Source organism: Bacillus pacificus (genome assembly GCF_020861345.1).
GTDB lineage: Bacteria > Bacillota > Bacilli > Bacillales > Bacillaceae_G > Bacillus_A > Bacillus_A pacificus.
The window spans coordinates 3453830-3684515 of record NZ_CP086328.1; the positions used below are offsets into that span (position 1 = coordinate 3453830).

Annotated in this window: 235 protein-coding genes, 3 other RNA genes, 4 pseudogenes and 4 riboswitches (1 of these 246 only partly in view); of the genes and pseudogenes, 50 read left to right on the top strand and 192 right to left on the bottom strand. The window is 35.4% G+C overall.

Going from position 1 to position 230686, the window contains the following annotated elements; genetic code table 11:
- Positions 1-198: 198 nt before the first annotated feature.
- Positions 199-360: a hypothetical protein gene (locus LMD38_RS17890; RefSeq protein ID WP_000109006.1), complete on the bottom strand. Its 162-nt coding sequence runs from the start codon at positions 358-360 to the stop codon at positions 199-201.
- A 211-nt stretch (positions 361-571) separates the two neighbouring features.
- Positions 572-1366, bottom strand: a complete 795-nt coding sequence (ucpA, locus tag LMD38_RS17895) for an SDR family oxidoreductase UcpA (RefSeq protein ID WP_000517016.1) — start codon at positions 1364-1366, stop codon at positions 572-574.
- Positions 1367-1565: 199 nt separating this feature from the next.
- Between ucpA and LMD38_RS17900 the strand changes: the two genes are divergently transcribed.
- Positions 1566-1988: a YfmQ family protein gene (locus LMD38_RS17900; protein ID WP_073529983.1), complete on the top strand. Its 423-nt coding sequence runs from the start codon at positions 1566-1568 to the stop codon at positions 1986-1988.
- 49 nt (positions 1989-2037) lie between these two features.
- On the opposite strand, the gene LMD38_RS17905 is transcribed toward LMD38_RS17900, so the two are convergent.
- From LMD38_RS17905 to LMD38_RS17925, 5 genes are read right to left on the bottom strand one after another with little or no spacing between them, the layout of a single operon-like run.
- Positions 2038-2871: a hypothetical protein gene (locus LMD38_RS17905; RefSeq protein ID WP_228919832.1), complete on the bottom strand. Its 834-nt coding sequence runs from the start codon at positions 2869-2871 to the stop codon at positions 2038-2040.
- Between the two features lie 20 nt (positions 2872-2891).
- The gene (locus LMD38_RS17910) at positions 2892-4154 is read right to left on the bottom strand and encodes an MBL fold metallo-hydrolase (protein WP_153044380.1); all 1263 of its coding nucleotides are present in this window, start codon (positions 4152-4154) and stop codon (positions 2892-2894) included.
- The gene (locus tag LMD38_RS17915; protein ID WP_228919833.1) at positions 4151-5821 is read right to left on the bottom strand and encodes an ABC transporter permease; all 1671 of its coding nucleotides are present in this window, start codon (positions 5819-5821) and stop codon (positions 4151-4153) included. The genes LMD38_RS17910 and LMD38_RS17915 overlap by 4 nt, the downstream gene beginning before the upstream one ends.
- 12 nt (positions 5822-5833) lie before the next feature.
- Positions 5834-6859 (bottom strand): ABC transporter substrate-binding protein, encoded by a 1026-nt coding sequence (locus LMD38_RS17920; RefSeq protein WP_073529980.1) that lies wholly within the window; start codon positions 6857-6859, stop codon positions 5834-5836.
- The gene (locus LMD38_RS17925) at positions 6837-7829 is read right to left on the bottom strand and encodes an ABC transporter ATP-binding protein (RefSeq protein WP_228919838.1); all 993 of its coding nucleotides are present in this window, start codon (positions 7827-7829) and stop codon (positions 6837-6839) included. The genes LMD38_RS17920 and LMD38_RS17925 overlap by 23 nt, the downstream gene beginning before the upstream one ends.
- 160 nt (positions 7830-7989) lie before the next feature.
- Between LMD38_RS17925 and LMD38_RS17930 the strand changes: the two genes are divergently transcribed.
- On the top strand, positions 7990-8883 hold the full coding sequence (locus LMD38_RS17930) for a LysR family transcriptional regulator (RefSeq protein ID WP_001050630.1): 894 nt from the start codon (positions 7990-7992) through the stop codon (positions 8881-8883).
- Between the two features lie 40 nt (positions 8884-8923).
- Here LMD38_RS17930 and LMD38_RS17935 read toward each other — a convergent pair whose 3' ends face one another.
- Together LMD38_RS17935 and LMD38_RS17940 are read right to left on the bottom strand one after the other, a co-directional pair.
- Entirely contained in the window at positions 8924-9448 is a 525-nt protein-coding gene (locus LMD38_RS17935) for a COG3014 family protein (protein ID WP_228919844.1), read from the bottom strand.
- Positions 9449-9574: 126 nt separating this feature from the next.
- Positions 9575-10843, bottom strand: coding sequence for an MFS transporter (locus LMD38_RS17940; protein WP_000390441.1), 1269 nt, complete (start codon positions 10841-10843; stop codon positions 9575-9577).
- A 118-nt stretch (positions 10844-10961) separates the two neighbouring features.
- Here LMD38_RS17940 and LMD38_RS17945 point away from each other — a divergent pair, with 118 nt between their 5' ends.
- On the top strand, positions 10962-12173 hold the full coding sequence (locus tag LMD38_RS17945; RefSeq protein WP_062822481.1) for a helix-turn-helix domain-containing protein: 1212 nt from the start codon (positions 10962-10964) through the stop codon (positions 12171-12173).
- Positions 12174-12239: 66 nt separating this feature from the next.
- Complete coding sequence (locus LMD38_RS17950; RefSeq protein WP_001025740.1) at positions 12240-12419, top strand: H-type small acid-soluble spore protein; 180 nt, start codon at positions 12240-12242, stop codon at positions 12417-12419.
- A 61-nt stretch (positions 12420-12480) separates the two neighbouring features.
- Here LMD38_RS17950 and LMD38_RS17955 read toward each other — a convergent pair whose 3' ends face one another.
- The 4 genes from LMD38_RS17955 to LMD38_RS17970 all read right to left on the bottom strand — a co-directional run bounded on the left by LMD38_RS17955 (position 12481) and on the right by LMD38_RS17970 (position 19216).
- On the bottom strand, positions 12481-13305 hold the full coding sequence (locus tag LMD38_RS17955; protein WP_033677747.1) for a class C sortase: 825 nt from the start codon (positions 13303-13305) through the stop codon (positions 12481-12483).
- Positions 13306-13331: 26 nt separating this feature from the next.
- The gene (locus LMD38_RS17960; protein WP_000827797.1) at positions 13332-14132 is read right to left on the bottom strand and encodes a class C sortase; all 801 of its coding nucleotides are present in this window, start codon (positions 14130-14132) and stop codon (positions 13332-13334) included.
- 90 nt (positions 14133-14222) lie between these two features.
- The gene (locus LMD38_RS17965; RefSeq protein ID WP_228919846.1) at positions 14223-15872 is read right to left on the bottom strand and encodes a SpaH/EbpB family LPXTG-anchored major pilin; all 1650 of its coding nucleotides are present in this window, start codon (positions 15870-15872) and stop codon (positions 14223-14225) included.
- Between the two features lie 47 nt (positions 15873-15919).
- Positions 15920-19216: an isopeptide-forming domain-containing fimbrial protein gene (locus LMD38_RS17970; protein WP_228920372.1), complete on the bottom strand. Its 3297-nt coding sequence runs from the start codon at positions 19214-19216 to the stop codon at positions 15920-15922.
- 482 nt (positions 19217-19698) lie between these two features.
- Here LMD38_RS17970 and LMD38_RS17975 point away from each other — a divergent pair, with 482 nt between their 5' ends.
- From LMD38_RS17975 to LMD38_RS17985, 3 genes are read left to right on the top strand one after another with little or no spacing between them, the layout of a single operon-like run.
- Positions 19699-20034 carry an antibiotic biosynthesis monooxygenase family protein gene (locus LMD38_RS17975; RefSeq protein WP_061183340.1) on the top strand — a complete coding sequence of 112 codons (336 nt, stop codon included), beginning with the start codon at positions 19699-19701 and terminating at the stop codon, positions 20032-20034.
- A gap of 2 nt (positions 20035-20036) precedes the next feature.
- The gene (locus LMD38_RS17980) at positions 20037-20642 is read left to right on the top strand and encodes a dienelactone hydrolase family protein (RefSeq protein ID WP_228919848.1); all 606 of its coding nucleotides are present in this window, start codon (positions 20037-20039) and stop codon (positions 20640-20642) included.
- Complete coding sequence (locus LMD38_RS17985; RefSeq protein ID WP_228919850.1) at positions 20643-21002, top strand: hypothetical protein; 360 nt, start codon at positions 20643-20645, stop codon at positions 21000-21002.
- 27 nt (positions 21003-21029) lie between these two features.
- Here the strand turns inward: LMD38_RS17985 and LMD38_RS17990 are convergent, their stop codons facing one another.
- The 19 genes from LMD38_RS17990 to LMD38_RS18080 form a co-directional block, all read right to left on the bottom strand.
- Complete coding sequence (locus LMD38_RS17990; RefSeq protein ID WP_061183343.1) at positions 21030-21428, bottom strand: DUF5367 family protein; 399 nt, start codon at positions 21426-21428, stop codon at positions 21030-21032.
- A complete protein-coding gene (locus LMD38_RS17995) occupies positions 21421-22005 on the bottom strand; it encodes a TetR/AcrR family transcriptional regulator (RefSeq protein WP_001118328.1) in 585 nt (194 codons plus the stop codon). Before LMD38_RS17995 ends, LMD38_RS17990 begins: the two co-directional genes overlap by 8 nt.
- Positions 22006-22092: 87 nt before the next feature.
- Positions 22093-22263, bottom strand: coding sequence for a DUF3951 domain-containing protein (locus LMD38_RS18000; RefSeq protein ID WP_016717085.1), 171 nt, complete (start codon positions 22261-22263; stop codon positions 22093-22095).
- Between the two features lie 62 nt (positions 22264-22325).
- The gene (locus tag LMD38_RS18005) at positions 22326-22637 is read right to left on the bottom strand and encodes an AzlD domain-containing protein (protein ID WP_228919852.1); all 312 of its coding nucleotides are present in this window, start codon (positions 22635-22637) and stop codon (positions 22326-22328) included.
- Complete coding sequence (locus tag LMD38_RS18010) at positions 22628-23353, bottom strand: AzlC family ABC transporter permease (RefSeq protein ID WP_016717083.1); 726 nt, start codon at positions 23351-23353, stop codon at positions 22628-22630. The genes LMD38_RS18005 and LMD38_RS18010 overlap by 10 nt, the downstream gene beginning before the upstream one ends.
- Positions 23346-24182 (bottom strand): TrmB family transcriptional regulator, encoded by an 837-nt coding sequence (locus LMD38_RS18015; RefSeq protein ID WP_049112006.1) that lies wholly within the window; start codon positions 24180-24182, stop codon positions 23346-23348. Before LMD38_RS18015 ends, LMD38_RS18010 begins: the two co-directional genes overlap by 8 nt.
- 16 nt (positions 24183-24198) lie before the next feature.
- Positions 24199-24909 carry an alanyl-tRNA editing protein gene (locus tag LMD38_RS18020; RefSeq protein WP_016717081.1) on the bottom strand — a complete coding sequence of 237 codons (711 nt, stop codon included), beginning with the start codon at positions 24907-24909 and terminating at the stop codon, positions 24199-24201.
- Between the two features lie 122 nt (positions 24910-25031).
- Positions 25032-25835: a flagellar basal-body rod protein FlgG gene (locus tag LMD38_RS18025; protein ID WP_074614853.1), complete on the bottom strand. Its 804-nt coding sequence runs from the start codon at positions 25833-25835 to the stop codon at positions 25032-25034.
- A gap of 42 nt (positions 25836-25877) precedes the next feature.
- Positions 25878-27188, bottom strand: coding sequence for a flagellar biosynthesis GTPase FlhF (flhF, locus tag LMD38_RS18030; RefSeq protein WP_062822489.1), 1311 nt, complete (start codon positions 27186-27188; stop codon positions 25878-25880).
- A 14-nt stretch (positions 27189-27202) separates the two neighbouring features.
- Entirely contained in the window at positions 27203-29269 is a 2067-nt protein-coding gene (gene flhA / locus LMD38_RS18035) for a flagellar biosynthesis protein FlhA (RefSeq protein WP_000472544.1), read from the bottom strand.
- A 23-nt stretch (positions 29270-29292) separates the two neighbouring features.
- Complete coding sequence (flhB, locus tag LMD38_RS18040) at positions 29293-30339, bottom strand: flagellar type III secretion system protein FlhB (protein WP_228919854.1); 1047 nt, start codon at positions 30337-30339, stop codon at positions 29293-29295.
- A 10-nt stretch (positions 30340-30349) separates the two neighbouring features.
- On the bottom strand, positions 30350-31111 hold the full coding sequence (locus LMD38_RS18045) for a flagellar biosynthetic protein FliR (RefSeq protein WP_228919856.1): 762 nt from the start codon (positions 31109-31111) through the stop codon (positions 30350-30352).
- Positions 31112-31126: 15 nt separating this feature from the next.
- Complete coding sequence (locus LMD38_RS18050; RefSeq protein WP_001098085.1) at positions 31127-31402, bottom strand: flagellar biosynthetic protein FliQ; 276 nt, start codon at positions 31400-31402, stop codon at positions 31127-31129.
- A 33-nt stretch (positions 31403-31435) separates the two neighbouring features.
- Positions 31436-32194: a flagellar type III secretion system pore protein FliP gene (locus LMD38_RS18055; RefSeq protein WP_001220586.1), complete on the bottom strand. Its 759-nt coding sequence runs from the start codon at positions 32192-32194 to the stop codon at positions 31436-31438.
- Positions 32191-32511, bottom strand: a complete 321-nt coding sequence (locus LMD38_RS18060; protein ID WP_000121175.1) for a hypothetical protein — start codon at positions 32509-32511, stop codon at positions 32191-32193. The genes LMD38_RS18055 and LMD38_RS18060 overlap by 4 nt, the downstream gene beginning before the upstream one ends.
- A gap of 12 nt (positions 32512-32523) precedes the next feature.
- Positions 32524-32883 (bottom strand): flagellar motor switch protein FliN, encoded by a 360-nt coding sequence (gene fliN, locus LMD38_RS18065; protein ID WP_000680025.1) that lies wholly within the window; start codon positions 32881-32883, stop codon positions 32524-32526.
- Positions 32884-32893: 10 nt separating this feature from the next.
- A complete protein-coding gene (gene fliM / locus LMD38_RS18070) occupies positions 32894-33880 on the bottom strand; it encodes a flagellar motor switch protein FliM (RefSeq protein WP_044790339.1) in 987 nt (328 codons plus the stop codon).
- Positions 33881-33894: 14 nt separating this feature from the next.
- Positions 33895-34119 carry a flagellar motor switch protein FliN gene (locus tag LMD38_RS18075; RefSeq protein WP_000775712.1) on the bottom strand — a complete coding sequence of 75 codons (225 nt, stop codon included), beginning with the start codon at positions 34117-34119 and terminating at the stop codon, positions 33895-33897.
- A gap of 61 nt (positions 34120-34180) precedes the next feature.
- Positions 34181-34966: a lytic transglycosylase domain-containing protein gene (locus LMD38_RS18080; protein WP_228919858.1), complete on the bottom strand. Its 786-nt coding sequence runs from the start codon at positions 34964-34966 to the stop codon at positions 34181-34183.
- Between the two features lie 256 nt (positions 34967-35222).
- On the opposite strand from LMD38_RS18080, the gene LMD38_RS18085 reads away from it, so the two are divergent.
- Positions 35223-36374 carry a flagellin N-terminal helical domain-containing protein gene (locus LMD38_RS18085; RefSeq protein WP_228919859.1) on the top strand — a complete coding sequence of 384 codons (1152 nt, stop codon included), beginning with the start codon at positions 35223-35225 and terminating at the stop codon, positions 36372-36374.
- A gap of 234 nt (positions 36375-36608) precedes the next feature.
- A pseudogene (locus LMD38_RS18090) lies at positions 36609-37410 on the top strand (flagellin N-terminal helical domain-containing protein).
- 92 nt (positions 37411-37502) lie between these two features.
- Here the strand turns inward: LMD38_RS18090 and LMD38_RS18095 are convergent.
- The 22 genes from LMD38_RS18095 to LMD38_RS18200 all read right to left on the bottom strand — a co-directional run bounded on the left by LMD38_RS18095 (position 37503) and on the right by LMD38_RS18200 (position 56409).
- Positions 37503-38450, bottom strand: coding sequence for a DNA-binding domain-containing protein (locus LMD38_RS18095; RefSeq protein ID WP_228920375.1), 948 nt, complete (start codon positions 38448-38450; stop codon positions 37503-37505).
- A 737-nt stretch (positions 38451-39187) separates the two neighbouring features.
- Positions 39188-40096 (bottom strand): chemotaxis protein, encoded by a 909-nt coding sequence (locus LMD38_RS18100; protein WP_000075952.1) that lies wholly within the window; start codon positions 40094-40096, stop codon positions 39188-39190.
- 128 nt (positions 40097-40224) lie between these two features.
- The gene (locus LMD38_RS18105; RefSeq protein ID WP_228919861.1) at positions 40225-40710 is read right to left on the bottom strand and encodes a LysR family transcriptional regulator; all 486 of its coding nucleotides are present in this window, start codon (positions 40708-40710) and stop codon (positions 40225-40227) included.
- Between the two features lie 250 nt (positions 40711-40960).
- A complete protein-coding gene (locus LMD38_RS18110) occupies positions 40961-41296 on the bottom strand; it encodes a DUF3964 family protein (RefSeq protein ID WP_016717073.1) in 336 nt (111 codons plus the stop codon).
- A 49-nt stretch (positions 41297-41345) separates the two neighbouring features.
- Positions 41346-42566, bottom strand: coding sequence for a flagellar hook protein FlgE (locus tag LMD38_RS18115; protein WP_073529953.1), 1221 nt, complete (start codon positions 42564-42566; stop codon positions 41346-41348).
- 16 nt (positions 42567-42582) lie between these two features.
- Positions 42583-43173 (bottom strand): flagellar hook assembly protein FlgD, encoded by a 591-nt coding sequence (locus tag LMD38_RS18120; RefSeq protein ID WP_228919863.1) that lies wholly within the window; start codon positions 43171-43173, stop codon positions 42583-42585.
- A gap of 3 nt (positions 43174-43176) precedes the next feature.
- Positions 43177-44289 (bottom strand): flagellar hook-length control protein FliK, encoded by a 1113-nt coding sequence (locus LMD38_RS18125; RefSeq protein WP_228919865.1) that lies wholly within the window; start codon positions 44287-44289, stop codon positions 43177-43179.
- Between the two features lie 10 nt (positions 44290-44299).
- Positions 44300-44710: a hypothetical protein gene (locus tag LMD38_RS18130; RefSeq protein WP_000360871.1), complete on the bottom strand. Its 411-nt coding sequence runs from the start codon at positions 44708-44710 to the stop codon at positions 44300-44302.
- Positions 44711-44827: 117 nt separating this feature from the next.
- Positions 44828-46132: a flagellar protein export ATPase FliI gene (locus tag LMD38_RS18135; protein WP_208754946.1), complete on the bottom strand. Its 1305-nt coding sequence runs from the start codon at positions 46130-46132 to the stop codon at positions 44828-44830.
- Complete coding sequence (locus LMD38_RS18140) at positions 46129-46812, bottom strand: FliH/SctL family protein (RefSeq protein WP_000051719.1); 684 nt, start codon at positions 46810-46812, stop codon at positions 46129-46131. Before LMD38_RS18140 ends, LMD38_RS18135 begins: the two co-directional genes overlap by 4 nt.
- On the bottom strand, positions 46799-47803 hold the full coding sequence (fliG, locus tag LMD38_RS18145) for a flagellar motor switch protein FliG (RefSeq protein ID WP_000883350.1): 1005 nt from the start codon (positions 47801-47803) through the stop codon (positions 46799-46801). Before fliG ends, LMD38_RS18140 begins: the two co-directional genes overlap by 14 nt.
- A gap of 13 nt (positions 47804-47816) precedes the next feature.
- Positions 47817-49391: a flagellar basal-body MS-ring/collar protein FliF gene (gene fliF, locus LMD38_RS18150; RefSeq protein WP_208754948.1), complete on the bottom strand. Its 1575-nt coding sequence runs from the start codon at positions 49389-49391 to the stop codon at positions 47817-47819.
- A gap of 22 nt (positions 49392-49413) precedes the next feature.
- Positions 49414-49713, bottom strand: a complete 300-nt coding sequence (gene fliE / locus LMD38_RS18155; protein ID WP_000701665.1) for a flagellar hook-basal body complex protein FliE — start codon at positions 49711-49713, stop codon at positions 49414-49416.
- A gap of 17 nt (positions 49714-49730) precedes the next feature.
- Complete coding sequence (flgC, locus tag LMD38_RS18160; RefSeq protein ID WP_000484677.1) at positions 49731-50144, bottom strand: flagellar basal body rod protein FlgC; 414 nt, start codon at positions 50142-50144, stop codon at positions 49731-49733.
- A gap of 20 nt (positions 50145-50164) precedes the next feature.
- Positions 50165-50572: a flagellar basal body rod protein FlgB gene (gene flgB, locus LMD38_RS18165; protein ID WP_016717066.1), complete on the bottom strand. Its 408-nt coding sequence runs from the start codon at positions 50570-50572 to the stop codon at positions 50165-50167.
- 378 nt (positions 50573-50950) lie between these two features.
- Complete coding sequence (locus LMD38_RS18170; RefSeq protein ID WP_001058066.1) at positions 50951-51223, bottom strand: hypothetical protein; 273 nt, start codon at positions 51221-51223, stop codon at positions 50951-50953.
- Complete coding sequence (locus LMD38_RS18175; RefSeq protein WP_001149522.1) at positions 51213-51581, bottom strand: flagellar export chaperone FliS; 369 nt, start codon at positions 51579-51581, stop codon at positions 51213-51215. Before LMD38_RS18175 ends, LMD38_RS18170 begins: the two co-directional genes overlap by 11 nt.
- A gap of 22 nt (positions 51582-51603) precedes the next feature.
- Complete coding sequence (locus tag LMD38_RS18180; RefSeq protein ID WP_228919867.1) at positions 51604-52974, bottom strand: flagellar hook-associated protein 2; 1371 nt, start codon at positions 52972-52974, stop codon at positions 51604-51606.
- Between the two features lie 16 nt (positions 52975-52990).
- Complete coding sequence (locus tag LMD38_RS18185; protein ID WP_228919869.1) at positions 52991-53854, bottom strand: flagellar hook-associated protein 3; 864 nt, start codon at positions 53852-53854, stop codon at positions 52991-52993.
- 305 nt (positions 53855-54159) lie between these two features.
- Complete coding sequence (gene flgK / locus LMD38_RS18190; RefSeq protein ID WP_001239726.1) at positions 54160-55458, bottom strand: flagellar hook-associated protein FlgK; 1299 nt, start codon at positions 55456-55458, stop codon at positions 54160-54162.
- 17 nt (positions 55459-55475) lie between these two features.
- Complete coding sequence (locus tag LMD38_RS18195) at positions 55476-55928, bottom strand: hypothetical protein (protein ID WP_000275906.1); 453 nt, start codon at positions 55926-55928, stop codon at positions 55476-55478.
- A gap of 16 nt (positions 55929-55944) precedes the next feature.
- A complete protein-coding gene (locus LMD38_RS18200; RefSeq protein ID WP_000946323.1) occupies positions 55945-56409 on the bottom strand; it encodes a YaaR family protein in 465 nt (154 codons plus the stop codon).
- A 143-nt stretch (positions 56410-56552) separates the two neighbouring features.
- On the opposite strand from LMD38_RS18200, the gene LMD38_RS18205 reads away from it, so the two are divergent.
- The gene (locus tag LMD38_RS18205) at positions 56553-57050 is read left to right on the top strand and encodes a flagellar motor switch protein FliG (RefSeq protein WP_001020115.1); all 498 of its coding nucleotides are present in this window, start codon (positions 56553-56555) and stop codon (positions 57048-57050) included.
- A gap of 39 nt (positions 57051-57089) precedes the next feature.
- On the top strand, positions 57090-57872 hold the full coding sequence (locus LMD38_RS18210; RefSeq protein WP_000582896.1) for a CheR family methyltransferase: 783 nt from the start codon (positions 57090-57092) through the stop codon (positions 57870-57872).
- Between the two features lie 84 nt (positions 57873-57956).
- Here the strand turns inward: LMD38_RS18210 and LMD38_RS18215 are convergent, their stop codons facing one another.
- The 7 genes from LMD38_RS18215 to LMD38_RS18245 all read right to left on the bottom strand — a co-directional run bounded on the left by LMD38_RS18215 (position 57957) and on the right by LMD38_RS18245 (position 66076).
- Entirely contained in the window at positions 57957-58673 is a 717-nt protein-coding gene (locus LMD38_RS18215) for a hypothetical protein (protein WP_000403991.1), read from the bottom strand.
- A gap of 27 nt (positions 58674-58700) precedes the next feature.
- Positions 58701-60053, bottom strand: a complete 1353-nt coding sequence (locus LMD38_RS18220) for an Ig-like domain-containing protein (RefSeq protein WP_073529942.1) — start codon at positions 60051-60053, stop codon at positions 58701-58703.
- Positions 60054-60069: 16 nt separating this feature from the next.
- Positions 60070-61710: a flagellar motor switch protein gene (locus tag LMD38_RS18225; RefSeq protein ID WP_073529941.1), complete on the bottom strand. Its 1641-nt coding sequence runs from the start codon at positions 61708-61710 to the stop codon at positions 60070-60072.
- A gap of 173 nt (positions 61711-61883) precedes the next feature.
- A complete protein-coding gene (locus LMD38_RS18230; RefSeq protein WP_227585560.1) occupies positions 61884-63896 on the bottom strand; it encodes a chemotaxis protein CheA in 2013 nt (670 codons plus the stop codon).
- Positions 63897-64024: 128 nt separating this feature from the next.
- Positions 64025-64393: a response regulator gene (locus LMD38_RS18235; protein WP_000940577.1), complete on the bottom strand. Its 369-nt coding sequence runs from the start codon at positions 64391-64393 to the stop codon at positions 64025-64027.
- Positions 64394-64542: 149 nt separating this feature from the next.
- Positions 64543-65220: an OmpA family protein gene (locus LMD38_RS18240; RefSeq protein WP_000596046.1), complete on the bottom strand. Its 678-nt coding sequence runs from the start codon at positions 65218-65220 to the stop codon at positions 64543-64545.
- A 22-nt stretch (positions 65221-65242) separates the two neighbouring features.
- Entirely contained in the window at positions 65243-66076 is an 834-nt protein-coding gene (locus tag LMD38_RS18245) for a flagellar motor protein MotP (RefSeq protein ID WP_000502571.1), read from the bottom strand.
- Positions 66077-66248: 172 nt separating this feature from the next.
- Between LMD38_RS18245 and LMD38_RS18250 the strand changes: the two genes are divergently transcribed.
- The gene (locus LMD38_RS18250; RefSeq protein WP_016717057.1) at positions 66249-66851 is read left to right on the top strand and encodes an HD domain-containing protein; all 603 of its coding nucleotides are present in this window, start codon (positions 66249-66251) and stop codon (positions 66849-66851) included.
- A 27-nt stretch (positions 66852-66878) separates the two neighbouring features.
- Here LMD38_RS18250 and hfq read toward each other — a convergent pair whose 3' ends face one another.
- On the bottom strand, positions 66879-67067 hold the full coding sequence (gene hfq / locus LMD38_RS18255) for an RNA chaperone Hfq (RefSeq protein WP_000400661.1): 189 nt from the start codon (positions 67065-67067) through the stop codon (positions 66879-66881).
- 49 nt (positions 67068-67116) lie between these two features.
- A complete protein-coding gene (locus LMD38_RS18260; RefSeq protein WP_002091864.1) occupies positions 67117-67335 on the bottom strand; it encodes an aspartyl-phosphate phosphatase Spo0E family protein in 219 nt (72 codons plus the stop codon).
- Positions 67336-67573: 238 nt separating this feature from the next.
- Between LMD38_RS18260 and LMD38_RS18265 the strand changes: the two genes are divergently transcribed.
- The 6 genes from LMD38_RS18265 (at position 67574) to LMD38_RS18290 (ending at position 72197) form a co-directional block, all read left to right on the top strand.
- Positions 67574-67693, top strand: coding sequence for a YjcZ family sporulation protein (locus LMD38_RS18265; RefSeq protein WP_000120179.1), 120 nt, complete (start codon positions 67574-67576; stop codon positions 67691-67693).
- A 166-nt stretch (positions 67694-67859) separates the two neighbouring features.
- Complete coding sequence (locus tag LMD38_RS18270; protein WP_208754954.1) at positions 67860-68327, top strand: VOC family protein; 468 nt, start codon at positions 67860-67862, stop codon at positions 68325-68327.
- Between the two features lie 6 nt (positions 68328-68333).
- Entirely contained in the window at positions 68334-69548 is a 1215-nt protein-coding gene (locus tag LMD38_RS18275) for an MFS transporter (RefSeq protein WP_228919876.1), read from the top strand.
- A 128-nt stretch (positions 69549-69676) separates the two neighbouring features.
- Positions 69677-70126 carry an ArsR/SmtB family transcription factor gene (locus LMD38_RS18280; RefSeq protein WP_228919877.1) on the top strand — a complete coding sequence of 150 codons (450 nt, stop codon included), beginning with the start codon at positions 69677-69679 and terminating at the stop codon, positions 70124-70126.
- Positions 70127-70145: 19 nt separating this feature from the next.
- Entirely contained in the window at positions 70146-71366 is a 1221-nt protein-coding gene (locus tag LMD38_RS18285) for an MFS transporter (RefSeq protein WP_228919879.1), read from the top strand.
- A 105-nt stretch (positions 71367-71471) separates the two neighbouring features.
- Positions 71472-72197, top strand: coding sequence for a sulfite exporter TauE/SafE family protein (locus tag LMD38_RS18290; RefSeq protein ID WP_228919881.1), 726 nt, complete (start codon positions 71472-71474; stop codon positions 72195-72197).
- Positions 72198-72288: 91 nt separating this feature from the next.
- Here LMD38_RS18290 and LMD38_RS18295 read toward each other — a convergent pair whose 3' ends face one another.
- From LMD38_RS18295 to LMD38_RS18315, 5 genes are all read right to left on the bottom strand, one after another.
- Positions 72289-72900, bottom strand: coding sequence for a flagellar motor switch protein FliG (locus tag LMD38_RS18295; protein ID WP_228919883.1), 612 nt, complete (start codon positions 72898-72900; stop codon positions 72289-72291).
- 1 nt (position 72901) lies between these two features.
- The gene (locus LMD38_RS18300; protein ID WP_142238272.1) at positions 72902-73447 is read right to left on the bottom strand and encodes a sigma-70 family RNA polymerase sigma factor; all 546 of its coding nucleotides are present in this window, start codon (positions 73445-73447) and stop codon (positions 72902-72904) included.
- 262 nt (positions 73448-73709) lie between these two features.
- Positions 73710-74444, bottom strand: coding sequence for an oxygen-insensitive NADPH nitroreductase (gene nfsA / locus LMD38_RS18305; RefSeq protein ID WP_228919885.1), 735 nt, complete (start codon positions 74442-74444; stop codon positions 73710-73712).
- Between the two features lie 273 nt (positions 74445-74717).
- Positions 74718-75035: a magnetosome magnetite crystal formation protein family gene (locus LMD38_RS18310; RefSeq protein WP_228919888.1), complete on the bottom strand. Its 318-nt coding sequence runs from the start codon at positions 75033-75035 to the stop codon at positions 74718-74720.
- 146 nt (positions 75036-75181) lie between these two features.
- Positions 75182-75760, bottom strand: coding sequence for a YdcF family protein (locus tag LMD38_RS18315; protein WP_001227683.1), 579 nt, complete (start codon positions 75758-75760; stop codon positions 75182-75184).
- Between the two features lie 160 nt (positions 75761-75920).
- Between LMD38_RS18315 and LMD38_RS18320 the strand changes: the two genes are divergently transcribed.
- Complete coding sequence (locus LMD38_RS18320; RefSeq protein ID WP_100633641.1) at positions 75921-76586, top strand: DUF421 domain-containing protein; 666 nt, start codon at positions 75921-75923, stop codon at positions 76584-76586.
- A gap of 35 nt (positions 76587-76621) precedes the next feature.
- Here LMD38_RS18320 and LMD38_RS18325 read toward each other — a convergent pair whose 3' ends face one another.
- From LMD38_RS18325 to LMD38_RS18335, 3 genes are all read right to left on the bottom strand, one after another.
- On the bottom strand, positions 76622-77977 hold the full coding sequence (locus LMD38_RS18325; protein WP_100633639.1) for an MATE family efflux transporter: 1356 nt from the start codon (positions 77975-77977) through the stop codon (positions 76622-76624).
- A gap of 145 nt (positions 77978-78122) precedes the next feature.
- Complete coding sequence (locus LMD38_RS18330) at positions 78123-78953, bottom strand: MerR family transcriptional regulator (RefSeq protein ID WP_000925926.1); 831 nt, start codon at positions 78951-78953, stop codon at positions 78123-78125.
- A gap of 96 nt (positions 78954-79049) precedes the next feature.
- Positions 79050-80723 (bottom strand): ribonuclease J, encoded by a 1674-nt coding sequence (locus LMD38_RS18335; RefSeq protein ID WP_208754957.1) that lies wholly within the window; start codon positions 80721-80723, stop codon positions 79050-79052.
- 330 nt (positions 80724-81053) lie between these two features.
- On the opposite strand from LMD38_RS18335, the gene LMD38_RS18340 reads away from it, so the two are divergent.
- Positions 81054-82217 carry a cation:proton antiporter gene (locus LMD38_RS18340; protein ID WP_000393887.1) on the top strand — a complete coding sequence of 388 codons (1164 nt, stop codon included), beginning with the start codon at positions 81054-81056 and terminating at the stop codon, positions 82215-82217.
- A gap of 59 nt (positions 82218-82276) precedes the next feature.
- Here LMD38_RS18340 and LMD38_RS18345 read toward each other — a convergent pair whose 3' ends face one another.
- The 8 genes from LMD38_RS18345 to LMD38_RS18380 form a co-directional block, all read right to left on the bottom strand.
- Positions 82277-82555, bottom strand: coding sequence for a DUF3986 family protein (locus LMD38_RS18345; protein ID WP_227585691.1), 279 nt, complete (start codon positions 82553-82555; stop codon positions 82277-82279).
- A gap of 200 nt (positions 82556-82755) precedes the next feature.
- Positions 82756-84105: an aspartate aminotransferase family protein gene (locus LMD38_RS18350; protein WP_071757467.1), complete on the bottom strand. Its 1350-nt coding sequence runs from the start codon at positions 84103-84105 to the stop codon at positions 82756-82758.
- Between the two features lie 190 nt (positions 84106-84295).
- Positions 84296-85846: a solute symporter family protein gene (locus LMD38_RS18355; protein ID WP_001098251.1), complete on the bottom strand. Its 1551-nt coding sequence runs from the start codon at positions 85844-85846 to the stop codon at positions 84296-84298.
- Positions 85847-85848: 2 nt separating this feature from the next.
- A complete protein-coding gene (locus tag LMD38_RS18360; RefSeq protein WP_000817374.1) occupies positions 85849-86190 on the bottom strand; it encodes a DUF485 domain-containing protein in 342 nt (113 codons plus the stop codon).
- Between the two features lie 233 nt (positions 86191-86423).
- The gene (locus tag LMD38_RS18365) at positions 86424-87053 is read right to left on the bottom strand and encodes a sterol desaturase family protein (RefSeq protein ID WP_228919890.1); all 630 of its coding nucleotides are present in this window, start codon (positions 87051-87053) and stop codon (positions 86424-86426) included.
- A gap of 79 nt (positions 87054-87132) precedes the next feature.
- On the bottom strand, positions 87133-87426 hold the full coding sequence (locus LMD38_RS18370) for a hypothetical protein (RefSeq protein WP_000286361.1): 294 nt from the start codon (positions 87424-87426) through the stop codon (positions 87133-87135).
- A 19-nt stretch (positions 87427-87445) separates the two neighbouring features.
- Entirely contained in the window at positions 87446-88078 is a 633-nt protein-coding gene (locus LMD38_RS18375; protein WP_000466557.1) for a LysE family transporter, read from the bottom strand.
- 138 nt (positions 88079-88216) lie between these two features.
- A complete protein-coding gene (locus LMD38_RS18380) occupies positions 88217-88945 on the bottom strand; it encodes a YqcI/YcgG family protein (RefSeq protein ID WP_016717045.1) in 729 nt (242 codons plus the stop codon).
- Between the two features lie 265 nt (positions 88946-89210).
- Here LMD38_RS18380 and cspB point away from each other — a divergent pair, with 265 nt between their 5' ends.
- Both cspB and LMD38_RS18390 read left to right on the top strand, forming a co-directional pair.
- Positions 89211-89408, top strand: coding sequence for a cold shock-like protein CspB (cspB, locus tag LMD38_RS18385; protein WP_001161727.1), 198 nt, complete (start codon positions 89211-89213; stop codon positions 89406-89408).
- Positions 89409-89527: 119 nt separating this feature from the next.
- On the top strand, positions 89528-89776 hold the full coding sequence (locus LMD38_RS18390; RefSeq protein WP_000534391.1) for a DUF2564 family protein: 249 nt from the start codon (positions 89528-89530) through the stop codon (positions 89774-89776).
- A gap of 33 nt (positions 89777-89809) precedes the next feature.
- On the opposite strand, the gene LMD38_RS18395 is transcribed toward LMD38_RS18390, so the two are convergent.
- The 3 genes from LMD38_RS18395 to LMD38_RS18405 form a co-directional block, all read right to left on the bottom strand.
- The gene (locus LMD38_RS18395; RefSeq protein WP_000358801.1) at positions 89810-89986 is read right to left on the bottom strand and encodes a zinc-finger domain-containing protein; all 177 of its coding nucleotides are present in this window, start codon (positions 89984-89986) and stop codon (positions 89810-89812) included.
- Positions 89987-89998: 12 nt separating this feature from the next.
- Positions 89999-90658 (bottom strand): ribonuclease H family protein, encoded by a 660-nt coding sequence (locus LMD38_RS18400; protein WP_074615161.1) that lies wholly within the window; start codon positions 90656-90658, stop codon positions 89999-90001.
- A 151-nt stretch (positions 90659-90809) separates the two neighbouring features.
- Positions 90810-91295, bottom strand: coding sequence for a QueT transporter family protein (locus LMD38_RS18405; protein ID WP_001026467.1), 486 nt, complete (start codon positions 91293-91295; stop codon positions 90810-90812).
- A gap of 6 nt (positions 91296-91301) precedes the next feature.
- Positions 91302-91346, bottom strand: a riboswitch (PreQ1 riboswitch).
- 132 nt (positions 91347-91478) lie between these two features.
- Here LMD38_RS18405 and LMD38_RS18410 point away from each other — a divergent pair.
- The 3 genes from LMD38_RS18410 (at position 91479) to LMD38_RS18420 (ending at position 93727) form a co-directional block, all read left to right on the top strand.
- Positions 91479-92351, top strand: a complete 873-nt coding sequence (locus LMD38_RS18410; RefSeq protein WP_227585692.1) for an aldose 1-epimerase family protein — start codon at positions 91479-91481, stop codon at positions 92349-92351.
- A gap of 70 nt (positions 92352-92421) precedes the next feature.
- On the top strand, positions 92422-92808 hold the full coding sequence (locus LMD38_RS18415) for a reverse transcriptase-like protein (RefSeq protein ID WP_000573869.1): 387 nt from the start codon (positions 92422-92424) through the stop codon (positions 92806-92808).
- Between the two features lie 13 nt (positions 92809-92821).
- Positions 92822-93727, top strand: coding sequence for a DMT family transporter (locus LMD38_RS18420; RefSeq protein ID WP_000711157.1), 906 nt, complete (start codon positions 92822-92824; stop codon positions 93725-93727).
- A 2-nt stretch (positions 93728-93729) separates the two neighbouring features.
- Here LMD38_RS18420 and LMD38_RS18425 read toward each other — a convergent pair whose 3' ends face one another.
- Positions 93730-93990, bottom strand: a complete 261-nt coding sequence (locus tag LMD38_RS18425) for a DUF6123 family protein (RefSeq protein ID WP_098667215.1) — start codon at positions 93988-93990, stop codon at positions 93730-93732.
- Positions 93991-94173: 183 nt separating this feature from the next.
- On the opposite strand from LMD38_RS18425, the gene LMD38_RS18430 reads away from it, so the two are divergent.
- A complete protein-coding gene (locus tag LMD38_RS18430) occupies positions 94174-94734 on the top strand; it encodes a cysteine hydrolase family protein (RefSeq protein ID WP_228919892.1) in 561 nt (186 codons plus the stop codon).
- A gap of 40 nt (positions 94735-94774) precedes the next feature.
- On the opposite strand, the gene LMD38_RS18435 is transcribed toward LMD38_RS18430, so the two are convergent.
- Positions 94775-95635: a GNAT family N-acetyltransferase gene (locus LMD38_RS18435; RefSeq protein ID WP_228919894.1), complete on the bottom strand. Its 861-nt coding sequence runs from the start codon at positions 95633-95635 to the stop codon at positions 94775-94777.
- 122 nt (positions 95636-95757) lie between these two features.
- Here LMD38_RS18435 and LMD38_RS18440 point away from each other — a divergent pair.
- Positions 95758-110786: pseudogene (locus tag LMD38_RS18440) on the top strand (DUF7507 domain-containing protein).
- Between the two features lie 72 nt (positions 110787-110858).
- Here the strand turns inward: LMD38_RS18440 and LMD38_RS18445 are convergent.
- The 5 genes and pseudogenes from LMD38_RS18445 to LMD38_RS28735 all read right to left on the bottom strand — a co-directional run.
- Complete coding sequence (locus LMD38_RS18445) at positions 110859-110999, bottom strand: FbpB family small basic protein (protein ID WP_001228043.1); 141 nt, start codon at positions 110997-110999, stop codon at positions 110859-110861.
- 510 nt (positions 111000-111509) lie between these two features.
- Positions 111510-112376 (bottom strand): 5'-3' exonuclease, encoded by an 867-nt coding sequence (locus LMD38_RS18450; RefSeq protein WP_000757048.1) that lies wholly within the window; start codon positions 112374-112376, stop codon positions 111510-111512.
- 129 nt (positions 112377-112505) lie between these two features.
- Positions 112506-113231, bottom strand: a complete 726-nt coding sequence (locus tag LMD38_RS18455) for a P-type ATPase actuator domain-containing protein (protein WP_228919896.1) — start codon at positions 113229-113231, stop codon at positions 112506-112508.
- 343 nt (positions 113232-113574) lie between these two features.
- Positions 113575-113740, bottom strand: a riboswitch (M-box (ykoK) riboswitch).
- Between the two features lie 183 nt (positions 113741-113923).
- Positions 113924-114310: a DUF350 domain-containing protein gene (locus LMD38_RS18460; RefSeq protein ID WP_000606860.1), complete on the bottom strand. Its 387-nt coding sequence runs from the start codon at positions 114308-114310 to the stop codon at positions 113924-113926.
- A pseudogene (locus tag LMD38_RS28735) lies at positions 114303-114423 on the bottom strand (glutathionylspermidine synthase family protein); the annotation flags it as partial. The pseudogene LMD38_RS28735 and the gene LMD38_RS18460, both read right to left, overlap by 8 nt.
- Between LMD38_RS28735 and LMD38_RS18465 the strand changes: the two are divergent.
- A pseudogene (locus LMD38_RS18465) lies at positions 114380-114739 on the top strand (hypothetical protein); the annotation flags it as partial. The pseudogenes LMD38_RS28735 and LMD38_RS18465 overlap by 44 nt on opposite strands.
- 54 nt (positions 114740-114793) lie before the next feature.
- Here LMD38_RS18465 and ssrS (LMD38_RS18470) read toward each other — a convergent pair.
- The 5 genes from ssrS (LMD38_RS18470) to LMD38_RS18490 all read right to left on the bottom strand — a co-directional run bounded on the left by ssrS (LMD38_RS18470) (position 114794) and on the right by LMD38_RS18490 (position 116895).
- A non-coding RNA gene (ssrS, locus tag LMD38_RS18470) (6S RNA) lies at positions 114794-114977 on the bottom strand.
- A 21-nt stretch (positions 114978-114998) separates the two neighbouring features.
- Positions 114999-115181, bottom strand: a non-coding RNA gene (ssrS, locus tag LMD38_RS18475) — 6S RNA.
- A 116-nt stretch (positions 115182-115297) separates the two neighbouring features.
- Entirely contained in the window at positions 115298-116131 is an 834-nt protein-coding gene (locus LMD38_RS18480; RefSeq protein WP_073529925.1) for a sulfurtransferase, read from the bottom strand.
- Between the two features lie 2 nt (positions 116132-116133).
- Positions 116134-116406 (bottom strand): YpbS family protein, encoded by a 273-nt coding sequence (locus tag LMD38_RS18485; RefSeq protein WP_000451811.1) that lies wholly within the window; start codon positions 116404-116406, stop codon positions 116134-116136.
- 21 nt (positions 116407-116427) lie between these two features.
- Complete coding sequence (locus LMD38_RS18490) at positions 116428-116895, bottom strand: GNAT family N-acetyltransferase (RefSeq protein ID WP_049112587.1); 468 nt, start codon at positions 116893-116895, stop codon at positions 116428-116430.
- A 72-nt stretch (positions 116896-116967) separates the two neighbouring features.
- On the opposite strand from LMD38_RS18490, the gene LMD38_RS18495 reads away from it, so the two are divergent.
- Positions 116968-117222, top strand: coding sequence for a DUF3931 domain-containing protein (locus tag LMD38_RS18495; RefSeq protein WP_000369740.1), 255 nt, complete (start codon positions 116968-116970; stop codon positions 117220-117222).
- 3 nt (positions 117223-117225) lie between these two features.
- Here LMD38_RS18495 and LMD38_RS18500 read toward each other — a convergent pair whose 3' ends face one another.
- Complete coding sequence (locus LMD38_RS18500; RefSeq protein WP_228919899.1) at positions 117226-120885, bottom strand: dynamin family protein; 3660 nt, start codon at positions 120883-120885, stop codon at positions 117226-117228.
- A 540-nt stretch (positions 120886-121425) separates the two neighbouring features.
- On the opposite strand from LMD38_RS18500, the gene LMD38_RS18505 reads away from it, so the two are divergent.
- Positions 121426-122589, top strand: a complete 1164-nt coding sequence (locus tag LMD38_RS18505; protein WP_073529922.1) for a DUF418 domain-containing protein — start codon at positions 121426-121428, stop codon at positions 122587-122589.
- Positions 122590-122643: 54 nt separating this feature from the next.
- Here the strand turns inward: LMD38_RS18505 and pbuX are convergent, their stop codons facing one another.
- From pbuX to LMD38_RS18570, 13 genes are all read right to left on the bottom strand, one after another.
- On the bottom strand, positions 122644-123966 hold the full coding sequence (gene pbuX / locus LMD38_RS18510; RefSeq protein ID WP_000809226.1) for a xanthine permease PbuX: 1323 nt from the start codon (positions 123964-123966) through the stop codon (positions 122644-122646).
- 3 nt (positions 123967-123969) lie between these two features.
- The gene (locus LMD38_RS18515) at positions 123970-124563 is read right to left on the bottom strand and encodes a xanthine phosphoribosyltransferase (RefSeq protein WP_000866487.1); all 594 of its coding nucleotides are present in this window, start codon (positions 124561-124563) and stop codon (positions 123970-123972) included.
- Between the two features lie 108 nt (positions 124564-124671).
- Positions 124672-124773: riboswitch (purine riboswitch) on the bottom strand.
- Positions 124774-124889: 116 nt separating this feature from the next.
- Complete coding sequence (locus LMD38_RS18520; protein WP_000256355.1) at positions 124890-125636, bottom strand: type I methionyl aminopeptidase; 747 nt, start codon at positions 125634-125636, stop codon at positions 124890-124892.
- 140 nt (positions 125637-125776) lie between these two features.
- On the bottom strand, positions 125777-126250 hold the full coding sequence (locus LMD38_RS18525) for a GNAT family N-acetyltransferase (RefSeq protein WP_228919905.1): 474 nt from the start codon (positions 126248-126250) through the stop codon (positions 125777-125779).
- 45 nt (positions 126251-126295) lie between these two features.
- Positions 126296-127813 (bottom strand): carboxypeptidase M32, encoded by a 1518-nt coding sequence (gene ypwA / locus LMD38_RS18530; RefSeq protein WP_228919907.1) that lies wholly within the window; start codon positions 127811-127813, stop codon positions 126296-126298.
- Positions 127814-127914: 101 nt separating this feature from the next.
- A complete protein-coding gene (locus LMD38_RS18535) occupies positions 127915-129852 on the bottom strand; it encodes an ATP-dependent DNA helicase (protein WP_228919908.1) in 1938 nt (645 codons plus the stop codon).
- A gap of 137 nt (positions 129853-129989) precedes the next feature.
- Complete coding sequence (locus tag LMD38_RS18540) at positions 129990-130172, bottom strand: DUF3921 family protein (RefSeq protein ID WP_016717030.1); 183 nt, start codon at positions 130170-130172, stop codon at positions 129990-129992.
- Between the two features lie 61 nt (positions 130173-130233).
- A complete protein-coding gene (locus LMD38_RS18545) occupies positions 130234-131373 on the bottom strand; it encodes a THUMP domain-containing class I SAM-dependent RNA methyltransferase (RefSeq protein WP_000521235.1) in 1140 nt (379 codons plus the stop codon).
- 180 nt (positions 131374-131553) lie between these two features.
- Positions 131554-131944, bottom strand: an RNA gene (gene rnpB / locus LMD38_RS18550) — RNase P RNA component class B.
- Between the two features lie 87 nt (positions 131945-132031).
- Positions 132032-132367: a cell division regulator GpsB gene (gpsB, locus tag LMD38_RS18555; protein ID WP_061184018.1), complete on the bottom strand. Its 336-nt coding sequence runs from the start codon at positions 132365-132367 to the stop codon at positions 132032-132034.
- Between the two features lie 97 nt (positions 132368-132464).
- Positions 132465-133019, bottom strand: coding sequence for an SLOG family protein (locus LMD38_RS18560; protein WP_000862921.1), 555 nt, complete (start codon positions 133017-133019; stop codon positions 132465-132467).
- Between the two features lie 56 nt (positions 133020-133075).
- Positions 133076-133495 carry a CotD family spore coat protein gene (locus tag LMD38_RS18565; protein ID WP_000546263.1) on the bottom strand — a complete coding sequence of 140 codons (420 nt, stop codon included), beginning with the start codon at positions 133493-133495 and terminating at the stop codon, positions 133076-133078.
- A gap of 155 nt (positions 133496-133650) precedes the next feature.
- Positions 133651-134118 carry a YppG family protein gene (locus LMD38_RS18570; protein WP_014893168.1) on the bottom strand — a complete coding sequence of 156 codons (468 nt, stop codon included), beginning with the start codon at positions 134116-134118 and terminating at the stop codon, positions 133651-133653.
- 177 nt (positions 134119-134295) lie between these two features.
- Between LMD38_RS18570 and LMD38_RS18575 the strand changes: the two genes are divergently transcribed.
- Positions 134296-134487 carry a YppF family protein gene (locus LMD38_RS18575; RefSeq protein ID WP_000242661.1) on the top strand — a complete coding sequence of 64 codons (192 nt, stop codon included), beginning with the start codon at positions 134296-134298 and terminating at the stop codon, positions 134485-134487.
- A 24-nt stretch (positions 134488-134511) separates the two neighbouring features.
- Here LMD38_RS18575 and LMD38_RS18580 read toward each other — a convergent pair whose 3' ends face one another.
- Together LMD38_RS18580 and LMD38_RS18585 are read right to left on the bottom strand one after the other, a co-directional pair.
- Positions 134512-134856 carry a YppE family protein gene (locus LMD38_RS18580; RefSeq protein ID WP_000872959.1) on the bottom strand — a complete coding sequence of 115 codons (345 nt, stop codon included), beginning with the start codon at positions 134854-134856 and terminating at the stop codon, positions 134512-134514.
- 15 nt (positions 134857-134871) lie between these two features.
- On the bottom strand, positions 134872-135114 hold the full coding sequence (locus LMD38_RS18585) for a hypothetical protein (RefSeq protein WP_001252039.1): 243 nt from the start codon (positions 135112-135114) through the stop codon (positions 134872-134874).
- 85 nt (positions 135115-135199) lie between these two features.
- Here LMD38_RS18585 and LMD38_RS18590 point away from each other — a divergent pair, with 85 nt between their 5' ends.
- On the top strand, positions 135200-135376 hold the full coding sequence (locus LMD38_RS18590; protein ID WP_001982922.1) for a hypothetical protein: 177 nt from the start codon (positions 135200-135202) through the stop codon (positions 135374-135376).
- Positions 135377-135499: 123 nt separating this feature from the next.
- On the opposite strand, the gene LMD38_RS18595 is transcribed toward LMD38_RS18590, so the two are convergent.
- The gene (locus LMD38_RS18595) at positions 135500-136525 is read right to left on the bottom strand and encodes a DUF2515 domain-containing protein (protein WP_029141089.1); all 1026 of its coding nucleotides are present in this window, start codon (positions 136523-136525) and stop codon (positions 135500-135502) included.
- A 103-nt stretch (positions 136526-136628) separates the two neighbouring features.
- On the opposite strand from LMD38_RS18595, the gene recU reads away from it, so the two are divergent.
- Positions 136629-137231 carry a Holliday junction resolvase RecU gene (recU, locus tag LMD38_RS18600; protein ID WP_000155593.1) on the top strand — a complete coding sequence of 201 codons (603 nt, stop codon included), beginning with the start codon at positions 136629-136631 and terminating at the stop codon, positions 137229-137231.
- Between the two features lie 65 nt (positions 137232-137296).
- Positions 137297-139990 (top strand): PBP1A family penicillin-binding protein, encoded by a 2694-nt coding sequence (locus LMD38_RS18605; RefSeq protein ID WP_227585639.1) that lies wholly within the window; start codon positions 137297-137299, stop codon positions 139988-139990.
- A gap of 48 nt (positions 139991-140038) precedes the next feature.
- Here LMD38_RS18605 and LMD38_RS18610 read toward each other — a convergent pair whose 3' ends face one another.
- From LMD38_RS18610 to panB, 10 genes are all read right to left on the bottom strand, one after another.
- Positions 140039-140557 carry a YpoC family protein gene (locus tag LMD38_RS18610; protein ID WP_208754970.1) on the bottom strand — a complete coding sequence of 173 codons (519 nt, stop codon included), beginning with the start codon at positions 140555-140557 and terminating at the stop codon, positions 140039-140041.
- Between the two features lie 3 nt (positions 140558-140560).
- Entirely contained in the window at positions 140561-141208 is a 648-nt protein-coding gene (gene nth / locus LMD38_RS18615) for an endonuclease III (RefSeq protein ID WP_000933028.1), read from the bottom strand.
- 15 nt (positions 141209-141223) lie between these two features.
- Positions 141224-141931 carry a DNA replication protein DnaD gene (gene dnaD, locus LMD38_RS18620; protein WP_000728540.1) on the bottom strand — a complete coding sequence of 236 codons (708 nt, stop codon included), beginning with the start codon at positions 141929-141931 and terminating at the stop codon, positions 141224-141226.
- A 122-nt stretch (positions 141932-142053) separates the two neighbouring features.
- Positions 142054-143241, bottom strand: a complete 1188-nt coding sequence (aspB, locus tag LMD38_RS18625; RefSeq protein WP_228919911.1) for an aspartate transaminase AspB — start codon at positions 143239-143241, stop codon at positions 142054-142056.
- A gap of 18 nt (positions 143242-143259) precedes the next feature.
- Positions 143260-143763, bottom strand: a complete 504-nt coding sequence (locus LMD38_RS18630; protein WP_000758750.1) for a cell wall elongation regulator TseB-like domain-containing protein — start codon at positions 143761-143763, stop codon at positions 143260-143262.
- 7 nt (positions 143764-143770) lie between these two features.
- Positions 143771-143941 carry a YpmA family protein gene (locus LMD38_RS18635; protein ID WP_000358352.1) on the bottom strand — a complete coding sequence of 57 codons (171 nt, stop codon included), beginning with the start codon at positions 143939-143941 and terminating at the stop codon, positions 143771-143773.
- Between the two features lie 251 nt (positions 143942-144192).
- On the bottom strand, positions 144193-146997 hold the full coding sequence (gene dinG, locus LMD38_RS18640) for an ATP-dependent DNA helicase DinG (RefSeq protein WP_061184014.1): 2805 nt from the start codon (positions 146995-146997) through the stop codon (positions 144193-144195).
- Positions 146998-147125: 128 nt separating this feature from the next.
- Positions 147126-147509 carry an aspartate 1-decarboxylase gene (panD, locus tag LMD38_RS18645; protein ID WP_000490177.1) on the bottom strand — a complete coding sequence of 128 codons (384 nt, stop codon included), beginning with the start codon at positions 147507-147509 and terminating at the stop codon, positions 147126-147128.
- Positions 147510-147521: 12 nt separating this feature from the next.
- Positions 147522-148370, bottom strand: a complete 849-nt coding sequence (panC, locus tag LMD38_RS18650) for a pantoate--beta-alanine ligase (RefSeq protein ID WP_016717025.1) — start codon at positions 148368-148370, stop codon at positions 147522-147524.
- Entirely contained in the window at positions 148370-149206 is an 837-nt protein-coding gene (gene panB / locus LMD38_RS18655; RefSeq protein ID WP_016717024.1) for a 3-methyl-2-oxobutanoate hydroxymethyltransferase, read from the bottom strand. The genes panC and panB overlap by 1 nt, the downstream gene beginning before the upstream one ends.
- Positions 149207-149613: 407 nt before the next feature.
- Here panB and LMD38_RS18660 point away from each other — a divergent pair, with 407 nt between their 5' ends.
- Positions 149614-150003 carry a cupredoxin domain-containing protein gene (locus LMD38_RS18660; RefSeq protein ID WP_000028419.1) on the top strand — a complete coding sequence of 130 codons (390 nt, stop codon included), beginning with the start codon at positions 149614-149616 and terminating at the stop codon, positions 150001-150003.
- 89 nt (positions 150004-150092) lie between these two features.
- On the opposite strand, the gene LMD38_RS18665 is transcribed toward LMD38_RS18660, so the two are convergent.
- From LMD38_RS18665 to LMD38_RS18695, 7 genes are read right to left on the bottom strand one after another with little or no spacing between them, the layout of a single operon-like run.
- A complete protein-coding gene (locus tag LMD38_RS18665; RefSeq protein WP_016717023.1) occupies positions 150093-151073 on the bottom strand; it encodes a biotin--[acetyl-CoA-carboxylase] ligase in 981 nt (326 codons plus the stop codon).
- Positions 151058-152251, bottom strand: coding sequence for a CCA tRNA nucleotidyltransferase (locus LMD38_RS18670; RefSeq protein WP_228919914.1), 1194 nt, complete (start codon positions 152249-152251; stop codon positions 151058-151060). The genes LMD38_RS18665 and LMD38_RS18670 overlap by 16 nt, the downstream gene beginning before the upstream one ends.
- A complete protein-coding gene (gene bshA / locus LMD38_RS18675; protein ID WP_000768299.1) occupies positions 152238-153383 on the bottom strand; it encodes an N-acetyl-alpha-D-glucosaminyl L-malate synthase BshA in 1146 nt (381 codons plus the stop codon). The genes LMD38_RS18670 and bshA overlap by 14 nt, the downstream gene beginning before the upstream one ends.
- Positions 153380-154084 (bottom strand): bacillithiol biosynthesis deacetylase BshB1, encoded by a 705-nt coding sequence (gene bshB1 / locus LMD38_RS18680; protein WP_000015666.1) that lies wholly within the window; start codon positions 154082-154084, stop codon positions 153380-153382. The genes bshA and bshB1 overlap by 4 nt, the downstream gene beginning before the upstream one ends.
- Positions 154085-154095: 11 nt before the next feature.
- Positions 154096-154491, bottom strand: coding sequence for a methylglyoxal synthase (gene mgsA / locus LMD38_RS18685; RefSeq protein ID WP_000684765.1), 396 nt, complete (start codon positions 154489-154491; stop codon positions 154096-154098).
- Positions 154492-154505: 14 nt separating this feature from the next.
- Positions 154506-155306 carry a dihydrodipicolinate reductase gene (dapB, locus tag LMD38_RS18690; RefSeq protein WP_061184010.1) on the bottom strand — a complete coding sequence of 267 codons (801 nt, stop codon included), beginning with the start codon at positions 155304-155306 and terminating at the stop codon, positions 154506-154508.
- Positions 155306-155647 carry a nucleotide pyrophosphohydrolase gene (locus tag LMD38_RS18695; RefSeq protein WP_001992677.1) on the bottom strand — a complete coding sequence of 114 codons (342 nt, stop codon included), beginning with the start codon at positions 155645-155647 and terminating at the stop codon, positions 155306-155308. The genes dapB and LMD38_RS18695 overlap by 1 nt, the downstream gene beginning before the upstream one ends.
- A 466-nt stretch (positions 155648-156113) precedes the next feature.
- Between LMD38_RS18695 and LMD38_RS18700 the strand changes: the two genes are divergently transcribed.
- Positions 156114-156995: a YitT family protein gene (locus tag LMD38_RS18700; RefSeq protein ID WP_049113568.1), complete on the top strand. Its 882-nt coding sequence runs from the start codon at positions 156114-156116 to the stop codon at positions 156993-156995.
- A 19-nt stretch (positions 156996-157014) separates the two neighbouring features.
- On the opposite strand, the gene LMD38_RS18705 is transcribed toward LMD38_RS18700, so the two are convergent.
- The 29 genes from LMD38_RS18705 to LMD38_RS18845 all read right to left on the bottom strand — a co-directional run bounded on the left by LMD38_RS18705 (position 157015) and on the right by LMD38_RS18845 (position 181789).
- Entirely contained in the window at positions 157015-157665 is a 651-nt protein-coding gene (locus LMD38_RS18705) for a uracil-DNA glycosylase (protein ID WP_228919916.1), read from the bottom strand.
- A gap of 100 nt (positions 157666-157765) precedes the next feature.
- Positions 157766-158446 carry a zinc metallopeptidase gene (locus tag LMD38_RS18710; protein ID WP_000499537.1) on the bottom strand — a complete coding sequence of 227 codons (681 nt, stop codon included), beginning with the start codon at positions 158444-158446 and terminating at the stop codon, positions 157766-157768.
- Between the two features lie 104 nt (positions 158447-158550).
- Entirely contained in the window at positions 158551-159339 is a 789-nt protein-coding gene (gene ypjB / locus LMD38_RS18715) for a sporulation protein YpjB (protein ID WP_000831687.1), read from the bottom strand.
- A gap of 107 nt (positions 159340-159446) precedes the next feature.
- Positions 159447-160133, bottom strand: a complete 687-nt coding sequence (lit, locus tag LMD38_RS18720; RefSeq protein ID WP_000742535.1) for a lipoprotein intramolecular transacylase Lit — start codon at positions 160131-160133, stop codon at positions 159447-159449.
- A gap of 24 nt (positions 160134-160157) precedes the next feature.
- Positions 160158-160748 carry a lipoprotein heptaprenylglyceryl N-acetyltransferase LhaT gene (gene lhaT, locus LMD38_RS18725; protein WP_000262825.1) on the bottom strand — a complete coding sequence of 197 codons (591 nt, stop codon included), beginning with the start codon at positions 160746-160748 and terminating at the stop codon, positions 160158-160160.
- A gap of 110 nt (positions 160749-160858) precedes the next feature.
- Positions 160859-161626, bottom strand: a complete 768-nt coding sequence (gene qcrC, locus LMD38_RS18730; RefSeq protein WP_000554603.1) for a menaquinol-cytochrome c reductase cytochrome b/c subunit — start codon at positions 161624-161626, stop codon at positions 160859-160861.
- A 43-nt stretch (positions 161627-161669) separates the two neighbouring features.
- The gene (gene qcrB / locus LMD38_RS18735; protein ID WP_000932700.1) at positions 161670-162344 is read right to left on the bottom strand and encodes a menaquinol-cytochrome c reductase cytochrome b subunit; all 675 of its coding nucleotides are present in this window, start codon (positions 162342-162344) and stop codon (positions 161670-161672) included.
- A complete protein-coding gene (gene qcrA / locus LMD38_RS18740) occupies positions 162345-162857 on the bottom strand; it encodes a menaquinol-cytochrome c reductase iron-sulfur subunit (protein ID WP_001290418.1) in 513 nt (170 codons plus the stop codon).
- Positions 162858-162997: 140 nt separating this feature from the next.
- Entirely contained in the window at positions 162998-163474 is a 477-nt protein-coding gene (locus LMD38_RS18745) for a YpiF family protein (protein ID WP_116733345.1), read from the bottom strand.
- A 135-nt stretch (positions 163475-163609) separates the two neighbouring features.
- Positions 163610-164146, bottom strand: a complete 537-nt coding sequence (locus tag LMD38_RS18750) for a ReoY family proteolytic degradation factor (RefSeq protein ID WP_001095923.1) — start codon at positions 164144-164146, stop codon at positions 163610-163612.
- Between the two features lie 73 nt (positions 164147-164219).
- The gene (locus LMD38_RS18755) at positions 164220-165482 is read right to left on the bottom strand and encodes a tetratricopeptide repeat protein (RefSeq protein WP_016717018.1); all 1263 of its coding nucleotides are present in this window, start codon (positions 165480-165482) and stop codon (positions 164220-164222) included.
- Between the two features lie 432 nt (positions 165483-165914).
- Positions 165915-167027: a histidinol-phosphate transaminase gene (hisC, locus tag LMD38_RS18760; protein WP_049113555.1), complete on the bottom strand. Its 1113-nt coding sequence runs from the start codon at positions 167025-167027 to the stop codon at positions 165915-165917.
- A gap of 120 nt (positions 167028-167147) precedes the next feature.
- On the bottom strand, positions 167148-168233 hold the full coding sequence (gene aroB, locus LMD38_RS18765; RefSeq protein ID WP_016717016.1) for a 3-dehydroquinate synthase: 1086 nt from the start codon (positions 168231-168233) through the stop codon (positions 167148-167150).
- Positions 168233-169405 (bottom strand): chorismate synthase, encoded by a 1173-nt coding sequence (aroC, locus tag LMD38_RS18770; RefSeq protein WP_016717015.1) that lies wholly within the window; start codon positions 169403-169405, stop codon positions 168233-168235. Before aroC ends, aroB begins: the two co-directional genes overlap by 1 nt.
- Before the next feature lie 270 nt (positions 169406-169675).
- The gene (gene ndk, locus LMD38_RS18775) at positions 169676-170122 is read right to left on the bottom strand and encodes a nucleoside-diphosphate kinase (RefSeq protein ID WP_000415885.1); all 447 of its coding nucleotides are present in this window, start codon (positions 170120-170122) and stop codon (positions 169676-169678) included.
- A gap of 124 nt (positions 170123-170246) precedes the next feature.
- The gene (hepT, locus tag LMD38_RS18780; protein ID WP_000776070.1) at positions 170247-171209 is read right to left on the bottom strand and encodes a heptaprenyl diphosphate synthase component II; all 963 of its coding nucleotides are present in this window, start codon (positions 171207-171209) and stop codon (positions 170247-170249) included.
- A 31-nt stretch (positions 171210-171240) separates the two neighbouring features.
- Positions 171241-171954, bottom strand: coding sequence for a 2-heptaprenyl-1,4-naphthoquinone methyltransferase (gene menG, locus LMD38_RS18785; RefSeq protein WP_001187662.1), 714 nt, complete (start codon positions 171952-171954; stop codon positions 171241-171243).
- A 29-nt stretch (positions 171955-171983) separates the two neighbouring features.
- On the bottom strand, positions 171984-172733 hold the full coding sequence (locus LMD38_RS18790) for a heptaprenyl diphosphate synthase component 1 (RefSeq protein ID WP_016717014.1): 750 nt from the start codon (positions 172731-172733) through the stop codon (positions 171984-171986).
- 214 nt (positions 172734-172947) lie between these two features.
- Positions 172948-173517 carry a GTP cyclohydrolase I FolE gene (folE, locus tag LMD38_RS18795; protein ID WP_001151482.1) on the bottom strand — a complete coding sequence of 190 codons (570 nt, stop codon included), beginning with the start codon at positions 173515-173517 and terminating at the stop codon, positions 172948-172950.
- A gap of 120 nt (positions 173518-173637) precedes the next feature.
- Entirely contained in the window at positions 173638-173910 is a 273-nt protein-coding gene (locus LMD38_RS18800; protein ID WP_001043860.1) for an HU family DNA-binding protein, read from the bottom strand.
- A 298-nt stretch (positions 173911-174208) separates the two neighbouring features.
- Complete coding sequence (spoIVA, locus tag LMD38_RS18805; RefSeq protein ID WP_000416519.1) at positions 174209-175687, bottom strand: stage IV sporulation protein A; 1479 nt, start codon at positions 175685-175687, stop codon at positions 174209-174211.
- 243 nt (positions 175688-175930) lie between these two features.
- Positions 175931-176644 (bottom strand): hypothetical protein, encoded by a 714-nt coding sequence (locus LMD38_RS18810; protein WP_228919919.1) that lies wholly within the window; start codon positions 176642-176644, stop codon positions 175931-175933.
- 48 nt (positions 176645-176692) lie between these two features.
- Positions 176693-176896 carry a DUF2768 domain-containing protein gene (locus LMD38_RS18815; protein ID WP_001288995.1) on the bottom strand — a complete coding sequence of 68 codons (204 nt, stop codon included), beginning with the start codon at positions 176894-176896 and terminating at the stop codon, positions 176693-176695.
- A 370-nt stretch (positions 176897-177266) separates the two neighbouring features.
- Positions 177267-177518, bottom strand: coding sequence for a stage VI sporulation protein F (locus tag LMD38_RS18820; RefSeq protein ID WP_000369754.1), 252 nt, complete (start codon positions 177516-177518; stop codon positions 177267-177269).
- A gap of 115 nt (positions 177519-177633) precedes the next feature.
- Positions 177634-178656: an NAD(P)H-dependent glycerol-3-phosphate dehydrogenase gene (locus LMD38_RS18825; RefSeq protein WP_000161775.1), complete on the bottom strand. Its 1023-nt coding sequence runs from the start codon at positions 178654-178656 to the stop codon at positions 177634-177636.
- Positions 178657-178674: 18 nt separating this feature from the next.
- Positions 178675-179985 carry a ribosome biogenesis GTPase Der gene (gene der, locus LMD38_RS18830; protein WP_001125892.1) on the bottom strand — a complete coding sequence of 437 codons (1311 nt, stop codon included), beginning with the start codon at positions 179983-179985 and terminating at the stop codon, positions 178675-178677.
- A 124-nt stretch (positions 179986-180109) separates the two neighbouring features.
- On the bottom strand, positions 180110-180295 hold the full coding sequence (locus LMD38_RS18835) for a capping complex subunit for YIEGIA (protein WP_000979051.1): 186 nt from the start codon (positions 180293-180295) through the stop codon (positions 180110-180112).
- A complete protein-coding gene (locus LMD38_RS18840; protein ID WP_000575281.1) occupies positions 180292-181185 on the bottom strand; it encodes a YIEGIA family protein in 894 nt (297 codons plus the stop codon). Before LMD38_RS18840 ends, LMD38_RS18835 begins: the two co-directional genes overlap by 4 nt.
- Positions 181178-181789, bottom strand: coding sequence for a YphA family membrane protein (locus LMD38_RS18845; protein ID WP_228920376.1), 612 nt, complete (start codon positions 181787-181789; stop codon positions 181178-181180). The genes LMD38_RS18840 and LMD38_RS18845 overlap by 8 nt, the downstream gene beginning before the upstream one ends.
- A 116-nt stretch (positions 181790-181905) precedes the next feature.
- Between LMD38_RS18845 and LMD38_RS18850 the strand changes: the two genes are divergently transcribed.
- Positions 181906-182040 carry a YpzI family protein gene (locus LMD38_RS18850; RefSeq protein WP_000513900.1) on the top strand — a complete coding sequence of 45 codons (135 nt, stop codon included), beginning with the start codon at positions 181906-181908 and terminating at the stop codon, positions 182038-182040.
- A 315-nt stretch (positions 182041-182355) separates the two neighbouring features.
- On the opposite strand, the gene LMD38_RS18855 is transcribed toward LMD38_RS18850, so the two are convergent.
- The 4 genes from LMD38_RS18855 to LMD38_RS18870 form a co-directional block, all read right to left on the bottom strand.
- Complete coding sequence (locus LMD38_RS18855) at positions 182356-183405, bottom strand: type 2 isopentenyl-diphosphate Delta-isomerase (protein WP_000251031.1); 1050 nt, start codon at positions 183403-183405, stop codon at positions 182356-182358.
- A 12-nt stretch (positions 183406-183417) separates the two neighbouring features.
- Entirely contained in the window at positions 183418-184566 is a 1149-nt protein-coding gene (rpsA, locus tag LMD38_RS18860; RefSeq protein ID WP_000229551.1) for a 30S ribosomal protein S1, read from the bottom strand.
- Between the two features lie 331 nt (positions 184567-184897).
- The gene (cmk, locus tag LMD38_RS18865; protein WP_000361265.1) at positions 184898-185575 is read right to left on the bottom strand and encodes a (d)CMP kinase; all 678 of its coding nucleotides are present in this window, start codon (positions 185573-185575) and stop codon (positions 184898-184900) included.
- 128 nt (positions 185576-185703) lie between these two features.
- Positions 185704-185877 carry a YpfB family protein gene (locus tag LMD38_RS18870; RefSeq protein ID WP_014893178.1) on the bottom strand — a complete coding sequence of 58 codons (174 nt, stop codon included), beginning with the start codon at positions 185875-185877 and terminating at the stop codon, positions 185704-185706.
- 180 nt (positions 185878-186057) lie between these two features.
- Between LMD38_RS18870 and ansA the strand changes: the two genes are divergently transcribed.
- Positions 186058-187032 carry an asparaginase gene (ansA, locus tag LMD38_RS18875; protein ID WP_000822020.1) on the top strand — a complete coding sequence of 325 codons (975 nt, stop codon included), beginning with the start codon at positions 186058-186060 and terminating at the stop codon, positions 187030-187032.
- Between the two features lie 37 nt (positions 187033-187069).
- Here the strand turns inward: ansA and LMD38_RS18880 are convergent, their stop codons facing one another.
- The 12 genes from LMD38_RS18880 to LMD38_RS18935 all read right to left on the bottom strand — a co-directional run bounded on the left by LMD38_RS18880 (position 187070) and on the right by LMD38_RS18935 (position 196978).
- Positions 187070-188050 (bottom strand): YpdA family putative bacillithiol disulfide reductase, encoded by a 981-nt coding sequence (locus LMD38_RS18880; protein ID WP_016717012.1) that lies wholly within the window; start codon positions 188048-188050, stop codon positions 187070-187072.
- 109 nt (positions 188051-188159) lie between these two features.
- Positions 188160-188690: a peptidoglycan recognition protein family protein gene (locus tag LMD38_RS18885; protein ID WP_001240643.1), complete on the bottom strand. Its 531-nt coding sequence runs from the start codon at positions 188688-188690 to the stop codon at positions 188160-188162.
- 79 nt (positions 188691-188769) lie between these two features.
- The gene (locus tag LMD38_RS18890) at positions 188770-189006 is read right to left on the bottom strand and encodes a DUF3961 domain-containing protein (protein WP_001983018.1); all 237 of its coding nucleotides are present in this window, start codon (positions 189004-189006) and stop codon (positions 188770-188772) included.
- Between the two features lie 92 nt (positions 189007-189098).
- Positions 189099-189308, bottom strand: coding sequence for a hypothetical protein (locus LMD38_RS18895; RefSeq protein ID WP_014893180.1), 210 nt, complete (start codon positions 189306-189308; stop codon positions 189099-189101).
- A 79-nt stretch (positions 189309-189387) separates the two neighbouring features.
- Positions 189388-190674: an NAD-specific glutamate dehydrogenase gene (gene gudB, locus LMD38_RS18900; RefSeq protein ID WP_000225176.1), complete on the bottom strand. Its 1287-nt coding sequence runs from the start codon at positions 190672-190674 to the stop codon at positions 189388-189390.
- Between the two features lie 262 nt (positions 190675-190936).
- A complete protein-coding gene (locus LMD38_RS18905; RefSeq protein ID WP_001235392.1) occupies positions 190937-191545 on the bottom strand; it encodes a genetic competence negative regulator in 609 nt (202 codons plus the stop codon).
- A gap of 77 nt (positions 191546-191622) precedes the next feature.
- The gene (locus LMD38_RS18910) at positions 191623-192498 is read right to left on the bottom strand and encodes a MerR family transcriptional regulator (RefSeq protein WP_061184007.1); all 876 of its coding nucleotides are present in this window, start codon (positions 192496-192498) and stop codon (positions 191623-191625) included.
- Positions 192498-193274, bottom strand: a complete 777-nt coding sequence (locus LMD38_RS18915) for a metallophosphoesterase (protein ID WP_016717009.1) — start codon at positions 193272-193274, stop codon at positions 192498-192500. The genes LMD38_RS18910 and LMD38_RS18915 overlap by 1 nt, the downstream gene beginning before the upstream one ends.
- A gap of 58 nt (positions 193275-193332) precedes the next feature.
- Positions 193333-193812, bottom strand: a complete 480-nt coding sequence (locus LMD38_RS18920; RefSeq protein ID WP_001254344.1) for a LysM peptidoglycan-binding domain-containing protein — start codon at positions 193810-193812, stop codon at positions 193333-193335.
- Positions 193813-193834: 22 nt separating this feature from the next.
- On the bottom strand, positions 193835-194398 hold the full coding sequence (locus LMD38_RS18925; protein ID WP_001025765.1) for a CPBP family intramembrane glutamic endopeptidase: 564 nt from the start codon (positions 194396-194398) through the stop codon (positions 193835-193837).
- Complete coding sequence (locus LMD38_RS18930; protein WP_016717008.1) at positions 194398-195927, bottom strand: RecQ family ATP-dependent DNA helicase; 1530 nt, start codon at positions 195925-195927, stop codon at positions 194398-194400. Before LMD38_RS18930 ends, LMD38_RS18925 begins: the two co-directional genes overlap by 1 nt.
- Positions 195917-196978, bottom strand: a complete 1062-nt coding sequence (locus tag LMD38_RS18935; RefSeq protein WP_014893181.1) for a YpbB family protein — start codon at positions 196976-196978, stop codon at positions 195917-195919. The genes LMD38_RS18930 and LMD38_RS18935 overlap by 11 nt, the downstream gene beginning before the upstream one ends.
- Positions 196979-197275: 297 nt before the next feature.
- On the opposite strand from LMD38_RS18935, the gene LMD38_RS18940 reads away from it, so the two are divergent.
- Complete coding sequence (locus tag LMD38_RS18940) at positions 197276-197524, top strand: ferredoxin (RefSeq protein ID WP_001151996.1); 249 nt, start codon at positions 197276-197278, stop codon at positions 197522-197524.
- 122 nt (positions 197525-197646) lie between these two features.
- Here the strand turns inward: LMD38_RS18940 and LMD38_RS18945 are convergent, their stop codons facing one another.
- Positions 197647-198225, bottom strand: a complete 579-nt coding sequence (locus LMD38_RS18945; protein ID WP_000810858.1) for an ECF transporter S component — start codon at positions 198223-198225, stop codon at positions 197647-197649.
- A 162-nt stretch (positions 198226-198387) separates the two neighbouring features.
- Positions 198388-198527: riboswitch (FMN riboswitch) on the bottom strand.
- Positions 198528-198772: 245 nt separating this feature from the next.
- Between LMD38_RS18945 and LMD38_RS18950 the strand changes: the two genes are divergently transcribed.
- Complete coding sequence (locus LMD38_RS18950; protein ID WP_016717006.1) at positions 198773-199459, top strand: hypothetical protein; 687 nt, start codon at positions 198773-198775, stop codon at positions 199457-199459.
- A gap of 29 nt (positions 199460-199488) precedes the next feature.
- On the opposite strand, the gene LMD38_RS18955 is transcribed toward LMD38_RS18950, so the two are convergent.
- The 14 genes from LMD38_RS18955 to LMD38_RS19020 form a co-directional block, all read right to left on the bottom strand.
- Positions 199489-200103, bottom strand: coding sequence for a peptidoglycan DD-metalloendopeptidase family protein (locus LMD38_RS18955; protein WP_000645699.1), 615 nt, complete (start codon positions 200101-200103; stop codon positions 199489-199491).
- Positions 200104-200187: 84 nt separating this feature from the next.
- The gene (locus LMD38_RS18960; protein ID WP_228919920.1) at positions 200188-200769 is read right to left on the bottom strand and encodes a cob(I)yrinic acid a,c-diamide adenosyltransferase; all 582 of its coding nucleotides are present in this window, start codon (positions 200767-200769) and stop codon (positions 200188-200190) included.
- A 137-nt stretch (positions 200770-200906) separates the two neighbouring features.
- Entirely contained in the window at positions 200907-202682 is a 1776-nt protein-coding gene (resE, locus tag LMD38_RS18965; RefSeq protein WP_000964682.1) for a sensor histidine kinase ResE, read from the bottom strand.
- Positions 202682-203398: a DNA-binding response regulator ResD gene (gene resD / locus LMD38_RS18970; protein ID WP_000426862.1), complete on the bottom strand. Its 717-nt coding sequence runs from the start codon at positions 203396-203398 to the stop codon at positions 202682-202684. Before resD ends, resE begins: the two co-directional genes overlap by 1 nt.
- 302 nt (positions 203399-203700) lie before the next feature.
- Positions 203701-204858, bottom strand: coding sequence for a cytochrome c biogenesis protein ResC (gene resC, locus LMD38_RS18975; RefSeq protein ID WP_000250096.1), 1158 nt, complete (start codon positions 204856-204858; stop codon positions 203701-203703).
- A gap of 14 nt (positions 204859-204872) precedes the next feature.
- On the bottom strand, positions 204873-206498 hold the full coding sequence (gene resB, locus LMD38_RS18980) for a cytochrome c biogenesis protein ResB (protein WP_061184005.1): 1626 nt from the start codon (positions 206496-206498) through the stop codon (positions 204873-204875).
- 121 nt (positions 206499-206619) lie between these two features.
- A complete protein-coding gene (gene resA, locus LMD38_RS18985; protein ID WP_061184004.1) occupies positions 206620-207141 on the bottom strand; it encodes a thiol-disulfide oxidoreductase ResA in 522 nt (173 codons plus the stop codon).
- A 93-nt stretch (positions 207142-207234) separates the two neighbouring features.
- Complete coding sequence (gene rluB, locus LMD38_RS18990) at positions 207235-207963, bottom strand: 23S rRNA pseudouridine(2605) synthase RluB (RefSeq protein ID WP_000440555.1); 729 nt, start codon at positions 207961-207963, stop codon at positions 207235-207237.
- A gap of 289 nt (positions 207964-208252) precedes the next feature.
- Positions 208253-208783 carry a spore maturation protein SpmB gene (gene spmB / locus LMD38_RS18995; RefSeq protein ID WP_000029511.1) on the bottom strand — a complete coding sequence of 177 codons (531 nt, stop codon included), beginning with the start codon at positions 208781-208783 and terminating at the stop codon, positions 208253-208255.
- Positions 208780-209376 carry a spore maturation protein SpmA gene (gene spmA, locus LMD38_RS19000; protein ID WP_000247807.1) on the bottom strand — a complete coding sequence of 199 codons (597 nt, stop codon included), beginning with the start codon at positions 209374-209376 and terminating at the stop codon, positions 208780-208782. Before spmA ends, spmB begins: the two co-directional genes overlap by 4 nt.
- Entirely contained in the window at positions 209369-210493 is a 1125-nt protein-coding gene (dacB, locus tag LMD38_RS19005; protein WP_001252623.1) for a D-alanyl-D-alanine carboxypeptidase DacB, read from the bottom strand. Before dacB ends, spmA begins: the two co-directional genes overlap by 8 nt.
- A gap of 111 nt (positions 210494-210604) precedes the next feature.
- Positions 210605-211519 carry a superoxide dismutase gene (locus LMD38_RS19010; RefSeq protein WP_000082669.1) on the bottom strand — a complete coding sequence of 305 codons (915 nt, stop codon included), beginning with the start codon at positions 211517-211519 and terminating at the stop codon, positions 210605-210607.
- A 105-nt stretch (positions 211520-211624) separates the two neighbouring features.
- The gene (locus tag LMD38_RS19015) at positions 211625-212116 is read right to left on the bottom strand and encodes a YpuI family protein (RefSeq protein ID WP_000067566.1); all 492 of its coding nucleotides are present in this window, start codon (positions 212114-212116) and stop codon (positions 211625-211627) included.
- A 21-nt stretch (positions 212117-212137) separates the two neighbouring features.
- Positions 212138-212527, bottom strand: a complete 390-nt coding sequence (locus tag LMD38_RS19020; RefSeq protein ID WP_000583785.1) for a hypothetical protein — start codon at positions 212525-212527, stop codon at positions 212138-212140.
- Positions 212528-212714: 187 nt separating this feature from the next.
- Here LMD38_RS19020 and mprF point away from each other — a divergent pair, with 187 nt between their 5' ends.
- On the top strand, positions 212715-215300 hold the full coding sequence (gene mprF, locus LMD38_RS19025) for a bifunctional lysylphosphatidylglycerol flippase/synthetase MprF (protein WP_228919923.1): 2586 nt from the start codon (positions 212715-212717) through the stop codon (positions 215298-215300).
- Between the two features lie 4 nt (positions 215301-215304).
- On the opposite strand, the gene LMD38_RS19030 is transcribed toward mprF, so the two are convergent.
- Positions 215305-216093 (bottom strand): hypothetical protein, encoded by a 789-nt coding sequence (locus LMD38_RS19030; protein ID WP_074614873.1) that lies wholly within the window; start codon positions 216091-216093, stop codon positions 215305-215307.
- 377 nt (positions 216094-216470) lie between these two features.
- A complete protein-coding gene (locus LMD38_RS19035) occupies positions 216471-217826 on the bottom strand; it encodes an RNA-guided endonuclease TnpB family protein (RefSeq protein ID WP_228919925.1) in 1356 nt (451 codons plus the stop codon).
- A 360-nt stretch (positions 217827-218186) separates the two neighbouring features.
- On the opposite strand from LMD38_RS19035, the gene deoD reads away from it, so the two are divergent.
- From deoD to LMD38_RS19055, 4 genes are all read left to right on the top strand, one after another.
- Positions 218187-218894, top strand: a complete 708-nt coding sequence (gene deoD, locus LMD38_RS19040; RefSeq protein WP_000110707.1) for a purine-nucleoside phosphorylase — start codon at positions 218187-218189, stop codon at positions 218892-218894.
- Positions 218895-219050: 156 nt separating this feature from the next.
- Complete coding sequence (locus tag LMD38_RS19045) at positions 219051-220862, top strand: sensor histidine kinase (protein WP_000797531.1); 1812 nt, start codon at positions 219051-219053, stop codon at positions 220860-220862.
- Positions 220863-220969: 107 nt separating this feature from the next.
- Positions 220970-221500 (top strand): tyrosine-type recombinase/integrase, encoded by a 531-nt coding sequence (locus LMD38_RS19050; protein WP_000806236.1) that lies wholly within the window; start codon positions 220970-220972, stop codon positions 221498-221500.
- Positions 221501-221619: 119 nt separating this feature from the next.
- Positions 221620-221814: a DUF3924 family protein gene (locus tag LMD38_RS19055; RefSeq protein ID WP_001094859.1), complete on the top strand. Its 195-nt coding sequence runs from the start codon at positions 221620-221622 to the stop codon at positions 221812-221814.
- Between the two features lie 293 nt (positions 221815-222107).
- Here the strand turns inward: LMD38_RS19055 and LMD38_RS19060 are convergent, their stop codons facing one another.
- A complete protein-coding gene (locus LMD38_RS19060) occupies positions 222108-222953 on the bottom strand; it encodes a DUF72 domain-containing protein (protein WP_016717000.1) in 846 nt (281 codons plus the stop codon).
- A gap of 160 nt (positions 222954-223113) precedes the next feature.
- On the opposite strand from LMD38_RS19060, the gene LMD38_RS19065 reads away from it, so the two are divergent.
- From LMD38_RS19065 to LMD38_RS19075, 3 genes are all read left to right on the top strand, one after another.
- On the top strand, positions 223114-224385 hold the full coding sequence (locus LMD38_RS19065) for an ATP-binding protein (protein ID WP_016716999.1): 1272 nt from the start codon (positions 223114-223116) through the stop codon (positions 224383-224385).
- 243 nt (positions 224386-224628) lie between these two features.
- On the top strand, positions 224629-226542 hold the full coding sequence (locus LMD38_RS19070; protein WP_228919927.1) for a Gly-Xaa-Xaa repeat protein: 1914 nt from the start codon (positions 224629-224631) through the stop codon (positions 226540-226542).
- A 195-nt stretch (positions 226543-226737) separates the two neighbouring features.
- Positions 226738-227166, top strand: coding sequence for a hypothetical protein (locus LMD38_RS19075; RefSeq protein ID WP_061184000.1), 429 nt, complete (start codon positions 226738-226740; stop codon positions 227164-227166).
- A 124-nt stretch (positions 227167-227290) separates the two neighbouring features.
- On the opposite strand, the gene LMD38_RS19080 is transcribed toward LMD38_RS19075, so the two are convergent.
- Entirely contained in the window at positions 227291-229333 is a 2043-nt protein-coding gene (locus LMD38_RS19080; RefSeq protein WP_000769283.1) for a transglycosylase domain-containing protein, read from the bottom strand.
- Between the two features lie 312 nt (positions 229334-229645).
- Between LMD38_RS19080 and LMD38_RS19085 the strand changes: the two genes are divergently transcribed.
- Entirely contained in the window at positions 229646-230266 is a 621-nt protein-coding gene (locus LMD38_RS19085) for a DUF47 domain-containing protein (RefSeq protein ID WP_000231448.1), read from the top strand.
- Between the two features lie 11 nt (positions 230267-230277).
- On the top strand, positions 230278-230686 hold the start of the coding sequence (locus LMD38_RS19090; protein ID WP_000380271.1) for an inorganic phosphate transporter. The gene runs 590 nt beyond the window's last position; only the first 409 of its 999 coding nucleotides appear in the window; its start codon is at positions 230278-230280; the stop codon falls past the right edge of the window.

The window sequence follows — 230686 nt, forward strand, 5'->3', positions numbered from 1 at the left end:
CTCCTTTACTTACTTTTTTATATTTATATTATAAACTCCCTAATATATTATAAAAAAGGCTATTTTTGTTAAGTTTTTTCGCGAAGATTGTTGCTAATGAATGACGTAAGAGTTCTTAAGCCTATAAAAAAACATGCCTTCATAAAGAGAGCATGTTTTGTGATATCCTTCACATTGTTTAGTTAAAAAAATAAATGTTTACTTACCATGATGTAACATTAAATCACTAAGTTCTTCTTCAATGTGATTTAATTTCGCAACGCCTTCTTTCCATTTATGAATATAACGTGAAACCCCAACGAAAAATAAAACGATAATTGTGGAAAGAATAATACCATACACGATTGTTACAGTACTCATAGTTACACTTCCTTATAATTAGTAATGTGGTTATTAGTTATATTTTTATTATAAACCTTTTTCTTTTAAAATACTTCAATTTCAACTTTTTGTAACAAAATTGATTTTTCTAATAATAATATTACATAACATGATAATGCTAGAAGAAATCTCTTTCAGATTTCTTCTAGCATTATCATTCAAAGAACTAAAACTCTCATTCATAATCCTTTTACTTTACACCCACTGAAACCGTTTCTGGCAATGTACTACCACCATCAATGACAATGTGTGTACCTGTTATGTAGCTTGATTCATCGGATGCTAAAAAACCTGCTAACTGACCTACTTCTTCAATTTTCCCTAAACGTCCTAAAGGAACACCTGAAGCAATTCCATCGATTACATTACTCGGCTCATTTGGATCAGATTCATTTGCTATTTGCTCTGCCATTGGTGTCATAATGTAACCTGGACAAATTGCATTTACGGTAATATGATGTTTTGCAACTTCTCGTGCTAACGCTTTTGTAAATCCCCAAATTGCTGCTTTCGTCGTTGCATATGCAGTTTCACCTTCATCAGCAACCAATGTTCCTGTTACAGAAGACATATTCACAATCTTTCCGTAATTTTTCTCAACCATATATGGCAATACCGCTTTAGAAAAATTCCATACCCCATTAATATTTACTTGAAATTGAAAATCACGCATTTCATCTGACATATCTAAAAAATTTGCAAGTCGAATAACACCGGCGTTATTTACTAACACATCAATCTTTCCGTACTTCTCATATGCATCTTTCGCTACTTCTTTAACAGCATCCATATCAGCTACATCGACTACATAACTTGCAGCATCTAACCCTTTACTTACAATATTTTTGGCTGTCTCATGAACTGTCTCTGAAATATCAACAAGTAATACTTTCGCCCCTAGCTCTGCAAATACATGAGCAATTCCAGCTCCGTTCCCCATCGCAGCTCCTGTAACAAAAGCAACCTTACCATCTAATTTCCCCATTTCATAACCCCCTTATAATATATAGAAAGCTTCTACACTTTTTATCATACCAAATATTCCCTCTCATTCTTTACAAAGCTCCATTTGTTGAAAAACGTTCAAAACTAGGAAAATTTTTCACAAATTATACAAAAGTTCACCATATGTACTATTACCATATGAGTTATATTATTTAATAGGAAAAAGGGGATGATATACTATGACGACTTGGTTTATTGTTATGTTAGTTGTATTTGGGGCATTTAAAATTATCGTTTCGAGCCTTCCTAACACTGTTATTGAATCCATTATTAGCAAGTACGAAACACATCCGCAACTGGAAGAAGAGAATGCGACTGTTACAATCAATGGAAATAACTTAGAAGGCGAACAAAAATCCAAAATTATTCATGATTTTAACGAAGGTTTATTTTTAGATCGCTATTATGCACCGCCACATAATGAGGGTACTCCTTTAATTATTAATGCAAAACGCGGCAAAAAAGATTTTACATTTTATATTTATAGTCATGAAGAGCATGTTGATGTTGTCAAGCAACATAAAAAGAAAGTAGTTGCTTATAGTTTACGCTCTAAAAATCTTCAAAATAATGATATGTTCGTGTCAGCTGATTTAGCTTAATACTCATATAAAAAAATGAATCCATGGCATATGGATTCATTTTTACTATTTACTGAAAAATAAGCTCTGTCTTCAAACTATCTTTCGGTAACAACCAGCCTTTTTTCTCTAAATTCGCCATTAATAATTCCCTTTGCTTTGTCGCAATACTTTCTTCATTTGTTTTAAATGACATTTCTATTACGAAGTCATCTTCTAATTTTCCGGTATTACTTAATGGCCAAATTTCAATATTTGCTTTTATGTTTTCAAACTCTCCTGTATATCGTTTCATTAATACAGGACCGTAAATACGGGAATTCTTTAACATCTCTTCTCCCCAATTTGTATACAACCATTTGTTCATTTTCCCTGGTAATTTTTCTATTAACATGTTTTGAGCAGCTCGTTCGTTTGGTAAATCAAGTATTCCATATCCTTTAGCACTGTAACTTTTCTTATTTGAAATGCTTAATGTTTTCTTCTCAAATCCCCAATCTATTTCCGCCTCATAACTATCCGTATTACTATCGAATCCTTCTTTTTTAGCTACTTCTAATGCATCTTGAATTACACCATTTGGAATAGGATATCTTTTTTTATATGTTAGTTCAAAATCTTTACTAAATTCTTTCTTTCGAATTCTCGCAAACCAACCTTCACTACTTAAATTTTTATTCGCTGTATCTAAAAATTGCACTTGTATTCTTTCATAATTTGTACCAGCCTGGAAATATTCTAGTACCTCTTCGTTCATCTCTTTGCTATAACCTAATACTTGTTCTGGCTTTAATAATAATTTCACTTCAAAACTAGGTTTCATCGGACTGGCGGTAAAGCCTTCCTTAACGTTATAAAGGAAACAACAACAGAAAATGCTTGCGAATACAAATACCTTTTTCATATACCGATCCCCTTTACATTTTAAATAACTTCTATACATTCCATTGCAAGTGAATACACATTTTCATACCCTGCCGTGCTAAGCTTTTCCTGCAATCGATCCGTATCCTCTTTCAAAGCGTGTACTAACACCGTATGTTCTGGTGATAATGTATTTAACATCTCTTTCACATCTCTTATACTTTGGTGAACTTTATATGGAACTCGCTTCACCCTACATTCTTTACCTACACGTTCCTTCAAAACTTTTTCTGCAAAACTCCCTTTCGCAATATGTCCAGTAAAGATAATAGAATTTCGTTCGTCATGCCGAAGTTGTTCATAATATAACTGCGCTCGCTTCGTTTGCATATTCGCATCACTCATTACAACTATTCCATAACTATGTTGCGTACCGCTGTCATCATCCATAACTATTATGTTTCTTTTTAAACTCTCCATTAGCTCTTCAAGTTCTTCATTATTTTTGATCCAATCTTTATATGCGAACATCTGTTGAAATCCATCCAAAATTTCTTGATCTACTATAATAGGGAGTTCTTTATATTTTTTATATAAATACAATACGAGATCTTGCGCCCTACCAAGGGGTGGCAATGGTAGTAATGTTATCCCTTTATTCCCGGCGGCGCGTTCAATTTCTGTACATAGTTCGTTTATTCGTTCATGTTGCGAAACATCATCAGTATGATAAGCGGCATCTACGATTGCGACTTTTATATCGCCGTGCAACTTCTCAGGTAAATTAGCTCGTAGTATGTTAGACTCTGCTGAGTAATCGCCAGAATAGAATACATATGTATGACTCATATCCAATAAAAACCAAACAGCTCCTAATACATGCCCACTATACCCCCATTGAAAACGCAATGTAGGGGTAATCTGTACCCATTCATTCGGATTGCTAATCTCATCAATATATACATAATTTAAATCTTTCACATGTTGATCGGTATAAGGTACATGCCATCCTTGCGCCAAATTGTAGTTTCTCCATTTTTCATAGTAAGCTGGGAGTTGCTCCTTCGTATAACGAGTTGTCCATATTTTTTTCTTATATCCATACTTCGCTAATAAAGGTAAGCCCATCGTATGATCTTCATGAATATGTGACAAAAATACTGCATCTAAAAACGGTACAACTTCCCGTTCTATTTTTGGATAACTATCCTCATATGATCGATTAATACCACAATCAAATAATATTTTCGTCTCTTTATTTTTTACAAAGTAGCAGGAGCGACCGTATTCTCCCGCTCCTCCCCATACTTCTATCCTCATCATACTACCCCTTTTCGTTTTTGCTCCATATGTTGCAGAAGTAATAAACATAGTGTTGTAAGTCCAACTGAAACGACAGCCATCGCCATTCCAATAGATACTTCTCCTTGTTCAAATTGAGCAAAAATAAATGTTGCTGACGTTTCTACCGATGGGGGTAGTACGAGAAGCGATGCTACTAGCTCCCTTATTGAGATTGTAAATGTCATCGCCCATCCAGCAAGAATGCCCGGGATAATAAGAGGTAATATTATTTTTCTGAAAATATACATATAATTCCCAGAAAAAATACTTCCTGCCTGCACAAGAGAATCATCAATTTGCCCGAGCGATGCTTTTACATACTGCACGGTATAAGGTAAAAAAAGAACGACGTACGTTACGATTACCATGACTGGTGTATTGTAAATGGACAGAGGCATATAGGGTGAATTCCAAAATAAAATAAGCCCTACAACCATCACGATTCCTGGTACCATATTCGGTAACATACCGCACATATCAAGCCATTTTTCAGAGGGCTTTTTCCCCTTTCGAATCATAAGCGCCAAAAAGACGCCAATCATAACAGCAATAATCGCTGTTATAAGTGAAAAAAGAAAACTGTTCCATAAGGCCTCTAATCCCGGAGAGCCGATTGTAAATAATGCTTCATAATGGCTTGTTGTAAAGTTATTTATATGTAGGCCACCACCTCTTAGTTTTGATAATGAAGCAATCAGTATAGAAAAATACGGGATTCCAATTGACACGATTAATAAACCAATTACATAGAACCATGCTACAGCGCGCACAAATATAGACAAAGTGTACCTTTTAGATTTCACACCTTTTCCACTAACCATTGCATATGAATACTTTCGATTTAATACGTTTTGCATATACCAAATGAGCATACATGCACTAAGTAATAAAGAAGATAATGCTGTTGCACTACTAAAATCAATTGGCCAACTCGAAATGAATTTATGAATCTCTGATGTTAACACATGAAATCCGATTCTTCGTCCAAATGTAGCCGGTGTTCCAAATTCAGCAATCGTCTTTACGAAAATGAGTAAAGCACCCATTACATAACTTGATACTAATAACGGCAATATTATTTTTCTTAAACGATAGAAAAAGCTTCCACCATGAACTGCTGCCGCTTCTTCTTTACTACTCCCAATTTGAAGTAATGTATTCTTCAACATGAAGTAAAGAAATGGGAATAAATGCAGACTCATAATTAAAACCATACCTCCTAAGCTAAAGAACGAAGATGAAACCGTCTTTAGCATCGGAAAAAACTGTTCAAAATAGCCGTTCGGTTGCATGAACAAAATCCAGCCCATCGATCCAATATACGGCGGTGTCATAAATGGAATCATAAAAACAATATCTAATTTGCTATGCTTTCCAACATCTGTTTTGCTCATAATGAAAGCCAATGGAAATGCAAAGATGGTTGCCCCTATTACTACGAGTACACCTAGAAGCATCGAATTTAGAAAAATTCCAGCTAATCCACCACTCTGCATCACTTCAAACGGCTTTAAAAAATTCCAACTACTATTTTCATATACACTAGAAAGTAAAATGAGAAAAAGCGGGATGACGATTAACATCGCCACAAGTAACAACGCTACCGTCATCCCAACTTGCCTTACTGATCCAAATCGATTTACCATGTAATCACCATCTTATTGAAATACTTTCTTAAATTGTTTTCCTATTTCATCTTGTTCTTTCTCAACTGTTTTCCAATCAATATGTAATACTGGAATCTCTTCCACATTTGGTCTATTTTCAGCTTTTATATCTGTTCTACCAGGTAATAAATATGCTTTAGAAATTTGTTTTTGTACATCATCTGATAATAAATAATCAATAAACTCTTTTGCACCTTCTACATTTTTACTATCCTTCATAATACCTGCTGCACGTGGGCTAATAACTGTTCCGCTTTTTGGATAAACAATATCAACTGGTTCACCCTTTGCTTTTGCACTGTACGTCATATAGTCAACACCCGCAATGACCATATCTTTTGCTCCTGTTACAACTGGATCTAACGCTTCTTGATTTGCCCCTGCTACTGTAACTTCATTTTTCTTAAGCTGTTCAAATAAATTCCATCCATCTTTTCCATTCTTTTTCACATATCCTGTTACAAAGTCTAAAGCTGAACCTGAAAGTGCTGGATCTGGAAGATTCACTTTCCCTTTCCATTCTCCTTTTGTTATATCGTTCCAATCTTCAGGCGCTGTCTTCACATTTTTTGTGTTATACACAATTCCTAACGCTGAAGCACTATATCCAAAATAATGTCCTTTATCATCCGACCATTCAGAACGAAGCTTATCAGCTTGTTTCGCTTCTTTATAAGCTAACGTTTGTCCATCCTTTTTTAATCCTTCCATCGCTGGTAAAGATGCAAGTACGACTACGTCAACGACTGGATTTTTCTTTTCGGCTTCCATTCGCGCTAAAATCTTACCTGTTGTTCCTTGAAACATTTCCACTTTTATACCCGTTTTCTTTTCAAAGTCCTTTTGAATTTTTTCTGCTAATCCTTTTGGTCCTGCACTATATACAACAATCTTCTTTTCATTCGTAGTTTTACTTTTTGCATCTGCATTACCTGTCTTTGAACTACACCCTGTTACTACGGCAGAAAATAATAAAGTACATACAAATAAAGACTTAAGCGAACTGAATTTCTTCATGCGATTCTCCCCCTATATGATGAATACATTTTTTCGGTACATATAACGATACTGGCTTTCCGATGCTTAGCTTACTATTGTGATAAGCTGTCCATATTCCGATTGCCCCCATATTTACTTTCACTTCGTAACGTTCTCCTACATATGTAACGTGCTGAACTTCACCTGTATACATTTCACACACTTCATTTTTTGTCCAACTTATATGCTCTGGGCGAACCATTTTTTCCCCCTCTACAAGCCAATTTGCCTTACCAACAAATTTTGCAACAAATTCATGAGATGGCTTCACATAAATGTCTTCTGGTGTTCCTTTTTGTAATACTTCTCCTTGTTTCATGACAATAATTTGGTCTGACATTGACATCGCTTCTGTTTGATCGTGCGTGACATACAATGCCGTTAAACCAATAGAATGAACGATATCCATAAGCTCTAATCGCATTTCTTCTCGCAAAATTGCATCGAGTGCACTGAGCGGTTCATCAAACAAAATGAAATGTGGTTTCGTTACAATTGCTCTCGCAAATGCGACACGTTGCTGCTGTCCGCCAGAGAGTTCATGCGGATATCTTTTCTCCATTCCTTGCAAGCGAACTCGCTTTATTGCCTCTTCTACTTTTTCCCGTAATTGATTCGTTTGCTTTGTAGCTCTTAAACCAAATGCAACATTTTCAAATACAGTCATGTGTGGCCATAAAGCAAAATCTTGAAATACCATACCGATATTACGTTCATGAGGAGCTGTTTTTATTTTTTTAGAAGAAGAATACATGCACGTATCTCCAAAATATATTTCACCTTTATCTGGCTCTTCCAGTCCTGCAATCATTCTGAGTAATGTCGTTTTCCCGCATCCCGAAGGTCCTAAAAGTGTGGTGAATTCACCTTGTTTCATCTCAATTTGTAACGGCTTTAACGCTTGTACTTTTCCAAATGATTTTTCTAATCCACTAATTTTAATATCCATCGTTTCACCTCTCTCCCCTCACTCTTAACCTGCTTTCATTCTATATGGAAGATTTATACTGAATGTTAATGTACTGTAAAGATTAAATTAAAAAACTTCTAATAAACTATTTATTTCTATAGATTTTTTCTATAGTTAGAAGAAAAAGGGGCAACTTGCCATGAATCTCTTAAAATTAGAAATCGTAGTGCTTATTAAGAAATACAAAAAGCTCACGATTGTTGCAGAACAGCTTGGTGTTAAACAACCTACTATTACATTCCATATAAAAAGCTTAGAAGAGGAACTCGGTGTACCTTTATTTGAATTACGTTCTGGAAGATATTTCTTAACAGAGGCTGGCGAGGCATTGCATCATTATGCTTGTAAAATAGATGCGCTTATGAAAGAAGCTAGGCGAGTCACGCAAGAGTTTAAAGATTTTCATAAAGGAGCTATAACAATTGGCGCTAGTTATGTACCAGCGACATATCTTTTACCAGAAATTGTTCATCAATTTCAATGTGAATTTCCAAATATAAAAATAACACTCATGGTAAAAACAGCTCCTGAAATTCGAACGATGCTACAAAATCATGAAATTGATCTCGGTGTAATTTCAGCAGCACCGTTTGATGAATCATCTTTAAAACAGACGAATGTAATGCCTGATACACTTGTTCTTGCTTTCTCCAAAGAACATCATTTTTCAAAAAAAGAAAATGTATCACTACAAGATATTGAAAAAGAACGTATAATATTGCATCGTAATCCATCTACAACGAGAGATTTACTTACAAAATGGATGTTAGCTCATAACATTACATTCCAATCCGAAATTGAATTAGATTCATTAGAAACGATGAAACAAATTTTAAAATACGGTAATGGGGTTGCCTTTATTTCTAAACTTGCTATTGAACAAGAAGTACAACGAAATGAACTATGCTATATACCCATCCCTGAATTTGAATTTCAACGTAATATTTATACGATTCATCATGAGGACAGATGGAATTCTAAAATTATTTCTTTTTTACTACATAACATCACTTCTTATGCAACAAAAAATTAAAAGACTGTCGTTTTACACGACAGCCTTTTAAGCTATAACTCTATTTATTTTTCTTCGCTTCAATTTTTGCTTGCGCCTCTTCAGCCTTATCTAATGCTTCTGAAACTTTTTTCTCTTTTTCTTTCACATCATCTACACTATCTACAGCTTTAATGAGTTTATCAATTCCTTCTTCTTCTACTTTTCTCCGTTTTGCTACTCTTTCATTTACTTTCTTTTCTACATCTTTTGCTTTTTGAAGCATATTCTCCGCATTTGATGTTACAGCTGTTTCAAGTGCATCGTCTTTTTTCATTTGTAACACTTCATTTGCAATGTCTTTCGCTTCTAAATACTTACCGTCTTTTAATGCTGTCGCTCCGTGATCCATTTTCTCGGCCATTTCTTTATATGATTTCGCTTCATTTCCCGATTTCTCTTTTTCTGCTTTTTCAAACCACATTGTTGCATCACTATATTTTTCATCTTTCAATGATTGCATACCTGTTTCAATATATGTGTCATAATTACTACATCCAGCCATTACGACTAACAGAAAAAGCATAACAAAACTTAATTTTTTCATGCTGTTGTCTCCTTTTCTTTGCCTGCTCACTTTACTTTAACATACATGAAAAAGAGTTTCAAAAACTAAAATACTGATTCGGTCATTTTTATAATAATAAGTCAAATTTTTATTATTTTATTATTTTTAAGCCGACACATCCACTTGCTTTTTCGCCATATGTTGCCTTACTCCAACTAATACAACTAACAATAAACCTCCGCCTATTGTCATCATAACAATGCTAGTTGGTAACATATCTAATAATAATCCATATACAATCATACCGAGCGGTGCGATTGCAGTCGCAATTGTTTCAAGTAGGCCAAATACACGCCCTAAGTAGTTCGGATCTGTCGTTTTTTGCATATGTACTTGCATCGGAATATTGACAACCATAATTGCTATACCCGTTAACATCATAAAAGCGATATAGTAAATAAAACTCGCTACTTTTGGAATAATAACTAACAACGGAAAGACTGTACATAAACTTAAACCCGCAAATAAAAACAATCCAATATAAATAGAACGAAACGGATTATTTACTTCTTTACGCACAGATAAAGCAATCGCACCCATTAGCATCCCGACTGCTAACATTCCCTCTACAGTACCGAGTTGCTTTGAAGATAAATGCAATGTATGGACGATAATGTATGGCAGTGCAACGGTTAGCCCACACGCAAAAAAGTTTACCCACAATGCTATTTTCATTAAACCATATATTTCATGTTGTCGTTTTACATATGAAAAACCTTCTTTTATACTCGTCAAGAAATGCTCTTTACTCTCAGCCACTTCTTTTTTATATAAATCAAATACGATAAATAATTGCAAAATAACTGCTAAAAAGAACGTAATACTATTTAACAAAAAGAACGACTGAATTGAAAAGAAACCAAATACGACTCCGCCAATAATCGGCCCTAAAATATTTGATAAAGAAGCCGCCGTTTGATTTAAAGCACTCGCTTTTTGAATACGTCCTTCGTCTACTAAACTCGGAATAGACGAAGTTAATGCTACAGAATAAAAACTTGCACAAATTGATAATAATGCTGCTGAAACATAAATAAAAAGAAGTGATGGTCCAAATATAGTAGCAAGAATAAACATAATAAGCATCGTTAAGCTACTCAATAAATCAGTACCAATGACAAGCCATCTTCGATTGATGCGGTCAGCTACAGCACCTGCAATTGGGCCACAGATCATCCTTGGAAGTGATCCGCAAACGAGCGTAGTTGCAAATCCCATTCCTGAACCAGTTGTCTTTAATACGTATAATCCCATTGCAAACGTATAAATACCTGCTCCTAATAAAGACGTCATTTTTCCAATCATCATTAAAATAATATTTCTCGTTGCAATCTTCATTCTTGAATCATGTTGTCCTATACTTACATCTTCCATTATGACACTCTCCCTTTGAAAGTTAAATTGTGTTAAACTTATTATATAATCACCTTTCCCATTATTACAACAAAAAGTTTAATTGTATTTAACTTTTTAATTATAAAGGAGCTACACTATGGCAACTCTCGGCGAAAAAATTAAAGCATTACGTAAAGAAAAAAAACTTACACAAACTGAACTAGCAGGTTCAGAACTGACAAAAAGTATGCTTAGTCAAATTGAAAATGGAAAAGCTACACCTTCTATGAAAACATTACAATATATTGCAGAAAAACTTGAATGTGAACCGAGCTTTTTATTAGAAGAAGATGAAGGAGAAGTTGTAGAACTTATTCAAAAAATGGAGCCACTAATAAAGGCAAATGGCGATGAAGTATACAAAACTTTACTACCTATCGTTCAAACAGATTTACCTCCAACTTTAAATACAGCACGTTTATATAAACAGTTCATAACTGGAGCGGCTATTATGAACGATTATAATATTGAATATTACGTTGAAACAGCTGTTTCTATATTTGAAAAATATACTTTGTATCGCGAAAGTACTGAAACGAAACTACTGTTTTACTATATGCTCTTCAAACGTAAAAAATATAAAGAATGTTTACAATTGATCGCCAGAATTCGCGATGAATATAAAACGAAGAATTTAGAAATGGATCTTATTACACATATACAATTATATTTAAAAGAAGCAATTATTTTACTCGCATATGGCAATTATGAAAAATGTGAAAAAGTCATTTTAGATGCACTTGCATTTTCAAAAAAACATCAAGTGTATTATAAAACAGATGAATTTTACCGTATTTTATCTTATCAAAAAATCATTGTAGCTGATAAAGAACGATATTTATATTACATAAAAAAATCTGAGCAATTTGCCATTTTTACAGAAGATACTTTATCCGCTGCAAATATAGATATATTAAAAGCTTATTACTACAATACAATTACTAATGAATATACAATCGCATTAGAACATCTAGAACAATTTCGAGAAAAACTAAAAAATGATCCAATTTTCCAAGACGATGGACTGTATTATCTTGAAAAAGGAAAATCTTTGTATGGTTTAAAACGTTATAAGGAAGCTTTGGAAACATTAAAACACGCTACCATACCAGATTATATGACTCATCCACTTGATCAATCGTGGTTATTAACAGCTGGATCTTATCGTGCCCTTTGCTATATAGAACTTCAAGATAAAAAATCTGCCTTAAAAGAGGCAAAAGAAGCCGTTCAAACAATAGATAGCTATCCTGATTCGATCTTCTCTTCATTTATTAAAGAAACATTACAAATAATACAAAAACTTTAAGAATGTCTCGAAATGGTATATTATTCCTCCTTTTTAGCAAAGATAATAATGATGGGAGGAATATAAATGAATATTCAACGTGCAAAAGAGCTTTCTGTGTCAGCAGAGCAAGCGAATGTTAGTTTTCAAGGCATGCCTGTTATGATTCAACACGTCGACGAGAGCAATGAAACCGCCCGCATATATGAAGTAAAAAACCCAGGACGCGAATTAACAGTTCCAGTTAATAGCTTAGAGGAAATATAAGAAATGCCACTTCATTTTTTGAAGTGGCATTTTTCTTTGTTCTATTTAAGTATCATCATTCTTATTTTCTCCTTAGTAATCCATACAAACCAATACAAATTACAATGAAACCTACTATTCCACAAGCTAGTTTTACAATTATGTCTCTTGTTTCATAACTTTTAACTTCGACTACACTCTTTTTCAGACGTTCCATTTCCTTTTGCTCACTTTCTACTCGCTCCCCATATACTAACAAACGATATTTACTTGATGTATATGGTTCACATGTAAGCAGTGTAACTTTGTCTTTTCCTTTTACTACATTTAATTTATCCACTTGATTTGGATTAATGATTTCACGTCCAATTATTTTATACACGTGCTGCTTTCCAAATACCTTTACATAGAATACATCTCCATCACTTAACTGATCAAGATGACGAAACATCGTTGCCCCGTGATATCCACGATGTCCTGCCAATACAGCATGTGTATCTTTCCCACCAATAGGTAAAGAAGTCCCTTCAATTTGCCCTACTCCTTTACTTAAGTTTTCTTGACTTGCTCCTAAGTAAATTGGCAACTCCTCATTTATTTTCGGAATAGAAATTGTGCCAAATATTTCATCTTTGTTTATAAAATGTAACAGGTCCGTACTTATTTCATCATCCTGTACAAATGGGTCACTCATTTTGAAAGTAGTTTTCCCTAACGATTTATTATATGTTTCCATCTTTCGAAACTTCTCATTTACATCTTCTATTTTTAAATCATCAACCATTTTTTCATAACGTATCACTTCTGTCTTATACACATAATTGTTTATATAATTAGCGATCATTGGATATATAAATAGTGATAATCCTGTAAGAAACAATGATACGCTTATAAATCCCCTTCTCACACACTCACCACACAATACAATACATACTATTTTCGTTTTTTTAAATAGATTATTAGAAGGACGATGCAAATAATACCAATAGGAAAAACGATCATCCAATCTTCTAAAATGAAAGACTTTGTAATCTTTTCTTTTTCACCAGCATCATATGGAACACGGTGTCCTCTCACTAGTAACCTGTGCGTGTTCACTCCATACGGGGTACACGTAATTAATGTTGCGTAATCTTGTCCTTGTACAACTAATAAGTCTTCCGTTTCATTTGGTAATACAACTTTTATTTGATCTACCTTATAAGCAAGTATTTTATCTAATGAATGTATATAAAATATATCATTCTGTTCGACTTTATCTAAATGAGTAAACATTAGTGCTGAAGGCAAACCGCGATGCCCAGTTAAAACTGTATGCGTATTTTCTCCCCCTACTGGTAGTGAAGATTCATTCAGTTGTCCAACTCCACGACTTAGCACTTCTTCCGTCGTCCCTTGATAAATTGGAAGATTCACATTAATTTTAGGGATTTCTACATACCCCATAACATCCCCTATATTTAACATATCTACATATGAACTTTTTTCCTCATCACTCTTTTCATGAAACGGGTCCGAAAATGTTTGCGTCGTATTTTGGACCTTCTTATTATACTCTCGTGCTTCCGTTTCTTTACGATCAATCTCTTCTTTCTCCAACTTCTTTACTGCTTCGTCATAGGTACTTACTTCTGAATAATGTGTTCTTGTTGCAAACCAATTGCTCACAGTTGGATAGAGAAATATACTTAATCCTAGTAAAAAAATACTTCCAAAGATAATATTTCGTTTCATAACATCCTCTTTCACTTCGGATAAAATACGGAAAAGAGGAAAGCATTTTACCTTTCCTCTTTTCCAAACTCAATTATTATAAAATATGAATTAAGAATTCTTTACCGGTTTCTTTCTAAAGAAAATAAACGCTGCTGTCACCATTAATAACAGACCAACTACCGTAAAGAGAATTGTTCCCATACCACCTGTTGCTGGAATAATCCATCCACTCTTATTATTCTCAACTTGCAAATCAATTACATTTTTATCTTTATCTATTTTAATATCAATCGGATCTCTTAATTTTTGATATTGTTCTACTGCACCATCTTCATCTTTATACTTTGGTGCTACCGTTTCGACAATTTGATATTCACCGTACGGGATTTCATTCCATGTAATAATACCATTCGCATCGGTGATATCATCCATTTTCTTTTTGTTTACTGTTACAACATTTCCCTTTTTATCTCGTAATTCGAATCTTGCACCTTCTAATTTCAAATTCTTATTCTTGCCATCTACTTTTTCAATTTTAATATTTCCCATAGTTGGTGTAACCACTACTTCATTAGATGGCTTTCCATCTTTTTCTGATGAAACATCATCTTTATTTACAAAATCAAGTACTGCTTTGTTCGGAATTTTCACTCCAGATTCAACATTACTTCTAATTTTTGCAGTAATCTGTAAGTGTAATTCTTTACCTGTTACTTTCGAAAAATCTTCTATCGAAGCAATAACCTTTTGTCCAGCTACAATCACATTTACAGTACTATCAACAACCTTTTTACCATCAATCGTTACTACTGGAGTCCCAACGATTTCTAGACGATCATCTAAAACATCTGTTACGACGTAATTTTTATACGTTTGAATATCCTCAGGAAGCAATGTTTTAATATCATACGTATACTCTGTTTCACGATTTATTCCCGCATTTTTAGAATCATCATTAATCGTTTTTTCAATTGTAGGTTCTTTAAAGTTTACTACATCTTTTTCTAATTTAACTGGTATATCTTTCTCTCTAATAGAAAAAGGATACTCTTGTTTACTTGTTATATAACCTTTTGGAGCCTTCTCCTCAATAAAATAATAGTCTCCATACTCTAATGACTCCACATGAATCTTACCATCTGTTCCTGATACTAATGGATGAGGTGTTTTTACTTGTGTGTGTGTTCCATCTTCATTTTTCTTAAATAAATGGAATTCCGCACCTTCTAATACACGGCCTCCCTCACCTTTTTTTATTAACTCTACTGAACCACGTTTCGTTTCATTCTTTGGGTAAATGTGAACATCGTAATTTAAATCTTTACCATCTGCGCTCGTCATTGGAATATCAACTATAAACTTAGTCTTATCCAATTCAATACGATCTGGAGCTTTAATCGCTTTTACTTCATAACGTCCTAAAGGAAGATTTGAAAAAAACGCTTCTCCTTTATCATCTGTTACTTTTGTAATGGGACTATCTGTAAGTTCTTTCATAATTTCTTTCCCATCAGAACTTTTTTCAAATGAGGCAATACGTTTAATTTCAAATGTTACATCCTTTAAAGGTTTTGCTCCATCTGGAACACTTTGTCCTTCTTTCCCATTGCCCTCTACACCAGGCTTTGCATCTTTATCCTTCTCATACTTATGAATCGTTAAAGTACCTGTACTTCTTGATTCAGCACTAACCGTCATATTCATTAATGTTGAAAAAGCTAATACACATATTAATAATAAGCTAAAAATCCTTTTCATTATTCGTCACTCCCCTATTGTATCTATCTTTGTTGCAAACTACTAATCTATTTCATAATCTTTCTTTTTCTAAAGAAGAAGAAAGATGTAATGAACATCAATGTTCCACCAATTACATAAAAGACAATTGTTCCTATGCCACCTGTTTCAGGGATAATCCACTCATTTTTATGATTTACTATTTTTATTTTTGGGGCGGATACATCGCTAGTCACATGAATTTCAATTGGCTCTTTCAAAAGCATATATCCTACTGGTGCTTGTACTTCTTTTAACGTATATTTTCCAACTAACAATGGATTTGAAATAGCTACACCATTTTTATCCGTTGTTAATTCAGATACTATTTTTCCATCTTTATCAATTACTTGAAATACTGCGCCTTCTAATTTCAGATTTTCATTGTTCGCATCTACTTTTTCAATCTCAATCTTCCCGAAAGACGGTGGTAGAATAAAGGCTTCATTTGACACAGTTTGCTTTTGATCAAATAGTAACTCCGCAGTATTTCGTATACCACCTTTTGCAGTATATGATTCTAATACTTCCACACCTTTATCTACATTCAACTTTGATTTAATGTGCATCGTATACGCTTGATCAACTAGATACTCATAACTTCCATCTTGCTTTGGTAATTCAATTTTCACCTTTTTCGACTGCTCATCGATTTCAGGTATAACTTGTATCTCTTCATCATTTGCATTTACAAGTCTTACTTGTTCAACTTGTAAAATATCTTCTAAATCATCTTGTAATACGATTTTCTCCAAGTATGCTACATCATTTCCAAAATTATAGTTTACATGCCATGTAAACTCTTCATTCTCACTTTGTAACGTTGCCTTTTCTACTTCTTTTTCATCTGCATCAGAAACTGTTTTTATAACCTTTGGTTCCTTCGCTTCCACTTTCGTTTTTACGTTTGGTTTTTCTGGTGGCAGTTCTTTGCCATCAGGTGTTTTTCCTTCCACAATCGCTATATTTTCTATTTCTTTCGTTTTCAGCGATTCCTTTGTAACTTTCACCTTGAAAGTTACAATTCGTTCTTCTGTATCAAATACATCACCGACATTAAATTTAACTGTATGATCCTCATACGATCCCGCATCTTCATCTATCGCATCAGTTAACGAATTCCCATTCATTTTCATACTACCTGCTATATACTCCACTCCGTTAGGAAGCTTATCGACAATGCGAACATCTTTTATAAGTCCATTTTCAACTTTATTCCGAAGTTTAATTTTATACTCAAGCTCATCGCCTACATGTACTTTTCCGTCTACTCCCCCCGTTACTTCTTTCTTCGCATCTAGTTGTCCGTACAATGGGTTAACTGACGTTTCGACTTCTGGTTTCTCTTGTTCTGGTACACTAATAGATTCTACTACTGCACTATTTTTAATTTTCTTATTTGCCATTTCAGGTTTCACAACGACTTCAAATGAAATTGCTCGTTCTTCATCCCCATTAAGGTCACCAATATTTGCATATATAATTCCATCTTTTATATGTGCACGATCATCATCTTCCGCGTCTGTTTGTTTCTTTCCATCTATCTTCAATGTATCCGGAACATACTCTACCCCTTCAGGTAGTGGATCCGTTACAGTGACAGCTTTTAATATAGAATCGGTTACACTATTTTTAGCTTTTATCGTGTACTCAAGTTTATCTCCTACATTAAGAGTTTCACCATTTACATTTTTAGCTAATTTTTCAGCCTCAAGTTTACCTTGTTTCACATCAAGATTAGGCTTTACTTTTACTACTACTTTATTAGAAGCATTATCTTCAACTTTACTTCCTGTTAGCTCATCTAACCCTCGAACAATAGCAGTATTCGGAATTTCACTTTCTATTTTTCTCCCTCTTAATTTCGCCTTAAATTCAACGATTGTTTCAGGTGTTTTATCTGTATAAACTCCGCCTTTCGAAGCATTTGCTCCTTCACCAATTCTAATCGTTAACTTTCTCGTCTTCTCATCATAATCAACTTGATCATCTAGCGCCTGATCAGTTTGATCACCCGCATTCGGACCAGAAATGATTTTCACCGATCCAGGTATAAACTTTAAACGACGATCTAGAACATCTTCAATCTTTGTATCAACTGCACTTGAATTCGGCTCAATATTTTTGACTTTTAATCGATATGTAACTTCTTCACCTGATTCGTATTTTTCTTTCACATTAACGACTGATTTCTCAATATCAAGTTCTGGCGCTGTTGCATTCACCGCAAAGGCTAAAGTGTTTAATACGTAGTCATCACCAGATGTGTATGCTCTCAACTTAATTTCTTTTTGTCCTGGCTGAATATAACCTTCTGGTAGTTTAATTAAATCCGCATCAATGCCTAAGTTATTTCGATAATCTGGCGCAAAGGTCCCTGGATACTTATCACGCATATGTTGTCCATATTCAGAAATAGTTGAGTTGAATATATTATTAAGAGGATTTAATTCATCAGTGATTTCTTTAAATTTATTTTTACCGTCAATATCAATTTCAAGTTTATCATATAACCAGTACCGATCACCCTGCACAGCAAATACAGATACTTTCGGATCTAATTGGCCACTTTTAGCTGCAATAAAATCTTTTAAGGTAAACACTTTAAATCCTGAACTACCTGCTCTCTTTAACCCGCCATCATACACAGTGAATGCTTTACGTGTTTGTGACTTATCCTTCGTGATAACTAGCATATACCACCCCGCAAAAGAGTAGTATCCATAACTATAGGCAGTATTCGAATTAGGATAAGGAATATTCGCTACAGTATAGCTTCCGCCTTTTGAATTAGACATTTGCAAAAGTTGTGTCACATCTGCATAATTTGAATAATACGTACCATTTATTCCGAAGCCACTTCCTAATTTACTTCCGGAATATGTATGGTTGGGCACAACATTAAAATGCTCCCCAGTTGGAGTTGAAAACTTTATAGGTGCAGTATATTGCTGTGGTGTTAACTCATAACGTGTTGAACTCCAATATAACCCTGCCCATTCAATCTCAGCTTCACTTGGAATCAGAATATATGCCTTTGAAGAATTGGATGTTTCTGGATCATCATCAACATCGATTAATTCACGGTAATATTTTGCTGGTGCCGTGTCCCATGTCACATCATTAATATCAGAATATAAAGCTTTTTCTCTTTGTTTACCTTCAACTTTTATTCCTAAATTCACATTCCCAGTAGAATACATATCACCTTTATGAATGGATTGATAAGTCGGTTCGTTAAAACCTTCATCCTCAGTAATTTCTGCTTTTACATTCTCTGGTGGACTAAAAAAATGTAACTGAGATAGTATTAAAAATATACTCATCCATACTACAATGACTTTTATTATTTTTCTATTCTTTACCCTATTGTTACTCAACGCCTCCACCTCCTGACATTTAATTAGAAATATATTTGTTTTATAGTACTATTTTAGCATAACAGTTAGATTTTCATAGCCGTTTTACTATTTTTATTTTTCAGTTAATTTTACCATTTTTTTATTTTTACATTTTACTAGCATGTTTTTTCGAATGTATCCTCCTTGCATCTATGTACTCTTTATAATCTATCGTTTTTAGCATCATTTCATGGAAGCCGGATAAAGTGAAACTTTAATCAGCCCTCACCAATCGGACTTTAATGGGCAGCCCGCCCCCCACCTAACTTCTTTAATCTCGCTGAATTTTGAGGTGGGGGTCTTACTGCCGATTAAAGTCGGATAAACGGAAAAAAGCCCCATGCTTCTTTTCTTTTTATTTCGTGCTAAAATTCAAACTATGAAATAATTTTTAAGGGGGAATGGGAATGGAGAACACATCACAAAAAACAAGTCATTATTATGCAGTTATATTCACTTCTAATTTATCAAATGATACAACAGACTATAATGCCGCTTCTGACAAAATGGAGGAACTTGCAAAGCAGCAACCTGGATTTCTAGGTGTAGAAAGTGCACGAGATCATTCAGGGCTCGGAATCACAATTTCTTATTGGGAATCACTTGAGGCGATTGAAAATTGGAAACAGAACGCCTTACATAGAGAAGCGAAAAAAAGAGGTCGTGAGCAATGGTATGAAAACTTCCACCTTCGTATCTGCCTTGTTGAGAAAGAATTTAAATTTCATAGAGGTACTTTATAACGATGAAGAAAAAATTAGCTCTCGTTGTTGTTCATGAGATATATGGTGTGAACGACCATATGCATCACGTTACCGACCACTTCACTTCATCTCATATAGATGTATTCTGTCCTAATCTGCTACAATCGCAACCTGCATTTCATTATAGTGATGAAGAAAAAGCATATCATTTTTTTATGAATCATATTGGATTTGAAGATGGAAAAAAGCAAATTGAAACATTCATTACTCATCTTTCTAGTCGTTACACACATATTGGACTTATCGGCTTTAGTGTTGGTGCTACCATCTCATGGCTATGTAGTAACAATCCAAAAATAGATTTTATTATTGGATGTTACGGTTCCCGTATACGCGACTATGTTCACATAAAGCCTACATGCGCTACATTACTTATATTCCCTGAAAAAGAAGCTAGTTTTTCAGTATCCTCTTTCATTCAATCGTTGCAGCAACAAAAAAATCCTTTATTAGAAATCAAACAACTACATGGTAAACATGGGTTTCTAAATCCGTACACTAAAAAATATAACGAGCACTCTACAAAGCAAGCATACAATGTAATAGATGCATTTCTTGTAAAAAACACTTTTATAAAGGAGAGCTAAATGACGCTTACATTATTCTTACTTATTTTCATATTCATTGCTTTTTTCTCAGTGCTAACTATTATTCTAGTAACCGTAAAAAAAGGAGCGTTTTCCAAACGCCCCTACTTACAATCTATTATCGTTTACATTTTATTTTTTACAAATTGGATTTTATATTTAACATCTTTTTATGCGTTACTCCCTGAGAAAATTAGCGAGTTACTATTCCTGCCCATTTGGTTTTTCCTTTGCATATTAGGTTTTATCGCTTTCTGGCGCGAATGGAGAAACAACCGTGTATTCTCCATATGTATCGGTTTTCTTTCCTTTATTAGTTTTTTATTTGGGCTGTTTTTTTTACTTCTTTCAGGGATGTGACTGTTATAAGGAGGATAAAAATCCCCTTTATAACAGTCTTTTTCGTTCCATAACGAAAGGAATTATTAAATAAAGAGCGTAAGCAATCGCCATCCAAATGGTAAATGACATAATTTGCTGTGAGGAGAATTGTGAGAATAGATTAGAAGAATTATATAAAATGTAAGTATCTAAAATTAAACCGATTGCTGTACCGCATATACCTAACTTAATAACTGCATATTTCGTAGTATCTAGTTTTTTGTATAGCCACATTACAAAGTATAAAGCTATAGCCGTTCCTAATTCAAGAAACGTTAATTGTAGAAAAAATCTACTTGAAGTGTATTCCAATAAAACAGAAGAACCGAAAATAACGAAGAACGCTGAGGCAAAAAACCAAACGCCGATAGAAAATAAAATAGTGAGCCAAAGTTTATTATTCACTACCATTACCTCCCTTTTGTAGCTCTATGAACTTTTCCAATAACAGGTGCAAATCACCATATACTTTGTCGCTAGAAAAAGATGGATTGAATAAGGCTTGCAATGCCAATCCATCAATTAATGCATTACATAAAATGCTCCACGTTTCAGTTGAAATTTGAGATGTCATTGTACCTCCTATATTTTTATTTAACACTCTTGTTAATTCTTGATTTTCATAATGTAACAATCCACCAATTTTATTTTTCATCGCATCATTTTGTAATCCACTAGCTACTAATTGAAAAAACAAATGATGATACATTGAATCTTTCACACATCTACTTTCGGCAGACTGCAAAGCCTTTTCTAACTGTACATCCTTTCCTAGTTGTTCCCACGACGCTTTACAAAACGATTCAGTTACTTCCAGTAATAATTGATCTTTCGTTTTAAAATGATAATATACGGTACCTTGTGTAACTTGAGCACTCTCTGCAACTGCTTTTAATGTCAACTTTTCCATCCCATGCTCTGCAATAATTTCTTTTGCTGCTTGTAGTAAATTCTCTTTATTAACAACATTTGGTTTTGCCACTTCTATGACCACCTTTTAAGTTAGTTGGATAACTAACTTAAATTATACAGAAAAATCAGATAAAACAAAAGAAAGAAAAGTCAACTTTCAACTTTTCTTCCTTCTATTTTTACCTTTAGCTTTCACTGTCACTGATTCACAAGGTGTGTAATAAATTTGAGGTGTCGCCTTATCAACAAACATCATAAACGTAATGAAGCCGATAATAAAGAAAATAAACAACGTTAACAAAATTGCTCCTATCGTTAAAAGTATCATAACACCACCCCTATATTTTTCATGTTATTACACCTTTCGGTATTATATGAGCGTAATCCTTTTTAGAAAAAGAAACGTAACAAAATAATCACAATCACACCCGTTAATACTGCACCTAATAAACTACGAGTATATATCGCAACAAGAAATGTTGGAATTGCTGCGATCTGGTAATCCCACTGCATCGTCTCATGCATAAATAATACTTGTGCTAAAAGTGCTGCTAATATCGCGATTGGTATGTAATTTAACCATTTTAAACCCCAGTCTGGAATTTGTAGTTTACTAAATACGAGTAGAGGTAAAATACGTGGCACGAGTGTGACAGCTCCTGCTGCTAATAAAAGTAATATTATATCTAATCTCATTTCCATTTTTCAATCACCACTCCAATCGTCGCAGCTAGTAGTGTTGCGATAATAACCGCTATACTATCTGGCATAAATAAGTGTGAAACATATGCGATGATAATTGCTACAATTGCAACAGTAAGATGAATTGCTAACTTCGGTTTACTACTTATGAGCTGAAGTACAAATAACCCGATAAACATTGCTGGTAATGCATAATCCATACCGTACGTATGCGGATCTGGTATCCATTCACCAAATAGCCCGCCGATAATAGTAGCAAGGATCCAATTTAAATAAGCCGTTACATTTAGCCCAATCATCCATCTTTCGCCTAAATATCCTTTTTGCGCTGCATGCTGTACTGCAACGCCGAACGTTTCATCTGTAATTTGAGAACCAATTAGTAAGTTTTTAAATAGAGGCAGTTTCGTAAAGTACGGTGCAAGCGCAGCACTCATTAGAAGGTGGCGTAAATTAACAAAAAAGACGGTGAAAATGATCGCTGAAGCAGGTGCACCAGCTGCATACATACCAGCTAATATAAATTGGGCAGAACCTGCATAAATTAAAGTCGACATAAACGCAATTTCAATAATGGAGAAACCTGCTGTTTTTGCAATTACACCAGCTGCTATACCGATGCTTAAATAACCAAATACAGTTGGTAAACAATCTTTTACTCCTTGCTGAAATGTATCATCGCTTTGCAAAGCTACATGTGCCTGAGCTTTACTCATCCGTATCATCCTCCATTCCTTCTAAAGTTCGTTTTCCTGTTACGACATGAACTAAATCTATATTTTCACGCCATAACGTATCTAACTTATCAGCTCCAAATTCCTGCGTGATTTCTTCAACCATAATATCGTGCCGCACATACTCTGTAGCAACGAGAACTAGAGCTGGGTCATACGTTGTAACAGCCCATGAAGTGCTATCATTTGAGAAGTTCGCAATTAATACTTCTTCTCCGTCACGCGCAATTACAGTTAAATGACCACCCATTCTCTTTTCAACAACGTGAGGCGTCATATAATTATGGTGAAACGTCGCTCCTATTTTTGTTTCTGGAGCGCCAAATAAGATTGAAAATATATGTACTCCCTCTTCTTCCTTTTGATGAATGTATGGCTCAATTTCATGCACTTGATCTTCCCATACAGAAATCCATAACTCTTCCTTCGCTCTATTAATTATATTGCATATTTCCTTCAAAACACGATCATTTGAGCGAATATGCGAAATTACATCTATTTGTCGCTCTTGTTCTAAACCATTTAATTTCTCATCTAAAAATTCAAAGGATTTTTCAAAGTCTTTTCGCATTCGATTCATTAATTCCGTAGCTGGTACTGGTACATATTTAACTGGTTCAGAAGGTACAATATGTACTGCTCCTTTATCCATTAACTTACCTAGTACCTCGTAAATCATAGAACGAGGTACTCCTGTTTGTTTACTCACTTCATACCCAGTTACTGGGGAATGTTTTAGTAGTCCAATATACGCTTTACATTCGTACTGGGAAAAACCTAGCTTTTGTAATTCCTTTATAATTTCATCCATTAGTACTCCTCACAATCTAAATCGCTCTAACTTCAAAGCGACGATTTTGCTTACCTTTACTTTTTACTTTATCAATAACAAGTGTTCCTATTTCATTCGTATTTTTCACATGTGTGCCTCCACAAGCTTGTTCGTCTAAATTTTCAATTGTAACAATGCGGATTTCTTGTATAGTAGTTGGCAGGAGGTTTATGGCTGTTTTAATCATTCCTACAGCATTTTCTGCTTCTTCGCGGCTCATATAACGAGTGGAAATTTCTTTATTTTGTTTAATAAGTTTATTCACTTCCTTAACAATTTCTTCTACTTCCACGCTCGATAACTCTTGTAACTCATTAAAATCGATACGTGCTTTGTCAGGATAGATTTGATTTCCAGTGCATAGAGCTCCATACTTTTCATAAACGACAGCTCCGATAAGATGCAGTAAAGAATGATGACGCATTAAGTTATGACGTCTTTCCCAATTAATCTCTAATTTAACTGGACCTAAATTTACTTGAGCTCCATCTTTTATATAGTGAACTATTTCTCCCTGCTCCTTCTTTACTTTTTCAACTTCAAATACAGACCTATCTTGTACAATGACACCCGTATCACACTCCTGCCCTCCACCAGTTGGATAAAAAACTGTTTCTTTTACATATACTTTATTTCCTTCTACTTTTATCACTTCTGTTTCGCAACTCGTTTTGTATGCATCTTCTAAATATAATGCCGTTGTCATACTCTCACCTCTTTAGTAGTTATAGTTATACCTACTAATATAAAAAAGAAGCTCCACAAAGTCAATTGATAATTCTGAAATTTAAAACAGAAATAAAAAAGACTTCCGCTAACGGAAGTCCCCTATCTCAATATTTCATTTGCTTCTTTTTCATAAATTTTATCAAATGAAGTCATAACTCGTTGTGATGCTGAAATCATTCTTTGATCTGTCATTAGATCTGCCATCTCTTTCGTCATATCTACATTTGAATTTTCTAGCATATGGTTTTTTACTAAGCCTGTTCCGTTCGGTAAATCAGCAATATTTCCTTCTGCTAGTGTAAAGCTTTTGTTCTCTCGTTGCACAAGACGATTATTCGCTTCTGCATCTACTGTTTTTGTTTGCAACTGCGCAATTACTATTCTCTTAATATCTGGTTTTTGCAACGTTCCATCGTTAACTTCTCTATAAATTTCTCCATTATTAGATACGAAGAAATTAACGTTTTCTGGAATTTTAATACGTTCATTATTTACATCCATAACATAAGCACCAGATGATGTTTGCAAGTAACGATCACTATTGATTGTAAAACTACCATCTCTCGTTAAAAACGTTTCATCGTTTTTAGATGTAACGAAAAATGATGTTGTACCGTTTGCACCGTCATCTAAAAAGAAATCTGTAGCACTATTTGTCATTTGTATATTTCCTTGTACTAAGTTCACATGCGTTGCGGCTGGTACTACAGCGTAATCGACTGAGCCAATATTTGTTACAGCTCCGTCACCGCGGCGATATGTGTCTTGTACATCAAATACTTTAGAAGTCATATTTTCTGCTTTAAATCCTGTCGTTTGGGCATTTGCAACGTTATTCGAATGAACATTAATGCGCTGCATGTAATTCATCATACCCATTGAACCTATATAAAGACCGTTCATACTCGATTGAATAAGGCAGTTGCCTTATTCTTCACCTCTTTTCTATGATGTTTGCAACATTTGTTTCGCTAATTGTTCCGCTGTAGCGATATGTATGTTTTTCTTTACGTCTTGTCCGTCTGTCATTAATACAATGGGAGCTGATGATACTGCTGGAATTTTCAACAATTCCCCACTACTTGCTGTTTCATCAAATTTCGTAAATACGATACCATCAATATGAATATCTTTAAAGTTCGTAATGATTTCAATCATATCTTTACTTTTCATCGAAGCTGATAACGTTAAACAAATATAATCTGGCTCTACTTGTCCCATCGTTTCAATCATTTCTTCTACAGTTTCTGACGCACGATAATTTTTCCCAGCTGTATCAATTAAAATATAATCGACGCGCGCTTCTTCTTTAAAATACGTAAGCGCTCTTGTCATTGCAGCTTCATCACGCACAGCGATTACTTCAAATCCAATTGTCTTTACGTAATCTTGCAGTTGCTGAACTGTCCCAATGCGAGAATGGTCGGTCGTAATAAAACCAACCGTTTTTTTCTTACCGTGAAACTGCCACGCCATTTTCGCAAGTGTCGTCGTTTTTCCAACACCAGTTGGACCGATTAATGCAATTGTTTGTACTTCTTTTTCAAATACATTTTCCGTATTGAAATGAGAGCTCATATCTTCCAATATATATTCGATTACTTCTTCTTCTGTAATCATCGTTGCATTCTCAAACTTCACTTTTAACTTTTCAGCATATGCATGAATGAAGTATTGTTCTACATCGTTTTGTTCTAGCATGCGAATTACTTTTTGAATAATAAATGGTACAGATTCTTGCTTTTCTTTTTTTACAACCACTTCTTCTTTTTTGACGGGAACGACTTTTTTCACAGCTTTTTGCTTTTTCGTTACTTTCGTTTCTTCCGTCTGTTTCACAACGACGATACCTTTTTCAAACAGCTTTAATAGTTTCTCTTTCTTTCTTGCCCATTCTTCACTATTTCCTGTTTGCATCGCCGCGTACGACATAGGAGTCGTCACGTTTTCTAAATTGTGCAGTACCGATTGAATTCCGTTCGCCTTCACAATTTGTTCTGAAGAATCATTTACAACATCCATTAATTGTTCATGAAATTGAGCTGTGCCTTCGTTCACTTCTTCCTGTTTATCCTCTGGAAAAGCAACTAACATTTCATAATTCTTTTTCCAAAAAAACGGGATATTGCGTTTTACACTTTCATCGACAACGTAATAATAATCTGTACCATATTGGTCAAATAACTTTCGATACAATTCATTTTTCGAAGCTGCTTTTATTCGCATTAACGCTTCTTTCTTTTCTGTACTTTCCATTACTTCACCCCCTACTATTCAATATAGGCAATTTGATCTACAACAATTTCTGGTGCTAATTCGCTAATACAAAGTACTTGCGCTTCTACTTGATAACGCTCAAGAAGTCTTACAATCGCAAACCTGAAATCTTTTCTACGCGTTAATAATACTGGTTCCCTTCCCATTAACCTCGCTTGTTTCAATACGCGTTGTACTTGTTCAACGACTCGCGTTTCTAAATCTAAATCCCAGTTTAATAAATAACCTTGATAAGAATTGTTCACAACGTCTGCATCTAACTCGATTGAATCTGAGAAGAGCGCCGCATATATTTTCCCGTCAGGATTTTTCGCATTTTCACAAATCACTTTTGAAATACATTCACGGACGAATGACGTTACGCCATCAACATGGTTTTGATAAATTTCTTTTCCGTCAATAATACCTTCAATAATGGTTGGTAAATCACGAATAGAAATACCTTCTTTTAGCAATTGCTTAATAACATTTTGAACAAGTGATAAGTCGATTTCTTTCTTCTTAATCTCTTCTAATAAAACGCCGTTATCATTTTCAAGGGAGTTAATTAAATCTTTTACATGTTGACGCTGAATTAACTCATGCAGGTTACGTCTAACGACAACATCTAAATGTGTAATTAATATGCTAAGTGGCTCTAATACTTGATAGCCTTTCATTTGTGCATCTTGTACCATATGTTCTAAAATCCAATATCCATCCTCGCCAAAAATCGGATCTTTCGCTGGTTCTGCATCTAAATCGGCCATTACATTTGGTGTTTTCAGCGCTAATAAGTAACCTGATTTCAAAACACCTTCAGCTGCCTTCGCACCTTTAATGCGAATAATGTAACGTCCGCGCGGTCTAAAACTCGTATTATCTTTAAAGTTAATTCCAGGAACGTTAATACCAAGGTCGGTAATAATCGATTTCCTCATAAGAACAACTTTATCACGAGCTGTTTCCCCGTTAATTTTCTGCTTTACAAGTGCCGCTAAATCTAAACCTAGTTCTACAATAATTGGATATTTATCTGTAAATACGCCAAATGAATCTTCCACTTGTTGCAATTGCTCATCTTCGCCTTGAATCATTTCTAATTCTTTTTGAAGCTCATCTTCTTTTTCTTTCTTCATTCGATTTTTATTTCGAATTCCTAAGAAGATAATTGTTCCACCAACGAGTGCGAACGGTAGAAATGGTAGCGGAGTAAAAATACCCATTGCGATAAATAAACCACCGAGCGCATATACAACGACTTCATGTGCTAATAACTCTTTAAAGATACCTTCTGTTACTGTATCCGGTGAACCGTCAAATACACGCGTTACAATAATACCTGTTGAAATCGCAAGCATTAAAGAACCGATTTGGTTTACAATTCCATCACCGACAGTTAACTGCGTGTAATGAAGAGCCGCTTCACCAAAGCTCATGCCCTGCTGCATCATTCCGACAATTAAACCGAAAATGATGTTTACGAATAAAATGACAATCCCGAAAATAACGTCCCCTTTAATGAACTTTCCGGCACCATCCATCGCCCCGTAAAACTCTGTTTCCATATTTAATTTTTTTCGTTTCGCCTGTGCATCTTTTTCTGAAATAATACGCTGGTTTAAATCAGCATCGATTGACATTTGTTTCCCTGGTAAAGAATCAAGTGTAAAACGAGCTGCAACTTCAGCTGTACGAGATGCACCGTTTGCAACGATAAACTGGAATATGATTAATACTGTAAAAATAACGATACCAATTAATAAGTTCCCGCCAATTACGAACTGGCCGAACTCTTCAATAACATGACCGGCATTTCCGTTTGTCAAAATCGCTCGCGTCGTCGATACGTTAATCGATACGCGGAAAATCCCGATTAATAACAACATCGTCGGAAATGACTTTAATTCATCCCACTCGTTAATACTTGTCGCTCGCATATAAATAAGCACTGACATACTTAGTAGAAAAACGATAATGATATCAAGTATAAATGGTGGAAGTGGAATTAAGAGCGCCACTACGAATGACGCTGCTAAAAAGATAGAAAAATAGGTTCTTGCAGAATCTATCTTAAACAAAGAGATCTCCTCCAAACGCGCTATTACACTTCAAGTTCATTCGTTTGAATTAAATAGCGCATAACTTCAATTACAGCTACGTATAAATCTTCTGGAATCGCCATATCTTCCTCGACTTGATAATATAAAGAACGAGCAAGCGGACGGTTTTCCACCATTGGTATTTCTTGTTCACGGGCAAGCGTTCGTATATATAATGCGAGCTCATCTTCCCCTTTTGCAACGACAATTGGTGCTGCATCAACGTGTTTATTGTATCTGAGTACGACTGAAATATGAGTCGGGTTGTTTACAATAAACGTTGCGCCATCCATCTTCTTCGCAATTGTCCCTTGCAATATAGCGTGCATAAAGTTTTTTCGTTTCCCCTTTACTTGCGGGTCCCCTTCATTATCTTTATGCTCTTGTTTTATTTCTTCTTTTTTCATCTTAATATCTTGTTCGTACTCCCATTTTTGATAAATAAAATCAATGATAGAAAGAACGATTAATATAATTAAAATCGCTAAGAAGATAAATTTAATTTGCCTAATAATTTCAGTAAGTGACGCAGTCCAGTTAAATCCAATCATACTCACGATTGTCTCTAAATTCTTTTTAAAGAGCACATAAGCGACGTAACCGATTAATCCCATATAAAACAGTGATTTCAAAATATCTACTAAACTTTTACGACTAAACAATCTCGTAAAATAGTTTTTTGGGTTAATGCGTGACGCTTTCGGCTTAATAACTTTAGAAGAAAATAAGAAACCGACTTGAATCATATAATTAAATAATTGAAAAGCGTGTACAAGTATTAAAATTGGAACTGATACTTTTAATAATAAAATCCCCATTAAATAAAAATACTCGGTCGAATCTGTACTTTTCCCAATTTGATCAAACAGCACCGCTACAGAATTGGCAATCTCAAACCCGAGCCAATCTCCGAAAAAGTAAACGACAACTGCTAATACAAGAATGGAAAATAAATTATTTAAATCTTTACTCCGGGCAATATTCCCTTCTTCACGCGATTTCTTACGCTTCTGCGGGGTGGCCTTTTCTGTTTTATTATCCTTTGCCATGTGTGTCCCCCTACTTCGTTAAAAAAAAGTTAAATAGTTTTGTATATTCCTCAAGCAATACATCCGTCATATTTTTAAACACATAACCGAGCATCGGTACACTCATCGCAATAAACAAAATACCACACGTAATTTTAATCACATACGCATTCATAAAAACGTTTAATTGCGGAGCATTTTTTGCGATTAAAATTAAAACAAAGTTAATGATGAATAAACTTCCCATAAGCGGAAGAGCAATTTCAACCGCTGATGTAATCGCAAATAATAACGTTGCGAGTAGACTATCTAAAAAACTAGTCGTCAGCAATTTTGAAATCGCCTCTGTATATTGAAACGACTTTAAAATCGTGGCAACGAAATAATTAATGCCACCAAGTGAAATAAAAATAATGAGAAAAAATATATCAAAAATGGTTGATAGTAAAGTAGACTGTGAGCCTGCATTTACATCAAACAAACTTGCTTGTGATAAACCGATATCAAAGTCTAAAATATGCCCAGCCATTTTCGGAATGTTCCACAGCATTTCTACAATTTTTGAAAGTGATAATCCAATTACAATTTGCGTACCTGCATAAGCTGCAACGTCCCAAACTGTCTTTATGTGAGAGACATCCACTTGATCGGCAACTGTAATCGAAAGAGCAAGTCCAAATGTAACCTTCGCCATTGCTGGAATGGATCGACCAGAGAAAAACGGTAAAAAATATAAAAATGAAGTAATGCGGCAAAACGAAAAAAACGTCGCCGCCCATAATTCCATATTCATTTCAGTCCACCTATCTTAGTACGAACGCAATAGCGATGGAATTTTATCAAATAAATCTAAAATAAGCGTCGTTAACTCTTGAAACATCCACGGACCTAAAATGATAATAACGAGTACAATACTCGCCATCTTCGGTAAAAACGTCAGCGTTTGCTCTTGAATTTGCATCATCGCCATAATAACAGCGATGATAATAACGACAATCATACTTACACCGGCAACCGGCATTAAAATCATAACCCCTTTATAAAAAAAGGTTTGAAAAATATCTATAATTGGTGACGTATTCATTTATATGACTCCTATCACATAGCATCAAACGCTTCAGGCGACCGTTTTAAACATAATGTCGACGATTTTTGTATATCCACCTAAATATACGAAAACGAGTATTTTAAACGGTAAACTTAAAATCATCGGCGGTACCATCATCATCCCGAGGTACATTAAAAGTGTACTAATAATCAAATCTATAAATACAAACGCTAAATAAATGAACATCCCTGTTAATAATCCCTTTTGGATTTGCGTTAACGTAAAGGATGGTACGAGCGTAAATAAGGAAAGATCTTTCAAATCTTTCGGTAATTCTTCTCCGCGCACTTTCAGCATCATTTTTAAATCATGCTTATACGTATGCTTTGACATATACTCTTTCATAATCGGCGCTGTCGTTTCCGCAGCTTGGCTTACCGTTATTTTCTCTTTCGTCATCGGATCCCACACATCGCTCTTTAGCTGCCCAAGAACAGGCTGCATCGTAAAGAGTGATAAAAATAAGGCAAGTCCAACGAGCACTTGGTTCGGTGGCAAATTCATTACCCCAAGTCCTTGACGTGTAATCCCAAGAACAATCATAAAATAAGTAAAATGTGTAAATAATAGAACGATAGATGAAGATAATGATAAAAGGGTAACGAGCGCAAATAATTGTACACTTGAATTACTCGTAAACTCTTTTCCATTTTCGAAATTAATAAAACCGTTTTGGGCTGCATACGCTGGATTTACAAAAATAATTGAAAAAACGATAGAAAATACGAAAATAACGGCTAATAACGATAACTGTTTCTTTATTCTCATAATGGATCCTCTACTTTTTTCGTTTCACTCTTCACCGCGTCTTCTAGCGCTTGTTGAAACTGATTTCCTGTTCCTGTTAATTGCACAGACTGTACACCGTTATTACTAATAACAGTGAACACTTGCTTGCCATCTACTTCAAATAAAAAGGCGCTCGTTTGATGATTTAAATAAACGCCGTCTTTCACTTGAATATGGCCATTTTCACCTTGTTTAAAAAACTGCTGTTTGCGCGTCTTCTTCGTCATATAATACGCACCGTAGCCGAGCGCCCCAAACAGTAAAACGACTTGAAATAAGGTCGTCATATACGACATATGACTCCTCCTCTACTCTTTATCTTGCATTTGACTTTGCGCTTTCATAAGCGCAGCTTGCTTCTTGTCAGCTTCAATTTCAGAAATGATAATACCGAACTTCTCGTCCATTACGATCGCTTCTCCAATGCCGACTTTCATATTACTTAAATACACATCTACTTTATGTCCTAAGTTTTTCTCTACTTCCAGAACATCGCCCACTTTTAACTGTTTCACATCACCGAGCGTAATAGATGTTTTCCCAAGCTTTACACCAAGTTCAATCGAAATATCTGAAACAGTATCAATATGTGCTTTACTTGCTTCATTTCGCTTTCCTGCAAATTCTTCTAATCCCATTAATGACACAGGAGATACTTCATGCTTCATATGGATCCTCCTACTCTACAAAACTTTTAAATAAGAGCGCCTTACGCGTTCCATCTTTTCCAATAAAACAATTAAATTTATGCTTTCCATCTACAAAACCAAGCAACTCATCCGAAACTTTCGTATGAAGCGGAATAATATCGCCTTCCTCAATTTGTTCAATCTCGCCCATCGTCATCTTCTGCTCACCAATCGCAACGTGAACTGGTTTATACACTTGATTTACTTTCACTTCCACTTCAGACGTATACTTCTTACGTTTATCCGAAGAATGTTCAACAATATTTTCAGACGTTAACTTATCCATAATTTCTTCAACAGATAAGAACGGAATCCCAATACGAACTGTCGTATTCCAAAAATCCGTTTTCATATTTACGTTCAGTAATGAAATAATATCGCTCGCTGTCGTAATCTTAAGTGCATTCGGATCTGTCTCTGTCGTTACAAATGTCGGTTTAATTGCCACAACACTTTCAAACGATTGCTCTAAATTTTTGCATAAAAGCGCAAAAATATTATCAAGCGTTAAAAACTCGAATGCGGTTAACGGTCTACGCATCGTAAAGTTACGCTTACTATCACCGCCAAGCCAGCACTCATGAATGTAAATAACAAATGCTAAATCAATCTCAATAACAATTTCTCCAAGCTCTGGAAGTCCGAGATCAATGACGCAATATAAATAATAATCTTTCGGCATTTTCTCCACATACTCACTCGTAAATGGAACTTGCTCCACTGTCGAAGGCTCTAGTTCAATTGGAATACGCATACGCGCAGATAACGACTGTGACGTCTGTTTTCCAAACGTAGAAGCAATCGCTTGCAAACTACGTAAATGTTCAACACCGAACTTCTCCGGTCTATTAAAATCATACTCTTGAAATTTATCTTGCTTCCCTGCTTCTTGTGCGAAAGCTGGCATTTCCTCGCCTTCATTTACCGCCTTCAGCAGGGCATCAATTTGCTCTTGGCTTAATTTATCGCCGCTCATGAAAATCCCCTTCCCTACCTTTTCAATTCAACGATTTCAACGTACATCTTTCCATTCTTCGTCAAAATCTTTCCGGTTCCAATCTCTTCATTCTCAAGCATAAGACGCACCGTATTTTTCGTTGAATTTTCAAGACGATACAATGTACCTTTCGTAATATGAAGCAGATCTTCAATTTTCTTTTTCGTATTTCCGATTTCAAAATAAATTGTTAACGGAATATCATCTTGTAATTTCAATCTAGCCACTCCCATATCATGTTCACGAAAATTTCATGTTCTCTCTATATAATGAAATCTCTTATTTTGAAACGTCGATATTTAATATTTTTTTAATATATCCTTGCGTTTCTTTAAATGGAGGTACACCTCCGTACTTTCTCACATTACCAGGACCAGCATTATAAGAAGCAAGCGCTAAAACTAAGTCACCGTTATTTTTCTTTAAATAACCGCTTAACTCTTTCACGCCGCCTTCAATACTTTCAGCTGGTGAAAATGGATTTTTTATACCCATCTCTTTTACATTCGCTGGCATAAGCTGCATAAGTCCCATCGCCCCTGCATGCGACACCGTTTTCGGATTAAAATTAGACTCTACTTCAATCATTTTTTGAATTAACGTTTTCGGAATTCCGTATGTACGACTTACCCTATCTATAATATCCTCATACTTCCCTTCATTTGAAGAACGTATTTTTTGAATATTATACTTCTTCGTTAATTCCCACGTATCAACAGCCTCATTTTTCGTTTCCGGGAAACGTCGTTCAAACTCTTTTTGCGCAACTTGCACGTCATCGACTTTCTTCGTTTCAGGCTTTTCTTCCGGCTTACTCGCTTCCTCTACTTTATGAATAGACTCTGCTGGTTTATTCACAACCGCTTCTATTTTCGTAGATTGTACCGGCTGACTCATATCCTCTACTTTTGCCGGTTGCGTCGTAGCCTTCGTCTCCTTCATAGGCTCGCTCTGCAACTTCTCTTGAAACCTACTACTAACGAACGCCTGCGGACTACTTAACTTTTGCTGAAACTGTCCTTTTTTATATGCAAGTACTTCTTTTACTATATTTCCAATTACCATAATATCACCTTTTCGGTAAACAAAGATAATCTAATATTAGAGTTTTTTCGTAAAGTTTGCAATAATCCTTTGTAATTATATTGTAATAAAAAAACGACTAAATTGTTAAACTGTTATTTTTTTATATTTATTAATTCAAATTTTCAGTTGACACCCATTATAGCAGGGCTTACAATAAATTCGAAATTGTTTTTTTTGCATATTACCGTTTTTCAATTTGCAGAAAACTCAATATAAAAAAATGGGGGTTCTTAACATGAGAATTAATACAAACATTAATAGCATGCGTACACAAGAGTACATGCGCCAAAACCAAGAAAAAATGAACGTTTCTATGAACCGTTTATCAAGCGGTAAACGTATTAACAGTGCAGCTGACGATGCAGCTGGTCTTGCAATCGCAACTCGTATGCGTGCAAAAGAAAACGGATTAGGTGTTGCATCTCGTAACACTCAAGACGGTATTTCTATGATTCGTACAGCTGATTCAGCAATGAACTCTGTATCAAACATCTTACTTCGTATGCGTGACCTTGCAGTACAATCTGCGAATGGTACAAACACAAACGAAAACCGTGGCGCACTAGAAAAAGAATTTTCTGCATTAAGAGATCAAATTGATTATATCGCTCAAAACACTCAATTTAACGGAAAAACTCTATTAAATGGTGACAATACTTCTGTTAAAATCCATAGCTTCGATGACGGTCAAGCTACTACAACAAAAGGAACTGTTCAAAAAGCAGCTGAAGATAATACAGAAACTGAAGGTAATAAAGAAACTGAAGGCAATAAAGAAACTGAAGGCAATAAAGAAACTGAAGGCAATAAAGAAACTGAAGGCAATAAAGAAACTGAAGGCAATAAAGAAACTGAAGGCAATAAAGAAACTGAAGGCAATAAAGAAACTGAAGGCAATAAAGAAACTGAAGGCAATAAAGAAACTGAAGGCAATAAAAAAACTAATGGAACTATCGATATTACATTAGCAAATGTTTCAAGCGCTACTCTAACAGGTAATGGAAAAACTCTTGACGCACTTTCTATTTCTAATAAAACAGTCGGGGCTGCACAAGCAGCAACAAAAGGTGTTGATGGTGCAGTAGAAGATGATACACAAGCAATTCAAAATGCTAACGAAGCAATTAAAGCTATCGATGGCATGATTGCATCTATCGCAGGTAGCCGTGCTGACCTAGGTGCTACATTAAACCGTCTTGACTTCAACGTAGAAAGCTTAAATAACCAAGCTTCTAACATGGCATCTTCTGCTTCTCAAATCGAAGACGCTGACATGGCGAAAGAAATGTCTGAAATGACTAAGTTCAAAATCTTGAACGAAGCTGGTATTAGCATGCTTTCTCAAGCAAACCAAACTCCACAAATGGTTTCTAAATTATTACAATAATCCATTTGAGAAAAATAACCCTCTCCGCTTGCGGAGAGGGTTATTTTTTATAAAACCTTCTTTTTTTTGGATGGAAGAGAGCATCTGCGGTGCATAGAAGCGGTCAGTGCTTATCTCGATCCCCCCTCTTATGTTAAAACACAAATAGCAAATGAGCATAAGCCTTTTAATCTTTACATGACCTTTTATTGGCTTTGGAACACTAACTATATCAATCTATAAGGAGTGTCTATTATGCGTATTGGTACGAATGTTCTAAGTATGAATGCTAAGCAGTCGTTGTATGAGAATGAGAAGCATATGAATGTTGCGATGGAACATTTGGCGACTGGTAAGAAGTTGAATCATGCTTCTGATAATCCAGCAAATGTTGCGATTGTAACTCGTATGCATGCGAGAGCGAGTGGTATGCGCGTGGCGATTCGAAATAATGAGGATGCGATATCGATGCTACGTACAGCGGAAGCGGCACTTCAAACTGTGACGAATGTTTTACAGCGTATGCGTGATTTAGCTGTTCAATCTGCAAATGGTACAAATTTAAATAAAAACCGTGATTCACTAAATAATGAGTTTCAATCTTTAACAGAGCAAATTGGCTATATTGATGAGACGACTGAGTTTAATGATTTATCCGTTTTCGACGGTCAAAACCGGACTGTTGCGTTAGATAGTATTTGGTCATACAGTAAATGTAACGAAACATATCTCCCCTTCCCCTACACAACATGACATCAACATTTCAACAGAACAAGAAGCAAGAGTGGCGATTCGTAAAATTGAAGAAGCTTTACAAAATGTATCACTTCACCGTGCTGACCTCGGGGCTATGATCAACCGACTGCAATTTAATATCGAAAATTTAAATAGCCAAAGTACAGCGTTAACAGATGCTGCTTCTCGAATTGAAGATGCAGATATGGCGCAAGAGATGAGTAATTTTTTAAAGTTTAAATTGTTAACTGAAGTTGCACTTAGTATGGTTTCACAAGCAAATCAAATTCCGCAAATGGTTTCTAAATTACTGCAATCATAATTGTCATTCTACTCTTTGAAACGATTCCATACAAAATAAAAGGGAAATACATATACACTATGTATTTCCCTTTTATTTTGTACCCAATACTTCTATGGTGCTACCGTCATAACTTGTCCTCTACGGTCGATTCTTATTTTCATCTTTCCGTCTTGTGCGTTATATAAACCTAGCTTATTTAATTCTATTTTGCATTCTTGTACGAAGGTTGGTAATTTACGAATTTGATTGACATCCGAACTTTTAATAAAACTAATTAAATGTTGCGTCATATCTTTCACATCTTGTACAAGCTCTTCTTTTTCTCGTTTTAACCTTTCATTTTCTAATTTTAACGCTTGCAATTCACTCTCCAGACTACTTCTATTCGACTCTTCTTTGAAATGCCCTGCAGCCATGTTAGAAAGCTTATAAATCCCTTCCATAAACTGATGCAGTTCATCTTCTTTTCTTTCACTATGTTGACTAATTGTCTCAAAGTTATCAACGATACCAGATATAACTGTTACGAGGCTTTTTTCACTCTCTTTATGCTGTACTTCCTCTTTTAATACTTGGTTGTTTTCTTTTTTCGTTGCAACATTTGCTTCTTTTACAGGTATATATTTGCGCTTGCGTCCAGGTTTTTGTTTTTCAATATTTTCAAACGGTATTTCACGTTTTTTTAATTTGTAATACGTATTTTGTAATTGACTTTCTGTTTTCGGGAAAAGATTTAGTTCATTTTTACTAACATATTTTGAAATGTTAATAATGTTTAAACCGTGACGTTGGCAAAATTGATACACTTCATACAGTAACTCTAGTTCAGACTTGAGCCATGTGATCGTTGATTTTTCATATGCTCGCATCCCGCCATGTTTTTCTACATCTATTTGAAATAATACCATTCTATTATGTAAATCAACTAGTTCTTCATATTTTACTTGGAATTGTTTTTCTATTTTTTTTAATTCCGCTTCTAGTTGCATATCGTTCATTTTATTATTTGACATGTTTTGTAAGAGACTTAATACATTGATTGCTGTGTGGTGATACATAATCTGTGCCACTCCCCCTCATCCTTTCACAATTCTCATCTGACTCCCATGTCTTTTCAGAAAATAGCAATTTTTACATATCCATATTATAACATTTCGAAATTGTCTGTCAAATAATAAACATACAAAAATGTATAGAAAGTATAGAAATAGAAAAAGATTTTTTCATTTATATGCATAATTGCATATGAATCACTTTTAATTATATTATATGGTATTTAGAATGTAATTTCACCGAAAAAATTTGCGTTATCACGAAAAATTACTAAAAAAATCCAAAGATACATTTTTATATTTTTAAATCAAAAATCTTTAAATAAAGATTGTTCATACATACAACCACAAACACTCCAAAAACGCTCCATCTTTCCACCTATACAGAATATAGAACAGTAAAAAGGAACTAACCAATACTACACACGGTTAGTTCCCTTCTCTCCACTAAAAGAATAGAGTTATAAATAACATCTACAAAACTTCAATTGAAATCTCACATCGTATGGGGCCCTACTAAGCACTGACCGCTATCACACGCGGCTAGTTTCCTATTCCAGAAAAAAGTAGAAAATTGTTCACCAGTTCTTCTAAAAAGCTCTCGGCGATCCACTTCTTCCATTCCCCCTAAAGCCTGCTCGACATCTCTGTTCTGAACATGGCATGGGACTCTAATAGGCACTGACCGCCACCACGCATGGCTAGAGCTTCTATTCCAGCTAAAAAAAGCTTTTAAATCTCTTTTACAGTACTAACTTATCTACTAAGCCGATTAACTCTTGAATATCTGGCTTACTTACTTGCGCATTTGCTCCTACCGCTTCGCCTTTATGGAATAATTCATTTGTAATTAAGGAAGAGAAAATAACGACTGGTAAACGATTCATGATTTCACTATCTTTAATTACTTTCGTTAAATGGTGTCCATCCATTTTCGGCATTTCAATATCCGTAATTAACATGTGAATATGTTCAAACATTTTTTCTCCTTGCTCTTTCGCTAGCTTTTCAATTTGCGCTAACGCTTCTGCACCATTGCTGAAGAAGTTCATTTTCGTATATCCAGCTGATGATAATGTTTCTTCTAATATTTGACGAAGCATTGCTGAATCTTCCGCAATATAAATAATTTTTTCACCGCGATCTGTTTTTTGTTCTAATTTTGAAAGTGATTTATTATCATAACCAGTACCGCTAATTTCACATACGATTTTCTCGTAATCTAATAGTAAGATGATTTTTCCATCTAGTTTTACAATACCAGATGTCGTTTCTTCTAGTCCCATAGATAATGAAGCTGGTTCATCAATTTGCTCCCAAGAAATACGTTGAATACGATGCACTTCATCAACGCGGAAAATCACTTTCATTTGGTTTAATTCTGAAATGATAAATTTCGTTTGATCAAGTGGCTTTGTTGATTTTAAATTAAGAGCTGTCGCTAAGTTAATAACTGGTAAAATTTCACCGCGTACTTGAACAACACCTTCAACTGCATGATGAGATTCTGGCACAGTTGTAACAGGGAATGGATTAATGATTTCACGTACTTTCATTACGTTAATACTAAATAGGTTTTCACCAACAGTATATGTAACAATCTCTAATTCATTTGTTCCGCTTTCTAATAAAATACTTTGTGCTTGTGACATAAAGGTGTCGCTCCCCTTTCATTATTTCCGTATATCTAATTATTAAGCTTTATTAAAACGAAAAAGTCAACTACCTATATAAAAAATATAGATAGTCGAACGATTCATTTCTTTATTTGAAAAGACAATTACTCTTGTATAAACGAAGCAAGTGCTTCTAATAGCACTTCTTGCGCTCCTACAATTTCTGTCGGCATCGCTTCCCATTTTTTCGAAAGCTCTGTTTCTACTCTTATTCTTAACTCTGCATTCATTACTTCTAGCACATATTCTTTCGTTGCTATATCAACATCCAGTAGCGCAAGTGCATATAGTTCCGGATCATTTATTTTTTCAAATAATCGCTTTAATACTGCCGGTGCTATATGTTTTAATTTTTCAATATGAATCTCTTTATCTGAAAATAGCAACTCATATTGAATGAATGTAACATTTTCTTTAATCACTTTAAAATAGCAATTATTTTTTTTATCATTTACAAAATAACCGTTAGGATCTGCAATAATACTCTCTACTTTACGAATTAAATCTGGCAAACTACTCGCTGACATTACAGTCCGCTGCTCAACCTCACTCGGCGAAATGAATGTAACGCGATACTTATTCTGCGCCATCCTCCTCACCTCTCCTTTTATAGAAATCTATCGCCACAAATAAACTTATTAGTCCATCAAACACGTTAAGACCACGAGCATTATTCATACTACACTTCACTTAAATCTATTTAAACTACCCTAGTAACTCTACATATCTCTGGTCTTCAAACAACGGTCGAGCACCACATAAGCCCCAACCGCTACCACATACGGCTCGACCCTCTCTCAAAACCTAAAAAAGAGCTTTTAAGAGCTTTTAAAATCTTTTTTAAGATCTTTTCAGTAACTCGATGTTATTGAACCAGAATGCTATCTGCTGATCCGCGATATCTGGCAACGTAACAAAAAACTCACGGCACTTCATTTCATCTTTAAACAGTTGATACTTCCACTCGCCCTCACTACCAATACTTACGAAATAAAATTCGTGAATACGGCCAATGATTGCTTGTTTTTCACCAAATGAATAGGGAGGCACTTGCTTAATTTCAAATTGATCTGGTAAATATACATGCTCTTCTCGTTCCATTTTTAACACTTGCTCAGCAAGGTCACGTTTATTTTCGAAAAAAGGCAATTGTAAAATTCGTTCTTGTCTTGTCATACGAATAAAAAACCCCTTCTACTACATTACAATTTTTCTTTATTATATATTATCGAATTAAGTTTACAACTTCGTTTAATACTTCATCTGAAATTTTAATTACTTTCGCATTTCCTTGGAATCCACGTTGGTATAGCATTAAGTCAACGAATTCTACAGATAAATCTACGTTTGCACCTTCTTGTGCAGCACCACGTATTTTACCTGCACCGTTTTGACCAGATGCACCAAGTGCTAAAATACCAGTTGTATTCGTCGCTGTATAGTTACCGTTACCTGTTTTCATGAGTCCGCCTTCGTTCGGGAACATCGCAACAGCTAATTGACCAGCAGCTTTCATACTTCCATCAGAATATTTTACCATCACATATCCACCATCAGCAATGAAGCAATCTTTAACAGTCGCCGCTGCTCTACCATCTACGCCTGTTACTGATAATGTTTTATCTGTCGGATGATTCGTTAAATTACTTAAGTCTAGTTTTACATTGCCGCCATTAAATGGAATATTAGCTGCTTGCTCTTTCGGACTTGGATTTCCAACAGCATCAAATGTCACATTACCACCTGCACCTTGAACATCCTTAAACTCTTCTTTTTTCGAATCATTGCGCATCTGTACTTTATATGAATAATTATGTTCACTCGTTTGTGTAAACTCCACACGCATCGTCCAAGTGTTACCAGCATTATCATATATAGGTATCTCTTGTGATATTGCTTTTGCATCAGCTGGAATATTCCCTCCAACTACTCCTTTTGATGTTCGAATACCACCAATTGCAGTTCCCATTGGAATTTGTAACGGTCCTGGAATACCAGATAAATCAACTTCACCAGTTGCTTCATTTGCAGGGTATGCAAATACGTATTGGCCTTCTGTATTCGTAATATAGTAATCTGAAGATATCCCGAATGTACCTTTTCGAGTAAATTCCATATTCCCACCTTTTGAATCACCTACAACGAAGAAACCATTACCTTCCATTGCTGCTTGTGTTTTCCCACCAGTTAGCGTAATGGTACCATCACTATAATCTGTAACTGTACCACTCATTTTCACACCGTTACCGATACTTTTCGGATTCGTTCCTGCGTAATTACCATCACCTTTTGCACCAATTGAGTTATTATATAGTAAATCATCGAACATTGCTTTTTGTTTTTTATAACCTACTGTTTGTGCATTGGCGATATTATTTGAAGTTACACTTAATGCATTTTGTGTTGCATTCATTCCTGTAATACTTGTATATAACGCTTTAATCATAACGTATGGACACTCCTTATGAATTTATAGTTTTGACTTCTTCCGTTACTTCTTCAGTACCTTTTTGCTCGTCTTTCTTTGCATCTTCTGGATTCGTTTCTCCAATTGGTTTATCAGATACTCTCTCAACGAAACGAAGAGATACAACTTTATTATCAATAACGAGCTGTACCTCATTATTTTCTGCGAGGCGAACAGTCTCTACTTGACCAGTCACTTTTTTCCCATCACCGTCAACACCTCTTACGTATTTCCCTAAAAACTTCATTCCACCATCAAGCGCTGTTGAATACATTGTTGATTGCAGTTTATCTACCGCTTTCGTCATATTCTGTACTTGTTCCATAAGAGATAATTGTGCTGTCTGATTCATCATTTGATTCATATCCATCGCATTAAATGGATCTTGATGTTGAAAGCTCGCTAAAAACAATTTTAGAAAATCATCTTTCCCCATTACACCAGGAGTCTTTTGTTCTCCTGCTGATACTCCATTCATTTGCCCTACTGCCGGTTGTGCACCGTTAACAGATGCGTTCCTATTCTGTACTCCTGCTTGTAATGGAATATGGTTTGTACTCGTTGTATTTAATCCAACTGTTGGCACGCTTTATTCCTCCAATAATCCCGCAAATTCTTTTGATTCTTGTTTCTCACGTTTCGTACTTGCTAATTGCTGCTTTTGTCTTTGCTCTTGTTCTCGCTGCTCTTTACGATTTTCATCTTTATCTGCATAGCTAATTTGAATGTTGATTTCTTTTTCTTTTAACTTCAATCTCAATTCATCAAAAATGATTTCCACACGTTTTTTCGCATCGTGTTTTTCCATTTCTACGTGAACATCAATTTGATCTCCATGTTTTTTCATAAACACTGTTAATGTACCGAGTTTTTCTGGATTTAACTGAAATAACACACGTTCTTGTTTCACTACAAACTTTTGCAAGGCTTCTACTTGTGCTTCCATTTTCTTTCCTAAGTCAGGCAATGAAACTTTCTCAGCGCCACTATTGGATTTTCCTATTTGATCAGTACTCGTCGCTTTATTTAATAACTCCGCACCGGCAGAATTCGAATCGTTGAATACATCACCTTCTGGCAACTCTACCTTGATATCTTCACTCTCAGCTTTCGGAAGATCTCCATCTAAGTCTTTAGACTCTTCTTGTTTCTTTGCAATATTACAAGTTTCTGTTTCTACCACTTTCAATACTTGCATCATTTGCTCTGGCATCTTCACTTTGTCTAATACCATTTGCATTGTATCTTCTAAACATATAGCATTTTTGATATTCATATTGGAAAGAAGTTCTTGTAATTGTTGTAATTCACCTGCGGGTAATTCGTTAAGTTTTATATTTCCATATTCTTTATATAGCTCTTGTATTTTTTGTATGTATTGATATAACAATTCTGGCTGCACGCGTAATTGCTCAATTGCAACCATTTGCTCAGATACAGCTAACAATAACTGTTCTGTCTCTTTTTTTTCTTCTTTCTTTACACTTGGCTCTTCTTTCGTTTCCGGTTTTTTAGAAAGAATGTTTTCTTTTCTATCTTCTGGTGCATCTTCTCGCTTTGTTTTCTCCGTTTTCGGCTGCTTTTTGTTTTCCATTCTCATCGCATGATCGAATGAAGAATCTTCACTTTTAGATTGTACTTCTAGCCCTTTTTCTTTTTGCGGAGGTAAACTTTGTTGCACCGGTAATACAGACTGTATCACTACATTCACCTCATCCATTCATACACATTTTTAAATCAAGAAGCATTTTTTCTTCCTGCTTTTCTCGTATTTTCGCAAGCTTTCTACAATCTTCTTGATACATCTCATCAATGACACGTTCTTTTTCTTTTACTTGTTCTAAAAGGCTTTCATTTTTTTGAATAAAATCTTCCGTTTTTTTAATTTTCCGATTCCATTCTTCTATTCTTTCAGGTGAAAACGTATGTGACGAAAGCATGCCAGCCATAATACGCTGTCCAGTTTGTACGACTTTACTACGCGATTTTACAACATATAAATCATATTCTTTTTTTTGTTCTATTTTTCTTTTTTCAGCTGTTAATTCATACACTTCTTTCAAAATCTGTTCTTTTTCTTGATTTATTTGCAATTTTATCGTATCGTACTGCTGCTTATCCACCTGTTTTTATAGCCCCTTCCTATTATAACGCTCTCTTTTTCTATTATATAGTTTTTTTCCAAAAAAATCTGTGAAATATTAAAAAACAAAAAAATAAGACCTGCATGGCGCAAGGTCTTATACTATATGGTGCATTGCTTCAACAATATCAGCAAATTGGAAACGATCTGATCGACCTTGTTTTAAAAATGTATTTATACCTTCTACTTTATTTTTACATTCAAAAATATAAGCATTTTCTGCATTTTCCTGAATCGTTCCTAATTTAAAATACAATTCATTTTCTTTATAAATAGATAAAATTTTTCTCATTTCATTTGCAAGTTGCCAATGATTTGGTGAAACGATTTCTTCCATAATCCTACTTACTGAGTCTAGCACGGAAATAGCAGGATAATGACTGAGCGTTGCAAGTTCACGTTTTAATACAATATGTCCATCTAAAATACCACGTGCTAAATCTGGTACAGGACCATTTAAATCGTCTCCATCAACGAGTACAGTGTAAATACCTGTTATAGACCCCTTTTGTGTTTTCCCAGATCGCTCTAACAGCTTCTTCATATAACTTTCCATTAAAAGTGTTTTACCACCAATCGGTAACTCTTTAACAGCAATATCAACACTTCTACGCGCATCTGCAAAACGAGTAACAGAGTCCATCATAAGTAGTACGTTATTGCCTTCGTCTCGGAAGTATTCCGCAATAGATGTCGCAAGCTTAGCAGCGCGAAGTTGCATAAGGTGACTTTCATCTGACGTCGCTACGACAACGACGCTTTTCCTCATACCTTCCTCGCCTAATTCTTTTCGAATAAAGTCTTTTACTTCTCGGCCACGTTCTCCTACTAAACTAATAACGTTTATATCCGCTTTTGCATTTTTCGCAATCATGCCGAGTAAAGTAGATTTCCCAACACCAGATCCAGCGAAAATACCAATTTTTTGACCGATACCAATTGTTAGCATAGAATCAATGGATTTAATTCCCGTTTCAAATACGTCAGTAATCTCTTCACGTTCAAACGCATGAATAGGCGGAGCATCTAGTTTTATTTTTTGCAGCGGAATGTTTTCAGCGTTCTCATTTAACACTGCGCCATTTGCACTTAACACTTTTCCGAGTAAATGATTACCACGAGGTATAACAACATCTTCTGCAATTAATGTAACGGAATCTCCGTAACATACTTTTTCTGTCTGTTCAAACGGGAGTAACATATTGTTCTCTTTTTCAATTGCAATTACTTCACATAAGACGTTATGTTCTCCAACGAGACAAACATCACCGATTTTCGCCTTCGGTCCCTTCGCTATGAAAAACTGCTCTTGCACACTATGAACTTTACCGACTTTCGTATAAAACGGTGTTTCAATAAATGTATTCCATTTTTGGTTTTCATTCATTAATAGTCGATTCATACATTTTGCTCCTCAAATAACTTCTCTTCTTCCCATTTCTGGCGAAGTTTCGCAAATATAGGTGCAAACTTAAATTCAAAGAACTCTTTCTCCTCTTCTAGAACAAATTCACCGAACTGTAAGGAGAAATCATATTTCCATTCTACTAATTGTAGCAACCAATATTCTTTCGTATTTTCCTTCTCTTCTTGAATACGTTCAAACGTTTCTGGATGTACGGTAATAACTAGTTTTTCAAACGAAGTAGGTAACGTTTGAACGATGCCAGTTAAAATAGGTAACACATCAAGCAATCTAGTATCTACTGCTTGATTCACAATTTTTTCTGCTAGTTGGAAAGATTGATCCCATAATAATTCTGTCCATTCGTATGCAGTTTCTTGTTGCTCTTTTTGAAACTGCTGACGTGCCGATTCTATTTCTTTCATCTGCTGCTGAACGTGCATTTGAAATTGTTCTTGATCATGTAATAGCTGCTGACGCTCTCGCTCTAATATTTGCTGCTCTTGCCTTAACTGATTTAGTTCAACATGTAACGATTGTTGCTGCGCAAGAAGTTCTTCATGATCTACTTGTATTTCTTCTACGTGAACTGGTATTGGTTTTGGAAATTGTAATTCATACGTTTCTTCAGAAAAAGAAACAGAATTCTTCGGAATTCTGTTTTTAAATAAGGACATCATCTTCACCTCTTTGAACGATAATTCTTCCTTCTTTCTCTAGCTTTTTCACCGTACCTGTAATCATTTGCTGCGCTTTCTCAGCATCTGTCATCTTAAGTGGTCCTAAGCCATCTAATTCTTCCAGAATCATCTCTTTACGGTTTGAAGACATACATGTAAATAATTTCTCTTTAATTTCTTCTTTTGCAATTTTAAGCGCTTTTGCAATGACACCGTTATCTGTAATTTCCTCTAACACACGGCGAAGCGCAAGATCTTCAAGACCAAGTAAGTCTTCAAAGACAAACATATTTTCTTTAATTCTCTCAGATAACTCATAATCAACTTCATCCAGCTTTTGAAAGACTGTTTTTTCAACGCCTCGTGAAACGTTATTTAAAATGTTCACAATTGTTTTTAAGCCATCTGTTTTATTGATTGCACTAAATGCCATATTATTTAATTTTGCTTTTAATAGCTCACCAATTTGATTAATGAGTTCACCATCAACTTGTTCTAGTTTCGCAATCCCCATTACCGTTTCTACTCGCTTATGATCTGGCAATCTCTCAATTAATTGAGAAGCAAGTTGCGGTTTAATGTAAGAAGCGATAATTGCAATTGTTTGTGGTGATTCATCATTCAGCACTGTAAGAAGTGGCTCTAAATCTGTCAGTGAATTTAAAAATTCAAATGGATTATCTTTGTTATACCAAAGGTCTTCCAATAATTTTTCAAGCTCGTCTTCTGGCATATTTTTAAATATGCGACGAATGTACTCTTTATCTGGAGTGACTAAATTCAATTCTTTTACATTTAGTTCATATAAGAACTCCCCTAGTACATTTTCTAACGTTTCTGGTTTATATACACGAAACTTCGCGATTTCACGAAGCAACACTTCTTTTTCCTCAGCCGTCATATATTCAATGACTTTCGCTGCCACCTCTTCATCTAATGTACGAATGAGGATGGCAGCTTTTTCTTTGGAGGAGATTTCATCTAACATCGTTGTTCCTCCCTTACTGTCCGTTTAACCATTTTTTAATTACTTTTGCAGTACCTTCTACATGTTCTTTCGTAGCATCCTGCACTTGTTCATCTAACGTCGGTTCTTTCGGTTGTTCTGGCTCAGGTTTTGGCTCTGGTACTATTTTCTCTTCAGGAATTTCCATAATACTTTCACTACTTGCAGCAACTTCATCTTCTGCTAAGTATTCTTCATATTCCTCTTCTTCTTTCTTTCTCTTACGTCTAGCTAAGAAGAACCATATTAGACCAAAGAGCGCTAATAAGCCACCTGTAATACCACCGAATAACCACCAGTTTATACCACTTTCTTCTGGCTCTTTCTTCTTCTCTTCTTTCGGCTGATCAAACTGAACAGTTACAACGTTAACTTGACCATTTGTAAAGTTTCCATTCGGGTCAGCTTGAAGCCCAGCAGCTGTGCCGATTGCTTCTTTGAAAGTTGTCATATCAATTCTTCGTTTTACTAACGTATCATTATCTACCCATACAACAACATTTGTTTTCGTTAACTCTGGGTGTTTCTTAATCGTTTCAACTGTTTTATCTATTTCATAGTTTTCGATTTTGTTACCATTTTTATTATCGTAGACAATTTTGCCATTTTGATTATTGTTCGTACCGTAATTTGGTACTTCGCCGTTCGCTGTAATACCAGCGCCTTGCTTCGTATCTGCACCTTCTTGCGCAGTAGAGCTTTCCTCTTGCTCTTGTTTACTACGAAGTACACCTTTATCACCATATTTTTCAGACTGACGTGTAACTTCATCGTAGTTTACAGATACTTTCGTATTCACTTTATATTCATTTGGTTTAAACATCGTCATTAATGTTGCATCGATATCTTGCTTTAATTTACCTTCAATTTGGTGCTGCATCTCTACTTCTTTCTCATAAGAAGAGGAACTAGTAGCATGTGCTTCATCTGCCCCTTTTGAGATAACACCTTTTTTACTATCAATCACACTTACTTCTTCTGCTTTTACACCAGGAACTGCTGCACTGATCATTTGCTGTATACCCGCAACTTGATCAGCCGTTAATAGTTGACCACGCTTTACACCAACCGTAATTGCAGCTGTTCCTTTTGCTTTTTCTTCATCAAAAATTGTCTCTTTTTCAGGTAATGTAATTTGAACATTTGCCGTTTCAACTGTCGCAAAATTTCTTACAATGTCTTGCTCTAATTGCTTTTTCGTACCGACAATTTGCTTCATTTTTTTATCTTGCTCACTTGAACCGAGCGAGCTTTCTAATAAAATTTCCTCACCGCTTTTTGAGTTAAACGGTAATCCCATTCCATTCATTTCTTTTCGAACCCATGGAGCATCATTCTTTTGCACACGAATCGAACCATCGGCTGCTAATTGGTAATCGACACCTAGCTTCGATAATTCTGCTGTAATCTCTTGCTTGTCTGCATCATTTAAATTTTGATATACAACAACATATTTATCTGGCAAGGTGAAGTATAAAAGTGCTCCTGTTACAATTGCTAAAAGCGCAGCACCAATGACTAACTTATGCCACGTTTTTAACGATTGGAAAACATTTTTTAACTTTTCCATTTAAACACACCCGTCCATTTTCCTAAATTTGCATATTAATTAGTGACTTATAATTTTCAATAAGATTATCACGTACAAGAGCAGCCGTTTTCATTTGAGACTCAGCCTTCTTTTGCTGAATTAAAACGTCATGTGTTTCTCCTACTCCTTTTGTTAGTAAATCATATACAGCTGTTTGCGCATTGTTTTGTGTTTGATTCATATCTTCCAATAAATCGATAAACTTCTTCCCCTCGACTACAGATGCTTGCGTGTTCTTCGGTGCACCAATTGACTGAATCGCGCCAAATGGCTGTGTATGTAACATTGGTTGGATTTTCATCTTCCCATATTCCCCCTTTATCCTCGGCCGATTTCTAAATCTTTATCCAGCATTTTTTTATTCGCATTTAATACACTTGTATTTGCTTCGTACATTTTTTGAGCAACCATTACATTCGTCATTTCAGCAGTCACATCAACATTCGGATACCGTACATACCCTTCTTCATTTGCATGCGGATGCGTCGGATCATACACTAAGTTTTCAGTTTTGTCTGCCTCAATACTTTTTATTTTCACCCCGTTAGTCGGTGCACTGTCTAACATATTCGCAAAACTATTATTTGATTCAAGCACTACACTACGGCGCTCATACAAATCTGCCCCCGGAGCTGCCGTTGTATTGGCATTTACAATATTATTTGAAGTAACTTCCATCCATTTTCTCGCTGTTGTTAGCCCTGATCCACTTGCATTAATTGCCTGAAACATCGTTGTCTCTCCTTCTACTATTAACGTCCGCGAGCTGCTTGGTTAATTGCATATTGTGTATTAATTGCGTTAATTGAAATCCCATACAATTGGTTTGTTTTCATTAAATCTAGCATTTCTGTCGTTACATCCACACTATTTCCATCTTTATTCGTTTGCATTGACTTCGTTTGAATCTTCGCATATGTATTTTTCGTATTTACTGTCGGTAAGTGCATTTCATTCGTTTGATATAAATCTGCATTAGTCTTTAAATCCGCAGTATTACTCTTATATAATGCACTACTTTTATTCATTTGCTCAGCAAATGTAACGTCTTGTGCTTTATAGCCAGGTGTATTCGCATTTGCAATATTACTAGAAACAGTATTTCGTTTCGTCACTAAATAATTCATATAATGGCTTACATCAGTCACTAAATCTGGCATACTCCACACCCTTCCTTTTTAACTTATCATTTTGGCATAATAATCCACTGATGGAAGTTTCACTTCATTATTTAATTTCTTATATGTATTTATTAAAATATTAACTATTATGTACCCTTACATATTTTATTCCATTTTTACATTGTTGTCTTTAGAAAAATACAAAAATATAAAAAAGAATACAAAAAAACTGTATACGCGTAGTAATCTATATAATATTTCAACATATTTACGACTAGCTGCAGATTATTTTTACATTATTTAGATTACTTCTATTTTTTACAGTCATAAAATGAAACCTCAATCAGCGGAATTCTTCATTTACATGAAGGAATGGATCCCCTTTTAATAAGGGGGATCCGTTTCCACACTTTATAATTAATATTTACCGTAAAATGAATTTGCTTTCATTCGCCCATCATTTGTCATAATCATTTCTTCCAAAATCTTTTGCTTATCTCGAATATGCTGCGCTGCCTTAATAATAAATGGACTTACTTCTGCCGCAACTTGTGCGCGCGTTTCTTCATCCAATGTCATCATCCAGCGATTTAACATCGCGCTCTTCTCAGCAAACTCTTCATCTGACACTTGCAATTCACCGATTTCATTAAAACAACCGACAAATGCTCGATAAATATCATTGTTCATTTTCAAGCGCTCCGCGATAACCGTCTATTAAATCTTGTAACACTTTCACAATCGCATCAATATCTTTCGCTTCACGTGTTACTTTCATCGTTTGAATTTGAACACTAATCCAATCATATAAACCATAAAGACTATCATATAAATCTTTCGTAATCTCAGGGTTTAATTGAAGCTTTAATTCTTCAAAAATACGTTCTAACTTCTCAAGAAGCGCATCTCCCTCTTGTAGTTTAAAAGTATGTAAAAGCTCTTCTAAATTACGAAACTCTACAATGCATCTTTCATAAATAAAAATTGTATTTTTAATCGGATTACTCGTCATAATATCATTTTGCATATAACGTTGCCATGCTTGCATACGATCACTTCCTCAACTTTCATTAATCATCACTTTTTTGTTTTGTCATTGCTTTAATTGTTTTCAGTTGCTGATCTAGCATTGATAACTGCTGTTCTAATTTTGAATATTTATCAATAATGGTCTCTTGTTTTTGTTTATTCAGCTTATCAATAGCATCAATTTTTTTATCTAATTCTTTTATCTGCCCTTCTATACTTTTAGACCTCTGTCCAATTACACCTTCATCGCCTAAAATACCATCTAATTTCTTTTCTATCTCATGCCCCAGCCCATTAAATCCAAAGAAAAACTGTTTTGCAGTTTCTGGACTCTCCTTAAAAGCCTTAGTTAATTTCTCTTCATCAAGAACCATCTTCCCTGTCTTATCAACTTCAATTCCAAATGAAAACATAAATTTATCATCTTGTTTATATCTAAATACACTTGTCATAGTATTACTAATAGAAAATGCAACATTGTTACCTTGCATAGCTCCGTTTTCACCAGCGAACAAATCCAGCGTCGAAACAGCCTTATTGTATTCATCTCTCATTTTCTTTATCATATTAATCGATTCTTTAATGTTTGAATCTTCAATTGTAACTTTAATTGGTTCAGTCGTTTCTTTTTCTAAATTAATAGTTAGCCCTGGAATTGTATCAATTTTATTAGATGAACTACTATCCGCTATACCATTAATTGTATACTGAGCATTTTGGGCTGGTGTCACTTGATTAGCAATTATATTTTTTCCCTCTTTTACTTCTGAAGTTACCAATCCAATATCTTTTAAGAGTCCTCCTTCTCCATCAACTAATTTAATTTCTCCATTTTTACCAGCAGTTGTTGAAGTAAAGAATAATTGTCCACCTAATGAATATACAGACACTCCATAATTTCCATTATTCATTTTATTAACAAAATCCTTATACGTCATATCTTTAGTAAGCTTAACTTCTTTATCATTAATGAGAAATGTAGCATCTTTTCCAATTTTAGAATCTAAATCAATAATATTTTTGGGATTCTCAGGATCTGATTTATCAATGAGCCTAGTTGTAATCTGATGTCTTTCTGCTACTTTGTTAACATTAATTGTATATGTTCCCGCAATTGCCGTAGCATCAGCTTGAACATTAATAAATCCCTCTTTAGAGACTCCAGCTTTTTTCTCATTCCCTTTAAACGCATACATATCCTTGAATACTTGCATAAAACTACCGAATTCTTTTTTCATACTCGCATATATATTTCTTTCAGTAGCTAAAGTTTGTTTTTGATTATTATACGGTGTTTTTTTCATTTCTAAAGCTTGTAACTCTAAATTTACTAGGTTTGAAGTGTCAATTATATTATTACCAAGATTCCATATCTGTTGACGACCGCCTAAATTCGATACTGAAGTTCCCATCTGAATTCACTCCTTTTTACATATAGTCTAAAATGCTAGTTTTACTCATTGTACTAATTGCTTTTAACGTCGCTTCATATGTAGCGTTTATATATGCTAAATCCGAAATAGCTACTGCTAAATCTACATCTTCTATTTCTTTTCTGTTTTCCTGAAGAGCTACGTTTTGTTCGCTTAAGATTGTCTTAAATGTATCCATCGTATTTAATATTGATCCTACTTCAGTGGTACGATTTAAGACATTATCTATACTTTTTTTATTCTCTCCCATTACAGATCTTAAGGTATCTTGATCTCCATCTTGCATGGCATCTCTTATTTTTGTTAATGTTTTTATTGTTGGTTCTAATAAATCTTTACCATTACGAAACATCTTTACTTCATATCCATCATTTAATTTCCAATTCACATCATTTTCTCCACCTTGATATGTACCATCTTCTGCAAATGGTGGGTGAGAAGCGCTATCTCCTCCGAAAATATATCTTCCTTGTTCTTGCTTATTTGCTAAATATACTACTTGCTTTAAAAGTTGATCCACTTCTGCCGCACTTGCTTTTAATTCATTAGAACTATTGGTTCCATTTACTGCTTGTAAAGTTAATTGATCCACTCTCGTTAAAGACTTCACAATACCTTGCAATGTATTTTCCGTCTGACTTAACACATTTTTTGAATCCGCTATATCCTTTTGCATTTGTTCAATATTCGCCAACGAATGTTGAATTGCAAATGATTTACTTGCTGCAAGTGGATCTTCACTCATAAGAAGATTTTTCTTCCCTGAAGTTACTTGATTTCGATGATATTGCTGTTGGGCATTCAAATCCATTAACTGGTTCTTTGCCCAGTTTGCATTTTGAAATGTAGATACTCTCATTTATATCTCCTCCTTTATCTATTGAAAATTGATTGGAAGCTGAAACCGGAACTATACTCCGCTGGCTCTTTCTTCAAACATAAAAGAAAAAGGTTTCGCTTTCACCTCTCATTCATCGTTATACAAAAGGTGCTACAAAGCGTTCCATTCTCAAATCTAGGTCGTTTCCTCTTCTACTTTATCTGGCACCCGCTCCATATCTCTGGTCTCACACCGATAGGTCCTCTATTAGGCACTGACCGCTTCTACACTCTGCTGGCCCTCTCTTCAAACATAAAAGAAAAGGGTTTTGTTTTTACCTCTCATTATCTAATGATTGAAAACAGACTATCAAACACTTCATTCATTGTAGTAATAGCTTTAGAATTCGCAACGAAGTATTTTTGGAAGGCCATTAAATTAACCATTTCTTCTTCCATATTCACGCCTTCGATACTCATCTTTTCTTGCTGAATACCTTCTAATAAGTCTCCATGAATTTTTTGATAACCGTTCACTTCACTTTTATCAGATGCTACCTTCACTATGAATTGGTCTAATGCTTTTTTATATGAAAGACCATCTTTATAATCTTCATCTGTAATTCCTGCCAATTTATTTGCAGTTTCAGCAGATATTTTCATTTTCGAAAAATCATTCGCAAATTCTGGATTTAATTTCAACTCTTTCGCATAATCTCCAACGAAGAAGTCTTTTCCCATCACTGTATTTACTTGATTTTTCACTGAACCCATTAACTCTTCAAGATTTTTCTTATAACTAGCAATCTGCCCTTTCGTATCAATTGCAGATTTTATTGCCCCACTAGTTAAAGGAATTTCCGAACCGTAAATTTCAACAGACATAGGTTCTTTCGTTTTATTTAATTGCAATGGATATGTATCTTGTCCATTCACTGTTAAAACGCCATTCATTCTAACACTTGCGATATTAGGATTCATAGATTCATAAGATACTTCTATATTGGCATACTTAGACATTTCTGTAACGATACGGTCACGTTCGTCTAAAAGTTGATTTGGCACTTGTGTACCAGCTTGCCCAATTTTTTGATTCGCTTCTGCTAAACTGTCAGCAAGACGATTAAATTCATTGACATGCGCTTCAATATCTTCTGTCGTCTGCGCTTCTACTGAATCTAAATTTTTCGCAAGTTTATTTACCTGACTTGTAAACTTCCCAGTTTCAGAAATTAGCGTATCATAATAGTTTGATTGATCTGGATTTTTTGCAACTTCTCGAAAAGCATTAAAGAATCCATCCATTAAACTAGATAGTGAGTTTTTGCCTGTCGTTCCTACCATAGACTCTACTCGTGATAAAACCGAGTTCTTATAATTATAGTAAGAGAGCTGAGATAATTGGTCGTTAAACTGTTTCGTCTTCACTTCATCTGTAATACGATCAACACCTAACGTTTGTACACCATAACCAATTCTCTGTTCTGGCGTATGGCCATTGCTCGCTCCAACAGATCCGTAATTCACCATTTGGCGCACATAGCCAGGTGTATGAATGTTTGATAAGTTTTGTCTCGTCGTTTGTAATCCCATTTGGGCCGCTAACATACCCGATAACGGGGTATTGTAATCAGATAATCTCATAATGCTTCACTTCCCCTTTACAATAGTTCATTCATAAAGATTTGCGAATTATTGTTTCGTTCTAAGTTATATTCAGAAACTGAATCCACAATACTTTCTGTAGTTTTTAATAGTACGTTTAAGTAATATTGATTTTTCAAAAGAAGCATTTTTACATTTTCTTCTAATCCAATTAAGTTTTTTTGTATTTTTTCCATTTTCTCAATTTCTTCTTGAGAAAAATACGAAAATAACGCACTTACGCGAAATGATTCCACTCCCTGTTCTTTACAAAACTGAACAACCATTTCTTCAAATGATCTCGATAATTGTTTTAAACCTTCAATGTACTGCAATTGCTCTACTTGTAACTTTTGAACTGCATTTACATTTTTATTTTTTAAATTCTCATATATTTGTTCTCCAAGCGTTTGAATGTTTTCATATGCTTTTTGAATAATAACGAGCTTTTCATATAATTGTATATACATATAGCTTCCTTCCCTTTTACAAGACTAAATTTACAATTAAACCGTGGATTTCTCCAATTTGATTTAACATTTCTAAATGTCCTGTTTTTGTATTAATTAAGTTCATAACATCTTCTAACTCATTCAATCCCATTTCCGCCTGTTTTACAATCGTCATTTTCTGTGAATAGCCATAACGCGGATGACGAGACATGACATCTTTATATTGCAATACATTATCAACGTAAAAATTCAAAAATGATTTTACTGTATTTTTGTATTCCATTACGTTATCAAGTGTTAATTCCATTTCGATTTTTTCTTTAATTTCTCCAATATTATCAACAAACGCTTCCATTTGTTCTAACAACTTATCTTTTTTCGGATCTGCATGCAAATTATCCGAAAATGCAAGTCCAGTCCTGACATTTGCTTCTTTCGGCATTTGAGTAGCAGGCGGTATATGCGATAAGATTGGATTATGCGAGATTGAACGCAGCATATATATCACCTATTTATTTTTTTATTTCTTCCAAAAGTTAATCGTAAAATCTAGTTATTTATAATTATACTCTGAACACTAATATTTTGCAGTTATTTTTTATAGAAGATATGTTACAATTTAGCATGAGGTGGCACAATTCTATGAATATTTTTCTTTGTGGTTCAAATCAATTAACAGCATTAGATCAAGAAGAAATCAAAAAATTTTTAACTGACTATGCTCACAAACATAAAATTTACATATTATGTTATAAATCTATTGAAAATGAGGTACTTCGTTTTTTCGTTGAAAACGAAAGACTCGCTCAAAATTTATGCCTTTACACGCTCCAACCGTTACAAGCAGTAACAGATGAATTCCAAGAAATCGTAGATTATTTAAAATCACACGGAGCCGAGTATGTTGCTTTTGATCACCCTTCCGACTCTATTTATCGATCTGATTATATGTTTTTTGTGAAACAAATTATTGAAGATACCGATTTAGTTCTCTGTTTTTATAACGGAGACAAACATACATCTGTCATTCCCGTTGACATTGCAAAAGAAGCTGGGATTGATGCTGTCATTTATGATTTACCAGGTTTACATGAAAAACAAATGAAAAAAAGCTTTGAACAAAAAATTCGTATGATGTAAAGGGGGCGGCACAATATCGTTATTGTGCCCATTGTAAATATGATAATTGAACAAGATTATGATCATTTTATCGCGAGTTTTAAACAACAATTCAATATGGATATCGCTTCGTATAAACAAGATAGGATGCGCCGTAGAATCGATGCTTTTATTTCAAGAAAAGGCTTTGAAAACTACACTACGTTTTTAAGTACTTTACGTGTTGATCAAAACTTATTTTTAAGTTTTATTGACTATATTACAATTAACGTTTCAGAGTTTTTTAGAAATAAAGAACGTTGGCAAACGTTAGAATCGAAAGCACTGCCAAAATTACTCGAACAAAATAACGGAAAATTAAAAGTATGGAGTGCCGCTTGCGCTGCTGGCGAAGAACCATATACACTCTCTTTAATTTTATCGAAACATCTCTCTCCATTTCGCTATGAAATACTAGCAACGGATCTTGATTTTCATATTTTAGAAAGTGCAAAACGTGGTCAATATACGGAACGTTCTTTGAAAGAATTACCTAGCGATTTGAAAGAACGTCATTTCACAAAAGAAGATGATATATATTCATTACATCAAAATATTAAGCAACACGTCACGTTCAAACAGCATGACCTATTAATGCAATCGTTCGATACAAATTACGATTTAATTGTTTGTCGTAATGTAATGATCTATTTCACTGAAGAAGCAAGAGTCAAGCTGTATGAAAAGTTTAGCCGTTCTTTACGAAAAGGCGGTGTGCTATTTGTCGGTAGCACAGAACAAATTTTAACACCTGAACGATTCAATCTTCAGCGTTTTGATACATTCTTTTATGAAAAAATATAGAAAAAAGCAGGATTATTGCACCCTGCTTTTTTTGTATTTATTTACTAAAATCATAACGAAGAATTGCGTGATTCCGTTCGTTTCTTATATAACTCGAATTAAAATAATACAAGCAACCCATATAACGAGAAAAAGAAACGTCATTGACCATTTATGTTCTTGCACCGTTTGTTTCAACGCCTGTGATAATTGTGTCATATTCATTTCTGCAAGTGCTCTCCATACACTTGCATCCCGCTCTTTAGCTGTGCGATCCGTGACGCTAATTAAAATGGTTTCGTTAGACAATTTCGTGATATACGCAGTAATAACCGTTACCATTAAATTTATATTTCCTTCTGATGAATCACTCTCCACGCTAGAGAGGAGTGCACTTACATCTAATAACGGAATGTGTACCTTTCTACCAAATGATAGTTGTACTTCAGCGAAATCATACGTTCCATCTAACAAAGGAAGTTCTTTTATATGCGCCTGCTTAACAAGTCCTTGCAGGCTTCTCATGACTTGTTCAAATATTTTATCTGTTTGCTTTCCTTCTCCAGATAATGTATGTAACTTTTTAAAGAGTTGTAATACTGTATCCATCTCTTTAGAAAGCATTTCCTTCATAACCTTTCCATCACCTAAACTCGCAAGTAAAATCCCGATTTCATTATTTTTCGAAATAATCTTAGACTGTCCAGTAAACACTAGATTACTATACTTTCGTTCTTTCTGGATTTCATGTTCCGAAATAGCTGCAGGCTGTTTTAATGGTTGTAGCGTCTTATTTTCAATTGTCGTACGTTTAATTTCCATTTAAGCGCCTCCACTATGATGAAATAATTAGCCCCATTCTTTATTACTCTTTAACACTAAAAATAGTACGAATAAACCTGACATAATAGCAAATACATTAGAAGCTTGTATTCCATGGTCACTTTTAGTTTCTTTCTTATCTTCTGGCTCTTCTTTTTTTTCTTTCTTTTTCGAAATGACTTGATTGTTATTATCTTTATCTTTTTGAGCCTTCGTATTATTTACTTCCTTGTTGTCTGTGAGAGGCTCTTTTATAACATAAGTAATTTTTTCTTTCTCTTTCAATGGTTCTTTTATAAGGTCGTTTACTTTCGCTTCTTTTTTCGGAATTTGAACAACTGGCTGTTTTTCTTCCTGCAGCGGGATTTCTACTTTCGTGTCTTCCTGCTTCTCAGTTTCTTTCTTATCTTCTATTTTATTTTTTAATTTATCTTCTTTCTCTCGTTCTTCTGTCTTTTTATCATCTTCTGTTTTTTGTTCCAAAACAGAAACGACATACTCACTTTCTTCAACGAGTTTATTTCCAGCCGCATCTACTACCTCTACAAGTAGCTCGTATGTCCCATTTGGCAATGCATCCGTTATTTCAAATACTTTTTGCCATTCCATGTCGCGCTTATTGTAATCTAATAAAAATGTAATCTCTTTATTTTCTTTTCCTTTTAATGTAACACGAACTTCTTTCACAACCGATTCCACGTCTGCCGCCTTCACTCTTACACGTATAGAATCGCCTCGTTTTCGTTCGATTACATTCTCCGTCGCCTCGTCAATAGTGACTTTATGCAACTTCGGCATCTCTTTATCTATTGTTGGTGTTTCATTATTTATACGAATAAGAGGAACTTTCACTTCATTTTCTATAAGCTCTTCTTTCTCATTTTCTTTAAAACTTTGAATAAGCTGAAGGTTCCAATCACCTTGCAAATCAAAAATCCCGACCTTATAGTTAGCAATCCATCGCTTCGTCTCTTCTTCATAGTCAAAAGGTATCATTCTTTCTTGCTCATACAGATTACTGTTTTTTGGCAAACGCAACATACCTTTTATACTTTGAATATTTTTCTCTTTTGGCTCTACAATAATCCGTACTTCTTCGCCAATCTTTAATTCTCGCTTATTTATTGTAATAATCCCTTGATCCGTCTCTATCTTTTTTTCGGTTTCTTGCTCATTCTTCACTTCTTGTTGTTCCTCTTTATCTTGCTTCATTTCCACTTGTTCTGGCTGTTCTTGAACTTCCTTATTCTCTTCTTGTACATTCACTTCATTTATATTTTGTTCTGGCACATTTTGCTCTTCCGCCTGACTTTGCAGCGGGAAGAGCAAGCACACATGTATGCATAGCCAGCAAATTAGAAAAAACTTTACGCTTTTCATCTACTATTTCAACGCCTTATAGTGATTTCGTCACTTTTACTCCGAAAAATCCATCTACATTTACAAGTTCACCATACGCCACCAATACATCATTTACATAAATTCGAATTGGTTCATCAATATCTTCATCTAATACAACGGCTTCATTTTCTTGTAAACTTAATATATCTTGAATCGTTTTCACTGTACTTCCAAATACAAATTTCACATTCATTTCTACATTTTGTAGAATAGATGTATCCATATACACTGGCTCAATTTGTTTCACTTCTTTAAATTCAATAGGTTGTACAACAGGTTCTACAACCTCTTCTTCCATTTCTTCCTCTGCAATCTCTTCTTCTGCTTCCACCATTGGATATAGCAGTCGTCTTACCATTTCTTTCGCTTCTGAAATCGGTAAAATTTGATACATTTTCGATTGAAGCAAGTCGCCAATTTCAAGGTTGAACGTAATTTGAACGAGTTCATCCACTTCCATTGACTCTCCCAAATATTCCATTTCTTCTTTTAACGTGACAAATTTAACGTCTGGCGGCGTCATGTCCATCTTCTCTTTAAACATTTCTGACATCGCTGTTGCCGCATGCCCCATCATTTGGTTCATGATTTCTTTAATACCGCTCAGCTCTAATTCACTAAGCTCTTTCTCTGGATCAATCTCCCCTGTTCCCATCATCATTAAATCTACCATTGTCAAAGCAACATCTTTCGTAAATACGAATACGTTCTCATTCTTTAAACCTTCAACAAAATCGACATTTAAAATCACAAAGGGAACCGGTACACCGTCATAATGACGCACATTAATCGCTTCTACATTGGGTGTACTAATCGTAACCGGCTGATTTAAAAGCGTTGATAATACCGTTGAAGCTGAACCGATGGAAATGTTGGCAATTTCCCCAAGTACATCTTTCTCTTCTTGCGTTAACTGTTCTTTTTTAACATGTTCTTCTACAATTTCAGCTTCCGCTACTTCAGCTGGCTCGTCTTGCTCTTCTACGCCACCAGATAATTGTAGTAATTTATTTATCATTTGTTTCGCATGTTCAACTGAAACAATTTGTACGAGTTTAGAGTTTACAAGATTATCTATTTTAAGGTCAAACGACACTTTCACAATCGTGTTATTTCCAGTTATTCCAGAGATTTTCTCCATCTCTTCTAATAACTTTACGACTTTAATTGTCGGCGGTGACATGTCTACTGTATCTTGGAAGAATTCCGACATAGACGTCGCTGCGAATCCCATCATTTGGTTCATCGCTTCTTGTACAGCACTTAGCTCTAATTCACCAAGTTCTTTTCCCTCTTCCACTTCACCTGTTCCCATCATCATTAAATCAGCAATAGATAAAGCAACATCTTGCTGAAGGACAAGTAGATTTTCCATATCTAATCCTTTTGTAAAATGAATATTTAATACAACATGAGGAACCTCAACATCACTTGTATCGTATAAATCCACTAACTCTACATGAGGAGCAGTTATACTTACTTGCCTATTTAAAATCGTTGATAATACTGTCGAAGCAGAGCCAAATGATATATTTGCAATTTCGCCAAGAATATCACATTCTTGAGGCGTTAAAAGCTCCTTTTCTTTTTCTAGCACAATTGTGCTCGTATCCCCTTTTGTGTGTTGCTCAGGCATTTTCCCTGCCTCCTCATTTTTGTTTTTCTATTAAATGAATACACTCATTACATTTTAACAAACTTATTACGTAAATCGTGAACATGTATTTATTTCCTGTTATATATATTAGTATGTAGTTAACCAAAAAGCTCCCCAATTGTATACAAGTGGGGAGCTTTCCTTCATTCCTATTATAAACCTTCTGGGTTTAAAATGAGGACCACTCGTCCATCGCCGAGAATCGTCGCGCCAGAGAAATAGTTCGAACTCTCTGCAAAGAAATCACCTAATGACTTTAAGACTATTTCTCTTTGGCCGATAATTGTGTTTACAATAAGTCCATAGCTACGATGTGTATTACGAACAATTAACACAGGAACCATTTGACTTTCATATGATTCAAATGCCTCATCTACTGTTTTTTCACCAAATACAGTACTTAAATGCTTCACTTCAATAATTTGATCACGATAGTTTAACACATCTTTTCCTTGTATGGATTGGATGTCTTCTCTCTTAATTCGAATTGCTTCAACAATATTACCAAGAGGTAAAGCATAACGTTTATCATTCGTTTGAACAAGCATAGATTGAATAATGGACAACGTTAATGGAAGTTCAATTCTAAATGTACTTCCCTTTCCTTCTTCTGAATCAATAATTAAATGTCCACCTAAACTATGAATTGTATGTTTTACAACATCTAATCCAACCCCGCGCCCCGAAAGATCCGATACTACTTCTGCTGTACTAAATCCTGGTTGGAAAATGAGATCAAACACTTCACGATCCGTTAATTTATTTGCCTCAGATTCTGTTACAACACCATTTTTAATCGCTTTTTCTAATACTTTCCCTTTATGAATTCCATTTCCATCATCCGTAATTTGAATTACGACATGATTTCCACTATGGAACGCTTCTAATTTAATTGTACCCGTCTCATTTTTCCCTGCATCACGACGTTTTTCAACAGTCTCAATACCATGATCAATTGCATTACGAATTAAATGAACGAGTGGATCACCGATTTCATCAATAACAATTTTATCAACTTCTGTATCTTCACCCGTAATTTGTAAATCGATTTTCTTCCCTAAATCTTTCGCTAACATACGTACCATACGCGGAAAACGATTAAAGACTGTTTCAATCGGCACCATACGCATGTTTAGAAGTACATTTTGAATATCTTTTGAAATATCGCCTAATCGATTTAAATGCTCAATTAATTCTTTGTTTTGAATTGCTTGTGCCAATTCATCTATGCGACCACGCTCAATTACACTCTCTTCAAACATGTTCATTAATCGTTCAATTTTCTCTAGCTGCACACGAATGGAACGATTCTCACCTTTAGCATTTTTCGTTTTTGCAGTGCTTTTAGTTGGCGTAGTACTTGCAGGTTGCTTCGCTGTCTCAATAGGTGCTTCCACCTGCGCAACTACAGATGGCTGTATCATTTCTTCTACTCGCGTAGTTTCTTGCGTAGCAACCATCGAATCTACTTCCTGTAATGATTCTCCTTGTTTCACTACTACTTTCTCAATTTCAGAAACGTGAAGCACTACCTGTTTCAATTCTTCTTCACTACGATCCGTATTCATAAATACTGTAAACTCAAACCCGAAAGCATCCGCTTCGATTTCTTCAATACTAGGAACCGTTTTTTGTATATCGCCTATATTTTGCAGTGCTTCAATACACATAATGGCACGTACTGCTTTTAAAATAGCTTGCTGTTCAACGGTTATATGCACTTCATGCGAAACTGCATCATCATTGTTTATAGACTCTTGCTCTACATGTTCCATAGAAGTTTCTACATTTCCGTTCAATAACGCTTCTAATTTTTGCTTCGTTGCGACTACATCAATATTACCCATTCCGCCTTGCTGCACATCTGCAACCATTTTCTCTAAATTATCAATGCATTCAAAAATCACATCAATAATATCCGCATGTACTACTATATTCCCATGACGAATTTCATCTAAAACGTTTTCCATTTTATGCGTTAAATCCGCCATTTCCGTAAATTCCATACTCGCAGACATACCTTTAAATGTATGGGCTGAGCGGAATATTTCTCCCACAACATCCATATCAGTGGGATTTTGTTCTAAAGTTAGCACATTTTCATTTAGCGACTGTAAATGTTCTTCCGATTCTTCAAAAAATATATTTAATAGATCTGTTTGCATTTTCATCCCCTACCTGTCTAACAAACATTTCATTTATGTATAACAATTTAGTGTTTTAAAATGAGAAAAAAGGGGCCACACATCTATCCGTTATCACTGTTTTGATTCCTTGTGGCACCCCTTTTATATTAGCTATTTGCTACTTTTGTTAAAGCTTCGATTACGCGATCTGCTTGGAATGGCTTTACAATAAAGTCTTTTGCCCCGCCCTTAATTGCATCTAATACCATACCTTGTTGTCCCATTGCTGAACAAATAACAACCTTTGCACTTGAATCAATTTTCATAATTTCTTTTAATGCTTCAAGTCCGTCCATTTCTGGCATAGTAATATCTAATGTTACAATATCAGGTTGAAGTTCTTTATATTTTTGAATTGCCTCCACTCCATTTTCCGCTTCTCCGATTACTTCAAATTCAGAATTACTTTTTAATAAGTTTTTAATCATTGTTCGCATGAACATCGCATCATCTACAACTAAAATTTTATGTGCCATTCTTTTTGATTCTCTCCTTCTATGTATAAATATATCTTAATATTTCACCTTATCATTCTCACTCATTATACAAAATAAAACGATAAAATTTAATATTTTTTTAAAAGAATTTCTGCATTTTAGTATTTTATTACTAAAATACTAAAATACTATTCTTTAATATAAATGACAACGCGACGGTTTTTCTCCCAATTTTGCGGTGAATCATTCGGTACAACTGGCTTTGTGTCTGCATATCCTACCGCAGCTAACCTTTTATCCTCCACATTATACACTTCAATTAAATGGTGGATCATATTAGCTGCTCGTGCTGAAGATAATTCCCAATTAGAAGGGAACTTTTCATTATGGATCGGTCTACTATCTGTATGCCCCTCCACAACAATTGAGTTTGGTACGGATTGAAAAAATCCGACTAATTTGCTAATAATTTCTTTTGCTTCAGGCTTAACGTTCGCATCACCTGTATCAAATATTAAATTATCTACTATAACAACGCTTACCCCTGTATCTTCTCGATATACATTCACTTGACTAATACCGTTATTATCTACATATGCTTTTAACTTTTTGTACAAGTCGTCCATTCGCTTTTTTGAGACCATTTTTTCATCATTTTTTTCATGTGAAATATCTGGTATAGTATTTTCCATTACTTTTGCATCAACTTGCTCCGTATCACTAAACTTTTCAAGCATCTTTGACAATTTTACTGCATCCTGCTTTGAAGTAGCAACTAGTAATACAAAGAAAGTTAATAATAACATCGTTAAATCTGTAAAAGTCGTCATCCAACGAGGCGATCCCTTTTGCGGTCGTTTTATCATCACCATACCACTCCTTGCAATATTAGGCTGCTCGTTTTACTTTTTTTATCTTTGTTTCGTATACATACGTATCGAGTTTTAACTTTAATTTAGACGGAATTTGTCCACGATACAATTCTGAAATTGCTTCAATAACAAACTTCTTCTCTGTATATAAATCTTCAATACCACGATACACTTTTTCAGCAAGAGGGATTGCAATCATATTTGCAAGTACTGATCCATACAATGTCGTTAACATCGCAACTGCCATCCCTGTACCAATTTGCGATGTGTCTTGCAAGTTTTGAAGCATAATGATAAGACCAATTAAAGTCCCTATCATACCCCAAGCCGGAGCGAAATCGCCAATTTTATCTAATAATACTGCCCCTTTTCTTAATTCATACACTTCCGTTTCAACATCTTTCATTAACACTTCTTTTAATTCCTCTTCATCGTAACCACTTAACATTAATCGAATTCCTTTTTGAATAAAAGGATTGTCCACCTGCTCTCCATCAACCTCTAAAGAAAGCAAACCGTGTTTTTTAGATTTTTTTGAAAAATCAACAAACAAATCCGTTAACTGTTCTAAATCTTCTTCTTTTCTATGTAAAACAGTAAAAATACTTTTCGTATATTTTTTTATTTCTCCAAATCGATATGCCACAACAATTGTCGCAGTTGTTCCCCCTATGACAATTAAAATAGATGAAACATCTAAAAAGTTTTTAAAAGCTTTTATTCCGCCTCCACCAAGCATAATTGCCGCTATCACTATAGCAAAACCTACTAAAATGCCAAATGGGCTAGAAATGTCAAACTTCCTTTTTCTTCTTTCTGGTCTAGCAAATCCTTGATTTTTGTCTCCCATATTCCTGCCCTTTCCTTTTCATTTTTGTAAAACATTTTTTTATTTTAATAATGCGTTTTCACATATAATGCTTATTATACGCTCGTCATCTATTTATCGCAATATACTCATAAAATTGACACATTTCATTTCCATATTAGAATTATAGTATGGAAATATGAGGAGGATCACGATGGAACATAACATTTTACAAGTCATTGCACTAGCAGAAAAACTAAAATATGAAATGCGACATAGCTGGCTTTCTAACGGACGTCAAGAAAGCGTTGCTGAACATACGTGGCGCATGTCTCTAATGGCCATTTTAGTTGAACCTTATTTAGATCAGAAAGTAAATATTGAAAAATTACTTAAAATGGTTATTATTCACGATCTAGTCGAAGCAGAAGCTGGTGATATTCCTGCTTTTGATACAATGAATAGTCATGAATTACAATTACAAAAACAAATAAATGAACAAGAAGCAATTTTAAATATTAAACGAACATTAAAAGGTTCTCTCGGCGAGGAATTATATGATTTATGGATGGAGTTTGAAACGAAAGAAACATACGAAGCAAAAGTTGCTAACGCACTTGATAAGCTTGAGGTAAAAATTCAGCATAACGAAGCTGATATTGATACGTGGCTGCCAATTGAGCATAAAATGACATTCCAAGTAGCAAAGCATACAAACTTTGATTCTTTCCTATCTAAATTACAAAAAATCATTGAGCAAGATGGTGAAAAAAAATTATTAGCTGCCGGCATTGACGTTGAAGCTTGCAAACAATAATGAAATAAGACACTCAGTACGAGTGTCTTATTTCATTATTGTTGATACAGCCTGCTTGTAAATAAGTTGTTGTTTTCCATCAACTAACATTAAAACGGTAAATTTGTCTATTGCAACAACTTCTCCTACTATTCTAACGCCACTCTTTAAAAAAATTGTAACAATACCTTTTTCTTCTTTTATTTGTTTATATAGCTCTTCTTGTAAATGTTCCAAATATATCTCTCTCCTCTTCGTTGAATATCTTAATATAAAAAACTACAAATTATTTATGTACTTTATCTTTCACATTCATAAACTTATTAATAAGTATATCTAAATCTCGGCTAAATAACAAAACTTTATCATGATCCAATCCATGTCTAGCAACAAGTTGAATTAGCTCTTTCTTTTTAGTTTCTATTTTATTTTGTAGTTGTCCCATCTCCATCTCTTCACTAAAACTCCCTTTTCCCATAATATTACTTGTAAAATTATAGTACAAATCCTCTCATAAAAAAATATAAAAATGGTTTTTTTTACAATTTTTATATTTTTTATGAACAAATCGCGAAATATATAATGATTTCTTCACATACCCCTAGCTCCATATACAATCAAAATGACCATACAGGCGTTTGTCTAATTAAAAAAGAGACTGGCTCCTTTTCCATACGAAAAACATACTGTATACAGTAGTCCATGAATTATATAGATTAACTTACTCAAAAGGAGGAAAACATATGAGTTATGGTGGAAGTTGCGCTGGTTTCGGCGGTGGATTTGCTTTGCTTATCGTACTATTCATCCTTCTAATCATCATCGGCTGTAGCTGTTGGGGTGGCGGCGGATACGGATACTAATATATCCTATCCTTAACAAATGAACGAAAAACTATAAGAAAACAGCTCATATTTGAGCTGTTTTTTCATACTTTCGTATGAAGTTATGTCCCTCCTTTTTCTGATTTCAACTAATAAGAAAACGTTTACTATGAAATAAGAAATATTTTTACTTAGGAGGATTACAATGATTAAAGGTCTTTACGAAGCACATTTACCCGTCCGTAACTTAGAAGTGTCTATCCCTTTTTACGAATCACTTGGACTGAAATTATATAAAAGAGGAGACGATATTGCTTTCTTTTGGATTAAGGAAAATGAAAGTTGGCTCGGCCTTTGGGAAGGCACAGAATACAAAGTGAATTATCACCCCTCTTTACGACACATCGCCTTTCAAGTAAGTTTACATGATTTAAAAAATGCGATTCATTGGCTAAATCAAAAAGGAATTTCAGCACGAAAAGACTTTGGAATGGAACCAATTGAACCGATTGTTTTTCCAGAATTAGCGCATGCCGCCATATACTTTAACGATCCTGACGGAAATAGTTTAGAATTGATTGCACAATTACCTGTTGGACTCCCTACAGAGGAGAAAGTGTATTTAAGTGAGTGGAAAAAACAAGTTCAAGCATCATTATTACATAAGGATTAATCTTTTATGTCAGTTTCTTATTCCGCGCTTCTTAAAACAAATAATAACTTCAAAAAACTATTTTATGGGCAAACATTAAGTGTGCTTGGAGATTGGTTTCATACTGTAGCTTTATTAACGTTCGTCTATAGCATAACGGAATCTCCATTTATGATCGCACTCACCTTTATAAGTAAAGGTTTACCTCAGCTTCTGCTTAGTCCTTTCATAGGCGGAGTTGTAGATCGGTTTTCTAAAAAGAATATTATGATTTTTACCGATATTTTACGAGGCATAATCGTCCTCACTTACTTATTCGCACTATATAAAATTGAGATTATTTTCATTTCTAATATATGTTTATCCGTACTTTCTTGTTTATTTGAGCCGGCTAAACAAGCAACCTTAAAAAACATCGTACATCAAAATCATTTTGTAACTGCTAACTCTCTTTCTAGTACAATAAATGGTTTTATGTCTATTATGGGGGCCTCTCTTGGCGGGATTATTGCACAATCTTTACATATTGAATTCGCTTTTTTAGTAAATAGCCTATCATACTTTATTTCGGCCTATTTTATTTATAATATGAGTGTTCCCTCTTATGATACTTGTAAGAAGAAAAAAGCATTTTTTACTGATATAAAAGATGGTTACACATACATATTACAAACAAAAATCATTTTAATATTAATTCTTGTAGGCATTTCATGGGGGCTTATTGGAGGTGCTTATCAGCTACTTCTAACAATCTATGCCGAAAAAATTTTCCACACGAACATTGGGATTTTATATACGGTTCAAGGGGCTGGGCTTATGATAGGAAGCCTTCTCGTTAATCTTTACATATCCAGCAATAAAGAAAAAATGAAAAAAGCATTTGGTTGGGCCTACTTCCTACAAGGCGTTTTCTTTCTTGGATTCATTCTATCCGATCAACTTATTTTCGGTATCATTACATTGCTCTGTATGCGCATAGCAGGAGGAATCATCGTTCCACTTGATACGACATTACTTCAAACTTACACACACGAAAATATGATTGGTAAAGTTTTTTCCTTTCATTACTCTATTTATGGTTCACTTATACAGTTATCTATGTTCATTACAGGATGGCTATTAGAAATCCTTTCTCCTCAAATAATTGGTAGTTTTCTAGCTACATGCTGTATATTTGTAAGTTTTATATGGCTTTACCTGTTTTATCGCGGGAAACTTAATGAAGAATCTACTATTACTTAATAGCATGTTTATGTACATGCTATTTTTATTTATGTCGAAAAACAGAGGAAAAAGGCGATTTATTTTTCTTACGTTCTAATTTTTTAGAATGTACAATAAATTTAGATTATAAGAAAGGGGATATTATAATGTTTGAAGATAGGCTTACTATTTCAGCTGAGCAGCAGAAACTTATTTCCAATGCAACACGTATTCAAATTCTTCACCTTTTAAAAGACGAAGCACTCACTGCAAAGCAAGTAGCTACTAAACTAAATAAATCTGCTGGTAGCGTACATTATCACATTCAAATTTTGTACGATGGAGGGTTGCTTGAATTAGTAGAAACGAAGGAAAAACGAGGGATTATTGAAAAATATTATAAAGCAAAAGCAGCTCACTTCTATATTGAAGAAAGCGGCACAGAGGGAACGAATACAGATAGTCATATTGTATCTCATCTATTTTTAACTCCAGAGGAATTACAACAGCTTACTTGGGAGATTACACAAGTTTTATTACGATGGGAAAACAAAACCGCTCGTCACTCAAACTCTGAAGAGGAATACGCTATTTCCTGCAGGCTAAAAAAACAATGAAAGAAAGGACCAGCTGCTCATGAAAAATAAATTATTATTATTGTCTGGAACAGGAATTTCTCGTTTAGGTGATTTTATGTATCTCATCGCCCTAAACGTAATGGTGTTACATAGCACAAACTCCCCTGCTGCTGTAGCAGGATTATGGATTGTCGGTCCAATTGCGACCGTTGTTACAAAAATATGGTCTGGTAGTATAGTAGATCGATTAAACAAACGGTCTATTATGCTCATCACAGATATAATTCGGGCAGCTCTTATTGGCTGCGTTCCACTATTTGATTCTATTTGGGCCATTTATATTTTTATCTTTTTAACTCGTATCGCTACATCATTTTTCGATCCAGCTTCATTTTCTTATAAAACAATGCTTATACCTGCTGAAGAACGCGCTCAATTCAACGCTTGGAGTAGCTTTTGTACAAGCGGGGCTTTTATTATCGGTCCAGCTCTTGCTGGAATACTTCTCACCACGCACTCAGCATCCTTTGTAATTTACTGCAACTCACTTTCCTTTCTACTTTCTACTATTCTCATTTATTTCTTACCTAATATTACGTTACAAACAAAGCAAAGCGAAGAAGTTGCAAATACTTTCGTACAAACATTACGAAGTGATTGGAAACAAGTTTTTTCATTCGCTCGAACTGAAACGTACATTATTCTCATATTCGTTTTATTTCAAGCGACTATGCTTGTCGCTATGGCACTTGATTCACAAGAAGTTGTTTTTACAAGACAAGTACTGTTTTTAACCGATATAGAATACAGTATGCTTGTTAGTATAACTGGCGCTGCTTACGTTTCCGGTTCATTTCTTGTCTCTCTTTTTGCCAAACGTTTACCAATTCAATATTGTATCGGATTAGGGACAATTTTCACAGCAATAGGCTATGTAATTTTCGCCTTTTCAAATTCATTTATCGTCACGGCAGGCGGTTTCATTTTACTTGGCATTTCTTCATCATTTGCTGGTACTGGCTTTTTTACATTTTATCAAAATAACATCCCGGTTCATATGATAGGACGTATCGATAGCGTATTTGATTCCATAAAAAGTTTTATCCAAATCTTTTTCATTTTAGCAATTGGAGCATCCGCACAATTTCTTTCCGTTCAAATGACTGTAATAAGTAGCTCGTTACTCATCCTTTTCCTTTCCTGTTTATTAGCAATCCGAGTAATGACTCCTTCACGAGAAAAATATTTTAAGGCTACAGGATCATCATTGGAATATTAACCGCAACATAACAAGCGGCGATTTGCTAGGTAGTAAGCCCTCACTGATTAAAGTTTTACTTTATGTTAAAATATTAATGAAATTTGATTATGTAGGGGGGCTTTTTTGAATACTATATTCATGTTCATTTGTATTATATTAGTAGCTTCTATTTTACAAACGAGTACCGGTTTTGGCTTTTCTATTATGGCAACACCTTTCTTACTCATGTTATTTCTACCACAAGAAGCTATACAAATAAATATCATTTTATCATTCATTATTTCTATATCACTCATTTGGAAAATAAGAATGGACATTGATTGTATTCTACTGAAAAGATTAATTGTCGGCAGTATAGTTGGTGTTCCTTTTGGTATTTTCATTTTCGTTTCCATTAACATCAATACGTTTAAATTAGCAATTAGCATCTTGCTCTTACTATTAACGTTGATGCTAATCTGTAACTTTAAGATTCAATCAACAAAATCTAGAGATTTCTTAGCGGGAGGATTATCCGGTCTTTTAACGACAAGTATCGGTATGCCGGGACCACCTCTGTTACTGTACTTTACAGGAACTGATACAAAAAAAGAGAAGCTGAGAGCAACTACTTTAGCTTTTTATCTATTTATATATTTCATTAGTCTACTAACGCAAATACTCTTTACTGGCACAAACAAAACAATTTGGGAATCAAGTTTTTACGCTATTCCAATCGTATTTCTAAGTTTGTATATAGGTCAAATTATTTTCAAATGGCTTAATCAACGGATTTTTAAAATATTTACGTACATCCTTTTAAGTTGCACGGGCATGTACCTTCTTATTGAAAGTTTGCATTCGTTATAGAAGGTGCTTTAGTTTGTGTCATAACGGATAAGTTTTCAATATTTTTAAACGTGATAACAATAAAAAGCGGCTATTATGCCGCTTTTTATTTTCAAATTAAATATTTTAAAACTAGAAACCCACCTATCGCTATTACAAACACATTGAAAAAAATCAGCCAACTTTTTTCAAACTCTTTATATCTCTCTTCTTTCACCCCTCGTTGTTTTAGCTTCTCAATTACCGTTTTCAATTCTTGCTCATGCTCGGCACTTCCTAATTGTATATAGTTATTATCTATAGTAATTCCATATACATTCTTCATTTTTTTATGTCTCGAAACTGCTTGAATTGAACTAATTAGCACATTATACTCATTTATTTTTTTGAAATAACAATCTAACGATTTAATTCGTAATCTTGTATTTGTTAAAACAATGTAATAATAAAAAGTAGCCCCTGCGGTTACTATACTTGGTATAACTTTAGAATTTACAAGGCTCCCCTCTTCTACTAATATTTCACATTCAATTTCTTCTCCTTCTTGTAACTCTTTCCGAACTGATTCTTCCAACATTTGCACCGTTAATTTCTTCAATAATTCTCCGTTTTTCACATAATACTTATCTACATTTATAGTCTCATCCGCTTCTTTCTCTAAGCGTGCAATTTCTTCGTCTGAATATTGGAGCTCATTTAACATAGATAATAATCTTTTATCCATATTACACACTCCCTTTCCATAGTTTTTGAATTTTTTTCTTCCCACGAGAAATTCGATTGTATATATAATCCGCCGTTACCTTTAATTCTTTTGCAATGTCGTCAATGGAATATCCATCAATATACCTCTTTAAAAAAATATATCGATCCTTCTTGTTTAAATCTTGGACTATTTCCATAATCTCTTCTTCTTGTTCTATATCATACCTATCATGGACACCTGTATCTATCTCTACGTCTTTATCGACTTTATTCTCTTTATATACTTTCTTTTTATATTCCAATGCCTTTAATTTAGTAATACCAATCATCCAAGATTTGAAGTTTCCCTTTTCCATATCAAATTGTTCGATATGAAACCAAATAACAGTAAATACATCGTTATAACAATCATCCACATATTGTTTTTCAATAGGGCTACTTAATGATTTATGAATAATGTATAAAATTAATTTTCCATATTGATCAATCACTTCTTTCAAAGCATCTTGATCACGTTTTTTCATAGCTGTAATTAAATCCACTTCAGAATCGAAAATCATAAACATCTTCCTTCCTCAATTCCCCTTTAGCAGCTGCCTTTACTTACTATTGGCATTTCACTCTCATTTCCTATCACTTTTGTAAAAATTTTTTAATTTTTATGTATATGATAACAAATAAAATACCTAAGTTCAGAAAATGGTATCTACATTCTGAACTTAGGTATTAGCAATCAAACTATTCACTTAAACTAACATTTCATCACAAATCTCTGTTACATTTTTAAAATATTGCAAGTTCTCCTTCGCTTCAGATCTGCCTTTTTACTCATTTCTTATTAAATCCTTTTTCACTTAAAAACTCTTTCATATGCATTCTTTTTTCTTTAGACATAAATGAACTCATCGATTCCGTCCATGTTGCGTTTTTCTTATTTGATGATCTTTCTTTATAATACGCGCTCATCGTTTCATCGTATTCGTTTAGTAATTCATCATATTTCTTTTCATCATATCCATTTTCATGAAGGATTGCTGCTACTGGTAAGCGTGGTTTTACTCCATGATCTTCATCTGATACACCGACTGTCATTCCGAATACAGGATATACTTTATCTGGTAAATGAAGCAATTCGCTCACTTCTCTCGGATTATTACGAATACCACCAATATAACAAATACCGTATCCTAACGATTCTGCTGCTAACGCCAAGTTTTGCGCAAAGAGTGAAGCATCTACCGTTGCTACGATAAAGTCTTCTACTCCTTCATGCTTTATCTCTGTACCATGTTTTTCACATGCCATTTCAAGTCGTTTTAAATCTGCACAACAAACAAAGAATGCTGCGCAGTCCTTCACATGACGATTTCCGGATAACTCTGCTAGTTTCGCCTTTAAGTCTTGATCGGTTACATATATAACAGAGTAAGCTTGTACAAAATGCGAGGAAGCAGCATGCTGCGCAGCTTGCACCATTCTTTCTACTACATCTTTCGGAATGGATTCTTCTTTATATTTACGAACTGAAACGTGTTGCTCCATTTTATGTATCATCTCATTCATGAAAATCACTCCTTTTTTCTCTTCCTAATGAAAAATTAACATATCTTTTCCAATATTCACAACTTATAAGCACAAAAAGAGCAATTCTTTTTGAATTGCTCCTTTTAAAAGATCTATTAATACGGTAAATGAAATTATATCGACGATTTTTTCAATATATCAACGATTCCTTGCACTATATCGACGATTTTTCAAATATATCGTCGATTCGACAAAGGATATCGACTTACCGACAAATAACGACAAATTAACTCCAAATTATCCCTTATCTTATTACGCTGTTTTCAACACTTTAACACCTTTTACGATATTCCAAATGAAGTAATAAGTCCCTACAAGAATGAACACTGCATATGTGATCATGATCCCAATTCCAGCACCGTCAGATTGATTGAATCCTAAACCGTATATTCCTGATATCGCTACCCCTCCGAATAAAATTGCATACGGGAAAATATGTGACCAAAATGCTTTTTTCGCGTGATATTTCACTTCATCCTCTGCAACGAAGTACACGATAATTGGTAGTAAAAATGGTGCAAAAAAGATACTAAAGTAACATAGTGAAGATAATATATTATTTCCTTTCATCCGATTCACCTCTAAATAGTTTTTGTTATCTTCATTATGTCAGGAATCCATTCTAGAAACTATCGCTTTACCTTTCATTAAGATGACATATTTGTAAGATTCCCCTCAAAAAATCCCGCCTAGAATGCTAGGCGGGACCACGTCCACTATATTCGATTCATAAACCAATATTGCGTAATGGCTAAATATTCACGTATATTCGATGGAATGACAATTCGCTTTGGTGTTTCGGCCGGAAGACCTTCTAATTGTAAACCTTGCTTAGCTGCTATTTTTTTCGCTCTAAACATATGGAAGTCATTTGTTACGATCAGTCCTTTTTTCATATTGTCCGGAATTAAAGGTTTTGAGAATTTAATATTTTCATCTGTACTCGTTGACTTATCTTCCATTATAATGCGGTCTTCTGCAATTTTTAGTTTTATTAATTCATTTTTCATTGCTAATGCTTCTGAAATATCTTCCCCTTTTCCTTTTCCTCCAGACACAATAGCAATTGCTTTCTCATGTGCTTTCAAATACTCAGCTGCTTTATCAATACGATATTGCAATGAGTACGATGGTTTCGTTCCGTTTACTTTCGAGCCTAATACAATGATATAATCAGCTTCATAGGTCGCATTCATTTGCCCATGCTTATAAATGTTATATTGTAAAAATCCCACATAAACGGCGCAAACCATTATCATTCCTATCATATACTTCATTATTTTTTTCTTTCTCATATCTCTATACTCCTATGTTCTTTGCTTCTTTCATGATAATATCCATTTATTTGTTTGTATACAGACAAATTCCAATTCAACCTAATTTACCCTCTAGAAAGTAATATTTATATTTCTTTCGGGAACAGTAAGTACAACTTTGCACGAAGGAGTGTCTCTATTGCTTTTCTTTTTATGTAACGTATCGTTCTTTTTTATCTTATTTTTACTATCACTTAAGATGCTCGGTAAATCAGCTTTAGCACAACTAACGCCTCATGATTTTGGTGCTATTATCTTTTTATCTTATTTAGCTTTTCAGGCCATACCAGTCTCTGGTGCTTTGCAAGCTTTTCTCGGTATGGTCGTTATTACATGTTTGCATTTAATCCTTACAAAATTAAGCCTATTCAACAAACTAAATCGTTTCATTCTCGGGCACCCGATTATTTTAATTAAACATGGTGATATTATTTTTGAGAACTTACAAAAAAGTAGGTATCCCATTGCTGAATTACTTTCTAATCTTCGCGTCGCAGGATACCCAAGTGTTCATGAAATTGAATACGCTATTTTAGAAGCGAATGGAGCCATTAGCATTTTACCAAAGCGTGAACTTGTCCCATTAACTCCGAAAGATTTGAACATAGATGTTAAGTATGCTGGATTACCAATTGCCCTTATCGTTGATTCACAAATTCAATACGATAACTTAAAGTTAATTCATAAGGACGAAAAGTGGTTATATAAAGAATTAAAAGAAAAAGGCATCACAAATATTAAAAACGTTGCCTTTGCGTCTGTTCAAGAAACGGATGGATCTTTTGCTATTAGTTTAAAAGAATAAAAAATCCCCTTACTTGCTCAAGGGGATTTTCTTCATCATATTGCTTCTTTCTCGCCTGCCATGTTTAATGGCACAGGATGTTTCATACGATTCATCGTAAATACGATAATCGCTGTCAATACTTCCGCTACTGGCATAACGAGCCAAATTCCGTTTATCCCAAATAATTTCGGCATAATCCATAATAACGGAATAATAAATAGCAGCCCTCGGCTCATTATAATAAGTACTGATTTTGTCGTTTGTCGCACTGATTGGAAGTACTCTCCATACACAATGTTATAGCCTAAAAATACATATTGGATAAAGAACAAGCTCATACCTGTTAATGTTAACTCCAATAACTCTGGAGATTGGACATCAAATAGACCAATAATATATTTCCCGAAGAATAATCCGACAATTATTGCAACGCCTCCAAGTACAACTGCAATTTTCACTGCAAACTGCAATCCTTCACGAAGTCTCTTTGCTAAATTTGCACCATAATGGAAACTAGCAATCGGTTGTAATGCTGCACCTACACCAAAGAATAATAGTAATGTCATTGCATGAATACTATTCACCATCGCATAAGAAGCGACTCCTACTTCTCCTGCATATTGAACGAATGCAATATTAAAACCAATCGTTACAATCGCTACTGTACTTTCTGCTGTAAAGCTCGGGAAACCGATTATCATAATTTGTTTTACTGTATCCCATTCAAAATGGAATTTCGTCCATTTTAAAATACTACTTTTTCTAAAGAAATGCGTTAATAATACAAGGAAACCAATCGCTGCTGAAAGAATAGTTGCTGAAGCAGCTCCTGTCACGCCCCATTTAAAGATGAAAATAAAGATATAGTCAAACACTATATTTAATACAGCTGTTACAACTAAACCTGCCATTGCTAAATTAGGATTTCCATCATTTCGTATAAATGTACTTAAAATATTTTCTAAAACGTATATCATTCCAAATGTTAATAATACGTGTAAATAGTCTAACGCATACGGTAAAATTACTTCATTCGCACCGAATACGTATGCTAAATCTTCTATTCTCCATAAGCAAATTGCCGCTAAAACGCCTACAATAATGACTGCTACCGTCATGGATTGAGTAAAAATAGACCTTGCTCTTTCAATTTTATTTTCACCTAATGCAATGGAATATAACGTTGCCCCGCCCATTCCAATCCATAATGAAATAGAGAAGAAAATTGAAAACGCTGGAATAGCCACGTTTACTCCTGCCAATCCATTTGCTCCAACTCCCCGACTAATCATTACCGCATCAATTACAATATTAACCGACATTAATACCATTCCTAGAACAGCTGGTATTAAATAAGAAATAAATAAACTTTTTATCGGTTTTTCTCTTAATTTTTCTGTTGCTTCCATACTATTATGCTCCTTTTTTCAACTCTCTTTTCTTAGTTTAAACCTTCAAGTAACTTGAAAGTCAATAGAGAATTTAAAAAATAGGTAACTGAATTATCGTATTTAATACCCATTTGTAATGATACGAGTGCTACAGCTTATTGTTTTATTTTTTCATGATAGGAATTTGAATTTCTGTTACTTGCTCCTCTGGATTTTCTGTTACAGACCAATCGATTAATCCAATCTCAATCGCATCTCCACTTACTTCATATCCTTCTTGATCAATGTATGCAAGTAATTCCTTATACGTTGCATCTGTTTCTTCATACGGTCCATGATGATAAGAACAAGCATATAAACCTTCCTTAATCTCATCTGAATTATGCACTTCATACGGCATATAATCCAAAAGAATAAACACGCTACTATACGCTTGAAACTCATTTTGCATGAATCCTTTTTTCGCAACTGTTACACCAATATCTCCAGAAAATAAACTATCATCCATTTGCCTCATATTTTTTTGCAACGAATGAATGTAGTACTCAAACATATCATCCGTCGTATTCGGAGCAACCGCAATGGCTGTTATTTTTCGCCGCGGGATCTCTTTTATTACCATTTGTTTAGCTTTTGCTTTTGTTGCTTCCTTAATCAAATGAATTCTATGCTCCATTTTCGCCAAAGCATACTCAATTTCTCTTTGTTTTTTCAACATCATTTCTTGTTGTTTTTCCAACAAATTGAGTGCGTATGCTGGATTTCTTTCATCAATATATTTCTTAATTTCCTTTAATGGAATATTTAATTGGCGTAAAAACTTAATCGTATCTAATAGTGAAAATTGATCGATTGTGTAATAGCGATAATTTGTTTGTGGGTCCACAATGGACGGATGAAAAATTCCTTTTTCATCATAATAACGTAAAGTAGATTCCGCTATATTATGCATTTTTGCCATTTCTCCAATTGTAAAGCGCTTGTTTAATAACATCTTTTATTCCCTTCCATTTCTATTTATTTCATTATATGTTCATTCTATCTTCAAAACAAAAAAGAATTCCCTTAAGAGAATTCTTTTTATTCATTATTACACCTCTATAATTATAGGAAGAATCATCGGTTTTCTTTTCGTACTCGTATATATATACTTCCCTAAAGCTTCTCTTACTTCTCTTTTCAAAATACCCCAGCTATTCACTTTCTCTTTCTTTACATTATTAATCGTAATAACAGCTAATTTATTTAATTCCTTCAAAAATTCTTCTGAATCACGAACATAGACGAATCCACGAGAAATAATATCAGGACCTGAAATTATTTCTCCATCCACTTTATTAAAAGTAATAACTATAACGAGCATTCCATCTTCTGAAAGTTGTTTTCGATCACGTAATAATGCATTTCCAACATCACCAATTCCTAATCCATCTACATATATATTTCCTGCTTGTATTTTTCTCGATTGAATTGCCACTTGATTACTTATATCTACAACATCTCCATTACGAACGATAAAGATATTTTCTTTTTCAACACCAATTGATTCCGCTAGCAAGCTATGGTGATGTAGCATTCTAAACTCTCCATGAATGGGGATAAAATATTTTGGCTTCATTAATGTGAGCATTAACTTTAATTCTTCTTGATATGCATGGCCAGATACATGGACTCCAGTAGAACTGCCTGATCCGTAAATCACTCTTGCCCCTAATGCAAATAAGTTATCGATAATTCGCGAAACATTACGTTCATTTCCTGGAATAGGAGTCGCAGCTATAATAACTGTATCTTCTGGTAAAACATCTACTTGCCTATAGTTTCCACTAGCTAAACGCGCTAAAGCTGCCATTGGTTCTCCTTGACTTCCTGTACAAAGTATTGCGACCTGCTTTGGATCTAAATTATTTACCTCATTTGCTTCAATTAGCATACCATCTGGAATATTTAGATACCCTTTCTCTAGAGCAACTTCTACTACATTTACCATACTTCTGCCGAGCAAAGCCAGTTTTCGATTTGTTTTTATACAAGCTTCAACTATTTGCTGAACACGATTCACATTAGAAGCAAAAGTAGAAATAATCACTTTCCTATTTGCTTTCATAAATATTTCCTCTATCCGTTCCCCCACCGACCTTTCTGATGGGGTAAATCCAGGTCGTTCTGCATTTGTACTTTCAGATAGTAAAGCTAATACACCTTCACTACCTATTTTAGCCATTTTATGAATATCAGGATGTTGATTATTAACTGGTGTCAAATCAAATTTAAAATCACCTGTATGTACTATAGTACCTTCTGGTGTATGAAAAACAATACCGAGGCAATCTGGAATACTATGATTCGTTTTAAAGAAAGTTGTCTTAATAGCACCGAAATCAATTTCTGATTCTGAATGAATCACGATTAATTCTGTATCACCTTGAAGGTTATGTTCCTTTAATTTAATTTCAATTAAACCTAACGTTAACTTCGTCGCATAGATTGGTACGTTTAGTTGTTTTAAAAAATATGGTATTCCGCCAATATGGTCTTCATGTCCATGCGTCACGACTAATCCGCGAATTTTTTCTTTATTTTCTTGTAAGTAGGTGACATCTGGAATGATTAAATCAATTCCTAATAAACTTTCATCTGGAAATTTTGATCCACAGTCAATAACGACAATATCATTTTCAAATTGAATAACATACATATTTTTCCCTATTTCATTTACTCCACCTAAAGCAACGATAGACACGTTGTTTTTTAATGACTTCAAACTATAAACCCTCCCTTTCACAGTTACAACTCGTGAAATAGTATTTAAGCTTTATTATTCGTAATGAAAAAGGACTTCATACTATTTCATACATATAAAATTCACAAGCTACTCTTATACCTATATCCCCTATAACACAGGTTCTCCTTAAAAAAGCCCCATTTTTTCATTGATTTTTTGTAAAATCTATTATATATTAATTACAGGTTCAAATTACGAGTTCAAAAGAACTTGTAATCAGACCCTTTGTTTAATGGGTTTTACATATTTTCATTAGGCAAATTCCGAGAAATCGTATGATAAAAATAAAAATAATAAGGAGAGGATCCGATGGAATTCGAATTTTTCTTTCAAATTGCACTTATTTTATTAAGTACAAAGCTTGCTGGTGATCTTAGTGTTAGATTAGGTCAACCTTCTGTACTAGGTAAATTAATTGTCGGTATCGTTATCGGTCCAGCTGTATTAGGTTGGATTGAAAATTCAGAGCTTCTAACACAATTAAGTAATGTTGGTGTTATTCTTTTAATGTTTATGGCAGGACTTGAAACAGACTTAGAGGAATTAAACGCAAATCGTAATTCTTCTTTAGCTGTTGCACTTGGAGGTATCATTCTTCCATTCGTAGGTGGTTACGTTTCTGGTCTTATTATGGGAATGGAACAAGGAAATGCTGTATTTTTAGGATTACTTCTATGTGCGACAAGTGTTAGTATTTCCGTACAAACACTTCGCGATTTAGGAAAGATGAAAACACGTGAAAGTACAACTATGCTGGGCGCAGCTGTATTTGATGACATTCTTGTCGTTATTTTATTAGCATTTGCAATGAGTTTCCTAGGTACAGACGATGTTAACTTAACAATGATTATCTTGAAGAAAGTTGTATTCTTCGCTTCTATTATTTTAATCGGATGGAAAGGTGTTCCTGCGATTATGCGCTGGTTATCACCGCTACGCGTATCTGAGTCTATCGTGAGCGCGGCTCTTATCATCTGTTTCTCATTCGCATATTTCGGCGAACTATTAGGAATTGCTGGTATTATCGGTGCTTTCGCAGCTGGTATCGCAATTTCTCAAACGAACTACAAACATGAGGTAGAAAAGAAAGTAGAACCAATTGCTTACGCTATGTTCGTTCCAGTATTCTTCGTAAGTATCGGTATGAATATTACATTTGACGGTATTGGCGATCAAATTTGGTTCATCCTAGCATTAACAGTAATCGCTGTATTAACGAAACTAATCGGTTGTGGCTTAGGTGCACGAATGACTGGATTTGACGCTAAGTCTTCTGCAATTATCGGTTCTGGAATGGTTTCTCGTGGTGAAGTTGCACTTATCATCGCAGGAACAGGACTTTCTTCAGGTCTACTAGCACAAGATTACTTTACAGCTATCGTTATTGTCGTTATTTTAACTACAATGATTACACCACCAATGTTAAAATACACTTTTGGTGCAAAAGATAAAGCAATGAAAGCAAGTAAATAAGTTTAATAAAAAAAAGCTTACTATCTTATAAGATAGTAAGCTTTTTTTTCGTTTTATCTTTAAACAATCCCGTTCGTTTTTAACCATTTTTCAAAAATAATTCGCGCTTCATCATCATCAATATCATTACGAAATGAATACACCATAATGCCATAATCATCTACATATTCACCTAGCTTCATTTCCTCCACTTTCTTATAAAAATCGTCTACCTCATAGTGTGGAATATAAGCATCCCAAACTGGTTCATGTATTCTTTTGTACGCTGTCACTTCTAAATCATATCCATCTTCATAATATCCGATGTGATAATCTTGACTAGGATCATATTTCTTCATAATAATTTCCCTCCCTTTGAAAACGTATCATATTTCACCTAATAAAGTGAAACTTTAATCAGCCCTCACCAATCGGACTTTAATGGGCAGCCCGCCCCCCACCTAACTCCTTTGCTTTCGCTGCATTTTGAGGTGGGGGTCTTACTGCCCATTAAGTGGGATAAACAAAAGCGAGCTGTAATCACAGCTCGCTCGATTCATTAAATGCGTTCCATCGCTGTCTTCAACGTTCCAACAACAAAGGCAATTTCTTCACTTGAAATAACAAGTGGTGGCGCTAATGTTAAGACGTTATTATATCCTGCTGTTGTCATACCGTTTCTACCTATAATTAACCCTTTTTCTTTGCAAGCATTTACAACACTTGCAATTTTGTCGTTATCAATTGGCTCTTTCGTCTCTTTATCGTTTACTAGTTCAATTCCCACTAGTAGACCTTTTCCTCTAATATCTCCAACAAGTGGATGCTCCCCAATTTCTTCTTTTAATTGCTCTAATAAAAGAGAACCCATTTGCGCAGATCGCTCAATTAAATTTTCATTTTCCATAATTTCTAAGTTTTTAAGTGCTAGTGCACAAGCTGCAGGATTTCCACCAAATGTATTAATATGACGGAAGAATTCATATTCTCCCTTTCCTTTAAATGCTTCATATATTTCTTTTTTCACAGCTGTTGCTGATAATGGTAAATATGCACTCGTAATGCCTTTTGCCATTGTAATAATATCAGGCTTCACATCATAATTCATAAATCCAAATGCCTTTCCTGTACGTCCAAAACCGCAAATCACTTCATCGCTAATAAGCAGGGCACCGTGTTTTTGACACGTTTCATGAACAGCTTTCATATAGTCTTGTGGCGGCATTAAAATGCCTCCGCCTGTAATAATTGGTTCCATAATAAAAGCTGCAATCGTTTCACTTAGTTCCCATGTCATGACCCGATCTACTTCTTTTACACATTCTACATCATAAATGTTCTCTCTTTCTATTCCAGGCATACGATAACAATCTGGCGGCGTTACATGTAAAAATCCTGAAGCAAATGGCTCATATTGATATCTACGCTGTGCTTGTCCCGTCGCTGCCATCGTTGCCATTGTATTCCCATGATAGCCGCGGTAACGTGACATAAATTTATAACGATGTGGTTCACCTTTTTGCGCATAGTATTGTCTCGCTATTTTAAAAGCTGTTTCGTTCGCTTCCGAACCACTATTAGAGAAGAAAATAACATACTCTCCTCCAAGCCATTCATTTAATTTTTCTGCAAGCTTTATAGCCGGTTCATGTGATTGTGACATCGGAAAGTATGATAATGTTTGTAATTGCTTATAGGCCGCCTCTGCAAGCTCTTTTCTGCCATATCCACTATTCACACACCAAAGACCACTCATACCATCTAAATATCTTTTTCCTTGTATATCTTCAACCCAGCACCCTTCTGCTTTTGCCCCTACCATTGTATTATTTGGACTAAAGGGACGCATTCCGTGCCAAACATATTGCTCATCTTTTGCTAATAATTCATCAGTCTGTTTCGTTTTCATCATTTCTTCCACCTTCCATAACAACTTATTTTTCACAAAAGCTGCGCTGGTACCATGATGATTTAAATTTCTCCCTGCTTATTTTCATTCCACAAAATTAAGACAAATCCTACTTACAAAGCAGTATTATTTACAAGAAAATGACAAAAGAAAAAGGAGCTTTTCTTATCTATCGAAAAGCTCCTCTTTTTTAATGCGAAGACGCGTCACTAATACCATGCCCAGTATTAGATTTCACGAGAATTTCATCAAATTTCGCTGCATCTTCTTTCTTACTAGATAAAACAGTTCCTAAATACGCTGCAAGAAATCCGAGCGGAATCGAAATAATTCCAGGTGTCGTATATGGGAATATCGCTTCCCCAACAAATATAGCTTTTCCAGCTACAGGGTTCCATACATTTGGGCTTAACGCTACAAGAACAATAGCTGATACAAGACCAGCAATCATACCAGAGATGGCACCTGTTGTATTGAAGCGCTTCCAATATATTGTGAATAATATAACTGGCAAGTTTGCACTCGCTGCAACTGCAAATGCTAACGAAACTAAAAATGCTACGTTCAATGTTTGAGCAAATAACGCTAGTATAATAGATAATACAGCTACTCCAATAGACGCATAACGAGCCATGGATACTTGCTCTTTTTCCGTTGATTTCCCCTTACGGATAATTTCATTATAAAAATCATGTGCGAATGCGGATGCTGCTGTTAATACAAGGCCTGCCACTACAGCTAAAATCGTTGCAAAAGCAATTGCTGATACGAAAGCAAATAAGAAATCTCCGCCCAATGCTTTAGCTAATAAAGGTGCTGCCATATTACCAGCTGGATTTGCTTTAATAATTGCCTCATTTCCTACAAACGCTGCTGCCCCAAATCCTAAGAAAATCGTCATAATATAAAATGCACCAATTAACCATGTCGCATATACAACAGATTGACGTGCCGTTTTTGCATCACGTACTGTAAAAAAGCGGACAAGAATATGTGGTAACCCTGCTGTACCAAGAACTAGTCCTAAATTTAAAGATAGCGTATCAAGACCATCTTTATACTTTACACCGGGATTTAAAAACGACTCTTTTAACGGAGTAGCTGTTTTCATTTGCGCGAACATTTCCGTCACACTGAAATTAAATTTGGCGAAAACGATTACAGAAATAATAAATGTACCAGCCATAAGTAATACAGCCTTAACGATTTGCACCCAGCTCGTCGCAGTCATACCACCAAAAATAACATACACAGTCATAAGTGTACCAACGATTAATACAGATGTTGTATATTCGATTCCTAATAATAATTTAATAAGTGCACCCGCACCAACTAATTGTGCAATCATATAAAAAATGGATATCGTCATCGTATTAAGCGCTGCAACTCCGCGAACTTTTTTCGCATCAAAACGCGCCGCAATCATATCTGCTAATGTGTATTTCCCCAAGTTTCTAAGCGGCTCTGCAACTAAGTATAGTACAACTAAATAAGCAACTAAGAAACCGATACTATAGAAGAAACCATCAAACCCAGTTAACGCGATCGCTCCCGCTATACCAAGAAAAGACGCAGCAGACATATAATCTCCCGCAATGGCCAGACCATTTTGCCAACCAGTTAATCCCCCTCCAGCTGTATAAAATTCACTCGCATTTTTCGTTTTCTTCGATGCAAAATAAGTTATGACGAGTGTACCAAGTACGATGATTAAAAATAGTGCAAAAGCGGTTGTATTCAAAGTCAGCCCCTCCCTTTTTGCATCTCTTGCAGAATGTTTTGTGAGATTTTATCAAAGGATTCAGCTTTTTTGCTGTAAATCATACATAATGACCACGTCATAATAAATTGTGCAAAAGCAAATATCCACGCCCACGTAACATCACCAAATGCCGGTGTATTGAGTACCTTTGAATACGATGTTAAAATAGGTAACGCAATAAAAAAACTTAAAAAGAAAATACTCATTGGAACGATGAACTTCTTTTTCGTATTTAATAACAATTGAAATTCTTCTGACTGAACAACCTCTGTATAATTCACCTCATTTTGTAACTTACGTGCTGACGTATCATCTCGTTTCATTCTCTAATCCCCTCTCTTACTGAAAGTACAATTCCCCCTTGTATACCCAAAAACTAAATTTTATAAATATTCAGAAACTTATTTTCATTTTAGACAATCCATACATTCCTGCAAAGATTTTTCGATAGACATTTTTCGGCATTTTCCCCTAAATTTTTAATATACTTTTTCAACATAAAATTCACGTGCCAGTGCAGCTTTCATACTCATTAAAACAAAAACAGAAGTAATGCTTATCCCACCACTTCTGTTTTTTTCTCTTTTTCTAAATTACGAGCTGTTTCGCTTAATTCAACGTCTTTTCCATCTTTAAGTGTTCCAAATATGAAATCGAATACTGGATTTGAAACACCAAACCAAAATTTTTCATTTTTATAATGGTGTAATATGTGCTGTTTTTTTAGCCACCTACCAAACTTGGTGACGGGACGAATTGGCTTATGTGCAATATAATGTTTCCATTCATAAACGAGAAGCATAATAATCATTCCGATTCCGAATGAAAGTGTAATGGTAACACTTTTTGTTATCACGTATGATATAAGTAAATATATAGTAAAGCTCGGTATACTAAACCATACAGGCAAAAATAAAAGTTTTAAATCATCTGGATATACGTGATGGTCATAATGTAATCTTCTTAGCATTTTTAATAAAAATACGTTTTTAGGTGGTTTTAAGTGAAATAAAAACCGGTGTGTCATATATTCGTTTAGCGTATAAAAAATAATCCCAAACAAACATGCTAACAAACCGATCCATGTAAAAAATTGCATTTTTAAAATAATAATAAAAACAAATAAAATACTATACATAATAACGATATCATGTTGTAAAAAGAACTCTTTCCCCACCCTCTTCATCTTCCTTCCCCCTTTTCAAAAGAAATAGTCGCAACATATCGTTACGACTATTTCTTTTCTATATCTTATTCTATACGCTTTACAAATTTGCCTGTTGCTCTATTGTCGAGAAAAAATTGTTCGGTCCAAATATATTTTGCTTTGGAATAATATGTTCTACCGCAAACACTGTTACTTCTCCTCTTTGTACCTCTCCAATGATAAGTCCAAATATTTCATGATTTACAGCAAACGTTGGTTGCTTTGTTTGTAGTAATCTTGCTGCATTATGAAATACCGCTTCATATAGTGGATTTCTATCAGTAATTTCTTTTCTAATTTTTGGTGCTAACGTAATAATGATTTCTTTTCCGTCAATAGTGGTTCGATACATAAAAATCTCCCCTTCAATCTTATGTGAACAACTGTAAAGCTTTGTATGCAAAATGGATAGAATATCCTACTAAAATAATACCTGCTCCGGCTGTTATATAGCCAAGTGCTTTTTGCTTTAATAATGTTCTGCCAAAATGGACAGAAAAAGCAATATTTACATTCCATAAAATAATACCAACGATAATACAAAGACTGTACAAAAAGGCTTCTTGTTTCGTTACCTTCGTAAGCAATGAGCTAAGTGTACTTCCGTATATACCAAACCAAAAAACAAGATTTAATGGATTGGATATCGCAATTAAAAAACCTGCCATAAACGATTGTTTAAGGCCGCCTACCTCTTCTTTTTTATATTCCATATTCGATTGAGAAATTCCTTGTTTTACACTTTGAAATCCTAAATAAAATAATAAGAAAAACCCTGTGCAATACATAAAAGCTTGTACATATGTATACATAAACAGAGAAGATAAACCGAAATAGATGAGAAGCATAAACAAAATATCTGCTGTCATTCCACCAATTCCAACAACCCACGCATGCCAAAAACCTCGTTCAATTCCTCGTTTTAACATTTCAATATTAATCGGACCTACTGGCGCAGCTAATGAAATACCTAATACAATTTGTTGTATAATTGCTCCAAACATCACTCTATCCTTTCTACTTCCTTTACTATTAAGTAATGATGTAATAATTAAAAATAGACTAGCTTTCCTCAAAATATTTACTACTAAAATACCCTTTTTTATCCAAAATATGCAAAAGAGCCATCCAGATGATGACTCTTACTTTTCTATCTTATGAAGAAAAGGACATTTTCCTTTTAACGGTTCTACATCGTCTCCTATAAAGTATTGTTTCCATTCACGATGATCCGGATCACCATAATGACTAATGTTAGGATGTTTCGGCAGCTGATCCCACTTTTCAACTCGCTCACGGACCGTTTGCCTAGAATATGCTCCTTTAGGACGATCCCCTTCTAATCCATCAAATATAGTACGTGGCTGAAATCCAATAACGAGAGAATTTCCTAAATGCCTAGTTTTTCGTTGTTTATAGGCTGGTGCGTTTCCAAATGCGAATATCGGTTCCCCGCCAAATGAAAATTCCCATAAGTAATGATCTGGGTCTTCAGGAATTTGCTTTGGCCATGTTTCCTTATCGTTTTCATGTAAATATTGTAGTACTTTCCAAAAGTAATCACGGTAATATTCCAGTGATTGCTCCTCACATTCCGGTTCTACAAAAAGAAAAAAGCCTCTTCTTACAATTGGACGCTCTTTCATTAACTCTAAAAAAGATAACATTGTATGTGGCAAATGACTCCAATCATTATGAGAGAGAAATGAATAACGAAGTTCGTTCTTTTTTAAAGCTGTTAAGCCGAAATAACACGGAAAAGTTGGTTCTAGCACAACACTCGAAAAATTTTGAAATTCCTTTGCAACCCAATTCGGTATGTCGTTTCTCGTTCTCATTCCTTCATTATCTAATAAATAAGACTCATTCATTCTTTCACCTCATTATGTATAGCGTTCAATTAAGACTATTACATACTCGGCCTGTCCTATACCTATTAAAAAATTTGGCTAAAAAATTATTTAAAAATACAAAAAAATAAAATCGCTTACTTGACTAAATTCTCCCAATTCGTGTATATTTAAATTAATCATTTAGCAGAATATTCAAGATTATAGCATTTTTAGTTTATATTATCTTTTCAAATGAATTTCACTAAATGAAAAAACGTAAATGTTTTCTAGGAGGAATTGTAACATGCAAGGAAAAGTAAAATGGTTTAACAACGAAAAAGGTTTTGGATTTATCGAAATTGAAGGCGCTGACGATGTATTCGTACATTTCTCTGCTATTCAAGGCGAAGGCTACAAAGCTTTAGAAGAAGGTCAAGAAGTATCTTTCGATATCACTGAAGGAAACCGTGGACCTCAAGCTGCTAACGTAGTAAAACTTTAATCCAACATATGACAGGAGGTTACCTTACTTGGTAACCTCCTTTGTTATTCCTTTGTATATTTCCGTTTTCCAGAGCAAAAACTATGTGAAATGCGCACTATACAAAGGAGGAATTATTAATGGGATCAGAAGTAAATGATTTTGAAGAAGTGAAATTCCGTGTAGAAACAGCACAAAAAATGGTAGGATCAGCGACAATTTCAATGGATCCAGATACATTAGAGCATGCGACTACTGCTGTAGAAGCAGCTCGCTCTCAGCTTGAAATTATGAAATCTGTTGCAACAGATTTAGACGAGCCATTTTTAATAAATGAGGAAAAGAAATTAAGCGAGTGCGAGCATCAATTAAATGAAGCGAAGCACTAAAAAACATCCAGAGAGTTTTCTCTGGATGTTTTTTCATGACAACTGTTCCCCATATTTTTTCAATGTTTCTCCAACTGTACATTGTCTTATACAAAAGGAATGAGCATAATACTTACTATTTGTCTTTCGATTATGTTCTCGCAAAAAACATCCTTCACAATACGTTTCTAATAAGTCATTTACCTCTGTAATGAGTTGCTTTTTATCCACTCTTGCACCTCTCTATTCGGTTATTTCTTTATGACTATCAATCACTGTTCCTTCTAATGCTTGCGTAGCTAATTGATGTGCTTCTTTATTTTGTTTTCTTGATATAGGCTCACATACAAGTTTTAATTTCATTTGCTTCGCCTTTTGCTCAATTTGATCTAAATAATGATTTAAATGTTCATCATAACAAGGCCATTCTCCAGCCAATTGCTGCAGTACAACTTGAGAATCTCCGCGAAGCGTGACCGCTTCATACTTAATCCCTAATTCCTCGAGTATATTCATGCTATATAGTAATGATGCATATTCCGCTTCATTATTATCATATATGCCTTCTATATATGCATTACGGCGAATTCGGTAGTTTTTATTTCCTTTTTTATAGTACACACATATACCTACTCCAGCTTCTTTCGTCTGTACATCATAACCACCATCAAAATAAACGAGTATTTCTTGGGGTTCTTCCTCCACTTGTTTGCTCAGCTTCTTCATTTCCTTTAATGACCATTCTGCATCCATTTCATCATAAAATAATAATTCTTTCACTCTTCCTGTTTTCTCGAAATCCTCTGCAAATTGAAGTACTTCTTCTATGTTCATATAATCTGTCGTTAAGTCCGTCTGCAAACCGCGCTTTGTTTTATACAACCAATGAATTTTATATTTCATACTAGATTCCCCTTATATAAGACTTCTTATATGTAGCCAGCTAATGAAAGCCTCACTTTATTTTATTATATTTTATCAAGAGTCAAAGAATTATATTCAATATTATCACATGCAAAAAGAGCTATCCCTTTAGGAATAGCTCTTTCATCTATTACATAAATCTTTCAAATTGTACTCGTTTATTAATCCAGTACATTACAGGCATACCAATCGCCATAACAACAAATTCACCGATTGCACATGTTAACCAAGTCAACATAAATGGTAAATCAAATGCAAGATGAAGTTCAATTGCAATCATAAACATTGTAATTGTAAAAATAACTGTATTAAAAATCATACGAGCCCAAACACCTTTAATAAATCGCATAGAAATAATCGTTGCAACTAATGCAAGAATAGATTGCCCTACTCCAAATACTAAATCGTAAGCGATCATAGGTGAGAAAAAGAGATTCGTTAAAAATACACCTAATACAATTCCGTAAATTGCTTTCTTATTAAATACAACGAGATGATTAAACATCTCTGAAATACGAAACTGTACATTCGTAAAGCCAAATGGCTGAATAAGCATAGAAACAGCAATATATAATGCCGCTAAAATACCATTACCGACTAAAGTTCTAATATTCATGACAAAATCTCCTTAGTTTTTTTACGTGGGATGGTTTCGAACCACGTTATTCGTTTTTTTAGCAACAAGATTATATTTTACGCGGTAGCCCCCCTTTCGTCAATAGATTCCTACCATGAACTACCCTTTTTCTTTTAGACAACGTATAATGAAATATATGAAAGATTTAGGAGGTTTTACTTCATGACTGCAACAATTCAAAATGAAAAAGTGATCGTTACCATCTCTGACAAAGGTGCAGAATTACAAAGCGTTCGCTTAAAAGAAGACAATACAGAATACTTATGGCAAGGTGATGCTACTTATTGGGGACGCCGTGCACCAATTTTATTCCCAATCGTCGGCCGATTAGTAGATAATACATACTACGTAGATGGTAAACCTTATTCTTTAACACAACACGGCTTTGCTCGTGATCTTACATTCTCTGTAGAAGAACAAAGTGAAACGAAAATCACCTACATTGTAACTAGTAATGAAGAAACATTAAAAAAATACCCATACGAATTCAAATTACTCGTTTCTTATGAACTAGACGGACAAACCGTTCATGTAACATACGAAGTAAATAACCCTACTTCAAAAGAGATGTTCTTCTCAATCGGGGCGCATCCTGGTTTCAATTTCCCGTTATTAGAAGGCGAATCATTTACAGATTACCATCTATCATTTAATGGTTCTGAACGCTTAGAAACAAGTGTATTAGAAGGACCTTACCTTTCAAATAAAAAGCAATTAATCGCTGAAAGTACAAATGAATTACCACTTACTTATGATCTATTTAAAAATGATGCGCTTATTTTTGAAAATATGAATACGGATGAAATCTCTATTCGTTCTCATAAACATAATAAATTTGTAAAAGTAGAATTTGACGGATTCCCATTTGTCGGCGTATGGACACCAGGCGAGAATGCACCTTTCTTATGTATTGAACCTTGGTACGGAATTGCTGATGAAGTAAATCCAGCAAAAGATTTCAAGGAAAAAAAAGGAATTCAATCTTTACAAGCGAATGAAACATTTACATGTCGTTATAGTATTACAATCGGCTAAGTTACTCTATCCCCTACTTCAATGAAACATATAGGTAGGGGATCATCTTATCATTTGGAGGTTTCTCATTTTGATTGAAGTATATATTGATGGTGCATCAAAAGGAAATCCTGGTCCTTCTGGTGCAGGCGTATTTATTAAAGGGGTTCAACCCGCTGTACAATTATCATTCCCCCTTGGGACAATGTCCAATCATGAAGCGGAATACCACGCTTTACTTGCGGCATTAAAATATTGCACGGAGCATAATTATAACATTGTCTCTTTTCGTACAGATTCGCAACTTGTTGAGCGAGCTGTCGAAAAAGAATACGCAAAAAATAAAATGTTTGCACCACTATTAGAGGAAGCACTGCAGTACATAAAAAGTTTCGATCTCTTTTTTATTAAGTGGATTCCAAGTAGTCAAAATAAAGTTGCTGATGAATTAGCTAGAAAAGCTATCTTACAAAATTAACGGGGGTATGAGTGTGAAAAAAGATTGGATTGCTCCTCTTGCTTTATTATTTGTGTCTTTTATTTGGGGAGCTACATTTGTCGTCGTTCAAAATGCTATGTCTTTCGTTGGACCATTTACTTTTAATGGTATACGCTTTTTGTTCGCTGGAATCATTTTATTATTCGTTCAAATGATTTTCTCAAAAAAAACTTCAAAACAAGATATAAAACAGAGTAGCCTCGCTGGATTAACCGTTGGATTCTTTTTATGCGTTGGCTATGTATTACAAACATTCGGCTTACTTTATACAACTTCTTCAAAAGCTGGTTTCTTAACAGGGCTTAGTATCGTTATGGTACCAATCTTGTCTTTTATCTTTCTAAAACAAAAAGCTACTATTTTTATCGTAATTGGCATTGCTGTAGCAACAGCGGGTTTATATTTATTAACAGCAGGTGATTCTTTTCAATTAAACATTGGAGATATACTCGTTCTCGGTTGTGCAGTTGCTTTCGCTGCTCATATTCTCGTTAACGGCTTCTTCTCTAAAAAAATATCACCTTTATTGTTAAGCACATCGCAAGTATTAGCTGTCGGTATGTTTTCTTCTATTTGCGCCTTTTTGTTTGAAGATTGGGAAAAATTATTTTCAGTAGCACTATGGACGAATTCTTCCTTTTTATTTGCTCTATTTCTAACTTCCCTGTTCGCGACATCCATTGCTTTTTTCATTCAAACATCAGCACAAAAACATACGTCTCCAACGAGAGTAGCAATTATTTTCGCAATGGAGCCCGTGTTCGCTGCCTTAACAGGCGTTCTCGTTGCAAACGAACAACTTTCTATTTCCGCTATTATCGGATGCCTCTGTATTTTCCTAGGCATGGTTTTTGTTGAATTACCTTCTAAAACAAAAAAAGAAGCGCAGGCTGCGTGAAGTTACGATTGTAACTTCCGCATAAAAGCCTTAGCGCTTTTTTTATCTGTAATCTCTTCTTCTTTCAATCGTTCTAATAACGCAACAAAATAACTGCCATCAAACTGCAATTGATGTTTAATTGTCGCTTCTATTGCTGCGTTTACAATGCCATCAGATGCACCCGTATATCCTTGTCCGAACATAATAAACCCTTGCGCTTCCTCTGATAATTTAAATCCTTTCGTATGTAAGAATGAAAGATAATCTTCTACTGTTTGCATGTTATTCCCACCTACTCAAAAATTCTCCACTTCCTATCATACATGTTTTTATACGCCATGAGAATGAAATTTCTTTGACAACTTTGTAAATCAATCGTCTACTTCGCTTATAAATGGAGGATTTCTTTACAATATGAAGGAATATGTACCGTGGAACTTATTTCATATTAAAGGGGAGACACGATGAAACAAGCACTATTAATTATCGATGCACAGCAAGAATTAATGGATGGTAATGAACAAGAAAATGAAGTTTTTCGTAAAACTGAGCTATTAGCCACACTAAATACAGCCGTGCAGAAAGCAATAGATGCCAATGCCCTTATTGTTTTCGTAAGAGATATCGATGTTGCTTCTGGTAGCGGCGTAGGCTTTGAAGTACATAATAAAATCCAAGTACCTCAGTCTGCAATCCTTATTAATAAAGCAGCCACAAACGCATTCTATGGCACTTCTTTACTTGAACTTTTAAAAGAAGAAAAGATTAACCATATTGTTATCGGTGGATGTAAAACAGAGCATTGTATTGATACTGCTGTGAGGACTGCAACTGTACAAGGCTTTGATGTTACATTAATTAAAAACGGTCATTCCACAACTGATTCTGACGTATTGTCTGCAGAGCAAATTATTGGTCACCACAATAAAACTTTACATGGGCATTATAACGTTGATCATTTTTCTATGGTGAGAGATGTCGAGGAAGATCTCTTTCAGCCAACTCATGACCAATATCGTGATTAAATGAACTAAAAAAGAATCCTTACGTGAAAAGGATTCTTTTTTAGCCAAAAATTTGCGCTGCAATACTGTATAGTTCTCCATTTCTTTTCAATAATTGATCACTATTTTTCAACATAATGGGTGGTATATTCGCCCTTTTAAAACCAGCAATCTCTAACTCTTTCAGAAAATCGTCCTTTCCTTCTGTTACATCTATTCTTAATCTCCCATTATGGCCCCTTGCTAAATCATGTACAATTCTCATTGCCATCTCATCATTTTTAGCAACAACCGGTCCTATTATTTTATTTTCTGGTGTTTGTATGCTTAAACCGTAACCTAATACATTTTGTTCCTTGTCCTTTACAACGATACACTGTTCACTTTGCATAATTCTTTTCTTTAAAAACTCTTTTCTATTTGTTCCAAACGCATATTCATCTATTTTTATTATTTTTTCTAACTCACCCTCTTCATAATTCATCACATAATCTTCATTTCTTACACAATAATCATTCGCATTGTATGAGTTACATATGTATTTAGAAACATAACTTACTGCCCTAAATCCTAATTTTTCATATAAAGGTTTCCCTTCATCCGTAGCAATAAGCATAAATGGAGTTTGAGCTGATACGCTATTCATGCATGAATTTGTAATCATCTTTCCAATTCCTCTTCCCTTATAATCTGGATGTACAATTACCATTCCGATAGATGCCAACGCCTCCCCATATAATATTATTGCTGCGCTAGCAATAAGTTCCTTTCTCTCATTCCATACGCCGTATACAATACCTGAGTTAAAAATTGTTTCAACTTCTTCCCTGTTATAATCCCAACCAATATAAGATGATAATGCTACAATATCGCCTATTTGTTCTTCCCTAAGACGCTCCACGCTAAATTCCAATTCAATCATACTCCATCCCCTTATCTAGACATTTAAATCCATCTTCCCAATTCAACTTGTACATGTTACCCTTTATTTGTCACACACATATCCTATTTTGACCAAGACTATATTGTAAATGAGGTGACAACATGCCCATTACGAATCGATTTTCTACCACCACTAACGGCGCACTCGCTATTACAGGAAATACTTTAGGCTTAAGTAAAATTAGTAATCAAAACCGTGCTGGTACAATCGGGGCAATTGGTGCATTCGCAACTACGAATACTGCTTTACAAGTCCCTACTTTTCCTGCTGGTACAACGTTAAACTATACACAAAATAGTTCTACCGCTATTTTAAATATACCTGCTGGTAGTACGATTCTTTACGCAGAACTCGTTTGGGGTGGAAACTATTTATCTCGTGATCAAAACATTACAAGTGTTTTAGGAAACCCCGTTTCTTTTACAACACCTGTTTCAACATACTCGATTACCCCTTCATCCGTTACAGCTTCTAATCAAACATTCGTTTCTGGATCAGTCACATTTGGATTTTATACGCGTTCAGCAGATGTAACATCACTCATTCAAGCTGCAGGAAGCGGTTCTTATACGACTGGATCTGTCCCTGGACTTGTGGATCCTTTAGATGCTTCTAATGGGGCGATTAATTCAGCTGGATGGACGCTTATCGTTGCTTATCAGAACGGAACATTACCCGCAAGAAACTTAACGATTTATGTAGCAGGAAACCGTGTTTCTGCAGAAACTGGTAGTGCCGATGTATCTGTTTCAGGATTTTTAACACCTTCCGGAGGACCTGTAAGCGGGAGATTGTTTTTAAGTTCTACCGAAGGAGATGCTGATCTAACTGGGGATCAAGCTTTGTTTGGACCAAATTTCAGTTCATTAAATGCTTTATCTGGGCCAAATAATGCTGTAAATAATTTTTTCGGTTCTCAGGTCAATAATGCGGCTGGAAATTTAGATACAACCGGGACATTTGGAACACGAAATCAGAGTGCTTCTACAAGCACAAATATTTCCGCAGGTCGGCAAGGTTGGGACATTACTTCTATTGATATTTCTCCTTATTTAACAAACTCTCAAGTGTCCGCAGCAATCCGTTTAACAACTAACGGAGATGCATATATGTTAAATACAGTCGGATTACAAATTAATATAAACTCGCCTAACATACAAGCAACGAAAAGCGTAAATAAAAGTGTTGCGGCAATTGGAGACATTCTCACTTATACAGTTACTATCCCTAACACCGGACTACTTCCTGCTAATAACGTTACTTTTACAGACATACTCCCTAACGGTACTTCCTTTATACCTGGCACTGTAACAGTGGATAATGTCCCGCAAACAAATGCAAATCCGGCTGCTGGTATATCTCTTGGAACAATTAATAATAGTGCTTCTCGTACAGTAACTTTCCAAGCAACCGTCGTTTCTCTTCCAAGTCAAAACCCTATCTCTAACACCGCTACTATCACATTTCAATATACACCAATTGCTGGAGGAACGACTTTTAACGGTCTTGCAACAAGCAACTCTGCAGGAACACAAATTAACCTCGCAGATATGAATGGAACAAAATCAGTTAACAAAATCTTTACTGACATTGGTGAAACATTAACTTACAGTATCGCCTTAACTAATATAGGAAATATCACTGCAACGAACGTTATATATACGGATCCGATTCCTAGCGGGACTACTTTCGTTCCAGGAAGTGTAACTGTTAACGGAATTACGCAAGCTGGAGCGAATCCCGCTAATGGTATATCAATTGGGTCTATTGCTGCTAATTCTACAACTACTATTTCATTCCAAGTACTCGTTCCATCTATCCCCCAAACAAACCCCATATTAAATAGTGGAACAACAACATATCAATATACTCCTATACCAAATCAACCGGCAGTAAGCGGGACTGATACGACGAATATTGTCTCCACTCAAGTGAATAATGCTACTGTAACAATGACGAAAGTAGTAGATAAAAATTTTGCAGATATTGGTGATACACTAACGTACACCGTTTCCTTTACAGGTACAGGTAATACAAGTGCAAACAATGTTATTTTTACAGATGCCATTCCTACTGGAACAACTTTTGTTCTCAACAGTTTAACAATAGACGGAACGACACAAGTAGGCGCAAATCCCGCAAACGGTGTGAATATTGGATCGATCCCAACTGGTACAACAAAAAATGTTTCATTTCAAGTAGTAGTAAATACAATACCCGCGTCAAATGTCGTATCTAATGGATCAAACGCTTCTTATCAATACATCGTCAATCCTAGCCAATCACCCGTTACAAAAAATATTTCTTCTAATCTCGTTTCCACTCAAATTAATAATGCGAATGTAACAGTAACAAAATCAACAAATAAACAATTTGCTACAATCGGCGAAACAATTAGTTATACAATCCTTATCTCAAACAGTGGAAATACAGCTGCAACGAACGTACAACTAACAGATCCACTTCCAAATGGTACAATATTGACTCCAGGTACTGTAACACTAAACGGTGTTTTGCAAAATGTAAATTCTCTCGTTGCTTTTCCTATTGGCACAATTCCCAGCGGAGCTACTTTTACACTTTCTTTCCAAGTAACTGTCATCAATATTCCCGCCCAAAATCCTATCATTAATAATGGTTTCGCTTCTTATTTATACACTGTAAATCCTGGTCTGCCACCAACTTCAAAAACCGCAAATTCTAATTCTGTTACATCAACAATTAGATTAGCAAACCTTCAAGCTACTAAATCTGTAGATAAAACGTTTGCAGAAGTTGGAGATGTATTAACCTATACCTTAGCTCTTACAAACAACGGAAATGTTACGGCAAACAATGTATTACTATCCGATTCAATAGCGAACGGTACTTCCTTTGTACCGAACAGTGTTATAGTTAACGGTACTACTCAGCCGGGCGCAACACCAGCTAGCATCAATATCGGTAACATCAATGCTAATACTACACTTACAGCTTCATTCCAAGTAGTAATCACTAGCATTCCAAACCCAAACCCGATTTCAAATAGCGCCTCCATCTCTTATAACTTTATTGTTGATCCAAATGCTTCACCTGTAAGTAAAAACACAACTTCAACTACTACATTTACGCAAGTAAACGATGCAAATGTCATTTCAGCCAAAACAGTGGATAAAGGGTTCGCTACTGTAGGGGATGTATTAACTTATACCGTCGTTTTAACGAATGCAGGAAGTGTTTCTGCTGATAGTCCTACTTTCGTAGATACAAATCCAAACGGTACTACCTTTATCCAAAACACTTTCCTTATTAATGGTGTACTCCAAAATAACGCCGATCCAAATGTCGGTGTTCCGTTACCTTCCATTCCTGCTAACGGCTCACTTACCGTCTCTTATCAAGTAACTGTCACCTCTTTACCAACACAAAACCCAACAATAAATTCATCTAGTACACAATATAGCTTTATTCTAAATCCGGGCGATCCACCAACTATAGAAACATCTTTAAGTAATACTGTAAGTACACAAATTAATTTAGCAAATGTAGTTATTGTTAAACAGGTAGATTTAACTATTGCTGATGTTGGGCAACCAATCACATATACCATTTCCCTAGCTAACCCAGGAAATACTCCAGCGAATAATGTAGTTGTTACCGATATACTCCCTTCTGGCACAACTCTCGTACCAAATAGTACTTTTATAGGCGGTGCTTTACAGCTAGGTGCAGACCCAAGTACCGGTCTTCAAGTTGGGACAATTCCTGCTGGCGGATTTACAACGATTGTTTTTCAAATAAGCGCAAGTAGTTTGCCTACACAAAATCCAATTCAAAACAGTGCTGCACTGCAATATAACTTTATTGCTGATCCAAATTTACCTGCTGTTGTGAGAAATGCTACTAGCAATATAGTAACGACTCAAATTAACACCGCTAATATTGTTGCTACGAAACTAACAAGTACAAATTTCGCTGATGTTGGCAATGTCATAACTTATGCAACGATTTTAACGAATAATGGAAATATCCCTGCCTCCAATGTAACGTTTTCAGATATCATTCCAGCCGGTACCCTCTTCCTTCCTAACACTGTAACAATTAACGGTGTCCCCCTAGCTAATACAAACCCTGCTAATGGCATTTTAATTGGTACAATAGGAGCGAATTCATCACGTACTGTTTCATTCCAAGTTTCTGTACCAACTATTCCTAGTCCAAATCCGATTACGAATCAATCGAGCACTACATTCCAATACACGTACGACGCATCCAAACCAGTTGTAACGCAGATGGTGGCGTCTAACACCGTACAGACGACTATTAATAATGCTACAATTGCCGCTGTAAAATCGGCAGATAAACAGTTTGCTAACGTAAATGATATGATTACGTACACAACTACTTTAACGAATAACGGGAACACACTTGCATCAAATGTAATTTTTACAGATGTAATTCCAAACGGAACATCATTTATTCCTAATAGTGTAACAGTAAATGGGAATACACTCCCTAATACAAATCCAGCAAGTGGGATTGCAATTGATCCAATAAACCCTAATACAAGTGCAACAATCTCATTTCAAGTAATAGTAAATTCCATTCCTAGTCCAAATCCAATCCCGAACCAAAGCAATACAGCGTACCAATATGTCATAGATCCCAACTTACCTCCAGCATCTTCCAATGCGTTAAGTAACGTAATAACAACTCAAATTAATAATGCTACAATTGTCGCTACGAAGTCAGTAAATACACCGACAGCTGCAATTGGGGATATCGTTACTTATACGATTGCAGTTACGAACACAGGAAATATTCCTGCTAGTGCTACAGTTTTAACAGATGGACTTGGTGCCGGCGCGTCCTTTATCCAAAATTCAGTAACTATCAATAATGTTCCTCAGCCAGGGTTAGATCCATCACTTGGTATTCACTTGGCAGATATTCCGCCGGGAGATACTGTATTGATTACTTTTCAAGCCCAAATTTTAGCTATACCACCTAGTGGCACATTAACAAATAATGCTCTTGTAAATTATGAGTATACCGTGAACCCAAACCAATCACCTGCTGTTGGTAGCACAATTACGAATACGACGGTTACTCCAATTATTGATGCTACTTTAGTTTTAAATAAAAATGCGAGTACAACTTTCGCTACAATTGGTGATACGATTACATTCACTTCATCTGTTACAAACACAGGAAATACTACTGCAAACAACATTGTTTTTACAGACACAATTCCAAACGGTACTACATTTATCCCAAATAGCTTTAAGATAGATGGTGTAACCGTTCCGAATGCAAATCCACAAAACGGTATCAATATCGGTAACTTGAATGCAAATGCATCAATTACACTCAGTTTTCAGGTAAACATTACAACGATTCCAAATCCTAATCCAATGCCTAACAAATCATCACTTCAATATAGCTTTATTGTAGATATAAATGAACCGCCTGTTTCACGAACAGTTCAATCCAATAAAACTTTTACACAAGTAAATACTGCTTCCGTTATCGCAACAAAAACTGCAAGCAGCGCATTTGCTGCTGTTGGAGATACAATTACGTATACGACTATCCTCACTAATAGCGGAAATACTACCGCAAACACACCTGTTTTTATCGATATATTACCACCCGAACTTTCATTCGTTCCTGATAGTGTACAAATTAACTCCAGCCCACAACTTGGATTTAGACCAGATAGCGGAATCTCTTTAGACGCAATTCCAGTTGGAGGAACGATAACAATTAGCTTTCAAGCTATCGTTGGCTCAATACCAGCTACAAATCCAACATTGAACCAATCTAGCACAACATACTCTATCATTGTTGATCCTAACCAGCCGCCGGTAACAGAAACAGCTACAAGTAATCCAACTTTAGTGCAAATTAACGAAGCGATTATTCAAGCAACGAAAAGTGTGGATCGACTATTCTCTGACGTCGCACCTGGAAATTCCTTTTTAACGTATACTGTTTTATTAGAAAATATAGGGAATGCAACTGCTACGAATATCATTTTTACAGATCCGATTCCAAACAATACAGTATTTATAGAAGATAGTGTTCGAGTAGGTGGGGTTTTATTGCCTGGGGTAAATCCAGCGAACGGGATACCAATTGGGGATATTATTGCAAGAGATTTTATAAACGTTACCTTCCGTGTGCAAGTAGTTAGCATTCCAAATCCAATTTTCACAATTGGACCTGGGGGGCCAAATTCACCGGTTGTAAACGGTGCTTCTATTGATTATCAATTTATGACAGGACCTAATTTACCACTTGTTTCACGAAATACGACATCCAATTCTGTTTCAGCACAAATAAATTCTGGGGAAATCGCACTTGTTAAATCTGTAGATAAAACTTTCGCAACGATTGGCGATACAATTTCTTATACAATTACATTAAGTAACCCTGGAAATGTCACTTCACAAAATATAATTTTCACCGATATTTTGCCTGATGGAACAACATTTATATCTGGTACTCTTGTAAATGATTCTGGTACGCAGCAAATCGGAAATCCAGCTAATGGCATACAAATTGGAAATATAAACCCAAGCGGAATGGCCGTTATTACTATTAATGCACTTGTTATAAACATTCCAAGTATAAATCCAATCTCTAATTCTAGTTCTGTACAATTTCAGCATATTGTTAATCCAAGTCAACCAGTTATCACTCAAACCGCTTCATCTAATACCGTTACTACGACAATAAATAGCGCCATATTAACTACTACAAAAAGCGCTGATAAATCCATTATTTCTGTCGGTGATACGATTACGTATACAACCACGATTACAAATACAGGAAATTCGACAGCAAAAAACATAACATTTACAAGCGCTATTCCAGCTAACACTACATTTATACCAAATTCAATCACAATCAATGGTGTTCAGCAACTTGGTGCACAGCCAGCTCTTGGAGTAAATATACCAAATATCGCTCCTGGTGAAACAGTAACCGTTACTTTCCAAGCAAATGTTCTTTCTGTTCCCTCCTCAAGTTCAATTATGGGTAATGACACAATTTTATATTCTTATACTGTCGATCCAAACGGAACTCCTGTTACAACTTCTACTTCAACGAATATCGTTACAAACCCTGTACTAGATGCTATGATAACGATGGTGAAATCTGTAGATCAAACACTTGTAACACTAGGTGATACCATTACCTATACGACACTTTTGACAAATACCGGGAATACAAACGCTACGAATATTACGTTCACTGACCTTATTCCAGACGGCACATCATTCGTTTCTGGTAGTGTCACAATAAATGGCCTCACACAACTTGGCCTTAATCCTAATACAGGTAAATTGGATCAATTGCTCCTAACAGCTCAATATCTATAGCATTTCAAGTTACCGCTACTTCTACACCACCCCAAAATCCTATTGCCAATTCCGCTACTGCTTCTTACACATTTATCGCTGATCCAAATGCACCAATTGTTTCAAGAAATGTTACTTCAAACACAACATTTACTACAATTAATACAGCTACCATTCTTTCATCTAAACAAGTTGATAAAGCATTTAGCCATATCGGAGATACACTCACTTACACTGTCACTTTAACAAACAATGGAAACTCATCCGCACAAAATGTTATTTTCTCAGATACAATACCGAGCGGAACTACATTTATTACAAGCACATTTTCTATTAATGGAATTCCCCAAATTGGTGCGGATCCATCCAATGGTGTAAATGTCGGGACTATAACAGCTGGGAATACAATAACAGTTTCATTCCAAGTTACTGTAACATCATTACCAACCGAAAACCCAATTGTAAATTTCTCATCAACATCATATCAATTAGTCTCACCACCTGATCCAGAAACTTCAATTAGTAATCCTGTTTCCACACAAATTAAAGAAGCTATATTATCTATGACTAAAAACGAAAATATATCCTTTGCAGATATTGGGCAAACTGCTTTTTATACTACTTCTATTTCGAATATAGGAAATACGGATGCGACTAGTATTGTATTCACGGATGTATTACCGAGTGGACTCACATTTGTTCCTAATACATTAACCGTTGATGGTGTTTTACAACCTGACGCGAATCTGAATACTGGTGTATCGCTTGCAACACTTCCACCAAATGAAATATATAGTATCGTCTTTCAAGTTACAGTGAACAGCATTCCCCCTATTAATCCAGCACCGAATACAGCGTCAACGACATATGAGTTTATTGTTGATCCTGTTAACCCTCCAGTATCGAGTTCAGCTACTTCCAACACGACGCTTCTTCAAATAAACAACGCAAATATTATAAGTACAAAAACAGCAGATCTTACCTTTGCGGATGTTGGTAATACAATAACATTTACACTTAACCTCCCTAATACCGGGAATGTGGCTGCAACTGATGTTACCGTTATCGATATACTTGATAGCAATTTAAGTTTCGTTTCAAATAGTTTCACAGTTAATGGGCAAACCATTCCAAATGCTGATTTATCTACTGGTGTAAATATCGGTTCCATTAACGGTGGTGATGCGGCAATTGTCACATTCCAAGCAACTGTTACTACACTTCCAACACTGAATCCTATTTCTAATTCTACTTCTATCACATATCATTATGTCGTTAATCCTAGCCAATCACCTATTACAACTTCTAATCAATCTAATACAACGACTACACAAATTAATAGCGCTATCCTTACTGCACAGAAAAATTCAAATGTGTCAACAGTAAATATTGGGCAAGATATTATCTACTCCGTTACCATTACAAATAGCGGAAATGTTAGTGCATCAAATGTTATTTTCACCGACCTTATTCCAGATGGAACTTCCTTTGAACCGAATAGTTTTACACTTAACGGAACTAGCATCCCAAATGCAGATATCGTTACAGGGGTTCCAATTGGTGATATCGCGCCAAACCAGTCTGTCATCGTAGCATTTCATATTAATACCAATGAAATTCCACCTATAAATCCAATTACGAATCAAGCTAGCGTTAACTTCCAGCATATCGTTAACCCTGCTAATCCACCAGTTTCAAAAAGTATTGCTTCTACTACTATTTCAACAAAAATCGAAAGCGCAATTTTAAACACAATTAAAATTGGAGATAAAGCTTTTGCGACGATTGGTGATACGATTACGTATACAACTACGATTATGAATACAGGAAATATTCCAGCTAACAACGTTGTTTTCTCAGACCCTTTACCTTCATGGGCACAATTTGTTGCAGGATCAGTTGTTGTTGACGGTACTTCATTACCATCCGCTTCTATCATTAACGGTGTTGGCATAAATACAGTCAATCCAAATCAAACTGTAACAATCATATTCCAAGTTCAAATTGTAAGCAATCCAACAACATTCACTCCTGAACTCCAAAACTTAGCATTTGTGAACTTCCAATATAACGTAGGCAATGCATTACAGGCTCAGCCTGGCAACGTGGAAACGAACGTCTTTGTTACTTCTATTAATACAGCAATACTTTCAGCTATAAAAACTGCTAGTACAGCCTTTGCAAATATTGGCGACACGATCACTTATACAGTTTTAATTCAAAATAGCGGCAATACGAACGCTACGAATGTAAATTTCTCAGACCTCATTCCAGAAGGAACTACCTTTATTGAAAATAGTTTTGCTGTAAATGGAAGTACCATTCCAGATGCAAATCCAAATAACGGAGTTAACATCGGAACCGTTAGTACGAACAGTTCCTTAATCGTTACTTTCCAAGTCATAGTTACATCTACTCCACCTTCCAACCCAATTACAAACGTTGCATCTATTCAATACGAATTCATCGTTGATCCGGCATCTCCTCCTGTTACCGGCACAATAACTTCTAATAGCGCTTCTACACAAATTAATAACGCTACTGTTACAACGCTTTTAGAAGCAGATCGAACAATCGTATCTATTGGAGATATAATTACGTACACTGCAACATTAACAAACACTGGAAACTTCCCTGCAAACTCTGTATTACTCATTAACGGAGTTCCTGAAGGAGCATTATTTATTCCAAATAGTGTTACACTCAACGGGATTTCACTTCCCGATGCAAGTCCAACTCTTGGCATTCCCATTGGTATTGTCGCACCAGGTAATTCTGCTACTATTACGTTCCAATTTCGTGCAAGCTCTATTCCACCGCAAGGAGCAATTATAAATCAAGCACTTACAAGTTACACGTATACTGTCGATCCGAGTCAACCTCCAGTTACAGCAACCTCCTCATCTAATACGGTTAGTACAGCCGTCGTTGATGCATCGTTATCCGTAATTAAAAATACAGATTCTCTCGTACAATCTACTAACGGTACAATCACTTACACTGTCGTCATTCAAAACAACGGGAATACAACTGCAAATACGGTTACTTTAACAGATTTGGTCCCAGAAGGAACTGCATTGATTCCAAATAGCGTGATCATTAATAGTATCTCAATTCCAGGTGCCGATCCAAACGTAGGAATACCAATAAACTCCATTGCGCCGTCAGAAATCGTCACCGTCACATTCCAAGTTATCGTTCAATCTATTCCAACCGCGAATCCAATTTCTAATATAGCCCGTATTGACTATACTTTTATCGCCGATCCAAACGCTCCTATCATCTCTCGAACAATTGCGTCTAATCCAGCTTTCACACAAATTTCGGATGCGAATGTCCTTTCTTTAAAAGCAGTTAATGCACAACAAGCAACAACAGGTGACATTTTGACCTATACGATAACACTAGAGAATACCGGAAATATTCCAGCTACAAATCTCATATTTTCAGATACTATTTCAGAAGGGACTACATTCATAGAAAATAGTTTTACACTTAACGGAACAGCTATACTTGGTGCAAATCCAAACGCAGGGGTTACTTTACCTAACCTAGCAGCAAACGCTACTCACCTTATTTCGTTCCAAGTTCTTATTAACGATCCATTCTCGCAACAATCGATTACAAATCAATCTAATACAACATATACAATTCAACCAGATCCAGAGCAACCGCCTATTACGGAAACATCTACTAGTAATATCGTCATTACAAATTTCGTGCAAGCACAATTGACAATTACAAAAACATCCAATCCAACAACTGTAGATATTGGCGGAACGATCCTTTATATTTCTGAAGTGAAAAATCTCGGCAATGTTGACGCAATAAATATTATTTTTACAGATTCTATTCCAGCTGGGACTACATTCGTTACCGACAGCGTCACAATTAACGGTGTACTTCAGCCAGGTGTAAACCCTGAAAACGGAATAGCAATTGGAACGATTCAAGCTAACAGTTCCAAAACAATACTATTTCAAGTACAAACAAATAATCCACCTACTGAAACCGAAATTGTAAATCAATCTTCAGCAACGTACCAATATGTAAGTATTCCTGCAGCTCCCCCAGTGAATCGTTCTGTAACTTCTAATATCGTTACAACATCGCTTCAAAATGCAAATATTATTTCTGTTAAACAGGCGAACGTTACTTTCGTATCTATCGGGCAAAATATTACCTACACAAATACACTACAAAATATCGGAACTGTTCCGGCTAACAATACAGTGTTCATTGACAATATTCCAGAAGGTACGATATTTATTAAAGATAGCTTATCAATAAATAATGTGATTCAGCCTGGTGCGAATCCTGAAATTGGCATAACGCTTGACACGATACAACCAAATGAAACAGTCACTATTTCATTCCAAGTACAACTTACAAGTATACCTCCTGACAACATAGTCATTAACATTTCAGACACTTCGTATGAATATCAAATTGAGCCTAGTTCCCCTATTATTCAGCGTAGATCGTTATCAAATGCAGTAAATACTGAAGTCCGTACAGCAAATGTTATTGCAATTAAATCCGCTAACAGATCTATTACACGCATCGGTCAAATCATCACATATACAGTCGCGATTACAAACACTGGTACAGTACCTATTACAAATACTCTCCTAATTGACGCAATTGCTGCTGGCACTACATTCGTTCCAAATAGCATTCTTGTAGATGGCATACCAAGACCTAACGAAAATCCAATTACCGGTATCACCCTTAATATTATCCTTCCAAACAATACAATTATCGTTACATTCCAAGTAAATGTAGTCTCTATACCTTCTCAAAATAACATGAATAATATCGCCGTCATCCACTATGAGTATGAGCCAGATCCAAGCTTACCACCAATTTCAGAAACGGCATTTTCCAATACTACCAATATACAATTTATTGATGTAATTCTTACCGCTACAAAATCCGCTAATACAGTATTAGCTAATATCGATGAAACCGTTGCATATACAGTCTTTATTCAAAATAACGGATCCACTACAACTAACTCCATCTTTTTTACAGATACGATAGAAGATGGAACAGTATTTATTCCGGGAAGTGTAATAGTTAACAATACTGTGCTTCCTGCAGCAGATCCGAATATCGGCTTTTCCATTCCTAATATCGCATCAGGTCAAATGGCTACAATAACCTTCCAAGTTTCCGTTACGAATTTACCTGATGTAAATCCAACACCTAATACTGCAAACATCATCTACGACTTTGTTTTCACCCCTGATTTTGCACCAATTCAAAAATCGACTACTTCCAACACTACTTTTGTTCAAATTAATGATGCTGATATCGTTTCACTTAAAACTGTTGATTTAACTTCTGTAGCGATTGGTGACATTTTAACTTATACAACAACTTTAACGAATACAGGGAATACAGATGCCACTGCGGTTGTATTTACAGACAACATTCCTGGTGGAACTACCTTTATTGACGGTAGCGTTTTAATAAATAATATTCCGCAACTTAACGCCAATCCAAGTACCGGTATACTTGTAGGAACGATTGCTCCTAACATTTCTATCTCAGTCACATTTTCTGTTACCGTCATAGCTCTTCCAGCTACCGGCCATGTTCAAAATCAATCAACTTCTCGTTATACAATTAACGTGGAAGAACAAATATCGACTAGCAATATTACCTTCACTGAAGTTATTTCCGCTAATGTAATTGCGACAAAAACAACACCTATCCAATATGCTGACTTACAAACTATCATCCCTTATACAATTTCCATCATAAATAACGGAAATATACAAGTCGAAAACATTATTGCTACAGATATTATCCCGGCAGATACGAGCTTTATAGAGAATAGTGTTATCGTGAACGGCAACGCTCGGCCAAATGACAACCCTCTTCACGGTATACAAATTGATACCATTCCACCTAATACGACAGCAACTATTCTATTCCAAGTACGTGTTACTTCGATCCCACAAACAAATCCAATTTCTAACACGAGTACAATTGAATTTCAATACACGTTACCAGATCGACCACCTATTACAGAAACTATTATTTCATCAGCTGCCGTAACAGAAATTAATCACGCGACTTTAAATAGTAATAAAGCTGTTGACCTGGCATTTGCAACGGTTGGTGATACGTTAACGTATACGATTACACTCAATCAAACTGGTAATGTTGCAGCAAATGATGTAGTCATTCAAGATATGATTCCTCAAGGTACTACGTTTATAGAAAATAGCGTTATTGTAAACGGAAAAACGCTTCCGGGAGTTAATCCAGTAAGCGGTATACCAATTGACACTATAATTGTTGGTGGAGATGCTATCGCTTCATTCCAAGTTTCTGTGACTTCTATCCCAACACCAAATGAACTCAACAACAATGCAATTACTACCTTTAACTATACCGTCAATCCAAATAACGCACCTGTTACAAATACAACCACAACAAATACTGTCACAACGACTGTCCAAAATGATAATGTCATTGCCATAAAAGCTGTTGATTTCACGAGTGCCTTACCTGATCAAACTTTAACGTACACCATTACTATTACTAATAGTGGTAATATCACTATTGAAGATCTTCTTTTAGTAGACACAGCACCAGTAGATACGACATTCGTTATTGGTAGTGTTACAATTAACGGAATCAATCAACCTAATACGAATCCTGAAAATGGTATTACGTTAGGAACTCTTGCTCCTAGTGAATCTGTTATTATTACGTTCCAAATAACAATATCTTCTTCTACTCTTCAACCTACAATTAATAATGATGCTTCTGTTTCCTATACCGTTATCATCGATCCAACAAAACCACCTATTACAATTACAAAACAAACAAATACCGTTACAACGACAGTCATTGATCCGATGGTTCGTATTGAAAAAACAGCTGACAAATCTATTGTCGTTATTGGAGATATAATTACATTCACATTAGCGGTATTTAATCACTCCCCAATTCCGACAATCAATACTTCTGTTATAGACACTATTCCGGCTGGTACAACATTTATAGAAAATAGCGTAACAATTAACGGTACTCCGGTACCAACTGTCCGTCCAGACACTGGTATGAATATCGGCGCTTTACCTGCAGGCTCAGTAGCAACGATAACATTTCAAGTGCTCGTAACTTCCATTCCTTCAAACAGTACAATTATAAATTCTGCAACAGTTACAGCCGCTTTCCAATTGACACCACAGGATCCGATTATTACTTTCGTTGTTAATTCGAATATTGTTCGTATACCAGTTCAATTTGTAACTGCGACAGTCACGAAAAACGCTTCCGTCAGCTCTGCTTATTTAAATCAATATTTTGATTACACGGTGCGTATTACGAATACTTCGGAGATTTCACTCTTAAATATTTCTTTACAGGATACTATTCCAGCAGGTTTACAATTTATAAACGGCACTGTCTCCATTAACGGTGAACACTCTCCACTAGCGAATCCGAATATCGGTTTCCTAGTCGCTACTAATTTGGAACCAAACGAAACAATTATCGTGTTATTCACAGTACAAGTAATAAGTCCACCTGTTACTAATGAATTTAAAAATACGACTACTATTTCGTTACAACTTCAAGTCTCGCCTACGGACCCACCAATTACAGTATCTGTTATAAGTAACGAAAACATCGTCACCTTTGTTCCAGAAAATCCAGATGAAACACTTCCAAATTTGAATTGCTTCTTTGACGGTGAACGCTTCATACGGATTACTCCTCGAAATGTACGAAATTACTTTTGGGCTTGGATTTGGTGGAAGTAATACAAAAGAAAAAGCTTGTAGTTTGGATAGTCTCTAAACTACAAGCTTTTTTCATAGGAAAAATTATTATACTCAATTACTAGCAACTTGATATGCTACATGTCGTTTCTCAATTCGTTCCTCAATTTCTTTCATATTTTCTTTATTATTTAATAGTGATTGTTTATTTTCAATTAATAATTGTTTAAAAGATTTTCTCACTTTTTTTCTCATTTTCATTGTCCTCCTTGGGGGATGATTTATATAAAGTGAAACTTTAATCAGTGGGGGTTTTCTTCATCCCCCACTGATTATTAGTTGAACCAATCGGACTTTTATGGGCAGTTGATCCCCCACCTAACTTCTTTGCTTTCGCTGAATTTTAAGATGGGGGTCTTACTGCCCATTAAAGTGGGATAAAAGATAATGAATTATCTGGTTGTTCTTATAATAATTGATTGTTGTGAATTCTATTTGAACTTCATATGAAAATTCCGTTTATTTTCTGACAACTTTGTGAACACTCAAAAAAAGAGATTCCCCTAAAAAAGTCTATAGTTGTTTCATTCAATTACATCAATCGCCATTTGCATCATCTTATATCGGTTTATATTATCTAAACGTTTATATATCACAATCTAAATTTCATATATTTTCACTTATTAACATACTGTTTTCCAAATTAAAAAAGAAGGTGTCACCTAGTCTAAGTTCGACTTATGCAACATCCTTCTTTTCAACTATTTACAGCATATTGATTAATATTTCAGGTCTTCCCCAATTCATTTCTTCACAAACGAATCGTAATTTTTCTTCATCTATTGTGTGTAATCCTTCTTCTAGTGAACATGAAATAGGAACTTCACAATGAATTTGTGCCAATTGTAATGAAATATTTAAATTCTCTAAATCACTTTCAATCTTCGTACGTTGCGCTTTCGTTAATGATGTTATGTTTTCTAGTACAGCTGATACTGTTCCGTGTTCTTGAATAAGCTTATACGCTGTTTTTTCACCAATACCTTTTACACCTGGATAATTATCACTTGTATCTCCCATAAAAGCTTTCGCATGAACAATTTGCCACGGTTCTACACCTTTTTCTTCCATAATTTTCTCCGGTGTGTAATACTCGTAATTTCCAATTCCTTTGCGCAGAAGCATAACTGTAACGTTCTTATCAACAAGCTGAAGTAAATCCGTATCACCTGTTAAAATATAAACTTCCGCTTCATTGCAATATTGTTTTGCTAGTGTACCGATACAATCATCCGCTTCATACCCTTTCAGACCGATAACTGGAACAGATAATTTTGCAGTCATTTCTTGCACTAGATCAAATTGCGGAATTAATTCTTCAGGCGGCGCTGCACGATTCGCTTTATAATTTGAGAACGATTCTGTTCTAAATGTTGTACTTCCCATATCCCAGCATGTTACGATATGTGTCGGTTCAATTGCTTGCATTGCCGTTAATAAATGTTTCATATAACCATGAATCCCATTTGTAGGGGTACCATCTTGTCGTTTCATAAACTGTCCATAGACACTTGTTGCATAAAAAGCACGAAATAATAGTGCCATACCATCAACTAATAATACTTTTTTCATAATTCCTCTCCTACCAAAAAAATAATAACCTCACGTCATCACGTAAGGTTATATAAATAGATTACCATTCTACGTTTTTCAACTTTGTCTATTATACATTGTTTTTGTATATTTAGCATCAATTACATATTAAGACGTTCTACTACAACAAGTATGAAGAATCCCTGAATACGTATTTTTCCCAGTTGAAACTACTACAGCCTTTGCATTCCCGCCAACAATATACGTCCCTTTGAAACATACATTTTCAAGTTCAAGTGGATTATAGTCTTTCATTCTTTTCAAAGGAATAAATCGTTTGCGTTCAAGATGATAGCAACTTTCAAATTTCTCAATACTCGCATCGTTTCCTGTTAGCACAGATTCATTTACTAATAGATCATTTGCATAAATGATACGTACATCTGCTGGTACTGTATCACCTTCTGAAAGGAAAATGATATCACCAGGAACAAGCTCTTGTACTGGCAAAGTCATCATTTTTAATTCACCGTTTACACCTGTTACACTAGAACATTCTACTCGAGACACCGTAATTTTCTCACATTGTAATCCATCTCTCACATGTTGTTTTGAAAAACCTGGGATCATTCCACCTAGCTTCATCATCACTTCTGCAATACGAGCTCTTTTTGAAGTTAATTCATTTCGGCCGTATACTTGAATACGTTTTTGTGCCTCTTTCACAGATAATCCATCTCTTGTTGTTTTAAAATACGCAAATACAGATTTTACATCTCTCGTTGCGATTTCAATTAATAAATCTTTATTTTTTTGAAGCAATGTTTGTTCTTTCATTGATTTTTTGCTTAATTTATATGACGTGTTACCCACAGTTTTGTTTGCATATAACATATTATCGTCTCCTCCTTTACAACATAGGAAGAAACGCTTTGTTTCTCGATTTATCCACTTTACTGTAAAAGTGTCTAGCGCTTAAACATACATATAAACGCTACATAGTGATAAATATAGAGGGAGGAACAAGTCGTTTCCTGCCTACATCATATATTTTTGATTTGAAGTATATGGGTAACGGAACCGAGTCAGAATTTGACATGCTCCTCACCTCCTCGTTTTATTTTATAGTTTATACTATGAAATGACTCATAGCTTTGTAACAAAAAGACCCTTACTCCGAAAAGAGTAAAGGCCATGACATACACAAATAAGCGATTCCTAATACAATTAGAAATCTACGGACCTCTCCCTCGCCGAGTTTTAGCACTGTATAGCATAGGTACATTACCAGCTACGTTAAGAAAAACCTTAATTCGATCATTCCTGTTGACCCATTGGCGTCTCTCGACATTTTTGGGCAGTAGCATTTCTCTATACAGGAGCCTCACCTAACAGAGACTTATTTTTATTACATAGAAAATGTTACTCTTATTTAAAATAGATGTCAACACCTTGAATGGAATCTTTTCCTTATTACAACAACTCCCTCTCATATACATACTATTTCTCTTTCTACGTATTAAATGAATGAAGCACATATTTTAAAATTAGTAAAAATAAAAACCTTACGTTTAAACGTACAGTTTTCAATAAGTTATACAACCAGCAATTACAATCCCAATGGAAAGCGATAAAAACATAAGAAAAAGACCGACCGCTTGATTATCTTCTTCAAGACTTTTATTTATATTAAAGCGTGGTGTAAGCCACTCAGCTAAATAAAAGACGATAATTTGAGCCAAAATCCCAACCGCTCCCCACGAAACCATATCAAGAAGTGAAATGGAATTAGCTGCTGTTGAATATAAAACAATAGCTAACCCAAGTAATCGCCCTCCAAGTACATAGCTTACTGCCTTATTCCCTTGGGCCATTAACTTAAATTCTTTTACTTTCGTTGTCACTTCCATCAGGAAAAGACCTATGCATAAAAGACCAAGTGTTACTGCTAAATATAATAAAAAATTAATCATATACTTCCTCCTTTTTTATACCTACTGGTAAATAGTACGATTCATTCCCCGTAATTTTTTTCACCAACACGCATGACTTGTGAATATTTTATAAAAGATAAAAATACATATGTTGTCACTGCAACCTCAGTAGATCCAGACGGAACAGCAGTTATATATATTCAACAAGAAACTTTCTATAACGATCCTTCAGATCCTACTTACTTCCACATCGGTTTTGAAATTAGAGAGCTAAAGAATACAAGTTCAAACTTGATTGAAAGTAAAGATGTATGGAACTATGAAGAAATTTTACCATCTCTTCATTCAGATATTATATATATTCAGCGCGACGGCATGCATATGGAGTTTACTTTAGATTCAAGAGAAATTGATGAAGACAGAAAATGCTATATTTATTACGGAAACTTCACAGGTGAATCGAGATAACATGGATATATGTATGCAACAAAAAAACCTTACGTATAAAACGTAAGGTTTTTATATAGCCCCACATATGCCGTTCTCTCTAGATGTCCATAAACCTGCTCTCACAGGTGGATGCTCTCACAAATGTTTGTAACTTCCTTCTTAAAAAGATGGCATGTTAGCTACATTTAAATATTGAACTTCCATATTAAACTTATTGGTTTAAGACATGCATAAGCTACGTACACCGTAGGAATTTTATATAATGTTAGTTGAAATAAGACCCCCGCACGTGCCGCTCCTCGTAAATGTCCAAAAACCCGCTACTCGCAGGTGGATGCCCTCACAGTTACCGTACATCTTCCTCCACAAGGAAGGCTTGATGATGGTCGCTAAATATTGAGCTTCCGTATAACTAACATCGGTTTTAGACATAAATAAGTTACGTACACCGCAGGATGTATTATTTACTTGTCGTTATATTATCACATTGTTTCCAATGTGTAAAATACAAAGTTTTTCGAGCAATCTCTTGCTTGTGACCTTATTTTAATACAAATTATTTTTGCATGCAAGTGATTAATCTTCTTCTTTTGCAATTTGATTTTCTGGATAAGAAATCCAATCACTCCAGCTACCTGCATACAATTTAACATTTTGGAATCCAGCTAATTTCAATGCAACGATATTTGGACATGCTGTAACACCAGAACCACAATATACAATTGTTTCCTTATCTTTCGAAAGATTTTGGAATCGTTCTTGTTGCTGAGCTTCATTCTTAAATTGTCCTGATTGCAGCATTCCATCCTTCCAAAAATAATTTACTGCTGTTGGAATGTGTCCTCCTTTCGGATCAACAAGTTCCTCTACACCAGCATAACGTTTTGGCTCTCTAGAATCAATTAACGTAACATCTGCACCTGCATAAATATTCTCTCTCACCGTTTCCATCGTTACAAGCATATGATTTTGTACATTTGCTTTGAATGCTTTTCGTTTAGTAACAGAAATTTCCGTTGTTACCGGTAGTCCATTCTCTTTCCATGCTGGAAATCCGCCATCTAATATATATACTTTCTCATGTCCTACATAGTTTAATAACCACCAAAGACGAGAAGCATTTGCACCCGCTTCACTGTCATATGCAATCACTTTCGTATGTTCATCAATACCAGCTTGCGAAAGCTTGTCTGCAAAATCCTCAATATTCGGTAACGGGTGGCGACCACCATGTTCTGTTATAGGACTTGATAAATCTACATTCAAATCAAAATATAATGCATGAGGAATATGTTCTTCCTCATACTTTTCTCTACCCCAATTAGGATTCGCTAAATCAAAACGACAATCGATTATACGGACGTTCTCATCTTCTATATGCTCACGTAACCATTCGACTGTAACTAACATCTTTAACGACCTTCTTTCTCTTTCAAACGACTTACATACTCCATAACCATTTCTTTTGTAACATATTTACGCTCTAGTGTAACACCATTTTTTGCAAGAGCATTAATTTGCTTCGTTACAACATTAATGACATCAACCGAAAATTCTTTCCCATTTGACGCAAGAGATACGGCTGCTTCAATAGCTGCTTCACGCTGCGCATCTAATTGTAAACATGCTTTTACACTTTCATTTTGTTTACGAGAATGTGCTGTAATTGCTTTATGTACTTCCATCTTCTCTTCCCCCTAAATAAGTTATACGTTCTGATTTAATTCCATTGCAAGCCGAATCATATCACGGCATACAATCCCATTTTCAATAATCTCTTCTTCATAATGCTTCGAAAAGTAATCAAAATCAATAGAAAAAATACGAAATCCACATTTTTGATATAAAGCAAGTTGTGAAACACTAGAATTGCCTGTACCAACTTCAAGTTTTGACATACCATATCCTTTAGCAGTTTCTATAGCATGACTTACTAGCTTCTTTCCAATGCCTTTTCCTTGCAAATGCTCTACAACCGCAATATTCATAATTTCCATCGTCTTCGGCCTTGTTTCCAAAATCACATATACACCGATTACATTATCCTCTTGCTTAGCTACGTATGTTAATCCTCTTTGTACATATGCACCAATTTGCTGTTCACTTGGATCGGCAAGTAGTAATAAAGACTTCGGTATAGCTTCTTTTGAAATACGTTCTATTACAACAGTCATAAAAAATTCCCCCTTCTCTATTGTTCTAAACCCTCCTTGTCTACCATAAGTAATAGAAAGGAGGGATTCACCATGGACAACAATGAGAAAAAATGCAACGTCATCTCTATTGATGGAAAGAAGAAGAAGAGCGACACGTATTCCTATCCAAAATTAGTAGTAGAAAACAAAACATATGAATTTTCTTCGTTCGTCTTATGCGGTGAAACACCAGACGGCAGACGACTCGTTCTTACTCATATGATTTCTACCGATGAATTTGCTGGGTTTGTCAAATCTTTAGATACTGTACTACAAAAGAAAATCGAACGAATCTTTTTCTCATAACGACTACATCACATACATTTCTTTTTCAATCTCTACTAATTGCTTTTGCAATTGTTCTTTACTTTGTTCATATAGTGATACATCAATTGTTTCAGCCAATGCAAATAATACACTTTCATAATAATTCATCACATCTTGCTGCATCACTTTTTGGAATAAGTTCCATTTCAAATCCCACTCTTGCTTATAATGATGAACAAATAAATCTTTTTCATCAGCTACATAGTTTGATACGAGAGGTTCTAATACAGATTTAACGTCTTCTTGCATAAAGGCTTTGTCATTCTTTTCAAAAAAGCTTTTCTCGTTTTTAAAGTGTGCCAATGCTTTTTTGAAATCTTTTATTTCAACTGAAGGGAACGGTTCTTTATGTGTAATATCTTTATATTCATATTCCACTGTTCCATTCATAGAAATTGATTCATTTTCTACTTTACAGTTCACCACAATTTCATTCTTTGCACGCTTCATCGCTTTATCTATCCATTTTTCAAGGCGTAATGATGTCGCACGCATTTCTTGTAATAAATCATGCTGAATAAATGCTACTAATTCCATAACACACTGCTGCAACTGCACTTTCACATTTCCATCCGTTCGAAGCGATGCTGGATTAATAAATTCAGTAAACACATCGTTATAGCGTAGGAATAGACGTTGTTGCACGTAATAAAGCAATTCTTTCACTTCATTTTGCATCGCCTGTTCTTCAGCAAGCACACTATATGATGAAATAATATGAAGTAGTTGATCACGCTCTGCTTCATATTTTTTCGTTTGCTTCTCTTTCTCTTCATTCCCCTGCTTTGCACCATTTATCATATTTACTAACAGCTGATCTGCCCCTTGCAATGCACCATATAAAGCATGAACAGATACGAGCATTAAATCTCTCATCATAAAGGATGTAAATGATTCCTCGAACTTAGCAATCCCAGAGTTTTGTAAAATACCGTACTTCTCTTTTTCAATATTTTTCCCTTGTTTCTCTTCAAGCGCACATAAACTTGAAATTGCAAATAAACGCGGATTCCTAATACCGTATTGCAGTAGCTGATCTGCGATATAACCTTTTACCATTTCAAGCTCTTCTTCAGACTCTGCTAAATCGGCCGCATTAATTAAGAAGAACATTTTATCAAGAGCAAAAGTATCCTTTACACGACCAAGCTGAATTAAAAATTCACGGTCAGCACGAGAGAACACGTGATTATAATACGTGACAAATAAAATAGCATCTGCGTTTTTAATATACTGGAACGCAACGTCTGTATGGCGGGCGTTAATAGAATCCGCTCCAGGTGTGTCTACAAGCGCTACTCCTTGCCTTGTTAATGCACAATCATAATAAAGCTCCATGTACTCAACAAAACAAGATTTTTCTTCATTCGCTACATAATCAGAAAACTCATCTAATGTAACTTGTACTTGCTCACCTAAATGCGCAGAAACCGTATCATACCCTTTTTGTACCGCTCGTAAAAAGCTAAATGTTGTTTTTTGCTTTCCAGTTGGTGAAGGGTATTTCATAACTTTATCAATCTGTGCTAACGCTTCATCTAACGTAGTAATCTCATAATGAAACAGCTTATAAACAGCTTTCATATCTTCTAATAAGGCTTGCTTTGATTTAAATTGAACCATTACTGTTCCGTGTGGTTTTTCCTCTGTAACTGGCAAAATTTGATTAATCGTTGCCGTCGTCGGATTTGGTGACACAGGAAGTACTTTTTCACCAAGCAATGCATTGGCAAATGATGATTTCCCAGCACTAAAAGCTCCAAATAATGCCACTGTAAATTGTTTCGTTTCCACACGGCGCCTTTTTTCTATTACCTCTTGCTGTACATGTTTTAGCGCTGGCAATGGCTCTAATATCGTTTCAGCTTTCTTCACTTTCTCTAATATACGCTGAATATTTAAAGCTGCCGTTCCTTTTATCTCTTCCTCACGAGCCGCTACGTTATCATTTACAATTTCCTGCTCTTGTAGTGTGAATTTCTCACTAACAATTTGTTTTTTACTTTGCAATATTTCCTCTACTTGCAATCCTTCTGGTGTAGCAACACGATCATGCCAAATATTTTGTAAATAGCCTTCATATGCCTCCAAATTGTTACTGTATTGCAATTGTGTTTCTTTCGCAGTTTGCAACATCGTATATGTTTCAATCTCTTCTTCAACACGATCAACTGCTTCTTTTACCTTTTGCTTTAAAACGACTGCACTTTTATCAAAAATTTGCTGTGCTTTTGTAAAATAACGTTTCTTTAATTCATTCGCTACATCCGCTGTATAAAGAAGTAAGTAATCACCTGTGAAACCTGCACCTTGTTTAATTACTTCCGCTAACATTTCTGGTCCAAAAGCAATTTCTAAAGCATATATGTCTTTCCCAATCTCTTCTGTAAACAACCCTTCTTCTTTTAAGAAGGCAACAATAAATTCTTTCACATGAAAATCAAGTTGCGTTTCGACAGTCTTTTGCAAAGCAGCATAAAAAGCATCTAAACGTCTCTGTTTTTCTTGCTCAGTCTTTCCTTTCGCAAATAGCAAACCAACTTTAAATTTTGTTAATTTCGTTTCTAAGTACGCATTTGCCAATTCTCTCATTTCAAATGGCATTAAATACGCGTTATCTAATATAGCTTGTAAACCTTTTATAAATTCATTTCTCATTTGAGACTCTTTATTAGCCTCGCGATGTTTCATTTCCGTTAGCTCTTCTTTCTTTTCAACTATTTCTGAAATGGAAAGCGGTGATGCTAACTCTTCCTCATATTTCAAAAGAGCTTTTTCATTTTCAGAAAGAATAAACGAGAAATGTTCCCCCATTAAATATTCTGTTTCTCGCTCCATTCCATCTCTTACATACTGCTCTTTTTCTTTCATAATAGAAGTAATTAACGTTTCTAGGTTTTCAATTTCATTATGTGGATGGTTCATCATTCGTAATGATGTATAATAAACTCCATCTACTTCAATATCCCAGTTAGAGAATGATTGTTTTACACTATCTCTATAATCCGCAAACGATAATTCATTTTCTTTATGTTTATCTATTTGATTTACAACGAGATAAACCGTTTTATTACGTTGTTTCAATTCTTTAACAAATTGTAAATTCACTTCCGATTGGACGTGATTATAATCCATCATATAAAAAATCACGTCTGCTAGATGCAGCGTTGATTCTGTCGCTAGTTGATGGGCATCATCTGTTGAATCAATCCCTGGTGTATCAACTAACATAACACCTTCAGGAATTGGCGCATCATTCCGATAAATATGAACACCAATTACTTCATCGCCATCTTTACAAATTTGTTTTAATTCTTCTGCTGAATATGCACCGTCATATTCGTACTGCTCTCCAGATTTAATCGTTACAACAACACGATCAAATCCCTTTTCAATTTTAACGACGTTAGCGCTTGTCGGAATTGGACTTGTCGGTAACAACTGCGCTTTATATAGATGATTCATCATCGTTGATTTCCCTGCTGAGAAGTGACCGCAGAATGCTATCATAAGCTGCTCTCGTTTATATTTTTGAATTACTTCAAACAACTTTAAGCTATTCTCTGCATCGCCGTGTTTTTGCCACTCTTCATAAAAACAAACAAGTTTTTTCATACCGTTTGTCTGTACTATGTTTGTCATCCCCTTGTTCCCCTTTATCCAAGATGTATATGCTATTTGCAAGCCAATAACCAGTGAGAAATGCACCTACTCATTGATTATCTTTTCACTTTACTATCATACTAAATTTTCAGCATATTCTCATTAAAAATAAAAAATCCCTTTCATTCTTTTTACAAATGAAAGGGATTTTATGTAATATCACTCATTTTGCTGTTCCTACTCCATTTAAAACATACTTTGCAATAACTGCATATACAGCGACTGTACCTGCTACTAATGCATATACCATACTCATGCACCAACCTTTTTTGATAATGATTATCACTTTTGAATACATTTTATCATTAAAGAGAATCATTATCAACACTTTTTCATAAAGAAAGCCCCTTATAAGAAGGAGCTTCACTGCCTGTTTTGAAAAAAGGTAAAACTTGTTGTGCACTCTTATTATATCTCATCTTACATAACTTAATAGTTAAAAAAAATGGAAATCCACCCTATACCCTCCATCTTACATTTTGTATAATAAAAGGGAATTACTTAACAAGGAGGAAAATAATGACACAAAATATTTCACAAGGCGAGAGGATACACTCCATCGATATTATTAGAGGAATAGCTGTACTTGGTATTTTTCTTGTGAACTGGCCTGTTATCGCCGGGATTGACTCACGTGATATTACAGGAATTTACGAAGGGATAGACAGCTACATTCGCCTATTTTACGATATGTTTATTCAAACAAAGTTTTATACTATCTTTTCGTTTTTATTCGGCCTAGGATTTTACATTTTTATGACTCGTGCTGAAGCGAAAACAGATCGACCAAAAACTTTATTTGTTCGTCGCTTACTTATTTTATTATTATTTGGTTTCTTACATTACGTTCTTTTATGGGACGGAGACATTTTACATACTTATGCAATTACCGGGTTTTTCTTATTTTTATTTTACAAAAGAAAGCCACGTACTATTTTAATATGGTCAATTGTACTATTAAGTTTCATGCAACTGTTCTCATTATTAGGTTCTCTTCTCATGTTAATCGTGCCAGTAGAGGAATTAGGCCTTTCCACAGCAATTATGCCGTTAGAAAACTGGGGCTTACAAATCACAGACCGATTCCATTCTTTCTATTCTGAAGCAATACGTAACAGTCTTATTATGCTTCCTGAAACACTAGGATTGTTTTTACTCGGATTATATGCCGGTAAAAAAGACATTTTCCGCCGTGCTAAGGAATTAGATCCAAAACTTAAAAAATGGCAAATCATTATGTTCATTTTAACATTACCGATGTGGTTTATTATGGTTTACTTCTTTATGAACAATCAACCATACACACCATTTTCACTTATGGGTATTACGATGATAAGCGGAAAGACATTATTCATATTCTACATTTTCACGCTCATGCGTTTATTACAAAAAGAAAAATGGCAAAAGATATTACGTCCGTTCCAGTACGTTGGTCGAATGGCATTAACAAATTATATCTCGCATACAATTGTTACGTTGCTTGTATTCGGAATATTGTTCAAAAATGATTATCTTGCTCCATTATGGGTAGGACCACTATTTTGCATCGGTTTCTACACGCTGCAAATCTTTATTAGCCGCTGGTGGCTGTCACGTTACCAATACGGGCCACTTGAGTATATATGGCGCCTTGGTACGTACGGAAAGATGATGCCACTTAAAAAGAAAAGCAAGGTCTCGTAAGCAACACAAAAATAAAAGGTTCAAATCGCATGCGATTTGAACCTTTTATCAATTTTACGCTTCTCTTACCGCACTTTGTATCGGAACTGGTTCATCCTTTACTTTCACTTTACGCTGCGGCACCATATTAAATACGATATTTAAAAGGACTGCTGACGCACTTCCAAGTACGATTCCGTTATCTGTTAAAATACGAATACTTTCTGGAAGTTGTGAGAATAATGTAGGAACGACAGTAACTCCTAGTCCAATTCCGACAGAACATGCAACGATTAATAAGTTTTCTTGTCTTCCAAAATCAACGCTACTTAACATTTTAATACCATATGCCATTACCATACCGAACATCGCTAACATCGCACCGCCAAGTACTGATTTCGGAATGATTGTTGTAATAGCGGCGATTTTTGGAATGAACCCAAGAACGATTAACATACCACCACACGTGTAAATAATCACGCGATTTCTTACTCCAGTTAATTGAACAAGCCCTACGTTTTGAGAGTATGTTGTATACGGAAAAGCGTTGAAAATACCACCTAACACCATCGCTAATCCTTCTGCACGATAACCTTTTGTTAATTCTTTTTCACCAATCTTTTTATTGCAAATATCAGATAATGCAAAGTAAACGCCTGTCGCTTCTACAATCCCTACGCAAGCAACGAGAATCATCGTAATAATTGGCGTTAATTCAAATGTTGGTGTACCGAAATAAAATGGCTGGATACCATGGAACCAATCCGCTTCTCCAACCGCTTGCAAGCTTACTTTCCCCATAAATGCTGCAACGATTGTACCGAACAATAGACCTAGTAAAATAGAGATTGAACGAATAAATCCGTCAAAGAAACGATACATAATGATAATAAATAGTAACACACCAAATGCTAATGCTAAATTTTCAAGACTACCAAAATCTTTACTTCCTACTCCACCAGCCATATCATTAATAGCGGCAGGAACAAGTGTAACTCCAATTACGGTAACGACAGATCCTGTTACAACAGGGGGAAACAGCTTTACAAGCTTTCCAAATAATTTCGCAAAAATAACAACGAATAACCCCGCAGCAATAATCGCTCCATAAATAGAGGATACGCCGTATTGTTTCCCGATTGCAATCATCGGGCCAACCGCTGTAAATGTACAACCAAGTACAACTGGAAGTCCAATACCGAAAAAGCGATTTGATAATGCTTGTAAAATTGTCGCAACGCCGCACATTAATAAATCAATTGAGACTAAGTACGTTAACTCTTTTTGATTTAAACCAAGTCCGCCGCCCACAATAAGCGGAACGATAATTGCACCAGCATACATTGCAAGCATATGCTGCATACCAAGTGATGCGATTTTAAATGGATGTTGCTTCATCGCTTATTTCACCTCCGCAGTTTCATGCTGTACAAATGTAACTGTGCCGTTATCAAGTGATGCAATTTCTGCTAGTGATTCAACACGAACTCCTTGTTCACGAAGCTTCTTTCCTCCATCTTGAAATGCTTTTTCAATAACAATACCAATACCTGCAATACTTGCTCCGGCTTGCTCTACTAAACTCATTAAACCTAAAGCAGCCTGACCGTTTGCTAAAAAGTCATCAATAATTAAAACGCGATCACTTTCATCGATATGATTTCGAGATAATGAAATTTCATTCGTTTCTTGTTTCGTAAATGAATATACGTTTGCCACATACATATTATCTTGTAACGTTAACGATTTACGCTTTCTAGCAAAAATTACTTTTACACCAAGTTCTAATGCAGCCATAACCGCTGGTGCAATACCTGAAGATTCAATCGTCACGATTTTTGTAATGTTCTCTTCTTTAAAACGTTTAGCAAATTCTTTTCCGATTTCTTGCATAAGTACTGGATCAATTTGATGATTTAAAAAAGCATCTACCTTTAATACGTCACCAGATAAAACCTTTCCTTCGTTCAAAATCTTTTCTTGTAATACTTTCATGTTTGTTCCCCCTCTTATGCAATAAAAAAACTCCAAAAGCCGCCACCACTCGTTACAAGTGAGAGACGCGCTTTTGGAGTTTCGCAAAAAAAGAATGCTAAACAAGCAAATATATTCGTCCTCACTCATAGTCAAAGTATTTACGGTACTTCGGTAGAAACTTGCAGGCCATATCCCCGCGATTATATGAGTGTAGCTAACTATTTATTTTATAGAAGGATTATAACGTACTTTTTATACTTTGAAAAGCTTTTATTAATAAAACACGGACAAATTTTATAAAATCATCATTTTTGTTCGAGTTTTGTAAACTCTTTCATTCCAAATTACAACTTCGTTAAAATGATCGGTCCATCTTCTGTAATCGCAATTGTATGCTCATATTGAGCTGATAATTTCCCATCCATCGTTTTCGCAGTCCATCCATTTAAATCTACTTTCGAATATCGCATACCTACATTGACAATTGGCTCAATCGTAATTACCATTCCCTCTTGTAACTCAGGCCCTTGTCCCGGCTTACCAAAATGAAAAATTGCTGGTTCTTCATGAATCTCTTTACCAATTCCATGTCCCGTAAAGTCTCTTGCGACAGAAAAACCTTCACTTGCTACATAACTTTCAATCGCATAACCAATATCTCCTACATGATTACCAATTATCGCCTGATCAATGCCTTTATACAAAGCATTCTCAGCTACTAGTAACAACTTTTCTGCTTCATCAGAAACTTTTCCAACTCTATACGTCCAAGCAGAATCTGAAAGACCACCATTTAAGTTTACTACCATGTCAATTGTTACAATATCACCCTCAGTTAAAGGAACATCGGCCGGAAACGCATGACACATTTCATCATTTACAGATGCACATATCGCATATGGATATCCGTTGTACCCTTTCTGCTCAGACGTTGCACCATGCCGTTCTAAATATGCTTCCACAAACGTATTAATTTCTTTTGTTGTAATACCTGGTTTCATTATTTTCGCAATTTCTCTATGACATGAAGCAAGTAACTTTCCAGATTCATGCATTACATCTATTTCATTTTTCGTTTTAATTGTAACCATTCTACCTCTCCTGACTAAACTTCACATTTACTACTGAAATTCAATCATACACATCCTCTATCAAAAATTCAAAGCACCCAATTACAAAAATATTATTTATTTCTGCATCAAAATAAAAAACAGAGGAGATTCTTCTGTTTTTAATCATTTTTACATATATAGTTCATTTTCAAAAACTCAAAATAACTACCGTTTGTTTTCTGTATAAACGTCCCAACTGCTTCAAACCCTGCCCTTTTATACACTTTAATTGCTCTCTTATTAAATGTAGCTACTGATAGTGTTATATACTTGCATCCGTATTTTTCTTTACTAAAAGCTAGTCCAGCGTTTACGAACTGTAATCCAAATCCATTTCCAGTTATATTAGGTTTCATTCCAAGACCTATATCAACCGTCCCATCATTTATTTTACAAACAGTAAAATAACCAATGAGAGTGCCATTTTCCTTCACAGAAAAGGTATGATCCCCCCTACTCTCATCATGTAAAAATTCAGCTAAATCTTCTTCATCTGCCTCTATATCATAAAAGGAATATTCCCCTTCATAATGCCAGTTGTATGCAATTTCTTCTGCTTCTTCTTGCGTCATTACTGTATATGTATAATCCATTTTTCTCCCCCCTTTAAAAAAAGAGCTGCAAGTAAGCAGCTCTTTTTATAACTCGTAAATTTCTTTATACTTCGCTTCTAAATAATCTGCTAAGTAATTTGCATTTAATCCTTCACCTGTTACATCTTCTAAAATTTCAAGTGGCTTTTTCGTTTTACCGTATTGGTGAATATTTTCTGTTAACCATTCACGAATTGGTGTTACGTTTCCTTCTTCTAATAATGCATCAAAGTTCGGAATGTCTTTTAACATTCTTTGCTTAAATTGCGCTGCATACATATAGCCAAGCGCATAAGATGGGAAGTATCCAAATGAACCACCAGCCCAGTGAACATCTTGTAATACGCCTTGTGCATCGTTAGCCGGGCGAATTCCTAAATATGCTTCCATCTTATCATTCCAAGCGGCTGGTAAATCCTTCACTTGTAATGTACCATCAAATAATTCTTTCTCAAGTTCATAACGAACCATGACGTGAAGCGGATATGTAAGCTCATCTGCTTCTATACGAATAAACGACGGCTTCGATTCATTAATCGCATCGTAAAACTCATCTACTGATAAATCATTGAATTGACCATCGCTATACTCTTTTAATAAATCATAATTTTTCTTCCAGAATGATTTATTACGACCGATAAAGTTCTCAAAGAATAATGATTGTGACTCATGAATACCCATAGATGTTCCACTACATAGCGGTGTACCTTCAAATTTCTCTGCAATATTTTGTTCATATACAGCATGACCACATTCATGAATTGTGCCAAACACAGCCATACGGAAATCTTTTTCGTCATAGCGTGTCGTAATACGAACATCCCCTCTATTTAATGTAATCTCGAATGGATGTACCGTTTCATCAAGACGACCTGCTTCAAAGTCATAATTTAATTGCTTTAATAGCTCTAATGTAAAGTTTTTTTGTTTTTCTTTTGAAAAATGTTCTGATAAAGCACTTGTCTTTAGTCTCTTTTGTGACTCCGATATTTCTTTTACGAGCGGAACGATACGCTCACGAAGCTGACCAAATACATGATCTAACACTTCTACTGTAATACCTGGCTCATACATATCTAATAATGTATTATATTTATATGTTTCGTAACCCCAATATGTAATGAATTTCTTTTTATATTCAACTATTTGTTCTAAATACGGACGGAACATTTCGAAATCAGATTTTTCGCGAGCCTCTTCCCACACACTTTCCGCTTTCGCTTCTAATTTCACATACGCTTCATATTCTGCTTGTGGAATTTTTTTATTTCTATCATATTCTTTACGACATTCTTCAACCATTTTCTTCGTCGTTTCAGAAAGTTTATCTTCACGTATTAAAGCTTCAAGCTCTGTTAAATAGTTCCCCATCTCATCTGAAGTCGACATAGCAAATACTTCTGATGAAAGCATGCCAATTACTTCTGAACGCTGGTCTACACCTTTTTTAGGCGCACCTGTTCTCAAGTCCCAAAACATTAAGCTTAATGCTTCTCCATAATTCTGTATCTTCTTCACATATGTTAAAAATTGTTTTTCCACTTCATATGTAGCTACTGTCATCCTATAAAAACCTCCTTTTTCTACCTCAAACTTAATTCGACACGAAAATCCAAATTCCTTTTATAATAGAAAAAAAGCTTGGCAAGCGCCAAGCTTTCTCCTTATAATTCTTTACCTTCTACTGGTAGTACGTTTTTCACCGCTTCTACCACTTTCTCATCTTCTGTATCAGATAAGAAGATTGATATAGCACCTTTATCCTCGCTCGTACGAATTAAACGGCCAATCCCTTGACGAAGACGTAAAATCATATATGGTACATCTACATCCCAGAATGGATCATTTACGTGTTTACGCTTCGCTTCAAACACAGGATCGTTTGGAGGGAATGGTAATGACCAAATAATAACATGTGATAATGATGAACCAGGAATATCTAAACCTTCCCATAAATGAACGGCACAAAGTACAGTCTCTTCTTCATTTTGGAAACGAGAAACGAGCTGACTAATTTCTTGGTCCCCTTCATATAAGAACGGAACTGACATTTGTTCTTTACTTACATATTCTTTAAACGCTGCAAGTTCTTGTGTTGTACGGAATAATACAAGTGTACGTCCATTTGTTTTCTGTATATTTTCAAGTGTATATTGACACTTTCTTTCCCATTCATTTTCTTTCGTATGGAATAGTAAGTTTACTGCCATTTGCTCCTCATAATCAAACGGTGAAGCAACCGAGAATGACAAGTAATCTTTTACTCCTAAGCTATTTGCTGTAAATGCGAATGAATCGTTATTAGATAATGTAGCAGAAGAGAAAATATACGGGATTTTCTTCGAGAATACTTTCTCTTGTAATACTTCTTCAACTGCACGTGGCATAATCACTAACGTGAAGGCTCCATCACCTTCTTCACCCCATGTAATTACATTTTTCTCGTGCATGAACAGACGAAGTGAATGTTCTAATACATCTAAATGTTCATCAACGATATTTAAGTCATACGTGTTTACTGTATGCATTTCACTTTCAAATACTAATGCATCACCGACTTCACCAATTTTCGCATAAAGTCGCTTCGCTTCAGCAGTTACTTTTTCTGTCACAGTAATTTCTAAACGATCAGAACCGGCAATTTCTTTTTTATTTTCTTGTAACACATCAAAGAATCGCTCTGTTTGCCAAATTGTTTCTTCTACTAAATGCGCAAACTCTTCACGAATATCGTTTTGCAACAATCTTGTTAAAAGTTGCTCCATCATCGTTTGCTTTAAACGATACGTTAAAGCTTTTTGAGCTGCATATTCTACAAGATGTCCTTCATCGAATACAACGCAGCTACTTTCTGGTAATAACGGAATTTGCCCTTCACGTTTACGTGCATCATACGTCCAAATATGATCCATATAGAAATCTTGAGAACAAATAATTAAATCTGCTGCTTTACGATAATGTTCACGAGAAAGGGTTTGACCACAACGATGACGAGAATCACAAGTGAAGCAATCTTGGAAGTAATCCCAATTTACTTTTGACCATTCCTCATCATTTAAAAGAGGAAATTCTTTTCTGTCACCGTAGTGAGTAAAGTTTTGCATCGTACCATGATCAAATACAAACTGCGGTAATTCGTAGTATACATCTTCAATTACTTCTGGAGCTCGTCCACTCATAACATCTTCAAGTTTACGTAAGCACAAATAATTATCCATTGATTTCGCAAGTCTTACATCTACCGATAAGCCTAATGCCTCAGATAATTTAGCAATGTCCCCTTCTTCTTTCACAAGCTGCTCAATTAACGTTTCATCAGCACAAGCGATAATCGCTGGTTTTCCAGTATAACGCGCATAGCAAATTGCATATAGAAGATATACAATTGTTTTCCCTGTTCCTACACCCGCTTCTGCGAACATTACTTTCTTTTCTTGGAAAGCACGTTCTAATTGAAACGCCATAAAAATTTGTTCATCACGCTCTTCAAAACCTTTTTCCGGAAGGATGTCGTAAAACACATCTCCAATCCACTCATTCAACTTATCATAAAAATTATCTTGTTTCCCTACTTCAAATGGTAATCTCTTCTCAGTAAACATCCTTAGCCTCCAACCAAAAAGTTTTTCTATAAAAGATATAGCAACTGCTACTCATATGTGCGCAGCCACTTTCCCCTGTTGCAATACATGGAAATACACGAAAAAAAATTTTCCTTTCGAAAAAGGAAAATTTTCTTCTATATTAATGACTTTAAATACCGTTTATCTATCGCTGTTTCATGCGAAAGAGCTAACAAATATTCTTCTTGTGCTTTTTGTATTTCATCTACAATCGCACCTTCGTTATCCACTTCTTTTCCGAGCTCATCATACGTACGGTGAATAGCTTTTTGAATCATTGATAATTGGAAACTATCCATATCAGTTCCTCCTTTACGCATTACATAATAGCCAGTATATGCGCGCTAAAGGAGTTTTATACTATGAATTACGAGGTGGACGTTTTCCGAAGTATTGGTAGTAATCTGTACGGATAAATCCATTAAACAGTTTACGTTTCTTCGATGCATCTTTTCCGTAGCACTTCTCAAATGCTTCGTAACTTGTTAATACATACGTCGACCATGTGTCTAATGGACGGAATACTTGTCCCATTTCTTTATACAGTTGTTCAACAAGTGCTTTTTCACTTAAACGTTCTCCGTATGGAGGATTCGTTACAACATAGCCATAATCCTCTTTTGTTGTGAAATCTTTTACTTGCATTTGTTTAAATGTAATTAAATCACCTAAACCTACTTCTTCTGCATTATCTTGAGCAACACGTATCATACGATGATCAATATCTGATCCAATGATTTGCAATGGTTGATCATAGTTCGCTAAATCTTCTACTTCTTGACGAGCTTCACGCCAGTTTTGTTTACCAACCCAGCCCCACTCATCCGATGCAAAACCACGGTTAAAACCTGGTGCGATATTTTGTCCAATTAATGCTGCTTCAATCGGAATTGTACCTGATCCGCAGAAAGGATCCACGAAAGGACGATCTGGCTTCCAGTTTGTTAATTTAATTAAAGACGCAGCTAATGTTTCTTTTAAAGGAGCTTCCCCTTGATCCACACGATATCCACGTTTATGAAGTCCAACACCGCTCGCATCGATTGTTAATGTTGCGATATCTTTTAACATTGCAATCTCAATACGGAATAACGGGCCATCTTCTTCAAACCAAGTTGTACGTTTATATGTTGTTTTTAATTTTTCAACGACAGCCTTTTTAACGATACGTTGGCAATCCGAAACACTGAATAACTCAGATTTTAAAGATTTACCGATAACAGGGAACTCACCGTTCTCTGGAATATAATCTCCCCAGTTTAATGCTTTCGTTTTCTCAAACAGCTCATCAAATGTTGTCGCTTTAAATTCGCCAACTTTAATTTTCACACGGTCCGCAGTACGTAACCATAAATTCGTGCGACAAATCGCCTTTTCATCTGCTTCAAATGTTACTTTGCTGTTTTCTACTTGGCATTCATAACCTAGATCACGAACTTCTCGGGCAACTAAAGCTTCAATACCCATTGCCGCTGTTGCGATTAAAGTAACTTTTCCCATTTGCATTCACCTCTTATGTATATTCAAACAATAATTAATAGCTATTTCTCCTATTAATTATTACATTTTACGAAGAATTTTCTCATTAACCATTTTAACTCATCATTTATAACTTCATACAAATAAAAAGCCCTCCTCTAACAAAGGAGAGCTGAGTTATTTCATAGTTGGTTCATAACGTTCTGTAAGCCATGTTCTGTTCCTTTGTACTGCAAACGGCCCACGCCTCGTACTCCGGTGGCAATCATCTATCTACAGGTTATACAACCTGTCCTTTCCCATCGTTCATTTCCTTGGAAAAGATTCCCCTACCATTATTTGGGTTTCTCGCTCGTGGGGTTTACCTCGTTCCACTCCTATCATTTCTTCAAGGACTTCGTCACTGTGGCACTTTAAAGGTAGTCAAACCATATCCGAAAGGACTTAGGTTTTTTCCCTGCCGTTAAACCAGCCTTACAGCCAGAATACCCTAGCTTATGAATTGGCTAGGCACGAACACTACAGCCATCTCAGGCCGTGCGAGCATGGACTTTCCTCTACAACGTTGGCGTTGCAGCGATTACCCAAACGTTATGACATCCATTAGTATAGTGGAAACAAAAAGATTTTGCAATGTTTTTTTCTATGTAAAATGCTTTAACCTTTTTATCACCAGAAATTATTCGTATAACTTGCTTCCAAATACAGCTTTTTCTAAATTCGATAGACGTTTTAAAATGTCCGTATTCGTGTTGTTATATACTGGTTGCGCAACTGGTGTTTGTACAGATTGTTGCGGAACTTGCGTTGCTGCTAGCTTTTGTTCTTCTAGTTCACGCTTTAAACGAGCATTTTGTTGCTTTAATTGCTCAAATTCCTTGTGGAAAGCTTCATAATCTTTAATGATCATATCAAGAAACTTGTCTACTTCTTCTTGTTGATAACCTCTCATACCTGTTTTAAATTCTTTTTCTAAAATATCTTTCGCCGTTAATTTAATTTTATCCGAAATCATTTTCTTCACCTCAAATTTTTGCCAAAACTTTCATTAACTAAATTTTTTCAGAAACAATGCTTTTTGTCAATCATATATACGAGTACTATATTACATATTACTCAGCATTATTCCACTGTTCCTCTTCTATTATATCTTGTAAATCGGAAAAAAGAATGAAATAACTGTGATAATTTTCTATTTCTCCTTTTTTCTTTGCTGCTTCTACAATATATTTAGGACTCCCTGGTTTTTCTTCATCATATACAGCTAAAAGCGCATCACTTTTTTCAATAAAAAATTGATTTTTTAATTTAAATTGCTCTGGGCTTTCGTACTTACGTTTCGTGATACTATCAACATGGTCTGCTTGAGAGAGAATAAACTCGTAATATTCACGGTTATCTTCCTTCCAACCCTCTTCTTGTTCTAAAAATGGAGTAAATACCGCTAATTTTAAATCTGGATATTCTACTTGTATTTCAAAAACAACTTCAGCAGCCCATAATTCTACACCTAACTGGCCACTTATTATAACCCACTCTAAACCATCTTCTACAAAAGCAGTTAATTTACGACGCAACGCCTTTTTTATACATTCTACTCCTGGATGATCATTTTTAAATATTCCAAGTTCAAATGGCTTATATCCTGTTACTGCAATAACTTTCATATCAACACTCCAATTACAAAAAAAGAACTAGCATTTCGCTAGTTCTAACATATCATTTACTTTTTAAATATTCCACCAACGTTTGGTCCAATATTTGGTCCAACTGGTGATACATTGTTTGGTAAAAATGGTGATACATTAGGTCCTGGTCCAAACGGTGATACATTCGGCCCTGGTCCAAATGGAGATATTTGATGACCGTGGTGATGATGTCCATGACCACACGGTCCACATCCGCCGAACCCTGGATCGATTGGGTCTACAACATTTACATTTGAGTTTGTTTGTGGGAAGAAGTTTTGGTTTTTAATTTGTTGATGGTGTACATGTGTTGTATGCGTTGGGAAAATGTGTGGCACCACCGTTGTTGAAAAAGAATGTGTTACGCATTGTTTCGTCGGATGAATGACAGGAGCAGTCGTACAAATAGGTCCTGTAGGCTTATGCCCTCCAAAGCAAGGATGACAATGATGCATAGTTTTTTCTCTCCTCTCTCATAAAAAAAATCTGATTACACTTTACAATATGAGAAAAGAGGTTAAGCCGCTTGTTATATATACCCATTTATTCTAAGGAAATTTGTCTAGACCTTTATTTCGTATACAATGTTTTTATAGCCAACCCTCCAAAATTACTTACCAAAAAAACCTCCCACTTGCTTTACAATGCCTGTTACTTGATTCATTGCATTCATCATTTGTCCAGCTGTATTCATCATTTTATTTACATCATAGTTACCATCTGAATTTTTAAATTGGGAAACGAAACTAGAAAATTGACTTGGTTGTTGCTGTTGCTTTTGTTTATTTTGCGTCGGGTACGGTTGTTTTGGTGGATAAAACATCGCTTGTTGATTATAGGGGGATGGCGGTGGCATATAGTATTGTGAATTCATATAAGGTTGCGGTTGTTGGTTCATATAAGGTTGCTGCGGTTGATTCATAAACGACACTTCAAATGGCTGGTAATAATTTTGATTTCCATAATGAGGCTCGAAAGGATACATATTATAACGTAAATATGTATCCGTATTATATTGGTACATATTTTGCTGTGCATATGGATTAGATTGCTGATATACGTTAGATTGTTGAAACATGCATTCTCTCCTCCTTCACATAAGTTTCTACATATATAATATGTACTTGTAAAATAATTTGTGTGACGGATTATCTGTCTATTTTTGTCGGAAGTTTAAATTTTTAAAAAATTATAAAAGAAAACCCTTCCATGCTATGATAAAAAAGAAGAAGATTCTCATGGGGGAGGAATCAACATGGTATTAGGGGATTTAAAACAAGCGTTTTCTCAAAAAAAGGGGTATTACACAGAGAATGTAAATGAATTGTTAGACTTTGCGAGACATTGGTATCTCGAAGGAAAAATATGTATTTCAGATTACCGAACATTAATAAAAGAATTAGAGATAAACGGCGCAACAAAGCCTACAACGATGACAGAAGCATAAAAAACAAGAGGGTTTCCCCTCTTGTTACTTACATTGCTCAATTATATTTTGCAAAGTATACGAAATGGCTTGATGCGTTTCAAAGAATCGCTTACCTTTTCCTTTATTTACAAAACATTGCAACACATTTGTTTGTAAATTATCGTACACTTGATCAATTTGCTGTACATGTATATACTTTGGTTTTTCTTCCTTAATCCATTCATAAGCTAATTCTTTCCACACTTTTAATTCCTCATCTACCATATCTACAAACGGTTTCATATCCTTATAAAAATCGTATTCAATCATTTCTCTTTTTTTCACATTTGCTTCATTATTATGTTGCATAAGTTTTTCCGAAGACTGTATTAATGCTTCATACTTCATTTTATTCCCACCTTATTATGCACTCACTACGACGTTTTGAAATGCCTTCACCCAATTCCCTTTTTCTTCGTGATGCACTAATTTATTTTCCATATGCTCAATATGCATTTCTGTTATTTCTATCTTGTTGCATATTTTTTCACTCTTATCCTTTAATGCATGATTCATTCTAATCCCTATATTCATTTCCAGCAAATCGAGAGAACTTAACATTTGATCCATTGTTTTCATTACATCTTCCTTCTGAACCATCGCCATATACAAAACGCCTCCTTCTTTGCTTTTCCTTTGTCATGTAATTTCGCCGAATGATTTCACACTCCTTCTCACATGACAAAACTAGTTGTTATTCGTCAAAGAAATCATTTTGTATGTCATTTATAGAAATGGTAACAATACAAAAAGGAGGTGCATGAAAATGGCAAAGAACAAAAACGAAAAAAAGAAAAAACAAAATAAACAAAATAAACCCGAAACTGGCAACCCAAAATTAGATGGTCCAAACTTCCCTGCTACATAAAGTAAAACTTCTTTAATCTCTTATATTCATTACGTTTTGAGATTAAATGTTTAGCACGCATAGCAGGGTTACTTCACATTAAGAAGTCCCGTCTTCATAAATGAAGACGGGACTTCTTTTTTATTATATCACGAACTCATCTATCCTTTTAACAAAACGATTTACGGTGGAAGCAATATAGATTTGCTCCCTCTTTCTTTTATACCATTCTGTTATATCAACTTCACCCTTATACTCTTCTGGTAAAAATAGTTCATTTATTTCCGTATCTCTACAAAACCAATCTCTCATACTTATTTCATCATGTGCAACAGCAGGATAAACTTCTCTAAGAGCTGGTGTACAAGATTTTCTAGCTTCTCTTACATAACATTCATAATCTGCTCTTGATCCTGTGTGTATCGTTTGCGATGCAAACCTATGGAATAAACTTTTATACTTCCAATGAAATAGTAACGCTGCTAATTTCTTTCCTAGTTCTATACGCTTCTGTAACGTTTCAAATTGATAAATTGAAAAACCATACATCTTCCCTTCAACGGTTGGGAATATAACGGCACTAATATGAAGCATTTCTTGTAATTTAAAAAGCGCTGTATGGAATACATGTTTTTTAAAATATGCATTCTCAATAACTGGTTTTTGAATTTTATTTTGTTCATTTATAATAAGCGCTATCATAAGTCTATTTATATCTTTTTTCTCCCAAAAATATATCCATTCCTTTTCCATAAAAATGGATACGTTAAAATATTGTAACAAATGGAATAGTGGCACCTGCCTCCTCTTACTTTCTTCATATAACAACAGCTGAGGAAATGCATCTAAAAAAATAATCCAATTCGCTTCTTCATAAGTCAAAAATAAATGTTTTTTTACTGTTTGAGGTAAAACAGTAGCATAATACCTCCCTTGTAAATCAGTCATATTCCATCCCGCATTTCTCGAGACCATACTCGCTAAAAAAGCCCACCTAATTTCACTATTTCTTACATAATATTCTTGATAACACTGCGTTCGAGAAATGTTGTCCATATTAGCTATTTCTATTTCCCTCTTCATGTTGTAAACCATTGTTTTTTCTTCCTCTGTACAGACCGTATTTTTACGATATTGTTTAATTTTTTCATAATCATTCCATGTAAACATGAATAAGTCATCATACCTTTCTTCAAAAAGGTCACATCTTTTTTCATTTTTTGTTATAATCACCTTTGTAAGTAATTCTTAGCAAGTTGGGAGTGGACACACTATGACCATTCGTTACCCAAATGGAAAACGGTACAATCAAGCTTCACAACCTCATAAAACACCAATAAAAAAACATACTTATAGTAACAGAGGTATGTCCCTTGAAGAGGAATTGAATGAAACAAATGAATATTACTTAACCCATAATATTGCATGTGTACATAAAAAACCTACACCTCTTCAAATTGTAAAAGTAGATTACCCCGCTCGAAGTGCTGCAGTGGTAAAAGAAGCGTATTTTAAACAACCTTCTACAACAGATTACAACGGTGTATATAAAGGGAAATACATCGATTTTGAAGCGAAAGAAACAAAAAATAAAACGAGTTTTCCACTTCAAAACTTCCACCTTCATCAAATTGAGCATATGAAGCAAGTAATCGCTCATAATGGAATTGCATTTGTCATTATTAAATTTACACTTTTTGATGAACTTTATTTATTAGATGCAAAACATATTATTGCATTTTGGAATCGTCAAAATACTGGTGGACGAAAATCGATTACGAAAGAAGAAATAGTAGAGCATGGATCTTTATTATCATGCGGTTATCACCCTCGGATTGATTATATCCGTGTACTAGACACGGTTTATTTTTCGTGATAGAGTCATCACTAAGGCTCTTTTTTCGACTTTTGGGGAGAGAATGAAAGGTAGGAGAAAGTATAATGTCAGATAATTATCGTTCTCGTACAGAACGAAATCATGTAAAAAATCAAAAGCAAGAAACAAATACAGAGAAAAAACCAAAGAAAAAAGGCTCCTTTTTTAAAAAATTCCTTATAGGTTGTCTACTTCTTGGTATCGTTGGTCTTGTAGCTGGCGTTTCCGTTTTCTTTGTTATGGTGAAGGACGCTCCAAAATTAGACAAATCAAAACTTGTCAATCCTTTATCAACAAAGTTTCTTGATAAAGATGGGAACTTTTTCTATGAATACGGTGCTGAAAAACGAACCCACGTTACGTACGATCAAATTCCAAAAGTAGTTGAAAATGCATTCCTTGCAACTGAGGACTCACGTTTCTATGATCATAATGGAATTGATTTTAAACGAACTACAAAAGCAGTTATGGAAAATGTCACTGGAGGTTTCGGATCTCAAGGTGGTAGTACGATTACACAACAAGTAGTCAAAAACTATTTTCTAACGATGGACAAAACTGCAAAGAGAAAAGTACAAGAATGGTACCTATCTTACAAATTAGAGCAACAATACTCTAAACATGAGATTTTAGAAATGTACTTAAATAAGATTAATTTAGGTAACCGTTCATATGGTATTGCGACAGCAGCGCAAAAATATTATGGTAAAGATTTGAAAGACTTACAGTTACATGAAGCTGCTATGCTCGCTGGTTTACCCCAAGGTCCAAACATTTATGATCCAACCAAAAAGGAAAATGTTGAACGAGCAACAAATCGTCGTAATGTCGTATTGTCATTAATGAATCGACACGGTTATATAACAAAAGAAGAAATGAATAATGCAGTTAAGATCCCAGTAACAGAGGGTCTTCAACCGTCTTCCGAAATAACTGAGATGAAGTATCAAGCATTTTTAGATGCGGTTGTAAAAGAAGTTGAAAAAGAATATCCTGATGTAAATATCGGTTCAGATGGTTTGACGATTCATACAACACTTGATCAAGATGCTCAAGATTATGCTGAAAAAATTATGGATGGCAATCTTATTAAGTATCCGAACGATCAATTCCAAGGATCATTCGTATTTATGGATACACAATCTGGAGAAGTTCGTGCAATTGGAGCTGGGCGTAAAGAAAGTAAGTCTACTTTCAAAGGTCATAATATGGCCACTGATTTAAAACGCCAAGTCGGTTCAACAATGAAACCAATTTTCGACTACGGACCAGCAATTGAAAATTTACAATGGTCTACATACCATCAATTAAATGACTCAGAGTATACGTATTCCAACGGTAAAAAAATACGAAATGCAACAAATAGTTACAAAGGTGACGTTTCACTACGTGAAGCTTTGAAAAAGTCATTAAACATCCCAGCTTTAAAAACAGCTCAAGCGGTTGGTCTTCCAAAGTCACAAGCGTTTGCTGAAGGTTTAGGTATGACATTTAAAGACGGCAAAACATTTGAATCAACAGCAATTGGTAGTAACGATAGTTCACCATTACAAGTAGCAGGTGCATATGCAGCCTTTGGTAATGGTGGGAACTACAATAAACCGCACTTCGTAAAAGAAGTTATCTTCCCAGATGGGAAAAAGAAAAGTTTTAAACCGAAAGAGCAACGTGCGATGCAAGACTACACAGCTTACATGGTGACTGACGTTCTTCGTGACGTAGTAAGACCTGGTTCTGGCGGTACTGGTCCAACAGCATACGTTTCAGGTGTTGATGTTGCCGGTAAAACAGGAACACAAAACTTTGATGAAGACGTTATAAAAAAATATGGTATTCCAGCTGATGCAAACAGAGATAGCTGGTTCGCTGGATATACACCGCAATATACAATGGCAGTATGGACTGGTTACGAAAAAAATGGCCCAGAAAACTACATTAGTGATCGTTATACTAGAATTGCACAGCAAATGTTCCAAGTAATGATGAGTAAATTCGCTACAGATAAAACTCGTTTCGAACGCCCTTCTTCTGTACAAGAATTAAATGGTGAATTGTACGTAAAAGGCGCTAAAAAAGATGCAGTGAAACAAATTAAAGTAGATGCACCTAGTGGTCTTAATGTCACTTTCGATGGCGCTAGCACAGTTACACTAAACTGGTCTGGACCAGCAGAAGTTGATGCGTATGCCGCAAGCTATAAAGCGACTGACGGTTCAAGTGGTAGTTTATCAATAAAAGGTACGACAGCTACTCTCGGTGGTATTAAACCAGGCGTTACTTACAGCTTCTCTGTAGTAGCGAAAAAAGGTACTGGAACAAGCCCAGCAGTTGGAGCATCCTTCACTGCGCCTGGAGGAACTCCAGACGCGAAGAAAGCTGAAGATGAGGCTGCTAAGAAGAAAGCTGAAGAGGAAGCTCAGAAAAAGGCTAATGAAGATAAATTAAAACAAGAAGATGCTAAGAAAAAAGCTGAGGAAGAGCAGCGTAAACAACAAGAGCAACAGCAGCAAGAACAACAACGTAAACAACAAGAAGAAGCTCAAAAGAAAGCTGAAGAGGAAGCTAGAAAAAAAGCTGAAGAAGAAGCTAAAAAACAACAAGAACAACAACGTAAACAGCAAGAAGAGGCTCAAAAGAAAGCTGAAGAGGAAGCTAGAAAAAAAGCTGAAGAAGAAGCTAAGAAACAACAAGAACAACAACACAATACCGGTGAAGATACACCACACGCAGACGGAAATGTTGTTACAACAGAGTCTTAATACAAAAAAGAAGTCCTTTTCTCTTAACAAAAAAGAAGTCCTTTTCTCTTAACGAGAAAAGGACTTCTTTTTTGTTATCATTTTCTTTACATATAACTTTTCTATTTCAATATACAACTGCGCTAACTGAATATAAGAATGATAATTATTCGGTTTCTTTATAATGAACGAATAGCGCTCTATAAAATTCACTGGTTGTACTTCCAACATACTCGTGTAATCTTCCATTTCGTTCAAACTATAAACAGGTTGTTCATTTAGCCAATATACAATTGATAACAAATGTGCTGCAAAAAGAATCATTGGGCCTTCAGCTTCTTGCTTATTTCTGTTTCGAAAAAGTGTCGCAATGTCTTCATGCTTACTTTTCCATACATTCAACATTACTGGAATACTATTTTCAATTTCATTCCACGGCTCATATTGTCTTTCCATATCATATATAAAATAAGTATTTTGTATTGTTTCTTCAAAAGACTGTTCTGTATAATACACAATCGAATTTTTACTTTCTTTAAAAAATGGTAAGCATCGAAATTCTTTCGGTATTTCTATCACTCGCTCCATCCTTTATTTCCCCTTCATTCGCTTCTTTCCTTCACGACATACTTCTAGTAAAGGGCACTCCTCACATTGTGGTCGCTGCGCTTTACAGTGATAACGTCCAAAGAAAATCATACGGTGATGTGTGACGCTCCATTCATCCATCGGAATTTTCTTCATTAATGTCTTTTCTACTTCTAACACCGAATCTTTCCATCTACAAATCGCTAACCGTTTACTCACTCTTTCTACATGCGTATCAACAGCAATTGCCGGAATACCAAACGCTACCGAAACAACTACATTTGCTGTTTTTCTCCCTACTCCTGGCAAGTTCGTCAACTCGTCACGGTCTTCTGGAACTTTTCCGTTATAATCATCCAGTAACATCCGGCACAATTTTTGAATGTTTTTTGCTTTATTTCTATACAAACCAATAGAACGTATATCTTGTTGTAATTCTTCTAGCGAAACACTTAAATAATCTTCTGGCGTTTTATATTTTTGAAATAAATTTTTCGTCACTTTATTTACAAGTGCATCTGTACATTGTGCAGATAACGCTACCGCGATTACTAGTTCAAACGGATTATCATGAATTAATTCACAATGTGCTTCTGGATACATATCCGCCATTGTGTCTAAACAATAGCGAATTTGCGTTTTATTTAACATATACTTCCTCCTACATTACTGCTCCAACCAATTATAAAAAGGTACTTTTCCAGTAAATTTCGTCTCTTGTTTTGTCGTTTGCTGCGTTCGTTGTTGATTTGCTCTAAATTTTCGTCCTTGGTTTTGGGCTTGATCTACTGTTTTAATACCATTCTTTTTCCATTCAAATAAAATACGATCAATATATCGGAAATTAAGCTTACCACTCATTACAGCTTCCCTGAGGGCCGCTTGAATTAAATTCGGATGATGTTGATCTTGATCTTCCCACATTCCCAACGTTTCACATTCAAATGGAGAGAGTGGTCTTCCAAATTCTTTTTCAAATACTGTATATAAATTTACTTGCAGTTGCTTTATTTCTTTTTGTTCTTCCTCTATTGATTCATTCATTAAGAAATGCAATATTTTTTCCCATAGCGGTTGTAAAGAATAACTTTCACACATCATCGCTTCTGATTTTTGTCCACCTTCTAGTGATAAAAAACCTTTTTGAATCAATGCCTGAATAACTTCCATACATTTCATTTCGGTAATCGTCATCCGTTCTGAAATCTCTGACGGAGTCGGAAACGAATTGCCCGATTCTAAAAATGTATGTACATGAAGTACAACCATAAATTCCGTTTCATTTAACCCTAATTTTTTATAATGCATCATAAGTAATTTTGGAATTGCAATGCTTCCCTGCTCAAACCACTGTAACATCATTTTCTTTTTCATCACCAAACACCTCGCTCTCTAGTATAACACACCTTTCGCTATTTCTTTTTGCCACAATTCGTCAAAAAAACCTCCCTATTATGTAGGAAGGTTTTTTTGTATTACGTTAATAAAATATACAATTAAGCTTGCACTTTACTTTTCATAAACGTATGAATACGTTCTAATGCTTTCTCCACTTGTTCAAGAGATGTCGCATATGATAAACGAACGTTATTTGGAGCACCAAATCCTGTACCTGGTACAAGAGCTACTTTTTCCTCTTCTAATAGAGCTTTTGCCCAATCATCAACAGTTTCGTATCCTGATAAAGCTACTGCTTCTTTTACATTAGGGAATAAGTAAAATGCACCTTGTGGTTTAATGCAAGTAAAGCCAGGGATTTGAATTAATTTATCATAAATAATGTTTAATCTCTCTTCAAATGCTTGACGCATTGTTTCTACAGGTTCTTGTGAGCCTGCATATGCCGCGATTGCGCCGTATTGAGCGATTGAAGTAGGGTTTGACGTACTATGACTCGCTAAGTTCGTCATCGCTTTAATAAGCTGCTTATTTCCTGCTGCATATCCAATACGCCATCCTGTCATAGAATGAGATTTAGATACACCATTAATAATAAGTGTTTGTTCTTTTAATGCATTAGAAAGCTGGGCAACCGAAGTATATTCTGCTCCACCATAAATTAATTTCTCATAAATTTCATCTGAAACGATTAAAATATCGTGTTCTAAACATACTTCTCCAAGCTGTTGTAATTCTTCTTTGCTGTAAATCATTCCTGTTGGATTGCTCGGTGAATTAATAATAACTGCTTTCGTTTTCTCTGTAATTGCCTCACGCAGCTGCTTCGCTGTAATTTTGTATTCATTATCTTCAAGGCCTTCTACATAAACTGGCTTACCACCAGCAAGTTTTACTTGTTCCGGATAACTTACCCAGTATGGCGTAGGGATGATAACTTCATCTCCTTCATCAAGTAACACTTGGAATAATGTATATAATGCATGCTTTGCACCGTTACATACAATAATTTCAGACGGATTATACGCAATTCCTTGATCGCGAGTAAACTTCTTCACAATTTCTTGTTTTAACGCTTGTAATCCACCTGTTGGTGTATACTTCGTATGTCCTTCTAACATCGCTTTATGTGCAGCATCCATAATATGTTCTGGCGTATTAAAGTCAGGTTCTCCTGCCCCTAATCCAATTACATCATGACCTTCTGCTTTTAATGCTTGTGCCTTTGCTGTAATTTCTAAAGTTGCAGATGGTGTTAAAGCAGCTACTCGCTTTGCTAATTTCATTTGTAGTTCCCCCTACATCTATTTTTCAATGCTGTAATGACCAGCATAAGCCCCATTTTGAAACTCTAAATAATAATACGTATAACGATCTTCCTGATCAATATATGTAATTTCCCACAACGGAATATCATTTTGAGCACCTAATTTTACTTTTATAATTTCTTTTGGCTTTGGCTTCGGCTCATCGCCTTTTCCTGTAGCTTGTTCAGCCAACTTTTGCAAAGCTTCTTTTTCAGGAATACCTTCACTCTTTTTCTTCACAAGGACATTCCCTTTTTTATTAGGCACCCAAACAATAATTTGTTCTCCTTTTTCGTCTACACCTTGTACGACTGTATATGAAGAATTTCCGTTATAATAATCCACAGATTTTACTTTTACAAGCTTTGCTTTTTCTTTTGCAATTTCTACAGATTTTGCCTCTTTAGGGATTTTCTTTTCCATTGCTTTATTATAAACATACGCCCCATATATTCCGCTAGCAACGATTACGATAACGATTGCAAAGATCCACTTTTTCATTGTATCACTACGTTCTGTAAATCGTAAATACAGCTGTTTCTTTATCTTTTTCGTCTAATGCTAATCCGAACATGAGGTCCTGCTCTTTTAACGTACGATTCAAACTATCAACGATTTTATACAAGTCAGACGAATATTTAATACGCGTCGTTGATAGGACTTCGATTTTCTTATCCATGAAAAAACTCCTCCGTTACACAAAAATTTCTAATTATAGAAGAACGCAATGCGGTTACAATAAGAGTACATTCTTTACAACCCCTGCTTCATCACCCATCTATTATAGCAGGACATGTACAGCAAAAAAAGGTTTCAAGTCGAAAACCAATACATTTTGTATACAAGAAGTAAGAAAAATAAAATTCCTCCTACCCACATTTTTTACGCCTGAAGTTTACATGCACTTCAGGCGTATTTTTTCTTCCAATTTTATTCAATTGGCCGTTCCTTTAATTGTTCTAACAATTCTTCTAAAGGGCCTTCATAGAGTGGGACATTGGGGATTGATTGTAAAAAATGTTTCCCATATGAAGAGCTTGTCAAACGACGATCTAATACAAACACCGTCCCGGTATCTGTACTTGTTCTAATAAGACGACCAAATCCTTGTTTGAAACGCAGTATTGCTTGCGGGAGTGCTAACTTAGCGAATACGTCCTCTCCTTGATTTTTTAACCACTCTCCTTTTGCTTCCATCATCGGTTGATGAGGAGGCGTAAAGGGAAGGCGGACAATAACAAGACAACTAAGGGCATCTCCAGGTATATCTATCCCTTCCCAAAAACTACTTGTTCCTAATAAAATTGATTTGTCGAACTCTTGAAACTTACGAATGAGGCGACTTCTGCTCTTATTATTCACACTTTGCGTTAATAATAAATAGCCTTCTAATTCCTCATCATTTTTCAAATTCGTATACGCTTCTTTCAACATTTCATACGAAGTGAACAAAACAAGCATTCTACCTTCTGTAGTTTTCGCTATTTTTGCAATATGAGCCGACACAGATTCAATATATTCTTCATTACTTGCTTGCTTAATAAAAGGCACATCCGTTGAAACCATTAATTTCATCTGTTCTTCAAAATGGAATGGTGATGGGACCTGTAATGTATTTGGAGCAAAATCATGTAAGCCTAGCTCTTCTTTTATATAGTCAAATGAATCGTTTACTGTTAGCGTTGCTGATGTGAAAATAACACTCTTTTTCTCTGTTAAAAATTCATCAGCAAATCTTTCACCAATACGAACAGGTTGTCCATATAAAACAGTTGAATGAATGGTTCCCTTCGTTTCAGTTTCCATCCATGTCACATATGAATTTTTTTCTAAAATGAGTACTTGTAAAGATTGCGCCATCTTTCTCAACAACTCAATTAAATGCATAAATTCACCTGTGACAACATGCATTTCCCATTCTAATTTACTTTGCAATATATCAACTTGCTTCTCAAGTGTAGAGAGTAATTTTCTTACATCATATACAAAGCGATTTGTTAACTCGGTAATACTATCCCATAACTTACCTTTCTCTACTTCCGTGTTATATCGATAAATGAGTGGCATATTGCTGATCCCTTGTTCCTGCTTTGTTTGTTTAAAGATGAATGCACGTAACATTTGGAATAGCTCATCCGCATCAAATTTCAACTCCTTCAAACTATGACTTACCATGCGGAAAGTAGAACGGGAGGCTTGCTCTGATTTTTTCATCATTTTATATACTTTAGAAAGCACATCATCTGTTTCTAGCGTACCAAGACGAGATAAAACTAGCTGGAAATACATACAGGAGAACTGTTCACCTAATGTTCTACTCGCCGCTTCCTCAATATGATGAGCCTCATCAAAAATAATATGTTCACATGACGCAAACAGGGGTTCTTCACTTGAAAAATCTTGAAATAATAACGCATGATTTGTAATAACGATATCTGCAAATAATGCTTTATTCTTTGCTCGTTGATAAAAACAACGACTAAACCAGTTGCTTTGCATCCCGCCTGGACTATGTACATCACTACAAATCCGGTTCCAAAGTAACTTTCCGCCCTCAGGAATATTTAATTCATCACGATCGCCCGTTTCCGTTTGCAATAACCACACTAAAATTTTTGCCTTCGTGAGCGCCATATCATAATTTTTCTCTTCTTCTTGCAAAGCATATTCAAATTTATGTAGACAAAGATAATGCTTTCTTCCTTTTAGCAGAGCTACTTCAAATGAAAATGGCATGATTTTCTGTAATAATGGAATTTCTTTTTCTAGTATTTGTTGTTGCAGTTGTACAGTTTGGGTACTTATGATGACAGGTTCTTCTTTTTTCTTTGCAAAATAAATACTTGGAAGCAAATATGCAAGAGTCTTCCCTGTTCCTGTTCCTGCTTCAATTAGTGAAAACCTAGAATCTCTTAGCGCTGTATATATTTCCTTCATCATACTCTGTTGGCTTTCTCTTTTTTCAAACTTTGGCATATTCGACTCAAGTTTATCAATTGTCTTATGCAAGAAAGCATCAAATTTAAATGCACATGTTTCACTTAAGTTTAAAGAATAATTCCGTTTTCGAAGTGCAATATTTCGATACACTTCATATCCCTCTGCTCCTTTTTTACCATGCATCATTTTCTTTAAAATATTTTCAGAAAGCACATCCGCTATATCACTTTGAAACACATCACTCAATTCATAAAGCGATTGCAAAGTGACAAGGGGTAACTTCTCAATTTCATTTAAAAATTGTAAAAACAATTCCGCTGTTGCAAGAGCATCACTATCCGCACGATGCGGTTGATCATGCTCTAATTCGTGTTGTTTAGCTAAATCACGTAATTTATAACTATCAGCCGTTGGCAAAAGAATTTGCGCCAACTCAACTGTATCAACTTTTGGACAATGTATTTCTGTATATCCAGCCTGCCTTAATTCTTCCGTTAAAAAATTCCAATCAAAATGAACATTATGTGCAACGAAAGCTGCACCTTGTAATAGCTCAACAACCATCGGGGCTACATCTTGAAATAACGGGGCTTGCTTAACCATACTCTCATCAATCCCTGTTAACTCTGTAATAAATGGCGGAATCTCTCTCTTCGGATTAATAAAAGATGAAAAAATCTCTAATATCTCTCCATCTTCCACTACAACAGCTGCAATTTGGGTAATTTTATCTTTCCCATCCTTCCAGGAGTTCCCTGTCGTCTCTAAATCCACAACGACATAACGCTTACTCATATATGTAACACCTCAATTTCTTACCTATCAAACAGAAAATTATATAATGTTACTATACCACGTTTTATCTCATCTTAATGAAAAGATGCACAAAAAAGCTATCTCCGTAATAGAGATAGCCTTCTTACTTATAGTATCGTTCCTGCTTTTTCAGCACCTAACATTTCAATAATTTGATTATTATCGTCTAATACTGCAATTTTCGGCTCTTGTTTATGAATATTTTCTTCTGCCACTAGACCGTAGCAAATAATAATAACTTTATCTCCTGGTTGTACAAGCCTTGCAGCTGCACCATTCAAACAAACAACACCGCTACCACGTTCTCCTTTAATAACATATGTCTCTAAGCGAGCACCATTATTATTATTTACAATTTGGACTTTTTCATTTTCTACAATATTTACTGCATCCATTAAATCTTCATCAATTGTAATACTACCTACATAATTTAAATTTGCTTCTGTTACTGTTGCGCGATGTAACTTCGCTCTCATCATTGTGCGAAACATAGATGCTCCCCCTTATTTAACCGTTAATGTTATATTGTCAATTAATCGTACATTGTCAAATTTAACTGCAATTGCTAAAATGATTCGTCCTTCAATTTTATCCACTACTTGTAGTGAAGGATACGTATATAAATCAGCATAATCTACAGTGCCTTTCGTATACGTCTCAATATACTCTTTCACAAGAGTTGTAATGATTTCTGCATTACGTTCTCCTGCCTCAATTCTTTCTTTCGCTATACATAGACTGCGGTATAAATGAGGAGCCTCTTCACGCTCTTCTTGTGACAAATACACGTTACGAGAACTTTTCGCTAATCCATCTTCTTCCCTTACAATATCCACCGGTACGATTGTAACCGGAATATTAAAATCAGCGACAAATCCTTCAATGACAGCAACTTGCTGTGCATCTTTCATACCGAAATAAGCACGTGTTGGCAATGTAATATTAAATAGTTTCATTAGTACAGTCGCAACACCAGCGAAATGACCAGGTCTTTGCTTTCCGCATAACACATCGGTACGCTTCACAACTTCTACTGTTGTCGTTTGTTCTGCTGGATACATTTCTTCTACGCTCGGATAAAATAAATAATCTACACCGTTTTCTTTTGCTACATTTTCATCTCTATCAATATCACGAGGGTATCGATCTAAATCTTCATTTGGTCCAAACTGTAGCGGATTAACAAACACGCTTAAAACTACAATTTCATTTTCTTCTCTTGCCTTACGTAATAAAGTCGCATGACCTTCATGTAAATAACCCATCGTTGGGACAAAACCAATACTTTTTCCACTTGCACGTAGTTCGTTTGTAATTTGCTGCATCTCTTGTACTGTAGTTACGATTTTCATTATTGTTTTCCTCCGTATAACGCTAAACATTCTTCCTCTTTCATTGTGAATGAATGTTTTTCTTCCGGAAATTGACCTGTCTTTACTTCAGTAACGTATTGTGAAATCCCTCGCACAATCTCCTCTTGAACCGACGTATATTGCTTCACAAATTTCGGAACACGCTTTACACCATATGAGATAAGATCATGATAAACGAGTACTTGCCCATCCACTTTTTGTCCTGCTCCAATTCCAATCGTTGGAATTGTTAGTTGCTTCGAAATGAATTCTGCTAGCTGCATTGGCACACATTCTAATACAAGTGCTATCGCACCAGCTTCCTCACATCTCTTCGCATCTTCTATTAATTTTTTTGCACTTTCAGCATCTTTTCCTTGTACTTTATAGCCACCTAACACTCCTACAGATTGAGGAGTTAAGCCTAAGTGTGCCACGACAGGAATTCCCGCACTCGTCAAGTAATGAATAGTTGATATCACTTCTCCTGCACCTTCTACCTTCAGTGCATGAGCACCACTCTCTTGAACGATGCGGCGTGCATTCACCATCGTATCTTGAGGCGACACATGATACGACATAAATGGCATATCAGTTACAATAAACGTCTCTTTCGCTCCTCGGCGTACAGCTTTCGTATGATGAATCATATCCTCTACTGTTACAGGTACTGTTGAATCATAGCCGAGCACAACCATCCCAAGGGAATCTCCAACTAAAATCATATCAACTTCCGCTTCTTCTGCTAACTTAGCAGATGGATAATCATACGCCGTTAGCATTGTAATCGGCTCACCTTGCTCTTTCATTTTCAAAAAATCTGTTTTTGTTTTCAAAAACTACTCCTCCTTTATACAGGAGAGAGGAGATGGCCGAAATCATATAAAAAACCCCTCTGGCCATAAAAGGGCAGAAGGGTTGTGTGTTAGTCGGCATTATTCATCCCTCTGTCCCAGTCCGTTATTGGATCAAGGCAGAATCCAAGTTATTATTTTTCGTATTGCATCGAATCATGGTGCAGTTCGCTCTGATACTGCCCACATTCGAACTAATTATAGCAAACTCTAAAAAGGAATTACTACATTTTTTTGAAAAAATAATTTTTATCCTTATTACGGTATGTGAAATTTTTAAATAACGTATGCATAGAAAGATAAACAGATTTGTTTACATGCATAGTATAACTCTTAAAATAATGATGCAGGTTAATTGAGGAAACATACTTACAAAAGGAGAATTGCTAATGTCTATAAGCACATGGTTATTTCGATTCATCGGTTTTCTTGTGATGCTTGTGGGAGTAACAACTTTAAATTCCCTCAATGTATTTGCATCAATTAACGTCGTAACACAACCTGTTGAGTCTGCCAAAGTGATTGAAGTCGAGCTAAACGATGATTACTTTAAACCGAACGTCATCACGATTCCAATTGAAGAATCAACAACATTGCTATTGAAAAATAAAGGCAAGAGCGAGCACACCTTTACAGTAAAAAAGCTCGGCATTGACGTCGTAGTCGAGTCAGGACAAGAAAAAAATATTACCGTGAAACCTAAAAATACTGGTACATATGAATTAATATGCCGGTATCACCTTCTTAAAGGAATGGAGGGAAAAGTAATCGTCAAATGACAAGTAAATACTAAAAAATTCATTATCGCACCGCAAACTCATTTCAAAAATATTAAAATAAAAAAGAAGTTCCAAAAGAGGAACTTCTTTTACTTAATTTCGATATCCGCAGAATGAATGTGATGTACTTTTCCTTCATGATCTTCTAGAAGCAATACACCATCCTCTGTAATTCCTTTTGCTATCCCTGTAATTGTCTCTCTCATCGTTCGAGCGTTAATTTCTTTCCCGATGCTCACAGCGTAACTTTCCCAAAGAATTTTAATGACAGAGAAACCATTTTGTAAATACTCTTCATATAATTTTTCTAGTTGTAAAAAGATTTGTTGCATAAGCTCCGCACGAACAATTGGCTTACCAGATTCAATCGCTAAAGAAGTAGCAATATGCTGAATTTCCTCATCAAAATGTTCTTGCTTTTGATTCGCATTAATACCAATACCCATAATGACAGCATTAATTTTATCAGGATCAGCTTGCATTTCTGTTAATATACCTACAGCTTTTTTCCCCTGAATTAAAATATCATTCGGCCATTTTATTCCTACATTTACACCTGTGCACTTTTCAATTGCTTGCGCAACGCTAACAGCGGCTAACAAAGTAAGTTGTGGTGCATGATGAACCGGGATTGATGGACGTAAAATAATACTCATCCAAATTCCTGTTCCTTTTGGTGAATGCCATTTTCTGCTTAAACGACCTCTACCCGCTGTTTGTTCTTCTGCCACAACAATCGTTCCTTCTTCTGCCCCTTCATAAGCGAGTTTTGCTGCAATATACTGCGTCGATTCAACAGACTCTTCAAAATACACTGTTCTACCAATATGTTTCGTTTGTAATCCTAACTGAATTTCATTCGCAGTCACTTTGTCTGGCTTACTTGCAATTCGATAGCCTAATCGACGCACAGCTTCAAGTTCATACCCCTCATTCCGAAGGTCCTCCATATGTTTCCACACAGCAGTTCTTGAGCAACCAAGTTTATCACTAATTGTTTGACCAGATACAAACTCGCCATCCGCTTCCGAAAAAACTTGCAATAACTGCTTTCTTATAGTAGATTGCATTCTTGCAGCCACTCCCTTATACACTCTTTCTCATTCACTACATTTCCTTGTACGATTGCTTCTTCAATTTTTTGAATCATTTCAGCAACCCACGGACCTGGCTTTTTACTTGCCCAGTTTAACAAATCATTCCCAGTCACATTCATCTCTTGTCGATTCTTGATTGGCAATGCTTGAAACAACGTTTGTACTCGTTTCACAGATGTATGATCATAGCTTTCAATCATCGCTTCATATACTCTTTCTGCCATTTCAGCTATATGAATTCCCGTTTTATAAAGAAGAACTGTATCCCAATCCTTTTCCTTTCTCTTACGGACTGTTAATAAAACTGCGACGATATCTTTTATTTTTTTATTTGAAAACTTCCATTGACGTAAAAAGACAGCTGGATGTTCTTCCCCGATACAATATAAGAAAAAGGCCCATGCCTCAATGTCTGTTTCAAAAGAATCCCAGTTATACTGCGTAGCTTTTAACAATCTCTCTTCTGACATCTGTAAATATGGTAGATGAGAAAATAGTTTCGTTTCTACTAATTCTTTGAGAGCCTTCACACAATATGTGCCAGTTAACAGTTTTTCAAACTCCACTGTAATTCTCTCAATTGCTATATGTTCCAGCAAATGTCCATATGTTTCAATTGCTTGTTTCGTTTTCGTCTCTAAAGAAAAACCTAACGTACTTACGAACCGAATACCACGCATCATTCGCAGGGCATCTTCTTGAAAACGATCCGCAGCATTTCCCACTGTCACAATTTCTCTCTTTTGAATCGCTTCCTGTCCAGCAAATAAATCAACCATTTCGCCTTCTTCTGTCATAGCAATTGCATTCATTGTGAAATCACGACGTTTTAAATCCTCTGCTAATGAACGAACAAATTGAACACTACTAGGTCTTCGAAAATCTTCATATTCGCTCTCTGTTCGAAACGTGGTTACCTCATAAGGTTCACCATTTTCTACTACAATTACAGTTCCATGCTCAAGACCAACAGGAACATGTCTTGGAAATATAGCCATCACTTCTTCTGGTAAAGCAGATGTGGCAATATCAATATCTCCAATCGGCCTATCGATAATAAGATCGCGTACGCTTCCGCCGACAAAGTAGGCCTCATGCCCTTGTTGCTTTAAAGTCTCAATAATAGAACTAGCTTTTTTAAATCTTTTCATTTTTGTCATCCCTTAGTACATCATAGTAAATCGTTTCATATTGTGAGACGATTTTTTCAGAGCGGAACTGCTCGTAAACACTTGCTCTTGCTCGCTCTCCCATAATACGGTGAAGTTCTTCATCCTTTAATAGCTGAATAGCTTGATTGGCCACTCCTGTTGTATCGCCAACTTCACATAAATATCCTGTATCACCATGTTGAATGACTTCTGGAATACCTCCAACCCTTGTTCCGATACAAGGTACACCACACGCCATCGCTTCTAATAAAACAAGACCAAAACTCTCTTTCTCTGATAGAAGTAACATTAAATCACTCATCGCAAGTAACTCTGCAACATTATCTTGCTTCCCTAAGAATAAGACGCGATCTTCAATATGTAAATTTTTCACCAACTGTAAAATCGTGCAAAATTCCGGTCCATCTCCAACAAGAAGCAACTTCGCATCTACTTCTGTAACAATTTTAGCAAAAGCCTGCACAACATCTTGCACACGTTTCACTTTACGGAAATTTGAAATATGAATGAGTATCTTTTCACTTTCACTTATACCGTATTCTTTCTTTAATTGAGTCATATCACGCTTGAAATATACACGTTCGTCTATAAAGTTATATACCGTTTGAATGTCTTTATTTGGTTTTACAAGCTCATGCGTTTCGTTAATTAATGAATGCGAGACAGCCGTCACAACATCGGATTGCTCAATGCCAAAACGAATTAAATTATTTAACGAAGGGTCGGAACCTAACACAGTAATATCTGTACCATGCAAGGTTGTAACAATTTTAATACGCTCGCCAATCATTTGTTTTGCTAAATAAGCACAAATGGCATGTGGTATTGCGTAATGCACATGTAAAATGTCTAGGTTTTCTCTTTGTGCAACCTCTGCCATTTTACTCGCTAACGCTAAATCGTACGGTGGATATTGAAATACAGAGTATTGATTTACTGTCACTTCATGAAAGTAAATGTTTGGATACACTTTATTTAACCGGAATGGTAAACCCGATGTAATAAAATGAATTTCATGCCCGCGTTCCGCTAATTGCTTTCCTAATTCTGTTCCAACAACACCAGAACCACCTACAGAAGGATAACATGTAATACCTATTTTTAATTTCATTTACATCCCCCTATTAAATCAGCATGTAATAAAACCGGTTTCTTACTCATAAACCCTTCGGCATATAAAACTCCAACTTCTTTTCCAAACATTTTCTCACGAGCGACTACAGTTTCAACGTAACCTTCTGTTAACGGCGTTTTCACACCATCACTCCCTGTTGAAAACTGACTTTCATACGCTTCTAGTGCTTCCACTTTTTGCGATACGTATTCACTAATATCTATACAAAAATTCGGTTTATGAAAACCATTAATCATATAATGATAAAAAGACTCCACACGATGTGGTGGAACCTCTGGCATATATTTGCGAATTCCCGCTGAAAAAATAGCTTCTTCCACAAGTTTTGCACAATTTGCATGATCTGGATGACGATCTTCATAATACGGTGCAAAAACTAGTTTTGGTTTATATGTACGAATTACTTTTACAATTTCACGTATATACTCTTCTTTCATATACAACCCACGGTCTGGCATCGCTAAATTTAGTCTCGTTTTTACTCCCATTATACGAGCTGCCGCCTTTGCTTCTTCTTTTCTTAACTCTATCGTTCCGTTAGAAGAAAGATCAGCTTCTGTTAAATCACAAATACCTACTTCATACCCTTGCTTCGTATATTTAGCAATGGTACCAGCCATGCCGATTTCAACATCATCGGCATGAGCACCAAACGCTAATATATGTAATCCACTCATAATTGTTCCCCTCATTTTCTTAACTTGCGGTAATCTAAATCTCCTCGCTCTAATGCGTGCATTAACATTTCAGCACTTGCCATATTCGTTGCAAGTGGAATTGCATATACATCACATAAACGAAGCAATGCATTCACATCCGGTTCATGCGGCTGTGCTGTTAATGGATCGCGGAAGAAAATTACCATGTCTAAATCATTTTTCGCAATCATTGCACCAATTTCTTGATCCCCACCAAGAGGACCAGATTGATATCTTGTTACAACTAAACCGGTCGCTTCCATAATACGAAGCCCTGTCGTTCCTGTTGCAAATAATTCATGTTGTTCAAAAATTGGTTTATATGCGTATGCAAACGAAACCATGTCATTTTTCTTTTTGTCATGTGCGATTAAGGCAATTTTCATCCGTTGTCTCCCCTTTAGTCGATAATATTTTCTAAACCGTACACAAGATGATCTAGATTCATTACTGTCTCAATTGATAGTTTTACACCAGACATAAATGATGCACGATTGAATGAATCATGACGAACTGTTAACATTTGTCCGTCTCCACCAAACATTACTTCTTGGTGTGCAATAAGTCCTGGTAAACGTACACTATGAATGTGAATGCCGTCTACATTTGCACCACGAGCTCCTTTTAGTTGCTCTACTTCATTTGGATGTCCTTGCTGCTTTGATTGGCGATTTTGACGAATCAATTCTACTGTTTTTACCGCAGTACCAGATGGTGCATCTAATTTTTGATCATGATGCAATTCAATTACTTCAACATCTTGGAAGTACTTCGCTGCCATTTGTGAGAATTTCATCATAAGAACTGCACCAATTGCAAAGTTTGGAGCGATAATTGTTCCTACTGCTTTTTCTTTTGCAATCTCGGTTAATTGTTTTAGCTCTTCTTCTGTAAATCCAGTTGTACCAATAACAGAACGAAGTCCACGCTCAACTGCTAGTGTAACGTGTTGTTTTCCAACTTCTGGCGTTGTTAAATCTAACAACACATCTGCTTCTACTTCCTCTAAACAAGTATGTAAATCCGCGTAAATAGGTGTATCTAACGCTGGCATTCCAGGTAAATCAGAGATTTTCTCTCCACCATGCTTATAATCCACTGCTGCTACTAAATTAAAATGTTCCGTTCTTTCCATAAGAAGAACTGCTTCATGTCCCATACGTCCTCTTGGTCCAGCGATAATTACTTTAATTTCTTTCATTATTCTTTCTCTCCCTCATCAATACGTGTCCAGCGATCTTTATCGCGAGTATTAAATTTATTCATTACAATGTTATGTGCTGTTTCTAAATCAATATTTAAACTATTTGCCATACAAATCATAACAAATAATACATCTCCAAGCTCTTCTTCAATACTACGTTCTGTTTCAGTTGTTTTCTTCGGTTTCTCACCATAATAATGATTAACCTCTCTTGCAAGCTCCCCCATTTCTTCCGTTAAACGAGCCATCATTGCAAGTGGACTGAAATAACCTTCTTTAAACTGACCAATATATGCATCTACTTCTTTCTGCATATCCTTCATCGTTTTCGCTTCCATACAATTCACCTCTAATCCTTCCTCTTTCATGTTAGCCAATTCATCGCGATTTGACAAATATTATTCCCCGCCAAACACCTATTTGCGACCCTTTTTGGGAAAGATTGTAATAAAGTGAAACTTCTTTTGCATGCTTTTCGCAAAAGATTAGTTGAACCAATCGGGTTCCTACGGCTGGTTTTCACTGCTTCCTTGCTTTATTCCCTACCAGCCGTTGGAGCGGGGTAAAGTGAAACTTTCTTTTGCATTTTTGGCAAAAGAGCAACCTAAACCAATCGGGTTCCAACGACTGGTTTTCCCTGCTTCCTTGCTTTATTCCCTACCAGCCGTTGGAACGGGGTAAAGTGAAACTTCTTTTGCGTTTTTACAGCCTTCACTATTTTCACTAGCAACTAGAAATTACTTATCATTATGTTTTACCGTTTCAGCGGAGCAATGCCATTTACATAATTAGGGGGATTTCTATATGACATCAAATTTGAAGATTCGAAATATCATTTTCATTTTAATCGGTTCCGCTATTTTTTCTTTCGGTATTGTGAATATCAATATTGAAAATCACCTTGCAGAAGGTGGATTTACCGGTATTACACTATTATTGTATTTTCTATTTAAGTTTGACCCTTCTTATTCAAACTTACTTTTAAATATCCCTATATTTTTTATTGGTTGGAAATTACTTGGAAGAACAACATTTATATATACACTAATCGGCACCTTTAGCGTATCTTTATTTCTATGGATTTTTCAGCGTTACGAAGTTCTCAACTTACATGTAAACTTACAAAACGATATGACACTTGCTGCTTTATTCGCCGGAGCATTTATTGGTATCGGTCTTGGGATTATATTTAAATACGGCGGAACTACTGGCGGTGTAGATATTATCGCGAGACTCGCTCATAAATATGTTGGCTGGAGTATGGGGAAAACGATGTTTATGTTTGATGCTATCGTCATTATCGTCTCTATCCTTACATATTTATCATATCGCGAGGGTATGTATACGTTAGTTGCTGTTTTTATCGGAGCGAAAGTGATTGATTTTATGCAAGAAGGAGCCTATGCAGCAAAAGGAGCAACGATTATCTCAGATAAAAACGATGAAATTGCTGCCAAAATTTTATCTGAGATGGAGCGCGGAGCAACCTTTTTAAAAGCTGTTGGGTCGTATACAAAAGTGGAACGGAACGTATTGTATTGCGTTGTTGCTAAAAATGAAATCGTGAAACTAAAAAACATTATTACTTCTGTAGATCCTCACGCCTTTGTTGCTGTAAGTGACGTACACGATGTAGTTGGTGAAGGTTTTACATTGGATGAAAATAAAAATCCGTTACATACATAAACGCAACTAGAAAAGCTCTTTAGCTTTTCTGGTTTTTTATTACATATTTTTCAAGTTTATCTAAATCCTCATAAATAAGCTCCAATAAACTTCGATTATAAAAAATGGAAGCAGGGTGAAATATCGGAAAAATATGATATTCTTTCTCTGACCATGTAAACTCTGCACTTTGCATATCCTTTAACTTTTGAATGGGCTGTTTTAATAATTGTCCGTGTACGTCTGTGATTTTTTTATCTTTTCCTATTAAACGTTGAAGACCGATATTGCCAAGCGTGACGATAAGCTTCGGATTTATTTTCTCTAATTCATAATCTAACAAAGGCGCATGGGCAACTATTTCTCCTTGATTTGGCGTTCTATTATACTTTTTTTGTATGATTTCACCATTTCGTTCTTTTTTCTCTCGCCATTTATAAGGTCTACTCCGAACAGCGCTCGTAATATATACTTCTTCCCTTGTAACGTGAATACGTTCTAAAAACCCCATTAATTGTTTTCCCGCTCTCCCGCTAAACGGAATTCCATTATGAATTTCTGTTTCACCAGGCGCTTCTCCTAACAACATAAATTTTGGATTTTCAGGACCTTGTCCACTTAAAAAGCCTTCTAGCTGATAAGGAGCACTACGTTCTTTCACTTGTTTTACTAAATGACTTGGATATTTCATTTGCCCCACCACCTTTCCGCATTACTTCTATTATTGCTACTTGCCATATATTATATAATTCAATTCATAAAACAAAAAAGACTATCAAAATTGATAGTCTTTAGTCGTCGCTACGCTGCATACCAGTATAAATCAATACAAGACGTAATAATTCAAATACCGCTACAGCTGCAGCTGCTACATATGTTAATGCTGCCGCATTTAATACTTTACGAGCTTGCCCATATTCATCGGTTGATACGATACCTAACGCTTCAATTTGTTGCATTGCACGCTTGGATGCATCAAATTCAACGGGTAATGTAACAAGTTGGAACACAACACCTGCTGCCATTAAAATGATACCTAATAACAACAAACCAGACATTTGTGCAAATATACCGATTAGGACGAAAATCCAAGACATATTCGAACCAAAGTTTGCAACTGGCACTAACGAATGACGAACGCGCATAAAGTTATAATCTTTTGCATCTTGAATTGCGTGTCCTACTTCGTGTGCTGCAACTGCTGTACCAGCAACTGAATGACCGTAATAGTTATCTGTTGATAATCGAACTGTTTTTGCAGTTGGATCATAATGGTCTGATAAATGACCTGGTGTTTCTTCAACGGCTACGTTGTATAATCCATTCTCATCTAAAATTTTCCGAGCCACTTCTGCTCCTGTCATACCTGATGTTGAGTAAACTTGTGAATACTTGCTATAGGCACTACGTACTTTTGACTGTGCGTACAACGGTATGATCAAAATGATCGCGAAGTAAATTAAATAAAACATCATGAACCTCCATTGAAGTTTTAATTATAGTACTTCTCATTCTATTTTCTTCTGCCACCATTGTCAATGAATAAACCTTACAATCCGTATCTTTATTTATTACATTATCTATTCTTAGAATGTACATTACTTTTTCTTTTTTCTCTCTCCCCTTTATACTTTCTCCATCCAACATAAGTTAATGTGAATAAAATAAGACCTCCAGTAATTGTCATAAACCAAATGAGAGAGGGTGCAATTTCGTCTTTTTTTACTGTATGAAATATCTTTTGTAAATCCCCTTTAATGATTCCTACTTGCATTTGCCCACCTTTCGTTTTTAACATAACGTTACGGAATTCATCCAAATAAGATAAATGGGCATTTACACGCTGCACTTCGTTTTCTGGCAGAGCTATCATTAAGCTTGGATAAATAATATTAAATTCATGTAAAAATGTGTTTAACGTTTGTTGAAACTGTCCCGTATCTTCTTTTGTCATCGCTTTTTCCATTTGAGAAAAGGCATCCATTACTTTTCCTTCTCTTTCCATCCAAAGTGGTTGGTACTTCGATACTTGTGCATCAACAGCGAGCTGCAGTGCTAGTACATTATCAATTTTAACTTGTTTACTTACCTCTTCTTCCGCGAGAGATTGTTTCGCTTTGTCGTAAGCTAAAGAAATAACTCTAACTTGATCTGGCGTTACTTCTTGCTTCTTTTCATTCCCCTTTATGACAAACTGCTCCGAGAAATGTTGTAATACTTGTACTGCTTTTTCATCTTCATTACGCTTCACTAATTGTAATGAGTCATCCAACAAGCCTGTTAGTTCACTCCACTCTTCAGCATATATACGTAACGGAAACATTATAATTAGAAATGCTATCAATCCAACTAATGTTCTCTTCATCACGGTCCCCCCTATAACTACTAGTACAAAATATGTTAATTTGGACAAGAATAGAACAGAACTGGACGGAAAAATATATTATCGTTTTACAAACAAAAAAATTCTCTTTAAACAGAGAATTTTTCTTTTGAAATCCTTTTCTTTTTTACAAAATATTTATACAAGCTATAACAAATTATGCTACCACATAAAATAAATAATAAAATAGCACACGCTGCATGCATAAAGAACTCTTCTGGTAACATTAATATAATCGGATCCGTTTCAATATCAAACATCCAATAATCATTACTGAATAAAAGCTTATGGAATAATACAAAACTCTTTTCAAAATTAATAGCGATTGGTAACACAAGCGCAATCGGAAAGATAATTGTTACAATCGATCCATGCAGTAAAAACTTTTCATTTTTCTTTTTTAATAAATACATGCCGCCTACTATTGCAATCATAATTGTCGCATACATTACATATTGTATCTTTACTAAAATATTTTTAACATCTACAAAATGAATACGACCATTTGTAGACATATCTAATGTGGGCAACTGTAATGCACCGTCATAAAACGGAGATAAATATGTGATAAGCACATCATAATTTCTTTTAATATCATCCTTCGTCATATCTGCTAAATCTGGAATGTTTAAAAAATCAATTTCAAAATAATATAGCCATTTTCCGTATACAACCGCCGTTGTTGCGAGTGCAAATATAGAAAATGCTATGCTATATGAAACAATTATCGTAATCAATCGATCCAATATTTTTGTACCACTCGTATTTTTCTTCATTTTCTCCCCCTAATGTTCTAACGATTATAAAGAAAACTGTTTTCGATTCTCACGTAAGCAATAATAATATGTCATACAAAGCACAGCAATGCTTAACCAGAACGTAAAATAACCAATTTCCCCTACAAACAAATGCATAATTCCGTATCTCGGCATTTGCCAAAACAAATAATCAATTGCATCGTTATGTAATGTCCATATAGCTGCTACTGCAAAATGCCATTTTTTTATACGGTAAAACGGTGCATATAGCACTGCTTGTACTGCCATCGCAAAATGTGAAAGCATTAACATATACCCGATAAAGCCAATAGGACCTTTTACATAGATCATAATCCCATTTACAACAACAGCCCATATTCCATATTTTATTAAAGTAACAATCGCTAGCGCCTCTATTAATCCCCAATTTCTTTTTATTAAAAAAGCAATTAAAACAAAGACAAAAAAGAGACTTGCCATAGGACTATCGGGTACAAACGGCCAAAATATAGGTGAAGTTTCTTTTAATTGATTTCCATACCATATAAATCCGTATATTGTACCTAATATGTTAACAACTAATAAAAATAATAATACGGAGCGTTGTCTTAACATTGCATACAAATAAACCAAGTTGTATGTCCAACACCTTTCATTCTTTCATCAAACTCTACTCTATTATATAGTAAACTTTCTATCATCAAAATAAAAAGCTGACTACAAATTTTGTAGTCAGCTTTTTATTATTTTTTATTATACTTTGCAACGAATTCCGAAAGCTTCTTCAGCTCCTCATCTGTACCTTTAAATACACCTTTAGGCATGGAACCTTTTCCCTCTTTCGCAATTTTAGCAATTTCTTCTGGCTTCAAAGTTAAATTTTGCAGTGCCGGTGCTGCTGCTCCGCCCTGTAAATTGTCACCGTGACATGTTAAACAAGTATTTTTTTGCATTAATTTATAACCGTCATCATTTTTATCAACTGGTGCTGTTTTTACAATTGCTCCTTGTTTTTTTGCAGCTTCCCAGTCGTGGTGTGCTACAGATTCCCAAGTTAAAAAGATAATCGATGCAATTGCTAAAAGCATAAATCCCGTTGCTACAGGACGCTTCAATGGGCGTCTTTCTGGGCCTCGATCAAGAAATGGAGCTAACAGTAATGCGCCAAACGCAATCCCTGGCATAATGAACGCTCCAATTACAGTAAATGAGCCAGAAGCATAAGAATACTTTAATAACTGATACAAGAATAAGAAATACCAATCTGGAAGTGGTATATACCCAGCATCAGTTGGATCCGCCATTCTTTCAAGCGGTGACGGATGCGCCACTGTTAAACATAAATAACCGATTAAAAAAACTGCACCAACCATCCATTCTTTTAACAAGAAGTTCGGCCAAAATGCTTCTGTTTTCCCTGGGTATTCCGAATAGTCTTTTGGAATGTTTGGTTTCCGAGCTACTGGTACCCGAGAATCTCCTACAAACTTCATCCCTTTGCCGCGATGCATAATCTCCCTCCTTTAGTTCTTTCCCCTTTAATTTAGCAATCTCTTATAGTGGACCGGAAATACCTTGTTTGCGAATCATGATGAAGTGGAAGGCCATTAAACCTAGAAGTGCTGCTGGTAAGAAGAAGACGTGAATAGCAAAGAAGCGAGTTAATGTTTGAGCGCCAACAATTTCGGAATGACCAGCGAGTAATGTTTTAATGTAAGGACCAATGAGCGGCGTTTGCTCTGCAATTTGAATCCCTACTTTCGTAGCAAATAACGCTTTCATATCCCACGGTAATAAATATCCGGTAAAACCAAGACCTAACATAACAAAGAAAATAAGAACACCAACAATCCAGTTTAGCTCACGAGGCTTTTTATACGCACCCTGGAAGAAAACTCTAAGTGTATGTAAAAACATCATTACAATTACGAGACTAGCACCCCAGTGGTGCATACCACGAACAATTTGCCCATATGCAACTTCATTTTGCAAATAATAAACCGATTCCCAAGCATTTTTAATATCAGGCACATAATACATCGTCAAAAACATTCCAGATAAAATTTGAATTACAGTAACGAAAAAGGTAAGTCCGCCAAAGCAATAAACGAATGCAGAAAAGTGATGTGCCGGGTTTACATGTTCAGGTACTTCATGATCAGCGATATCACGCCATATTGGTGTAATATCTAACCTTTCATCTACCCAATCATAAATTTTATTTAGCATCTACTTTGCACCCCCTCTTGGCTTCGCTTTTCCTAGATACAACGTTCCATCTTTCACTTTAGATTCGTATACATCAAGTGGAGCAAGGGGCGGCGTGCCTTTAATGTTAATTCCGTCTTTTGTGTAACGGCCCCCGTGACATGGACAAAAGAATTGATTCGGATGTGCTTTGTCCGAATTCCAGTTAACTGTACATCCTAAATGTTTACATACTGGAGAGAACGCAACAATGTCTCCGCTTTCATCTTTATGAACCCAAGCTGATTTTGGCTCTTCGGACTTGTACCAACCATCAACCTGCTTCACCTTAAAGTCGAAACGTTTCGGCTCTGTTGTAATATCCTTTACTTGTGCAACAGCAACCATATCCGTTCCCGCTTCTTTTCTTAACACCGGATCAAGCGCAAATCGCGTCATCGGCATTAAAATACCCGCTGCCATAAAGCCTCCTACCCCTGTAAGGGTGTAATTTAAAAACTGTCTTCTTGACACACGATGTTCTTTCTCGCTCACGAAAATTTCCCCCCTCTATCAGAAATTGTCCCCTCGTGATAAATTATATAAAAAATAAAAACTAGGACACTATCATGATATAATACGCTCATGCACAGGTCAATATCATACTACTCATAATAATAAGAACTTTCTGTTTATTATTGTTTTCCCCATTTTTCTTCTAACATTACCATTATATTTTTTATATGTGCATGAATCACTTCTCTTTTCGCTTGATCACTAAATTGTTCTAACGCTAATGAAGGAAACCAAAATAAATCTCCCTGCAATTCTTGCATATCTTCTTTCCATGAAAAATCACTTGTAACATAAGCAATATGCTTAAAACCTTGCTTTCTCAAATGATTTGTCCATTCTTGCAAACGGCCTTTTTCGTTTTTTTGACTTTCTACTAGATACGTAAATGCAGGTAGTAAAAGCACTCTTCCTTTATATTCTCTTTCTAGCTCCATACTCAACAATTCGATAAATTCGCCTTGTTCTACTACCGTTTTCATTTCTTTTGCTGCTGAAATTGATAAAAGTGGTATAACACCCGTATCTACATATTCTCTTGCTTGCTCAAACTGCTCCACATCTTTTACAATCCATTTCAAATTTCTTCCCTCCCTCACCTGGAAATGACAGAACTTTCACTTTATATATATTAAACCATACTAAAAGAGGTAAAAAAAGAAAAACTACCTATATTAAGGTAGTTTTTCTTAAAAAGTCTGAAATTTGTAAAATTTTATGAATCCAAATGAATTTTATAACATCTTTAACTCCGCTGTTAACCTATGAAACGCTTCCTTATCTTGCTTATCCAGCGCTTCATCAATTTGCTTTAGAAGACGTTCTCTTCTAAAAGAAAATACACTTTCTTCTAAAAACCTTTCTGCAAGTAAACGATCTTTTTCATTTACTTCAATGTGCTTTGGTAAATACGGGTTTTCTTCTAATACAGCTACATAGTTGGCATTTTGAAACGATGATTTAAAATTGAGTTGAATATAAATATCCTCATCTCGATTTAAACGAATATCATGAAACGATTTTTCAGCATCTGTTGTCATAACATTTTGTTTAAAAAAGTGAAACGGTGTATCTTTTACACAATTCGCGGACATTACTAAGCCACGCGGACAATATTTTGCATGCTCTACGAAGTGGACTTTATGCATCAATTGGTCGTGACTCATTAAATAATTCAAAATCCATACACATTCACGCTGTTTCAGTTGGTAATTATTCAAAAACCATTTTACAAAATCCTTCTTCTCGTTTACAGAAACAGGGGTATTCATAGCAATTAAGTCCCTCCTCTGTCTTTCTCTTTTCTTTTTAGATTCAAGAAGCGGCATTCAGTTTCCTTCCAACTTATGAAAAATCCTCTAAATTATATAACAATTCTTCAATATGAATTTGTGTCGGGTCTAGTTGTATTAACTGAGTAAATACTTCTTTCGCCTCTTTTCGCATACCTTCTTCCAATAAGAAATAACCGTACTCTTCCAAGAAGTCTGGATGATTCTTAAAAGAAGTATATGCACTTTCATAGTGTTTTAATGCATCCGAATACATTTCTAATTGTTTTTTTGCAAATGCAAGATCCCAAAGTAGTTGTGTATCTGGTTCTCCGCTATCAATTGCACGCTCTACAACAGCGATTAACTCTTCATATTTTTCTTGTTCCTTTAAGATGTACGCATATTTTAATGTTGCACCTAAATGTCCTGGATCTAACTCAAGCGCTTTTTGAAGTACTTCCTCTGCTTCCGCAATTTTCCCTAATTTCGCTGCAATGTTTGCTAATTCTACATAAAATGGTACAGAAAGCTCATCTACTTTAATTCCTTCATGAAGTGTTTCATAGCTTTCTTGAAGCATCCCTTCTTTTTCATAGCTTTTCGCTAAATACATGTAAAGCGATGCATACTCAGGATCTAATTCTTTCAGTTCTTGCCAAGCACCAATTGCTCGTTGGTATTCTTCACCTTGGTATAACGTGAAGGCATATCCAAATAATGAGTGAATATCTTTTTGTTCCTCTAAACCTGCTTCGTAGTAAGAAATCGCCTCTTCCCAATTTCCAATCGCGCTTAACGTTTCTCCAAGGCGTAGCGCAATGACAACACCACCCATTACTTTATGTTCCGCTAATAGCGACTCATAATAAGTGATTGCCTTTTGTTCTTCACCTTTACTACTATATAACTCTGCTAATCCAAACGTAATGACAGGCTCGTCAGGCATCATTTCTTTCGCCTTTAATAGTTTTTGTTCTGCTACATCATCGAAACCTTGCATTTGGAATAAATCCGCAACAAGTAATAACGATTGAACATATAAATCATCATTTTCTGGAATATCATGAAGCACTTCAATCGCTTCATCTTCTTTGTCTAGATCAATATATAATTCTGCTAAAAATACAGTGAATTCACTTTCCTCTGGATACAATAAACGTAAGTCTTCTGTAATAGCTAACGCTTCATCCGTAAATCCAAGTGTATGATAATAGCGAGCGATATCATACTTCTCTTCATCATTCGCAATTTTTAATTGTTCTTTTAATAATTGTAATCCTTTTTCCGCTTCACCATTTTCAATATATGAAACAACTTGTTCAAACTTTTGCATAAACGTCTCCTTTAATTCTAAAAAATATTCTTTTCTGTTCATTTCCCCCGCTATTAACGGGCAGTAAGACCCCACCTCAAAATTCAGCTAAGGCAAAGAAGTTAGTTTTTGGGTCAACTGCCCGTAAAAGCCCGATTGGTTCAACTAATAATCAGCGGGGGATAAACATCCCCCTACTAATTAAAGTTTCACTTTATCATAAGCAACTAGGTGTAAGAACGCAACCTTTAGAATGAGCATACTTCTTCTTGTACTTTCACTGATAACGATTCAAATATGACACCGATACCGCATTACTACTTTCTATTGTACCGTTTTCTTTTATGACCGTGCAAATAACTCCCCTTATGAATTATTAGCCCGCACGAACTCTTTACAGTTCTTCTTTATTTAAATAAAAAAGACTCCTATATTAGGAGCCTTTACAAACTCTTAAGAGTATGTTTCTTCTTTCTTTACTTGCTCGTTTACAAGCTCTTTCAACAGTTCTATAATTTCATCATTTTCTTCTTTCAAACCGACAGTAATACGAATGCCATCATGTATACCAAATGCAGCACCAGAACGAACGATATAGCCTTTCTTCATTAATCGTTCGAAAGCCTCATTACCAGGAATACCGAGCTTTAAGAAAATGAAATTTGTTTGAGATGGATAATAGAATACGTTATATTCCTTACAAAATGCATAATACTGATGTAAACCTTCTTCATTCTTTTTCACACATTCTTGTAAAAATGCTTGATCTTCTAAAGCAGCGAGTGCTACAGATTGCGCTACAGTCGATGTATTAAATGGTAACCTTGCTACTTCTAATTGCCCAATTAACTGCTCATTACCAACCGCATACCCAATACGGAAAGCGGCTAAACCGTATGCTTTTGAAAACGTGCGTAAAATCATAAGATTTCCATACTTTTCAAGAAGTGGCAACGTTTGCGGATAGTCTTCCGCCCCCGCATATTCATAATATGCCTCGTCCATAATAACGAGCGCTGACTTAGGAACTGATTCTAAAAATGAAAGTAATTTTTGTTTCTCTACATATGTACCTGTCGGATTATTCGGATTACAAATCCATACGATCTTCGTTTTATCATCTACTTGCTCTAGCATCGCATCTAAATCATGAATGCCATCTTTAAGTGGTACTTCACGAACTTCTGCTCCTTCAATAACAGCATGGTGATGGTATTGCGAGAATGTCGGATTCGCCATTACAACATTTGTTCCTTCGTGTAGTAATGCACGGCTAATCATTTGAATGACTTCATCTAATCCACTACCAAATAGTAGTTGTTCTGCTTTTACACCTAAATGTTCCGCTACTTTTGTCCGAAGTTCAAAGGCATATCCATCTGGATAAAGGGCATATTGGCTCGCTAAAGAAGTTAATGCTTCTGTTACACGCGCTGAGCAACCGAATGGATTTTCGTTCGATGCTAATTTCACAATTTTTGATAATCCATATTCCCTTTTTACTTCTTCAATATTTTTCCCAGGCACATACGCTCTCAAAGTTAACAATTGTTCTTTTACTCTCATTTTTCTTCCCCCAGTCGTTTTATTCAATTCGATTACAATGAGGTTATAATCTCTCACTGCAATCGTTTATCTTAACCGTCACTATTACGAGGACACCTTGAAACAAGCACTCCTTAGCTCTTAAACCATATCCTTTTGAAATGCCTCTAACGCAATATGAACAGTCTCATCTGGAATAGATACGACATTCACTACCCCATATTCCTGCATAAGTACCATATGAATTGCTCCAGCATTCGCTTTCTTATCTTGTTTCATCAACCCGACGAGGCGTTCTACATTCAAATCACTTGGCATTTTTGGATAACCGTACTTTAAAAACCACTGCTTCATCTCTTCATAAGCAAGATTAACCTTATACACTTGCTCACTTAAGAATATAGCAAATAACATTCCAACCGCTACTCCGTCACCGTGAGTAATATTTCCGTATCCTAGTTCTTTTTCAAGAGCATGACCTAACGTATGTCCAAAGTTCAAATGAGCACGTACACCTTTTTCTGTTTCATCTTGTGCTACAATGTTTGCCTTTACAGGAATCGCCTTCGTTAATATGTGGATTAATTTCTCATCACGAAGATCTGCTAATGTTTGCACTTCTTCTTTTAGCCAATGATATAGTTTTACATCACCAATTAGAGCATGTTTTATCACTTCTGCATAACCTGAGCGCCACTCTTTTTCAGGAAGAGACTGTAAAAACGGTGTATGATATACGACTGCTTCTGGTTGATGGAATGCACCTATCATATTTTTACCTAACGGATGATTGATTGCTACTTTCCCACCTACTGCGCTATCGTGAGCTAATAAAGTCGTCGGAACTTGAACAAAGCGAATTCCACGCATAAATGACGCAGCAACAAAACCAGCTAAGTCTCCAATCATCCCGCCTCCAAGTGCGATAATTAAAGAATTTCTATCTAATTTATTTTCAAGAGCTGACGTATGAGCCGCATAGAAATTTTCAAAGGACTTCTCTTTTTCACCACTCGGTACAACGAATGAAAATACTTTTTGCTCTATTTGCAACGCATCTACAACCGTCTGTAAATGTAAAGATGCAACAGCTTCATCTGAAATAATCATGATGTTTGATACAGATGGCTTCATATTTTGAACAATCGTTGTCAAATGTGACAACGATTCTTTCCCTACATATACATCATATTCTTTTGATTTCGTTTGAATATGTATGTTTCCCATTAAAATCCCCTCGCATATTCATTATGTCTCTCAATATTTTCACGAATAAGGTCCATACGATCTAATCCGAATTGTTCTATTAGAGCTGTGGCTAATTCCCAAGCTACAACCGCTTCTGCAACGACACTAGCTGCTGGAACAGCACAACTATCTGAACGTTCAATACTTGCTGTAAAAGGCTCTTTCGTATCAATATCGACACTTTGCAACGGTTTATATAGTGTAGGTATCGGTTTCATCACACCGCGTACAACAATTGGCATTCCAGTCGTCATACCGCCTTCTAAGCCACCCGCGTTATTTGTTCTTCTTGTATATCCATGCTCTTCATTCCACACAATTTCATCATGAACTTCGCTGCCCGGTCTATGCGCTGCTTCAAAACCAATTCCAATCTCAACACCTTTAAAAGCATTAATGCTCATCATTGCGGCTGCTAATTTTGCATCTAGTTTTCGATCATAATGCACATAGCTTCCTACTCCAATCGGCATTCCTTCCACAATTACTTCAACGATGCCACCAATTGAATCACCATTTGATTTCGCATCATCAATTGCTTTTATCATTTGATTACCAGCTTCTTCATCTAAACAACGTACAGGTGATGCTTCTGTAATACTTTTTAATTCTTCAATTGAACGATACGTAGTCTCCTTAGCCTGTACACCACCAATTTCAATTACATGGCCTGCTACTGCAATACCAAGTTCTGCCAACACTTTTTTAGCAACCGCACCAGCAGCAACACGTACTGTCGTTTCGCGAGCCGAAGAACGTTCCAGTACATTTCTCATATCTCTATGACCATATTTAATCGCACCATTTAAATCAGCATGTCCAGGTCTTGGTTTTGTTACTTTCCTTTTCATTTCTTTTTCTTCTTGTTCCGTTAACGGCTCTGCACCCATAATTTTTGTCCAATGTGCAAAATCACGGTTTTCGACAACAAGCGCAATTGGAGAACCTAATGTCTCTCCATGTCTAACACCACTTACAATTTGCACTTGATCTGTTTCAATTTGCATGCGTCTACCGCGCCCATATCCCTTTTGCCTTCTAGCTAACTCTTCATTTATATCATCCGCTACTAATGGTAGTCCGGCCGGAACACCTTCTATAATCGTTGTAAGTTGTGGACCATGAGATTCACCAGCTGTAATATATCGCATACGTTATTCCTCTTTTCGTATATGTATTTATCTCGCTATATTAAGCAATAATATTATCTTTCATTACTCTAAAAATATGAAAGAGTTATGAATACATCAGCCATTCGCTTATTCTCCGATAGGCCGTTACTTTACATATCAATATATCATAACAGCTCTAACTTCGTAACTAATAGAAATAAAAAAAGTGCAAGAAGAATACCCCTATTCTCCTTGCACTTTCTACTATTATCACAGTGATTAAAGCGTTTACAAATTATTTCAAAATAATTAGTAAATCCATTCATTCATTAATTTTGAGTAGTCAACTAATTCTTCTTCTTTAAAGAAAATAGCAATCTCGCGCTCTGCACTTTCTAACGAATCAGAACCATGGATAATATTTTTCGCAACAGTTACACCGAAATCTCCACGAATTGTTCCAGGAGCTGCTTCATGTGGTCTTGTTTTACCCATCATGTTACGAGCTGTATCTACTACACCTTCACCTTGCCATACCATTGCAAATACAGGGCCAGATGTAATAAAGTCTACTAATTCACCAAAGAAAGGTTTCTCTGTGTGCTCAGCATAATGTTGTCCAGCAATTTCCGGAGTGACTTGCATTAATTTTGCACCAACTAATTGAAAGCCCTTCTTCTCAAAACGAGCTACAATTTCCCCAATGAAGGCACGTTGTACACCGTCTGGTTTAACCATTAGAAATGTTTTTTCCATAAAAAATCTCTCCACTTCTGAATTATGTATGTAATTGTATATCCCCACACACATATTAACACCCTTATCACAATTGTGCAATAGTTTTGAAATAGAGAGATTATTTTATTTTTTAGAAAAAACACTAAAATTTTCGTTTCCCAATATACTTTGCTACATTTTGTAATGCATACTTTGCTTGTCCACGTGGGAGTGGTTTTATAATTTCTAATGCTTTATGTAAATAACGTTCACTAAACGCAAATGCTTTATCAATAGCATCACTATTTTTTACAGCCTCAATAATTTCTTTCATTTCGTCCGCTGTTGTATTTTCATGTACAGATTTGATTTTCTTACAAAGAACCGGATCTTCCATAGCATATAGAGCAGGAAGCGTAATGTTTCCTTGCAATAAATCACCACCAGCAGGTTTTCCAAGTTTCTCTTCTGTGGAAACGAAGTCTAAAATATCATCAATAATTTGATACGACATCCCTACGAAATAGCCATACCAAAACAGACGACTTACTGTATCACGATTAGCGCCAGCAGCAATTGCTCCTAGTTGGCAACTTGCAGCAATTAATAATGCGGTTTTTCGCTTTATTCTTCTTAAATATGTTCTTAAATTTTGGTCATAGTCATACTTATCTTTAATTTGTTCGATTTCACCTTTACAAACTTCTAAAATGGTATGCGATAGAGCCTGATGTGCCTCTGGAATTTCAATATTCGTTATACATTCAAGAGACTTAGCGAATAAATAGTCCCCTGTATACATGGCAATACGATCTCCCCATTTCGCATTCACAGTTGCACTACCACGTCGTAAAAACGCGGCATCAATAACATCATCGTGAACAAGAGAAGCCATATGAATAAGTTCTAACGCAACAGCTACATGCTTAATTGCGTCTAACTTATAATCTCCAAATTTCCCTGCAAGCAACACAAATACAGGACGAATTCGCTTCCCACCAGCTTCAATAAGTTGTAATGCCGCCTCTTCTACTAATGGCTGTTCAGAAGCAACTGTCTTTTTTAATTCTTTTTCTATCACATTAATATCCGATCGTAAAAAAGAGTACATAAGTTGTAACTTCATATTGTTCACCTTAACCTAAAACTTCTTTTTTCTATTTTGATTCTGGTTTCATACCTAAATGCATCGCTGCTACCCCAAAAGTAAATGGCTTCACTTGCACACGTTCAAGTCCAGCTTTTTCGAACATATTAGCCAATTCTTTCATACCTGGGAATGTACTAGCAGATTCTTGCAGCCATGAATATTCTTTATAACTTTTCGCAAATAACTTTCCAAATAACGGCATGATATATTTAAAGTATAAAATATAACCTTGTCGAAAACCAATCATTGTTGGTTGAGATGTTTCTAAACAAATTACTTTTCCACCCGGTTTTACTACACGCGTCATTTCTTTTAATACGTGCATATAATCCGGTACGTTACGTAAACCAAATCCAATCGTTACATAATCAAATGTGTTATCTTCAAATGGAAGTTCCATTGCATTTCCGTGTAGAAGTTCTACTTGTTTTAATTGTAAAGCCTCTACCTTTTGCTTACCAACAGATAACATATTTTCACTGAAGTCTAAACCAACAACCTTGCCCTGTTCACCCACTGCTTCAGCTAGCGCAATTGTCCAGTCCGCTGTCCCGCAGCAAACATCAAGCGCTTTACTACCTGGTTTTACATCCATAATGCGCATCGTCTCTTTACGCCACGCTTTATGCCTTTGAAAACTAATTACAGAATTCATTACATCGTATTTATCAGAGATTTTCTCAAATACATCATGTACTCTTTCTTCTTTTGATTGTTGCATGCTCGTACCTTCTTCCAATGTAAAATTGCTTATGTCTTCGATTTATCTCTTAACACAGAGTTTATTTCGCTTATATCTGTGTGATTTTCTAAAAATTGATTTTCTTTCTTTCCGAGTTCCATCATCCATCCATTCATAACTGTTTCTGCATCCGCTTTATCGTTCAAAATCTCTTGAACCGCTTGAAAAACAGGTGAATGCTGTTTTTCAACATGTAATTCACATTCTTTTTGGAGACGATTTTTCCCTAATACATATGTTATAAACGATTTCCAATGCGATAAATGAAAATGATCACATGTTTTTTGCAAAAGTGCAGACTCAATCGTTACTACACTTTCCAGTATGTCATCCATCGTTTTATGCGCTTTTTGATATAACATTATTTTGTGTTCATTAATTTCTTTAATTCCTTCAGCAAGCGCACGAATTAAAACAATATCACGATTCATAGATAATAAGTAATAATATAACCCGCTATAATAATCACCAGCAAGCACTGTTAACTGGCGGCGCTTATGCGATTCATTCGCTTCTTCCCCTACTTTATTCGATACTCTTTCATGTGTATCAAGCGCAATTTGCACAAGCATAATCGTCACTACATAATGCTCAATTTGTTTTATATGTAAATTTGCACCTTTTAAAGCACCATATAACAATGCTATTTTCTCTTCATCAATAAATGGTTCTTCAATATAGTTTATAAAATAAGGATGGCGTAATTTCACCATCAATTTCTCTCTTATACCCGCATACCCTCCGTAGATGTCACACACAAAAATCACCCTTGTTTTCTAATTCATAAAACTTATTATAACACATACACTCTATTTTCTATAACCAAAACTTGGCTACTCTTTCCAAACTTCTATCGAACTACATAACATCTTCTATTCTTTTAAGTAGCCTTTCTATTCTCACTCTGCCTTGCTAAAACTATATCATTTATTAAAAAAAAAAAAAAAAAGAAAAGCAGTTTCCCACTTTTCTTTACTTCGTTTTAATAAAAGATAAAATTTCACTACGTGCTGCAGCATCATTTTCTAGTACACCACGTACTGCTGTTGTTACTGTTTTTGCACCTGGCTTTTTCACACCACGCATCGTCATACACATATGTTCCGCTTCTACTACTACCATTACACCATGCGGCTCTAGTACTTCCATAATAGAGTTCGCTACTGTTGATGTAATACGTTCTTGCAGTTGTGGACGACGTGCAATTGTATCTACAGTACGAGCTAATTTACTTAACCCTGTCACTTTTCCGCCTTGCGGAATATATGCAACGTGAGCAACTCCATAGAATGGAACTAAATGATGCTCACACATCGAATAAAACGGTATATCTTTTACTAGTACAAGCTCCTCGTGATCTTCTCCGAACACTTTGTGCAAATGTTCTTTCGGATCTTCATGCATACCTGAGAACACTTCTGCGTACATTTTTGCAACACGCTTTGGTGTATCAAGTACTCCCTCACGATTTGGGTCATCTCCGATTGCCTCTAAAATAAGACGTACTGCATGTTCAATTTGTTCTAAATTAACTTTTGCCATCCGCTAGCCCTCCCGAAAACCTAAAAGTGATACGAACACATTCTAGCATATTTATGTTTTTAAAAGCAAAAAGAAGAGTTTCCTAAAAGGAAACTCTTCTTCCCTGTTAATATGTAAGGATTATTTAACCGCATCTTTTAACGCTTTACCAGGTTTGAATGCAGGTACTTTACTTGCAGCGATTTCAATCTCCTCACCTGTTTGTGGGTTACGACCTTTACGAGCCGCACGCTCACGAACTTCGAAGTTACCGAATCCGATCAGTTGTACTTTATCACCTTGTTTTAAAGCTTCTAAGATAGAATCAAAAACAGCGTCTACTGCTTTTGTTGCGTCCTTTTTAGAAAGGGAACTTGCTTCTGCAACAGCATTGATTAAATCTGTCTTGTTCATGCCATTCACCTCCTCCCAAAGATAAGACTGTATAATGATCATAAAATGAGTCTTACTTTCATTTGTAGGCAATTTTTACAAATTCTATACTACAAAGATGTAGATAAATCATTATCAACGCCTATATTATACGATTCTCCTTTATAATTCAATATTTTTAAGGAAATTGTTACTCTTAAAATGTGAAAATCTGATGAAACTTGACAATTTACAACAATATATTAGATAATGGCTGTTTATTTTCCTATTTTGTATGCGAAAATTTAAAAAATCCCTCTACGATGAGAGGGATTTTTTCTTATAATATAATCGCGATTAATCCGCCAGATCCTTCATTAATAATTCTTTCTAGCGTTTCTTTTAATTTATATCTCGCATTTTCTGGCATTAAAGATAGTTTCGCTTGAATACCTTCCCGAACAATCGAGCTCAGCGAACGTCCAAATATATCAGAATTCCAAATTGATAATGGATCATCTTCAAAATCTTGCATTAAGTAACGAACTAGTTCTTCACTTTGTTTTTCAGTACCAATAATTGGCTCAAACGTGGACTCCACATCAACTTTAATCATGTGAATAGATGGTGCTACCGCTTTTAATTTCACACCAAACCTTGAACCGTGACGAATAATTTCTGGCTCATCTAAGCTCATATCAGCTAACGCAGGCGCCGCTACACCATATCCTGTTTGTTTTACCATACGCAGGGCATCCGCCACTTGATCATATTCTATTTTCGCATGAGATAAATCGAGCATAAGCTTCAATAAATGATCTTTCCCTCGAATTTCTACCCCTACTACTTCTTTTAAAATTTGATCATATAATTCATCTGGTGCATATAGATCAATCTCTGCTACGCCTTGCCCCATATCAATGCCAGCTAGGCTCGCTCGATCAATAAATTCATACTGACTAAACTGCCATACGACACGGTCTACATCACGAAGACGTTTTATATCCTTCACAGTCTCTTGAACGGCTTCTTGATAACTTTGGCGTAACCAATGCCCTTCATTTAGCACCATTACCCAGCTCGGAAGGTTCACATTCACTTCTAAAACAGGGAACTCAAATAACGCCTCTCGAAGTACATTGTATACATCTGTTTCTCTTAAACTTTCAACACTCATCGCAATGACTGGGATATCATATTCTTCAGATAAGCTTTGGCGCAATTGCTCTGTATCTGGATGATACGGCTGTACAGTGTTAATGATCATAATGAAAGGTTTTCCGACTTCTTTTAGCTCATTTACGACGCGTTCTTCTGCCTCTATATAATCTCTTCTTGGAATTTCACCAATCGTTCCATCTGTTGTAATTACAACACCAATTGTTGAATGTTCTTGAATTACTTTCCGTGTTCCGATTTCTGCAGCTTCATGGAATGGAATAGGTTCTTCATACCAAGGAGTATTAATCATGCGCGGGCCATTCTCATCTTCATAGCCTTTTGCTCCTGGAACTGTATATCCGACGCAATCTACTAATCGAATATTCACTTCAAGACCTTCATCTACTTCGATAGAAACCGCTTGGTTTGGAACAAACTTCGGTTCCGTCGTCATGATTGTACGGCCAGCAGCACTTTGAGGTAGTTCATCCTGCGCTCTTTGACGGTCAGACTCATTTTCAATATTAGGAATAACTACAAGTTCCATAAATTTTTTGATGAATGTTGATTTCCCTGTTCGAACAGCTCCTACAACTCCAAAATAAATATCACCGCCTGTGCGTTCCGCAATATCTTTAAAAATATCTACCTTTTCCAAGTGATTCCCTCCCTCAATATTTTTGGGAATAATTCCACGTTTATAGTCAACTAATACCTTCTCTAACGTTGCCTATAATATCTGATATAATATAATGGTATTCTAGAAGTTCGGACAATATATCATATAATTTTGTCCAATTTCATATGACTATTAAAAAAATACCTTTTGTTTGCATCGCAAGTTGTGTAACATAAAAAACCTTTCTTCTAGAACTTATTCACTAAAAGAAAGGTTCATGACTTATGATTTTAAAAAAATTGGTTCTCCATTCTTTACCGTATACGGTAAAGAATACGCAGGTACAAACGGAGAATCTTTCGAAAGTATATTCCGAATATCTTCCCCCTCCTTAAATTGTCCTTCGTTTTTTTTCAGCGCTTCATATAAGTCGATTCTATAATCAACATAAATTTCTCCCTTTTCATTAATTACAAACGGAAGTCCTTTACCAGAATACGGACTTGTCACTTGCGGTACATCTTCATATCCAAGTTTTTTGAAATCTAATTCATACACACCATCTGAAATTACCTTTTTAAATGGTGGATATTGATGTTCATCTCGATACATCCTAAGCTTTAATGATAATTGCTGAATTTGTTCAGCCATCCTCACATCAATTAACTTTACTGTCGGGTTTGTTTCAACGTCTATTAATACGTATTGATATACTCCCCCGCTTTCATAGGCATTCCCTGGCGCTTCTTGTATGTAACGCGGAGAAATCTTTTGAAAATCGATTGGATATTTTTGATAAATAGGCGTATTCATATCCCGCGTCTTAATTGGCAATATCCCGTCATTTTGCTCCTTAAATGTCGCAACAGCTTTTTGAACGACCTGCAGCTGATCTTCATAAGGCACAGCATTTTGTTTCATATTTTCTTTTGGATACAGACATCCTGTTAAAATGCTCATACAACAAAATATTAAAATAATATGGACTTTTTTCACTAGCAATCACCTTTTCATACTAATATAACTCGCTCCGTACCATTCCCTTTACTGCTGTACAGGTCCACTAAATACAACAAGAAAAATAACAATTCCTGATACAATCATAAGGGTGTACGCTACCAACGCTGTAATCCCTTTCAAAAATTTATTCTTTATTTTATATCTGCTTAGCAAAATAAAACTTACTGCAAAAAACATAAATCCAATTGCCCCTAGAGCAAACCACATTTTTATAAGCCCTTCCGACATATACACACCCCCTTTTTATTAATCTATTTTTATACTATTTTAACAAATTAAAATCTTTAAACAAATACAAAAAGAACATTTTACTACAAATCTAGATAAAGTGAAACTTTAATCAGTAGGGGGGTTCTTCATCCCCCACTGATTATTAGTTGGACCAATCGGGCTTTAATGGGCAGTTGATCCCCCACCTAGCTTCTTTGCTTTCGCTGAATTTTGAGGTGGGGGTCTTACTGCCCATTAAAGCGGGATAAAAATAAAACCGAAGCGAGTGATACACTCGCTTCGGTTGACCAAATATGCCCAAAACAGCTCTATTCCCATACTTTCATGGCTATCATATGCAATCTACAAACTCTTTGTTTCTCATATTTTATTTTTTAAACATTTTGCTTAACGAGCCAAAATCTGTCGGCATATTATTGTTAATAATCGCTTTTACAATTTGATCCTCTTGTTCTTTCGGCACTTCACGTCCTGCCATAAGAGCCACTTGATGAATCAATTGACGAAGTACAGTCTCATCACGTAAATTCGCATTTTGTACAGATGATGCTAATTTAAAAATATCTTCTTTATTCACTTTCGCTTCTTTTTCAATGTTATTAAAAATGTTGTTATCCATTCTTTTCACCCTCTCCTCAAGTTACTCTTCATCCTATGCAAAAATAAAAAAATGGTGAAAAGACCCAAAAAAATAAAAAGCGACAGAAGTACAATTGTACTTCTGTCGCTTTTCTTTAAAGTAAGTCAGGTATAGCTTCCACTTCATGTTTTCGAACACGCCCCATTAATGAGCCTACTGCATCTTTTACATTATTCCCATTGAATAAGACGTCATATAAAGCAGCTGTAATCGGCATTTCCACTTCCATTTTCTCTGCCAATTCATGCGCAGCTTTCGTTGTTCTTACACCTTCCACAACCATACCCATGCTTTCTAACACTTCTTCTAAAGAGTGTCCTTTTCCAAGCAAATTCCCAGCACGCCAATTTCGGCTATGGACACTTGTACAAGTTACAATTAAGTCCCCCATACCAGTTAGACCAGCAAACGTTAACGGATTTCCACCCATTTTTCTTCCTAAACGAGCAATCTCCGTTAAACCACGCGTCATTAATGCCGCTTTCGCATTATCACCTAATCCAAGACCATCAGTTATCCCAGCAGCTAATGCGATAATATTTTTTAACGCACCACCAAGTTCAACTCCAACGATATCTGGATTTGTGTATACACGGAAATAACTATTCATAAACAAATCTTGTACTTCCTCAGCCGCTTCCATACGCTTTGCTGCAGACGTAACAGTTGTCGCCTGACGTAACCCAACTTCTTCAGCATGACTCGGTCCAGACAGTACAACAACATCTTTAATTAAATCCTCTGGAATTTCTTCCTCAATCACTTCCGAAATACGTTTTGATGTACCAGGTTCAATTCCTTTACTTGCATGAATCCAAGTAGTCGGACCCGCTACATATTTCTTCATATCTTGTAGTACTTCTCTATACGCTTTCGTTGGTACTACAAGCAGTACTACATTTACATCTACTAATGCTTCTTCTAAAGAAGAGTAGGCTACGATTGTGCTTGGCAATGTAATCCCTGGAAGGTATCGACTATTCTCATGTTTTGTATTAATCTCATCCATAAGTTCAGAACGATTTCCCCAAATACGTACATCATGCCCATTGTCAGCTAATACCATCGCTAACGCTGTTCCCCAGCTACCTGCTCCAACTACTGTGATTTTTGTCATAAAATCACATCCTCTCCATTAGTCTCTTGCTCTAGCGATAATGTGAATCGGCGTTCCCACAAAGCCAAATGATTCACGTAAACGATTCTTTAAGAAACGCTCATATGAGAAATGCAATAGTTCTGGATCGTTTACAAACACAACAAATGTTGGTGGTTTTACCGCAACTTGTGTTGCATAGAAAATCTTCAGACGACTACCGTTATGCGTTGGCGTTGGATTCATCGCTACCGCATCCATAATTACATCATTTAATACATTCGTTTGAATACGGATACTATGACTTTCATTTACCTCATCGATAACCGGTATTAGCGTTTGTGTACGTTTTCTCGTTTTCGCAGATAAGAACACAATCGGTGCGTAATCTAAAAATTGGAAATGAGCACGGATGTTTTCTTCAAATGCTTTCATTGTTTTCTCGTCTTTTTTCACTGCGTCCCATTTGTTTACAACGATAACGACAGCTCGCCCTGAATCATGAGCGTATCCAGCGATTTTTTTATCTTGTTCAATAATTCCTTCTTCACCGTCTAAAACGACTAAAACAACGTCAGAACGTTCAATCGCTCTTAGTGCACGAAGTACACTATACTTTTCTGTACTTTCATACACTTTCCCTTTTTTACGCATACCAGCTGTATCGATAATTACATAATCTTTCCCATCTTTACTATATGGTGTATCGACCGCATCACGAGTTGTTCCTGCTACATTACTAACAATTACACGCTCTTGACCAAGAAGAGCATTTACAAGTGATGATTTCCCTACGTTTGGACGGCCAATTAAAGAGAAACGAATTGTATCTTCATCATATCCGTCTTCTTCAATCTTTGGAAAATGCTGTGCAGCTTCGTCTAATAAGTCACCTAATCCTAATCCATGTGTACCTGAAATTGGGAATGGCTCACCAAATCCTAATGCATAGAAATCATAAATATCACTGCGCATTTCCGGATTGTCCACTTTATTTACTGCAAGTACAACCGGTTTATTTGAACGATATAATATTTTCGCAACTTCTTCATCAGCTGCTGTTACACCGTCACGACCATTTGTCATAAAAATGATAACATCCGCTTCATCAATTGCTACTTCAGCTTGTTGACGAATTTGTGTCAAAAATGGCTCGTCTCCAATATCAATTCCACCTGTATCAATAATGTTAAATTCATGATTTAACCATTCTCCAGCGCTATAAATACGATCGCGCGTTACACCTGGAATATCTTCTACGATTGAAACTCTCTCTCCAACAATTCTATTGAAAATAGTAGATTTCCCTACGTTCGGGCGGCCTACTATTGCTATTACTGGTTTCGGCATATACTTTCATCCTTTCAACTTGCTTCTGTTTATTATGTAAAAAACCCTTCTTTGTGCAAGAAGGGATTTGCATTCCAGAATATTTCTCAACGTATCAAAACACCTCACATTATAACACACGTTGCTAATGTTTCACAATAATATATACATTCTCTTGTAAGCGATGCGCAATGCCATCTAGAATTGCCTCTAAATTATTTGCAACAAATTCTAATTCCTCTTTAGATTCACAAGTAAACAGAGGAGCACCACCAGCAAATTTCTCCGGGGTCGTTGTAATAACTGCAAGAATTACACTTTCTAACATCATCTCTTATCTCCCCTTCCTTTCGGAGCTTCCGATGACATATGAACAGCACTTTCTAACGTCGGCACGTTCCCTATGACACCTATTGCTTTCTCCGCATCTTGATCTTGTGGCAAGACAAAGATTCCAACCCTGCCATCCTCTAAATCACGCTTTGCTAACGGTACAAGTGCCGGCGTACCAGAATCTCTATAAATTCCTAAAGCAACAGAAACATCATGTAAAATAGCTTGTCGTTGTCCTAAGTTAGAGATTGTCACCATCGCATCAATTGATTTCGGTCTTAAAATAAAACCCATTCCATACTTCATAATTTCCTCTTGTCTTGCTGGCAATCCAATATTCATAATGTAAATATTATCAATATACAGCCCCGCTCCTTCAAAACGAAGTGGAACATGCTCGATATCAACAAGATCATGCAGCCTCTTACCAGACATTAATTTTTTCGCGATAAAAAATGCGATGATAGCCATAACTACTCCAGCAATCCATGAACGGAACCCTATATAAGCAAACGTCGTTACAAACGACGTTAACATCGCCAAATAGTTGCGACTTTCAAAAACTAATGCAATTCCTTCAATATATGTATTCCCACGCGGTACAAGCTCATAACCATCTAATTGTTGCAATGTATTTCTTTCCATATTACGCACATCACGAAACTGTGTTGCTGCTAACGTAAGAAACGTAATGGCAGAAAAATCTTTTTTCAATATAGACGGAATCGCAATCGCTCCTAAAGCTGCCGCAATTAACCCCATCGCAATATGAATAATTTTCCCGTGGAGCCTCGTCGGATATTGCCGCGTATCTGTCCGGAGCATAAGCACTCTCGTTACTGTCCCTGCTATTACGCCGCATAAAATGGCCGGTGTATATTCAATCATGTATTACCCTCGCCTTTCTTTTACGTGTTTTCCTCTTAAACTGTTCCATGTGTACGGAGACCTTCGCAATCCAAAATAAAATTGCTATGAATAATGTAGAAACAGCAACGATATCAAAAAACGCTAAACTACCGTAATCGTAAGGAAAATGCAGTTTCCGAAAAATAATTGTCACAAACAATTCTCCCTGCAACATTCCTATATAAAGAGAACATAGTCGTAATATGCGATCCTCATGTAATAAAACGGATGCATATACAAGAGCACTACTTAACAAAAACAACCTGTCCACCACAATCCAAATTGGATCATATACTTCTAACAAATGAAAACTTGTATATAACATTGCAATAATAAGTGCCGAAAGTAAGCTATATAATTTTTTCCAAATAGAATAGAGCGTGAGTCCTATAAAAGCTATACCAGAAAGTAAAATTGCATTTACTGATACCGTGAATGAAGCAATCGTTACATGTAACGGAGAACAAATAATAAAAATCAATATGCAGGCGCTTATCTTCCACCGAATAGAGTCCTTTTTCATAAAAAATGTTACGACAATCCACCCTATCCAAGCTACAAAATAAAAAGTACTCCCTTCCATCATTTCACCTCCTATGTTTTCCATTATGGGAACTTTTTATGAAAGTTAATCCACTTTCTTCGCGCATAGTTTTTTCATATAACAGCAACACTTTTAATAAGGAGGTGCTATTCATTATGGGTAAAGATCGTCAAGAACGAAAACTAAGAGAATCTCGCCGCGTTGAATCTGATCGTGACCAATCACTACAATATCCGGGTGCAACTGGACTTGATACACCTGAGCAAGCTCGTAAGCAAAATCAGCACTAATGAATACAAAAAGACGGTTTCGATATTGTACGAAACCGTCTTTTACATATCCCTCATATTTTTTATTTATATCAAAATAATATTTCACATGCGAATCTTTCTACAATTTATTTCTATTCTTCTCTCTTTTCCCTTGGCAAAATTAAATCTTATTCAATAATTAATTAGCAAACTTTCCACATTTTTAATCAAAACTTATTTAATAAAAAATTTATATATATTAACAATTTTATTTTTATAGAATATTAATTCTATCCCTCACCTTATATTACTAAAACGAATAGAATACAAAAAATCAACCGTTCGGTTGATTTTTTATCTCCTACTATAATGCGTCGTATCAATACCACGCTGTGTTAACCAATGATACGTTTCGCCCTTTACAACAAGAGGTACAGATTGTAACTCTTCTATCGTCTTCGCACCGAGAGCTGTCATAATAAATTTCAAATCTGTATGTAGAAGATCAATTTCATCCACTAACTTCTCGATGCCATCTTGCATTAAAATGCGTAAAAAGTATCCAGCAAAAGCAGTTGTATTCGCCCCTAATGCGATTGCTTTCGCTACGTCAAGCGCTGTTTGTATACCCCCAGATGCAATAAAAGAGAGGTTATTATTTGTAGAGGTTGCTTCAACAATCGAGGTTGCTGTTTGTATGCCCCAGTTATTAAAATAAGAAAGCATTCGCTGTCTTCTTTCATTTTCAACAGCAGCAAAATTCGTACCACCTTGTCCGCCAATATCAATTGCCGTTACACCTATGCTCGCTAACTGTTGCATTGTTTCCTTGCTCATCCCAAATCCAACTTCTTTCACAATGACAGGAACTTTACTATTTAAAACAATTTTCTCAATGCGCCGAAGTACACCAGTAAAGTCACGGTCTCCTTCTGGCATCGTTAACTCTTGTATGACATTTAAATGAATTTGCAATGCATTCGCTTCAATCATATCAACAGCACGCTCTGCCTGTTCGATAGTTGCCTCACTACCTAAATTAGCAAAGAAAATACCATTTGGATTTACCTTTCTGATAATCTTATAAGAAGCTGCCTCACTTTCATCTTTTAACGCCGCCATTTGCGAACCTACAGCCATAGCAAGGTTATGATGTTTCGCTACATATGCTAATTGCTCATTAATATGTAACGTTTTCTCTCCTCCACCACCAGTCATCGCATTGATAAAAATCGGCGAACTTAGTGAAAGTTCGCCGATTTTTGTTTCACATGTTATTGTGTCATAATTTGAATTTGGCAAGCTTTGATGCACAAAATCAATATCATGAAAGCCATGCGTACGAGACTGACCAGTAGAAAGAGCGTATTCAATATGATCTAATTTACGTTTTGCCCTTACCACTTGTACCCCTCTTTATTTCTTTAATTTTTTCAGTTGTTCACCAATAATGTCACTTAATTGGAAAGTGGCAGAATCAGCATTCGGTTCATACTGACTATAATCTTCAGTTACATTATTTTCCTCAAGCGCTTCTTTTATACTTAAAGAAATACGTTTCTCTGCTACATGAACTTCAAGTACTTTCACTTTTACTTCTTGTCCCATTTCCAATACTTCATTTGGATTTTTTACGTGACGATTTGCAATTTGAGATACATGCACAAGACCTTCGACGCCAGGTAAAATTTCAACGAATGCACCAAATGTAACAAGACGTTTTACTATTCCCTCACGAATATCTCCAGCTTTTACTTCACCAGCAATATTTTCCCAAGGTCCTGGTTGAGCTGCTTTAATTGATAAAGAAATACGTTGTGTATCAGCATCCACAGATAACACCTTCACCTTTACCTTTTGACCTTGCTCTAATACTTCAGAAGGTTGCTCTACACGTTCGTGTGAAATTTGTGAAATATGAACTAAACCGTCCACACCTCCAACATTAACGAAAGCACCAAAATCCGTTAGTCGTTGTACTGTTCCTTCCACAACGTCTCCTTCTTTTAATGAAGAAATTGCTTCTTTCTTCTTAGAATCTAGTTCTAATTCTACTACCGCTTTATGCGAAAGAATCACGCGATTTTTTTCACGGTCCAATTCAACAATTTTCACGGCTAATGTTTTCCCTTTATAGTCAGTAAAATCTTCTACATAATGTACTTCTACAAGTGAAGCTGGGATAAAACCACGAACACCAAGGTCCACAACTAATCCACCATTCACGATATCTTTTACGGTAACATCAAATACGTGACCAGAAGTAAATTTCTCTTGTAATTCTACCCATGCTTTTTCTGCATCAACAGCACGTTTAGATAAGACAAGATCATTTTCTTCTAATTTAATAATCTTTAATTCTAGTATTTGATCTAATTCTACAACATCGCTTGCTTTTTCAATATGAACGTTAGCTAATTCACTAATTGGAATTACGCCATCTGTTTTGTATCCAACATTTACAAGCACTTGTTTCTCTTCAACTTTCGTTACAGAACCTGTAACAACGTCACCAACTTGTAATTCTTTTGAATCCATAACTTCTTCATTCATTTTCTCTACCATGGAAATACCTCCCTACAGAATTGACAAAGCATTTTTTATGTATATACGAAATGAAAACAATTGTTTTCATTTGCATGTTTAAGAATTTATCATCACATACGTAAGCTTCATACATTTCACTAGAAAATATATTAAACCTATATAAATAGTATACAGCAAAATCATCTTGAAGAAAGTATGTTTTGAAATATAATAGCGAATATATTCTGAAAGTTTTATCCTTCTTTTATTAACTTCTTACAAATCTGATTATTTGTCAAGGAAAGAGACTCACAATTCACGTATCCTTTACATTTCATAAATAAAAAAAGAAAGGGGCTATGCCCTTTCTTTATTTCGCAAACACTCCTGAAACAATACTCATAATCTTTTGGACAACTTCTTCAATTGATAAAGAAGTTGTATCTAATTCCAATGCATCATCAGCTTTTTTTAGAGGAGAAACTTCACGTTCTGAATCTAATTTATCACGCTGAGCAATTTCTTCTTTTAACTGCTCTAAATTAGAATCGAAGCCTTTATTCATATTTTCTAAATGTCTTCTCTCTGCTCTTTCTTCAACAGAAGCAAGCATAAAGATCTTCACTTCAGCATCTGGTAACACATGTGTACCAATATCACGGCCATCCATTACAACGCCGCCTTTTTCTGCTAACTCTTGTTGACGACGTACCATTTCTTCACGAACAAGGCGATGTTTTGCCACAATTGATACTCGATTCGTCACCTCAGGTGTACGAATGACTTCCGAAACATCTTGTCCATTTAAAAATACAAGTTGTGTATTTTCTCCTTGCTGAAACTCAATTTTTACATTTTTTACAACTTCCATTAACTGCTCTTCATTTTCAATGTCCACTTTTTGCTCAAGGGCTGCATATGTAATTGTACGATACATTGCGCCTGTATCAATATAAACGTAAGAAAGCTTCTTCGCTACAACTTTTGCAACTGTACTTTTTCCAGCAGCTGCTGGACCATCTATAGCAATTGAAATTCGTTTATCCATTGTAACACCTCATTTTTTCACTTATAAAACAAAACGAAAAGCAGGTATTCTCCTGCTTCTTCTCATTTGCTTCACGTCATTAAATCCTCAATTATTGTAGCATAATCCTTCATAGAAGAAAATGAAAACTACCTATTCACCCGTAAGATTTCTGCTTTGTTTTTTACCATGACACCTTCATAATAAACAATTTTAGATAAATATTTCACTGATGACTTATGTATAAATAACAATTGCACAACAGAAAGACAAATGAATTGTATTATTAATATACGAATAAGCATTCTCTCCATCTTTTTCAACGTAATAGCTCCCTCCTATACTGTATTTGCACATTTCGTTTCGTAATTTTATACATCGTACATATAGCATTTCATTTTATTGTCATTTTCGAGGCATACTTTTATACATTTCCATTGTCGAATTTACTCAAAACATGTTATGTTCTAAATGTATTTTTTTACTTGAAAGGGGTATAAGCATTGAAAAGAATCCTAGTTTTACACACAGGTGGAACAATTGCAATGGAGGAAGATAAAGAAACTGGGGTCGTACAACCAGGTGAAAAAAATCCTCTTTTAAAATTCATTCCGGATTTAGAAGGCGATGTTGATTTAATCGTTGAAGATGTGTTTCATCTACCATCTCCTCATATGACACCGAGCGAAATGTTACAATTACAAGTCATCATTGATGAAAGAGTAAAACAAGACAACATTCATGGCGTAGTCATTACGCATGGTACGGATACATTAGAAGAAACAGCCTATTTCTTAGATTTAACAGTACAAGCAACTATTCCGATCGTTGTAACAGGCGCAATGCGCTCTAGCAATGAATTAGGTGCTGATGGTCTATATAACTTCTTATCAGCTGTAAAAGTCGCTAGCAGTAGTGAAGCTGCCGAAAAAGGCGTTTTAGTCGTATTAAACGACGAAATTCATTGTGCTACAAACGTAACGAAAACACATACAAGTAATGTAGCAACATTCCAAAGTCCACAGTATGGACCAATTGGTATGGTAACAAAACGTGGTGTTGTATTCCACCATGCTTTAGTACATCACGAAACATATTCAGTAAATAAGGTTTCTAAAAATGTAGTCGTTCTAAAAGCGTACGCTGGTATGGACGATACATTGTTAGCAGCAATTGAAAATCTTCCGGTAGACGGGATTGTTATTGAAGCGCTTGGACAAGGTAATTTACCTCCAAGAACACTTCCTAGTCTAGAGCGACTAATAAATAAAGGAATTCCTGTCGTATTAGTTTCTCGCTGTTTCAATGGCATTGTTCAAGATGTATATTCATATGAAGGTGGCGGCAAACAATTAAAAGATATGGGTATTGTATTCACATACGGTTTAAACGCTCAAAAAGCACGTATTAAATTATTAGTTGCATTAGAGAATACAACTTCTCATGAAGCAATCCAAAACATGTTTATGCACGATTAAAAAAGAAGCTGTCGAAGTTTATTTCGACAGCTTCTTTTTATATTTCTCTTGTTGCAATGGTTTGCGCAATCGCATCCCCATGAAATCGACCGTTCTCAATAAATATTTCATTTGCATTATTTCCAGCAGCAATTACACCTGCAATGAAAATATTTTCAGCGTTCGTTTCCATCGTATCCTGTGCATAAATTGGACGTCCTGTCTCTTCATCAATCCGAACACCCATCTTTGTTAAGAAACTATGATCAGGATGGTAACCAGTCATCGCAAATACAAAATCATTTTGGATTGTATATGCTTCGCCATCAACTGTATACGTTAATGTATGTTCAGTAATTTCTTTCACATGAGCTCCGAAATGCATGTCAATTGTACCATTTCGGACTAACGCCTCAAACTCTGGCAAAATCCACGGCTTTATACTTGGTGAATACTCACTTCCGCGATATAAAACCGTTACACGCGCACCAGCTTTCACAAGCTCTAAAGCGGCATCTACACTCGAGTTTTTCCCACCTATAACGACTACATCTCGATCAAAATAAGGATGTCCTTCTTTAAAATAGTGAGCTACCTTCTTCAATTCCTCACCAGGAACATTCATATAATTTGGATTGTCATAATATCCAGTTGCTACTACAATATATTTCGCTATATATACTTCTTTACTTCCGTCACGCTTTGTCGTCTCAACCTGAAAAGCTTCTCCATCTTTTTGAACGTTCTCCACTCGTTCAAAAGCATTTACACGTACAGATTTACGTTTTACTACTTCGCGATAATACGCAAGCGCTTGATTTCGAACAGGCTTACGATTTTCTGTAATAAAAGCTACATCACCAATTTCTAATTTTTCACTAGAGGAGAAAAATGTTTGATGAGTTGGATAATTATAAATTGCATTTACAATGTTTCCTTTTTCAATTACTAACGGATTTATCCCTACCTTTTGCAACGAAATTGCTGCTGCTAATCCGCACGGACCGCCTCCAATTATAATAGCTGTTTCTTTCTGCATACTCGGTTCACTCCTAGTCTTCTACCAATACACTATTTATAAAAACAAGAAAAAACCTACTTACAGCAGTAGGCACCTATCTTTATTGTATTCATTTTTCATATATTTGTCATCTAAACGAAACGTACATCCGATAGACATCTGCTAAAAACTGCTGAAATTTAATACCTTGTTTCCCTAATACATTTTCAGGATCAATCTTTCTAGCTGGGTCAAGTGTTTTATGTGATACGATATCTTTTTTCGGATTCAAGCCGAAGTTTTGACATAAATACGCATGATACCACGTAAAACGGGTATATGCTTCCCAAAAGTTAACATCACCGCCATAACAAAGCTCCACTCCAATGGCAGCCTTATTGGCATCATATCCATATAAGTCATTATCTGTCGGCACACCATATCGAACATGGTAGGCAACTTCATTTATAGGAATAATTTCTAATATCGTTTTGTCATCTATAAATGTATGTGCCGAAGCTTTCGGCTGTATTTCATTAAAATAATCCCGATTCCCAATCGCATTGCTACCAGGATTCCCCGTATCATGACTTACAATAAACCTTACTTTAGAAAGAGGAATACCCGGTCGTGAACTTCCATATCCAATATAGTTACGCTCTATAGGAAACATCGCCATTACTACCAACTCCCGCTTCAGAAGATTACCTTACTTCTTTATATATGTATTCGGTAGCAATGTCCTTATAGCATATTTCTTACGCAAAGAGAAAATCGAAAATATTTGATGTGAACACCATAAATAATAAAATACTTACAGCAACTCCATAAAAACCGTAAAACCAAACACAATCTTCTTTCGTATCTAAACCGAAAAATTTATTTACTGATTGTAATAATGTGCCGCGCTTACTTTGTTTGTTTCTTAATACTTCCACTCGTTCTACAACATCTGCTGGCATCATAAATCTTTGGTCTACTGTCATTTTCATCATTTATCTCTCCTTAAAATCATTTCCGTTTTGTTTATCTAAGGAGAGTATAGCACGTTTGTTCGTGTAGAACAAGCGTTCTTTTTGTTTTTATTTTATTTTTCAACAAACCAATTAATAATTACCAATATAAAAGCGATAATCGGCCCTACTACAACCGCACCAAATATTAAAAATAATAATCCTTCTCCGAACACCCGAGCGGTACTTGCTTTTCGATCTTGCTTCGTTTTTACGAGTTCTCCCTCTAACCTCTTAACCTTTTCTTCTAATTGTTCTACTCGTTCCATCATTTCATCTCCCATTTACAACACCTCACTCTAATACTTCAACAAAAAAAACGTGATTCCCTCGAAAGGAATCACGTTTTCTCACAATATAATATTATACCCAACCTCTGAAGCGACTTGCTTCAGCCATTTTACGAACACCGACCATATACGCTGCTAAGCGCATGTTCACTTTACGAACTTGTGCTGTTTCATAAATAGAATCAAATGATCTTACCATTACTTTTTCTAAACGTTGTTCTACTTCTTCTTCAGTCCAGTAGTAACCTTGGTTATTTTGTACCCACTCAAAGTAAGATACTGTTACCCCACCAGCACTCGCTAATACGTCTGGAACAAGTAAAATTCCGCGATCTGTTAAAATTTTAGTTGCTTCTAATGTTGTTGGACCATTTGCAGCTTCAACAACAATTTTCGCTTTAATATCATTAGCATTTTCTTCTGTAATTTGATTCTCAATTGCAGCTGGAACTAAAATGTCACAATCAAGTTCTAACAATTCTTTGTTTGAAATTGTATTATTAAATAGTTTTGTTACTGTACCGAAGCTATCACGACGGTCTAATAAATAATCAATATCTAATCCATTTGGATCATGCAATGCGCCGTAAGCATCTGAGATTGCAATAACTTTTGCACCTGCATCATGCATAAATTTAGCTAAGAAGCTACCAGCATTACCGAATCCTTGAACAACAACGCGCGCACCTTTAATATCAATGTCGCGTTTTTTTGCAGCTTCGCGAATACAAATTGTAACACCTTTCGCTGTTGCTGTTTCACGTCCATGTGATCCACCTAATACAAGTGGCTTACCTGTAATAAATCCTGGCGAGTTAAATTCATCAATACGGCTATACTCATCCATCATCCATGCCATAATTTGAGAGTTTGTGAATACATCTGGAGCTGGAATATCTTTCGTCGGCCCTACGATTTGACTAATTGCTCGTACATAACCGCGGCTTAATCTTTCTAACTCACGGAATGACATTTCACGTGGGTCACAGATAATTCCACCTTTACCTCCGCCATATGGTAAGTCGACAATACCACATTTTAAACTCATCCAAATTGAAAGTGCTTTCACTTCGTTTTCTGTTACATTCGGATGGAAGCGAATTCCACCTTTCGTTGGACCAACAGCATCATTATGTTGTGCACGATATCCTGTAAATATTTTAACAGTCCCGTCATCCATACGAACTGGTATTTTCACTGTCATCATACGAACTGGTTCTTTTAATAATTCATATACTTCGTTTGGATAACCCAATTTTTCTAACGCTTCACTGATAACAATTTGTGTTGAATTCAATAGTTCAAAATGTTGTTCCCTTTGTTGTTGTGTTTTTGTTTGAGTTCCCTTTTCGGCTACCATAGTAAGTAAACCCCCTGTAATTTCACTTGTTTAGTAAACCTTCATTGCCTAGTATACACCGTTAAATTTGGAATGCAATAGAAAACGCTAACAAATATATACAAAGTATTTTCTGTTGCAAGCGTTTTCACTATCATTATAGTCCTTTTATTACTTTTAGAAAAGTAAAATACTTAAATATTTAAATATTTTTTATTTTATTCATGTACAGCACTTTGAAAAGATACATTTAAGTACAATAAAAAAAAAACCTTAGGTTATATTAGCTAAGGTTTTGTTTTTTCACAAAGTAATTGTGTATTTGTTCAATTGCTTGAGAAGCCATTAATTCTTTACCATACTCCATTAGACGATAAATAGTTGCTGTAGACGGATTACCATATTCCGCTAAAATAGCTATAAAATCTGCCTTCAGTAATTGAATTTGCTCCTCTTCTTCCATCCAAAGATAGAAACGCCCATCCCACGTATATAATTTTCCGCCAGTTACATCAAGGTTATATAAACGATTCGACAGGTTAATTACGTCATCTAGTGTAGCAAATTCATAAAGGATATGCTCGCTTTCATCTAGAGTCACTTGCATTTCAATAAACTCGTCACGGAACTCATCATCTGTATCCGCTTCTTGATGTTCTTTCGTTACAATTACGACCATTCCTTGCGCTTGTAGAGAAAATACTTCAACTGCAATCGGACCATCCGCTTCAAATCCTAATTCTTTATTTGCTTCTTGCATCATATCACGAAATAATTGCTGTACTTTCGGTGCATTTCTCCACAAATCTTCTTTCGTTAATCCTCTTTCAGATAAATCATCAAATGTTAAGAAAATTTTTATCTTATTGTAATTTAATCGTTCCAGCCTCATATCATACCCTCCCTACGCAACCAATGAATATAATTTTTATTATATGAAATAGAAAATAGATGGTTCTTTTCGAACAACTATTCTAACATGTTTAACCAATTATCCCATTCTTCTTTCGTATCACCAATTAGGCTTGTTTGAATGTTCAACTGATCTCGAGCACCTATTTCTCCTATAATCCCAACAGAAAGGTTCTCATTTTTTTCTTGCAAAAAATCCACATAGCTCATTACGTTCTTCCGTTCTCGTCCGTCATCAAAAGAGATTACTACATATTTAGGTCTTATTTGCTCAACAGCTAACGAAATACTATCTTCCGCTACGCTTGCCCGAATATATATCACATCATATCCTTTTAATCGTAAATACGTTGAGAAAACAAACCCTTTCAACATATTACTTTCTAACACGACAACTTTGTGTATAGAAGAAAACGATGATGCATTATGATATACCATCCCTAGACGCGTTTGTAAAAATGATACGACATATTGGAATTGCACCATTGTAACTTCATTGTTATTTTTTAACGTTAACAATTTATTTGACACTTGAAGAACAATACTTGCTATAACTTTTTCTGTTGCATAAATACTAAAAGCCTCGTTTAACAATGCAGAAGTTGTAATTTCATCAAATTTTAACAAAGCTTGTAGTATATCGTCCACTAAAACAACTTCTCTATCGTAATGTATTTCATTTTGAACATTATTCTGCAAACGATTCCCTTCTAATAATTGAACTGCTTGTCCAATCATCATGCCGGAAGAAACCTTGTCCATTAACCATTTTAAAATTTGAATATGCTCTTCTGTATATAATCGATGCCCCGCATGATTCCGCTTTGGGGCAATCATTTGATATCGTCTTTCCCATGCACGAAGCGTACTTGGTTGAATTCCAATTATATTCGAAACAGCTTTTATATTATATTTTCCGTTTAGAGTTGGCATCATTTCCCTCCGCATAACGTAATAATATGTGTTTGAGCAGGTGCTCGGAAGCGAAGTGGAACCAACGTTGTTCCATACCCATTACTAACAAAAAGAGTCATATTTGAATGCTTATATACGCCACCTTTTAAATATTTTTTAGATGGGAATAATCGAATCTGTCCTCCATGTGTATGTCCACTTAACACAAGTGAAATTTGTTCTTTTCCAGACATTTTATTTATTATATCAGGGTTGTGGCTAATTAATATGCGAAAACCATCTTCCTTACAATCAGCCAACGCTAAATCTAAACGATCACGTTTCAAACCAACATCATCTACACCGAGCAAACAAATTTTCTCTCCTAATTCAGACTCAAATACAACTCTTGTATTATCTAAAACTTTCACATTATTTTCTAATAATAAAGCATCCAATTCATGATATTCAATCTCATAATCATTATTTCCCCATACAAAATATACAGGAGCTATCGCTCTTAACTTTTGTATATTTGCAGAGATTTTCGATAAAGGGACACCTTTTTCCGCTAAATCACCACCAATAATTACAAGATCTACTTTTCCTTTTACTTGTTCAATTAACGAATTCGAAATGCCCCTTCTATGAATATCTGATATAAAGAATATATTTACTTTTTGAAAACTTTTCGGAAATTCTTCAAATATTAAAGTATGTTCTAGCACCGTATTACGCGTTGCTTCCGTATACATTACAAGAAGAAATATAATACCAATACAAACGAGAGTACTTAATAAGATAATCCATATCATATATTTTTTACTCCCTTCCTCATAAAGATAATTCCCAGTTTTTATAGTAAGTATTTTACTAACTCTCTCGCTTCGTGGACTTATCTTTTATCGGAATTTTTAATTCTTGACCTACATTCACTTCATCTTTTTGTAAATCATTATACTTTTTAATCACTTCGATCCCAGTTTCATCTGAAAAATATTGCTTCGCTATACTTTCTAAGGTTTCTCCCTCTTTCACCGTATGTGTGACAACTTTCTCAGATGATGCCTCGGACTGAGATTTAGCTGAATCAAAGAAAATGACCTCAAATGCACTTTTTCCAGCGTTATTACCATCACTTTTCACCTGAATATATTTATCCGTATACCATAAAATACTAATTGGTAGTAATATGAATAGAAATGTTAAAACTCGGACGAAAATATGATTCATTTTAAACTTTTGTTTTTTCTCTTTATTTCTATGAATTTCACTACGCGGCGGTAAACCTTCTTTTTCTTCCACTCGCTCAACTTCTAATTCCTCTTCAAAATCAGGAATTCGTCTTCTCATGTTGTTCACCACCACCTTCCATTTATTTTCTTAATTGGAGCCCCATTATAAAATCAACAAGAAAGTGTGCAAAGATTGTTATAAACAAATTTCCTGTCCATTCAAATACATAGCCAAAAACAAAACTAATGAAACAGACGAAACAAAACAAAAATGGCTTTTTTATATACCGAATATGTAATACTGCAAATACGAAACTCGCTATTACAATTCCAAAGTGCGTCTGCACTACACCTCTAAATAAAAATTCTTCTGCAAAGCCGATAATGAATGTAATAACAAGTAGATGCATAACTGACATCCCTTGAAACATCCTATCATTAATACCACCATCATCAAACCAAGACTCTGGAAATACTCGCATTGCAACATAATCTAATAACACAATACCAATCGCTAACAAGCCACCTATTATAAGTATAGACACCGGTTCCCATTTCCACAGACTATACACCGACTTTATATCTCGGAATAGTATATATGCTAGTAAACAACCGATACCGATAATAATGAACTGTGTGATATACAGATTCAACCTTATTTCTTTCGGACTCATATCTTCAATATTATGCCTTTGAATGTTCATCATTCCCCCATCTTTTCTAGACCGAAAAGCTTTTGTAACTCTGTTTCCCAATTATAGTCGAAATCCGATTGTTGCGCTTGTCTTTTTTTATAATCTGTTTTTGTAATATGACAATAGTCGCAGCAATTCTTTAACTCGCCCTCTTTTCTGTAACCGAACTGTCGCAGCAAATATTCACGTCTACATTCTTTCACTTGTATCCATGATTTCATGTTTTCTAGCTCACTATATTTATTACGTAGCCTGATTTCTACTTCAGCTATTAATCTTGTCATAATTTCATCTGACAAGCTCTCTAATATTAATTTTCTCTGTTGTATGATTCCAAGCTTTTCAAGATGATAGCGGATGAAACGCCAATATTGTTCATTAAATCTTGCTGCATTATAACAAATTTCTTCTACCTCTTCTATTGGTAATTCTTTCGTTTGAAACATTCTTTCCTGCAGTAAAGAAAATAAAAATTGTATTTGTGACTGGCTTGGCAATTCATCTTCAATGATTGAAATTGGTAAATCGTGATCTAACGGACTGCATAGTAAAATAGCTATACTAGGTTCACCATCTCTTCCAGCTCTTCCGATTTCTTGTAAATAAGAAGCTATATTAGTCGGATAGTGGAAATGAATAATATATCTCGTATTTGATTTATTTACTCCCATACCAAAAGCACTTGTACATATTACAAGCTGCAACTGGTCATTCATAAACTGCTGTTGAATTAACATGCGCTCTTCATGTTCCATACCACCATGATAGAAAGCGACACCAGTAACGCCTTTTCCTCTTAAATATTCCGTTAAACGTTCTGTCCATGCTCTGCTTGAACAATATACAATCCCCGGCCCTTGTAAATACATCACCTGTTCCAAAAGCGCCTCTTTCTTCTCTTCTATCGTCTCCACAAATTGTACTTCCATTGCTATATTTGGACGATCAATAGAATACACATGCTGCGTCACATTCTCCAAATTCAAACTCTCTGCTATATCTCGGAGTACATCTTTCGTCGCTGTTGCAGTTAATGCTAGCACCGTAGGAGACCCGATATTTTCAATAACTACATTTAGTTTTTTATAATCTGGTCTAAAATCATAACCCCATTGCGAAATACAATGAGCTTCATCCACAACAAATAATGAAATATGAACTTTCTTCAATTCTCTTATTAACAATTCCGACTGCAACATCTCAGGTGAAACAAAAATAAATTTATAGGAAGCTAACCTTTTCATTGCTTCTCTTTTTTCATGTAATGTCCGAAAACTATTAAATGCTATCACTCGGTTTTTCACAACATATTTTAATTGTGTAACCTGATCTTCCATCAAAGATAATAATGGTGATACAACAAGTACTGTCCCTTCTTGCATGAGCCCTGGAAGTTGATAGCACATAGACTTCCCTCTTCCGGTCGGAAGCATCGCTATAACATCTTTTCCTTCCAATAAATCTGTAATTACCCCTTTTTGACCTGGACGAAATTCAGAATATCCAAACCACCTATATAAATATTCCTCAAGTTTCATTTATACCCTCCATCCGCGCCAATACAAGACGAACTTCAAAATAAGAGATACCCTCTCCAACAGCTTGTTTCAACTCACGCAACTTACGTGTTTGTAATGCATCAATTACTTCTGTTACTTTATCTATTTTGTCTTTTTCCATAAACATCTCGATAGAAAAATCTCTTTCACGCAAAGCAATTTCAACAAAATGATCTTCTATCGTTGCAACCTTTAGATTTCTAATTGTCGCTATTTCTTCTAATGAGCGCCCTTGTCTCCAAAAATTATATGTTTTTTTCGTTGATAAACTAAATAATTCAGCTCTCTCATTTGGATAAGAGATAATCTCAGCTAATAACGGAAATTCATTTTCTTTATCGCGAACTTCTTGTATAAGGAAATGAATTGTACCCCAAAATAAGAAATATACCCTAAAAATATCTCGTTTCGTAATTTCCGCTAACTGCTGCAATGTACAACCGATACGTTCATATCCTGTTAATCTATATGTTACAATCGTCGCTTCTATCACATCACATTTCCCTAAAAGATTATGTATTTCTTTCCATAATCTTTTCGCCAATTCACTTCGCCTATACGGCATACCTGTTAAAAATCGCTTCACCCACACCATTATTTCTGTATCTTGTTGAATAGGAATAAACTTCGTATTATTCTGTTGTAAATTAGATACAGTTTGAATAATTAAAGATAATCTTTTCCAAAACGTTTCACCTAATTCACCATAGTGCAAACCATGCAAATGGGCTGGAAAAGCATACCCTTCCTCCCATGTATGTAACTGCATTTTACCTTTAGGTGTTAACAAATATGTATTTTCATGTATTTCTTGAATCAAATCTGCTTGCAACAACTTTGCAACTTCACGATCATATTCATTTCTATTTAACGATTTATATATTCCAAACAAAAAAGAAATTCGGAACATATTTCCATCTTGTAACGTTTGCGAAGAACGTTTTCCCTTTAATAAATAATAAATAGAAGAAACGGTTCTTTCACCATTCAATTGTTTTAAACAATACAATACAGTATATTGTAGTTGCATTACCGCTTCCACCTTTCAATCTAACTTAATTACTTTTGATATGATTGCGCCATCTACCGTTACTCATTAAACTTATCATATGGGCAATATATACTTGTATATATTATATTGTACCAAACGAAATAACATTTACGTATTTTGAAAATCTTATGACATAATGCAAAAATTAGTTGACACTCTAATTGATAAGGATTATCATTATAATTTTATGTTGAAAAGTTTTAAAAACCGTTTTACAATAAGGTTATAATTTTTATGGCGAGCTTTTCACATACATATTATCAGGAGGGAAAAAAGATGGCAAAATATACAATCGTTGATAAAGATACTTGTATTGCATGTGGTGCTTGTGGCGCTGCTGCACCAGACATTTATGACTATGATGATGAAGGTATTGCATTCGTAACATTAGACGATAACCAAGGTATCGTTGAAATTCCAGATGTATTACTTGAAGATATGATGGATGCATTCGAAGGTTGTCCAACTGACTCAATTAAAGTTGCTGACGAATCATTCGACGGCGATGCTTTAAAATTCGAATAGTCTTTTATTAACTTCAAAAAATACCCCTCATTCATTTGAGGGGTATTTTTTGTTTTCTATTTTCAGTCTCCTTAATAAAAAACCATTAGTAGTTGTATACTACTAATGGTTTTATTTTATATTTATGCATTTTTCATTTTTGCAAATACCCATACTTTCAGGCGTGAGAATAACGCTACAAATACAATTGTTACAACAATTCCTTTAATCAAATTAAATGGTAAGATTGCCGTTACAACCGTTGTTTTTATCGCTTCGCTAGACATAGCTGGTGAATTTAAAAACCAAGTGTAAGCTGGGAATATGATGATGTAATTTAATACACTCATAATGAGCGCCATTGTAATTGTCCCTAGCATTAATCCTGTCGTTAAACTCTTAACAGTACGATACTTCCTAAATAAGAAAGTTGCTGGTCCAATAAATAAACATCCTGCAATAAAGTTAGCAATTTCTCCAACTGGTACTCCCGTTAAACTCCCTTGAATCCCGTAATGTAAAATATTCTTTATCGCTTCTACAATTACCCCTGCAACTGGCCCAAAAATAATCGCAGCGATTAGAGCTGGCACATCACTAAAATCAATTTTTAAAAATGGCGGAAGCCCTGGGAATGGGAAATCCAACATCATCAGTAAATATGCAATACTACTTAGCATTGCTACACTCACCATCTGCACTACACTGTTTTTTTGTTTCATCTTTCTCTCTCCTTTTCCATCGATCATCTCATGGAAAGTGGAAAGGTTCTGCTATGCCTACTTTTTCATAGAACGAAAAAACCCTTTGTGTTTTACACAAAGGGAGAATTTAAGGCACATCAAACAGACGTTCAAATACCTATCTTTTTTGAACGCTTGAACCTCCATCTTCTCCCATCCAGACTGTACTGTCGGCTTTGGAATCACACCAAATCCTGCCTTAACGGCTCGCGGGCTTAGAACAAAATCACATATAGTTCATCACCGCCGGTCGGGATTTTCACCCTGCCCCGAAGATAGACCGATATTCTATTTTCTACTTCATTATACAACAACATGATCGTATTGTGAACAAAAAAATCGTAACTTATTAAAAATAAGTTATTGATTTTACATAATCAAAATCATTCATTATATTTTACAATACACTCCATATTTTTTAGTATTCGGCATTTCTCCTATGAATCCCCTAGTCATATATAATTAAAAGTGATAAGATGTTGAATTGTTAAGATAAGAACATTTTCTGGATTATGGAGGAAATGTCATGAAGAAAGAAAAGAGACACTCTATTCGAGAAACAATGAAAAAAAACTTAAGGAAAGAATACTTTTACTTAAAAAAAGAATTACTTTTCTACTGTCCAATTGATTTAGGCACATTCTCAAGCGAGACATACTATGCTGCTTTCGATGAAGATGGCATCAGTATTTATCAGTATGATAAAAATTCAGAAAGTAAATTAAAATTATGTGAGCGTCATCCATGGAAGAGTTGGAATAAAGTAAAGGTTGATCATTATTTGACAACTTCACAATTTATTTTTCAAGGTGAGCGAAACTGGATATTATCCCTTTTCCAAAAAGGAAAAGAAGCTCAAAAAATAATAGAAGAGCATACACCTTTACAAATTGAAGTTGTTTCCCGCTCTTTCTTAAAAAAGCTTCCTGGTTTCCGTTCTAATGCACCGTTGAATAAATACATCGGCAGCATTTGCTATACTGCACTCATTGCATTTTTATTAAAATGGATGATTCCATTTCAAGGACCACAAATCGCCCTGTACTCTATTTCAATCGGTTGTATGCTTCTTGGTTTACTTTGTTTGACAATTGGTTTAATTGAACCGACTATTGTACTATTTCGAACAAACGAAAAAACAAGAGCGAAAGTATTTTACTTATATAGCTACTTAGCTATTTCTGGATTTATATGTGTCTTTATTTTTTGGTAAAAAAGAGCTAGCTTTAACTAGCTCTTTTTTTACTTTACATATAATTGTTGATTTGGATAAATCAGCTCTTGTTGCAACCCATTTTTTTCTTGAATTTCCTTAACTGACATTCTAAATTTCCGCGCAATGCTAACTAGAGTGTCGCCTTTTTGGACGACGTATAACGATGAAGAAACTGCTTCATTTCTTTGTTCATGTAAAACAAGCAATGGATTCATCGCATTCTTTTTTGCCATCGTCCATCTTCCTTGATGAACTTCTAAATGTAAGTGTGCACCTCGGGATTCTCCTGTATTTCCTACTTCTCCAATTATTTCTCCTTTTGAAATATAATCCCCTTGAACTACATATCTCTTATTTAAATGTGCATACACAGCCTCATATTCTCCATGTTTAATAAAAACAACGTTTCCATAACTACTTGAATAATAAGACTTTGTTACCTTACCTTCTTGAATAGCTGACACAGGCGCGCCGATCGGTGCCGCTATATCTATACCGTAGTGTTTTCCGTGCCTTGTTCCAAAATAATCACTTATCTGTCCTTCAACAGGCCATGCCCATTGATTTCCCTCTGCGTACACATGTAATTGAGATAAAAATAGTACTGTCAATAACATGACGCCATATTTTAAAGCTTTCATATACATCCTCCGTTTTCTAATTACGACCATACCTTCTCTATTTTGGTATATTACAGAAAAAACTATACAAAAAAAGAAAGTGAATCACTCCACTTCCTTCTTTTTCTTATCACGAAAAACGATTGCACTGCGATTATACTCTACATCTTTTACTTGTAATCGAGCGTTTATTACTCTAGCTACTGCAAATAAATAATCAGATAATCTATTTACATACTTTAGAACAACTTCATTTATTTCTCCTTCTTTTTGCAGGGACACGATACATCGTTCTGCTCGCCTTACAACTGTACGTGCAATATGAATAGCAGCTGCCGATTCGCTTCCACCTGGTAAAATAAACCGTTCTAGCGGCGGTGCTTCTTCTATATACGAATCGATCCTACTTTCTAAGTTTTCGACCATTTCAATTTTTACTTTATAAGGAATTTTCTCGCCTACTATCGCCAAGTCTCCCCCGCAATCAAATAGTTCATGTTGAATATTTTCAAGTTCATTATAAATATCTCCGAAAGACCTGCCTTGTAGTTTAGTCATCGCATATCCAATATGAGAATTCGCCTCATCTATTGTGCCATATGCTTCAACTCGGATATTATCTTTATCCACTCTGCCGCCTATTACACTTGTTGTCCCTTTATCTCCTGTTTTTGTATATAATTTCATCGCTTTACGACACCCCTCTCATCATTCTTCATTCGACTAAGTTAGAAAAAAAGTTCTACTATTATTTATTTAATTGATTTTACAAAAAAATAAACAACAGTAGAACTTTATTCATTATCAACTTTTAAAACGTATATTTAAATTATACGATTCGGTAAATATACAGAGAATGTAGTTCCCTCTCCAACAACACTTGAAACAGCAATTTTTCCATCATGGCCTTGCACAATATTTTTTGCAATCGCAAGCCCGAGTCCTGTTCCACCTTTTTTTCCACGTGTTCTTGCTTTATCAGCTTTATAGAAACGATCAAATAAAAATGGAATATCTTCTTCTGGAATACCAGCGCCCGAATCTTGTACTTCAAAAATAAGACCATTATTTTTCGTATCAATTACAAGCGTTACATGTCCACCTGCGTTCGTATGACGTATTGCGTTATCAATTAAATTCGTCAATACTTGTTCCATACGATCTGCATCAAACGGGTATTGCTCAATTGGATTTTTGAAATCAACCGTTAACGCGACTTCTTTATCCTTTGCAATTCCTTGGAATTTACGACCTATTTTTTCAACGAAAGGATGAATATCAACTTCACCTATATGTAACTCTACATTACCACTTTCCATACGCGCTAAATCTAACAATTCATTTACAAGTTTCCCTAAACGAACGGATTCATCATAAATGATTTGAACAAACTCGTTAATTTCTTCTTTTGTTTGCACAATATCATCTAAAATTGCTTCACTATACCCTTGGAGCATGACCATCGGTGTACGAAGTTCATGTGATACGTTCGCAATAAAGTCTTGGCGCATTTTCTCAAGACGGCGTTCTTCCGTCATATCACGCAATACAGCTACAGCCCCACGAATTTTCGTTTGATTGTAAAGCGGCGTCATAAGAACTACATAGTTACCTTTTTGTAAATTAATTTCAACCACTTGTTGTTGTTCGCTTTCTACAACGAGATGGAATAGTTCAACAAGTTCAGAAGGTAGTTTTTTACTGAGCTCTATCTCTTTTTCTTCTTGCCAAACTTGTAAGAAATGTTCAGCGGGCGGATTGATTACAACGACTTCACCCTCTTGATTTAATGTAATAACCCCATCTGCCATACTACTTAAAATACTAGCTAACTGTTCTTTCTCTTGCTGCAGGGCATTCATATTAAACTTCAACTGTTTCCCCATTTGATTTAAGGCTGTTGCAAGCTCACCAATCTCATCTTGGGATACCATAGGAGCTTTTGCATCAAACTTCCCACGCGATACCTCAAAAGCAACCTCACGCATTTTACGAAGCGGTGCTGTAATTCGAGTAGATAAGAAGAATGCAAAGAAAGTTGTTAATATAATCGCAATCCCTGCTGATAAGAATATAAAATCAGTCGTTCTTTCCATACCTTGTATCGGCACTTGTAAAGATTCGTATACAAACACTGCACTTTGATTTTTTGACTGTACTGGTTTTCCGACAATCATAATATCATTTTCAGTATTTTTATTCTTTCTACTATTAGAGGCTTTTCTAATGTTATTCTTAATTTCTTTTTTGTCTGTAAACACAGCCGCTAATTCTTTATCTTCTTTTAAGTCATCCATTGTAAGAGTGACTAATCCTTCTTGTTTCGGTGAAGAAGATATTTCTTTACCATCTTCTACAATAATGATCCTTGAAAGTGGATCAGAGAATTTGTACGCGATATTCTCAATCGTTTTTACATCGGCACCTTCCTCAATTAACTCTGAAACACTTGTTGCAACTTTTTGAAGCCTAGCTTCACTCATATCAACATAATATGTTCTAAAAAACTGTGAAAGTAAAATCGCAACAAATCCAAGCACGAACGAAACGAGAAGTAATATGGTCATCCATAACTTCCCTACTACACTTCTCCAAAGCATCAGTCGTTCACAACCTCAAACTTGTAACCTACTCCCCAAACGGTAACAATCATCTTCGCAGCATCGGGTGATTTTTTACTTAACTTCTCACGTAAACGCTTTACATGCGTATCAACTGTACGTAAATCTCCGAAGAATTCATATTGCCATACTTCTTTTAGCAATTGCTCACGATCGAATACTTTATCAGGCGCTTTCGCTAAGAATAATAGTAATTCGTATTCTTTCGGTGTTAAGTTCACCTCATTACCATCTGCTGTAACACGGTGTGCATCATTATCAATTGTTAAATGAGGGAATACAGTAACATCTTTTGTCGTTGTATCTTGTGTAAAGAATGTTGTTGGTACAGAACGGCGTAAGACCGCTTTCACTCGAAGCACTACTTCACGTGGGCTAAATGGTTTCACAATATAATCATCAGTTCCTACCTCAAACCCTTGTACTCGATTTACTTCTTCACCTTTTGCTGTCAACATAATAATTGGCGTCGCTTTCTTCTCACGAACCCCTTTACATACTTCGATACCATCTTTACCCGGCATCATAAGATCTAATAAAATTAAATCATAATCATTTTGCAGCGCCATTTCTAAAGCTGTATCACCATTGTCTGCTTCTTCAATTGTGTATTGTTCTCTCTCTAAATACATTTTCAACAAACGACGAATACGATCCTCATCGTCTACAATTAAAATTCTTGATTCATTTTCCATTTCTACCCGTTGCGTACTTTTACCACAACGGTTCACACCTACCCTTCTATACTATTATGTTGCGCTATTCTCGTTTATTTAAGCAATCTTCTAAATGTTTCACTTCCCATATTATGCTTCACAAGAATAATAAAGTTTGTTCAATTTTTTTCCAAAACTATGTATTTTTTTTGAACAGTATATAATGTCCTCGACATCATTTTACAAAATCAACCGCTACTTTGTCATGTTTTTCTCAAAAAAGAAGAAAAGTTGACAAAAATAAAATAGGAAAGTGACATACACTCTCCTATTTTATTTCTCTATGCGTATGAATGTAAACCCGCGATAATTAAGTTTACTACAATAAAGTTAAACATAATGATTGCAAAACCAATTACCGCTAACCATGCTGACTTCTCTCCGTGCCACCCTTTTGATAAACGTAAATGTAATACCGCCGCATAAAAGAGCCAAGTTATAAGTGCCCAAACCTCTTTCGGATCCCAGCCCCAAAAACGTGTCCACGCTATTTGAGCCCAAATCATGGCGAAAATTAATGCACCTAATGTGAAAACTGGGAATCCAATTGCAATAGAACGATATCCTATTTCATCTAACAAATCGCTATTCGTATTTTTCACTAACGGCTGAAGTGCCGCTGATACTCGTTTACGTAAAATTAGCCTTAATACGATATAGAGTAACGTTCCGACTAACACTGACCAAATAACAGTATTTAATTTTTTCGCATTTACAATCGCCGGAACTTCAACTGTCGGCTCTAATTTATTTTCTGTCAGTAACTTCCCTTCATGCGGCCCCACTAAAGCCGGAAGATTGTATTTCATTTCCACTTGTTGTTCATTTTTATCAATCCATTGAAACTTCGCTTCATATTTCATACTAGAATATACCGTTGTTACTCCAATAAACCCAACTGTACAAACAAGTGTGAATACTACCGTCTCTAGCCAAAATGTACGTTTACTTTTCACTGATTGATCTACATTTTTCAATAAATACATAACGCCCGTAATAAAACTAATTGCTAAAATTGCTTGTCCTGCAGCCGCAGTCGTCACGTGAATATGTAACCAATTACTTTTTAAAGATGGAATAAGCGGTGATATTTCCCTCGGAAACATACTTGCATAAGCAATTAATAAAAGCGCAACTGGTAATGCAAATAGTCCGATTATACTTACGCGGTACATAAAGTACATGACAATAAATGCTCCGACAAGCATCATGCCGAAAAACGTACCAAATTCAAAAAAGTTACTAACTGGCGCATGACCTGATGCGATCCACCTTGTTACAAAATAAACTGTTTGTGCAATAAACCCTAAAATTGTAATCGTTATTCCTACGTTTGCCCATTTATGACCCTTTTCTTTAATTGCTCCCCCAAAAAATAGAGTGGCAATTAAATATAAAATAAATGCGGTAAAGAGAAAGTTACTACTTATTTGCACCATATCGTTTCCCCACCTTAACTAATTTTTTTATCGACTACTTTATCATTTGGTTGCGGAATTGCTGTACCTTCTAGTACTCTTTCAATATCTTTCTTTAAACCGAACCAGTTTTTATTCGTATGTCCTGCAATCCACCATTCATCATTAACGCGTTGTATCCAAATACGGCGATGATTCCAATACATTCCTTGAATGACACCAACCATAAATATAAATCCTCCAATACCGAGAATCCAAAGCGTTAAATCTTTCCTTACAGTAAGTGCTGTTGCATTTTGCATTTCCACGCCTGCAAACGACATTTTATATTTGTTATTCCCATCAGGTTCTATATTTTGCTGAATACCAACAAAACTCACTTCACCATCTGGTGTTTCAGGCGTAAACATTTTAAATACAAATGCAGGGTTGTTTGGTAATTTTGTTTTTGTATTTGGCCTTCCATTCTCATCAAAATAAAAATCAGGGAAATAGCTTAATAGTTCTAAAGAATAACCATTTCCTAAATCATATTTTTCTGCAGGGTCTGTTAAATCAACTTTAATCGGTCCCCACTTTTGATTATTTTCTTTATTTTGCAAACGGAAGGACATACTTTTAAATTCATTTTCTCTATAACTCAATTGATAAACAGCAAATTGATCAAATTTCAGCGGTTCATTTACTCGAATTTCAACTTCTTTTACTTTTTCCAATTTTGGTTTTTGTCCAGCTATCTTTTCACCTACCGCTTTATATAATACGGCATTCGTTTGGAAGTTTTTCGCAATCATTTTATCACCTACACGGTCAATTGCTTCATCAAAAACTTCCTTGTCCTTACTTTTATCATAAACTTCCTTTATAAACTTCTCACTTTTTAAATAATATTGGCCATCCGTCCCTGGTATTTCTTTCGTTTCACCATCACGTAACCAAAGCGTTTCATCTACATACATACTCGGTAAAAAACGAAGCATCGCACCGAATAAAAAGATAATAAGACCGATATGATTTACATATGGACCCCAACGCGAGAAACGTCCCTTTTCTGCTAAAACGTTTCCGTCTTCCACTTTCACATTATAGTTCGTTTTCTTTAAGTTCTTTTGAACTTTTTCAAAATCTCCCTCTTGCGGTGTACCAGTGCCATATAATCTTTGTCTCTTTAAAAAGCTAGGGTGTCTTTTTACCCCTTGCTTCTTTAAAGCTTTATAAAGTGGAATGACACGGTCTAAGCTACATATCACAAGAGAAATACCAATTGAAGCAATTAACATCATATACCACCATGAACCGTATAAATTATTAAAGCCTAATTGATAGTATAATTGCCCTAAAAATCCGTATTCTTGCTTATAATATTCAGCTGGTGCAATTCCTGGAGTTATGTACATTTCTTGCGGAAAAATAGTCCCTATCGCCGATGCAGCTAAAGTGATTACAATGAGCCATACACCTACTTTTACAGAAGAGAAAAAGCTCCAAATTTTATCAATAATCGTTTTTGTTTGCGTGAGAGATCTCCGAGCACTCCCCTCATAGCGCATATCCAATAGTTTTATATTTTCATTGCTTTCAAATGGTTTCCCACAAGCTTCACAAAAAACAGTTCCTATCGGGTTCACATGTCCACATTCACATTTAATTTCTTTCAACACTCTCACCGCCCCTGTATCTATATGTACTATTGTATATTCTAACCTCAAGTTACCGCAATACTCAGAATTTTTAAACCGAAGGCACTATAGGTAAGCGCCTTGTATGTAAAGGTTTTCTTTATTACGGAGTGATTTTCTTTAAATACTCCTCCAATTGTTCCTTCGTTTGTTCACCTTTAATCTCTTGAATCACCTTACCATCTTTATCAATCAAGAAGCTTGTTGGTAATGGTATTACTCCATACGTTTTTATAATTTCTCCACCTTTATCGATTGCAACGGGGAACTTAAGATCGTATTGTTTCACAAAATTCTTAACAGCAATATCCGTTTCATCTGCATCTAACGCAATGATTTCAACGCCTTTTTCTTTATACTTTGGATATAGTTCATTCATATAAGGCATTTCTTTCTCACAAGGTTTACACCACGTACCCCAAAAGTTTAAAAATACACCTTTTCCCTTAAAATCTTTTAGCTCAATTTTCTTTCCTTCTAAATCTGCCACAACAAAGTTAGGTGCTTCTTTTCCAATTTCCATTTTCTCTTCTTTAGAGAAATATCCTTGATAAAGTGTAAATCCTACAGCACCGCTTAAAATGAGCAGAATAATAACGCGAAATAATAAGCGATTTTTTTTCATATTGTTTCCCCTCTCTTCGACGAGTGATGAATATATGTATTTTTAATAAATCACCAGCGGAGCATTCCACTGGTGAAAGTTTCACAATATCGATTAGCGAGGCTTTGTAGAAGCCAATGCACGTAATTGTTTCACCTCATGCGGTGTCAATTCTCTTGCATCACCAGGTCGCAAGCTACCCACTTCTAAAAAGGCGTAGCGTTCACGCTTTAGTTTCACTACTTTACAGTCTAAAGCTTCAAACATACGACGTACTTGACGGTTACGACCTTCATGAATTGTTAATTGTACAATCGCCATTTCTTTACGCTTGTCCCAAGAAATGATTTTCACACGCGCTGGTGCTGTTTTTCCGTCTTCTAACATAACACCGCGTTCTAACATGCGAATTTTCTCACCTGTTAGAGGACCTTTTATTTTTGCAACATATGTTTTTTCAACTTTATATCTAGGGTGCATTAATACATTTGCGAAGTCCCCATCGTTTGTCATTAATAATACGCCAGACGTATCATAATCTAAACGTCCAATTGGGAATAAACGTTGTGTAATTTCCGGGAAAAAGTCTGTTACAACACTTCTTCCTTTATCATCTGATACACTTGAAATTACGCCAGTTGGTTTATATAGTAAAAAATAAACAGGTTCTTCTTTTTCAAGAGGAATGTTATTTACTTCTACTTTATCTTGAGGAGTTACTTTCGTTCCTAACTCCTTCACTATTTTTCCGTTAACTTTCACTTTTCCTTGCTGAATTAATTCCTCAGCCTTTCTTCTCGATGCAATACCTGCTTGCGCAATCACTTTTTGTAATCGTTCCATTTCTTTTTTTCACCTCGAATTTATCTTACCTTACATTAGAAAGACTTGGCAACCGCATACACTTAACGGCTTTTCGCTTCCTCTTACTTAAACAACATAGCGATGATAATAAACATATAAAGGTCAAATCATGATTTTACCTTTTATTATTGTCCATATTTTTCATATTGCTCACAATAAAAGTTCATTATTTTGTCAAAAATACCGCATAAAAAAACCACTATTAAGCAACACCTTAATAGTGGTCGTATACGTATTATAAGCGAAATAGCATAAAAAATGAATAGTATTACTTAAACATTAAAGAAACAAACACAATCGAACAAATAATTCCGATTAAATCAGCAAAAAGTCCTACTTTTAATGCATCTCCCATTTTTCTAATTCCAACAGCTCCGAAGTATACTGTTAAAATATAAAAAGTCGTATCTGTACTCCCTTGCATCGTAGAAGCCAATCGCCCAATGAACGAGTCTGGCCCATATGTGGCAATTAAATCGGTCGTAATACTTAAGCCAGCAGAGCCCGAAATAGGGCGTATAAGTGCCAGTGGAACAATTTCTGCTGGGACATGAATTAAATCTAACATCGGCTTCATTACTGATATCATTGCATCCAATGCACCTGAAGCTCGAAATATAGAAATAGATACGAGCATTCCAACCATAAACGGTAAAATAGAGATTGCAATTTGAATTCCTTCTTTTCCCCCCTCAACGAACGATTCATACGTCGGCACTTTCTTTATCGTTCCATATAAAAGAATAAAACCAATTACACAAGGGATTACCCATAATGATATCGTATTAACAATACTCATTTTTTCCGCCCCTTCCTACTCCTTCTTCGGTAAAAATAGCGATCAATCCAAATCGCTCCGATCATAGAGAGTACTTGTGCAATGAATGTTACCCCAACAATTTCAGTTGGATTCGCTGATTCATACGTCATTCGAATCGAAATGACAGTAGTAGGAATTAAAGTAATCGCTGATGTATTTAACGCAAGAAACGTCACCATAGAACGGCTCGCCGAATCCTTTCCCCCATTTAACTCTTTCAATTGTTCCATCGCTTTTATACCAAGAGGGGTCGCAGCATTACCTAACCCAAAAAAGTTAGCCATCATATTCGATAAAATAAATCCCATTGACGGATGGTCCTTTGGTATTTCTGGAAACAATCTTTTTACTATCGGCATAAAAAGTGACACTAACTTTTTTAACAATCCTGCTTCTTCTGCAACTTTCATTAAACCGAGCCAAAATACTAAAACACTAATGAGTCCTATACAAATTGTTACTGCGTCTTTTGCTCCATCAAATACTGCTTTATTGATTGCTTCCATCGTTCCATTTATCATGGCATATACAATCCCTATGACTGCCATCGCTACCCATACGAGATTAACCATCGCTTCCAACACCTATCATATGAGAAAAAATTTCTTTCACATTATTCCAATACACTCCCGTTGTAGCTACTAACTTTCGTTTACTATAAAATAAATTTCGTTCTCCAACTTTCTCATTGCCAACATAAATTTCTGTCTTTCCAACCTTTACTCCATCCTTAAGTTTCGCACTTTTATCGAGTTCAACTTTTAATACGACATTCTTTCTTTCCTGCTCAGTTAAAGGTACCGCAAAACTATTTTTCGTATAAACATGATTGGCATATTTCTTTTCAGTTATTTCAGCAAGAGCTCCTTGTCCTACAACGTTTGTTTGTTTGAAACGTTCAAAACCTTTATCAAATAAATTCATATGATCATCCCAATCGCTAGAAGCGCTCAAAGTCACGACAATTAAATCTAGTCCATCTTTTGATGCTGTTGTAACAAGCGTCCGTCCTGCTTTCTTCGTAAAACCCGTTTTTCCTCCTGTTGCAAATTCATAATAAGACGTCACAAGTTTATGTTTGTTTTTCCACGGATAATCCCACGAATCTGATTTATACGTTTTTGTCCCAAAAATCTTCTTAAAGGTTTCGTTCCCCATTGCATACCTTGTTAAAAGTGCCATGTCATAGGCCGACGAATAATGGGATCCATCTCCATCCAAACCATGTGGGTTTGAAAAGTGAGTATCTTTCATTCCAATTTGTTTCGCCTTTTCATTCATTAAATATACAAACCCTTCTATACTCCCTCCTACATTTTCAGCAATTACTTGTGCTGCATCATTACCAGATCTAAGCATGAGTCCGTATACTAAATCCTCTAATTTTACTTTCTGTCCAGGCTTTAAATAAATTGCTGAGCCTTCTACTCTCACTGCTTCATTACTAACCGAGACCATTTCTTTCATTTTTCCTGACTCAGCAGCTAACAAGGCAGTCATAATTTTTGTTATACTAGCAATCTTTTGCGGCTCATGTTCTGCTTTTCCGTATAATACGCGACCTGACTGTTGCTCCATTAATACAGCATTTCGAGCACTAACATTGCTGGTCATCTTTGCATATGTAGGAATTGGTATAACGCTTGCGTACATAATAAGAAGCGTAATGATTACACAAATTCGTCTCATATTTCCCCCCACGTCCTTTTGGCACTTTTTGTACAAGTGTATGCTTGGCCTTTTAAAATATGAACGAAATCTCCCTCTCCTACCAATAAAAAAGACGCAGAGAATCTGCGTCTAATAAGGTGTCCATTCTATTTGTTTTGCACTTTCAAATCTTTTTTCTACATCCGGCCAGTTTACAACATTCCACCAATTTTTAATATATTCATCTTTTCGATTTTGGTATTGTAAATAATACGCATGTTCCCACACGTCTAGTACAAGGAGCGGTATCGTATCCCATTGTGTAAATAATTGATGAAGTGTACTCTGTAAAATTTCTAATCTTCCCGATCGCGGAACCCAAACGAGAATTGCCCATCCTGAACCTTCCACTTTAGAGGCTGCTTCTGTAAAATGTTTTTGAAAACGCAAGAAACTTCCAAAATCTTGTTCAATCCGGTGTGAAAGAGCCCCTCTTGGACTTCCGCCGCCACCTTTTTTCATGTTATTCCAAAATATTGTGTGCAAGTAATGACCTGATCCATGAAAAGCAGCTTCTCTTTCCCAATGCTTAATTAAATCAAATTGATTTGTTTTTCTCGCTTCTTCCATCATCTTCTCTGCCTTATTTAATCCTTCCACGTAACTACGATGATGTTTATCATGGTGTAACATCATAATTTCTCTAGAAATATACGGTTCTAACGCATTATATGGATATGGTAGTGGCGGGAGTGTATGCCCTCCAATTGGAACAGCTCGTTCACTATCCCCTCTTTCACATAGTTCATATTCCTCTTCTCCCTGGACGAATACTTCCTGCAAATGATGCTGAATATGTTCTACATCATCACTTATTTCATACATAAACTCTGCATCTGTATCATACTCATGCTCTTTCATACGATCTAATAACGTTTGAATTTTATAAGCAAGCATATGGACATCATACACTTCCATTGCACGGCTATCTAATACGTGAAGAACACTTTCACACCAGCTTTCTACTTCATGAAAGTAATCTGTGAATACACCTTGCTGACTCATGTTACACCTCCTTAATGCTATCCCCTTAAATATATTCAAAGGAAATCTCTTATATAACTGTGCAAAAGGAAAAGAAGCTAAGTACCCTTAGCTTCTTTTTCACAATTAATATTTGTGTAACATCTTTGTTTGGTAATCCGTCTCATAATATTCTAGTTCTTCACGCATCAATTGAAATTTACCTTCTAAATTCTTCATTACTTGCTCTATAGATGCAGGTGGCGTTTGTTGAAAAACGATGGAGTTTTTCCCTGTATAAGCAGATCGACTATTTTCATACCAATGATCACTCTTTGGTGAAAAAAACTCTGCAATTACTTGATGATAAATTTTATATAAAATCTTTTCAGCTGCTGTCTTTCGAAATGGCTGGCTATTTAACAAAACAAAACACGCATCATGCCCTTCTTCACAAAAAACGAGAAGACGTCTTATTGACGCTAATAACCCTTTATAATATTGTTCGTTTCCTGCCGGTGTCTCTTCTAATAAAGAAGGCAACGTATGATAATTTACATAATTGGTTATCAAATGAATAACATCTTCTAAAAACATAGAAACTTGTTCTGTTTGATTTTCCACCATTAGATTAGACATTTTTCCCTCTCCTTTGCCAGTTCACGCTATTTCTACTCTTTTATTTTTATGTAATTCAGCCAATATTTCTTGTACTTTCACGACTATTTCCTCATCAAAATATTGTTGGAATTCTTCTATATTATTTAAATACAAACGTTTTTGCATGCGAAGCTCATTCTCTTTCAGTAAACAACAGATCGCTACAATATCCCGCAAATATATGTCTTGATTTTCTACTTTACATACCGGATTTCCTTCAAAAGGAGTAATTTCTTGTAAAACTTCTTCAAAATATCGAACATATAAAACAGAAAAGGTTCTTTCTTTATCATTTAATATATATGTCACTTCAGATCTATTAAAGAAATCTTCTGATGTATTAGGTTTTGCTTTCTCTAGCTCATATCCCGCATAACCTATTATAATCATCTACTTCCCCTCTCTTCCTTCTTTCAATTTATTTTAACTTAATTTTCTGACAAACGAAATACTCTTTTAAATATAATCCCTATAAAAAAATAGCTTCCTCATACAGGAATTTACCTTTTTATTTTTCTTGAAGTTTGTCATAATAATATTATTGTCTCAGTTTTCTTATACAAGGAGAGTTGTATTTATGTCGTTTTCATGGAAACGTTTCTTACAAATCGGGAAAATTATCTTCCCATTTGTTGTATTAACCATTGTATTCTTTCAAGCAAAAAAAGAATTAGCAGGCATTTCTTTTTTAGAAGCAATCAATACAATTAAAAACATTCCAACCGGAGGAGTCTTTTTAGCAATTACACTTGGTGCATTTGCCGTATCAACAATGTTCTTTTACGACTATGTTATGCTTCGTTATTTAAAAGCTGATATACCTGTCCAAAAGATTTTTCGTATCTCATGGATTGCTAATACCTTAAATGGATTTATTGGATTTGGTGGTCTCGTTGGAGCGGGTGTACGTACGATGCTTTATCGTCCATACATAAAAGAAAATGGCAAGCTGATTAAAAGTATCGCCTGGATGACAACTGCTTTTATTAACGGACTCGCTATTCTTTCATTCCTCGGCCTTATTGGAATATTAGACACAAGTTTTATTTTGCATGAAAAACCGTGGCTATGGCCTGTTTTGATCTTCTTCGCCCTTTTCGTCCCTATATACATCGGCTTTTCTAAACTAAAAAATAGAAAACCAAAGCAAACCGAAGGACAAGATGAACGAGAAGAAGAGAAAAATCCAACTGTTTTATACTCATTAGTTTCATTAGTTGAGTGGGTATCTGCTGGCATTGTTATGTACGTCATACTAATATTATTTGGCATTGATATCGAATTTCAAAAGTTTTTAGGTGTGTATGTCATTGCTGCTTTAGCTGGTGTTGTTAGTCTTGTACCTGGTGGACTTGGTTCATTTGACCTTGTCTTTTTAACTGGGCTCGGACAATATGGCATTGATACAGGCGTATTACTACCTGCTATGTTATTATATCGCCTCGTCTATTACATTTTACCATTCTGCCTCGGTCTTATTTTTGCAGCTTTTGAAATGACAGGCGTGGCCATTAAAAAGTTTGAAGACAAACCTTTTATTGCGCCTGCATTAGAAACAACTGGTGTTATATGGACTTTGCAGCGTGATTTTCTAGGAAAACTAGGTTCATGGGCCTCTGCTGCTTTAACAGTATTTGCTGGATTAATGGTTATTTTATCGACCATTCTACCGACAAGTATAAACAGAGCTCACGCCTTACATATTCTAGCTCCAAAACATCTTATTCAATTTTCTTTTAGCTTATCACTAACATTCGGTATTCTCCTCCTGATCCTTTCACGAGGCATATATTATGGAACAAAGCGTTCTTACTATATGACGATTATTTCTTTAATCGGAGCAGCTATCTTTAATACGCTAAAAGGGATTGATATTGAAGAAACGTTTATTTTATTAATTGTACTCGCTGTATTATATATGCTTCGTAAAAGATTTGTACGCGAGAAAATGGAAGTCTCACTTTCTGATATCGTAAAAGTTTTTATATTCTTACTTATAACTTTATATTTATATAAAAACTTAGGTATTTTATTTGCAGGTGCAAAAGAAGCTTTTAAACCTGATTTTGTCGTTCGTAATATTACGCAAGTAAAACGAAGTGCATTAGCAGCTGCCTTTTTCGTTCCTACATTTTTACTGATTGGCTCACTCATTGCTAATCGTTATCGAAATGAATTTCCCGGGCAACCAGCTAACGATAAAAGATTGCAAAACTTTTTAGATGAACATGGTGGAAATGTACTTAGTCATTTAGGTTTTTTAGGTGATAAACAATTCTTCTTTAGTAGTGATGGGAAAGCGCTCCTTCTCTTCTCTATAACTGGAAAACGTCTTGTTGTGCTAGGTGATCCAATTGGAGATCCTTCCTCCTACCGTACTGTGTTACAAGAGTTTTTAGCTGAAGCTGACCGATTTGGATACATTTGTGTATTCTACCAAATCGAAAGTAAATGGATGAGTTTATATCATGATTTTGGTTACAACTTCTTTAAGCTTGGTGAAGAGGCTGTCGTTGATTTGAACACATTTACAATAACAGGAAAAAAACGTGCCGGTATGCGAGCGACTTTCAACCGTTTTGAACGAGAAGGCTATACATTCTCTATTCACCAGCCGCCGTTCTCAGATGAACTATTTGAAGAATTAAGAAAAGTTTCAGATGCGTGGCTCGGTGGAAAAAAAGAGAAAAGTTTCTCACTCGGATACTTTGATCGTGAATATATTAGCCGTGCTCCTATCGCTACATTATCTGATGCAGATGGAAAAATCATTGCATTCACGACATTTATGCCCGTATATCAAGACGGATCATTGTCTGTTGATTTAATGCGCTATTATCCAGATGCACCTAGCGGCATTATGGATGCAATTTTCATCCACCTATTCCAGTGGGCAAAAGAAAATGAATACCACTCCTTTAATATTGGTATGGCACCACTTTCAAATGTAGGTTTATCGACACAATCTTTCTGGTCTGAACGGGTTGCTGCTGCCATCTTTAATAATGTTCGTTACACATATAGTTTCAGCGGGTTACGACATTTTAAAGAAAAATATAAACCAGCATGGAGCGGTAAATATTTAGCATTTAGAAAGAATCATTCTTTACCAATTACAATGCTCTCTGTAACAAAATTAATAGGAAAAAGAAAAAACAGCTAAATAGTTAGCTGTTTTTTCTTTTTTGAACTTGTACAATAAATTCTTTTTCATATTTCTTACCATTTATATAGAAATCTCCCCATATTTTGTACGTTCCTTCAGCAGGAAATGTAATACGGTATTGTAATTGTCCATCTGTATCAACAGGGATTGCATATAAAAAATTTTCTCTCGTTTCGTCCACAATATAGAGCGCCTCCACTTCTCCTCTCTCTGAATGTAATTTCAATTTTTCACCCTTTTTCGCTTGAAATTGAAATGTTAACGTCACTGGCTCATTCGGATGCAGTGCACCGAATAAAAGAGAAACTTCATACTCCCCTATTTTTTTTGTAAGTACACTATCGATTGGAAATTTTACTTTTTTCTTATTTTTCGCCTCTATTTCCTTCCCAAAATCTTTCTTCGCAAATGATTGCACAGACTTATTTTTGTCTTCATATAAAAATATTGTATATCCTTCATCTTTCGCTATTTTAGAAGATACCTTATATGATCCATTTCCTGCGAATGTAGGTTTCATTTGTTGTACATGTTTTAATTGTCCGTCTACAATAACTGCCCGAATTTGATCATTCACACCACGCACTTCGCTACTTTTATTATTTAATAATTGAAACACAATATCTGCTTTCTCATTTCCTTTTCCATTTGACACATCCCATTTTACTTCCTGAACATCACCTACAGTCTCTGTAGTTTCTTGATACTTTTTTATGTAAAATCCGCCTACTACAACAAATAGCAAAGCAACGAGTCCAATGACAAGATTTTTCAAAACATCACCTACCATTTTTATAGTCTCTATTCATACAAAACTTCTTACATATATATTCTAGATGACAATTTATGAAATCCTTCTGTTTTGCACATATTACAAATAGTCAACTACCCCCACTGAGATAAAACATTTCAGTGGGGGCTTGAGTTAGAACACTAGGTCTTTTCATCTATCGCTAGACAGTTGACGCTCTAGCATCCATGCTACCTTATGGTAACACCCCAAGTATGTTTTTTGTTGGTACTGGCAACGAACGATCGTTTTCCCACTTGCACCACCCTTTCGAAAAAGAGCAGTTCTTCCTTATGAAAGAAGCCACCACTCAGATGAATCTGGCGTGTACTACAAGCCCCGACAAGTCGGGTACACATGGATGGTTGACACACCCACTAAGCTATGCGCGAAGCAACAGCCTTCCGTTTTTGCACTTCTAATAGAATCGGCGTTTTTACTTTGAGATTGCCATCCAATTCTACAACTTGTGATTTTTGCAATGTATTCAGCGCACCATTAATATCCGCATGAATACATGTTCCTGCTTTACTTTGATACAGACCACGAGTAATTCGTTTGCCGCTAAAGCGATACTGCGTCCTATCATCCTTAGACCAAACTGGAACCGGATCTTTGTCTAGGAAACTGGCTTTTGAAGTATAGCTTTCTTCTTGTTTGAAAAATCGGATACCTTCTTTTATACATTTATTCTCAATTGCTGCAATCAGTTTATGGAACGGGATTTGAACAAACTTTTGATTATTCTTTTTCCCCATATGAGAGTTTTGTTTCCAACCAGCGTTATACCCTACAACAATCGTATCTATATCGAATTCTTTCACTTTTTTGAACAACAAACCTACCGTTTGTGCAATGTAACCATGTATTTGTCGTTCTCGTTTATGCCAAAGTGCAGCGATTTTGTTCGTTACAATTCGTTTTGAAAGTCCATTTTCCACATTTTTTTGTTGTAGATTACGTATCGTTTTGTTGAAGTACTGGTTAATGGATTTTAGTTTTTTTCCATCAATTAAGAAGGCATCACCTGTATTGGTCACGCAACTTACTAATCTGTCTACACCTAAATCGCAACCTAAAGCGTTACTCGTAGTCATGGGTTGTTTCTTCATTTGAGAAACGTGCATTTCATATGTGTAATGCACCTCAAAGAACCGACCTTTTTGCTTCGGTACAATCTCAATGTAGGAGATGTTTTTATTTCTTAAGTTTTTAGGCATACGTATTTTAATGGAACCGAATTTTTTTCTGAATGCAACACTCATCGGAATCATCCAAAACCCGTTCTCATCCACTTTTGGAACTTGATAGATTTCAATAATTCGTTTGTCGGTGGAATGAGAATAATTTGGAAACTTCGGACGACCTGTGAACTTCTCAGGATTTTTCTTCCACTGTTCCAATGCTTTAAAAAAGCTCTTCACTTCTGTAAACAAGGCTCTACGAATCGCTTGAACAGAGTTTGATTGAATACCCCAGTAGTTCATATCGGCTTGCATGGCAGTGTCCACTTCTTTTACAGTAGCCATTTTATTGTGGTTCAAATAACTTTGTTTCATCGTGTACAACCCAACATTTCGCAATGCCTTTGAACTGTGTGACATGCGCTGAAGTAAACGAAATTCTTGTGCAGTCAGGCAAGCTCGTCCGATATTTTGCTTTTGCGTGAAACGTCGCAGCGTTTCTCTTTTCTTTTGTTTCCATAATACTTTCACTGCTTTCTTTTTAGCCATTGTTTTCACCACCTTTCTTAAAGAATTAACTTATTCATTCCTTTTGGTGTAAGTAACAAAACGATTATAATTATCCAATTTCGTTATCTTAAGATATATTCCCTCCTTATTTCCGACATATTGTAAGACAAAAAGAAACAAACATTCCCCCTGGGAAAATTGTTATAAGCGAAACAAAAGAGTTCAGCCTTATTGACTGACGGCAATTCATCTCCACCTGAATTGTTGGGTTTCACCCGTAACACAAATCAGATGGAGTCTTCTTGCCGAAAAGGATAAAAAGATTTTAATTAAAAGGATTCGTAGTGTATAATGCAAATGATATTGATTTCTATCAATACATTATAAGGAGGACTTTTCATGAGTGTACATATTGAAGCAAAACAAGGCGAAATTGCTGAATCTATTCTATTACCTGGTGATCCATTGCGTGCAAAATATATTGCTGAAACATTTCTAGAGGACGTTACTTGCTATAATAACGTGCGTGGTATGTTAGGTTTCACTGGAACTTATAAAGGAAAACGTGTATCTGTGCAAGGTACAGGTATGGGTGTTCCTTCTATTTCTATTTATGTAAACGAATTAATCCAAAGCTACGGAGTTAAAAATTTAATTCGCGTTGGAACTTGCGGTGCCATTCAAAAAGACGTAAAAGTACGTGACGTTATTATTGCAATGACAGCTTGTACGGATTCTAATATGAACCGTTTAACATTCCCAGGATTTGATTTTGCACCAGCTGCAAACTTCGATCTTCTAAAGAAAGCTTACGATGCTGGAACTGAAAAAGGCCTACACGTTCGTGTTGGTAACGTTTTAACAGCAGATGTATTTTACCGCGAAAGCATGGACATGGTTAAAAAGCTTGGAGATTACGGTGTACTAGCAGTAGAAATGGAAACAACTGCGCTTTACACATTAGCAGCGAAATACGGTGTAAATGCATTATCTGTCTTAACAGTAAGCGATCACATCTTCACTGGTGAAGAAACAACATCTGAAGAGCGTCAAACTACATTTAACGAAATGATTGAAATCGCTTTAGATGCAGCAATTCAACAATAATACATTAAAGAACTCGTCATACGTCTGTCGAGTTCTTTTTATGTGACTTTTTATTAAAAACTACTTCCAGAAGAGACAGATTTTCTCCTCTACTTTTTTGTAACGTTTGTTATAATAAAGAAACCATTTACAGTATTTCTCACAAGAGGTGACGCAGTGAAAAACAGAAGTATCGTCTTTAAACTATTTCTATTAACATCAACATTATTTACAATCATATTCCTCCTATTTTTCCTAGGACAATCTCTATTTTTAGAGAAATTTTATATTAATAAAAAAGTAAAAACAGTTCAAACTGCTTTTGAAAAGTTCGTAGATACGTACGAAAAAAGTGGGAAAACTTATGAAGAAATTCGAAAACTAAAACAAGAATTTCATGATAAAACAAATGCTGACATGCAATTTTTAAATACGAATGGCATTATTAAAAGCGACAACAATTACTATATTGATGTATTTAATCCTAAAAATAATGAGACATATTCTATTCCTCTCAATAATCTTTTAACACCCGAAGAATATAAGAAATTCGAAAACTTAGGATTGAAAAAAGACGATGTGATAAACGTCGTCGGTTTGCTACAAAACAAAACAATAACACCAATAAAATTGACAACAAATTATAATCGATGGCAAAACGAATATACCAATTCAGATTTTTCATCTATTAATGGTAACCCTTCTAAAAATAGACTTACAAACCGATACAAAACTGTTACTCAAATTGAGTTTACTGGTACGATCTCTAAATTACAGCTTCCATCGAAAGCGGAGGTTCGTCTTGCAAATGATATTGAAACATTGCAAGCCGTTCAATATTTTGCAGAGCTTATTAGAAATGGCACTGCTAACTCGCAGCAATTAAACACTTATATAATAGATAGCGGGGAGAATATAAAGAATAGTATCTTTGTAAAACCTATTATAGAAAATGGAGAGATTACAGAATATGCTTTTGCGATAGCATCTTTGCAACCTGTTAATGAAGCGATGCTCGTTTTGAAAGATTATTATGTCTATGCCTTAATCATCGTATTTCTCGTAATTATTTTGTTATCCTTCTACTACTCAAAAATCATTGTGAAACCATTAATTAAAATGAATCGCGTTACAAAGAAAATGGCCAATTTTGATTTTAGCGAAAAATTACCTGTAACAGCAGACGATGAAATTGGAGGGCTTTCCGGTAGTATTAATACGTTATCTGTAAATTTAAAAGACCGAATCGATCGATTAAATGTTGCCAATACAAAATTACAACAAGATATTGAACGTGAACGTCAATTAGAAAAAACGCGAAAAGAATTCATTTCTGGTGTATCACACGAATTAAAAACACCGCTCAGTGTAATTAGAAGTTTCGCTGAGGGAATTAAAGATGGCGTTAGTAAAGATACGACGTATTACACAGATGTTATTTTAGAAGAAACTGAAAATATGAACAGACTTATTGTTGAAATGTTAGAATTAGCAAAATTAGAATCAGGTACGTACAAATTAGATATGACGACGTTCTCAATCGGTGAATTAATTCAACAAGTCTATACAAAGTTATTATTTAGCATGGAGGAAAAGCATTTACAAGTGAATATAGATGTAGACCCTTCTATATTTGTGAAAGCGAATCGTAGTCGTATTGAACAAGTAGTTGTGAATTTACTTAGCAATGCAATTCGCTATACACCAGATGGAGAAAAAATACAAGTCTCCGTTATGGAAATGGAAGATACAGTAAAAGTTGAAATCGAAAACACAGGAAACCCTATTCCAGAAGAAAGTCTTGAAAAAATTTGGGATCGTTTCTATCGTTTAGATGCATCGCGTAGCCGTCATACTGGTGGTACTGGTCTTGGATTATCTATTGTTAAAAATATTTTAGACCTCCACCATGCCGAGTACGGTGTATATAATACGACTAATAGTGTTGTATTCTACTTTAATTTACAAAAAGTAAAAGAAGTCAAATAATTTGTCTTAATTTCACTAGGAGTTCACATGAAATTCACACTCTCCCTTTATAGTAAGAAACAAGTTAATCCTTTCCTTTACACATATAAAAGAGGAGAGTGCGTGAAATGAAACAAGCAGGACAACCTATTCAAAACGAAAAACAATTAGAAACTATCAAAAATATACTTTTACAATCTTCGAAACGTGATGGCTTATTATTCGTATTAGCTGTAAATTCTGGCTTAAAAGTAAGCGAAATCTTACAATTAAAAGTTAGTGATGTAATCGATGAAAATGAAAATGTTCGCCATTCCATTTTATTTTACAATGAAAAAGTAAAGAAACATAAATGGTTCGCTGTAAATGAAGACTTACAGCACGCGATCGAAGACTATATGAAAGAACGTAAAACTTGGAAACGTAATGAACCATTGTTAAAGTCTCAAAAAGGAACAAAATCTATTACGAGACAACATGCGTGGTACATTTTAAACAAAGCTGCAAAAGAAGTTGGATTAGAAGGGATTAGCTCACATACACTTCGAAAAACTTGGGGATATTGTGCATACAAATCAGGTGTTGATATCGCATTTTTACAACACTTCTTTGATCATAGTACTCCATCAAAAACTTTAAAGTATATCGGTATTGCTTAATAACTCTTATACATAAAAAAGGTTACCATTTATAAATGGTAACCTTTTTTATGTTTCACATTCTCTTTTCTTGTCTCTCCTATATTGTAGTGGTACTCTAATAGTAAGGGGGAGAAATTATGAACACTTTAACAATTGAATTACCGAAAGAAACGGCTGAAAAACTTGATTTATTAAAACAAGCTTATGAAAAGAAAACAGGTGCTTCTATTTCTGAGAGTACTCTTGTTCAAACACTTATCTCAAAAGAATTTATCCAAGCGATAACTCCTTTTGATTTACAACAATTCATCACTAGCAAAGAACAGCATTAATTGCTGTTCTTTTTTTATACTTTATCAGGGGTTTGCCGGAAATCTATCTCGAAACAATTCCTTACTTTAGCCAAACTTCTATTAGGGATCTCCCTATCATTACTACCTCATAAAAATTTTTTTATTTATTTTCAGGAAAACCATTGACAATGATAATGATAACCATTATCATTTATTACGAAGCCAACAATTGATGAATCAACCAAACGCTCAGTAACATTGTTACCCCTCTTTTTCATATAGAAAGGCACTGTACATTCCCCCTGTTTGTACAGTGCCTTTCTTGTTTATTATCACTCAAACAAATTTAATTGCTCAGGCTTTGGCTCACCATATGTAATGTTCATCATTTTCATAAGCTGTTTCGCATTATCAGCCGCATCTCCACCTGAATTATTGTTAAATAGTACGTATATGTCCTTTGTCTTCTTTTTTAATTGTTCTAATCTTTCTACCCATTCTTCTAATTCTTTATTATTGTAGCGATATAAGCAACGAACCGCTCTCCAATTTTCCCCTTTATCAAGCCAGCCATGAACATTTCGGCCATGAAAACGTATTAACACCATCTCTGCATTCGTTACTTCTAATACGAGTGGTACCGAACCCATCCCTGCCTGTGGCTCATCACAAATTGTATGAATCCATTTCTCTTGCTCTAGAAACTTTAACGTCTTATCTCTCATTTCTGGATAAAACCATGTTTGATTTCGAAATTCTATTGCACACGGAAAACCTTCCATTTTTTCTTTCGTATATCGGAGAAAATCTACATTTTTCTTTTTACAATCAAACCATGGTGGATATTGAAATAAAATCGTTTTTAATTTACCAGCTTCAATTAAAGGAAAAATAGATTGTTTATATACATCAAACATCTCATCGAACGTAGAAAAAGGAATTTCACCTTTCATATGTCCTGTCATTCCTTGATATGCTTTGACGATAAAAGAAAAATCTTTCGGTGTTTCCATTGCCCATTTCGTATAGTTTCGTGCAGGTTGCATCGCATAAAATGAACTATCCACTTCTACTATAGGGAAATGCTCACTATATGTTCGTAATTTATTTCTATTTTCATAGGGGTCTATATATAAAGAATCATGATCTCCCCACCCTGTTACTCCAATGAAAAGCAAATATATTCCTCCCTTTTTAACTTCACCTACTATCTATTCTACTCACTTCCTGAACACTTCGACCAATCAATTTCATTAAGTAGTCCCTTCTTTAAGAGTATCCGTATAAAAATATGATATACTAGATGGAAGAATTTTTAAATTGAGGGGTTATTTATTTATGCTTCCAAAAGATGATATTGTGTGTCATGAAAAACGAATAGAAGAATTAGAAAATAAAGTACGTTTTTATGAAGAACTTGTGAATCAATTACCACATCATTTCACATATAAAAATCCACAGATTGGTTTACAAATAAAGAAAACGAGATCAACTCATTCTATTCAAAACATACAAAAAGAGAATAAAGAGGCTGATTTTCAGCTTACTTGCGATTCATTATTTTTATTTAAACAACTTGAAACATACTTTGTTCATATTTTTGATGCTTTTTCACATCATGTAACCTTTGTTGATAATAAAGGAAATATAACTTTATGTAATCAGGCTGCGGCAGATGATTTTGGTGTAGTACGAAATGATATAATCGGAAAACCAATTCAACAATTACTAAAATTACCTGAAGAAAAAATTAAAGCTCTTGAAACATTAAGAACAGGCACAGAAATATATAATGAAGAAGTTTTAGACAAAAACTATGGCATTTTAAATAACCGGATTATTCGTGATTATAACGGAGAAATTTTTAGAGTTATTAGTGTCTTTCATTATTTAAACACAGAACGTGATGCAGAAAAATTTTCGTTAGCAGGGCGAATTGCAGCTGGTATTGCACATGAAGTACGTAACCCTCTTACAACCGTACGAGGTTATTTACAATTTTTACAAGAAACTGTTTCTCCATCTAATAAAGAACTATTTAAAAACTTACTTATTCCTGAATTAGATCGCGCAAATAGTATCATTACAAAATTTTTATCTATTTCAAAAACACGTGAATTTACAAGAGAACCCTTTCCAATTAATACATTTTTACGTGATTATATTCAACAGTTACTAGCTAGCGAAGTCTTTTTACATAACATTTCAATTGATTATAATTTTTCTACCGAATTAGATGATATTTTAGTTCATATTGATCGTCATGAACTTGTGCAAGTTTTTTTAAACTTATTCCAGAACGCTGTCGATGCTCAAGGAGAAAAAAAACTTTCTATCCAAATTACTAGTTACCGCCTAGATAATTTTGTTCGTATTACTTTTACTGATAATGGAACTGGTATTCCATCAGCGATTCAAGAATATATATTTGATCCATTCTTCTCAACAAAAGATTCCGGTACAGGACTCGGCTTGGCAGTAACGAAAAAAATTATTCAAAATCATAACGGTACATTAAAAATGACTAGTAATGAAGATGGTACTACTTTTACTATTTCAATTCCAATCTTACCTAAAACAGCCCTTGAAAGATTAAATCAAGACAAATAAAATCCAATCCACGAACTGCATGTCAATTGTTAAATCCCTTAACAATCGACATGCAGTTTTTTATGTTGAACTTTTCTTCTTTACATTATATGAAACCTTCTCTATATCTTACTTATTTGTTTGCCAAGCGGGCCAATTTCTTATTTTTTTAGAAATGGTAGTTTGTCCATCACGGATTTAGTATAAATTTCATTTTAATATATAGTAATGACTATTGATTCTATGAAAGAAAGGAATGAAAAGATGAACAATAAAAATAAAGGAAAAGTATTTTATGGTAATGACTGTTGCGAAGTCAGAGCTTGTAGTCATATTAACATCTCTAAGTCCGAACTTACAGAATTCGTTAGACTTCTTCAAGCTCTTGGCCAAGCTATTCAAGCTGTCTTTCAAAACCCTTCTCAAAATAATATCGATAACTTAATCGCTGCCCTAAATAACTTACAAAAATTTCTCAATTGCTTAGATTTATCTCCAGCACAAAAACAAATTGGAAATTCTATCATTGCTAATCTATTAACTATTTTAAGAACAACACCTTTCTCATGCGGAGCGTTGTACGTTGAACTACAAAGCCTGCTTAATTATTTATTGTATATCGCTAAGTTATTCAAAGTAGATTGTTGTACGACCGACAAACTAGTTAAACTCATAACAGAGATCCAAGCTATCCTAGTTCAATACGGGTCAGGATGCCTTGGAGGAGGAGGAGCAACTGGTGCTACCGGTGCTACTGGCGCAACAGGTGCTACTGGACCTCAAGGACCGGCGGGTGCTCAAGGTGCTACTGGGCCTCAGGGACCGGCAGGCGCTCAAGGCGCTACTGGACCTCAAGGGCCTCAAGGCGCTCAAGGACCAGCAGGTGTTCAAGGCGCTACTGGACCTCAAGGACCTCAAGGTATTCAAGGGCCGGCGGGGGCTACCGGCGCTACTGGGGCTACTGGCGCTACGGGGGCTACTGGACCTCAAGGCGTTCAAGGACCAGCAGGGGCTACTGGGGCTACCGGGCCTCAAGGTGTTCAAGGACCAGCAGGGGCTACCGGCGCTACCGGGGCTACTGGACCTCAAGGCGTTCAAGGACCAGCAGGGGCTACCGGCGCTACCGGGCCTCAAGGACCTCAAGGCGTTCAAGGACCGGCGGGCGCTACCGGCGCTACCGGGCCTCAAGGACCTCAAGGACCAGCAGGGGCTACTGGTGCTACGGGGGCTCAAGGTGTTCAAGGACCTGCAGGTGCTACTGGCGCTACGGGGCCTCAAGGACCTCAAGGCGTTCAAGGACCAGCGGGTGCTACCGGCGCTACCGGGGCTCAAGGACCTCAAGGTATTCAAGGACCTGCAGGGGCTACTGGCGCTACTGGGCCTCAAGGACCTCAAGGCGTTCAAGGACCAGCGGGTGCAACAGGTGCTACCGGGGCTCAAGGACCAGCAGGCGCAACAGGTGCTACCGGGGCTCAAGGACCAGCAGGCGCAACAGGTGCTACCGGGGCTCAAGGTGTTCAAGGACCGGCAGGGGCTACTGGCGCTACTGGCGCTACTGGGGCTCAAGGACCTCAAGGACCTCAAGGTGTTCAAGGGCCGGCGGGGGCTACCGGCGCTACTGGACCTCAAGGTGTTCAAGGACCTGCGGGGGCTACCGGCGCTACTGGACCTCAAGGGCCTCAAGGCGCTCAAGGACCAGCAGGGGCTACTGGCGCTACGGGGGCTCAAGGACCTCAAGGCGCAACAGGTGCTACGGGTGCAACAGGACCAGCGGGTACGCCAATTCCTGTAACGATCGCGGCAATCGGAAACTCAAATCCACAAACTATATCCCCTGGAACAAACATCCAATTCAACCAAGTGTTTGAATTAACTAATATCGCTTTCAACGATACTTCAGATACTTTAACAATTTTAGAAACAGGCGTATATGATATTAGTTTCTCAGCGTCTACAACTTTCCCAGGATCTTCACCGTTTGGGTTTGGTATTTCGTTCAATGGCCAACCACCTACTCGTAATTTCTCAACTAACGTTATCGGTAGTGCTGTTTCTTTCTCTACAATCGTTACTTTACAAGCTGGTACAACGATTGCTGTACAACCTACAGCAAACACTATTTCTATTCCAAACACAGGCGATACAACTGCAACACTATCTGTATTCCGAATTTACTAATTTTCACTCAATAAGTATATTTATAATAGTATGTATTGTTTAACCGTGCATTAAATCTCTCTTTATATAGAAAGGAGCACTTATTTGGGAGGATAGGTGCTCCTTCTTTACGTTTCTTTACTTCAAATTTACTCTATCTTAATCCTCATTTTGTATGATAAATAGTGAAGTCAAAGATATGAAAGAGGGATGAAAATGAGAGTTATGTCACTAATACGCATTTGGCTTGCACTTATGGTATGCATTATTTTATGTGTAGGATTTTTTTTAACTCTAAAATATTCCACTATATCAAAAGCAGAGAGAAAAACTGCTCCATACAAACTTCTATATACGAAACAAAGCAACATCCCTTATTCCAATGCCACAAAGAATGAAAAAAAAGTTATAAAAGGGATGCTTATTACGAAAGCTTCTAGTTCCGAGGCGTTACTCCAAATTGCTGAAACGATTAAAGATCAGTATACAAATAAAAAAGTCGATGAAATTACACTTTCTATCCACAATGAAAATAGCGGTAATTACGAAGAAGAATTACCTTACGAACCTATTAGTAAAGGCCAAATAATCGTCACATACGATTCCGAATCCTTTGGCAGTACGAATATTATACTTCACGAGTAATATCATGTATCTCAATAGATATGGATTAATAGCTAATGAAGATAGACAAAACTCTCTATCGATTAAAATTTTATGTTGTTTTTATACAAAAAAAGAGGCGAATTTCGTTATTCGCCTCTTTCTTTTACCAAAATGAAGGAATCCATTCTTTCACTTTATCAAGCCACTCTTGTTGCTCTTGTTTTCGTTGTTGTTCCTCTTCTTTCCTTCTCTTCTCTTCTTCTTTTCTTCGTTTTTCCTCTTCTATTGTAGTCAATTGTTTTTTATAATCAGCCTCAGATATGAGCGATAACTGAAATGCTTTTTGAGCTGGATTTGCGTTCGCTTTTTTCATAATATCCCGGAACATTGTCGTCGTAATTTGACTACCACCCGGAACATAATGATCGCTATCGGTTTTATCATATCCTACCCAAATCGCACCTACCAAATCTGGTGTGTATCCAACAAACCATGAATCCTTTGCACCGGTGCTCGGGCCATTTACAATTTGAGTAGTTCCTGTCTTACCTGCCGTATCAACATTATTAACTTTCGCCTTTTCGCCCGTTCCCTTTTCGACAACACCTTTTAATAAATATGTCATTTTTTGAGAAACTTTCTCGCTCGTCACTCGTGTCTCTTTCTTATACCACTTTCCAAGCGTTTCACCTTCAGCATTTTGTATCTCCCTAATTGCATGAGCTTCCACTTGGACTCCGTCATTTGCAAATGTACTGTATGCTTGAGCCATTACAAATGGAGAAGTCCCCACATGCATACCGCCTAAAGCAATCGGATACGTACGATCTTCTGGCACTAATGGAATACCAAATCGCTCTAAAGATTTCAATCCTTTATCTAATCCAATTTGTTCTAATAGCCACACAGCTGAAACATTATACGACTTTGCTACGGCTTCATACATTGTTACATCACCGTGAAAAGTATGATCGCTATTTTGTGGTTTATATTCTTTAATGTTAAATGGTTCATCTTTTAATATATCGTATACTTCATATCCTTGTTCTAACGCTGGTACATATACAGCCAAAGGTTTTAACGTTGAGCCAGGTTGTCTTTTTAATTGGGTTGCATGGTTAAACTGTAAAAACTGATACGGCCCTCTGCCTCCAACTAAAGCTGGTACACCACCTGTTTTGGGATTCATAAGAACTACACCCGTTTGCATGAGTTGGTCTGAGCCACTATCTTTGAAATAACTATCATTATTCACAACGTCTTCTACGGCCTGTTGTTTTTTCGGGTCAAGCTCTGTATAAATACGATAACCACCTGCTAAAATTTCATTTTGTGTTAATTCGTACTTGTCCATCGCCTCTCTAACAATATAGTCTACATATTGAGAGTATTTTCCCTTGTATTTATCATCAACGCCACGTTTTAACACAAGTCCACTCTCTTTTTCTTTATTATACTGTTCGTCCGAAATATACCCTTGCTCTTTCATTAAACTTAATACGACATTACGTCTTTCAATTGACTTGTTAAAGTTTTTATAAGGTGAATACGCAGATGGTGCTTTAATCAAGCCCGCAATCGTTGCTGCTTCTGAAATTGTTAAATCTTTTACATCTTTATCAAAATAAGATTTAGCTGCCCTTTTTATACCCCAAGCACCTTCACCAAAATAAATTTGGTTCATATACATTTCAATAATTTCATCTTTCGTATACGTACGCTCTATTTTTTTTGTTAAAAAATATTCCTTAATTTTTCGAGAGTATGTGCGATCCTGTGTCAGAAATACATTTTTCGCAAGTTGTTGTGTAATTGTACTTCCCCCTGCTACAACTTCTCCTGCTGTAATATTTTTAAAAACTGCACTTATAATTCCACTATAGTAAATCCCGTGATGGTTAAAAAATTCCTTATCTTCTACTGCAACAATGGCCTGAACCATAATATCAGGAATATCTTTCTTTTTTACGCCTTCTGTTTTAGAAGAAGCTAATTTAGTCGCAACTTCATTATTTGCATCATAAATTAAGGTCGGCTGCGGAACAGCCTGCTTTAATTCAGATATGTCTTGAATAGAAATTATTATATTTATAGCAATAAATAGAGTAGCGAGCAAACTTCCTAATACAATTAATGAATTACGAAGCTTCTTCCTCTTGTTGAACCACTCCTGCATTTTTTTTAAGTGAGTGTTCTTCAATTTCATTCGTTCACTTCCTTCGTTTGTTTACACTCTTCTTTTCAAAAGGAAGAATATACCTCCTTTTAAATTTATTATAATAACGTAGTCTTTCCTGTAGTGTAAAGCTTTTCTTTCACATTCATACTTTTTGCAAGAAAAGGACATTCTACAAGTAAGATATTCAATATTGATTATTAATATTATTAATACAACAATAAGAGTTATGTTAAGTTTTTGTAAACTTTTCGATAAAATGTTTTAAAAAACGACAGTTTTTTGTTAGAATTGACTAGCCAATATATTTTACATATATTACTTTTGTGGGGGTAACTAATAATGGTCTTTAAATCAAAAAAAGATAAATTTTCTGAAATGTTAATGAATGTTTCCGAAAATTTAAAAGAAGGCGCGCAGTTTTTCGTGGAGTATAAAATTAAAAATGCTAGCGATTTAAAAGAGTTTTCTATGCGCATGAAAGAGTATGAGTCAAAAGGTGACTCATTTATTCACGAAATCATTATGGAGCTAAACAAAGCGTTTATTACTCCTATTGAACGTGAGGACATCCTACAGCTTGCAATGAGTATGGATGATGTATTAGACGGATTAGATCATAGTGCTGGTCTATTCGAAATGTATTCTATTACAGAAGCTGATGAATACATGATTAAATTCGTAGAAGCAATTAATCAATGTGCGATTGAAATTGCAAACTCTGTTGAATTAATGTCTAACAAAAAATTAGTCGACATTCGTACAAATGCGATTAAGATTAAAGATTATGAATCACAATGTGATGATATTCGCCGTCACGCGATTAAGCACTTATTCTCTCGTGAAAAAGATCCAATTAAGATCATTCAATACAAAGAGATTTACGAAGAGCTTGAAGAAGTAGCGGATAGCTGCCAAAGCGTTGCAAACGTATTAGAAACAATTATTATGAAGAACGCGTAAGGAGTTTGATCATGGATACACTCTTGATACTGACCGTTTTAGTAGTCATTTGCGCTTTAGCTTTTGACTTTATTAATGGATTTCACGATACAGCAAACGCTATTGCAACGGCTGTTTCAACGAAAGCTCTAAAGCCTAGACATGCAATTATTATGGCAGCTATTATGAACTTTTTAGGTGCGATGACATTTACAGGTGTAGCAAAAACGATTACGAAAGATATTGTTGATCCGTTCGCTTTACAAAATGGTTCTCTTGTAATTTTAGCTGCTTTACTTGCGGCAATAGCATGGAATTTGATTACTTGGTACTACGGTATTCCAAGTAGTTCTTCGCATGCAATCATTGGCTCCATCGCAGGTGCAGCTATCGCTGCTGCTGGTTTTAGTTCATTAAACTTTAAAGGATTCATAAAAATTA

Excerpts from the sequence above, each read along its gene's own strand:
- LMD38_RS17890 (WP_000109006.1), bottom strand. The coding sequence starts at position 360 with ATGAGTACTGTAACAATCGTGTATGGTATTATTCTTTCCACAATTATC.
- ucpA (WP_000517016.1), bottom strand. The coding sequence starts at position 1,366 with ATGGGGAAATTAGATGGTAAGGTTGCTTTTGTTACAGGAGCTGCGATG.
- LMD38_RS17900 (WP_073529983.1), top strand. The coding sequence starts at position 1,566 with ATGACGACTTGGTTTATTGTTATGTTAGTTGTATTTGGGGCATTTAAA.
- LMD38_RS17905 (WP_228919832.1), bottom strand. The coding sequence starts at position 2,871 with ATGAAAAAGGTATTTGTATTCGCAAGCATTTTCTGTTGTTGTTTCCTT.
- LMD38_RS17910 (WP_153044380.1), bottom strand. The coding sequence starts at position 4,154 with ATGATGAGGATAGAAGTATGGGGAGGAGCGGGAGAATACGGTCGCTCC.
- LMD38_RS17915 (WP_228919833.1), bottom strand. The coding sequence starts at position 5,821 with ATGGTAAATCGATTTGGATCAGTAAGGCAAGTTGGGATGACGGTAGCG.
- LMD38_RS17920 (WP_073529980.1), bottom strand. The coding sequence starts at position 6,859 with ATGAAGAAATTCAGTTCGCTTAAGTCTTTATTTGTATGTACTTTATTA.
- LMD38_RS17925 (WP_228919838.1), bottom strand. The coding sequence starts at position 7,829 with ATGGATATTAAAATTAGTGGATTAGAAAAATCATTTGGAAAAGTACAA.
- LMD38_RS17930 (WP_001050630.1), top strand. The coding sequence starts at position 7,990 with ATGAATCTCTTAAAATTAGAAATCGTAGTGCTTATTAAGAAATACAAA.
- LMD38_RS17935 (WP_228919844.1), bottom strand. The coding sequence starts at position 9,448 with ATGAAAAAATTAAGTTTTGTTATGCTTTTTCTGTTAGTCGTAATGGCT.
- LMD38_RS17940 (WP_000390441.1), bottom strand. The coding sequence starts at position 10,843 with ATGGAAGATGTAAGTATAGGACAACATGATTCAAGAATGAAGATTGCA.
- LMD38_RS17945 (WP_062822481.1), top strand. The coding sequence starts at position 10,962 with ATGGCAACTCTCGGCGAAAAAATTAAAGCATTACGTAAAGAAAAAAAA.
- LMD38_RS17950 (WP_001025740.1), top strand. The coding sequence starts at position 12,240 with ATGAATATTCAACGTGCAAAAGAGCTTTCTGTGTCAGCAGAGCAAGCG.
- LMD38_RS17960 (WP_000827797.1), bottom strand. The coding sequence starts at position 14,132 with ATGAAACGAAATATTATCTTTGGAAGTATTTTTTTACTAGGATTAAGT.
- LMD38_RS17965 (WP_228919846.1), bottom strand. The coding sequence starts at position 15,872 with ATGAAAAGGATTTTTAGCTTATTATTAATATGTGTATTAGCTTTTTCA.
- LMD38_RS17970 (WP_228920372.1), bottom strand. The coding sequence starts at position 19,216 with ATGAGTATATTTTTAATACTATCTCAGTTACATTTTTTTAGTCCACCA.
- LMD38_RS17975 (WP_061183340.1), top strand. The coding sequence starts at position 19,699 with ATGGAGAACACATCACAAAAAACAAGTCATTATTATGCAGTTATATTC.
- LMD38_RS17980 (WP_228919848.1), top strand. The coding sequence starts at position 20,037 with ATGAAGAAAAAATTAGCTCTCGTTGTTGTTCATGAGATATATGGTGTG.
- LMD38_RS17985 (WP_228919850.1), top strand. The coding sequence starts at position 20,643 with ATGACGCTTACATTATTCTTACTTATTTTCATATTCATTGCTTTTTTC.
- LMD38_RS18000 (WP_016717085.1), bottom strand. The coding sequence starts at position 22,263 with ATGATACTTTTAACGATAGGAGCAATTTTGTTAACGTTGTTTATTTTC.
- LMD38_RS18005 (WP_228919852.1), bottom strand. The coding sequence starts at position 22,637 with ATGGAAATGAGATTAGATATAATATTACTTTTATTAGCAGCAGGAGCT.
- LMD38_RS18010 (WP_016717083.1), bottom strand. The coding sequence starts at position 23,353 with ATGAGTAAAGCTCAGGCACATGTAGCTTTGCAAAGCGATGATACATTT.
- LMD38_RS18015 (WP_049112006.1), bottom strand. The coding sequence starts at position 24,182 with ATGGATGAAATTATAAAGGAATTACAAAAGCTAGGTTTTTCCCAGTAC.
- LMD38_RS18020 (WP_016717081.1), bottom strand. The coding sequence starts at position 24,909 with ATGACAACGGCATTATATTTAGAAGATGCATACAAAACGAGTTGCGAA.
- LMD38_RS18025 (WP_074614853.1), bottom strand. The coding sequence starts at position 25,835 with ATGAACGGTCTTTATATAGGTTCAATGGGTATGATGAATTACATGCAG.
- flhF (WP_062822489.1), bottom strand. The coding sequence starts at position 27,188 with ATGGAAAGTACAGAAAAGAAAGAAGCGTTAATGCGAATAAAAGCAGCT.
- flhB (WP_228919854.1), bottom strand. The coding sequence starts at position 30,339 with ATGGCAAAGGATAATAAAACAGAAAAGGCCACCCCGCAGAAGCGTAAG.
- LMD38_RS18045 (WP_228919856.1), bottom strand. The coding sequence starts at position 31,111 with ATGAATATGGAATTATGGGCGGCGACGTTTTTTTCGTTTTGCCGCATT.
- LMD38_RS18050 (WP_001098085.1), bottom strand. The coding sequence starts at position 31,402 with ATGAATACGTCACCAATTATAGATATTTTTCAAACCTTTTTTTATAAA.
- LMD38_RS18055 (WP_001220586.1), bottom strand. The coding sequence starts at position 32,194 with ATGAGAATAAAGAAACAGTTATCGTTATTAGCCGTTATTTTCGTATTT.
- LMD38_RS18060 (WP_000121175.1), bottom strand. The coding sequence starts at position 32,511 with ATGTCGTATATGACGACCTTATTTCAAGTCGTTTTACTGTTTGGGGCG.
- fliN (WP_000680025.1), bottom strand. The coding sequence starts at position 32,883 with ATGAAGCATGAAGTATCTCCTGTGTCATTAATGGGATTAGAAGAATTT.
- fliM (WP_044790339.1), bottom strand. The coding sequence starts at position 33,880 with ATGAGCGGCGATAAATTAAGCCAAGAGCAAATTGATGCCCTGCTGAAG.
- LMD38_RS18080 (WP_228919858.1), bottom strand. The coding sequence starts at position 34,966 with ATGGTAATTGGAAATATAGTAAAAGAAGTACTTGCATATAAAAAAGGA.
- LMD38_RS18085 (WP_228919859.1), top strand. The coding sequence starts at position 35,223 with ATGAGAATTAATACAAACATTAATAGCATGCGTACACAAGAGTACATG.
- LMD38_RS18095 (WP_228920375.1), bottom strand. The coding sequence starts at position 38,450 with ATGTATCACCACACAGCAATCAATGTATTAAGTCTCTTACAAAACATG.
- LMD38_RS18100 (WP_000075952.1), bottom strand. The coding sequence starts at position 40,096 with ATGTCACAAGCACAAAGTATTTTATTAGAAAGCGGAACAAATGAATTA.
- LMD38_RS18105 (WP_228919861.1), bottom strand. The coding sequence starts at position 40,710 with ATGGCGCAGAATAAGTATCGCGTTACATTCATTTCGCCGAGTGAGGTT.
- LMD38_RS18110 (WP_016717073.1), bottom strand. The coding sequence starts at position 41,296 with ATGACAAGACAAGAACGAATTTTACAATTGCCTTTTTTCGAAAATAAA.
- LMD38_RS18115 (WP_073529953.1), bottom strand. The coding sequence starts at position 42,566 with ATGATTAAAGCGTTATATACAAGTATTACAGGAATGAATGCAACACAA.
- LMD38_RS18135 (WP_208754946.1), bottom strand. The coding sequence starts at position 46,132 with ATGAATCGACTATTAATGAATGAAAACCAAAAATGGAATACATTTATT.
- LMD38_RS18140 (WP_000051719.1), bottom strand. The coding sequence starts at position 46,812 with ATGTCCTTATTTAAAAACAGAATTCCGAAGAATTCTGTTTCTTTTTCT.
- fliG (WP_000883350.1), bottom strand. The coding sequence starts at position 47,803 with ATGTTAGATGAAATCTCCTCCAAAGAAAAAGCTGCCATCCTCATTCGT.
- fliF (WP_208754948.1), bottom strand. The coding sequence starts at position 49,391 with ATGGAAAAGTTAAAAAATGTTTTCCAATCGTTAAAAACGTGGCATAAG.
- fliE (WP_000701665.1), bottom strand. The coding sequence starts at position 49,713 with ATGAAAATCCAACCAATGTTACATACACAGCCATTTGGCGCGATTCAG.
- flgC (WP_000484677.1), bottom strand. The coding sequence starts at position 50,144 with ATGTTTCAGGCAATTAATGCAAGTGGATCAGGGCTAACAACAGCGAGA.
- flgB (WP_016717066.1), bottom strand. The coding sequence starts at position 50,572 with ATGCCAGATTTAGTGACTGATGTAAGCCATTATATGAATTATTTAGTG.
- LMD38_RS18170 (WP_001058066.1), bottom strand. The coding sequence starts at position 51,223 with ATGAACAATGATATTTATCGAGCATTTGTCGGTTGTTTTAATGAAATC.
- LMD38_RS18175 (WP_001149522.1), bottom strand. The coding sequence starts at position 51,581 with ATGCAAGCATGGCAACGTTATATGCAAAATGATATTATGACGAGTAAT.
- LMD38_RS18180 (WP_228919867.1), bottom strand. The coding sequence starts at position 52,974 with ATGGGAACTTCAGTATCGAATTTAGGCGGTCGTCAACAGATATGGAAT.
- LMD38_RS18185 (WP_228919869.1), bottom strand. The coding sequence starts at position 53,854 with ATGAGAGTATCTACATTTCAAAATGCAAACTGGGCAAAGAACCAGTTA.
- flgK (WP_001239726.1), bottom strand. The coding sequence starts at position 55,458 with ATGAGATTATCTGATTACAATACCCCGTTATCGGGTATGTTAGCGGCC.
- LMD38_RS18195 (WP_000275906.1), bottom strand. The coding sequence starts at position 55,928 with ATGTATATACAATTATATGAAAAGCTCGTTATTATTCAAAAAGCATAT.
- LMD38_RS18200 (WP_000946323.1), bottom strand. The coding sequence starts at position 56,409 with ATGCTGCGTTCAATCTCGCATAATCCAATCTTATCGCATATACCGCCT.
- LMD38_RS18205 (WP_001020115.1), top strand. The coding sequence starts at position 56,553 with ATGAATATTTTTCTTTGTGGTTCAAATCAATTAACAGCATTAGATCAA.
- LMD38_RS18210 (WP_000582896.1), top strand. The coding sequence starts at position 57,090 with ATGATAATTGAACAAGATTATGATCATTTTATCGCGAGTTTTAAACAA.
- LMD38_RS18215 (WP_000403991.1), bottom strand. The coding sequence starts at position 58,673 with ATGGAAATTAAACGTACGACAATTGAAAATAAGACGCTACAACCATTA.
- LMD38_RS18220 (WP_073529942.1), bottom strand. The coding sequence starts at position 60,053 with ATGAAAAGCGTAAAGTTTTTTCTAATTTGCTGGCTATGCATACATGTG.
- LMD38_RS18225 (WP_073529941.1), bottom strand. The coding sequence starts at position 61,710 with ATGCCTGAGCAACACACAAAAGGGGATACGAGCACAATTGTGCTAGAA.
- LMD38_RS18230 (WP_227585560.1), bottom strand. The coding sequence starts at position 63,896 with ATGCAAACAGATCTATTAAATATATTTTTTGAAGAATCGGAAGAACAT.
- LMD38_RS18235 (WP_000940577.1), bottom strand. The coding sequence starts at position 64,393 with ATGGCACATAAAATTTTAGTTGTAGATGATGCGATGTTCATGCGAACA.
- LMD38_RS18240 (WP_000596046.1), bottom strand. The coding sequence starts at position 65,220 with ATGATAAAACGACCGCAAAAGGGATCGCCTCGTTGGATGACGACTTTT.
- LMD38_RS18245 (WP_000502571.1), bottom strand. The coding sequence starts at position 66,076 with ATGGGAGACAAAAATCAAGGATTTGCTAGACCAGAAAGAAGAAAAAGG.
- LMD38_RS18250 (WP_016717057.1), top strand. The coding sequence starts at position 66,249 with ATGGAACATAACATTTTACAAGTCATTGCACTAGCAGAAAAACTAAAA.
- LMD38_RS18265 (WP_000120179.1), top strand. The coding sequence starts at position 67,574 with ATGAGTTATGGTGGAAGTTGCGCTGGTTTCGGCGGTGGATTTGCTTTG.
- LMD38_RS18270 (WP_208754954.1), top strand. The coding sequence starts at position 67,860 with ATGATTAAAGGTCTTTACGAAGCACATTTACCCGTCCGTAACTTAGAA.
- LMD38_RS18275 (WP_228919876.1), top strand. The coding sequence starts at position 68,334 with ATGTCAGTTTCTTATTCCGCGCTTCTTAAAACAAATAATAACTTCAAA.
- LMD38_RS18280 (WP_228919877.1), top strand. The coding sequence starts at position 69,677 with ATGTTTGAAGATAGGCTTACTATTTCAGCTGAGCAGCAGAAACTTATT.
- LMD38_RS18285 (WP_228919879.1), top strand. The coding sequence starts at position 70,146 with ATGAAAAATAAATTATTATTATTGTCTGGAACAGGAATTTCTCGTTTA.
- LMD38_RS18295 (WP_228919883.1), bottom strand. The coding sequence starts at position 72,900 with ATGGATAAAAGATTATTATCTATGTTAAATGAGCTCCAATATTCAGAC.
- LMD38_RS18300 (WP_142238272.1), bottom strand. The coding sequence starts at position 73,447 with ATGTTTATGATTTTCGATTCTGAAGTGGATTTAATTACAGCTATGAAA.
- nfsA (WP_228919885.1), bottom strand. The coding sequence starts at position 74,444 with ATGAATGAGATGATACATAAAATGGAGCAACACGTTTCAGTTCGTAAA.
- LMD38_RS18310 (WP_228919888.1), bottom strand. The coding sequence starts at position 75,035 with ATGAAAGGAAATAATATATTATCTTCACTATGTTACTTTAGTATCTTT.
- LMD38_RS18315 (WP_001227683.1), bottom strand. The coding sequence starts at position 75,760 with ATGAGAAAGAAAAAAATAATGAAGTATATGATAGGAATGATAATGGTT.
- LMD38_RS18325 (WP_100633639.1), bottom strand. The coding sequence starts at position 77,977 with ATGGAAGCAACAGAAAAATTAAGAGAAAAACCGATAAAAAGTTTATTT.
- LMD38_RS18330 (WP_000925926.1), bottom strand. The coding sequence starts at position 78,953 with ATGTTATTAAACAAGCGCTTTACAATTGGAGAAATGGCAAAAATGCAT.
- LMD38_RS18340 (WP_000393887.1), top strand. The coding sequence starts at position 81,054 with ATGGAATTCGAATTTTTCTTTCAAATTGCACTTATTTTATTAAGTACA.
- LMD38_RS18345 (WP_227585691.1), bottom strand. The coding sequence starts at position 82,555 with ATGAAGAAATATGATCCTAGTCAAGATTATCACATCGGATATTATGAA.
- LMD38_RS18350 (WP_071757467.1), bottom strand. The coding sequence starts at position 84,105 with ATGAAAACGAAACAGACTGATGAATTATTAGCAAAAGATGAGCAATAT.
- LMD38_RS18360 (WP_000817374.1), bottom strand. The coding sequence starts at position 86,190 with ATGAAACGAGATGATACGTCAGCACGTAAGTTACAAAATGAGGTGAAT.
- LMD38_RS18365 (WP_228919890.1), bottom strand. The coding sequence starts at position 87,053 with ATGAAGAGGGTGGGGAAAGAGTTCTTTTTACAACATGATATCGTTATT.
- LMD38_RS18370 (WP_000286361.1), bottom strand. The coding sequence starts at position 87,426 with ATGTATCGAACCACTATTGACGGAAAAGAAATCATTATTACGTTAGCA.
- LMD38_RS18375 (WP_000466557.1), bottom strand. The coding sequence starts at position 88,078 with ATGTTTGGAGCAATTATACAACAAATTGTATTAGGTATTTCATTAGCT.
- LMD38_RS18380 (WP_016717045.1), bottom strand. The coding sequence starts at position 88,945 with ATGAATGAGTCTTATTTATTAGATAATGAAGGAATGAGAACGAGAAAC.
- cspB (WP_001161727.1), top strand. The coding sequence starts at position 89,211 with ATGCAAGGAAAAGTAAAATGGTTTAACAACGAAAAAGGTTTTGGATTT.
- LMD38_RS18390 (WP_000534391.1), top strand. The coding sequence starts at position 89,528 with ATGGGATCAGAAGTAAATGATTTTGAAGAAGTGAAATTCCGTGTAGAA.
- LMD38_RS18400 (WP_074615161.1), bottom strand. The coding sequence starts at position 90,658 with ATGAAATATAAAATTCATTGGTTGTATAAAACAAAGCGCGGTTTGCAG.
- LMD38_RS18405 (WP_001026467.1), bottom strand. The coding sequence starts at position 91,295 with ATGAATATTAGAACTTTAGTCGGTAATGGTATTTTAGCGGCATTATAT.
- LMD38_RS18410 (WP_227585692.1), top strand. The coding sequence starts at position 91,479 with ATGACTGCAACAATTCAAAATGAAAAAGTGATCGTTACCATCTCTGAC.
- LMD38_RS18425 (WP_098667215.1), bottom strand. The coding sequence starts at position 93,990 with ATGCAAACAGTAGAAGATTATCTTTCATTCTTACATACGAAAGGATTT.
- LMD38_RS18430 (WP_228919892.1), top strand. The coding sequence starts at position 94,174 with ATGAAACAAGCACTATTAATTATCGATGCACAGCAAGAATTAATGGAT.
- LMD38_RS18435 (WP_228919894.1), bottom strand. The coding sequence starts at position 95,635 with ATGATTGAATTGGAATTTAGCGTGGAGCGTCTTAGGGAAGAACAAATA.
- LMD38_RS18445 (WP_001228043.1), bottom strand. The coding sequence starts at position 110,999 with ATGAGAAAAAAAGTGAGAAAATCTTTTAAACAATTATTAATTGAAAAT.
- LMD38_RS18450 (WP_000757048.1), bottom strand. The coding sequence starts at position 112,376 with ATGAAAAAAGTATTATTAGTTGATGGTATGGCACTATTATTTCGTGCT.
- LMD38_RS18455 (WP_228919896.1), bottom strand. The coding sequence starts at position 113,231 with ATGTTATATGCAAACAAAACTGTGGGTAACACGTCATATAAATTAAGC.
- LMD38_RS18460 (WP_000606860.1), bottom strand. The coding sequence starts at position 114,310 with ATGATTAATTTTTTATTATATTTAGCAGTAACACTTGGTCTTTTATGC.
- LMD38_RS18480 (WP_073529925.1), bottom strand. The coding sequence starts at position 116,131 with ATGTTAGTTACAGTCGAATGGTTACGTGAGCATATAGAAGATGAGAAC.
- LMD38_RS18485 (WP_000451811.1), bottom strand. The coding sequence starts at position 116,406 with ATGGAAGTACATAAAGCAATTACAGCACATTCTCGTAAACAAAATGAA.
- LMD38_RS18490 (WP_049112587.1), bottom strand. The coding sequence starts at position 116,895 with ATGACTGTTGTAATAGAACGTATTTCAAAAGAAGCTATACCGAAGTCT.
- LMD38_RS18495 (WP_000369740.1), top strand. The coding sequence starts at position 116,968 with ATGGACAACAATGAGAAAAAATGCAACGTCATCTCTATTGATGGAAAG.
- LMD38_RS18500 (WP_228919899.1), bottom strand. The coding sequence starts at position 120,885 with ATGACAAACATAGTACAGACAAACGGTATGAAAAAACTTGTTTGTTTT.
- LMD38_RS18505 (WP_073529922.1), top strand. The coding sequence starts at position 121,426 with ATGACACAAAATATTTCACAAGGCGAGAGGATACACTCCATCGATATT.
- pbuX (WP_000809226.1), bottom strand. The coding sequence starts at position 123,966 with ATGAAGCAACATCCATTTAAAATCGCATCACTTGGTATGCAGCATATG.
- LMD38_RS18515 (WP_000866487.1), bottom strand. The coding sequence starts at position 124,563 with ATGAAAGTATTACAAGAAAAGATTTTGAACGAAGGAAAGGTTTTATCT.
- LMD38_RS18520 (WP_000256355.1), bottom strand. The coding sequence starts at position 125,636 with ATGGTTACAATTAAAACGAAAAATGAAATAGATGTAATGCATGAATCT.
- LMD38_RS18525 (WP_228919905.1), bottom strand. The coding sequence starts at position 126,250 with ATGGATTATACATATACAGTAATGACGCAAGAAGAAGCAGAAGAAATT.
- ypwA (WP_228919907.1), bottom strand. The coding sequence starts at position 127,813 with ATGACAGTAGCTACATATGAAGTGGAAAAACAATTTTTAACATATGTG.
- LMD38_RS18535 (WP_228919908.1), bottom strand. The coding sequence starts at position 129,852 with ATGTTTACTGAGAAGAGATTACCATTTGAAGTAGGGAAACAAGATAAT.
- LMD38_RS18540 (WP_016717030.1), bottom strand. The coding sequence starts at position 130,172 with ATGGATAGTTTCCAATTATCAATGATTCAAAAAGCTATTCACCGTACG.
- LMD38_RS18545 (WP_000521235.1), bottom strand. The coding sequence starts at position 131,373 with ATGGGAAAAGTTACTTTAATCGCAACAGCGGCAATGGGTATTGAAGCT.
- gpsB (WP_061184018.1), bottom strand. The coding sequence starts at position 132,367 with ATGATTTCGGATAAAATTAAATTAACGGCGAAAGATATTTTAGAAAAA.
- LMD38_RS18560 (WP_000862921.1), bottom strand. The coding sequence starts at position 133,019 with ATGAAAGTTATTGCAGTAACAGGATATAAGCCATTTGAACTTGGAATA.
- LMD38_RS18565 (WP_000546263.1), bottom strand. The coding sequence starts at position 133,495 with ATGCATCATTGTCATCCTTGCTTTGGAGGGCATAAGCCTACAGGACCT.
- LMD38_RS18570 (WP_014893168.1), bottom strand. The coding sequence starts at position 134,118 with ATGTTTCAACAATCTAACGTATATCAGCAATCTAATCCATATGCACAG.
- LMD38_RS18575 (WP_000242661.1), top strand. The coding sequence starts at position 134,296 with ATGGTATTAGGGGATTTAAAACAAGCGTTTTCTCAAAAAAAGGGGTAT.
- LMD38_RS18580 (WP_000872959.1), bottom strand. The coding sequence starts at position 134,856 with ATGAAGTATGAAGCATTAATACAGTCTTCGGAAAAACTTATGCAACAT.
- LMD38_RS18585 (WP_001252039.1), bottom strand. The coding sequence starts at position 135,114 with ATGGCGATGGTTCAGAAGGAAGATGTAATGAAAACAATGGATCAAATG.
- LMD38_RS18595 (WP_029141089.1), bottom strand. The coding sequence starts at position 136,525 with ATGTTTACATGGAATGATTATGAAAAAATTAAACAATATCGTAAAAAT.
- recU (WP_000155593.1), top strand. The coding sequence starts at position 136,629 with ATGACCATTCGTTACCCAAATGGAAAACGGTACAATCAAGCTTCACAA.
- LMD38_RS18605 (WP_227585639.1), top strand. The coding sequence starts at position 137,297 with ATGTCAGATAATTATCGTTCTCGTACAGAACGAAATCATGTAAAAAAT.
- LMD38_RS18610 (WP_208754970.1), bottom strand. The coding sequence starts at position 140,557 with ATGGAGCGAGTGATAGAAATACCGAAAGAATTTCGATGCTTACCATTT.
- nth (WP_000933028.1), bottom strand. The coding sequence starts at position 141,208 with ATGTTAAATAAAACGCAAATTCGCTATTGTTTAGACACAATGGCGGAT.
- dnaD (WP_000728540.1), bottom strand. The coding sequence starts at position 141,931 with ATGAAAAAGAAAATGATGTTACAGTGGTTTGAGCAGGGAAGCATTGCA.
- aspB (WP_228919911.1), bottom strand. The coding sequence starts at position 143,241 with ATGAAATTAGCAAAGCGAGTAGCTGCTTTAACACCATCTGCAACTTTA.
- LMD38_RS18630 (WP_000758750.1), bottom strand. The coding sequence starts at position 143,763 with ATGAAAAAGTGGATCTTTGCAATCGTTATCGTAATCGTTGCTAGCGGA.
- LMD38_RS18635 (WP_000358352.1), bottom strand. The coding sequence starts at position 143,941 with ATGGATAAGAAAATCGAAGTCCTATCAACGACGCGTATTAAATATTCG.
- dinG (WP_061184014.1), bottom strand. The coding sequence starts at position 146,997 with ATGAGTAAGCGTTATGTCGTTGTGGATTTAGAGACGACAGGGAACTCC.
- panD (WP_000490177.1), bottom strand. The coding sequence starts at position 147,509 with ATGTTTCGCACAATGATGAGAGCGAAGTTACATCGCGCAACAGTAACA.
- panC (WP_016717025.1), bottom strand. The coding sequence starts at position 148,370 with ATGAAAATCGTAACTACAGTACAAGAGATGCAGCAAATTACAAACGAA.
- LMD38_RS18660 (WP_000028419.1), top strand. The coding sequence starts at position 149,614 with ATGTCTATAAGCACATGGTTATTTCGATTCATCGGTTTTCTTGTGATG.
- LMD38_RS18665 (WP_016717023.1), bottom strand. The coding sequence starts at position 151,073 with ATGCAATCTACTATAAGAAAGCAGTTATTGCAAGTTTTTTCGGAAGCG.
- LMD38_RS18670 (WP_228919914.1), bottom strand. The coding sequence starts at position 152,251 with ATGAAAAGATTTAAAAAAGCTAGTTCTATTATTGAGACTTTAAAGCAA.
- bshA (WP_000768299.1), bottom strand. The coding sequence starts at position 153,383 with ATGAAATTAAAAATAGGTATTACATGTTATCCTTCTGTAGGTGGTTCT.
- bshB1 (WP_000015666.1), bottom strand. The coding sequence starts at position 154,084 with ATGAGTGGATTACATATATTAGCGTTTGGTGCTCATGCCGATGATGTT.
- mgsA (WP_000684765.1), bottom strand. The coding sequence starts at position 154,491 with ATGAAAATTGCCTTAATCGCACATGACAAAAAGAAAAATGACATGGTT.
- dapB (WP_061184010.1), bottom strand. The coding sequence starts at position 155,306 with ATGAAAGAAATTAAAGTAATTATCGCTGGACCAAGAGGACGTATGGGA.
- LMD38_RS18695 (WP_001992677.1), bottom strand. The coding sequence starts at position 155,647 with ATGGAAGCGAAAACGATGAAGGATATGCAGAAAGAAGTAGATGCATAT.
- LMD38_RS18700 (WP_049113568.1), top strand. The coding sequence starts at position 156,114 with ATGACATCAAATTTGAAGATTCGAAATATCATTTTCATTTTAATCGGT.
- LMD38_RS18705 (WP_228919916.1), bottom strand. The coding sequence starts at position 157,665 with ATGAAATATCCAAGTCATTTAGTAAAACAAGTGAAAGAACGTAGTGCT.
- LMD38_RS18710 (WP_000499537.1), bottom strand. The coding sequence starts at position 158,446 with ATGTTTTATTTAATTTACTTCGCGATCATTTTGATCATACCGTTGTAC.
- ypjB (WP_000831687.1), bottom strand. The coding sequence starts at position 159,339 with ATGAAGAGAACATTAGTTGGATTGATAGCATTTCTAATTATAATGTTT.
- lit (WP_000742535.1), bottom strand. The coding sequence starts at position 160,133 with ATGAAGAAAAATACGAGTGGTACAAAAATATTGGATCGATTGATTACG.
- qcrC (WP_000554603.1), bottom strand. The coding sequence starts at position 161,626 with ATGCATCGCGGCAAAGGGATGAAGTTTGTAGGAGATTCTCGGGTACCA.
- qcrB (WP_000932700.1), bottom strand. The coding sequence starts at position 162,344 with ATGCTAAATAAAATTTATGATTGGGTAGATGAAAGGTTAGATATTACA.
- LMD38_RS18750 (WP_001095923.1), bottom strand. The coding sequence starts at position 164,146 with ATGAATACCCCTGTTTCTGTAAACGAGAAGAAGGATTTTGTAAAATGG.
- LMD38_RS18755 (WP_016717018.1), bottom strand. The coding sequence starts at position 165,482 with ATGCAAAAGTTTGAACAAGTTGTTTCATATATTGAAAATGGTGAAGCG.
- hisC (WP_049113555.1), bottom strand. The coding sequence starts at position 167,027 with ATGAGAGTAAAAGAACAATTGTTAACTTTGAGAGCGTATGTGCCTGGG.
- aroB (WP_016717016.1), bottom strand. The coding sequence starts at position 168,233 with ATGGGAAACATACATATTCAAACGAAATCAAAAGAATATGATGTATAT.
- aroC (WP_016717015.1), bottom strand. The coding sequence starts at position 169,405 with ATGCGATATATTACAGCTGGTGAATCTCATGGTCCACAACTTACAACG.
- ndk (WP_000415885.1), bottom strand. The coding sequence starts at position 170,122 with ATGGAAAAAACATTTCTAATGGTTAAACCAGACGGTGTACAACGTGCC.
- hepT (WP_000776070.1), bottom strand. The coding sequence starts at position 171,209 with ATGAAGTTACAACTTATGTACTCTTTTTTACGATCGGATATTAATGTG.
- menG (WP_001187662.1), bottom strand. The coding sequence starts at position 171,954 with ATGCAACAATCAAAAGAAGAAAGAGTACATGATGTATTTGAGAAAATC.
- folE (WP_001151482.1), bottom strand. The coding sequence starts at position 173,517 with ATGGCAAAAGTTAATTTAGAACAAATTGAACATGCAGTACGTCTTATT.
- LMD38_RS18800 (WP_001043860.1), bottom strand. The coding sequence starts at position 173,910 with ATGAACAAGACAGATTTAATCAATGCTGTTGCAGAAGCAAGTTCCCTT.
- LMD38_RS18815 (WP_001288995.1), bottom strand. The coding sequence starts at position 176,896 with ATGTCGGAAGGGCTTATAAAAATGTGGTTTGCTCTAGGGGCAATTGGA.
- LMD38_RS18820 (WP_000369754.1), bottom strand. The coding sequence starts at position 177,518 with ATGGATAACAACATTTTTAATAACATTGAAAAAGAAGCGAAAGTGAAT.
- LMD38_RS18825 (WP_000161775.1), bottom strand. The coding sequence starts at position 178,656 with ATGACAAAAATCACAGTAGTTGGAGCAGGTAGCTGGGGAACAGCGTTA.
- der (WP_001125892.1), bottom strand. The coding sequence starts at position 179,985 with ATGCCGAAACCAGTAATAGCAATAGTAGGCCGCCCGAACGTAGGGAAA.
- LMD38_RS18835 (WP_000979051.1), bottom strand. The coding sequence starts at position 180,295 with ATGATGTTAGAAAGTGTAATTCTTGCAGTTATTACAACGACCCCGGAG.
- LMD38_RS18840 (WP_000575281.1), bottom strand. The coding sequence starts at position 181,185 with ATGATTGAATATACACCGGCCATTTTATGCGGCGTAATAGCAGGGACA.
- LMD38_RS18845 (WP_228920376.1), bottom strand. The coding sequence starts at position 181,789 with ATGGAAGGGAGTACTTTTTATTTTGTAGCTTGGATAGGGTGGATTGTC.
- LMD38_RS18850 (WP_000513900.1), top strand. The coding sequence starts at position 181,906 with ATGGGTAAAGATCGTCAAGAACGAAAACTAAGAGAATCTCGCCGCGTT.
- rpsA (WP_000229551.1), bottom strand. The coding sequence starts at position 184,566 with ATGGTAGAGAAAATGAATGAAGAAGTTATGGATTCAAAAGAATTACAA.
- cmk (WP_000361265.1), bottom strand. The coding sequence starts at position 185,575 with ATGGATAAACGAATTTCAATTGCTATAGATGGTCCAGCAGCTGCTGGA.
- LMD38_RS18880 (WP_016717012.1), bottom strand. The coding sequence starts at position 188,050 with ATGCAGAAAGAAACAGCTATTATAATTGGAGGCGGTCCGTGCGGATTA.
- LMD38_RS18885 (WP_001240643.1), bottom strand. The coding sequence starts at position 188,690 with ATGGCGATGTTTCCTATAGAGCGTAACTATATTGGATATGGAAGTTCA.
- LMD38_RS18890 (WP_001983018.1), bottom strand. The coding sequence starts at position 189,006 with ATGATGAAAATGACAGTAGACCAAAGATTTATGATGCCAGCAGATGTT.
- LMD38_RS18895 (WP_014893180.1), bottom strand. The coding sequence starts at position 189,308 with ATGGGAGATGAAATGATGGAACGAGTAGAACAATTAGAAGAAAAGGTT.
- gudB (WP_000225176.1), bottom strand. The coding sequence starts at position 190,674 with ATGGTAGCCGAAAAGGGAACTCAAACAAAAACACAACAACAAAGGGAA.
- LMD38_RS18905 (WP_001235392.1), bottom strand. The coding sequence starts at position 191,545 with ATGAGGCTGGAACGATTAAATTACAATAAGATAAAAATTTTCTTAACA.
- LMD38_RS18910 (WP_061184007.1), bottom strand. The coding sequence starts at position 192,498 with ATGCCAACTCTAAACGGAAAATATAATATAAAAGCTGTTTCGAATATA.
- LMD38_RS18915 (WP_016717009.1), bottom strand. The coding sequence starts at position 193,274 with ATGATATGGATTATCTTATTAAGTACTCTCGTTTGTATTGGTATTATA.
- LMD38_RS18920 (WP_001254344.1), bottom strand. The coding sequence starts at position 193,812 with ATGAGAAGACGAATTCCTGATTTTGAAGAGGAATTAGAAGTTGAGCGA.
- LMD38_RS18925 (WP_001025765.1), bottom strand. The coding sequence starts at position 194,398 with ATGAACATTCAAAGGCATAATATTGAAGATATGAGTCCGAAAGAAATA.
- LMD38_RS18930 (WP_016717008.1), bottom strand. The coding sequence starts at position 195,927 with ATGAAACTTGAGGAATATTTATATAGGTGGTTTGGATATTCTGAATTT.
- LMD38_RS18935 (WP_014893181.1), bottom strand. The coding sequence starts at position 196,978 with ATGCAACTACAATATACTGTATTGTATTGTTTAAAACAATTGAATGGT.
- LMD38_RS18940 (WP_001151996.1), top strand. The coding sequence starts at position 197,276 with ATGGCAAAATATACAATCGTTGATAAAGATACTTGTATTGCATGTGGT.
- LMD38_RS18945 (WP_000810858.1), bottom strand. The coding sequence starts at position 198,225 with ATGAAACAAAAAAACAGTGTAGTGCAGATGGTGAGTGTAGCAATGCTA.
- LMD38_RS18950 (WP_016717006.1), top strand. The coding sequence starts at position 198,773 with ATGAAGAAAGAAAAGAGACACTCTATTCGAGAAACAATGAAAAAAAAC.
- LMD38_RS18955 (WP_000645699.1), bottom strand. The coding sequence starts at position 200,103 with ATGAAAGCTTTAAAATATGGCGTCATGTTATTGACAGTACTATTTTTA.
- LMD38_RS18960 (WP_228919920.1), bottom strand. The coding sequence starts at position 200,769 with ATGAAATTATATACAAAAACAGGAGATAAAGGGACAACAAGTGTAATA.
- resE (WP_000964682.1), bottom strand. The coding sequence starts at position 202,682 with ATGCTTTGGAGAAGTGTAGTAGGGAAGTTATGGATGACCATATTACTT.
- resD (WP_000426862.1), bottom strand. The coding sequence starts at position 203,398 with ATGGAAAATGAATCAAGAATTTTAATTGTAGACGATGAGGATCGTATT.
- resC (WP_000250096.1), bottom strand. The coding sequence starts at position 204,858 with ATGGTGCAAATAAGTAGTAACTTTCTCTTTACCGCATTTATTTTATAT.
- resA (WP_061184004.1), bottom strand. The coding sequence starts at position 207,141 with ATGAAAAAAAATCGCTTATTATTTCGCGTTATTATTCTGCTCATTTTA.
- rluB (WP_000440555.1), bottom strand. The coding sequence starts at position 207,963 with ATGGAACGATTACAAAAAGTGATTGCGCAAGCAGGTATTGCATCGAGA.
- spmB (WP_000029511.1), bottom strand. The coding sequence starts at position 208,783 with ATGAGTATTGTTAATACGATATCATTATGGGTAATCCCTTGTGTAATT.
- spmA (WP_000247807.1), bottom strand. The coding sequence starts at position 209,376 with ATGGTTAATCTCGTATGGGTAGCGATGGCAGTCATAGGGATTGTATAT.
- dacB (WP_001252623.1), bottom strand. The coding sequence starts at position 210,493 with ATGAGACGAATTTGTGTAATCATTACGCTTCTTATTATGTACGCAAGC.
- LMD38_RS19010 (WP_000082669.1), bottom strand. The coding sequence starts at position 211,519 with ATGAGTCAGCAAGGTGTATTCACAGATTACTTTCATGAAGTAGAAAGC.
- LMD38_RS19015 (WP_000067566.1), bottom strand. The coding sequence starts at position 212,116 with ATGTCTAATCTAATGGTGGAAAATCAAACAGAACAAGTTTCTATGTTT.
- LMD38_RS19020 (WP_000583785.1), bottom strand. The coding sequence starts at position 212,527 with ATGATTATAATAGGTTATGCGGGATATGAGCTAGAGAAAGCAAAACCT.
- mprF (WP_228919923.1), top strand. The coding sequence starts at position 212,715 with ATGTCGTTTTCATGGAAACGTTTCTTACAAATCGGGAAAATTATCTTC.
- LMD38_RS19030 (WP_074614873.1), bottom strand. The coding sequence starts at position 216,093 with ATGGTAGGTGATGTTTTGAAAAATCTTGTCATTGGACTCGTTGCTTTG.
- LMD38_RS19035 (WP_228919925.1), bottom strand. The coding sequence starts at position 217,826 with ATGGCTAAAAAGAAAGCAGTGAAAGTATTATGGAAACAAAAGAAAAGA.
- deoD (WP_000110707.1), top strand. The coding sequence starts at position 218,187 with ATGAGTGTACATATTGAAGCAAAACAAGGCGAAATTGCTGAATCTATT.
- LMD38_RS19050 (WP_000806236.1), top strand. The coding sequence starts at position 220,970 with ATGAAACAAGCAGGACAACCTATTCAAAACGAAAAACAATTAGAAACT.
- LMD38_RS19055 (WP_001094859.1), top strand. The coding sequence starts at position 221,620 with ATGAACACTTTAACAATTGAATTACCGAAAGAAACGGCTGAAAAACTT.
- LMD38_RS19065 (WP_016716999.1), top strand. The coding sequence starts at position 223,114 with ATGCTTCCAAAAGATGATATTGTGTGTCATGAAAAACGAATAGAAGAA.
- LMD38_RS19070 (WP_228919927.1), top strand. The coding sequence starts at position 224,629 with ATGAACAATAAAAATAAAGGAAAAGTATTTTATGGTAATGACTGTTGC.
- LMD38_RS19075 (WP_061184000.1), top strand. The coding sequence starts at position 226,738 with ATGAGAGTTATGTCACTAATACGCATTTGGCTTGCACTTATGGTATGC.
- LMD38_RS19080 (WP_000769283.1), bottom strand. The coding sequence starts at position 229,333 with ATGAAATTGAAGAACACTCACTTAAAAAAAATGCAGGAGTGGTTCAAC.
- LMD38_RS19085 (WP_000231448.1), top strand. The coding sequence starts at position 229,646 with ATGGTCTTTAAATCAAAAAAAGATAAATTTTCTGAAATGTTAATGAAT.